Here is a 227,916-nt window from a genome sequence, read left to right as displayed (position 1 = left end):
GCGTGAGAAACCCCAACTTGACGCGCTCCAGGCTCAACACCGGATGGCCGATCGCTTCACACATGCGGCGCACCTGGCGATTGCGCCCTTCGTGAATCGTCAGCTCCAGCAGCGCCCGATCACCGGCGGCCGACGTCTTCAGCAGCCTTGCCTGTGCGGGAGCCGTCATGCCGTCCTCCAGCTTGATTCCCCGCTCCAGTCTGTCAACCTTTGCCGGGCTGGGCACTCCTCTTACCCAGGCGCGGTACACCTTATCAATCTCGTAGGAGGGGTGTGTCAGCATGTTGGCCAGTTCCCCGTCGTTCGTCAGCAGCAGCAGACCCGACGTGTCGTAGTCCAGCCGTCCCACTGGATAGACCCGTTCCTTTACACCTTTCAGCAGATCGGTGACGACGCGGCGGCCCTGCGGATCAGAGACACTGGTGATGACACCCGTCGGCTTGTACAGCAGCAGGTAGACGTGCTGTTCCAGTCGAATCGGACGTCCGTCGACGACGATCCGGTCCGTGTCGGGATCGACCCGCGTTCCCAATTCCCGCACCACTTTGCCGTTTACCTGCACCCGCCCCTGCACAATCAATTCTTCGCAGTGGCGGCGTGAGGCGACGCCGGCGTGCGCCAACACTTTTTGCAACCGTTCCATGGATGGTTCACCTCTACAACATCATACCCATTCTTACCAGTGTGGACAAGAACAACAAAAAACTTCCCTCGACCGGGAAGTTTTCCAACCAGCGCATCACGGTTCAGCCAAAGACGTAGGAGACGATCAACAGCGAAAAGATGACGCCCGCCAGATCTGACCACAGCCCAACCCGCAGGGCGTAGGCGGAATTGCGGATGCCGACCGCGCCAAAGTAGACGGTCAGCACGTACAGCGTGGTATCCGTGCTTCCCTGCATCGTGGCGGCCAGCCTGCCGATAAACGAATCGGGTCCGTACTGAGCAATCAGGTCAGTGGCCACCGCCAGCGACCCCGTGCCGGTAAGCGGGCGAAGCAGCGCGAGCGGGACGATCTCTTCCGGCACGTGCAGTACCTCGAGCAGCGGTTTCAGGACGGAGAGCAGCAGTTCCAGCGCTCCGGATTCACGGAACATCGTAACAGCCACCATCATCGCGATCAGATGGGGCAGGATGCGGATGGACGTGGTCAGCCCGCCTTTGGCTCCGTCGACAAACGTCTCGTACACGGGAATCCGCCTGTGCCAGCCGTACACCAGCACGAACGCGATCGTGACCGGAATGGCCCACAACGAAATCAGGGAAACCCATTGGTACATGCCGGCTTCCCTCCTTTATCTCAGCCTGCGGGTGTGACGGTATCGGTGCCAACGATCCAGCAGCAGGGCGACAGCCGTAGCGCCGAACGACGCCAGGAGCGTCGTGCCCACGATTTCGACCGGATTGGCCGAGCCATACTGCATGCGAATCGCAATCATCGTCGTGGGGATCAGGGTAATGCTGGCCGTGTTGATCGCCAACAGTGTGCACATGGCCGGGGTGGCGTGCTGTTTGTCGGGATTCAGTTTTTGCAATTCCTCCATCGCCTTCAGTCCCATCGGCGTGGCCGCATTGCCCAGCCCGAGCAGATTTGCGCTCATATTGGACAAGATGTAGGCCATGGCCGGATGTCCGTTGGGCACGTCGGGAAACAGCCGCTTGATCAGCGGCGCCATCAGCCGGGCGAGCACATCCAGCAGCCCCGCTTTCTCGGCGATGCGCATCAAGCCCATCCAGAAGGCCAGCACGCTTACCAGCCCGAACGCGACGGTCACCCCTGTTTTGGCTCCTTCAAATGCTGCCTGATTAACCGCATCCAGCCGTCCGTTGACGGCGGCCACGACGATGCTGACGACGATCAGGGCGAGCCAGATGACGTTAAGCACTCCACATCCCTCCCGCCATAATCTCCCAGACATGGTCCCAGAACGTCCGCGTCCGCCCGGGCGTCCAGGCCGGTGAGGTATCCTGCACGGTGAGCGGCACCCGGCCGATCAATTGGTCGCCGAGATACACCTGCAAAAATCCGACGTGACTGCCGATCATGCGCTTCGTCACGGACGGCTGGAGCAGTTCCACTTTCGTGCGGATCTGTTCGGCTTCGCCGTTTTGCAGCGGGTAGGCAAACTCGTTGATCGTCACCAGACGCAGCGATGGATCTTCTGCTGCAACATTTGCCTGAATCGTTTGCCCCTTGGCCACGACTTTGCTCACGGCAAAGTGCTCAAACCCCCAGTCCAACAGCTTCATTGAGTCATTCCAGTCATCCGGCGCATTGAGCGTAATGGCCGCCAGCTGCCGACCGTCCCGCGTAGCGGAGGAAGCCAGACAGCGTTTGGCCAGCTTGGTGTAGCCGGTCTTCACTCCGTCCGCGCCGTTGTACAGATGCAGCAGCTTGTTTTTGTTCTGCAAGCGCCGGTCCCATTTCTCCCCTTCCCACGAAATGGTCTTTACCTTGGTCGAGACGATTTGGCGAAAGATCGGATTGCGCAGCGCGTAGGCGGAAAGCTTGGCCATATCCTCTGCGGTGGAATAGTGCAGGTTGCTGTCGTCGAGACCGTGTGGATTGGTGAAGTTGGTGTGGGTCATGCCGATCAGCGCCGCCTTTTCATTCATCAGGTAGACAAAACCGGGCACTGATCCGCCGACGTGATGGGCCACGGCCACGGCAGCGTCGTTGCCGGAGCGGAGCATCAGCCCGTACAGCAATTCTTCCAGCTTCAGCTTTTCGCCCTGCTTGAGGTAGATGGAGGAGCCTTCCACTCCGACCGCTTCCTTCGGCACGGTCACGACGTCCGAAAGCCGGCCCGACTCGATTGCCACAATCGCCGTCATGGTTTTGGTCAGGCTGGCAATCCGCATTTTTTTCGTTCCGTTTTTGGAGTACAGGATGCGCCCGCTGGCCACATCAATCAGGGCGGCCGCTTCCGCGGAGACGTCGGGGAACCCGTTTGCGGCCTCCACCTGCTGCTGCATGAAAAATATCTGCCAAAAAAGAAAAACGACGAGCACGCCGCACAGTTTTTTCCGTACCTTCATAACGTCCTCCCCAACGAATGTAGTACCGGCAGTTTGTACCAGTATATGGGGACGAGTCGTTTGGTAGTACCGAAACTGTCCGATGGCGACTAGCTAGTCGTTTGTCGTCTCTTCCGCTTTTCCAAACAGGGCGGACGCCTCCATCCGGGCTTCCTCGATGTTCAGGTTGACAGGCGGCTCAGGCAGATCACTCAATTCCCGCAGCCCGAAATGTTCCAAAAACTCCTTGGTCGTGGCGTAGAGGATCGGCCGCCCCACGCCTTCCGCCCGGCCCGCTTCACGGATCAGCTGTTTGGAGAGCAGCGTGTTCAGCGCCTTTTCGCACTTCACGCCGCGTATCTCCTCGATTTCCGAGCGGGTGATAGGCTGCTTGTACGCGATGATTGCCAGCGTCTCCAGCGCCGCCTGGGACAATGTGGACTGGCTCGGCGACGAGGCCAGCCGTTCAAAATAGGGGGCGTGTTCCGGCAGGGTGGTCAGTTGGTAGGCGCGGGCCACCTCCACGATCTGAATGCCGCGTCCCGCCCGGCGAAAATCTGCTTTCATGTCCTCGATCAAATCGACGATGGTATCTTCCGGCACTTCGACAATCTCGCTGATTTGCTTGGCGTCAATGCCCTCGTCGCCCGAGATGAACAGCAAGCCCTCGATGACGCCCTTCAGCTTGTCATAGTCCATCAGCTTGGGCTCCTTTCTCCGTATTCTCGCAGATCATGATGTCGTGAAACAGCTTGTGCTGCACGCAGGTAACGTGTTTGGCCTTCATCAGCTCCAACAGGGCGAGAAACGTGGTGACGATCTCCGTACGCGACGCCCCTGGTGAAAAAAGCTGAAAAAAGCGGATCATGCCGCCGCCCACCCGCAAAAGCTGCCGGATGTCCTGCATTCTGTCCTTGATGGAAATTTCATCACGCGACACCTTGGCAATCGGGTCTTTCTCCTTGACCCGTTTCACCAGCTTTTCCAGTGCGCTCAGCAGGTCGTACAGGGTGACGTCCTTGATCGTCTGCTCCTCTTCGCGGACGTAGGGAGACAAGTCTTCCGCCGGACGCGTAAACACCTGGTTGCGCCCTGTCTCCATCTCGCGGAGCTGATCGGCCAACAGCTTGTACCGTTTGTACTCGAGCAGCCGCTGCACCAGCTCTTCCCGCGGGTCTGCCTCTTCCACGTCCATGTCCAACAGCGGTTGAAACACGTGCTCTTCCTTGCGCGGCAGCAGCATTTTGCTTTTGATCGACAACAGTGTGGCCGCCATCACGACGAATTCGCTGGCCACATCCAGCTGAAGCTGCTGCATCGTGTCGATCGTCGCCAGATACTGTTCGGTAATCTCCGCAATCGGGATATCGTAGATGTCTACCTCCGCCTTTTCGATCAGGTGCAGGAGCAGGTCGAGCGGGCCTTCAAAGGAATCTAGTTTGATGCTGTATGACACAAGTAACTCCCTCGTTTCCCACTGGCTAGAACAGCGATAAGATGGCGGTAGCCGCATCTGCCACCAACGAGATGGTCATGCTCAGCGGCGTATTGAGAATCAGGCCCCGCAGCGCCGGCAGGAAGATGAGCAGCAGCAGAAGCCACGGTCCGTATACCTCCAGCTTGTAAAAGAATCCGTCCCAGCGGCGCGGCGATAGAAACCGGACGATTTTGGAGCCGTCCAGGGGATGAATCGGCAGCAGGTTGAACACGAACAGCGCACAGTTGATGAGCACGCAGTTAAACAGCGTTTCATGAATGGCGATAGCAGCCTTTTCGTGCATGCCCATCAACATGTACGACTTCATCACCCAGCCGTAGATCGTCATGAAGAAAACAGCCAGCACGAGGTTGATCAGCGGGCCGGCCGCCGACACGTAGACGATCCCCAGCCGTTTGTTGCCGCGGAATTGCAGTGGATTGATCGGCACGGGCTTGGCCCAGCCAAACGGTCCGAACAAAATCAAAATCAGCCCGAATGGGTCAATGTGGGGAATCGGATTGAGCGTCAGACGCCCTTCCCGCTTGGCCGTGTCATCCCCCAGCTTCCAGGCCACGTAGGCGTGCGCCCACTCGTGCAGCGTAAAGGCGATGACGAACGCAATCAAGCGAAACGGCACCGTTTCCCACTCAAAATGAAACAGATCCGAAAAGTCCATTCCGTTCTCCTCCGAAAAAATCGCTATCTTCTAGCATACCAGCAGACTGGGAGGGATACAACCCCGAGTGCATGGGAGAACGGGGCTCTATCGACAAGCAGCACAAAATCCCCTCCGGCAGACTGGCTTCGCCCTATACGCACCTGGGCGTTTCCCGCAGTCCACCGCGAGGGGATTTGATGAATGCAACGGATATGCTCCCTTGCCGCTATTCAGCGAACACTTCCACTTTTTCCATTCTGTCGCCTTGCTTGATCGCATCCACGTGCTCCATGCCTTTCGTCACGCGGCCGAAAACGGTATGAACGCCGTCCAGGTGGGGGAAGGAGTCGTAGCAGATGAAGAACTGGCTTCCGCCCGTATCCTTGCCCGCGTGCGCCATCGACAGGGAGCCGCGCAGATGCTTGTGCGGATTGCCTTCGGTCTCGCACTTGATGGTGTAGCCCGGACCGCCGGTTCCTGTGCCGTACGGGCATCCGCCCTGCGCCACGAATCCGGGGATGACGCGGTGGAACGTCAGGCCGTTGTAGAATCCCGAATTTGCCAGTTTTTCAAAATTGGCCACTGTTCCCGGCGCTTCCTGATCGAACAGTTCCAGCTCGATCTGGTTGCCGTTTTCCATGGTGATCAACGCTTTTTTCATTCTATTGCCTCCAGACGTGGGAAGAGTCATAACGCCCCCATTTTACCACGCTGCACTTCCCTCGTCCAATCTCTTCCGCTGCTGTCTTAGCGCAGCACTTCAGCACATGTGGGAAGCAGGTCGTGACGGATCAGATCGGCGAAGCTCTCCCGCTTCACCACCAGCTGCGCTTCGCCGTCCTTGACAAAGACGACCGCAGGGCGCGGAATCCGGTTGTAGTTGTTGGCCATGGCGTAGCCGTAAGCGCCAGTGCTGGTGACAGCCAGGATGTCGCCCGCTTGTGCCGGCGGCAGCGTAACATCCCAGATCAGCATGTCCCCCGTCTCGCAGCATTTGCCCGCAATCGAGACCTGTTCTGTCGCCGGTTCGTTCATGCGGTTGGCGACAGCCGCCTCGTATTGGGCCTGGTACAGCGCCGGCCGCAGGTTGTCGGTCATCCCGCCGTCCACGGCCAGGTATTTGCGCACGTCAGGAATCTCCTTGCGAGAGCCGATGCGATACAACGTGGTGCCTGCCTCTCCGACAATGCTGCGGCCCGGTTCGATCCACAGCTCCGGCAGCGGGATGTCACGGGCAGTCAGTTCCTGCCGCACGGCTGTCGTGATTGCTTTGACGTACTCCTCTGGCGGAAGCGGCGTGTCCCCCTCCACATAGCGGATGCCGAAGCCGCCGCCAACGTTCAGCACTTGCGGAAGATAGCCAAACCGCTCTTTTGCTTCCAGAAGTAGTTCTGCCAGTCGCTCAACGGCGATGATAAAGCCGTCCGTCTCGAAGATTTGTGAGCCGATATGGCTGTGTACGCCGAGCAGGTTCAGCCAGTCGCTTTCGTGGGCCTGCTTGATCGCGTCCAATGCCTGCCCGCTCTTGACATCAAACCCGAATTTGGAATCCTGCTGGCCGGTGGAAATGTATTCGTGCGTATGCGCCTCTACACCGGGCGTCACGCGCAGGAGCACCGCCACCTTCTCATTTCGCTCCTCGCCCAACTGCCGGAGGATGTCCAGCTCGTAAAAATTGTCGACGACGAAACAGCCGATGCCGGCATCCAACGCCATCGTAATCTCTTCCAATGATTTATTGTTGCCGTGGAAGTGAATCCGCTCGGCGGGAAACCCGGCCTGCAGGGCGGTGTACAATTCGCCGCCGGAGACGACGTCGAGCGACAGCCCTTCCTCCTCCACCAGCTTGCACATGGCCATGGTGCAAAACGCCTTGCTTGCGTAGGCGACCTGAAAACGGAACCCGGACTGGCGGAACGCCTCCATGTACGCCCGGCATTTGCTGCGAATCAGCGCTTCATCGTACACGTACAATGGCGTCCCGTACCGAACAGCCAGCTCCGTGACGTCACAGCCGCCTATTTCCAAATGTCCCCGTTCGTTTACTCGACTGGTCCCGTGCAAAAACATCCCCAAATCCTCTCCAATCTCCTGCTGCATACCGTGCGGTTGCGTTGTGTCTTTATACATAAAGGCAACTGAGCGCAATTGGCCAGTTGCCGTAACCACCTAGCATCCGAGGCTTACCATTCAATTTACTACAATAAAGTGCGTTTGACAATGGGTTAGGGCTTAATTGTCAGAAAATTCCCCGGCAGTCTACTGCCGTGACGAGTCGGAGGAACGGACAATGCTCGGCCGCTTGTTTTTCATCGGCACGGCCATGCGGATCACCACGTCCTTCATCGCCTTGTAGTTGAACGGAATAAACGGCCAGAGGTACGGGGTATCCAGCGAGCGGGTGGCGGCCAATCCCACCAGAACGACGGTCAGCCCAATCATCAGTCCGGCCGTGGAAAAGAAGCCGACCATCAGGATGAGGAAGAGGCGGACAAGCCGATTGGCCTGCGCCAGTTCATAACTGGGGGTGGCAAACATGCCGACGGCGGCCACCGCCAGGTAGAGGATCACTTCAGGCGCGAACAGCCCCACCTTGATCGCTACTTCCCCCACCAGAATCGCCGCCAGCAAGCCCATCGCGATTGACAGCGGCTGCGGCGTGTGAATCGCCGCCATCCGCATCAGATCGAGTCCCAATTCCGCCAGGACAAACTGCCCCAAGAGCGGAATTTCCGCCTTTTTCTTAATGCCGATATAGGCAAGCTGATCCGGTATCATCGAAGGGTGCATCGCCAGCAGCAGCCAGACTGGCAGCAGAAAGACAGAGGCGAAGATTCCAAAAAAGCGTACCCAGCGCAGATAGGCACCGACGACAGGGGTCTGGCGATACTCCTCGGCGTGCTGGACGTGATGAAAATAGGTGGCGGGCGTGATCATGACGCTCGGCGACGTGTCCACGTAGATCAGTACGTGTCCCTCCAGCAGATGAACCGCCGCCACGTCCGGCCGCTCCGTATAGCGGACGAGGGGAAACGGGTTCAGCGTTTTGCCGATGATGAATTCCTCCACGGTTTTTTCCGCCATCGGAATACCGTCAATCTGGATATTTTGCAGACGCTGTCTCAGCTTCTGGATCAATCCCTCGTTGGCCACATCCTTCAGGTAGGCGAGAGCCACGTCGGTTTTGGTCCGCTCCCCAATCTGCATGATTTCAAAACGCAGCCGTTCGTCCCGAATCCGCCGCCGCGTCAGAGCGGTGTTGGTCACCAGCGTTTCCGTAAACCCGTCGTGGGCGCCGCGGACGATTCGCTCCGTATCCGGCTCTTCCGGCTGACGCGTGGGCAGTTCCTTGGCGTCCATAATGATCGCTTCCGTCGACCGGTCGATGATAATTCCCACCTGGCCCACGAGGAGCTTGTCTAAAAACTCGTCGGTGGTGGACACTTTGGTCAACTGAAAAAACGGGATGTACTTGTGGTACAAATGTTCGAGTACGTTGGACTGCATGTCCCGCTCCCGCAAATCGTTCAGGTCGCGCATTACCTGAACGACGATGTCGGAACTGGCAAAGCCGTTTATGTAGTACAGCAGGAGACGCGTGCCGCCCACGGTAAACTCGTGCACACCCACATCAAAACTGACCCCCACCCCCAGCTTTTCATTCAGATACTCCTTGTTCTCGTCCACGAATTCCGAGATGGGGCGCCGTTTCGTCGCGACTTTCTGTGCCATGGGAACCGCTCCTTTCCAGTATCCATTTCACCGCTCTCAATGTGACCGGGCACCCCTTGTGCAGGTGATCCCTGCCCTGCATCTTGCCGATGTCCCCGATGCCGATGATGTTGGGCACCTGCAGCTCGTTGAGGACGTCAACCGTATCTCCGTAGATGCGGTTTTCCAGCGAGTCATCGGGAAAACCATTCTTGTCCACTGCCTCGTCTACAATCCGCTCCCGGTTGTCCACCGAGACCTTCACTGACGCCCCCCTCACCCCTTTGGCGTTGGAGGCGACGGCGATGGCGCCCAGGACCTCTATATCGGGATGCCGGACCACGTATTCGAGTGCCCGTTCGCCCTGGCCACGTCCGACGTCGCCGTTGTCGTCAAACATGACCAGCACCGGATCGGAGGCAGCCGTTTTGATCAGTTCCACGATCTGCTTGCCGGACAGAGGCGTGGGATTTCCCGCTGACAGGGAAATGGCGCGGCCGCCGATCTGACGTGCTACGGCCTCTACCGCTTTTTGCGCGACGTGATCACCGTCGGTCACCAGAATGACTTTTCGCCGTTGTCCGCCCATGAGGATCACCGTCCCGCTGCATCGGTATTTCAGCCTTTGGGTTTGAAGACAAGTGATGCCAAAAAGCCAAACGCAATCGCCGCAGAAATCCCGGCGCTGGTAACCTCGAATATACCGGTGATGACGCCGATCAGTCCGTGTTGTTCCGCTTCGCTGATCGCTCCGTGATACAGCGCATGGCCAAAGCTGGTGATCGGCACAGTGGCTCCGGCGCCGGCAAAGTCGATCAGCTTGTCGTACACGCCGATGAAGTCCAGAACGACACCGGAGACGACCAGCGTGCTCATGACATGGGCGGGAGTCAGTTTGGCGACATCCATGAGCAGTTGGCCCACGACGCAGATCAATCCGCCCACCACGAATGCGATGAGGTATTCCATTACGCTTCTCCTCCTTCCAACGCCACGGCGTGGGCGATGCACGGGATGGAATTGCCCTGCTGGTAGCTGACCGGGCTTAACAACGCGCCGGTGGCACACACCAGCACTTTTTTCAGCAGCCCTTTGTTCAGCTGGTCGACGATGTAGCCGTAGGTGACCACAGCACTGCTGGCACAGCCGCTGCCGCCCGCGAACACCTCCTGTTCGGGTGAGTACACCATTAAGCCGCAGTCGTTGTATACGCCTTCCATGTCATACCCTTCCCGCTGCATCCATTCCTTGACGATTGGATACCCGACCGATGCCAGGTCACCCGTGACGATCAAATCGTAATCGCGCGGAGTTCGGCCGGTGTCGGAGAAATGAGTCTGCAAGGTAGAGACGGCAGCGGGCGCCATCGCCGACCCCATGTCAAACGGGTCCTTCACTCCCATGTCCACCACTTTGCCGATGGTCGCATAGGTAATACGCGGCCCGTTTCCGCCGATACCGACCAGTCCCGCCCCCGCTCCCGTCACGGTCCACTGGGCAGACGGCGGCTTTTGTCCGCCGTACTCGGTCGGATAGCGGTATTGACGCTCGGCTGTCGCGTTGTGGCTGCTGCAGGCGGCAATCGCCCGGTTGACGTAGCCGGCGTTCACCAGCGCTGCCGCGTTCGCCAGAGTGAGCATGGAGGTGGAACAAGCGCCGTACATGCCCATGAGCGGGATGGCCAGCTGCTCTGCCGTGAAGTTGGTCGTAATGTTTTGGTTTAAAAGGTCACCGGCGATGATCACGTCGACATCCTGTTCGGTCAGCCCCGCCTTGTCCAGAGCAAGCTGCACCGCATCCTCCATCAATTGACGCTCTGCATCCTCCCAGCAATCCTGGCCGGCATACATGTCGTCGTATACCTTGTCAAAATAGGTCCCAAGCGGCCCTTCCCCTTCCTTGGGGCCGACCGCAGTCGCCGAAGACACAAGCCGCACGTCCCTGGTGAACTGCCAGGTTTGCCGGCTAACCCGGAATTCCCCTGCTTGGCTGCCCACGATACGTCCCCCCTTACGTGAACATCTTCCAGAGTGTCTTCAAGATGCCCGCGACAAAGGCGGCCACCACGCCAAACACGATGACGGAACCGGCCAGCTTGAACATGTTGCCGCCGACCCCCAGCACATATCCCTCGCTGCGATGCTCAATCGCGGCAGAGGCGATCGAATTGGCAAACCCGGTTACCGGCACTGCAGAGCCGGCTCCCGCATACTGGCCGATGTTGTCGTAGATGCCCAGGCCGGTCAGCAGCACGGACAAAAAAATCAGGGTGGCCACGGTCGGATTGCTTGCTGTTTTTTCGGTAAATCCGAAAAAGCTGATATACATGTTCTGCAAGATTTGTCCCAAGAGGCAGATCGTCCCGCCTACCCAAAAGGCGCGCAGCGAATTGAGCAGGACGTTTCGCTTTGGCTGGTATTTGGCCGCCTGTTGCTGATACAGTTGCTTCGTCATGGGCATCGAATTGGACGTTTTCGTCTTGGTCCCCACCTTGATCACTCCTTATTGATTCATAAGTGCAGTGCTGCCACTCCTGACCGCATGCATATGGCATATCCATATGATTCCAATTACGATTCACTTCTATGAATGGATGTGTTTTCCATCATAGTGCGCGATTACAAGTGAAACAGCCACTGCAGCAGTGAACCGCCAATCTTTCCGAACACCATCGCCATCAGCAGGACAATCAGCTTATCGTCCACGTTCAGCCTTTTCGCCAAGATCGGAAACACGTTCAGCACCTCGGTCAATCCCGCCGCCAGCATGCCCACGAACACGCCGGCGATGATGCCGTACAGGGAAGTGATCACCAGCGGCAGACGCGCCACCCATTGAAAAAAGTCAGCCAAGGTAAAAAATAGGGCACCGGCCACGAGCGCCCATTCCAGCGCCTGAATGTAGCGCTTGGCATTGGTCAGCTGCGCCAGCCGCGGAATGATGTCCAGCACGGTGATAAAGGCGACGAATCCGCTGCCGACGGCCACTCCCCCTCCCAGTCCGATCAGCACCAGCAGCAGATAGTGCCAGACGTTCATGTCTTGGTCCGCTCGTTTTCCTTGTTTTCGTGCTGGATGTAATACTGATCCAGGCTTTGCTGATACATGAACAACTCCACTTCCAGCGGACTGGGCTCTTCTGTAATCCGTTTTTTAAACAAATGATTAAAAAACAGGATCATCCCCAGTCCGATTCCGATCGAATAGGGGATTTGCAGCCACAGCGGCTGCTCGCTCGCCTGCCCGGTGATCAGGTAGTGGATCCGCTGATGAACCTGCAGCATGCTCACGTCCGTATGAAAGTTCATGATCGCCAGACCCGACCCGACAAACAGCAGCAGCCATACTGCGGCTACCAGCACCAGCTTGGGCCGTTTCCGCGGGTTGAGCACTTCCACGATGATTTGCGCCGCTCCCTGAATCTCCAGCGGGGTTTCCGGGTAGGCGGTCCGGATCTTGCGAATCACCTGCATGATGTCGATGATGATCAGATCGCCGTCTTCCGGCTGCACGCGATAGACAGGCATTCTCGCTAATGCCTTCTCCCGTTCCCCGTCCCAGTAGAGCTGGCAGATGTCTCCCAGGGTGATCACCGCCTGCGGTTTGACAGACAGCCGTTTTCGCAGTCGCAGATACAAAGGTTCTTGCACGTCCACCCCTCCTTTGTGCCCTGCCGATCTTTCGCTAGTATGCGCCGTTTGCCGGTCCTATCATGCAGTTGCAGCCTCACACTTTATCGCGCATAAAAAAAGACCAGACGAGCTTACTGCTCAATCTGGTCCCTGATTGTTTGCAAGATGCGCTTCTCCAGCCGCGACACCTGCACTTGCGAGATGCCCAGCCGCTCTGCCACTTCCGATTGGGTCTGATCCTTGTAGTAGCGCAGATAGACGATCAGCTGCTCCCGCTCGTTCAGCCGGCTGATAGCGTCCTTCAGCGCAATTTTTTCAAACCATCGGTTGACGCCTTCATCGGCAATCTGGTCAATCAGCGTAATCGGATCACCGTCGTTTTCAAACACCGTCTCGTGAATCGACGACGGCGCCCTGCTCGCTTCCTGAGCCAGCACCACCTCTTCCGGCGTAATGCCCACAGCCTCCGCCACTTCCGAAATGGTCGGCGCCCGGCCGTACGTTTTATACAGCTCGTCTTTTGCCCGCCGCACCTTGTTGGCCGTCTCCTTGAGAGAGCGGCTCACCTTGACCGTCCCGTCGTCGCGCAAAAACCGCTGAATTTCCCCGATGATCATCGGCACGGCGTAGGTGGAAAATTTGACGTCGTACGCCAGGTCAAACTTGTCCACGGCCTTCAGCAAGCCGATGCATCCAATCTGGAACAGGTCGTCCGCCTCGTAGCCGCGGTTGATAAAGCGCTGGACGACCGACCACACCAGCCGGATGTTGCTGTTGACGAGCAGCTCGCGGGCTTCAGCATCTCCCTTCTGGCTCTTGGCAATCAATTCCTTCACTTGATCATTGGTCAGAAAAGGCTGACTGGCATTTTTGATATCGGCACCCATTGGCACTACCCCTAATTTTGCAAGGCTTTGGCACACGAAAGGCGTTTGGTCAGGCGAACGGTGGTTCCTTTTCCGACGGCGGTCACCACCTCCAGTGTGTCCATGAAATTTTCCATGATCGTAAAGCCCATTCCGGAGCGTTCCAGTTCCGGCTTGCTGGTGTAGAGCGGCTGCATGGCCAGATCGACGTCCTCGATGCCTTTGCCCTGGTCTTCTACCAGCAGATCGACCAGGCCGTCTTCGATGCTGACAGAGATGCGGACCACGCCTTCAGCGTTTTCCTCGTACCCGTGAATGATCGCGTTGGTAACAGCCTCGGACACAACCGTTTTGATCTCTTCCAACTCTTCGACCGTCACATCCCATTGCGAGATGAACGATGCGACGGCCACACGGGCAAACGCTTCGTTTTGGCTCAGGGCAGCAAACGAGACCGTCATGAAATTGCGCGTGGTCATCTTACGCCACCCCCAGTACATGCAGCGCTTCCGCTTCGCTTTCGCGGAACTTGATCACCTTGAACAGGCCTGACATCTCAAAAATCCGGTAGATGGTCGGATTGATCGAACATACGACCATTTCGCCGGAGCGGGCAGATATTTGCTTGTAACGGCCGAGAATGACTCCGATGCCAGAGCTGTCCATGAACGCCAAATCGGCCAGACTGAGTACGATGTGGCGTATATGCGTATTGCGCAGAATCCCATCCACCGTGCTGCGCAACTCTTCCGCCGTGTGGTGATCCAGTTCTCCCTGCAAACGGACGACCAGCACGTCCTGCTTGGTCTCCGTGGCGATGCGTAGACTCATGGCTGACACACTCTCCTTCATCCCGTAGTTCTCTCTCTTTTCTGTCCGGCGTGTTCCATTTCCTGCCATGCGACAAAAGAACAAAAAAATCGAGCAGCCGAAGGTCACATTCGTGGCAACTCGATTCTTTTCGCGATCGTGCTGACAGTTCAATAGCCAATCAAGACGTGTTTTGTGGTTCGCTTGAGAATCTCCCACATGCCTGCCTTCTCTATCGATTGCTCCGGATAGAGATCAATACGGCTTACTTCTTTGCCTTCCTTGTTTCGGATGAAGATGTGACCGACAACCTGGTCTTTGCTGATGGGCGCATTTACCGTCTGATTCAGGACGACCTCCCTGGTGTAGTGATCAGGCGATTCGCCCCGCTTCATCAGCAGACTGACCGCTTGCGGTGTAATGACATTGACCTGCGGCAGCTTTCCCTTGTCCACGGTGATCGGCTGCACCACTTCTCCCTTTTTATAGACCGGCTGCACCTGGAAGTGGGTAAACGCGTAGGTGAACAGCGTGGCCACTTCCGCATTGCGCGTCTTGGTATCGGGTTCTCCCATCACGACGGCGATCACCCGCATGTTGTTGCGCTTGGCAGTTGCCGTCAGGCAGTATTTCGCTTCGCTGGTGTAACCTGTCTTCAGCCCGTCCACCCCTTCGTAAAACCGGACGAGGCGGTTGGTGTTGACCAGCCAGAACGGATTGTCCGTGTCTTTTCGCAAATAGTCCTGATAGGTCCCGGTATATTTGGTAATCAGTTCGTGTTTTAACAGCTCGCGGGACATAATCGCAATGTCCATCGCCGAGGAGTAATGATTGGGGGCCGGCAGACCGTTGGAATTCACAAAATGGGTATTCTTCATGCCGAGCTGCTTGGCCCGCTCGTTCATCCGGGCCACGAATGCCTCTTCTGTGCCGGCCAGATGCTCGGCCATGGCGACAGAGGCGTCATTGCCGGACGCGATTGCGATACCCTTGATCATGTCTTCGACGGTCATTTCTTCTCCGGGCTGCAAAAAGATTTGTGAGCCCCCCATCGACGCCGCCCGTTCGCTGGTGCGAACCTTGTCGGTCAGCTTGATCTCGCCTCGATCCAGCGCTTCCATGATCAGCAGCAGCGTCATCACTTTGGTGATGCTGGCCGGAGGCAGTTTTTCATGCGCGTTTTTCTCGAACAGAACGGTGCCCGTATCCGCTTCCATCAAGATGGCGGACGTCGCGTGCGGCGCGAAATTCATCTCCTTTTGATCGGGGGCGGGTTTTTCATTGGCTGCCGCCGCCATTGGAGAAAAGAAAGCAACACATGTGATGAGCACAGACAGACCCAGATTCAGCGTCCTTTTCATAGCATTCCCTTCCCTCCATTCATGGTTTTATTCTGACCAATCAAACAGGAAAATATTCACATGGAAGGCAACAGCGGATTTCCGAGAGCGAAACGCTTCACACGGGACAGGCAGCTCCCACCACTACCTTTCCCATTTTTGCTAAAGAAAAGCCCCTTCGCCCGGGCGAAAGGGGACCGCATTCAGATCACAAACTTGCGAACGTTGTTGGACAATTCATCCGCCAGTGATTTCAGTTGTTCCACATTTTCACTGATCCGCGCAATGGCGTTCAGCTGTTCGTCGACCGTTTCCACGACGCCGCCAAGCGACTGATTGATCTCATCTGACATGGCGGAGAGCCGGTGCATCGAGCTGGTAACCACCTGGTTGCCGGCGGCCATCTCTTCTGACGCGGCCGACATCGCTTCGCTCTGTTCCGCCGCCGATTGAATGTCGGCGACGATGTGCTGGAAGGCAACACCCACTGACTCTACGGACTGAAGTCCATTGTTGACCATCGCGACGATCTCGTCCATATGGCTGCTCATCCCCATCGCGTCGTTGTTGATTGAATGGGCAATGGAGGCGATGTGTTCAGAGAAGGCACTGCTCTCTTCCGCCAGCTTGCGGACTTCGCTGGCGACGACGGCAAAACCGCGTCCCGCTTCGCCGGCGCGGGCAGCCTCGATTGTCGCATTGAGCGCCAGCAGGTTGGTCTGCGCGGCGATGTTTCTGATCATCTCCACGATGCTGGTAATCTGGCGGGCCCGGTCTCGTAGGCCATGCATCTGACGGGCCGTCTGCTCCACTTCACCGGTCGCGTGCCGGACGGTGGAGATGACATTTTCCACCAGTTCCAATCCGTCCGAAGCCCGCTCGAAGGTGCGTGTCGTGGCCAGCGTCGTCGATTCCGCCGCTACTGCCACTTGTTCCACCCCTTGCGAAATCTCCGACACGGTACGGACGGCAGCCGCCACTTCACCCGTTTGCAGGGCGACCCGCTCGGAAATGGTGGAGACGTTGTCCGTGATCAGCTGAATCGCCCCTTTGTTTTGCTGGGCGAAGGCCGACAACTCGTCGGCGGCGTCGTTCAAACGGGCGGCTTGTCCCTGCACGAGCGAGATCAGCGTGCGCAGTTCCGCCACCATTTCGTTCATTTTTCGGCCCACCATGGCCAGTTCGTCGCTGCCTTTGACCTCGATCTCCACGTCAAACCGGCCGGAACCGATGCGCTCCATGTCCTTGGCGATCGCGTACAGCGACCTGCGGATGCGCTTGGCGAACCACCAGATCAGCATGGACGACAGGGCAATGGCAGGCAGGCTGATGAGGGCGAAGTAAAGCCCCATACCGTTTACGTCTCCGTACACCTCGTCGATGCCCGTAGTCAGGACGACACTCCAGCCGATCGACGGGATAGGCGCCAGTGCCGCAAAGGAGTCCAGCCCGTCTGCTTCATACAACAAGCTGCTGCTTTGCTTTTGTCCTGCCAACTCGAGCATCTCCTCGTAGTCGCCGTTTTCGGCAAGGGAAAGCTTTCCGTTTTGCCCGGGGTCGCGGTGAGCAATGACCAGCCCGTCCGGCCGGACCACAAACGCATACCCGTTCTGCATGAACGGAATCGCCTCTACCTTGTTGATGATCGGCTCAATCGTAAAGCCGACTACCAGCACGCGAGAGGTATCCTTGTTTTTCTCGCCGACCGGTGTGGCGATGTAGAGATAGCTTCTGTCACCGCCCAGCACGATCTCTTCATCCGAGACGACTGGGGCCTCTGTCGACACGACCTGTTGAACGAACTTCTTCTGCCTGAAATCCGTCTCAACCCGCCCCGTTAGCGAGTACAGCGCTTTTCCGCTGGCCGTATCCACCAGGTAGATTTTCGCAATCTCCTTGTGGCTTTGCCGCAGCAGTTGGAACTGCTCCTTAATCAGCGGCTCCATCTCCGTCATCATCACGCGCTTAGACGCCGTCTCCCGTGCAGAGTCCATCATTTCCACGATCCAGTCCTCCATGCTGGCGGCATGCTGTTCCGCCAGCATTTTCGCCTGGGTGGACGTGATCCCGATCAGCGTCGACTTGGACAGGGACAGCGCTATAAATTGAAGAGAACCGATAATGACCAAAACAAGAACAATGCCAAACGCAATCATTTTGGTGGCAAGCGAACCCTGGAGCTGTCCCTTGAACGACTCCAGCACCCGGGGCGTATTCCGCAGCCAACTCGGCAATGTTTCCTTGCGCACTCCTCGCAGACGCATGTCCCGAAAATGCGGCAGTCGCAGTTTTTTCATGAGCCAACAGCCCCCTTTTTTCCAATCAGAAGCTCCATAATATGCCAGGCCGGCAGCAATGAAAAAAGCCTCTGCGAACAGATATCAGGTGAAGATACCCAGTCGTTTCGCAGAGGCCACATGTACCGTGTTGTCAAGAAAGGAAGGATTCCCAATCGGATTGATCGGGAATGCCTGTCCTTGCGTTTCTAGTTGTATAAATGGCAGGCCGCGAAATGGCCCGGTTCCACCTCTTTCCACACCGGCTCGGCAGCGGCGCATTCCGGCATCGCCTTCGGGCAGCGGGTGCGGAAATGGCAGCCGCTCGGCGGATTCATCGGGCTGGGCACGTCGCCCTGCAGGACGATGCGCTCCCGTTTCCGCTCCACTTCCGGGTCCGGAATCGGGATGGCCGAAAGCAGTGCCTGGGTGTAGGGATGGAGCGGTTTTTCATAGAGCTTCTCACTCTCGGCCAGCTCCACCATTTTGCCAAGGTACATGACGGCGACGCGATCGGAAATGTACTTCACCATCGACAGGTCGTGGGCGATGAACATGTAGGTCAGGCCCATCTTTTCCTGCAGCTGCTGCAGCAGGTTGACCACCTGCGCCTGTACCGACACGTCCAGCGCGGAGATCGGCTCGTCGCAAACAATAAACTTCGGCTCGACCGCCAATGCGCGGGCGATCCCGATCCGCTGGCGCTGACCGCCGGAGAATTCGTGTGGGAAGCGGTTCATGTGTTCCGGGTTCAGGCTGACCAGCGACAACAGCTCTTGAATTCGTTCCTTGCGCTTCTGGCCGGTCGCCAGGCCGTGAATGTCAAGCGCCTCGCCGATGATGTCGCCCACCGTCATCCGCGGGTTGAGCGACGCGTACGGGTCCTGGAAAATCATCTGCATCTTGCGGCGCATTGCTTTCATTTCCTGATGGTTCAGTTTCATCACATCTTGACCTTCAAACAGGACTTCGCCTGCAGTAGGCTCGTACAATCGAAGAATGGTACGGCCCGCCGTGGATTTGCCGCAGCCAGACTCCCCTACCACGCCAAGCGTTTCGCCGCGCTTGATCTCAAAGGTCAGATCGTTTACGGCTTTCAGGGTATTGTCACCGATCTTGAAAAATTTCTTCAGATTGCGTACTTCAATGAGTGTATCGCGTTTCTCCACTGGTTACCCCTCCTCTTACGATCCTGCGCGGTTCTGCGCCAGCGGGTGCTGCAGCCAGCAGGCGGCGCGTTGTGTCGAGCTGATATCTTTCAATTCAGGATCGTACTCCTGGCAGACGCGCATGGCTGATTCGCAGCGGGCAGTAAATCCGCAGCCGACAGGAGGACGAAGCAGGTCCGGCGGAGTGCCGAAAATCGGCGTAAGCGGCTCGTCGCGATTCAGGTCCAGGCGCGGAACGGAGCGCAGCAGCCCTTTGGTGTACGGATGCTGCGGATTGTAGAAGATGTCGTCGACCGTTCCCGTTTCGATCACCTTTCCAGCGTACATGACGATGACGCGGTCGCACATTTCCGCCACGACACCCAGGTCGTGCGTGATCAGGATGATCGACGTGCCTGTCTTTTTCTGCAGTTCTTTCATCAGGTCCAAAATCTGCGCCTGAATCGTCACGTCCAGCGCGGTGGTCGGCTCATCCGCAATCAACAGCTTGGGCGAGCAGGCGAGCGCAATGGCAATCATGGCACGCTGCCGCATCCCGCCGGAAAATTCGTGCGGATACTGGTCGACGCGTTTTTCCGGCTGCGGGATGCCGACCATGTTCAAGAGTTCGATGGCACGCGCACGGGCATCGGCACGCGTCATCTTTTGATGCTTGATCAACCCTTCCATGATCTGGTTGCCCACAGTCAGTGTCGGGTTCAGCGAGGTCATCGGGTCCTGGAAGATCATCCCGATATCCTTGCCGCGAATCGCTTCCATCTCTTTGTTTGACTTATTGACGATGTTCTCGCCGTTGAAGATGATTTCCCCTTTTTTGATTTCACCCGGCGGCATCGGAATCAGCTTCATCAGGGTTTGCGCCGTCACGGACTTGCCGCAGCCGGACTCCCCTACAATCGCGACTGCTTCTCCCTTATTGACGTAAAAGTTCACGCCGCGTACCGCTTTTACTTCCCCCGCGTACGTGTGGAAGGAGACATGCAGGTCTTTTACTTCAAGAATGCGTTCCATTGTGATGATCCCTCCTATTTGCGCAAGCGTGGGTCTACGGCGTCGCGCAGACCGTCACCGAACAGGTTGAATGCCAGCATTGTTATGGAGATGAAGAGAGCCGGGAACATCAGCCGCCAGGGGTAGTATCTCATGGCCGACAAGCCTTCGGACGACATTGTACCCCACGATGCGACCGGAGCAGAAACGCCCAATCCGATGAAGGAAAGGAACGACTCCGCAAAGATCGCGTTCGGTACGGTCAGACTCAACGTTACAATGATCGGCCCCAGCGCGTTGGGGATCAGGTGTTTGAAAATCAGACGGCTGTTATCCGCACCAAGGGAGCGGGCTGCCAGGACAAACTCTTGCGCCTTCAATTGGATAATTTGGCCGCGGACAATCCGCGCCATCCCGATCCAACCGGTAATGGTCAGAGCGATGATGATGGTGCCAACCCCCTGCTCCATCACCACCATGAGCAAAATCACCACGAGCAGGTATGGAATTGCGTACAAAATATCGGCAATACGCATCATGATTTCATCCACTTTGCCCCCGTAGAAACCGGCGATACCGCCCCAGATCATCCCGATAATCAAGTCGATGATGGCTGCAGCAAACCCTACTTCCAGCGAGATGCGTGCGCCGTACCAGACGCGGACGAAAACGTCACGGCCCAAGTCATCCGTCCCAAACCAGTGCTCAGCCGACGGCGGCTGGTTCTTGCCTGTAAGTTCAGTCGTCCTGTAGTCATGGGAACTGAAAATCGGGATAAAAATGGCACAGGCGACCAGGATCAGGATAAAGATCAGGGAGGCCATGGCCACCTTGTTCATTTTCAGCCGGCGCCAGACGTCAGCCCAGAAAGAGAGGCTGGGACGCTTGATTTCCTCCGCCTGGCGAAAATCGACGGATATGGGCTCGAAATGCTCTTTCGTCAGTTGCATGAAACATTACTCCCTTCCTGTGTCACTCAGTTTGATCCTCGGGTCAATCAGAGTGTACGCGATGTCTACCAGCAAAACCGCCGTGACGAGGATAATCGAGTAGAACACTGTCGTTCCCATGATGACCGTGTAGTCGCGGTTCGTGATGGACATGACAAACTCGCGTCCCAGTCCGGGCACCCCGAAAATGCGCTCGATGACAAACGCACCCGTCAAAATGTTGGCAACAAGCGGACCCAGGTAAGTAATGACAGGCAGGAGAGCGTTGCGAATCGCGTGCTTGACGGTAATCGTAACCGTGTTGAGGCCTTTGGCTTTTGCCGTCTTGATGTAGTCCTGACTCATCACTTCCAGCATATTGGAGCGGGTGAGGCGTGCGATAAACGCCATCGGCATGGCAGCCAACGCAAGAGAAGGCAGAATCGTATACTCAAATCCTTCCCACTTCGCAATGGGAAACCAGCCCATTTTCATTGCAAAGAAGTATTGTAAAAATGACGCAAGAATAAAGCTGGGAACAGACAATCCGAGCACAGCGAGAACCATGGCAGTATAGTCCTGCCATTTGTTGTGCTTCAACGCCGCAATGACACCCAGCGTGATGCCTCCAAAGATGGCAATCAGCAGGGCTTGCGCACCCAGATGGGCAGATACGGGGAACCCGCGGTTAATGATTTCATTTACCGTGGAGGACTTTTCGGCAAATGACGGCCCCAAATCCCATTTGAGGATGCCTATCAGATAATCGAGATACTGCTCATGCAGCGGCAGATTCAGCTTGTATTTGGCCTCCAGCGCGGCGCGAATTTCGTCCGGAACGTTTTTTTCGGACGTAAACGGACCACCCGGAACCGCTTTCATGATGAAGAAGGTGGCCGTTATGATCAGGAATAGCGAGAGCAGCATAAAAAAGATACGCTTGCCAAGATAACGGATCAAAAAAACTTACCCCCTTATGCATTGAATGATGGTGTTGTTGCTTTCACGACCCATCTTTGCACTGCGTTCCCACGGAAAGCAGTGCAAAAATCGGCTGTGCAAATAACCCTTGTGGCAGATCTCTTGCTCTTATTCTCTCTCTATCGGCGTACTGCCGTCTGTCTCTTGCAACCAGTCCGCAAAAGATAAGGTATATGGGGTTCCATATACCTTATCCCTGCAGAACCGGGGGCCGTTGGCGTGCGCTCAAACGGCGGGGAACTCACGATTACTCAATGTACGCCCATTTCCAGTCGACGCCGCCCAGACCGTCGATGACGACGCCATGGACATCGTCGTCCTTCACCCAGGAGAGGGTGTAGAAATAGATCGGCATGATGGGCATTTCGTCCATCAGGATCGCTTCCGCTTCGGCGAGGGTCTTCATGCGCTGTTCTCCCGATTCCTTCGCGGAGCGGTTCAGCAGCTCCTTGAACTTCGGATGTTCCCAACGGGTGTCGTTGTTGCCGCCATCCTTATCCTTGTACAGTTCCAGGAAGTTGATCGGGTCGTTGAAGTCACCCAGCCAACCCATGCGGCCGACCTGATAATTCCCCTCGTGGAGGTCTTCCAGGTACACCTTCCACTCTTTGTTTTCCAGTTTCACGTCTACGCCGAGATTCTTCTTCCACTGGTCCTGAATCGCCTGAGCGATCTTTTGATGGCCCTCATGCGTGTTGTAGGAGAGTGTGATCGTAGGCAGCTTGGAAATGCCCAGCTCCTTCATGCCCTCTTCCAGCAGTTTCTTGGCCGTGTCCACGTCGTTGTCCTTGAAGTAGCCGTCCTTGTTCAGTGCCATGGATGGCGGCACGGCGCCCATGGCCGGGAGCTGGCCGGTCTGCAGGATGTTGTCAATCAGGGACTGACGGTCGATCGCATAGGCAAATGCTTTCCGGATCTTCACGTTGTTGAACGGCGGTTTCTCAGTATTGAACTTGTACCAGTAGACACCAGCGATCGGCTGAGTCGTCATCTTTCCGGAGTCTTTCAGCGCCGGAATGGCATCCGTCGGCAGGGAGCTCATCGGTGCGCCGGCCCAGTCGAGATCGCCGTTTTCATACATGTTCAGCTCGGTCATCTCGTCCTCTACCATGGAGAACTCGATGCGTTCCAGCTTGACGTTTTCTGCGTCCCAGTATTTGTCGTTTTTCACGAGCACCATTTTGCTCTTGTGCTCCCACGATTCCATCTTGAATGGACCGTTGCCCACGTGGGTGCTCGCTTCGTTCGCCCACTTCGGATTCGATTCGACCAGTTTTTTATTGACCGGATAGTACGTTCTGAACGTGGTCAGTTCGAGGAAAAACGGCGTCGGGTTTTCCAGTGTCACTTGCAGCGTCTTTTCATCCAGCGCTTTTACGCCGACGTCGTCCGCTTTCGCTTGATTCCTGTTGAAGGCTTCGCCATTTTTAATGTAGTAGAGCTGATACGCGTAGTTGGATGCCGTTTTCGGATCGAGGGCACGCTTCCAGGCGTATTCAAAGTCATGGGCTGTTACCGGATCACCGTTGCTCCAGTAGCTTTCTCGCAGGTGGAACGTGTACGTCAGACCGTCGTCAGATACGTCAATTTTTTCCGCTACAGACGGTTCCGGTGTTTTGCCGTCCTTACCAATCCGGGTCAGGCCGTCAAAGGTCGCCTGAATGATCGCACCGGACGTCGTGTCCTCGGCAATGCCCGGGTCAGCAGTCGGCGGCTCGGAATGCAGGTTCAGCCGCAGAACTTGCGGTTTTTTCTCTTTGTTATCGGCTGGTTGTTGATCAGCAGGCTTGTTTTGATCGCCCGTAGATGCTTGCTGACCACCGCAACCGGCCAAAGCCGCACCGAGAACAGCTACAGAACTGACAAGTGCAAAAATGCTCTTTTTCAACGCAATAACCCCCAATTCTCTGATCTTTTTTCTCTTTCTTCCTTCTTTTGTCTTTTTTCCGAATATTCAAATACCAAAAAATGGACAAGTGCTCGCGATGACTTTGACTGGCATCAACTCCTTTCACTGGATCGGCACTTCGTCGTCACGAACGAACGAGAAGGAATCCTTGTACTGCTTCAGTTCCAGCGACACGTCGGCCGCGGCGATTCCCTCAATTTGCGAAAGCCGCTCGTTGACGAAGGTGATGAGTTCTTCGTTATTATGGAAACACGCTTGAATGATCAAGTCGTGCTTGCCGCTGAACGCACCCACGAACCGAACCTCGGGAAACTTGCTCAGCTCCTCGGCCACGCTGTTTTGCCATCCCAGCTTGGTGGTCAGACCGATAATGGCCTGAACGTGCAATCCCAGCTTTTCCGGATCGGGGTGAATCACGAACTGAAACACGCCATCTTGCAACAGGCGGGTGATGCGCGAACGGATGGTGCCCTCGCTCAAGCCTAGTTGTTGAGCAATTTCGGTATAGGGCCGTCGTCCGTCTTCCTGGAGGATCTGCAGGATCTGTTTATCAACATGGTCCAGCTTTCTCATAAATACGATTTTTGTAGAACCTCCATCAGATTTTTACGAAATTCGAAAAAATCGTTAACATTTTGCCTGTCACCTTAAAAATATACGCAATTGTTATTGGTGTCAACGAATTTTGACAAGTAGAATTATAAAAAATTATAAACGGATTCTTAACAATAAATAATTTTTTATATTATATGGCAAGCCTCTTTTCTACCATTGAACCGCAATTCAGTTGATTAATCAATAATAATTTATCGGAGATTGCACATTTTTATCCGAATTGCCAGATAACAACGACCGCAGAGCGCTCTCCAGCGGTTCTCCCCTGCGCAACAGGGCGTGCGGCAACACCGCACTCCCTGTGTTTGCTTCGGGGTGGCTCACACACGTCGCTATTATTCAACAATCTTGTAAATGAGCGGCTGCTCCGGCGGCTGCTCGCTGCTGTACGCAAACGCTTCAGCCACGTCCTTGAGGGCATCTTGCAGCAAGCGCTCGTCGTTGGCGTGCAGGGTGGCCAGCGGTTCGCCGGCGCGCACCCGATCCCCCCGCTTTTTGTGCAGCACGATGCCAACCGCCAGGTCAATCGGCATCTCCTTGGTCAATCGGCCCGCCCCCAGCACGACAGAGGCATGCCCAACCGTCTCTGCGTCGATCCCGGCCAGGTAGCCGTCCTGCTGCGCCGTGACCTGTGCGGTCAATCCCGCTTGGGGAAGGCGGTCCGGTTCGTACACGTCACGTTTGTTGCCGCCCTGTGCCTCCACCATTTGCGCCAGTTTATCCACGGCTTTGCCGCTGGCGATGATCTCCTCCAGACGGCCTCGCCCTTCGTCCACAGACGACGCCAGCCCGCCCAGCACGAGCATGCGAGCGCCGATTGCCAGCGCCAATTCCGTCAAATCCTTGGGACCGTTTCCAGCGAGCGTTGCGATCGCCTCTTTTACTTCCAGCGCGTTGCCTACGGCAAAGCCAAGCGGCTGATTCATGTCGCTGATGACAGCCACCGTCTTGCGCCCCACCTGGCTGCCGATATCCACCATTGCGCGGGCGAGTGTCTCTGCTTCTTCGAGCGTCTTCATAAATGCGCCTTTGCCTACTTTTACATCAAGCAGGATGGCATCGGCCCCCGCCGCGATCTTTTTGGACATGATCGAGCTGGCGATCAGCGGCACTGCTTCCACCGTGGCAGTTACGTCACGCAGGGCGTACAGTTTTTTGTCTGCGGGCGTCAGGTTGCCGGACTGACCGATTACCGCCACACCGATGTCCCGCACCTGTTGGAAGAACTGCTCGCGGGTGCGTTCCACCTGAAACCCGGCGAACGACTCCAGTTTGTCGATCGTGCCGCCCGAGTGTCCCAGACCGCGTCCGGACATTTTGGCCACGGGAATGCCGGCCGCCGCCACCAGCGGCGCCACGACCAGCGTCGTCTTGTCGCCCACGCCGCCAGTGCTGTGTTTGTCCACTTTTACTCCCGGAATGGACGTTAAGTCCAACTGCTCCCCGGATCTTGCCATCGCCATGGTCAAATCGCCGGTTTCGCGCGGCGTCATGCCGCGGAACAGTACGGCCATGGCCCAGGCGGACATTTGGTAGTCGGGAATGCTTCCATTTGTATAGCCGTCGACGAGAAACTGAATCTCCTCCGTGCTCAGTTCCTTGCCGTCCCGTTTCTTCGCGATAATATCCACCATGCGCATGCTGTTTCACCCCACCCTCGTGTGCTGCCGCCAGCCTATAATTTCGCCACGATCCCGTTCACCAGTGACAGGAACTGGGCCTTCACGCGTTCGGTCGTCTCCATCACTTCATCGTGGGAAAGCGGCTGTTCCAAGATGCCGGCCGCCATGTTGCTGATGCAGGAGATGCCGAGCACGTTCATCCCCATGTGACGGGCCGCGATTACCTCCGGCACGGTCGACATGCCGACGGCGTCTCCTCCCAGAATCCGCAGCATGCGGATCTCGGTCGGCGTCTCGTAGCTCGGGCCGAGCAGACCGACGTAGACCCCTTCCTGCAAGGTGATGCCCAGCTCTGCCGCCACTTCTTTTGCCACAGCGCGAAGTGATTTGGAATAGGCTTCCGACATGTCGGGGAAACGGGGACCCAGAGTGTCGTCGTTGGGGCCGATCAGCGGGTTGCGGAACGTCATGTTGATGTGGTCGGCAATCAGCATCAGGTTGCCCGGCTTGTAGCTCTCATTGATCCCGCCGGCAGCGTTGGTGACGATGATCGTCTCCACGCCGAGCTGTTTCATGACGCGGATGGGGAACACCACGGCGTCCAGTTCGTGACCTTCATAATAATGGAAACGCCCCTGCATGGCCACGACCTGCTTGCCCTGCAGCTTGCCGATGACAAGCTGTCCCTTGTGTCCGACCACGGTGGAGACGGTAAAGCCGGGAATCTCGTGGTACGGGATGACGACCGGATTTTCGATCTCGTCTGCCAGTACCCCCAGACCGGAGCCGAGCACCAGGCCGATGGTCGGTTTTTCCGTCAGTTTCGGTTGAATGTAGGCAACTGCTTCTTGTATGCTGCTCATCGTGTTTTCCCCTCTCGATTTCATTTTTTCATCTTACAATCTGGCCAAAAAGCTTTCCCCGATCTCGGGCGCCTTGACGCCAAAGTTTTCGGCAATCGTCGCGCCGACGTCGGCAAACGTGCCGCGCACGCCCAAATCGCTTCCCTGCGCGATGCCCTTGTGGTAGACCAGAAGCGGCACGTATTCGCGGGTGTGGTCCGTGCCGTGGTGTACCGGGTCATTGCCGTGATCGGCGGTGATGATCAACAAGTCACCGCTGTCCAGCGCATTGAGAAGCTCCGGAATGCGGGCGTCAAACTCCATCAGCGCCCGGCCGTAGCCCTCGGGATCGCGGCGGTGGCCATACTTGGCGTCAAAATCGACCAGATTGACAAAGCTCAAGCCGGTAAAATCCTCGTTCATCGTCTTCAGCAACTGGTCAACGCCGTCCATGTTGTCCTTGGTCCGAATGGAGCGGGTAATTCCCTCGTCGGCGTAGATGTCGCTGATTTTGCCGATCGCAATCGACGTCAGCCCCGCATCCACAAGCCGGTTCATGACCGTCGGCGCAAACGGCTTGACGGAGTAATCATGCCGGTTGGGCGTACGCACAAACGCCCCCGGCTTGCCGACGAACGGACGGGCGATGACGCGGGTGACGGCAAATTCGTCCCGCAGTGTCAGCTCGCGGGCGATCTGGCAGATGCGGTACAGCTCTTCCAGCGGCACCACTTCTTCGTGCGCTGCCACCTGGAACACGCTGTCGGCCGAGGTGTAGACGATTACATCGCCGGTCCGCATGTGTTCCTCGCCCAGTTCCTCAATAATCGCGGTGCCGGACGCCACCTTGTTGCCCAGCACCTTGCGTCCGATCCGCTGCTCGAACTCGCGGATCAGCTCGGCCGGGAAGCCGTCGGGATAGGTGCGAAACGGCGTGGACACGTGCAGGCCCATGATCTCCCAGTGTCCGGTCGTCGTGTCCTTGCCGATGGAGATCTCTTTCATTTTCCCCCAGTGCGCCTTGGGAGCTTCAACAGCCGGTACGTTTCGCAACGGGGCAATATTGCCCAGGCCGAGCGCCTGCAGATGAGGCAGGGAAAAGCCGTCGACTCGCTCGGCGATATGGCCCAGCGTATGAGCGCCTTCATCGTTGAAGCGGGCCGCATCCGGCAGCTCCCCGATTCCGACGCTGTCCATCACAATTAAGAAGACTCGAGAAAAACGTGACATAAAAACCGCCTCCTGCAACAATCATCAAAGTGTTCAGTCGTCAGACGTCTGACGAGGAAAAAAAGAGAGACTACGCTCTCGGGTGGGTTTTTGCGTAAATGTCCTTGATGCGCGAACGGGTCACATGCGTGTAAATCTGCGTTGTGGAAATGTCCGCGTGACCCAGCATTTCCTGTACAGACCGGAGATCTGCTCCGTTTTCCAGCAGGTGCGTGGCGAACGAATGGCGCAGCGTGTGCGGCGTGATTTCGGTCCGAATGTTGGCCTTCTGCGCGTAGCGCTTGATGATTTTCCAAAATCCCTGCCGGGTGATCTGCTTGCCCAGATGGTTGAGAAACAGGGCTGTCTCGCCCGGCTGCTTCACCAGCTTCGGCCGTCCCGCCTGCAAATAGTGGCGCACCATTTGGATGGCGACGGAGCCGAGCGGGATGATCCGCTCCTTGGACCCCTTGCCCATGCACTTGACGAATCCCATCTCCAGGTTGACATCGCTTACATCCAGGTTGACCAGTTCGGAGACGCGGATACCGGTCGCGTACAGCAGTTCCAGCATCGCCTTGTCGCGCAGCCCTGCCGGAGAGTCGACCGGCGGGCTGTCGAGCAGCCGTTCCACTTCCTCGACCGAGAGCACCTTGGGCAGGCGCTTTTCAATTTTGGGGGTCTCCAGATGGATGGACGGGTCCTTGTCTATGTACTTGTCGCGGACGAGATATTGATAAAAGGCCCGGATTGACGCCAGATTGCGGGACAGGGTGGCAGTAGCCCGTCCCTTTTCCTGGAGGGTCATCAGATAGCCGATAATCTGGCTCCGCGTGGAGTCCTCGATCCGGGTCACCCCCTGCTCCTGCAGGTATGCCGTATAGGCAACCATATCCCGCTGGTACGATTCGAGCGTGTTGGGCGACAGCCCTTTTTCCACAGCCAGGAAATGGATGAATTGATCAATCAGCGTGTCCATGAAGCTGTTCCCCTTCAGGTAAGTGTCTTGATATGCTTTCCACGCGGGAACGGAAAAGTCCTCTTTTTTCCCGCGAAAAAGGTAACGGTTACTCTCCCGTCAGGTAGAACAACTGCAGCCGGGACAGGTATCCGTCCCAACTTCCGCCTCCCTGGGCGTTGATCAGCTTCACCACTTTGACGGCATTGCCGTGCGGTTCGCGGTAGGGATCGCCTGGCAGGAACCTGTCTGACAAGAGGCTGATGATCCCGTAGGACAACAGCGCACAGGTAACGAACAGGAGGAAAAACCGGAGAATCTCCATCAGCCGCCGAAACGATACTCGCATCGATGCAATCCTCCCCGTTTCCGTGTTACCTCCAGTATATGCGCTGGTCTCCTGCTCCATTCGGTACGCTATACGTGCAGGTCATGCAGCGCGTCTTCCAGCGGGACATACGGCAGATTCAGCGAGGTGGCCACTGCTTCGTACACCACATGGCCGTTCAGCACGTTGACGCCGCGGGCAAGCGCGCGGTTTTGGGTGATGGCGGCGCGGACCCCCTTGTTCGCCAACTGCAGGCCGTAAGGTATTGTAACATTGCTCAGGGCGATTGTCGACGTGCGCGGCACCGCTCCCGGCATGTTGGCCACCGCGTAGTGGACGACGCCGTGCTTGACGTATGTCGGTTCGCTGTGTGTGGTAATCCGGTCCACAGTCTCGATCGAGCCCCCCTGATCGATCGCCACGTCGACGATGACCGATCCGGGAGACATCGACTTGACCATCTCCTCCGTCACCAGCTTGGGCGCCCGCGCCCCGGGGATCAGGACCGCCCCGATCAGGAGGTCGGCGTCCTTTACCGCCTGCGCGATGTTGTAGTGGTTGGACATCAGTGTCCGCAATCGTCCCTGGAACAGATCGTCCAGTTCGCGCAGCCGGTTGGCGTTGATGTCGAGAATCGTCACCTGCGCCCCCAGGCCGACCGCCATTTTGGCCGCATTGGTCCCGACGATGCCGCCGCCGACGATGACCACATGAGCCGGTGGGACACCGGGAACGCCTCCCAGGAGCACTCCCTTTCCCCCGTGCGGCTTTTCCAGAAACTGTGCGCCAATCTGCACCGACATGCGGCCGGCCACCTCGCTCATCGGCATCAATAACGGCAGCGAACCGTCGTCAGTCTGGATCGTCTCGTAGGCAATCGCGACCACTTTCTTGGCACGGAGCTGCTCGGTCAGTTCGCGTTCCGGCGCCAGATGCAGATAGGTAAACAGGATCAGGTTTTCGCGAAAGAATTTGTATTCGGCAGGCAGCGGTTCTTTTACCTTGCAGATCATCTCCGCCTGCTGCCATACCTCCTCTGCACTGTCGAGAATTTCCGCGCCGGCTGCCGAAAAATCCTCGTCGGAAAAACCGGAACCGATCCCCGCCTGCGTCTCGACCAACACGCGATGGCCCGCCTGTATGTATGCGCTCACGCCGGCGGGGGTCAGCCCCACGCGGTTTTCGTTGTCTTTGATTTCCTTTGGCACCCCGATAATCATCACACATTCGCCTCCTGTGGCTCGCATTTGCGCTTTCCTTATCATGCCACCGGAGGTCCTGCTCCATAACCCGGGGCAGAAAAAAAGAAAAACTTCTCCCGCACAGAGAAGTTTTTCTATTTAAAGTCCTCCACGTTCACCTTGTCGATGCAGCGATGGCAGATGCCGTAGAAGGTGAGCCGATGGTCGGTAATGTAAAAGTTGTAAACATTCTTGACCTTTTCTTCTGCGGAGACAAGCAGGTCTTCAAAGATTTCATCCACCGTGCCGCAGTTCAGGCAGATCAGATGGTGGTGGTGGTACTCGGCGTTGTCGTCGCGCAGATCGTAGCGAGCCACCCCGTCGCCGAAGTTCATCTTGTGAATGATCTTCAGCTCGCTCAACAGTTCCAGGGTTCGATACACCGTGGCGAGACCAATTTCCGGGGCTTTTTCCTTGACCAAAAGGTAGACGTCTTCCGCACTCAGGTGATCTTCCTCGTTTTCCAGTAAAACGCGAACAGTGGCTTCACGTTGTGGCGTCAGTTTATAGTTCTGGGAATGTAGTTGCTGCTTGATCTTCTCTAACTTTTCTTCCAACATAAATGCCCCTCCCCGCTCGCATGAAACCTGCTCCTATTATAGTAGAGGGGTGTTCCAGAAGTCAAATACATACGTTATTAAATGAGAATTATTCTTAATTAAGCACCATTTGCATCAGCCTGGGGGAGACGAACGTCTCGAACAGCGCCGCCACCATCAGGACGGCCAGCATGACAACGACCAACACGGTGTAGCCGACGAAGTGGGGCAGAATCACGTCCCGTCTGCTCAGGAGCCGCGTTTTGATCAGCCGCATGGAAAACGAGATGCCGCTCACCCCGACGATAAACAGGGCCGGCACCACCAGCAAATTTTGCGGCAATACGCCCGCCAACGCCAGCGTCACACCTTGCCACTGAAGCTGATTCACCAGAAAGCCGACTGTAAACCCGACGACCACTCCTTTGAGAAACAGCAGCAGCAGGATCATCGGCAGACCGATGATGGACAGCCCCAGCATCCACAAGATGCCCACCGTTTTTGCATAGTGGCCGAACGCCTGTTGGAAATGGGCCGTCGGCTCGGGAATGCCCTGGCTTCCGAGCGTGTTGAAAAAGTACTGCAGAAAGCCAAACAGCTCCTGTCGCTGGGAAAGCGGCAAGGAATTGACGATCACCGCTCCAAAAATAATGCCCATCGCAAACAGTACGATCGTAAACCAGTAAAGCGACTGATGCTCTCGCGCATATGCCTGGATTGTTTGTCCAACTCTTGCCCGCACGCCGTTTCCCCTCCCGCAACGCTGATTACTGTACAGCTTATGCGGAAGTCCGGGCGCCTATGCCTTGCCTGTCACGATCCTGCCGTACGTGCCGGCTCCTCCGGCCTTGACGTTCAGCCGCCCTTCCCTGGCCTGGACGATCAGATCCGCGATTCGCTCACCGACCACGCCGGCAAGTTCTTCCCTGCCCACCCGGTGAAGAATGTTCATCTCCGTCCCAAACGCACAGTACAGCTTGTCACGCAGCCTCGGGCCTACTCCGGGAATGAACTCCAGCGGCACCTGTTCCACGTACGGGGACGAAACGGCGGATGGACGCCGGCCGGGCAATCAGCCAACTGTTCTATCCGGTCAAAGACGCCCCGGACCACCCGTTTGAAGCCGCACTGCGGACAGCGGCCATCAGCGTCTGCCGGAAGTGTCGATTGGCACGATTGGCAGGCAGTCTGATGGTACTTCCCCAACTGCGGATGAAGACCGTAGTTGACAGCGACGCCTCTCCCCGCTTCCCTGCGCAGAGCCCGCATCCACTCTCGAAACGAGCGTTCGGCCATGGCCATCGCCTGATACTCGCGGCCGATTTTCGCCAGCGAATGGGCGTCCGAATTGGTCAGGAATGTCTTGTCATGCAGCTCCGTCAACCGGTCGGCCATGTCCGTATTGGCGCTCAGCCCCAGCTCGACGGCCGGGATGGTAGAGGGCTCCGCCACCTCCGAAAGCGAGTCGGTGCAGCTGCCGTACAGGCCTTTGTGCGGCGTGAAAATATGGGCCGGAACCAGCACGCCGCCTCCTTCGGCCACCCTCTCCTGCAGTTCCCGCAGCGTGGCTCCGATCCGCTGGGAGCTGAGATTGACGTTTTTGCAGCGTCGGGACAGCCAGTCGGTAAAAAGGCGCATCTCCCCCACGTTCGGCAGGTAACAGAGGAAGTGGGCCTCTCCTCGTCCTGGTTCTTTGATCTCCACTTCGCATCCGAGAATCAGCAGGGTCTGCTTGTACTGAACGCCGCCATCCCTGTGCTCTTCGGCCGCTCCCGTTTCCAGCAGGCCAATCAGCTCTTCCTGCACCTCGGGAGCGTGAGCGTCGATGATCCCGATGACGTCCATGCCTTTTCGCTCGGACGCTTCTTCCAGAATCCGCGTCAGGGTCATCTGCCGGGATGCGGTGATTTTGACCGGTTTGCCGCTCTTCGTCCCGCCGATGTGGATGTGCATGTCACAGAAGTAGCGCGGCAGCCGTCTGTCAACCACGTTCATGCAGCACCCGATTCTCCCAGGCAAACAGGGCGGCGACGGTCTTGGCGTCGCAAATCTCTCCCGTGCGGTGCAGTTCCTTCGCCTCTTCCAGCGTCAGCTCCAGCACCTCGACAAACTCGTCTTCATCCGGACGACTTTCCCCTTTTGTCAGTCCCGTCGCCACGTAGACGTGCATAAGTTCGTCGGCAAACCCCGGTGACGTATAAAACGAGCTCAGGAGCTCATAACTGGCGGCCTGATACCCTGTCTCTTCTTCCAGTTCGCGCTTGGCACAGGTGAGCGGCTCTTCCCCCGGCTCCAGTTTGCCTGCCGGAATCTCCACGATGGTCCGCTCCAGCGGTTTGCGAAACTGGCGCACGGCGACCATCTTGCCGTCCGGCGTCAGCGGCAGAACGGCCACCGCTCCCTGGTGATTGACAATTTCCCGCTTTGCCGTTTTGCCGTTGGGCAGCAGCACCTCATCCACCTTTACCTTGATAATCCGTCCGTCGTAAATCGTCTGACTGCTGATGGTCTTTTCGTATAAACGGTCTTGATCGCTCACGCTCATCATCCTTTTTCGAGATCTGGTTCTAAACGCGTCCGGCTGCCTCATATTGTGGAGCAAGACACTTGTCCACCCTTATTGTATCGGAGGCGTATTGGGATGAAAACCTATGTCAGCGAAAAGCATCTGCGCATGGTCGGCAAAGCGTGGGAAATCCGCGCTACACTCCGCTCCTGGTCAAAAAAAGAGCTAACGCTGCAAGAGTATCTGGCCCGGCGCAGCGGTGCGTCCCGCCGCTAGCACATTCGGCCAAAAAGGGAGCGCTCTGCACCGCGAGATCTGCGGCCAGAACAGCCGCCTGAAACGGGGCCGGATCGTTCCGCCAGTGCCGGCCCATCGTGACAAACGACAGGCCAAATGTCTGCTCCAACCGCTCCAGCTGTTCATGATCCGGCGCCGGCCTGCTTACGGCCAGATGACTGCCGCTGCGGATCAGCTCAGCCGTTTGACTGCGGACAATGTCGTCGCGTCCGTCGCCAAATTCGGGCACTGCCAACAGCACCGGCCGCAGCGCAAAACGGCCGAGAACGGTCCGCGTGTGATGGCTGATGCCAAAGTGGCGTTTGCGGGGATCGGCAAAGCTGAGACGGGGGATGAAAAACGGGATGCCGCCCAGAAGGGAGACGGCGTGAATCACCTCCGCCAACTGCATGCCCGAGAAGCCCAGCGGCGTCCCTGTTCCGGTCACACCCGGGCCGAGAAAGCACAGGATCACGTCCGCCTGTTCCACATGCCGGGCCGCCAGGAGGCCGTTGTGGATCGTCACGGTTTCCCTGTCGCCGCCCCAGGCGTGTCCCGCGGTGACGGTCGCCGCCAGCACGCCTGCTGACTTTAGGCGCGCCACCTGCCGGCTCAGGGCGATCGGCAGGGAAGCGGCGTCCGGCATTACATACACCTGACGTTTTTCCGGTGCCGCCCATGCGACCGCCGCTGCGGCAGCCGGAAGCAGGCTGTGCAGTTCGCCGATCAGCACGGGCGTTCCCTCCAGTGATAGCGATTCATCACAAAACCGTTCATGGTACGGGCTGTCCTGCTCTTCCACTGTATCGACGGCCAGCTGCGAGGGCGCGTAGCGCATTTTCATCACGTGGCCCCACGCTCCCGGGGACAGATCGTCTTCGACGGTTCTCCTCGTTTTTCCGATGACGATGTGAAACCCGCCCGTTCCCAGCTGCAGCCGTACAGCGGTCGTATTCACCAGAACCTCGTCGCCCGCGGCGAGGTCTTCGTCGAAAAACGAGACGGCCGGTTCGACGAGGCCGCTGTCGTGCAGGCGCACGTCCAGGATTTGCACACCCGTCCGTTTTTCCCGTACCTCTGTCACCATCCCCGCAGCCACGCGAAGCATGTCACTTCCTCCCCTCTTCCGCCGTTTCAGGGTCTTCTCATGATCAGTCTATGTTTGGCATGGCTTGCCCAATCATTTGTGTGCTCCCGCGATCGGCTTCCTTTTGCCAAGCGGCTAAGGCCAGGCTTTTTCACTGCCCGCACGCGTACAAAAAGGCCGGGACCCCACTCAGGGTACCCGGCCCGCACACTGCATTGCTTACTCCAGCACTTCAGCGATAATCGCCAGCACCAGCTCTGCTGCCTTGTTCAGTTCCGCAATCGGCATGCGTTCGTTTTTCGTATGGATTTCTTCGTACCCGATGCCAAAGTTCACGCTCGGAATGCCGAACCCGTTGAAAATGTTACCGTCGCTGCCGCCGCCGCTGGCAATCAACTCCGGTTCGCGGCCCACGCGCTTCACGGCAGCGATTGCCTTTTGCACCACCGGCGTCTCTTCGTTGAATTTGTAGCCGTGATACATGAAGATCACGTCGTTTTCGCAGCGCGCCCCCATTTCTGCCGCCGCTTCTTCAAAGGCGGTGGTCATCTTTTTCACCTGCGCCTCCAGCTTGTCCATTACCAGGCTGCGCGCTTCGGACCAGACTTCCACGTAGTCCGTCACGATGTTGTATGCCTTGCCGCCTTCAAACCGGCCGACATTGGCGGTCGTGTCCGCGTCGATGCGGCCCAGCGGCATGCGGGAAATGGCCTTGCTGGCGACGGTGATGGCGCTGATGCCGTCCTCCGGATTGACGCCTGCATGAGCAGCCTTGCCGTAGATTTTTGTCACAATCCGATACTGCCCCGCTCCGGCAACCGTGATCTTGCCCACCGGTCCCTCAGAATCCAGGATAAAGCCCATCTCCGCCTTCAGCAAGCTGGAATCCATCGCACGGGAACCAACGAGGCCCGATTCTTCGCCCACCGTGAATACGATCTGGATCGTCGGATGCGGCAATTGTTTCTCTTTCAACGTGCGCAGCGCTTCAAAAATCGCCGCGATGCCGGCCTTGTCGTCAGCGCCGAGAATGGTCGTCCCGTCTGAGTAGACGTACCCGTCGCGCACCTGCGGCTTGACGCCGTTGCCCGGCACGACCGTGTCCATGTGGCTGCTGAACAGAATGACCGGCCCTGGGGCGGTGCCTTCCAGCGTTGCGATCAGGTTGTTTGCGCCATGGCCAGTTTTGGCAGCCGCGTCGTCTTCCTCCACCGTAAAGCCCAGGTCCGTCAATTTTTCCTTCAGCACCTTGGCAATGGCCGCCTCATGTTTGGTTTCGCTGTCGATTTGGACGAGCTCCAGAAACTCGTTTAGCAAACGTTCCTGGTTGATCACACCCGATTCCTCCCTGAAAGATGTCCTGCCGCGCAGGGATCAATAGCACCATAGCCGGCAGGGTCCAGATTTTTGCGGGAATCCCGGTCCGGCGCACCAGCGATGCGGACGTGTCCTGGCTTTTTACGCACATGCCGCACGCTTTTGCCGCCATGGCCCGGAACATTCACCTTCCTACCTTGCCTACATGTACCAGTATACCGCAAAAAATTTTTTTACACCATGTATTCCCGCAACCCCTGCCAACCTGCTGCCTGACAATCAAACGTCGGAAGGCTTCCATAAACAGCCGGATCACAACGGGATGTTGCCGTGCTTCTTGTCGGGCCGCTGCTCCCGTTTGTTTCTCAGCATTTCCAATGACAGCCTCAGGTACTTGCGCGTTTCACGCGGATCGATCACGTCGTCCACCATGCCGTGCTCTGCCGCGACGTACGGATTGGCGAATTTTTCGCGGTATTCGGCGATCTTCGCCTGCCGCGTGCCAGCCGGGTCGTCGCTTTGCTCGATATCCCGGGCGAAGATGACGTTCGCTGCCCCCTCCGGCCCCATCACGGCAATCTCCGCGTTCGGCCAGGCGTAGACCACGTCTGCCCCGATTGCCTTGGAGTTGAGCGCAACGTACGCCCCGCCGTACGCCTTGCGCGTGATTACGCTGATTTTCGGCACGGTTGCCTCTGAATAGGCGTACAAGATTTTTGCCCCGTGGCGGATGATTCCGCCGTGCTCCTGATTGATGCCCGGGAAAAAGCCGGTGACGTCCACAAACGTGATCAGCGGCACGTTAAAGGCGTCACACGTGCGGATAAACCGGGCCAGTTTGTCCGAAGAATCGATATCCAGCCCGCCGGCCATCACTTTGGGTTGATTGGCGATCAGCCCCACGCTTTGACCGTTGATGCGGCCGAAACCGACCACGATGTTGCGGGCAAAATTGGGCTGCACTTCCATAAAGTCGCCGTGGTCCACCACTTTCTCCAGCACTTTTTTCACGTCGTACACTTTCGTTCCGGCCACGGGCACCAGCTCGATCAGCTCTTCCAGCCAATCGCCCGGGTCTCCGTCGTACGGTACGCACGGCGGTTCCTCCCGGTAGTTTTGCGGAAGGAAGGTGAGCAGACGGCGCACCTGCTGGAGCACGTCCTCTTCCGTCTCCGCCGTGAAATGAGCGTTGCCGCTGATGGCGGAATGAACCGATGCACCGCCCAGGTCTTCGCTGGAGATTTTTTCGCCGGTGACTGTCTCAATTACCTTGGGACCGGTGATAAACATCTGCGACGTCTTCTCCACCATAAAGACGTAATCGGTGATGGCCGGCGAATACACCGCCCCGCCCGCGCACGGACCGAGAATGACGGAGATTTGCGGGACAACCCCGGAGTAAATGGAATTGCGGTAAAAAATATGGCCGTACCCGTCCAGAGAGACGACCCCTTCCTGAATCCGCGCGCCTCCGGAGTCGTTCAGACCAATGATCGGAGCGCCGTTTTTCGCCGCCAAATCCATGATGTTCGCGATCTTTCTGGCATGCATTTCCCCTAGAGCTCCGCCGAAAACGGTGAAGTCCTGGGCAAACACGTACACCAGGCGGCCGTTAATCTTGCCATAACCGGTGACCACGCCTTCGCCTGGGGCCTCCAGCTTGTCCATGCCGAAGTGGGTGGCCCGGTGCTTGACGAACGGCTGCAGTTCCACGAAACTGTCCGGATCGAGCAGGAGGTCCAGCCGTTCCCTGGCCGTCAGTTTGCCCCGGTTGTGCTGGGCGGCGATTTTTTCGTCGCCGCCGCCCATCTCTACCTTCCGCTTCCGTTCATACATGTCGTTGATTTTTTCGTACATCGCTTCACTCATGCGCCGTTTCCTCCTTGCTCGCAGATGCTTTCGGAGCCTGACACAATTCGTATAGGACGCCATGCGCCCCCTTGGGGTGCAGGAAAGCAATCTGCGCACCGTGGGCACCCGGTTTGGCCGTTTCATGGATGAGCGGAACGCCGTTTTCGCGCAAACGGAGCAAGCGCTCGTTCACATCGTCCACGTCGAGGGCAATGTGATGAATGCCTTCACCCCGCTTTTCGATGAAACGGGCGATCGGGCTGTCCGGACCGAGCGGCTCCAGGAGCTCGATGCGGCTCTCGCCGATTCCCAAAAACGCCACCCGTACCTGTTCCGAAGCCACTTCTTCCGTCCCCAAAAGCGGCAGCCCCAACTGTTCGGTGTAGAACGGAAGGGCATCGTCCAGGCTTTTGACGGCGATGCCGATGTGGGCAATCTTGTTGGGAGCAGGCAGCAGGCTCATCCGCTTGCGCTTCACATGAGAGCGGATGAAATCGGCGGTCACCCGCGTCGGCGTCCCAGGGGTAAAGACCTCGGCAATCCCCTGCGATTTCAGATAGGGAATGTCCTCCTGCGGAATCACTCCGCCGCCGATGACGAGAATGTCGTCCGCCCCCTGCTCCCTAAGCAGGCGGACTACTTCCGGAAACAGTTCATTGTGGGCACCCGACAGACACGACAGGCCGATGACGTCCACGTCCTCCTGTATGGCGGCATTGACAATCTGTGCGGGCGTTTGCCTTAGCCCGGTATAGACTACTTCCATGCCCTCGTCCCGCAGCGCTTGCGCGACCACCAGAGCGCCGCGGTCATGGCCGTCCAGTCCCGGTTTGGCTACCAGTACGCGAATGGTTCGTTCCATGTTGATCCCCCTTGTTCACTTCTGAATCCTCGACAGCGGCTGTCCCTATACGGCGCGGTACTCGCCGAACACCTCGCGCAGCACGCCGCAGATTTCGCCGATGGTGGCGTAGCTGCGGACACACTCCAGGATCAGCGGCATGAGGTTTTCCGTCCCCTCCGCGCCCGCTTTCAACTGATTGAGCGTTTGCTCAACAGCGAGGTTGTCGCGACGCGCCCGAAGCGCATCCAGGCGCTCCTTTTGTTTGCGGCCCAAAGCCGGATCGACGCGAAGCAGTTCTGGCTGCGGCTCGTGTTCCAGTTGGAAGCAGTTCATGCCGACCACTTTTTCTTCGCCCGATTCGATCTTCCGCTGCGTTTCGTAGGCCTGTTTTTGAATTTCCCGCTGCATGTAGCCCGCTTCCACGGCAGCCACCGCTCCGCCCATCTGCTCGATTTTCTCCAAGTATTCCAGCGCTCTGGACTCAATCTGGTCCGTCAGATACTCGACGTAATACGAACCGGCCAGAGGATCGACAGTGTCGGTCACACCGCTTTCAAAAGCGATGATCTGCTGCGTTCTGAGCGCAATTCGCGCTGACTCCTCCGTCGGCAGGGCGAGCGCCTCGTCGCGCGAGTTGGTGTGCAGGCTTTGCGTGCCGCCCAACACTGCGGCCAAGGCCTGGATGGTTACGCGAACGATGTTGTTGTCCGGCTGCTGCGCAGTCAGCGTCGAACCGCCCGTCTGGGTGTGGACGCGGAACTGCCACGACTTCGGATTCTTGGCCCCGTAACGCTCCCGCATCAGACGCGCCCACATCCGGCGTGCTGCCCGGAATTTTGCGATCTCCTCAAAGAAGTGGTTGTGCCCGTTGAAGAAAAACGACAACTGCGGCGCAAATTGATCGATGTCCAGTCCGGCCTGCAGCGCCGCTTCCACATAGGCGATGCCGTCCGCAAGCGTAAAAGCGACTTCCTGCACGGCGGTGGACCCGGCCTCCCGAATGTGGTAGCCGCTGATGGAAATGGTATTCCACTTGGGCACGTGTTTGGCGCAGTAGCCAAAGATGTCCGTAATCAGCCGCATCGACGGTTTTGGCGGAAAGATGTACGTGCCGCGCGCGATGTACTCCTTGAGAATGTCGTTTTGAATCGTGCCCGACAATTTTTCCGACGGTACCCCCTGCTTTTCGGCCACGGCAATGTACATTGCCAGCAGCACGGATGCGGGTGCGTTGATCGTCATTGACGTGCTCACCTTGTCGAGCGGAATTCCCGCCAGCAGGGTCTCCATGTCCTCGAGCGAATCGATCGCCACCCCCACCTTGCCCACCTCGCCGGCGGCCATGGGATGGTCGGAGTCGTACCCGATCTGCGTTGGCAGGTCAAACGCTACACTGAGCCCGGTTTGTCCCTGTTCCAGCAGGTAGCGAAAGCGTTTGTTGGTCTCCTCCGCCGAACCGAATCCGGCGTATTGGCGCATCGTCCACAAGCGGCCGCGGTACATGTTGGGCTGAACGCCGCGAGTGTAGGGATATTGGCCTGGGAAACCAATCTTTTCCATGTAAGCGTCATCAATCTGATCCGGCACATACAGCGGATCTATTTCAATGTCCGACGAGGTGGCAAAGCGCTGTTTGCGCTCCGGCGTCTTTGCCAGACGCTCGGCCAGCTCTTGTTGCCACTTCCGGTACAGTTCGGTACAATCTTTTGTAGTCACCGGTCAACCCCCGTTTCAATGTGTAATCGGCAGGAGGAATCAAAGGCTCCCCCTTCCAATTCTAGCACAGCGAAGTATACAATAACGCGACAATTTCCACTTTTCGTGAAGCAATTTTTTGCAAGGCCCGGTTCAGGAGGTAGTAATGATGAGGAATCAGTCCCTGTTTGCCAAGGTATTGGTAATCGTATTGGTGATTGCACTGGTCGTCCCGATGTTTTTCTACTTTCAACCGTAGACGGGCGGACACGGTACCGTACCAAGTAAAACCCCCTTCCACAGTGGAAGGGGGTTTTTGTATGTGCTCGCCGGGGATTAGCGGTAAACGAACACGCTGGATGTTTTGGCATCCCATCCGACTTTGTAGCCGAGCGTATCACTCACGAAACGGATCGGGATCATCGGCATGTTGTTTTTCAGCACGACAGGCGTGGGCAGAGTTACCTCCTTGCTGCCAACACGGGCAGTATTGGCGCCAACGGTAAATTTGATCTGGGTCGTGCCGCTGACAATCGTTACGGTGTTGTTGTTCCAGATGGTAGTAAGCGCCAGCGCTTCTTTAAAGAACTGCGCCGGGACCATTGTCGTGCTGTTGTTGGCCAGGTATGGCGCTACCTGCAGCGGGTAGGTCTTGCCGTGCAGTGTGAACGATGCCGTATTCAGTTTAAACAGCGCGGCGTTCGACGGAACGGTAACCGCAGGCTGCTGCTGCGCCGGTGCCGGGGTCTGTGCCGGTGCCGGCACGCCTACACCAACGGAGCGAGCAAACAGCAGGCCTTTTTCCTCAGACGTAAACACGCTGATGCTGTACGTGTTTTTCGTCGCCGGGTTCACGATGTTGGCACCTGCGCCAATGACGACATTGGCCGCGCCGCCAGCCGGAATGTCTTGTGCCGGATAAACCAGCACGTTTTGGCCGCGAACAGCGACGAAATTGGCAGCCACGCCATTTACCGTGACGTTTGCCGGAGCGATGTAGGCAGGCACGCGGTAACCCGCCGGGAACACGATCTCGATGAAGTCGCGCTGCTTGTACAGCGGCATCGACACGCCCTTGATCGCGATGTTGATACCGGTCGCCGCGCCTACGGCCGTGTTGGTCAGCGAAATGGTAGACGTGCTGTTGTTTACCTGGGCAGGCGTGCCTGTTGCCGGCGTCGGGTTCGTGGTCGTCGAGCCAGTACCCGAGATGGTAAAGGGCTTGGACGTGATTGTCTTGCCGTTCACCGTCATCTTCAGCTGGTAGCTTCCCGCCGTTTTCGGGTTGGTCAGCCAGGCATCGTACGAGATGTCCACTTTAACTTTGCTGGTAGACGTGAAGTTGCTCGGCGTGGTCAGGTAGATTTTGTTGCCGGCAGGCGCTACTTTGCGCGGCGTTTTTCCGTTGATGGAAAAGTCGGACGGATTGAGAATGCCCGGGATCATGTCGGCGGACGGGAATTCGACGATGACGTCGCTGTCGGAATTCAGCTTCTTGCTGCCGAAGTCGGCTTCAAACGTATAGCTGGAACGCGCTCCCACACCGGAGTCGGACAGGGTAATACTGAAGTCCCCCGAACCGCTGGTCGAACTGGAGCTGGAACTTTTGATTTCAAATTCTTCCGATTTGTATGTAGTGCCATCCCATTTGACTTCGATCACGTAGTCGTCGTCTGCATCCGGATTCTCGATTCCCGCGGCTTCGTAGAACGTGATGGTCAATGATTTGCTGCCGGCGGCTTTGGACGGCACCTTGAGTTCCACTTTTTTGCCGGAAATTCTGACGTCGTCAGGTTCATACTCGTTGATGTCCACATCGTCCGTGCTGATTTTGTTCGGGAGCATGTCTTCATCCGGGAAGTAGACGGTGATCCAATCACCTTTGGTCAGTTTGTCCTTCAATTTGATCGGTCCCAGCTCGTATTTGGCCGTGTCGCCTTCAGTCGTACGGTTGATGGACACGTCAAATTCGCTGCTTTTCCCCGAGCTGCTTTTGCTGTCTTCGTAAATCTTGACCTTGTAGTCCTCCCAGGACGATTCCCTGTCCGTTTTTACAGAGACGGTGTAAGATCCGTCGTCATCCGGGTTGGTGATGCCGCTTTCGATGTCGATCGAGATATCATCTCCCTTATCCACGGCTTCGTCTACAGTGATCTCGATCGTTCTGCCGGAGACTCTGACCTTTTTGATATCCACATTGGCATCGATGTCGTCTTCATCAATTTTGGTACTGACATCAAAGTCCTTGGGAAATCTGATGTAGATGACATCGCCCTTTTTCAAATCTTTTTCCAGCGTAAAGTCGATCGTATACGTTGTTTCTTCGCCAGCCGTATCGTCCTCCGGCTCAACGGACAGGTCTTCGATTGCATATGCGGATGGCGGGTTCGCCACCAGCGGCGTGGATACAAGCGCAGTAGCCAACACGATTGGAAGTGTCTTTTTGCTCTTCTCCATGTTCGTCCTCCCATGCTTCTCGTAATCTAGTAAACTTTTCTAGTCGAACCGCTTTCAGTTTACCATATATACGAAACAGAGGGAATCTGTTCTGGCAAAATGGCAAACATAACCGGTTCATTAAGCTATGACGACGGATGTATGCAAAAAGTTACAAACCGGTAACAAAAATTTTTTACTGCCATGCAAAAAGGCCAGATTCCTAGGTGAATCTGGCCTTTGGTCACGTTGGCTAGTACAGTTTGGTATCGGGGCCGATGGCCTCCAGTTTCTGCTTGACGCTTTGCAGGAAACGGCCGCAGATGAGGCCGTCGAGCACGCGGTGGTCCAGCGAGAGGCAGAGGTTTACCATCGAACGGATGGCGATCATGTCGTCGATTACCACCGGGCGTTTAACGATCGCTTCCACGCTGAGAATGGCCGCCTGCGGGGCGTTGATGATCGGCATGGACAATACGGAGCCGAACGAGCCGGTATTGTTCACAGTGAACGTGCCACCTGACATGTCATCCATCGTCAGTTTGCCGGCGCGCGTACGGGCCGCCAGATCCTCAATCGATTTGGCGATGCCGAGGATCGACTTTTGGTCCGCATCCTTGATCACGGGTACGAACAGCGCATCCTCCGTCGCTACGGCGATGGAGATGTTGATGTTTTTCCTGACGATGATCTTGTCGCCCGCCCAGGTGGAGTTGAGCATGGGGTATTCCTTGAGCGCTTCCACCACGGCCTTGATGAAAAACGGCAGGAAGGTGAGGTTTACCCCTTCTTTACGCTTGAACTCTTCTTTGACCTGATTGCGGAAGTTGACCAGGTTGGTCACGTCCACTTCCACCATCGTCCAGGCGTGAGGAGCTTCATGTTTGCTCTGCACCATCCGATTGGCAATCGTCCGGCGCACAGGCGTCACCGGGATGATCTGATCGCCAGGTGCCACCGGGATGTCAAAGGCGTTCGCACCTGTCGCTGCTGGTGCAGAGACAGCCGGAGCAGCGTGCTGAGCGGATGGGGCACTCACCGCCGCAACCTCAGCAGGCTGCTGGGCAGGTGCTGCCGCTGCCGGAGTCTCGGCCGCTGCCGGCGGCTGACCGCCCGCGTCGATAATCGCCTGCACGTCTTTTCGCGTCACACGTCCGCCCAGTCCGGTACCTTGTACGCGGGACAGGTCAATCCCGTGTTCCTGCGCCAAACGCAATACGGCCGGTGAATAGCGCTGCTTGCCGCCCTGCTGTTTGGCGGCTGCTGCCGGTCGGGACGGGGCATTCGGCGTCGCGCTGACAGGCTCGGCCGAAACTGTGGTATCAGCTGCCGCGCTCACATCCGCTGCCGCTGGAGTCTGCGGCTCAGCCGCGCCGCCCTCCTCTTCGATGTACAGAATCAGCGTCCCCACTGCCACCGTCTCACCCTCGGGCACGACGATCTCCGTAACCCGACCGGAGACGGTGGACGGCACTTCCGCATTTACCTTGTCCGTCGTCACTTCGGCCAACGGATCGTATTTCTTGACCACATCGCCCACCTTCACCAGCCATTTGGTGATGGTGCCTTCGGTCACGCTTTCGCCAAGCTGGGGCATAAGCACTTTTGTTGCCATGTCCACGGTCCTCCTATCGCCTTATTGAACCCCTAAAAATGCGCCAGTTCCCGCATCGCTTCCAGTACCTTGTCGGGGTTGAGCATGAAAAACTTCTCCATCGGCGGACTGTACGGCATGGCCGGTACGTCGGGGCCGCACAGACGCTTGATCGGCGCATCCAGGTCAAACAGACATTGTTCGGCAATCACGGCAGCCACTTCTGCGCCGACGCCGCCTTCCTTGTTGTCTTCGTGGACGATCAGCACCTTGCCCGTCTTGGCGGCCGCTTCCGCAATCGCCTCCTTGTCCAGCGGATACAGCGTGCGCAGATCGAGCACGTGAGCGCTGATCCCTTCTTCGGCCAGCTTTTCCGCCGCCTGCAGGCAGAAATGGAGCGTCAGGCCGTACGAAATCACCGTGATGTCCGTCCCTTCCCGCTTGACGTCCGCCTTGCCGATCGGCAGAACGTAATCGTCCTCGGGCACTTCCCCTTTGATCAGGCGGTAGCAGCGCTTGTGCTCGAAAAAGAGGACAGGGTCGTCGTCGCGAATCGCCGCTTTCAGAAGGCCTTTGGCATCATACGGCGTGGACGGCGCCACCACCTTCAGACCGGGCACGTTGGTAAACATCGCTTCCACGGATTGGGAGTGGTACAGCGCTCCGTGCACTCCGCCGCCAAACGGGGCGCGGATTGTAATCGGGCAGTGCCAGTCGCCGTTGGACCGATAGCGCATTTTCGCCGCTTCGCTGACGATCTGGTTGACAGCCGGCATGATGAAGTCGGCAAACTGGATCTCCGCGATCGGGCGCATGCCGTACGCCGCCGCCCCGATCCCCACGCCGACGATGGCCGATTCCGCCAGCGGCGTGTCGATGACGCGCTCTTCGCCAAACTCTTCGATCAGACCGACGGTGGCGCGAAACACGCCGCCGCGAACGCCGACGTCTTCGCCGAGAATGAACACGTTGGGATCACGCCTCATTTCCTCGCGCATCGCCATGGTAATCGCATCAATAAACGAAATGACTGCCATCTGGATACCCCCTTATTCCCCGTACACGTGCGTGAGTGTCGATTCTGGCGTCGGATACGGTGCGTTTTCCGCATACTCTGTCGCCTCGTCCACTTCCATCTGCACGCGGGTCAGCAAATCCTGCTCTTTTTCATCATCCATCAGGCCCACTTCTCGCAGGTATCGGCCAAACAGCAGGATCGGGTCTTTTTTCTTCGCTTCTTCCACTTCTTCACGCGTCCGGTAGGTGCGGTCGTCATCGTCGCTGGAGTGGGGGACAAGGCGGTACATGACCGCTTCGATCAGCGTCGGACCTTCGCCGGAGCGTGCGCGCTCCACCGCTTCCTTCATTACCCGGTACACTTCAATCGGATCGTTGCCATCCACGCTGACGCCTGGGAAGCCGTACCCGATCGCCCGGTCTGCCACGCTTTCGCAGGCCAGCTGTTTTTTCAACGGCACGGAGATGGCGTATTTGTTGTTCTCGCAGAAGAAGATGACGGGCAGCTTGTGAACGCCGGCAAAGTTGGCCCCTTCATGGAAGTCCCCCTGGTTGCTGGAGCCTTCGCCAAACGACGTGTAGACGACGAAGTCCTTCTTTTGCATTTTGCCGGCAAGCGCAATGCCCACTGCGTGCGGCACCTGCGTCGTCACCGGACTGGACCCGGTCAGGATGTTCCACTTCTTGCCGCCAAAGTGGCCGGGCATCTGCCGGCCGCCGCTGTTCGGGTCTTCCGCCTTGGCGAACGCCGACAGCATGCAGTCCCGGGCAGTCTGTCCGAAGACGAGCACCACGCCGAGGTCACGGTAATACGGGCAGAGGTAGTCCTTTCCCTTCTGCAGGGCAAAGGCTGCTCCCACCTGGGCCGCTTCCTGCCCCTGGCAGGAAATGACAAACGGCACCTTGCCCGCCCGGTTCAACAGCCATTGACGTTCGTCAATCTTGCGCGCCAGGAGCATGTAATAGTACATGTCCAATACCTGCGCGTCCGTCAAGCCCACTTGTTCATGACGCTTGGTTGTCATCGTCGGATACCCTCCTTGCTAATCGCACTAAATGTGAATCGCCTTGCCGTCCACTGCCAGCGCCGCTTCCATGAGCGCTTCGGACAGGGTCGGATGCGGGTGTATGGCATGGCCGATTTCCCACGGAGCAGCATCCAGGACGCGGGCCAGTCCCGCTTCGGAAATCATGTCCGTCACGTGGGGGCCGATCATGTGCACGCCCAAAAGATCGTTGGTCTTCGCATCGGCCACCACCTTGACAAAGCCGTCGTTTTCGCCGTGGACGAGTGCTTTCCCCAACGGTTTGAAACTGAATTTGCCGACCTTTACGTCGTACCCCTGCCGGCGCGCTTCCGCTTCCGTCAGGCCGACATTGGCCACCTCAGGCCGACTGTATGTGCACTTTGGCACTTTGCTGTAATCCAGCGGCTCCGGATTGAGACCAGCCATGTGCTCCACGGCCAGGATGCCTTCGTGCGAGGCCACATGAGCAAGCTGCAGCCCGCCGATGACGTCGCCGATGGCGTAGATATGCGGCTCTGCCGTCTGAAAGTGCTCGTTGACGACGATCACGCCGCGCTCCACTTTGATCTCCGTCGCCTCCAGACCGATGTTTTCCACGTTGGCCTGCCGCCCGACGGATACCAGCAGCTTTTCGGCCGCAAACGTCTGCACGCCGCTGGCCGTCTCTGCCTGAATCGAGACGCGGCCGTCCGCTTTCTCCAATGTCTCCGGCAGTACCTTTGCCCCGGTGACGATGTTCACCTTGCGCTTTTTCAGCAGGCGGGTCATCTCCTTGCTGATCTCCTCGTCTTCCAGCGGCAGAATCCGGTCGGCGTACTCCACCACCGTCACCTCGACGCCGAAGTCGTTCAGCATGGAGGCCCACTCAATGCCGATCACGCCGCCGCCGACGATTGTGACAGACGACGGCAGTTCTTCCCATTGCAGCGCTTCGTCGCTGGTGACCACTGCTGTGCCGTCAATCGTCAAGCCCGGCAGCGTCCGGGGGCGGGAACCGGTGGCGATGAGCAAAAAGCGGGGGACGAGCATCTCTTGGTCCCCGTTTGGCTTTTCCACCCGCACAGCCCCTGCCTGCGGCGAAAAAATCGACGGGCCCATGACGCGGCCGATCCCTTCAAAGACCGCGATGTTCCCTTTTTTCATCAGGTACTGCACGCCCTTGTGCAGTTGGTCGACGATCCCCTGCTTGCGCGACTTCACTTTGCGGAAGTCGTAGCCTACACTGTCGGCCGAGATGCCGTACTTGTCGCTTTCCTTCAGCGTCGCGTACACCTCGGCACTGCGCAGCAGCGCCTTGGAGGGGATGCAGCCTCGGTGCAGGCAGGTGCCGCCCAGCTTTTCCTTTTCGACGATCGCCACTTTCATCCCCAGCTGGGAGGCGCGGATCGCCGCGACGTAACCGCCTGTCCCGCCTCCCAACACGACGAGATCAAATTCCTGTGACATGCGTTCCATCTCCTTTCGTCCGTGGGGGAGCAGCTTAGGACCACTCCACCGTCCGGTATCGCGTCCGGCGAATTTGAACATTCACTCGGCTGTATGTATCGGGGCGTCCGCAGCGCTGCCGCGGGCGCTCCCGGAAAAGCCGCCGGTCAAACGGCGGTATTAGCGGTGGTAAACAGTCTTGCCGTTTCGCAGGAATGTGTTGCGGGATTTGGCGACGCTGGCGATGCGCTCTTCCGCCATGCGGTCAGCTGCCTTGTAGGACGGTACACCGTCGCGTTCAGCAATCTCGAATACCTTCAGGATGTTGTCGTAGATCGTCTCCACCTTTTTCAGCGCCCGCTCACGGTTGTAGCCCTGCAGTTCGTCCGCCACGTTGATCACGCCGCCCGCGTTGATGACGTAGTCCGGCGCGTAGATGATGCCCATTTCATGAATCATATCGCCATGCCGTTCTTCTTTCAACTGGTTGTTGGCCGCGCCGGCGATCACTTTCGCCTTTAGCAGCGGAATCGTGTCGTCGTTGATGATCGCCCCGAGCGCGCACGGCGAAAAGATGTCGCACTCGACACTGAAAATCTCGTTGACGCCGACCGCTTTCGCGCCAAAGTCCTCGACGGCCCGGTTGACGTTCTCCTCGTTGATGTCGGTCACGATCAGATGGGCACCTTCTTCATGCAGATGGCGGCAGAGGTTGTACGCCACGTTGCCCACGCCCTGCACCGCCACCACACGGCCCGACAGGTCGTCGCTGCCAAACGCCAGCTTGGCGGCTGCCTTCATGCCGCGGTATACGCCGTAGGCGGTTACCGGCGAGGGGTTGCCGCTGGAGCCGAACGCCGGAGAGACGCCGGTGACAAAGTCCGTTTCCAGATGGATCATGTCCATGTCGGCCACGGTCGTTCCCACATCCTCGGCGGTGATGTAGCGGCCGTTCAAGCCCTGGATGTAGCGGCCAAAGGCCCGGAACAGTTCCTCGCTCTTGTCTTTGCGCGGATCGCCGATGATCACGGCTTTCCCGCCGCCGATATTGAGGCCGGCCGCCGCATTTTTGTAGGTCATCCCGCGGGCGAGCCTGAGCACGTCGATGATTGCTTCTTCCTCGGACTTGTACGGCCACATGCGCGTGCCGCCCAGGGCCGGCCCCAGTGTCGTATCGTGAATGCAGATGATCGCTTTCAAACCGGAATTCTCGTCTTGACAGAAGACAAGCTGCTCGTAGTCGTATTTATGCATGTATTCGAAGATGTTCATGAGGAAACCTCCCTAGTATGTTTCGTCTTTGCAATCCGGCAGTCAAGCGGAGAGAACTCTTCTGCCTGCTCCCGATTGGTTTATAATGCAACAGTCATGCCATCGAAAGAGAAAATGAAAGCGCTTCAATTTTGTGCAGGAGCCATTCGGGCTTGGCAATTCCCTGCGCAATATTTTGCACAAACGAGCAAAAGGTTGCATGCAAAAAAATGCACGCTCGTCTCGCTCAGCTCTGCTCCTCGGTAATCCCCAGCTTTTCCAGCTTGTAATACAGGCTGCGGATTGAAATCCCCAGGCGTTTGGCCGCCAGCGTGCGGTTGCCGCGAGCGGCTGTCAGCTCGTGGATGATGTGCTGCCGCTCCGCTTCTTCCACCGCCTCCTTCAGCGTTTTACCCGTGGTGGCGGCAGTCTCCTGTCGCTGTCCGCCGTGGTTTCCGCTTTTTCGCTCCAGCGGAGGCAGATGCTCGGGCAGGATGACCCGCTCGCTGATCCGCATGTGGATCATCGCCCGGGCCAGCACGTTTTCCAACTCCCGCACATTGCCCGGCCAGTGGTAGGAGAGCAGGATGCGCAGCGTCTCCGGGGCGATCTCCTCGACGTTGCGCCCGTATTCCTGATTGTACTTGCGCAGCAGGTGCATGGCGAGCGGTTGTATGTCCTCCAGACGCTGCCGCAGCGGCGGGATATAGATCGGAACCACGAGGAGCCGGTAGTACAAGTCTTCCCGAAAACGGCCCGCTTGGATCGCTGATTCCAGATTGACGTGAGTGGCCGCGATGACGCGGACGTCGACGTCGATCGCCTTGGTCCCGCCGACGCGCACCACTTCCCGCTCCTGCAGAACGCGGAGCAGTTTGACCTGCATGCTCATCGACAGTTCGCCAATTTCATCGAGAAAAATGGTGCCGCCGCTGGCTTCCTCGAACAGGCCCCGCTTGCCGCCGCGCCGCGCGCCTGTAAATGCTCCCTCCTCGTAACCGAACAGTTCGCTCTCCAGCAGATGCTCCGAGATCGCTGCGCAGTTGACGCGGATGAACTGCTTGTACTTCCGTTCGCTGGCGTTGTGGATGGCGTGGGCGAACAGCTCCTTGCCCGTCCCCGATTCGCCGCGCAAGAGCACGGTCGCCCGGGTCAAGGCTGCCTTTTGCGCCTGTTCGATTGCCGCCCGCATCGGCTCGCTGAAGCCGATGATGTCGGCAAAGGTGTACTTGGCTTCCAGGGTGCGGATGATCTGGTGTGCCCGTTCCAGCTCTTCCGTCAGCCGTTTGATTTCCGATACGTCGTGGATCACCCCGACACTGCCTTTCAGCTCACCGTCCACCATGACCGGGGCCACGTTGACGACGACGTCTTTTCGTTTCGGTCCCACTTTCATATGTACGCCGCGAACCGGCTTTTTGGTCTTCAGCACACGCATGTGCATGCTGTCCCCTTCGGAGATGTCCACCGTTGCCGGCTTGCCAATGATGTCTTCGGGCTGCAGACCGGTCAGCCGGGTATACGCGGGATTGATCAGCAGGCCATTTCCCTTGGCATCTACGACCGAGATGGCCTCGTCAGACGAATGAATAATCGCCTGCAGCATGCTTTTCAGCTCTTTCAGGTCGGTCACTTCTTCCGCCAGTGTCATGATTTCCGTAATGTCGCGGAAGATGGCGACAGCGCCCACCACCTCGCCTTGTTCGTTGCGAACAGGAACGCGGTTGGTGATGATGCGCGTCTTATTGGGCAGCACCTGCTCCTGGTTGAGCTCCGGCTGCCCCGTTTCCAATACGATATGTAAGCGCGTGTTGGGGATCTTTTCCGAGGCGACCGTCCCCAGCACATCTGCTGCCTCCAGTCCCATCAGCCGTTCCGCTGCCCTGTTGAACAGGGTGATGATCCCCTGCCGGTTGACGGCGATGATCGCATCATGGGTGGAGTTGAGCATGGTCTCCCGCTCCCGCTGGTTCTGCGTCAGCGCGGCGATCAGCGCTTCCTTCTCGCTGATCAGCTTCATGATGATGCTGGTAAACGTCCCTGGAATCAGCGCCGTCTTTTCCTGTTTGAGGCGCAGGATCTCTTCATAGGCCGCCTGGTTGCCGGTCGCCTCCAGAATCACGTCCACATCCCTGGACAGATACGGCCGAAAATCTGTGCCGACCTCGATGCCCAGTGATCGGGCCAGTTCCAGTCCCGGTGCGTCGCTGCGCTCATCCACCACGGCGATGATCGTCATCTCCTCCATGTTGCTCAACAACCGCAGAAGCGCCGTTCCGCCCCGGCCGGCCCCGACGATGAGCAGCTTGTGCATGCGCGATCCCTCTTTCCACCAATCAGAAATCAGACTGTTACCATTGTACCCCATGCGCGCCCGGTTGGACAGGCGCATGTTCCGTTGGACAAGGGGCGACCCATCCATTATGATGGGAAGGGAGCACGTTGGAAAGGGGTGAACACGCCCTTGATCGGCCAAAAACTAATCGCGCTTATGATCATGGTCATTCCCGCAGCGCTTGCCATGTACGGAATCAAACTGATCCGCGATGCGCTTTTTTACTCCGCAACACCCGATGCAGATTTCCTCTGGGGAAAGCTGCTGCTCGGACTCGTGCTGTTCGCAGGCCCCGTCAGCTTTATCGGCGGGTTTATATTGCACCACGACCGGAAGCGGAACCGCGTACAGCCCCGCTTCATGAAACGCGATCCGGAAGACGACGAAGACTAGAACCAGGCCGTGACGACCTGGTTCTATTTCGTTTCAGCCGGCCGGCCCCACTGATCCAGCCGGTTCAGCCAGCCGACAGATTGGATCACGCGGGAAAAGGAGACGAATTCCGCCAACAGGTGGAGGATTGCAAACACGAGCAGCATGGCAATTTGCACGGCAAACGACAGGTTGGTCGCAAGGCTGAATCCAGCCGCGAACCCCAGATAGTTGGCCCCCGTGTCTCCCAGCATCAGGCGGCCTGCGGCGTCATGCCGAAACACCAGCGCAGCAGCAGCCGCCACGGGAACCATCCACACCCAGCAGGGAGCTTTTCCTGAAGCAAACGCCCCGCCTGCCACAGCCACAGCTGCGAGCAGCGCAAACACCTTGAGCGCGCGCGCCGGCCGCAGGTCAAACATGTTGAGTACGTTTGGCGACAGCGCCAGCAGACCGGCTGCTGCAAGCGCCGACAGCGTCTCCCCGTAAAGGGCGAGGCTGACCAACAGGGCCGTACTCCCGCCTCCCCACGCTTTCCACATGCCGCTGGTCATGCGCCGTTCCTTCCAGAGCGCGCCGAAGTGGCCGCGGAAGCCTTTTACCGCTTTGTCGGGACTGCAGTCGTCCAGCCAGCCCCAAAACGCCATCGACGCCGAACCGGCCAGAAACAAGACGCCCACGCGCAGCATGGCTGACGCTTCGGCGGCAAACAGGCAGACGAGCAGCATCGCCGCCTGCGCAGCGGCTGCATAACAAAACACTGCCACGCCTCCCCCGGTGATCACGTCTTCGTCCCTGAAATTTTTGCGGATCATTCCCTTCCTGCTAAGCATCCGCAAACATGCGGCAAACAGCAGGCGATGCCCGACCGCGGGGACGACGACGCCGAGAAAAAGCAGCGCCATCAGTTTCGCGTCCACACGCTTCCCTCCCACCATTTGCGGCCAAGTGCCCGGCCGATCGCCCAAAATTCTTTTCCCCGGTGGCAGTAACCAGCCCAATCATTTCCGGTCTCCCGATGGGCAAACGCAACCGGCACCTCCAGCACCCGGTACCCGGCCCGAAGCACATCAATGGTCAACCCGACTTCGATGCCAAAGCCCTTGTCCAGACGCCCCGTGCGTTCCAACACCTGGCGGCGAATGGCCCGCTGCCCCGACAGCGGCGCCTGGGCCCGATACCCGGTCAGCAGCCGGATGCCGTGACGCGCCAATCCTTTTGCCAATCCCACGCCCGCTTTTCGCGCCGGCGCGGGCAGTACGGCCACTGCCATGTCGCAGACGCCGCTGAGGACAGGAGCGATCAGGCGGTTCGCTTCTCCCGCGCTTTCCCGCAAATCGCCGTCCAACAGCAGCACGATGTCGCCAGCGGCACGCCGCCAGCCCGTCTGCAGCGCTGCCCCTTTGCCCTGGTTGCGCGGCAATCGGATTACCAGATCGGCCCAACTGTCCGCCAGTGCTCCCGTGCCGTCCGTACTGCCGTCATCGACGACGATCAGTTCGTCACAGATGACGTGCTCGCGGACAGCCTGCAGCGTGGACACGATGGAGTCGGCCTCGTTATAGGCGGGAATTACTACGCTAACTGTTTTTTTCACGCGCCTCCCTCATTTCCGTCAGCAGCTTTTGCACGTTCTCCAGCAATCCCCACTGTTTGCTCGGCGAATCGGGCACCTCTTCGGCGTACAGCCAGCGGCAGTCGTTTGGCAGCGTCGACAGCCAGTCCGGCTGGACAGGGCCAAAGACCAACAGCGGCCCGTCCGACGGTATGCTTCCCTCCCGGTAGGCAAGCACGTTTACCCCGACGGAGCGGAATATCTGCTTGAGCCGCAGCAATTGCTGCTGATCGGCATGCCAGACGTACACGCTGCTCCCCTTCAGTTCATTGGCATAGCGGCTGGCCAGCAGCTGTTCCATTTCTTCGTGGTTCCGCTCCATTTCCGCCAAGATACGGTTTAGCTGCTGCTTCAGCTCGCTGTTGCTGCGCAGCGCCTGGTCGTACTTGGCTTCCATGTTTTTCAACACTTCCTGTTCCTTCAGTGCAAACCACGATTGCCCGGCCGTTCCTCCCAGCAGGATGCCGATCCCCAATGCGAGAAACACTGCAGCCAGCGACAACAGGTGATGACGAAAGTGAATCAATTCCGCCGCCTCCTAAAACGCCCAACTGCGCCACTGCATCCACCACATTTGCACGGCGTGGCGGGCGACCGGGTTGATTGCCAGAGCGGCCGCGACCGGAACGAGGGTGGCGGCGATCATCAGCGCCCACCAGTTCCACGACCAGCGCGGCTGGTAGAGCTGGCTGACGCCCTTGGCATCGATCAGCTTGGGCCCGATTTTGGTGCGTACCAGCAGGGTGCTGGCCATGCCTTTGCGTCCTTTCTCCAAAAAGTCAATCATATTGGAATGCGAGCCAATCGTGACGATCAGCTGCGCCTGTTCCTCGTAGGCGAGCAGCATTGCGACATCTTCGCTGGTCCCCGGCGCGGGCAGGAGGTGATAGGGAAGCCCCAGCGCCTCGACCCTCTCCCGTCCGGGCGCGCTGCCATCGGGAAAAGCGTGGACCACTACCTCCGCCCCGCAGCACAGGGCGCGGTCGGAGATGCTGTCCATGTCCCCGACGATCAGATCGGGCGTGTAGCCGCATTCCATCAACGCGTCCGCCCCGCCGTCCACAGCAATCAGCACCGGCTGGCACTCGCGGATGTAGGAGGAAAGCATCCGCAAATCCTCCCGATAATGCCGGCCGCGCACGACCACCACCACATGCCGGTTTGCCATCCGCGTGACCAAGGGCAACTTGCGCAGCGGATGGAGAAACAGTTCCTTTTCCCGTTCGGCGAACTGCAGGGTGTTGTCGATAAACGCGGCCAGCACGTCGTCCAGGCGGTCATCCGCTTCCTTTCGCCTTGCCGCGATCTCATAAGCGGTGACGGCCCGCACGGAGGCAACCGGACGCCACTGTCCGTCAGTGTGCACCAGCAGCGCATCGCCCGACACTGCCGCCCGTTTTCCGTCCAATTCCTCCACCAGACTGCTGTGTCCACCGACGACTTCGTACATGGGAATCCCTGCTTCCAGCAGTCTGCTCGCCCCTTCGGCGGGGTAGGTGCCGGTCATGAATGGGGAGAGGTTGATCACGGCCTGCACGTTGGCTTCCAGCAGCGAACGGGCCGCCATCTCATCGACATCGGCATGGTCCACCAGGGCGATTTGCCGGGGCTGAAGCCGTTTGCACAGCTGTTTGGTTTTACGGTCGGCCGCGATCGTCGCCGTGCATGCAAACATGCCGGTATCACTGCACTTGCCCACCTTTCCCACCTCCATCCCTAGTATGCTAATCATTTCCGCCGGGCATGCAATTGGCGAAAAAGAAAGGAGGCCGCGCAATTTGCGCAGCCTCCACAGCAACCGCTTTCGTCCCCGCGAAAACGAACCTGTAAACGGGAACGACCCCTATACTCCTCTTGTCGCGTAGTAGATAATCAGACCGTCTGCGAACAGGAATACAGCCAGGGACAAAAGTCCGAATCCTACCGCAAACTTGTTTTTGGCTCTCGCGGAACGGATCACGCCCCAGAGGATGAAGAACGTGAACACGAACATGAGGATATCGAACAAGGTAATTTTCATCCGTCAGACAACTCCTTTACAAAACTGACGCGCAGGAATAGAATGCCACTTTCATTATATAGAATCGCCCACGGGTATACAAGCAGTAGTGGAATTGTGACAAACGATTTCACAATTGTGGATTCACTGGGGAAGGGTGGTTACGGATAGTGTGTCTCATTGTTTCGTTCCTATCCAGATCGTCCAGCGATCCCGCTCCACGATGATCCCGTCTGAAGCAATCTCCTGCTTCATGGCAGCGACCAGCGCGCGCAGCTCTTCGTCGGAAAGGGCGTGCAGGATCGAGCGGCCGTTTCGTTTGAGCAGATCCTGCTCCAGTTCCTCCCATCCCGAATAGACGCGGCGTGTCTCCCACAGCACATCCCTGTGTATCGCTTGAAAACCGGCTGTTCGCATCGCGTCCTGCACGTCGGAATCGGCTGGGCGGCGCTCTTTTTCCAGCTCCAGCAGACGCGGAAAGCGGGAAAAAAAGTATCCGCGCAGATGGGTGGGCGAACCCGGCAGGGACACATCCTCCATCGTCCGATCCTGCACGATCGCCAGACCGCCGGGAACAAGCAGGCGGGCGGCCTCGGCAAAGAACCCGTCCAGCTCGTCCAAATGATGAATCAACGCTCTGGCAAACACCACGTCGGTGCTTTCCCCCGGCATCCCTGTCCGCAGGGCGTCTCCGCGGACCAATGTTACGTTTGGACAGTCACGACAGGTCTCCTTTGCTGCCTCCAGCATAACTTGGGAGAAATCAACGCCGACCACCGCTGACGCTCCCATCTCCGCCCATGCTTTGGTGTATATCCCGCCGCCGCATCCGATGTCTGCCACGCGCCTGCCAACCGGGTCGAGCCATCCGCAAATGGCCTCCATCCAGCTTGCGTCCGCGCGCCTGCCAGCGTACGCATAACGATTCTGTTCCGCATGAAAATCTATTCGCATGGCCTGATCCGCTCCATGAATTCCAGCCGGTTGCCAAATGGGATGGTTCATCTCACTTTCCCCCTTTTTGGCACAAGACCATCCACTCGTCGATCTGGTGCGACTGGACGCGTCCGTTCCGCACGTCCAGATTCCAGTATGCTTTCATCGCCTGCGGCGCATCCAGCAGGCAGCGCTCCACTGCTTCCTCCTGCTCCTTGGATGAGGAGGTCCGGGCGACCCACTCTGAAAACAGGAAGCGCTTTTGGCGCAGGCGGTCCTTGCGTTCCATTAGGCCGTATTTCTGCAACAGTTGCCGCCACTCCGCTACCGACAGACAGCGCACGTGGCTGATGTCGCGCAATTTCTCCACCCGGTTGACAATCTCGGCCAACTCCGGTTCATCGGGCACCACGTTGTCGATCAGCAAAAACATGCCGCCAGGACGAAGCACACGGCTCGCCTCACGGACAAACGCGTCCGGGTCGGGAAAGTGATGGGCGGCAATGCGGCAGCATACGGCGTCAAACGATTCGGACAAAAACGGCAGTTGTTCCGCGTCCGCCTGCACGTACACAAGATTCGTCAATCCGGCCTCCCGGTGAGCATTAGCTGCAGCCTCCAGCATCGGTGCAGTCAGGTCGGTGGACACAACGAAGCGGCAGTGCGGAGCCAGCGTTTTGGCCACATGGCCGCCGCCGGTCGCCACATCCAGCACCACCCAATCGCCGCGTGGCTTCAGCCATTCGACCAGGAGCGGCAAGTCCTCCCCTTGGCGTGCGTCGCGCTGGTCACATATGACTCGGCGTGGCGGCCGAATTGTTGTTGAACCGTTGTTTTCACGTCATCCTGTCTCATGGAGACCACCTCCTGATCCCATCCTATTCCATACACAAACCGCTTTGTTATAGAATATGAATAACAAGCTATCCATCTATTCGATAACTTCAACAACCAGATCGTTTCAGGAGGTTCCCATGGATTTGCAAAGCCTGGAGGTGTTTTTGGCGATTGCCCGGTACGGTTCGCTGAACCGGGCGGCCCAAGCCATGTTTCTCGCCCAATCCACCGTGACCCACCGGCTCAAGCAGTTGGAACGGCAAGTGGGCACACCGCTATTCGTCCGCACCGCTACAGGCGTCAGCCTGACCGGGGAAGGGAGGCGCCTTCTGCCGGTTGCGGCCTCCGTCGTCGAACAGCTCCGTGCATTTACCCAGCACAGGGAAAAGCCTCAGGCGCTGACAATCGTCGCTGGCAAAGCGTTCGCGTCGTACGAGCTGCCCCGCCTGATCGGCGAGTACCGGCGCGCTCACCCGCACTTTACCTGTTTCGTCCGCTCCACGCTTTACGAGGAATCAATCGCCGCCCTCCTCACCGGTGCCGCCGACATCGCCTTTCTTGGCCACGAGGTGTACCATCCGTACATTCATCAGGAGTTCCTGCCTTGCGACCGGATTCTCCTGGTGACCGCTCCCGAACATCCGTGGGCAAGCGGATTCCCCGGTTTTTCCCACTGGGGAGCAGAGCCCGTCATCGCTTTCGGCGACCATACCGCGCCGTTCCGGCAGCGGGTTGACCGGTTCCTGGCGCAGCACGGCGTATTTCCCAACGTCGTCATGGAACTGGACAGTTTCAGTGCAGTCAAAAAAATGGTCCTCCAGCAGCTCGGTGTCACCATGCTGCCGGAACGAACCATTCGGGAAGAGGTGGACGCGGGACGACTGATTGCCATGGACATTGCCAACGGCCAACTGACCCGCCCCACCTTGATTGCCTACCTGCATGCCAAAAAGGAGGACGACGCATTTCAGCAGTTTGTCCAGTGGATCAAAAGCGCCTACTAAACCAGCGTGAGGACGGTCACTTCCGGCCGGCAGAGAAACCGGACCGGCAAAATGGTCGTGCCCAATCCCCTGCTGGTATAGACCGGCATCTTGCGCTCGCCTGCCTGCATCAGGCCGGACACGTATTTTTGGCCAAGCGGTGGTGTCAATACGTGGCCGATGAGCGGGAGGCGCACCTGTCCGCCGTGACTGTGGCCGGACAACTGCAGATGGACATGATGACGGGCAGCCACATCGGCAAAGTCCGGTTCGTGCACAAGCAGGATTACCGGTTCGCCTGGGGCAATGCCCGCCAATGCCGCCTGCACGTCAGGCGTGCCGTGCAGCACGTCGTCCACGCCGGCCACATAGAGACCGGCCCCTTTGTACTCTGTCCGCACATGTCGGTTGTCCAGGACCTGAAAGTCCGCATCCACGAGCGCCTGGTGGATAACATCCTGCTGCCCGTAGCGCCAGTCGTGGTTGCCCAGTACGGCAAACTTGCCGAGCGGCGCCTGCAGTCCCCGCAGCATGGGAACCGCCGCGGACAGCAGCCGCGTGCTCTCGTCCACCAGGTCGCCGGTAAAGCAGATCAGATCAGGCTTCTCCCGATTGATCACATCCACCACGCGCTGCAGTTGTTCCAATCCCCAGTACGGTCCCAGGTGCGTGTCGCTAAAATGGACCAGACGGACACCTTTCAGCACCTGCGGCCAATCGGGAAGTGTGATCGACAGCGAGACCACTTCCAGTTGATGCCGTTCCCACCCGTATCCGTAGGCTCCGCACAGTGCCCCCACCCCGAGCAGCCCCAGGAGCCAGTGCATGCCTTTTGTCATAAAACGCCTCCGGGTAATGACATCCAACCGCCGCTTACTCGTCGCAAGCGATTCTCTCATAGCCGTTGACGACCAGGTCCAGCTGCCCGGTCTCCGGATTGATTAACAGGCCGTGCACCGGCACCCCGCACGGCAGCAGTGGGTGGTTTGAAATAACCTCGACGCTTCGTTTCACGCTTTCCTCCACGCTGTCAAAGCCGCGCAGCCAGGTCTTCAGATTGATCCCGGCATTTAGCAGCAAGGAAATCGTCTCGTCGGTAATCCCCTGCTGTTTCATTCTGTTCAGCATGTCTTCGGCGGAGATCATGCTCATCCCGCAGTCGTAATGTCCCACGACCATCACTTCTTCCGCGTTCAAGGCATACAGCGCGACGAGGATGCTGCGCATGACACTGCCAAATGGATGGGACACGATCGCCCCCGCACTCTTCACGTGCTTGAAATCCCCGTTGCGCAAATTCATCGCCTTGGGCAGCAGTTCTTCCAGCCGGGTATCCATACAGGACAGGATCACCAGACGCTTGTCCGGGAATTTGGTTGTCTTGAATGCCTCGTATTCCCCACGAGCGACAAACCCGCGGTTGTACGCGAGAATCTCTTCCAGTTTGGTCATGCGTGATCACCACTCTTTGCAAGGGTTATTTCCTCATTGTACTAGAAAGAAGCAGGGAATCAACACATTGCGAGAAGTCCGCCAACGCAATGTGCCTGCTCGCAGCATGGAGGCTAGGCAAAAAGAACCCCCTCTTGGATAAGGGGGCAGGTTTCCAGAAAATGCTTTCCATATTTATTGAAGCTCCTCCAAGGCTTGCTGCAGCGTGGCCTTGGTCACCACCTTTTCAGTAAACGCAATGCCCAATTCGATCATGGTGTTGGCGATTTCCGGGCGAATCCCGGTGATGATCGCCTTGCATCCGAGCAGCCCGATTCCTTCTACGATGCGAAACAAATGGCCCACCACGGCTGTGTCCATGAACGCCACACCGGACAAATCAATAATAATTTTTTGAATCTTCAGGTTGGCAATTTGATTGAGCGTTCGCTCCTGCACTTTTTTCGCCCGATAGGTATCCAGGGTGCCGACAATGGGCAGCACCGCCATGGAAGCGGATAACGGAATGATGGGAACCGACAGGTCATCTATCGTTTCACGGTGGGAACGCAGCAGTTCATCCTTGTACTCGATGTAACTGGAGAAATAGTGGAAAATGTAATGATCCAAGAGAAAATTCGTTTTGATGCCAAGCTGGAAGACACCTTCCATGTCCAGTCCGACATTCTGATAATAGTTATGTAATAAATTCCAATACACCTTGCGAAACGCCTGGATCAATTCCAGTTTGATGACGAGCGGGACATCATTTCTCGCACCCGTCTTGCCCAGTTCCTTCGCGAGCATCGTCAGCTCATGCTGCCGCTCTTCGACCAGGAGTTTGGCCATTCTGACAAAAATGTCCCCTACATCAATATTGTACATGGAGTCGGCGATGAGCTGGTTGGTCCCTTTCGTTTCGTGGGCAAACAGCTCGTGAAAGCGATCTTCATTCATGGCGAAATACTCTTGAAAACTCTGGCCTTCCACGTATTGCATGTTCATATCCATCACTCCAATTTGTTCGATCATTTCAATCGGAAACTGAATGGTGAATGTTGTGCCGATGCCTTCTGTACTCTTTACCTCAATGGTTCCTCCATGTTGATAAATGGTTGAAAACACCTGTGTCAGGCCCATGCCCGTCCCCTCATCTTTTGTTGTGAAGAAGGGAGTACCCAACAGTTGAAGCTTTTCCCTCGGCACACCGACTCCTGTGTCCGAAATGCTGACGTACACAAAGTCACCCATACGGTAATGGTCGATGGTGATGATGCCTTCATGGGGAATGGCTTCAAACGCATTTTTCAAGAGATTGAAAAAGGCTTTCTTCAACTGGTTGCGTTTTCCCCAGATAACTTCATCACAATTGCGAAAGTTCCGGACAATTTGCACCCGATAGATTTGATCCTGAAACAAGTAGAGCAGAGACTCCAATTCGGAACAGAGATTGATCGAAAGATACGACTCTTCTTCCAAATCAGGTTTGCATACCTGCAGCAAATCCTGCAGCGTCGCAATCGCCTGGTCCAGTTCGGAACAGGCAATATCCAAATACCCATGGGAAATCTCTTCCTTGAGCAGCTGCAAAAATCCCTTCACTGCGGTTAACGGATTTCTCACTTCATGTGCGATCCCCGCTGCAATTTGGCCGATCGAAGCAAGGCGGCTCAAGGTATCTTCTGTCTTTTGTGTGTTATGGCTGCTTGGTTGCCCATTTGATTGCAACGATCCTCGTTCCTCTCCTTGAAGTTTCGATGTGGAATTCATCCATCAGTCGCTTTACGCCGGATAAGCCGAGTCCCAATCCTCGTGACGACGATCGCCGTTTGCCGTTGATCACGTCCTCAACATCGAGAATTCCCGGCCCTTCATCGGTAACGACCAAGCGTATTCCCTGTTCGAGCAATTCACAACAAATGATCCCCTTGCTGAAGGCGTGATCCAGTATGTTTCGGGTTAACTCTGACACGCTCACGAAAATCTTCTGCTGATCCGCCTCGGAAAAAGGGAGCTGCTTCATAAAATGACGAACCGTACTTAACGCAAAATAAATATCGTCTTCGGAAGAGATATTCACTTTTTGATAGGTGATCGGCACAGGAATCCTCCAAGGAACCAAACAAATTTCATTTTAATTTGGTTATAATGATGTTTATGAATATATCAATAAAGAATTATGTACTGCTCATCACTTCTGGCAGCAAGATATCCCGGGCATGTCTCATCCTGCCTTACCCCCTTCTGGATTGTAAAAAAATACCACTTCTTCATTGGTCATACGGAACCAATAAACAAGCGGTACTCGTAATGCTTCCAATTGTCAGTATCTTTGATACATCTATTTTCTTTTTTCTCAGCTTATTTTCGCTTCAATCCGCAGCTTATCAGCCACCATGGCAATAAACTCGGAGTTGGTCGGCTTTGCCTTTGTGTTGGAGACGGTGTAGCCGAACAAGCTGGAGATGGAATCCAGATTCCCCCGCGACCAGGCGACTTCGATGGCGTGGCGGATGGCACGCTCCACCCGGCTGGCTGTCGTGTTGAACTTTTTGGCGATGTCGGGGTACAGCACTTTGGTGATCGAACCGAGCAATTCCACATCGTTGTACACCATCGTGATCGCTTCGCGCAGGTACAAATACCCCTTGATGTGGGCAGGCACACCGATCTCGTGAATGATGCTGGTAATGCTGGCATCCAGATTGCGCCCTCTCACCGCCAGCGACGACTGCGGCTTGACGGCGCTGATAAACGAACCGGTCGGCTTGCTGCTGGTCATCTGGCGGATGCGTTGAGCCAGCACTTCCATATCAAACGGTTTCAAAATGTAGTAGGCAGCTCCCAGTTCCACCGCTTTTTTCGTGATTTCTTCCTGACCAAACGCGGTCAGCATGATGATTTTGGGCTGCGGAGACAGACGCATGGCCTGAATCTGCTCCAGCACCGCCAGGCCATCGAGGTGCGGCATGATAATATCGAGAATCAGTACATCCGGCACGCTCTCCTGAAGCAGACGAATGACATCGTTGCCGTTGTACGCCACCCCGACGACGTTCATGTCATGCTGGCTGCTGATGTACTCTTCCAGCAGGTTCACAAATTCCCGATTATCATCTGCCAACAACACGTCAATCTTGTTCAAGGTCGTTCCTCCTTACAATCAACATCTATTTTGGAAAGAAGGTGGAATTGGTGATCTCAGAAGTATGTAAACGATCGGAATCTGTCCAAACCATCTTTTCACATGAAAAATTATTCGACAAACCCCAGGTCATTCCTGCCAATGACGAAAGATTGAATGATTTTTCCGATATTTCGACAATTCACAACTACTTTTCGTCAGTATGCGTTCCCCCGTCGGCCGTCACTTGCGAAAAATGCGGCTGGATGCGGCAGCCCCCTTCCTTTTGCGCCCTGCACGTCTGGGCGATATCCGGTAAGGGACGCCCGCATAGAGAAGAGCCGCCGCGCCCAACGGGAGAGCGCTGACGGCTATTGAAGCGTGCTTCGGTTAGGGGCGTTTTTGCACGTCCCGCAAAGCCATGCGTTCGTGCCTGTAAGCTGGTCCTTACGCTATGCTGCACTCCCGATCGGCGCTTTGCCTTGCTGCGAGCGGACGGGTATGCCTGCCTCTTGCAGCATCCATTCAATGTAGCAGCCGTATCCCGAGGTGGGATCGTTGACAAACACGTGTGTGACCGCCCCGACAATCTTACCGTCTTGGATAATCGGACTGCCGCTCATCCCCTGAACGATGCCGCCGGTTTTCTCCAGCAGACGCTTGTCCGTTACTTTGATAATCATGCCCTTCGTGGCGGGGAAATGCTGCTTGACGACATTGACGATCTCTATGGAGAACTCCTCCACTTTTTGGCCGTCCACCACCGTGAGAATTTTGGCCGGCCCCTCCTTCACCTGCTCGGCAAGGGCGATCGGCATCGGCTCATTGTACAAACCGCGCTTTGGCTGCTCTTTCATCTTGCCAAAGATGCCGAACGGCGTGTTTTTGGTGATCGTCCCCAGGACTTCGCTTTCGTTGTAAAAGCGGGCAAATTTCTCCCCCGGGTTGCCGCTCTGTCCTTTTTCAATGGAGGTTACGCTGGCTGCGACGATCTGGCCGTCGCCCACGGCAATTGCCTGGCCGGTGTCCACGTCAGAGATCACGTGGCCCAACGCACCGTACGCCTTGGTATTGGGGTCAATAAACGTCAGTGTACCGACACCGGCTGCAGAATCGCGGATGTATAGCCCCATGCGGTACTCGTTGTCTTTTTTGTCTTTTGCCGGGTGCAGGGTCATGTTGAGCTTTTCCTTGCCGCGTACGACCAGCAGCTGTACGGGGGTGTTGCGCTCCCCTGCTTCGTTGACCAGTTTCTTGACATCATTCATGTCGTTGATGTACAGATCGTTTATCTTGACGATCATGTCCCCGACATGAATACCCGCTCGCTCCCCGGGCGAAACCTTTTCCTTGCCTGTGTCCACGAGATGGTGTCCGACGACGAGCACGCCCGCCGTCTGCAACTTGACGCCGATCGATTGTCCCCCGGGGATGACCCGCAAATCGGGCAGCACGTTTACGTTGACAGCGGTCAGCGGAACGTTGTGCCACTTGACCTGCAGCTGTGCCTGACCTGCGCGGCGCGGCTCGACAGACAGCGGTTTGCTCAAGTCGACGGTGACTTCCCGCGTCTTTGCTCCGTTTACGTGCAAAATGTCGGGGTTGCTGTTGATCAACGTCCCCATGACGGGCACGGAGACGCGAAGCTGTTGCAGTGAACCTTCCATCAAGCGCAATTCATGGGGGAAAGAAGTCAGGTCGCGGAACGGGGTGGAACTCACGACGAGCGCCGTGATGAGGAGAAGGAGACTTCCCATCCATTTTCTTCTGTTGTGACGGATCACCAGCAATCACTCCTACCGTTCCCTACCTACACCTACCTGATACACCTCCACCTTGTGTAGTTATAATGTTGCCTGCGCCCCAACGGATTATGTCAGGAAAATCACCCACGCACACACGCGGGAATGCGCCATCCGCCCCGTAAAAAAAGCTGTCAAACGCCGTTGACAGCTTTTCGTCGTTGCCCCAGCAAAATCATTTCGCGGGCATGTTCTTCGGTTTTGGACGTGACTTCGGCACCGCCCAGCATCCGGGCCAACTCCTTGACGCGCTCTTCGTCGGAGAGCCGCTCTACCACCGTCATCGTCTCGTGCTCACTCATTTCCTTGCGAATCAGGAAATGCGCGTCAGCCAACGATGCCACCTGCGGCAGATGGGTGATGCAAAGAACCTGCCGTTTCTGTGCCACGCGGGCCAGTTTCTCCGCAATCGCCTGGGCCGCCCTGCCGCTCACGCCGGTATCCACTTCGTCGAAAATCAGCGTCTGGACCTGATCGGTGCCGGCCAGGATCGTCTTGATCGCCAGCATGACCCGGGACAGTTCTCCGCCAGACGCGATCTTGGCCAGCGGACGAAGCGGCTCGCCCGGGTTGGGGGAGATGAGAAACTCCACCTGATCAATGCCGTTTGCATCGACGCGCCATTTGGCACCTTCCAGCTCAATCCCGTCCTCATCCGGCACCCGGCGGACGTCGATTGCGAAACGGGCCCGTTCCATGTGCAGATCTTTTAACTGCTGCTCAATCTCCCGCGCCAGCCGTTCGGCGCATTCGCGGCGGATCACGGACAGTTCCTGCGCTTCCACGGCCAGATCGGCCGCCAGTTCGCTCAGCCGGTGCTCCAACTGCTGCAGGCGATCCTCATAGTGCTGCATCTCGTCCAGCTCGTCCTGGATCGCAGCGGCGTACTCCAGAATGTCGTCCACGTTTTTGCCGTACTTGCGTTTCAGGTTCTGGATCTGGTCAAGCCGCTGCTCCACTTCCGCCAACTGCTCCGGTTCGAAGTCAAGCTGGTCGCTGAGCTGGCGAAGCTGCTGCACCACGTCTTCCATCTGATAGTATGCGCTCTGAACCGATTCCACAATCGGCGCGAGCTGCTCTTCGTACGACGCGATCCGCTCCAGCTCGCTCATCGCGTGGCCGAGCCAATCAAGTCCCCGCTGATCGCCGTAGAGGGCGCGGTAGGCGTCCTGTATGCCGGCGTACACCTTTTCAATGTTCATCCATTTTTTTCGCTGTTTGAGCAGTTTCTCGTCTTCCCCCGGGGTCAGGGCGGCCGCCTCGATCTCGTTCAACTGGTATTGAAGCAGGTCAATCCGCTGCACCAGTTCCCGCTCGTTGCGAGCCATCCGCTCCAGGTCCTGTCTGGTCTTTTTGTAGGCGGCGTAAAGCTGAGCGTACTCCTTTTTGGCTGGGCCCAACTCCGCCTCGCCGTACGCGTCCAGCCAGTTGATGTGCTTGTCCGCCTGCATCAGCATGTGGGTGTCGTGCTGGCCGTGCACGGTCACCAGCCACGGCCCCAGCTCCCGCAGCATTGCCAGGGTGACCAACTGGCCGTTGATGCGGATGATGCTTTTGCCCTGGCTGGAGATGTCGCGGCGCACGACCAGCGTGCCGTCCTGCTCCACAGCGACGCCGAAGCTCTCGCACAGGGCCAGCGCCGGGTGGCCGGCGGGCAGTTCAAACAACCCTTCCACTTCAGCCCGCGTCTCTCCGTAACGGACAAAGTCTGCGGAAGCTCGCCCGCCAAGAAGCAGGCCGAGCGCGTCGATGATGATTGACTTCCCTGCGCCGGTCTCCCCCGTGAGGATGTTTAGTCCGCGTTGAAAGGAAATCGTGACCGATTTGATGATGGCAAAATTGCGAATGGACAGTTCCAACAGCATCGTGTGCAACCACCTTTACAACATGTCCAGGAAGCGCTGGGTGACTTCCCGGGAGTTCTCCTTTGAGCGGCAGATGATGAGAATGGTGTTGTCGCCGCTGATGGTGCCCATGATCTCCTCCCAGGACAGGTTGTCAATCAGTTCGGCTACAGCATTGGCGTGGCCTGACAATGTTTTCAGCACAATGAAGTGGTCGGCGTAGTCGATGCTCACGTAGGAGTCCACCAGCATCCGCTTCAGTTTTTGGATCGGGTTGAACTTCTGCTCGACAGGCATCGAATACTTGTAGCGTCCGTCCGGAAGCGGCACTTTCACCAGGTGCAGCTCTTTGATATCCCTTGATACGGTGGCCTGGGTCACGTTGAACCCTGCTTCCCGCAGACGGTCCACCAGTTCGTCCTGGGTCTCCACTTCGTAATTGCTGATGATTTCCCTGATGCGAATCTGTCGTTGTCCTTTGTTCATTGCCATTACTCCCACTCACCTTGTAGTTTCGTGCGTATCGTTTCAAAAAAGCCGCCTGTTTTCCACTTGATCAGCGGCGTGACATGCGGGGACTTCTTGACAAAAATCTGGTCGCCGCCTTCCAGCCGATAGCCAAACTGGCCGTCGATGGACAGTCCCATCTCCTGGTGGATGGCATCCACCTCGATGCGAATGATCTGATTGGCCGACAGCACCATCGGACGGGCGGTCAGCGAATGTGGGGCCACCGGTGTCAATAGCAGCATATCCACGTTGGGTGCCACGATTGGCCCTCCCGCCGACAAGGAATAGGCGGTCGAGCCGGTCGGACTGGAGACGATCACACCGTCGCCGCTGAACGTCGCCACATAGTCGTCATCCACGTACACGGCGCATTGGATAATCCGGCAAAACGAGCCTTTGGCGATGCCGATATCGTTCATCGCGGTGTAGCTGGCCAGCGCCGTCCCGTTTCGCACCAGCGTCGCCTCCAGCATGGTCCGCTCCTCGATGTCGTACTTGCCGGAGAGCAGATTGTCCACGGCTACAGGCAGATCGTCCGGATCTGCTTCCGACAAAAAGCCGAGCGTCCCCAGATTGATGCCAAGTATCGGCAAGGAGCGGCCGGCCAACTGGCGGGCTATCCCAAGCAGCGTCCCATCGCCGCCCAAGACACACAGCAGTTGTGCTTCCCGGCCGATTTTTTCCAGCGAGGCTGCCAGCTCGGACCGCCCGACATCCGAGGCAATATGTTCATCAAGCAGGACGCGGGCCCCTCTCGCTTCCAGCAGGTACATCAACTCTCTGGCCACGATTCGGGCTTCCGGCTTCCCTTTGTTTGCTACGATACCAATCGATTTCATACGGCCCTCCCAAACGTCGTTGGTTGGAAATCCTTATACAAGTATACAACTTATCATGCATATAAAAAAAGCCTCGATTCTGCGTGATCGAGGCTTTTTGTCCCACATTTCACTTCAATTCGCGATGGGCCGCGGAGACCACTTCCGCCGTGTGCTTCAGCCAGGCGTCCGGAGTCAGGCCGCCCTCGCTTTTTCGCGCGTGCAGGAGAAACTCGATGTTCCCCTCGCCTCCAGTGATGGGAGAGTAATCCAATCCATGCAGAGAGAACCCGGTGTTGACAGCGAACTGGCCGATATCAACCAGCACCGCTTCATGAATATCCGGATCGCGGACGATGCCGTTTTTGCCGACGTTTTCCTTGCCCGCTTCAAACTGTGGCTTCACGAGGGCAACCACATCCCCGCCCGGTTCCAGAAAGCGGTACAAAACGGGCAGGATCAGCTTCAGCGAGATGAAGGAAACGTCGATCGAGGCGGCGTCCGGCCTCTCATCGTCAAATGCATCCGGGTCCATGTGGCGAAAATTGGTTCGCTCCATCACTACGACACGCTCGTCCTGCCGCAGGCTCCAGGCAAGCTGTCCGTACCCGACGTCAATCGCGTACACACGGCGCGCGCCGTGCTGCAGCGCACAGTCGGTAAAGCCGCCCGTCGACGCGCCAATGTCCATCATCACTCTGCCGTTCAGATCAATCCCGAACACGCGCAGCGCTTTTTCCAGCTTCAACCCGCCGCGGCTGACGTAGGGATGCACCTCTCCCTTTACGGTGATCGGCGTGTCTTCAGGAATTTTGGTCCCCGGCTTGTCGCAGCGCTCGCCGCCCACCAGGACCAATCCGGCCATCACGGCGGCCTTGGCCTTTTCCCTTGTTTCAAAAAACCCTCGTTCGACGAGGAGCACGTCTACCCGTTCTTTTTTCATGCTTCCACAACGCCCCTTGTCATGGGCAGCAGGGCGCGCACGCGGGCAGCGATGGCGTCTGCCGTCAGCCCCACTTCCTCGCGCTGTTCCTTCACGCTGCCGTGTTCCACAAAGTAGTCGGGCACCGCCACCACTTCCACGCGCACCTGATGAAACCCGGCCGCCGCCAGACATTCGAGAACGGCGCTGCCAAAACCGCCCATCGCCGCTCCCTCTTCGACGGTGACGATGTCGTAGCCTTCCCGCGCCAGGCGGAACAGCAGCTCCTCATCCAGCGGCTTGCAGAAGCGGGCGTTGACCAGCATCGGTTGGATGCCTTCGCTGTCAAGCTGCTCCACCGCTGCCTCCGCCAGTTCGAAGACGTGGCCAAACGACAGGATGGCGACGTTTTTCCCCTCACGCACCACTTCCGCTTTGCCGATCGGCAGGACCTGCAGCTCCTCGTCCATTTTTACGCCGCGAATGGCCAGACGCGGGTAGCGGAACGAGATGGGGCCGTCTTCGTAGGCCACCGCCGTTTTCATCATGTGGCGCAGTTCGTTCTCGTCCTTTGGCGCCATGATCACCATGTTGGGGATCGTCCGCATGAACGCGATGTCGTACATGCCCTGGTGTGTCTCCCCGTCTGCTCCGACCAGGCCGGCCCGGTCGACGGCGAAGATGACGTTCAGCTTTTGGCGCGCCACATCGTGAATCAACTGGTCGTACGCACGCTGCAAAAAGGTGGAGTAGACCGCATACACCGGTTTCAGCCCCTGCGTCGCCAGGCCGGCGGCAAAGGTACAGGCGTGCTGTTCGGCGATGCCTACGTCAAACAGGCGATCCGGAAATCGCTCACCAAACTTGAGCAGCCCGGAACCAGCCGGCATGGCCGGAGTCACGGCGACAATCCGTTCATCCGCTTCGGCGAGCTGGATCATCGTGTCCGCAAAGACGGACGTGTACGTCGGAGCAGACTTCGGCGTATGACCTGACTCGATCTTGTACGTTCCGATGCCGTGCCATTTGACCGAATCGGCTTCGGCGGGGGCGTAGCCCTTTCCTTTTTTGGTAATGGCGTGAATCAGTACCGGCCCTCTGGTCTGCTTGGCTGTCTTCAGCGAGTCGAGCAGCAGTTCCAGGTTGTGGCCGTCGATGGGGCCGATGTAGGTGAAGCCCAGCTCTTCGAATAGCACGCCGGAGACCAGCAAATACTTCAAGCTGTCCTTGAACCGCTCCGCCAGATGGGCCAGTCTGCCGCCCACGGCGGGTATCGATTTCAGCAGGTGCTCCAGCTCTTTTTTGGCGTTCCGGTAGTTTTCGGCAGAACGCAGCTTGCCCAGGTAATTGTGCAGCGCGCCGACGTTGGGGGCGATCGACATCTCGTTGTCGTTCAGGACCACGATCACGTTTTTCTTCTCGTGACCGATGTGATTCAGCGCTTCAAACGCCATTCCCCCGGTCAGGGCGCCGTCCCCGATGATCGCCACGACATGGTGCTTTTCCTTTTTCAGATCCCGCGCGGTAGCCATGCCCATCGCCGCGGACAGGGACGTACTGCTGTGTCCCGTTTCCCAGACGTCATGCGGGCTTTCGCTCATCTTGGGAAAGCCGCACAACCCCTTGTACTGGCGCAGTGTCGGAAACAGTTCGCGGCGGCCGGTGAGGATTTTATGTACATAGGCTTGGTGACCTACGTCCCAGATCAATTTGTCTTCCGGACTGTTGAACACGTAGTGCAATGCGAGCGTCAGTTCCACCACACCCAGGTTGGGAGCGAGGTGTCCGCCCGTTTTGGACAAGGTTTCCACTAGAAACTGGCGAATTTCACTGGCCAGCATGTACAGCTGGGGCAGCGAACACGTTTTCAAATCCTGAGGATTGTTGACTGTCGTCAGCAGCATTTTGATTCCTCACTTTCCAGTCGTTCTCCGTCAATTGGCATGCTGCAATCCATAAATGATAACGCAAACATCCGCTGCGTTCAGCTTGCTTCATTATAACGGTTTCTTGGCGAAAAGACCACTTTCATCTGCCAGAGGCCCGCCATGCTGCCGTAATCACCCGGACTGTCCGCTCCGGGGAGAAAAATAAAAAGCCGGCTTTCCCTGCGGATAGCCAGCATTTGTCGATAAATGTGGTTCAAAAGAACCGGGCGTGAATACCTGACCCGTTTACTTTGTCCGGTTCATCACGTAATCGGCCAGCGGGGCCAAGGCCGAATGTTCCAACCCCGCTTCGGCAAGCGCGGCTTTTGCCTCCGCGATCAGCTGGACGAGCCGCTCTTTGGACGCCTCCAGTCCGAGCAGCGCAGGATAGGTGGCCTTCTGCCGGTCGGCGTCGCTGCCCACCGCCTTGCCCAGTTGGGCTTCATCCCCTTCCACGTTGAGGATGTCATCCTGGATTTGAAACGCCAGTCCGATACAGAGCCCATAGCGGGTCAGCGCGTCCATCTGCGCCGGCGTCGCCTCGGCCAACCACCCGCCGCCGCGCAGCGCGGCAATCAGCAGGTCGCCGGTTTTGTGCCGGTGGATGTACTCCAATTCTTCCAGGTTGAGGCGTTTGCCTTCCCCTTCGATGTCTGCCATCTGCCCGCCGACCATCCCGGCGGAACCGGCCCGCTTTCCCAGTTCGGCAATCAGCCGGACGGTCGTCTCCGGCTTTACCTCCGGATCGTCCATGTACGCCTCGGCGATGTAGCCAAACGCACGCGTCAGCAGCGCATCCCCGGCCAGAATCGCGGTCGCTTCCCCGAACACCTTGTGATTGGTCGGTTTGCCGCGGCGAAGGTCATCGTCGTCCATCGCCGGCAGGTCGTCGTGAATCAGCGAATAGGTATGAATCATTTCCAGCGCGACGGCGAAGGGAATCCCCCGCTTCAGCGGCTTGTCCAGCGCTTCCAGTACCGCCAGCACCAGCATCGGACGCAGCCGTTTGCCGCCCGCCATCAAGGAATATTTCATCGATTCGTACAGTGTATGCGGCACGCCGTCCCGTTCCAGACCGGGAAGCAGGTGTTCTTCGATCAATGCCGTCTTTTCAGTCAGGTAGGAAGCGAAAGCGTCGGTCATTGCGCTTCGCCCTCCACGTGGAACGGCTTTTGCTTCCATTGGCCGTCTTCCTCCACCAACTGGGTGATTTTCGCTTCGATTGCATCCAGCTTTTGACTGCAGATGCGGGACAGCTTCACGCCTTCCTGATAGAGGCTGATCGCCTCCTCCAGCGCGATATCCCCCTCTTCCAGACGGTGGACGACTTCCTCCAGCCGCTTCATCGCCTCTTCAAACTGCATGTCAGTCTCTTGATCCGTCTTCTTCCGCGCCATTACGCTTCTCCTCCCGGTAAATCTGTTCCACGCGTGCCTGAGCACTGCCATCACTTAATCGTACCATGAGAGTGTCTCCGGGGGCAAACTGGTCGACTGACTTGATCAACCGCCCGTTGGCATATACCAGGGAAAAGCCGCGCTGCATCACTTTCAACGGGCTTAGCGCATCCAGTTGACCGATCCGAGCGGCAAATGCCATTCGCACCTCATTCACCCGCTGCCGGACCAGCTCATCCAGGCGAGACCGATGCGCGCTGACGGCCCGCCTGCGCTCCGCGACCGCTTCCGTCGGCCGGAACCGTTTCAACTGGGCAGCCACCAGTTCATACCGCTCCGTGCGACGGCTCACCAACTGCTTCATCGCCTGACGCATGCGGCTCTGCACGTCATCCAGGCGCTGCTGCGCTTCTTCCACCCGCCGCTTGGGCCGGCGCATGGCGTAGGATTGCATCAGGGTTTCCAGTCGTTTCCGTTCAGAAGCCATCTGTCCGCGCAGCGCCCTGTGCATTCGCGCGTCCAGCTGCTTGACTCGTTCCACCCACTCCAGGTAATGCGGCACGGCCAGTTCGGCAGCCGCTGTCGGAGTGGCCGCCCTCACGTCTGCGACAAAATCGGCGATGGTCACGTCAGTCTCGTGTCCCACGGCGGAGATGACCGGAATCCGGGATGCGGCGATCGCCCGCGCCACCTGCTCGTCGTTGAAGGCCCACAGCTCTTCGATCGAGCCGCCGCCCCTGCCGACGATCAGCACGTCGATGTCAGGCTGCTGATTGATGATGTGGATCGCCGCCACGATCGACGCCGGAGCTTCCGCCCCCTGGACGATCGCCGGGGACAGGACGATCTCCGCCTGCGGGTAGCGCCGTCTAATGGTGGTGCAGATGTCGCGGATGGCCGCACCTGTCGGCGATGTAACCACGCCAACGCGCTTGGGAAAGCGCGGAAGCGGCCGCTTCCGTTCCTGGGCAAACAAGCCTTCCGCAGCCAGCTTCGCCTTCAACTGTTCAAACGCCAAATAGAGAGAGCCCAGCCCGTCCGGCTGCATCTCCCTGGCGTACAGTTGATAGACGCCGTCCCGCTCATAGGCAGAGATGGAACCACGGACAATCACCTTGGTTCCATCTTTGGGCAAAAAGCGCAAAAAGCGGTTGTAGCTGGCGAACATGACCACTTTCATGCGGGACTGGCTGTCTTTCAATGTCAAGTACATGTGGCCGCTGGTGTGGTGGGTAAAATTGGACACTTCCCCCCGCACCCAGACGTCCTGCAGGTGCTGTTCCCGTTCCAGCACCTGCTTGATGCAGCGATTCAAGTCGCTGACCGTATATACATGTCGCGTGTCCATGCGCTCCCTCCCTTATCGGGCGGTTTGTTTTCTGGCAGCGGCGACGGTGTTTTTCAGCAGCATGGTAATCGTCATCGGGCCGACACCACCGGGGACGGGCGTGAGATAGCCGGCTACCTCCCGCACCTCCTCAAACTTGACATCCCCGACCAGCTTGCCGGTCTCAATCCGGTTGACGCCGACGTCAATCACCACAGCGCCCGGTTTGACGTGTTCCCGCCCGATCAAATGAGGCTTGCCTGCCGCCACGACGAGAATATCTGCCTGCCGAGTATACGCGGCCAGGTCCACCGTGCGGGAGTGGCACATGGTCACCGTGGCGTTTTCCTGCTGCAGCAGGAAGGAGACCGGCTTGCCCACGATGTTGCTGCGGCCGATCACGACCGCGTGCTTGCCTGCAATGGGCGTTCCCGTCCGCTTGATCAATTCCACGATGCCGTGCGGCGTGCAGGGAAGCAGTGTGTCATATCCGATCATCATGTTGCCGACGTTGAGGGGATGGAAGCCGTCCACATCCTTTGTCGGCGCGATGGCTTCGATCACCGCTTTCTCGGAGATGTGCGGCGGCAGCGGCAACTGCACCAATATGCCGTGAACGTTCGGATTTTCATTCAATTGATGAATCAAGTCCAACAGTTCCGCTTCGCTGATGGAAGCGTCTTTGTAAATGACCTCCGAGCGGATGCCCACCTCTTGACACCCCCGCTCCTTGCCGCGAACGTAGGAGTGGGAGGCAGGGTCATCCCCCACCAAAATCACCGTCAATCCTGGTTCCACGCCCTGTTTTTTCAATTCTTCCACATCATTCGCCAATTCTGCGCGAATGTCCTGTGCAATGTCCTTCCCGTACAAAATGGTCGCTGCCATGGAGAAGAAACCTCCTTCATCAAGTTCGCTACCCTTAGTGTAGCGACTCAAGGAGTTTATGTAAAGGCGAATTTTAAAAAGTTCATATCCTCTTAACGTTCGCCTTTCAACTTCATCCATCCCAGCATTGCCACGCCGTATGCATTGTCCCCGGAGTACTCCGGGTCGCAAAAATAGAGACTGGCCTTGACGGCCGGGTGCTCCAGCCGTCTGATCAGACGCTCGCGGATGTACCGGTTGGCGGCGACTCCCCCGACGATGAGAATCTCCCGCGGCAGCCCCGCTTCGACAGCATGGCGCAGTGCCTTTTCCAGCGTATTGGCGATACACTGTTCTGTCGCCCTCGCAATGTCCGCCGGATCTATGGTCCCGCTTTCCACTGCCCGCAGCAGCGACGCCTCCGGTCCGGAGAAACTGAACGACATGCCGTCTACTGCGGACGCCACGCGAAACTCCCCTTTGGCTTCACATGCCATTTTTTCCAGGAAGGGACCCGCCGGAAACGGCAGTCCCAGCGCCACCCCGATCCGGTCCACCAACTGCCCGGCGTGGAGGTCGATCGTTCCGCCTATCTTCTCAATGCGGTATCCGGCCGCCTCCCGTTCGCACTTCAACAGCTCGCTCGTCCCGCCGGACAGGTGAACGGCGAGAAAGCTGTCGCCCTGAGGCCGTTTTTCCGCGGTGAACTCTCCTGCCGCGATATGCCCTTCCTGGTGGGTCGTCAACAGGCAGGGTACCCGCAGGTAGGCGGCCAGAGACTTCGCCAGCCCTTCCCCCACCTTGAACACAGGCATGTACGATCCCTCCACGGGACGCGGCTTTTCGCTGGCACATACCGCAACGATTTCGTAGTCGTTCCACTTCAATTGCTCGCTCAACTCCGGCAGGTTCATCACATGCTGAAAGACGGCTTCTGATTGCTGCAGGCCGCGCTTTCCTTCCTTCACCTTGAGAAGGCGCTTTGCTTCTGCCACAATCCGGCCGTCTTCCTCTGCCAAGCACAGCGATGTCCGGTAGTTGCTCGTATCAATTCCCAACAATACCTTCGTCATGCTGTCTCACCTGCTTGTTTTACGCCTGGGCGGTCTGGCGCGACTGCAAAAAGCTGGACAACACGCCGTTGATGTAACGGTGCGACTGCTCGTCACTAAACAATTTGGCGATCTCGATCGCTTCGTTCATCACGACTCTGTCCGGCACGTCCGGTTCGTACATGATTTCAAAAAATGCCAGGCGGAGAATGGCCCGATCCACGTTGGCAATGCGCTCCAACTGCCAGCCGCGCAGGAATTTGCGAATTTCCGCGTCTACCTCTTGCTGGTGCTTTAACGTGCCTTCCACCAGATAACGCAGGTACGACGGATCTTCCTCGCTGTCTTCCATGACGAGGTTCAGTGCGTCTTCCACCTGCACGTCAGCCATGTCGATCTGGAACAGGCATTGGACTGCTTTTTCTCGTGCTGTTCTACGTTTCATTGCGTTCACCTTCTACTCAAAAATCCGTTGCAAACGATGGTCCGACCATCACCGAAACTTGCCGGGCAGGATGCGGTCCAGGATTTCCCGCAAATCTTCCTTGTGGTCCAGCTTGCGGCCGATGTAATACCCTGTGCCGACAAACACGACAATCACCAGTGTATCCCAAAAACCGACGAAAAGGTAGATGATGCCGAAAAAAAGACCGGCCGCCACACCCAGTAGTTTCCCCTTGTGCTCCCACAACAACTCCCATAACATGCCGTTCACCCTCTATTCCACCCGCCTGCGGGCCGCGTAAATCTCAGACTGTGCCACTTCGGTGACGACGACAGCCACTTCGGAAATCATGACGCCGGCGATGCCTTCCACCTGCTCCTTGACAACGGTCTGCAGCTGCTGGGTCAAATCCGGCAGCGGGGTTTCCCCGTCCACAGAGACGCGCAGCAGGATCATGTTGCCGCTCTCGTGCGCCCTGACTACCGTTTTCAGATCGCGAACGCCTTTCACGCGCCGCGCCGCCCGCTCGGCGATCGTCTGGATCGTCTGCAGGGTAATGTTCACTTCCCCCAACTCACTGCGCTGCCGGATGCCCCGTTCCCTTTTCGGTTGGCGGGAGCGAAACGAACTGAAAAAGAAACGCAGGCTGACAATCAGAAAGATTATGGCGACGATCAGATACGCAGAATGGCTGCCGGTCAGCATTTGCTCCACATAGGGGCGCAGATAGGCAGCGGGGATCAGGCCGCTGGTCGCCCCGATGGCAACGCAGGACAGCACAATCAGGGCAAAGCTGTACAGCGTCAAGATAAAGCGGTCAAACAAATTCACACACATCTTCCTTTCGCCTTGTTTGAACAGGAGGCCATCCCGGCAATGATGAGGAAAATGCCCCCTGGCTAGCAGGGGGCATTGGTTCCGCTGCCGTCTAGCGAACCCGCTGGTACTCTTCTACGGCGGCCGGGGCTTTTTCTTCGCTCTTCAGCTCTACATCGACGATATGTACGTTTACTTCCACAACCGACAGCCCTGTCATGCTCTCGATCGCGTTGCGCACATTATCTTGAATATTCCGAGCGACATCCGGGATGCGGTGTCCGTATTTCACAATGATCGATACATCAACTGCCGCTTCGCGCGATCCCACTTCGACGCGAACGCCGCGAGCAATATTTTTACGGCCGAGCCGTTCGGCAATCTCGCCTACGAAACCGCCGCTCATATGGGCCACGCCTTCCACTTCCGAGGCGGCCATGCCGGCGATGACTTCCAAGACTTCGGGAGCGATCTGGACTTTGCCAAGCTCTGTTCTCTCTAAATCCGGAGTAAACTCTTCCATGCTTCGCACCTCCCTGCGGTTTTATACTCCATTATAGCAAGCACCCACTCTTTTTACAAATCAAGGCAAGATCAGGCTTCGTCCAGCTGAAGGTCATAGGTGTCCAGGAATTTGGTGTCAAACTCTCCGCTGATGAACACCTCGTGATCCATCACCTTCAAGTGGAACGGGATGGTGGTGGTGATCCCGTCGACGACGAATTCTCCGAGCGCCCGCTTCATCCGCTCGATCGCCTCCTGTCTGTCCTTGCCCCAAACAATCAGCTTGGCGATCATCGAATCGTAATACGGCGGGATGGTGTAACCGGCGTAGGCGGCGCTGTCCACCCGCACGCCAAAACCGCCGGGCGCCAGGTAGTTGTTGATGCGTCCCGGCGACGGCATGAAGTTTTTGGCTGGATTCTCCGCATTGATACGGCACTCGATCGCCCATCCGTTCAGCTTGACGTCGTCCTGGGAGAACGACAGCGGTTGGCCGGCTGCAACCAGAATCTGCTCCTTGATCAGGTCGATGCCGGTGACCAGCTCCGTGACCGGATGCTCCACCTGGATGCGCGTGTTCATCTCCATGAAGTAAAATTGTCCGTATTTGTCCACCAAAAACTCGACTGTGCCGGCACCGTGATAGTTGACCGCCTTGGCGGCTGCGACGGCGGCTTCCCCCATCTGCTTGCGCAGTTCCTCGCTGAGAGCGGGGGACGGCGCTTCTTCGATCAGCTTCTGATGACGCCGCTGGATGGAACAGTCGCGCTCGCCCAGGTAGACGACGTTGCCGTACTTGTCGGCCATGATCTGAATTTCCACGTGGCGCGGGCCTTCCACGAACTTCTCCAGGTAGACCCCCGGATTGCCAAACGCCGTTTTCGCTTCGCTTTGCGCCTGGCGGATTGCTTTTTCCAAATCCTCGTCGTTGACGGCGACGCGCATGCCACGGCCGCCACCGCCCGCTGTCGCCTTGACCATGACCGGATAGCCGATCTCATTTGCAGTACGGATGGCGTCGTCAATATCTTCGATCAGACCGTCCGTACCGGGCACTGTGGGCACGCCCGCCGCTTTCATCGTCTCCTTGGCGGTGGACTTGTCCCCCATCTTTACGATCGCTTCCGGGTCCGGCCCGATAAACGTGATGTTGCAGGCGGCACAGATTTCGGCAAAGTCGGCGTTTTCGGCCAAAAAGCCATACCCCGGATGAATCGCGTCGGCCCCCACCTTGGTCGCCACGCTCATGATGTTGGCAATGTTGAGGTAACTGTCTTTGGACGCCGTCGGCCCGATGCAGTACGCTTCATCCGCCATCTTGACGTGAAGCGCGTCACGGTCTGCTTCGGAGTAGACCGCGACCGTCCGAATGCCCAACTCGCGGCAGGCGCGGATGACCCGTACGGCAATCTCGCCGCGGTTGGCAATCAACACTTTCTGGAACATTCCGCTCTCCTCCACTTTATTCAGGCTTTACCAGGAACAGCGGTTGACCGAATTCCACCAGCTGGCCGTCTTCGACCAGCACCTTCACGATTTCCCCGGTCACTTCCGCCGTGATTTCGTTGAACAATTTCATCGCCTCTACGATGCAGACCACCTTGTCCGGCGTGACCTTGTCACCCGGCTGCACGTACGGCGGTTTGCCCGGCTCGGGAGCGCGGTAGAAGGTGCCGACCATTGGCGACACGATCTTGTGCAGGTTGGCTTCTTCCTGTGCCGGTGCCGCCGGTTTTGCTGCTTCCGCAGGCGCGGGGGCTGCCGGCGCTTCCACTGCCGTCACCTGAGCCGCCGGAACAGCAGCGGGTGCCGCCTGCACGACCGGCTGCGGAAGTACGACCGTCTCGGCTTCTACCGATTTTTTCAGAGTCACTTTCGTCCCGTTCATTTCCAGTTCAAATTCATTAATGGAAGATTGATCGATCAACTTAATGATTTCGCGGATTTCATGAATTTTTAACACGCGTACGCACTCCTTTGTTTCAATGGATGTCCAGGGAGTTTACAAGAGTATGTAGGATCAGGTCATAAAACCATGGTAGCCTGTCTCCATCCCCAACGTCAAGAAAGGATTTCCCCTCTGCTCTCGCTGGAGAAGAGGGAAAATCCTTACAAGCATACCCGATTCAGCCGCACTTTAGTATGGCCAAAAACGCGAGTATGGTCTAAAACGCGAATGGGAGGATGAATCACCCCGCACGCCTACGAAGCCTGGAACCTGACGGTCACGTTGCTGGCGGAGACGTTCAGGTGCTGTTTCACTTGGGCGATGATGTCCACGACTTCATCGGCATTCAGTTTGTCTTTTTGGACGATTACCGTCACCTTGCCGTCCTGCACGAACACGACCGCGTCTTTGTAGCCGCTCGCCTTCAGCATCTCTTCCAGCCCCATCGTGGCTGATTCGAGCTTGGACAGCTCGTCGTACTTCGCTTTTGCTTCGGCGACCGCCTGCGGCGTGGCATCGGCGCTGCTCATGATTGCCAGCTGCTCGTCTTTTTGCTGCTGGGTCTGCGCTTCCCGTTTCATCTTGTAGCCTTGGAAGATCTCGGCCGCCGACTCACCCACCGTCATCAGCGCGCTGTCTTCCTCCTGCTTGTCGGCAGCCTGCTTCGCGTCATCCGGCGCAGCGGCTGGCGTTTGGGACGAATCTGCGTTTGCCTCGGCTTTCCCTTCCACAGGTTTGGCGTCCGGCGCCGGTTTGTCCGTTTGCTTGGTTTCCACGATCACACCATCCAGTTGGTCCTGCTGCTCCTGGCCTAACGCCGGCATCTGCTCCTGCGGCCCCTTCACCAGGTAGTAGCCGGACAGGACAACCATCACCGCCAGCATCGTCAACAACCATACTGTCTGTTTTCTGAGCATCATCTGCCATTCCTCCTAACCCTTTTTGGGCAAAATGGATATCTTGTAAGCGGGGACGTCCAGCACTTTTTGGACGGCCTCGGTGATCCACGCCTTGACCTGAATATTGTCGGCTCCCTTGGCGACGACCAGCACGCCCCTCACCCGGGGTTTCAACGTCTTAATCACTACCGGCTGATCCTGCTTCCCGCTGATTACGACCACCTGCTCGTCGCGCGACTGTTCGCTCTGATTGCGGGTAGCCCGATCCTTGTCCGTCTCCTGATTGGTGGAAGAACGCGTGTTGCGGTTTTTCTCCACGACCAGCTCCGGGGTGGAATCCAGGTTTACCATGACTTCGACGCTGCCGACTCCGATTACATTGCCGAGGATTTCCCGCAGCTGCGTCTCGTACATGTTCTCGTATTCAGCGATGATGTCGGGAGCGGACGATCCTCCAATGGCCGGCACGCTCGCTTCACCGTCCGGCGGGCCGGTCGGATTGCTGCCCTCGACTCCGAAGCTGAGCGGCTGATCCCGCTCCACTTTCAGGAAGTCGGTCAAAATCATCACCGCCATGCCGATGCCCATGATGACGATGAAGTAATGGATCGGCCTCAGCTTTTTGTCGCCGCCATCCCCCTCCCACAGTTTTTTCAGCTTGGCAAACACGTCCTTCACCTCGCTCATATGATTCCTTCTTCAGCGCTGTTCACCCGGCCGGCCGCGACAGGACGACCACCTGCTCCTCCGTCAATCCCCACTGCTGGGCGACGTCGCGGGCAATCCGCCTGTACAGGGGATTGTCTTGCTGCTCCGCCTTCGGCACTTCCGCCGGGTCAACAGAGGACGGCGGCCTGCTCAGATCGATGTGCACCGGCTGAATCGGCTCAATCGGCTTGATCTCCCCGGAAGACCGCTCCCTCTCCTCTCCCACGATCAGTTCGATGCGGCGCAGCTCCGGCTGTTGGGCGCTTTGCTCCAGGGTTACGTTCACGCCGCTCAGCTCCAGTCCGTACGCCTCTTTTACGCGGGCGCGGACCGCTTCCTCCACCTGCTTCTGCACGTACGCCCGCACCTGCTTGTCACGCGCGCCCGCCAGCTTTTCTGCGATGCGCTTCCACTCGGCATCGGCGGGGCGGTCCAGCTCTGCCTGATAGCGGTCAATCTGGAGCGCCAGTTCTTCCTGCGAGAGATTGAACAGGGAAAAAACAGGCGAAATGATCGTCAGCAAGAGAATCAAACCCATGACCATTTTGACGTACCGCTGCAGACTGGTATTGGGCAGGATCAGATCGAGAAAGGCGGCGAGCAGCACCAGCAGGATGATTTTTTTCAGCCACAAGGTCAGCCATGTCATTCGCTTCACCTACCGAACCATCATGGAGATGTTGCCGGCCGCGATGATGATGGTAATGGCGAGAAAAAACATCAGACCCACCGTTGCCAGCGCGGCAAAGACGAACACGAGGCTTTTGCCGATCGTCCCGAGCGCACTGATGATCGGGCTGTTGCCAAGCGGCTGCAGCACCGCCGACGAGAGATTGTAGATCAGGGCCAGCACCAGGATTTTGATGGCCGGAAACGCGCACAGGATGACGAGGATCAGCACGCCCGCCAGACCGACTGCGTTTTTTACCAGGAGCGACGCATTCAGCACGGTGTCGGCGGCGTCGGAAAACATCCGTCCCACGATGGGGATGAAGTTGCCCGTGAGGTATTTGGCCGTCCGCAGCGTCACCCCGTCCGCCACCGCCGAGGTCGCCCCCTGGATGGAGATGACGGCGAGGAACATCGTCAGAAACGAGCCCAGCGCTCCCATCGCAATATTTCGCAGCAGCGTCGCCAACTGTGTCACCTGGTACCGCTCCGAAAACAGGCTGGCGATGGACAGCATGGCGGACAGAAACAGCAGCGGGAAAATGATCGCGGAAATGAACAGCCCGCTGGTGTTGATCATGAAGATAATCAGCGGATGAAACATCGTCGCCGACGCCAGGTTGCCCACGGAGGCGAGCAGGGCTATCACCAGGGGAATCATCGCCAGCATGAAGTCGGACATGTTGTTGATCGCGTCCTTGGCGTAGGTGATGGCCACGTGAAAGCTGTTGATTGCCAGCACCATCAGCACCAGATAGGCAATGGAGTAGGCGACGATGGTGACCGTGTTCCGTTCAAACGCGTTTTGCATCGTTTCCAGGATCATCGCAAACACGGTGATGATGATGATCGAGCTGAGCAGTTTGCCGTTCATCAAAATCTCGTGAAGGAAGAATTTGGCCATGCCCTTGAGAAACCCCGTGATGCTGAGCTCCCCTTGCTGCATCAGCAATTGGATGAAGCCAGGTGCTTTCACGTCGGGCAGGTAGCCCTTGTACTCGCGCTGGAGCTGCCGCCAAAACTGCTCCACACGATCCAACTCGAGGCCGTCCGCTTGATCCTTGACCAATTCGTCGATGGTCTGGGCGGCGGGAGCGGGTGAAGCCGATACGGTGACGGCCGGCAGCACCACCAGCAGAATCAGCAGGATGACCGACAAGCCTGCACGCGCCACACGCATCTGCATCCCTCCTCTCCCTTACGCCGGCAATAGGTTAATCACGGTTTCGATGATGATTTGAATGATCGGAACGGCCATGACCAGAATCAGCACCTTGCCCGCCAGCTCAATTTTGGAAGCGATTGCTCCCTGGCCTGCATCCCGCGTCATTTGAGCGCCAAATTCGGCAATGTAGGCAATTCCGATGATTTTGAGGATCGTTTCCAGAAAGACGAGATTCAGATCAGCCTGCACGGCCAATTTCTCGAGAATGCGGATCACTTCGGCGATCTTGCCGATGAGAAAGTAGAAGATGAACACTCCGCTGGCAAGCGCCAGAAGAAAGGCGAACATCGGCTTCTGCTCCTTGATGACCAGCGCGAGAATCGTAGCCACCAGTCCCAGCCCGACGATCTGCACGATTTCCATTCTGCCTTCCCTCCTCAGTTGAACAGGAAGACGCGTTTTACCTCGGAAAACAGGTCGCCAATAAAGTGAGCCACCATGTACAGCACGATGATGAACCCCACCAGCGTCGCCCAGTGCGCGATGTCTTCCTTGCCCGCCTGCTTCAGCACCGTGTGCAGAATGGCCGTGATAAACCCAACCGCCCCGATCTGAAAAACAGGTGTCAAATCAAAATCCACTGTGAACACCTCGCCTTTAGAACATCAGGATGACGACCAGCAGGCCGCACAGGAAGCCGAGGCTTTTGTACATCTTTTCGTACCGCCCTTGCTCTACGCGCGCCTCTTCTTCCAGTCCGCGCAAATGGGTGACGGCAAGGCGCAAATGTTTCTGCTGGTCTTCCCGGTCGGACGAGCCGAGAACCTGCCCCAGGCTGCTCAACACATCGCGTTCCTGCCTGCGCAGTGCTGTCTGCGGCCAATGTGCGTCGATCGCCTGCCGGAGGGCGTCTTCCGCCGTCTGGGCCCGCTCGGTGATCAACAGCTCGGCCGCAGTCAAAAACAGACGGCCCACCTCGTCCGGTACGCGATGTCCAATTTTGACGAAGGCACGGTGCAGGGGGGTCAGACCGTACACGATTTCCGTCTCCAGCATCTGCAAGGCGACCAGCAGGGCGCGCAGCTGCACGGGACGAAACGCGTAATTGCGGCCGATCTGCCAGCCGATCATGGACGCGGAGAACAAAATCAACACGGCGCCAATCAGCTTAACCATGCGATTTTCTCCCTATCCACCCGAGTCAGGCTGCCATCGTAAACCGCTTCGACCGTCCCTACGCCATTTGTCCTGCTGAGCAGGATGTAGCGGGAAAACGCGCCGTACTGGATCAACCTGCCCAGTGTTGGTCGCTGAGCCACTTCGCTGACATCGGCGCCGTGCGCGGTGCAGATGACCGCTACCCCGGCGTGAATTGCCTCCCACACCGCCTCTCCGTCTTCGGTCCGGCCGATTTCGTCGACGATCAGCACATCTGGCGACATCGAGCGAATCAGCATCATCATCCCGACTGCTTTGGGACAAGCATCCAGCACATCGGTGCGCGGTCCGACGTCCCGCTGCGGCACGCCGTTGAAGCAGCCGGCCAATTCGGAACGCTCGTCCACAATGCCGACTTTCCGGCTGGACGCCCATTCGTTGCCGTAGCTTAAAGAACGGGCGATATCGCGCAGCAGCGTCGTTTTTCCGCACTGCGGGGGAGAAATGATCAGGGTGTTGTGCACGCGTCCATTCTCGAACAGAAACGGAAGCACGCGGTGTGCCGCCCCTTTTTTCTCGCGGGCGATGCGGATGTTGAAGCTGGTGACGTCGCGGATGCCTTTTACTTCTCCCTTCTCCATCACCACTTTGCCGGCGATGCCGATGCGATGGCCGCCGACGACGGTGATGTATCCCCGCTTCAGCTCTTCTTCCAGCGCGTATAGCGAGTGTTGGCTCACCTGGTTGAGCAGCTTGACCGCCTGCTCCTCTGAAAAGATCCACCCCTGTCTGGCAATCGCGGTCAGCTGGCCGGAAGGCGTCACATAGCTGGACTGCTGTCCGTAACGTATTTCCATCGGCTGATTTTGCCTAAGGCGTATCTCCTCCAGATGCTCTCTGACGGCGGAGGGCAGCGCGGTCAGAATGCTGCGGACGGACGCCGGCAAAATCGCCATGATCTCCTTCACCATCGTCCCCTCCTTTTGCGGCTGGCGGGTGGTGCCAGCCTTTGTCCACTTTGACTTACCTCCATCCTATGCGCCCATGGACGAGTTTTATGCCAAGAAAAAACGCCTGCCGCAGGGCAAGCGCCAAACGGCAGACGCGCATGCGAAGAGACAAGCCAGATTGACCGGCAAATCCGGCCGCGAGCTCGTATGTCTGCCGGAATCGATGTACTCATGTCGGGTTGATCGGCTCGTACTCGGCTTCGTCGCGATACGGCTCGACGATGTAGTGGTGGTAGCCTTCACCGTCCACACCTTCGTGAAAAAAGAGAACCTCCCGGCAGGATGGACACTCAAGGGCGTGCGACGACAAGACGTGATCACGCTCTCCTGTCTCGTACAAATGCGCATCCTCATCGTCATCGTGATCGGCGAATGACTCGTACGCTGCCTGCCCATCCACGGAACAGTCCTCTACGGTCTCGTACAGGGCCTCATCGTCGTTGAACAGGTACAGCTCCACGTCTTCCAGGTCTTCGTCGATGGCCTCCGCGTAACGCTCCGTTTCTTCCACGCGGGCGTGCAGCTCGCGGAACGCACCGTAGATGTCGTCGACCAGTTCAATCATCTCCGCGAGAATCTTTCCCTCGCGGCTGTTCTCCTGTATGTCCAGTCCTTCCGCCAATCCGCGCAGATAGGCAATGCGGTTTTCCAACGTTTCCAACATGATGGGCTTCCCTCCTCTAACCGGTGCTTGCCCTATTGTTCCCGAAAGACGTTCTGGTTACCAATCCAATCTGCCGAACATGTCCGCTTACTTGCGCACGCCGATAAAGATGCAGACGATGCCGAGGAAGATCCAGGCAATTTTGGTGAAACTAATCCGGTCCGACATGCCGATCAACCCGACGGTCGTGGTCGTCAGCAGCACCAGCGGCCCCACGATTGCCAGACTGGAGTTGATCAGCAGGGCCTTTTCCACTTGGTTCACCTTCAAGATCAGCAGGGCGACCAACAGTTCAAGCGTTCCGGACATCATCCTGAGCGCAGCCATCCCGAGTATCGCTTTTTCCCACATCCAGCCTCGTCCTCCCTCCTCTTCCTCACTCTATGCCCGTCCTCGCCGGTTTCATCACACCTTTTGGCTGGGCAATAGCCTATGGGCGATTGGCTCACTCCTTTTCGGCCGCCTACATACACTGAAGCAAACGCCTAAAAAGAAATGAGGAAACCGCCAATGCTAGACAGCGACATCCCATTCTGGCCCGTGAGCTGGTCTGATCCGTTTGGCGAGCGGCAATCCAAACCGCGCTCCCGCGGATTGACCATGGTCATCGACAAAGGGCTTGGGCTGAACACCTTTCAAGATCTGATGGAACTGGCCGCGCCGTATATCGACATTTACAAACTGGGGTTTGGCACTTCGACGCTCTATCCCGCCGGTGTTCTGTACCAAAAAGTGGCGCTCGCCAAGGCACTTGACCTGCACATCATGCCGGGCGGCACCCTGTTTGAGATTGCCATCCGCCATTCGTCACCGGAAGCGTACATGGCCAGGCTGCTTGACCTTGGTTTCAACGCGGTGGAGATTTCCGACGGAACCTTTCCGCTCTCTGACGACATGCGCCGTCGGGCAATCGCTGCTGCGGCAGACGCGGGGTTGACGGTATACACGGAATTTGGCAAAAAAGCAGCCCATTTCCGGGCGGAACGCGACGATCTGCTGCGCACGCTGGAACAGGATGTGCGCGCGGGCGCCAGCTACGTGATCGTGGAAGCGCGGGAGAGCGGAACAGTCGGCGTGTTTGACTGCGAAGGCATGGTGGATCACGCGTTTGTGCAGGAGATCGCCCAGGCGGCCGGGGACCTTGCCTGTCGGCTGATCTGGGAGGCGCCGCACAAGGAACAGCAGGTGGCCTTGATCCGCACCCTGGGGTGTGACGTCAATTTGGGAAACGTCGCCTATACAGACATCCTCGCCGTGGAGACCCTGCGCCGGGGCTTGCGGGCGGATACGGCGGCTTTGCTGGAGGGAAGGAGGATCGCTCCATGAGAATAGCGGTGGTGCCGACCGTGGAGGAGATACGTTTTGATCAAATCAGCAACCGCGTCGTCGTGGTGATCGACGTGCTGCGTGCCTCCAGCACGATCGTCACCGCTTTAGGCAGCGGATTTCAAGAGGTCCTCCCGGTGGAGACGATCGGCCAGGCCCACGCGCTGCGCTCGGCCGAAAGCGTTCTTGCCGGTGAACGGCACTGCCGCAAGATCGCCGATTTCGACTGCAACAATTCGCCGACCGAGCTGGCCCGACAGACCAGTGTCGGACGGCAGTTGGTTCTCACCACGACCAACGGCACTCGCGCGATTCAAAAAGCCGAGCGGGCCCAGGTTCTTGTCATCGGCTGTTTTTTGAATGCCACCTCCTGTATCCGGTACGCCCTGTCGCACAAACTGGACATCACGCTGTACTGTGCCGGCACTCGCTCCGAGTTCGCCCTGGAGGACGGACTGGCGGCCGGCCTGATGATCCACACAGCACAACAAATGCGCCCCCACATCCAGGTGTGTGACCTGGGGGAGGCGCTGAAAGCGAGCTATCTGTACGTATGCGACCGGCTGGAAGAGGTGATGGCTCGCACCACCACGGGCAAACGGCTGACCCAGCACCACTGCGAGGAAGACATCCGCTTCTGCTCCCAGATCGACCGCTACCAGTTGGTTCCGGTGGTGAAGGATCGACGCATACTCCCAACCCTTGTCTCATAAAGTGTAAGCAGAACAGGGACAGGGGTTTTGATGCCGATGATGCCAGGAGAAGTGATGCTTGTCATCCTGATCGTGATCGGGCTGCTCGGACGATCGCCGATCATCGCCACAGCCGCCAGCATCCTGCTGGTGTTAAAACTGACCGCACTGGAGCGATTTTTTCCCGCCGTCGAACGGCGCGGGCTGGAACTGGGCCTGTTGTTTTTGACCATCTCCGTGCTGGTGCCGTTCGCCAACGAAAAGATTTCCTGGCGGGATGTAACGCCGTTGTTTACGACAGTGATGGGCCTGCTCGCCATGGCAGGCGGCGCCATCGCCACGTGGATGAACGGAAAGGGGCTTGACCTGCTGCGCGCCGAGCCGCACATCATCGTCGGTCTGGTGATCGGCTCCATTTTTGGCATCGTCTTTTTGCGCGGCATCCCTGTCGGGCCCTTGATGGCGGCGGGCATCACCGCATTTGTTCTCAAGCTGTGTGAGTGGTTTGGCGGACGGACGTAACCGTCCGCTCAGTGTGTTGACAATCCGGCAAAGAAAAAAGGCTGTACCCTGTTTGGGTACAGCCTTACGTGCAAACATCCGCGTTTATGCGCGGGAAACGTATTGTTCCGTGCGCGTGTCGATGATCAGCTTGTCGCCTTCTTCTACGAACAGCGGCACGTTGACCACAAAGCCGGTTTCCAGCGTTGCCTTTTTCGTCACGTTGGACGCAGTGTCGCCTTTTACGCCCGGCTCGCACTCGGTCACTACCAATTCAACCGTGTTCGGCAGTTGAATACCGATGGTCTCACCGTTGTACTGCATGATCTGTACGTTCATGTTTTCCTTGAGGAATTTCAGTTCGCGCTCAATTTGCTGACGCGTGAACGTGATCTGCTCGTACGTCTCGGTATTCATGAAGGTGTACTCGTCACCGCTGTTGTACAGGTACTGCATTGTCGATGTTTCAATGCGGGCCGGGTTCACCTTTTCACCGCCACGGAACGTCATTTCCGTGATGTTGCCGTTGCGCAGGTTGCGCAGCTTGGAACGAACGAAAGCTGCACCTTTCCCGGGCTTTACGTGTTGGAATTCGATTACCTGATAAATGTTGCCATCTACTTCGATGGTCAAACCAGTACGAAAGTCGTTCACAGAAATCATGGTAGTCCTCCCAATCAACGAATAACACAACTAGTATAAATTAGACCGGCAAAATGAGCAACTCTTTCGTCGAGGTTGTCAGTACCTCGTGGCCGTCCGCGGTGATCAGCACGTCGTCCTCGATGCGCACCCCGCCAAGGCCGCTGATGTAGATGCCCGGCTCCATCGTGACCAGCATGCCCGGTTCCAGCACGAAGGGACTCACCGTCGACAGATTGGGCAGCTCATGCACTTCCACGCCCAGGCCGTGACCCGCGCTGTGTCCGTACGCGTCTCCGTAGCCCGCGGCAGTGATGATCTCGCGCGTGACAGCATCCGCTTCCTTGCCGGTCACACCCGGTTTCAAGGCCGCTACTCCGGCGATCTGGGCGCGCAGGACGATGTCGTAAATCTCCTTCAGCTTGGGGTCCGGTTCCCCGACGGACAGGGTGCGGGTGATGTCGGAGTTGTATCCTTTGTAGGCCGCACCGAAGTCCAGCGTGACCATTTCGCCCGCCTGGATGACCTTCTCGCTGGCTCGCCCGTGCGGCAGTGCCCCGCGCACACCGGACGCCACGATGATGTCAAACGCAGCAGCTTCCGCACCGCGTTTGCGCATGAAAAACTCCAGCTCCAACGCCACGTCCACCTCGCGGACGCCCGGTTTGATGTAGCCCTGAATATGCTGGTACGCCTCGTCGGCGATGCGCACTGCTTCGCGGATGATCGCCAGCTCGGAGGGGTCCTTGTACATGCGCAGTTTTTCCATCAGACCGCTCGTCGGCACAAGCTCGACACCGTCAAACGCCTTGCTCCATTCCTGATAGGTGCCAAACGACACGCTGCTCTCAAAGGCAAGCCGCTTTACGCCCGCTTCCTTCAGCACGCGGGCGATCGCTTCCACCGGTTTGCGTTCGTTGTTGACCACACGAAAATGGGGCGCCTGCTCCTGCGCCTGCTCGATGTAGCGGAAGTCAGTGACGAGAAATGCCTCTTTTTCCGTCACGATCACCCAGCCGGTGGAGCCGGTAAAGCCGCTCAAGTAAAACCGGTTTTCCTTCTTTTCCGTAATCAGCGCATCTGCGCCGAGCTGCGACAAGGCGTCGCGAAGTCTCACAAGCCGTTGTTCCATGACCCTCTCCCCTTTGATTTTTTGTTCTTCCGTGCCTTTATCCCTGCGTCAGTTTGCGGACCAGTGCGCGCAGCGCCCATTCGTATCCGTCCGTTCCCAGTCCGACCACCTGTCCCAGCACGACCGGCGCGATGACAGACTGATGGCGGAACGGCTCGCGGGCGTGAACGTTGGAAATATGTACCTCGATCGTCGGCAGCGCCACCCCTGCCAGCGCGTCCCGCAGTGCGTAGCTGTAATGGGTGAAGGCGCCGGGATTGATCACGATGCCGTCGTGCACCCCTTTAGCCCGGTGAATGGCGTCGATCAAGACGCCTTCATGGTTGGACTGACAGTGTTCCAGCCTGCCGCCCAGTTCCTCCATCACTTTTTCCAGCCGAGCAAGCACGTCGTCCAGCGTCTCGCTTCCGTACACGTCAGGTTCCCGCTTCCCCAGGAGGTTGAGGTTCGGGCCGTTCAGCAGCAGGACGGATACCATCGTCCATTCCTCCCCGTGTGAGATTCAGTTGAACATCTTTTTGTAAAAAGATTTTTACTAGAGAAATATTTTACCACACAGAGGAAGGGCTTGAACAGCATCAGGCTTTGTCTGATTGCTCCAGCGAGATTGACATCCCGGCAAACAGGCCGAATGACAGATACCAGGCCAGTTCGGTGCTGAGCGTCGCTTGATTCCAATTGCCGATGCGAAAGAAGTACCCTGCCACGGCAAAAAGGATCAGGCCGTACAGCAACCCGAACCACCACAAGCGGATTTTGCCGAACACTAGCGAATACAAGAAGACAGCCACGATCGTCTCCACGAGCAGCATCAGCGCCCCCAGTCCGACGCCCGCCCAGGAGTTTGCCCTCACCATGCCGAGAATCGGCCGGGCGAACGCTTCCACGCCGTATGGCGTGAAGTTCAGATAATGGGCGGCAGCGCGGACCAGCCCCCACACAACCGTCCCCCAGAAAGCCACTTCTCCCACCTTGGCGAGCGCCAGCGCTTTTGCACTGCCCTGCTGCCCGGCCGACAAGCCTGCCGTGCCCTGCTGTTCCGCCTTTTGTGTCCTGGTTGCGTCCATGTGCATCACCTCAGGTGTAGTATGCGCCGCAGTTCCGGTTTTCACTAATTGTTGACAATTGAATGGCAGCGTGTGAACTGCTTATAGCCTGCGCGTGCCGTTTCCGGTACAATATGTGGTAAGGAAGGTGATAGGATTGGCGCAGCAAAACGTACCCAGTTACGGCGGGCAGGCCGTCATCGAAGGCGTCATGTTTGGCGGCAAACGAGTGACCGTCACTGCCATCCGCAGAAAAAATCAGGAAATCGAGTATTACGAAGCTCCGCGTTCGGAATATAAATGGGCAAACAGCTTGAAAAAAATCCCCTTTGTCCGCGGTATCGTCGGCTTGATCGAAGCCAGCGCAAACGGAGCCAAACATCTGAATTTCGCTACCGAACGGTACAGCATGGAATCGGACGACGACGTGGACTCAGGACCGTCCAAGCTGCAAATGGTGCTCGGCGTAGCCGTGGTTGGGGTGCTATCGTTCTTGTTCGGCAAGTTTGCCTTCACGCTGGTGCCGGTCTTTCTCGCCCAGTTTTTGCTCGGACAGTGGGTGCCGGCGGGGATTCCCCAAAACCTGGCGGAAGGTGTGATCAAACTCCTGCTCTTGCTCGGCTACATTACAGCGATCGCGCAGGCACCGATCATCAAACGTCTGTTTCAATACCACGGGGCCGAACACAAGGTGATTAACGCGTTTGAATCCGGGGTAGAATTGACAGTAGAGAATGTGCAAAAATTTTCCACCCTGCACTACCGCTGCGGCAGCAGCTTTCTGATCTTTACGGTGATCGTCGGGGTCATCATCTACTCGCTGTTCACCTACGAAACACTGTGGGATCGCGTGGTGCAGCGCATCGTACTCCTGCCTCTGGTAATCGGGGTATCGTACGAAGTTCTGCAGTGGACCAACAAATGGCGCGATACACCGATCCTCCGCTATTTGGGTTACCCAGGACTGTGGCTGCAAAAAATCACGACCCGCGAACCGGACGACAGCCAGGTGGAAGTGGCGATCGCCGCGTTTCTCAAAATGCGGGAACGGGATCAGGTCGCAGGCAAAGAGCGACTCATCTCCGCCGGATAACGTTGAGGCATATAGAATACCATTGAGGTGAAGCCCTATGTTACGCCACATCCCCCCTATCATCGTCGCGTTGCTGCTGTTGGCCGCCTACGGCTTTCTGAGGCAGGTCATCGACAATCCTGTCGGCACCTTGATCGTGATCGGCTTGTCCGTGCTGCTGTTTGTGGCAGTGCGAAACTACCTGCGAAGCGGCTCGGTTTTCTCCTCTGCCTACCGGCACAAACAGCCGAAGCCTAAAACCGCACCGCGCCCGACGATGAAAAAGTCGTCGCCGGCAAGCCGCAAAAACCACCCGTTCCGTGTGATCGAAGGAGCCAAAAGCAGGGCAAAGAACAAGCAGAACGAGAGCGACCCAAAGAACCACATCTCGCAGTAACATCAGGCAAAACACTTCTACCCGATTCGTATTCCGTCCGTTTATGTAAAACAGGCTGCCTATACGAGGCAGCCTGTTTTTTTGTTTGGTCCTGGCGGTATGCTGCGGAATACTTCGACGTACTGCTCGAAGTTCCATTTGGCCAGAAACTGGCGGGCCGCCTCTTCCCCCGAACGTATCAGGGCTGCGCGCAGCTCAGGAGGAAGGCCGAAATGCGTGGTCCGCACCCCCAGCGTCGGAATGAAGATCGTCCGTACTGCCTGCGCCCGCTCCACATACAGCCGGTCGTGGGCGTCCAGCATCGTGGTGATCAGGCTGCGGGTAAACGAAAAAAGGCCCCGAATCCGGTACGCTTCCCGCTCCACCCGTTTACTGTGCAGGCGAAACCCGATTGTCGGCCAGCGCGGCTTTCCGGGAACGTCAAACAGCCAGACCGGATAATTGCTCAGCAGCCCGCCGTCCACGATATAGTGCGGTTCCCCGTTTTGCTGCAACCGGACCGGCTGAAAGAAATACGGCAGCGAACACGACATGCGGACGGCCCGGGCGATCGGGAATTCCTCCGGGACGATGTCAAACTGGACGAGATCGTCCGGCAAAACCAGCATTTTTCCCGCCGTGATGTCGGACGCGATGATCCTGAGCTTGCCCGGAGGCAGATCCCCAAAGGTGCGTATGCCTTTTTTCCGCAGCAATTCGTCCATAAACCTTTCAATCCGGTTGGTCCGGTACATCCCCTGCCGCACGAACAATTCGTACAATGGACCGATGACCGGCAGCCGACCGAGGCCGCGCCGCTCGAGAAAATGCAGATAGTCCAGCCGCTCAAACACAGGCCTGAGCTCTCCGCTCTTGTAACCCGCCCCGAGCAGAGCGGCGACAAACGAGCCCGCCGACGTGCCGGCCAGGTTCTTCCACGTATAGCCGTGCTCCTCCATCACCTGCAGCGCTCCGATAAAGGCAATCCCTTTCACTCCGCCGCCCTCAAACACCGCGTCCGCCTGCATGCTCTCACCTTCCCTTCCCTCCTTATCAAATATAGGGAGGTGGCTTGTCGATTACGACAAAAAACGCAAGCCGGTCAGGCTTGCGTCAGTGCAGTTATTCTTCCTTTTGCTCGTCTTCCTGTCGGATACGGCGCAGCTCCTCAATACGCGACGGGTCGGCGTGAAAATACTGGACGAGATACTCCAGGCAGGTGATCGACTCCCAGCTGAGATGGTGCTCGATCCCTTCCACGTCCCGATAGATGTGCTCCTCGTCCACGCCGATGACGCGCATGAACTCTTCCAGCAGACTGTGACGATCCACCAGGCGCTTGCCGATTTTCTTGCCTTTTGGCGTCAGCACCAGGCCGCGGTATTTTTCATAGACCAGGTAGTTGTCTTTGTCCAGCTTCTGGACCATCTTGGTAACGGATGAGGGATGCACTTCCAACGCTTCCGCGATATCGGAGACACGGGCGTAACCTTTTTCTTCGATTAAAGTGTAAATGCGTTCCAAATAGTCTTCCATACTGGGAGTTGGCATGTGAATCCCTCGTTTCCACACGGTATTTCAGGCGGGATGAAAAACCTTGTGGCCAAGGCTTTTCAAACGCACGTAAAAACATAATACCGTGGAAAGCGCGACGGTTGCAAGAAAAACCTGCCTACTGCGGCTGTTTTTCCGCGTTCATCGCCCGCACGTACCGTACCAGTTCCCGGCCGAGCGTCTCCATGCGTTCCTGCAAACGCGGATCTTTCAGCGTCCCGTCCGGCGCAAAGGCGTCGTAGGCGCTGGGAATGCTCGGGCTGGACGGCAGAGGCCAGGCGTGCAGATTGCGCATGATCACCTGCAGGGTGTTTACCGTATTGGTCGCGCCCATGCTGCCTCCTGCCACGCCAAGAATGGCTACCTGCTTGTCGCGCAAATGGCGCCCTTCCAAAAAGTCGAGCGCGTTTTTCAAGGCGCCAGTGATGCTGCCGTGGTACTCCGGCGAACCAATCACCAGCCCGTCCGCTTCCGATACCTTTTGCACAAAACGATGCACCGTCTCCGGATACGTGGAGGCGTCATCGCGATTGTCGTAGACCGGCATCGGCCATTCGGCCAGGTGAATCAATTCCGTTTCCGCTCCCGCTTCCCGGGCGGCCTTCAACACGATCTCTACCGCCAGTTTGGTTGTTGACTGCGCGTTCATGCTGCCAGCAATGCCGACAATTTTCATCTTATTCACCTCAAATGGGGGAGTTGTCTAAAGTACCTTCATACAGTATATCCATATATTAATAGTTTGTAAACACATATGTATCATTAATCACACTGTTCTGAACAAGCCTCTGTGCCTCATACATTGGTACCAGTGCGACAGATTTCATGACGCATGAACGAATTTGGGTTCCACGCTGGGAAAAGGATGATGTGAATGGACAGAAGCGCATGGCGAATCGCCGTCCTGTTCGCTGGGGCTGCGCTCGGCGGTTCGTATTTTAGCGGTAATGAATGGCTGCGCTTTTTTGCCTATTTCGGCTCGTGGGGGACGATTGGCCTTGCTGCTGCCAGCATCGGACTGGGGTGGATCGGCTGCCGTGTGCTGGTCTCCTGTCATCGCCAGGGGGTGCGTACGCTCCACGATCTGCTTTTGCACTGGTTTGGCCCTACATTCGCTCCCACCTTCTCCGTGTTGATTCACCTCTCCCTCTTGGCTTACGCGGGAGCGACAGCAGGCATGCAGGCAATGCAGCACATGGCTGGTGCGTGGAGCTGGCTGTTTGTGCTCGCCCCCCTGCTCCTCGCCGTGGTGGTTGTCTCTCAGGGGTGGACGACGATCCTTAGGGGGACAGCCGCCTCACTTGCCGCAGGACTGCTAATGCTTGGGTTTGTGTTTGCCGAACAGCGCCACGTGCCGATTCCTTCGCTCGGATACCAATTCAACGCTCTGTGGCTGATCCAGGCCGTGCTGTACCTCTCCCTGCATTTACTGGTCTGTCTGGTCGTCGTCCTGCCGCTTGCCATCCGCGCGCCCCGCCAGAGCACGATACGTGCGGGCGTGTTGGCGGGCACACTGTTCTTTTTCTTCGCCTCCCTGCTGGGACAGGCGATCCTTTTGGCTCACTGGCACGACGTCCACTCCGCCGCCTTGCCGCTTGCGCACATTCTGGCTTCTCTCATGCCGTTTGCCGACCTGCTGCATCTGTTGTTGTCACTCGGACACGCCGGCCTCATCCTGGGCGCACTCGTTTACGCGATGGCCGTGCCCGTGGCGGTGCGCCACGATCTGCACATGGGGCCGCTGCTGCTGGCGATGCTGGCCGGGGCCGGTCTGTTTGCACTGCTGCCACTGGTAAGCGTCACGGCAGCCAATCTGGCCGCAAGCAGCGCCACGTACTGCGGACTGTTGCTGCTGGGGCGCCTGTTGTGGAAAGGCAGGAAACCACGTCCCAAACCGCCCGCGTGAGCACAACCCGCTGCATCATCAGGCCATGACGGGGAGGATGACATCGACCGTCGTTCCTTTGCCCGGTTCGCTGGAAATCACGATTTGGCCGCCGTGCTCCTGGATGATCCTGCGGCTGACCATCAGGCCAAGTCCGGTCCCCTTTCCCTTGGTGGTGTAAAAGGGCTCGCCCAGGCGCGGAATCTGTTCCGGGTCGATCCCGCCCCCCGTATCAATGATCCTGATTCGCACCTCGCCTTTGTCCAGCTCTTCCGCCTCCACCCGGAGGTGTCCCCCGTTTGGCATTGCTTCGATGGCATTTTTGCACAAATTGATGAAGACTTGCTTCAACTGGTTTTCTTCACAGGTGATGAGCGGCAAATTCTCCGAGATTCGGGTGTGAATCTGGATGTTGTTTAAGATGGCCTGGCTGTCCAGGAGTGAGAGAACGTTTTTCAGGATGCCGCCCACTTCCCGCTGCTGATACTTGACCGCCTGCGGCTTGGCCAACAGCAAGAGTTCGCTGACGATCAAGTTGATCCGATCCAGTTCGGAGAGCATGATCCCGCAGTACCGATTGGCTTCAGCGGACGACTGCATTAATTGGATAAAGCCGCGCAGCGCAGTCAATGGGTTGCGGATCTCGTGGGCGATTCCCGCCGCCAGCTGCCCGACGGCAGAAAGCATGTCCGACTGGCGGAGCAGTTCTTCTGCCCGCTTTTTCTCCGTAATGTCGCGGGTGACGATCATAAAACTGATCACCCGTCCTGTCTCATCCACAATTGGTTTGCAGCGAGATTCCAGGTTGACCCAGTGGCCGCCGTTGTGCAGGAAGCGGAATTCGACCGAAGCCATTTCACCGGTTTGACCGATGCGCCAAATCGCCTGCCGGACGGATTTCTGGTCATCCGGATGCACCCGATCCATGAAGTCGTACACCTGATTGAACTGATCGAGCGGATACCCCAGAATCGACTCATGCGAAGGAGACATGTAGGTCACCGCACCGCTCCCCTCGTACACGCAGATCATGTCGGTCATGTTTTCGGCGATCAGCCGGTACTTTGCTTCGCTCACCCGCAGGCGATGCTCCACGCGCTTCTGTTCGGTAATGTCCCGCGCGCTGCCGACAATGCCGATCACTTTCCCCTCGCCGTCGTAGATCGGCGCCAATGAGAGGGACACGTGCAGGGGTTGGCCGTTTTTGTGAATGCGGACCGTTTCCAGCCCAATGATGCGCTTGCCATTCAGCACTTGTTGATGGTAGTAGTCGGCTTCTTCCTGCAAATGCGTGGGGATGAACGGCAGCGGCCGGTCGATCAATTCTTCTTCGCTGTAGCCAAAGATGATTTCTGACGCCTGGTTGATGCGCTTGATGCGGCCGTTGACGTCAATCACCGAGATGGCGTCGGGGGTTTGCTGCAGAATGGACTCCAGCAGTTCTTTCGTGGCCAGTCCGTCCATTTCCACCCGCTTCTGGTCGGTGATGTCCCGCCCCAGCATCAGGAGGGAGACTTTATGGGTCAGTGGATCCATGACCGGTACCTTTACCAGGTCGATAAAGCGTGTCGATCCGTCCGGCTGCTCAAACACTTCGACGCGACGGAACGGTTCTCCCGATCGAAAGACGAGTTCGTCGGTTTCCCGGCAGCTGAACAGACTTTGCCGGTAACGGTCCGTCACGCCCACCAGCTCCGGACTGGCTGAGCAATCGCCGACAAAGAATTTCCCGGCCGCTTGATTGACGTATAAAAGATCGCCCGTTTTGCTCTTGATAAACAGGAGGTCCGGGACGGCGTCGAGATAGCTGCGGAATCTGTGCTCCCGATAGCGGACTTCCTGTTCCAGTTGACGGACGCGCCGCAGCAGGTACAAGATCAAGAGGAAGGCCGCCACCTCCAACAACTCCAGGACACCAAACAGCAGTCTCCCATTGGCTTGGGAAGACCATACGGGCCAGTGTGCCACGGCGGTGACAACCGCCAGGGCGATTACCGCCAAGAACGAAGGATACAGCGCTTGGGATTGCTTCATATCAACCTCCGTAACATATGTAACTGATGGACATCCCCGTATTGCGGTTGGGGATGTTATTTTATTCGGAAATTTCCGATAAATGACGCGAAACATTACGGTGACGCTGCTGTTCCGGATTGCCCACGACACGACCGCGGTAAACGCATTGCCGCACCAGCCACATCTCCCTTTGCCGGGAATCACTGATTCACACTCTGCACAAAGTGAGTGAATTTTTTTACATTCGCGAAAATTATACCTCTTTTATCAAAAATCGACCATTCCTTACCATTCGACAGATTTTGACAATTACTTCCGGAAGGCAACAAAACGCCCGCGTCTAGAAAACCTGCGCGGGCACGGCAAACGTCTGTATTTCCCTTTTCCTATCAATCCTCATCACTTGGGAGCGGGTCGGCCCGCCGGATACGCCGGGGTGTGTTCATCGGCAATCTCGCGCACGGCGGCCAGGACGATTTGCGCCGTACGGCTGAGCTGCTCCCGACTGATTCTGTCCACGGTGTCCTGCGAGAGCTCCCTCTTTCTGTCAGCGGGTACTGGAGCGACTAGCACGGCGGCGGGAATCCCGGCGCGGGCAAACACGGTCGCTTCTCCCCCTATGCCAGCCTCGCCAGGTCGAGCGGCGGAAAAAACGGCCCCCGCCTGCTCTGCCAGATCGGCGGGCAGATTTCGCAGTCCGTCCGCTGTAACCGCCGTCAATTCCCCCGCGTCCGCACTGCCGACGCCATTGAGGCAGAACGCAGCGACGATCTGCTGCTTCTCGGCTTCGGACAAGGAGCGCACGTAGGCATCAGCCCCCCGCGCCCCGTCGTAAGCCGCTCCCAGACTGACGAAACGCACTTCCGTGTCAACCTGCTGACTGGCCAGAAGGCGGGCTGTCTCCAGCAGCACGGCCGCTCCGGACGCTCCCTCGTTGGCCCCCGGCGACGCGGGCGGAGAATCGTGGCGTGCGGTCACCAGTACCGTTTGACCTGTGTTTGCCCCCTTTGGCTTTCGCGCCGCGATCAGATTGTACGACGTGCGTCGGGTGGAGACACCGCCGATTACGTTCAGCTCAGCGGACACCTTTCCCTTTTCCAGCAGACGCTGACGCAGGAGTTCCCCTTCCGTTCGCGGGAGCAGCACGGCAGGTACGGCCATGTCGAGCGGTTCTTCCAGCGGTTCGTCCCATGCTCCGTCGTCGTCGTTGACGAGAATGACTCCCGCCGCCTGGACGGCCGCCGCGTTGCGCACCTTTTCCCCCAAGGGAATCTCTCCCCGCTGGATCAGGACGATCTTCCCTTCCGCCTGTATGCGGCTCATCTCCGCCGCCGTGCCTCTCCCGGCGTCAATGATCTCGGCTGCCGCCCTGCCGTTTGGTCCATGTGTCAAGGCGGTCACGTTCCACATGCGGTCGGGCCAGCCATCCGTGCGCAAGGAGAGCTGGGTCGGCTGGCTGTACACGTAATAGAAAAACGGCTGCAGCTTGGTCTCGTACCCGTACATGCGAAGCTGCTCTTCCACATAGACGAGGGCGGCAAACTCCGATTCCGTCGCCGCCGCCCGCGGCTGACGGGACAGGCGCTCTACGTGATCGTACAGACTGTCGGCGTCGATCTGTTCCTGCACTTCGGCCGCCGCCCCTGCCGGCAGCGGCAAATGTAAACTCATGACCAGCATGGCGCACAACGTCCATCTGCAATACGCCCTCATGGCATGCTCCTTTCGCAAGGCGTTTGTTTTTATTATGGGCAGGGGCTGTCGCCAGCGTCTAGTCAGAATAGTTTGTCAAATACGGGCACACAGCGTCATAGAGCGACAGCATTTGTGGCCCATCCGTAAAATCAAATTGACCCTTGTCCCCCGGTTTGGTAAGGTGGAAGGAGAATCCATCTACTGCTCGACGCGGATTTTTGCCTGTCCGCCGCCGGGGCTGCATATTTGTCGGATGGTTTTTTGCAAACAAGAAATGTCATAATTTTTGTGTAATCATGAAGGAGGATTTCGCCATGCTGTATGTGGATGGCAAGTGGGTCGAGGCTGACGAACTGGCCGTACACCCGGAAGACCGCGGCTACAACTTTGGTGACGGGATCTATGAGGTGGTCCGGATTTACAAAGGGAAAATGTATCAGTGGGACGCCCATCTGACCCGTCTGTTCCGCAGCGCGCGGGAAATCAAGTTGGACCTGCCTTGGACGGCGGCAGAACTGAAAGATATTGCTCAGCAGCTGATCGTCAAAAACAACCTGACGACGGACGATGACGCCATCCTCTACCTGCAGGTGACGCGCGGCGTTGCTCCTCGCCTGCACGATATCCCGAGCGGCATCCGCCCGGTCATCATGGGATTTGTCCGGCGCAAGGAACGCCCGCTGGCCGATATGAAAAAGGGGCTGACCGCCAAACTGGTGGAAGACATCCGCTGGCTCCGCTGCGACATCAAGACGCTGAACCTGCTGGGAGCCGTGCTGGTCAAGCAGTACGCCAAGGAGGCCGGCGCCCAGGAGTCGATCTTGCACCGCAACGGCATCATTACCGAGTGCAGCGCCTCCAACCTGTTTGCAGTCAAGGACAACGCCCTGTACACCCACCCCGCCGACAATCTGGTTCTGCACGGCATCACCCGGCAAACCGTCATCGACCTGGCAAAGGCAAACGGCATTCCGGTGCATGAGGAGGCGTTTGACATCCAGTTCCTCAAGCAGGCGGATGAGCTGTTCCTCTCCAGCACGACGGCGGAAGTGATGCCCATTGTCGCCGTGGACGGCCAACCGGTTGGCAGCGGCCAGGTAGGCCCGATGGTGCAAAAACTGCAGCAGCTGTTCGAGCAGCACATCTATTCCGAGGTGCTCGTGTAATACACTGAAACACATCCTGCTTTCCAATCTACGCAAGTGAAGCGGCTATCCGTATCGGGTAGCCGCTGCTTTTTACTGCTCATTTGACAGCCTCGTTCACGTTTTGGGGGCGCATCCGCAGCCGCAATCCCCAACTCAACAACGCAAACAGCACTCCCAGCAGTCCAAAAACGACGACAGCTTCCATTTTCGCCAGCAGCCATCCCGATACGACAGGTCCGGCGGCCATTCCCATGTACCGGATGAAGTTAAACAGCCCCATCGCACTGCCCCTGTTGTGCTCAAATTCATTTGCCATCATTGTCGAGTACAAAGGAGTTATGACCCCTACACAGATCCCGTACATTACCAGTGCCGTAAACATCCCGATTAACGAAAATGAATGGGTAACGGCAAAAAGCAGAATGCTGCCTGCCGCTACGGCGTGTCCGCCTGCACTCAGCGTATTGAGCGGAATTCGGGCTTGCAGGTAGGTAAATATCGCGCTTCCCGCCATCGTGCTTAGCGCCAGCGGCAGATAAAGCAGCCCTACCAATTTCAGGCTTGCATGATAGTGATCCGTCAGCAAGACAGGCAGGTATACGATCACGGCGAAATACACGAAGAAAAACAGGAAACTCAAGATCAGTATCGCGCCCCCCGTTCTGTTTGTGAAAATGCCGCCATAGTGATTCAAAAGCCCGCCTTTCCTGACAGATTGTTTCCCTTCCGGAGTATCTTTCGGGAAAAACAGCTGATGGGCCACCAGGAGAATGGCGGAAGCAATTGCGAGAAACCAGAAAATTCCGGGATAGCCATGCCAGTCTCCCATCCATCCTCCCAGTACCGGGGCTACTGCAGGCGCAACAGACAGCAGCATTTGATACGTCCCCATCGCTTTTCCGCGTTGGCTTCCCTGAAACAACCTGCCAATGGTCGCTGCGGCAACAAGCGGGAGAGCAGCAGTTCCTGCCGCTTGCAGAACCCTGAACAGCAAAAACACTGAAAACTGATTGGTGACAGCGCACCCGATGCTGGAAACGACGGTCAACAGGATGGCCGGGATCAGCACAAATCGGGCCCCTTTCCGATCTACGAGCGGTCCGAGAACCATTTGCATGATCGCGGTCACGAAAATAAACAGCGATACCGACAAATTCACCAGGTTCATGGAGACGTGAAACGAGTCCCTGATCAGGGGAATGATCGGCGAGTAAATATTTTGGTTTAACGATGCAAAGAAGGCGCTGATACAAACCAGATACAAAATGAACGCGGCATTACCGTTAGCGCTCTTCACGGAGGGTCCCCTGCCTTTCCGCCAGTTCCTCCTTGATTTGCATGGTCAGTTCTCGGAGGAATTTGAGAATGGCATGCCGCTCCATCTCAGTAAAGCGGTCAAGAAACTGGTAGAACTGCTGTTCTTTCCGCTTGTGTATCGCTTCGTGCATCTCAAACACTTGCCGTCCTTTTGGCGTCAACCGAAAATACACTTCCTTCTTGTTGTCCGTGAGTTGGAAGCGTTTAATCAGGTCTGCTTCCAGCAATTTTGCCGTGATTTTGGTAATGTTTGCTTTGGACAAGTTCATTTTCTTGGCAATGGCACTGTTGTTGATCGGTTCATGCTGCCCGATACAGTCAATGACGTGAATGCTCGTCATATTTCGGGGCAAGAGTTTTCCCTGTTCACCCGTCGCCTGGTTCAAAAACTCCTGAATGTCGGTATCCGCCTTTTGTTCGTTCAGGTGCAGCAGCTTCATATACTGGTCATAAATCAGCTCGTGTGTCAGATCAGACATTGTTCCTGCACTCCCTTCGGATTTATCGTGCACATTTCTCACACAAAATTGTTAACCAGTAAACGATTTTATTTTATCCTCGGCCGTAAAATAATGTCAATGATCATTGTTGATAAGTTTTCGCAAATAATTTACATGTTAATAAAAGATTTCTGTCCTCACGAGCATGAAAAAAAGCTCTCAGGAGCCGGTGGTTTGGCCCCTGAGAGCTTGTCTAATCCGTATTCGTCCATTTGTCTGCCTGATTTCCTCCGACGAAAAACCTGTCCGTCAGCGGCGGAAGTTCCACTCGTCCGAAGCGTAGCGGGTACGAACCAATTCATCGGCCAAAGCCAATTCTTCAGCCGTCAGTTCTCCCGGTACCAACTCCACCTCCAGACCGGAAGCGAAGCCGTCGCGGAAGGCATGCACAGCCTCTTGCAGGCTGATCGGCCGGGGGCTTACCTCGTTGATCGTCACTGCCTTTTGCCGGAAGCTCTCCATCATGCGCTGTTTCACGCGCTCGGACGGGAAGTTGAGCAGCGAAAAGAGCAGCTCGACGTCCATCTCCAGGAGAATCGAACCGTGCTGCAGGATCACGCCTTTTTGCCGCGTCTGGGCGCTGCCCGCCACCTTTTTGCCCTCCACCACCAGTTCGTACCAGGAGGGGGAATCAAAGCAGGCTGACGAGCCGGGCGAGCTGTACTTTTCCTTTTCCTCCTCGGTGGCCAGCGAGACCATTTCCGCGTGCAGGCCGAGCCGCTGAAATCCGTGCAGCAGCCCCATGCTGATCACCTTGTACGCTTCCGTGACGCTGGACGGCATCTTCGGGTGGCTTTCCGAGACGACGACGCTGTAGGTCAGCTCCTGATCGTGCAGGACGGCCCGTCCCCCGGTCGGACGGCGGACAAAACCCAGTCCGCGCTCACGTAACGCCTCCAGGTTGATTTCCTTGGCCGCCTTTTGAAAGTAGCCGATCGACAGGGTCGCCGGATTCCACGTGTAAAACCGGACGGTCGGCGGTACCTTTCCTTCGCTGTGCAGTTGCAAAATCGCCTCGTCGACAGCCATGTTCATGGCCGGCGACATGGCTTCCGTGACGAGAAAACGCCATTGTTCCATAGTTCGACCTCCTCTTGCCCCATCCATTGTACGCCTCCGGCAGCCGAGACGGCAAGGGACGGACGATTCCATTGCACACGTGGACGCGCCTGTCCCTTATCGTTTCTTCCCCCACGTCACCGTAAGTTCTCCTCCCATCTTACCACATCATCCAGTCCGCCTGGCGTCGTCACCACCTGTAAAAGTGTCGAAAAGAGGCACTAAGCCGCCGCTCGGAGAATCGCGTAAACAAACAAAAAAGCCGGGCAACCCACCCGGCGCACATGATCCACGTATCGAGGCAGCCATTTTTACGTGACGACAGCCCATGCAAAGCGCACGTGACAGCTCGCCTGATAACCGTCCGTTCGGTTCTGGAAGTATCGTTCCTGGATATCGGCCGAGCTTGCGTTTTCATGCAGACGCAGCCCCACACGTTCCAACTCGACAGCCAGCGTCGACGGGTCGAGGGCCGTTTTCATCGGCTCACCGATCTTGCTTAGCTCCTCCCGCATCTCTTTATCGTGCGGCGCGCCTTCTTCCGGCACAAAGTAATCGAAAATCACTGCACTGCCCGCAGGGGCTATCTCGGCAATGGAACGAAGCGTTGCGAACACTTCGTCGCGCGTCAGGTACATGGTGACTCCCAGCCAGCTAAAAAAGCTCTTCGTCTGCACATCGTACGCCGTACGCTTCAGTGCATCAGCCAGGCGTTCCTTTGTGAAATCCACAGGCACAAAGTGGAGATGTGACGGGGTCTCCCATTTCAATTCAGCCAGCCGATCGCGTTTGAAGGCTTGCGTGGCCGGGTGGTCTGCTTCAAATACCTGCAGTTGACGCAGAAGATCGGGACGGCGGAACGCAAACGTATCCAACCCGGCCCCGAGTATGACATACTGCCCGATCCCTTGTTGTACCGCGAGCTCAAGGTTGTCTTCCGCATATCGCGAGCGGCTGAGAACATGAGACAGTCCCATCGCCTGCAGGAACGGCCGCAGAGCGTCAGCCGCCTGACCGGAGCGTGCCAGGCCGGCTTCCGGGACGGGAATCTGAAGGGCACTGGCCAATCCTTGTTCAATCAGCACACGTCTTTCCTCTGGTATCAGCTCGAAGGCGAGAAAGTCATCAAAAATTTTCGGGGTGTCATTCATGGTATGGTAGGCGCGCATGTAGGCGGTCATGATCGCGGTCAGACTGACGTGGTTTTCTTGCAAGGTTATCTCCTCCTTTGTACTGCCGATCTTACAAGGAATGGAAAGACGGCGTGTACAAAGAAGTATACACAGACCAGCAAATTGTTTCAATCGTTAATTTTTAATCATATCATAAAATTTAAATTTTGTCAAGGGGTTAGGTCTCCAGCTGTGATGTTCGCAGATGTTCGCAATCTGTCGGGAGTCTTCCTGCTCGCAATCCGTATGTGGACAACGCAAAAACCGCCCGAAAAAAACGGGCGGTTTCAATCGGTTATGCTTGTTCCGGCTGGTAACGGAGGATCGGCTTGCGTGCTGCCGTCGCTTCGTCGAGGCGCTTGACCACCGTGGTGTGCGGCGCTTCCTGAACGATTTCCGGGTTTTCTTCGCACTCGCGGGCGATTCTCAGCATGACCTCGATAAACTCATCGAGCGTTTCTTTTGTCTCCGTCTCCGTCGGCTCGATCATCAGACATTCGTCGACGATCAGCGGGAAGTAGATCGTCGGCGGGTGGTAGCCAAAGTCAAGCAGACGCTTGGCGATGTCCAACGTACGGACGCCCAGTTTTTTCTGGCGGACGCCGGAGAGGACAAATTCGTGCTTGCAGACGCGGTCGTACGGCAGCTCGTAGGCCGACGCCAGCTTTCTCATCATGTAGTTGGCGTTCAGCACGGCGTTTTGCGAGACTTGCAGCAGCCCTTCCGGCCCCATCGTGCGGATGTAGGCGTAGGCGCGGACCAGGATGCCAAAGTTGCCGTGGTAGCCTTTTACGCGGCCGATGGACTGGGGACGGTCGTTGTCCCAGTAGTACGTGCCGTCTGCTTTTTTGCCCACGATCGGGGCTGGCAAAAACGGCTCCAGAATTTTTTTCACCCCGACTGGACCGGCACCGGGACCGCCGCCGCCGTGCGGACCGGTAAAGGTTTTGTGCAGGTTGAGGTGGACGACGTCAAAGCCCATGTCGCCCGGCCGGGCAATGCCCAGGATCGCGTTGGCATTGGCCCCGTCGTAGTACAACAGACCGCCCGCTTCGTGGACAATCCGCGCCATTTCCACGATATCTTCCTCAAACAGGCCGAGCGTGTTGGGGTTGGTCAGCATCAGCGCCGCCGTGTCCGGACCGACTGCCTGGCGCAGCGCTTCAATATCCACCAGGCCGCGCTCGTCGGACGGAATCGTCACGGTTTGCAGGCCAGCGACCGCTGCGGAAGCCGGGTTGGTGCCGTGGGCGGAGTTGGGCACGATCACTTTCGTGCGCTGATGGTCACCGCGGCTCTCGTGGTACGCGCGAATCATCATCAGCCCGGTCCACTCGCCGGCCGCTCCCGCTGCGGGCTGCAGCGTCACCGCATCCATCCCGGTGATTTCCGCCAGGTCGTTCTGCAGGTTGTACATCAGCTCCAGAGCACCCTGGACGCTTTCTTCCGGCTGATAGGGATGGGTTTGAGCGAAGCCCGGATAGCGGGCCACATCTTCGTTGATTTTCGGATTGTATTTCATCGTGCACGATCCGAGCGGGTAGAAGCCGTTGTCCACCCCGTGATTGCGGCGGGACAGTTCGGTGTAGTGACGCACGAGCTGCAGTTCGGACACCTCCGGCAGTTCGGTTGGCGTCTCGCGGATCAGATGCTTGGGCAGCAGCGCGGCCACGTCGACTTCCGGCACGTCCAGCGCCGGCAGGTTGTAGCTCACGCGGCCTGGTTTGCTCAATTCAAAAATGAGTGCTTTGTCCTTGTCGTTATGCACGTGTGATCGCCTCCAGTTCCTGCACCAGCGTGTCGATTTCGTCTTTCGTCCTCAGCTCCGTGACAGCGAGCAGCATGTGGCCGGACAGTTCCGAATAGGCATGTCCAAGATCGTACCCGCCGATGATGCCCTTCGCGAGCAGCGCCTTGTTCACCTCTGCGACCGGCTTGGACAGCTCCACCGCAAATTCGTTGAACACCGGCGCTCCGAAGGTAATCCGGAATCCTTTTGCCTGCAGCGCCTGTTTGGCGTAGTGAGCTTTTTGCAGGTTCATCATCGCCATCTCCTGCACGCCCTGCTTGCCCAGTGCCGACAGCGTGATCGACGCAGCCAGCGCCATGAGCGCCTGGTTGGAGCAGATGTTGGAGGTTGCCTTTTCGCGGCGGATGTGCTGTTCCCGCGCCTGCAGGGTCAGCACAAACCCGCGTTTGCCGTTTTCATCCTTCGTCTGGCCGACGATGCGTCCCGGCATTTTACGCATCAGCTTGGACGTGGTGGCAAAGTAGCCGCAGTGCGGTCCGCCGAACGAAGCCGGGATGCCAAACGGCTGCATGTCGCCGATGACGATGTCGGCTCCCAGCTTGCCTGGAGCTTCCAGTACACCGAGGGAGAGCGGGTTGGCAGAAACGACCAGCAGCGCCCCTTTTTCGTGCGCAATCGGTTCGACCGCCGCCAGGTCTTCCACGGCGCCAAAGAAATTGGGGTACTGCACGATGACTGCGGCAGTCTGGTCGTCAACCAGCGCTTTCAGTTCGGCAAGATCGGTCACGCCGTCGCCGGTGAAGCCCGCTTCGACCAGCTCCACGCCTTGTCCGTAGGCGTACGTTTTCAGCACGCTGCGCGCCTCCGGGTGTACGGCACGGGAGACGACCACCTTTTTTCTGCCGGTGTGGCCAGCCGCCATCATCGCCGCTTCGGCGAGCGCGGTGACACCGTCGTACATGGAAGAGTTGGCCACCTCCATCCCGGTCAGCTCGCACACCATCGTCTGATATTCAAAGATGGCCTGCAGCTCCCCCTGGCTGATCTCCGGCTGGTACGGCGTGTAGGCGGTGAAAAACTCGCCGCGCAGCAGCATGTGGTTGACGACGCTGGGGATGTAATGCTCGTACACGCCGGCACCCAGGAAGTTGACGTGGGTGCTGAAGTTGACGTTCTTGCTGGACAGCCCTTGGAAGTAGCGGACCAGTTCCGGTTCAGAGAGCGCTTCCGGGATGTTCAGATTCCCTTTGAAACGCACCTCTTCCGGGATGTCGGCAAACAGTTCATCCACGCTGGAAATGCCCAGCGCTTCCATCATTTCGCGCTTGTCCTGATCAGTCTGCGGCAGGTAACGGTATTTCACGTGCGAGGTCCTCCTTTTCCACGCTTGCGATTCTTACGTCAGTTTTTCGGCCGTTTGTAGAAGGGCGTGGCCACGACTTCCGCCTTGAGACGTTTGCCGCGTATCTCCACATCCAGCTTCGTGCCGATGGCAGCGAATTCCGCTTTGACCAAAGCCAACCCAACGTTCTTTTTCAGCGTCGGGGACTGGGTCCCGGTCGTCACTTCCCCCACCTGTTGGTCGTCGACAAACACCGGATAATGCGTGCGGGGGATGCCGCGGTCGATCATTTCGATCCCGACCAGTTTGCGGGGCGCTCCCTGTTCTTTCTGCGCCTTTAAAACTTCCTGGCCGATAAACGGCACGTCTTTGTCCACCTTGACGGCAAATCCGACACCAGCCTCGATCGGCGTAATATCCTTGCTCAGTTCCTGACCGTAGAGCGGCAGCCTTGCCTCGAAGCGGAGCGTGTCGCGCGCCCCCAGTCCGCACGGCACCAGGCCGTCCGCTGCGCCTGTCTCGAGTAGTTTCTCCCATACCTGGATGGCGTGAGCAGCGTCCAGGTAAATCTCGAAGCCGTCTTCACCCGTGTACCCGCTGCGGGAGACGAGCGCGGGCACACCGTCAATCAGCACATCCCGTTCAAAGCGGAAGAAGCCGATCTGCGACAGGTCGACGGGTGTCAGCCGCTGCAGGATGGACTCCGCCAGCGGCCCCTGCAGGGCGATCTGGGCTGTTTGCGGAGAAACGTTTTCGATCGTGACGCCGTCGATCAGATGCTGGGAAAGCCAGTCATAGTCCTTGTCGATGTTGGCCGCGTTGATCACCAGCAGGTAGTGATCGTCGGCAAATTTGTACACCAGCAGATCATCCACCGTTCCGCCGTCCGGATAGCACATCAAGCTGTACTGCGCCTGGCCCGGCACCAGTTTGGAGACGTCGTTGGTGGTCACGCGCTGCAGGAATTCCAGCGCCCGCTCCCCTTTTACCTCCACTTCCCCCATGTGGGATACGTCGAACAATCCTGCCTTCGTCCGCACCGCTTCGTGCTCCTGAGTGATGCTGGAAAACTGAACCGGCAGCTCCCAGCCGCCGAAGTCGATGGTTTTCGCCCCGTACTTCTCGTAAATCGGGAAGAGCGGCGTGCGTTTCAAAGTGGACATGAGGCACCTCCTGAACCGAATGAACTGTTTGTTGTAAAGCTGAACACAGCCGGCAAAGCCTCCGACGATCGCCCGGGCTCTTTGCCGCAAACCGATTGGCCCCAAGCAACCCGGAGTCGCCTTGCGTCCGGAACGTGAGCGATCGTTCATAAGGACGCGTTCACGAACGCAAAAAAGGACAGAGCGGAAGAATCGGAAAACGCCAAAGAAGACGGCGCCCCCATGTCTCCCCTCTGTCCTTGGTACCTGAGAGTTACCTTGCCGAAGCGGGCCAACCGGCACAGCTGGCAAGTTTCCCCGTTGGTGGCTCTTGTCGAGCTCTCTCCAGAGATGCGTCAAGTAGAGGTACTTTTGCCTGAGAGATTCACCGTCGCCGGCTTGCTCCTTCGGCGCTGTCTAAAGACAGTCTCTCCCTTCTACTATCATTCGCGTTGGATGTTGGGCCATACATAACTTTTTCAATTGATTCCATACTAAACAACAAACCTACACGTTTATCCTACCACGAGCGTGCTTTTTTGAAAATATGCAAATTGACATTCAACTCACGATTTCGTTAACAATTTTTTCTCGAGGACAAATATTGTTAACAATTAGCGCATGACTTATATGATAAATGGCATCATTTAGTAATGAGGTGCAAAAATGACGAATATTCCTGTCTCGTTTGACATGAAATGGATTGATTTGCTTACGGAGCGCATGCGGCAGGACGGCCCTTGGGACAAATGGGAACTGTTCCAGTTGGCCCTGGAGGCGGAAGAAGCCATGCTTGTGCGCGAGTTCGACCAGCTCCAATGCCTCAAGTATCTGCCTTCCCTCAAACCCTATCCGCACCAGCTCAAAACAGCAGAACGCGTGTTGAACGAGCTGCGCGGCCGGGCCATCCTGGCCGACGAAGTGGGGCTGGGCAAAACGATCGAGGCCGGACTGATCATGAAGGAGTACATGGTCCGCGGCCTGGCCAAGAAGATTCTCGTGCTGGTCCCCGCCTCCCTGGTCATTCAGTGGACCAAGGAGCTGAACCAGAAGTTCGGCATCCCCGCTATCGCGCAGAAAAAAGAGTACATGTGGCGGCAGTACGACGTGGTGGTGGCCTCGATCGACACGGCCAAGCGCGACCCGCACCGCCGCCACGTGCTGAACATCGACTACGACATGCTGATTATTGACGAGGCGCACAAGTTGAAGAACAAGCGGACGCGGAACTACCAGTTCGTCAAGGAAATCCGCAAAAAATACTGCCTGCTCCTCACTGCCACGCCGATCCAGAACGAGATGGACGAGCTGTACAACCTGATCAACCTGCTGAAGCCGGGCCATCTTGGCCACACCAGCACGTTTGCCACCAACTACGTGGAAGGAAAGCGACAGGCGAAAAACAACGAGCAACTCAAACACGAGCTGGACAAGGTGATGATCCGCAACAAGCGAAGCGACGGCGGCATCCAGTTTACCAACCGCGTGGTACGGTCCATCCCCATCGTGCTGTCGCCGGAGGAAAAGGCCCTGTACGACGGGGTCACCCGCTTTGTCAAGGAACAGTATCACTCCGGGACGGGCGGCTTCAACTCGCTCGCCTTGATCACCTTGCAGCGAGAGGTCTGCTCCAGCCGGGAAGCGGCGTTCATGACGCTGTACAACATGCACCAGCGCACCCCGGAGGACTCCCCGGCAAGAGCCGAGATCATGGAGCTGGTGGAGCTGATCAAGCGGATCGAGACCCACTCCAAGGCGGCAAAAACCGTGGAACTGATCCGGGAAATCAACGACAAGGTGATCATCTTCACCGAGTACCGGGCGACGCAGAATTATCTGCAAAAGTACCTGCATGAACACGGGATTACCTCTGTGCCGTTTCGCGGCGGATTTAAACGGAGCAAAAAAGACTGGATGACCGACCTGTTTCAAAACCGGGCACAGGTGCTGATCGCCACCGAGGCGGGCGGCGAAGGGATCAATCTGCAGTTCTGCAATCAGGTGATCAACTACGATCTGCCCTGGAACCCGATGCGCGTGGAACAGCGGATCGGCCGCGTCCACCGGCTGGGGCAGCAGCGGGACGTCCACATCTACAACCTGTCCACCGTCGGCACCATTGAACAGCACATCCTCAACCTGCTCTATGAAAAAATCGACCTGTTTGAAATGGTGATCGGTGAATTGGACGACATCGTGGAGCGGCTCAATCTGAATCAGACACTGGAAGAAAATCTCATCAGCATCATCATGGACTCCCGCTCCGAGAGGGAAATGGCCGTCAAGCTGGACAACATGAGCCAGGCCATTCGCGCGATCCGGGAGGCAAACCGGTCGCGGGACGCTCTGCCCGATGTGGCGGAACACTAACCGATCCCGGTGATTGGCCGCGGCTGCCGGCCAGCATTTTATAGTCAGACGGGAGGGAAACGATGCATGGAGCAAGAGCAGATACGCCGATTTACAGAACGCTACCTGGCCGCCTTTTCCGCCCATATTATGGAGACGCATCCCGACTACCTGACCGTAAAGCTGCCGGTCGAGGTGGACAAAGATATCGGCAATAGACCGTTTTACTGGACCTGGGTGGAGAAAATGAATCTGCCCTACCAGCCCATGGTGCTCACGTTTTACTTTGACAGCGAGCGGAAGCCGGAGGGACTGCGAGCGGAGCACCTCCATCTCGGCGCGGGCCGTCTGCAGCAGATCTTTCAATCCGCCCGCAAGCACGGAAGTTTCGTCTGCATGTACGAACAAACCGCATCCCCCCGACCGGGCGGCCGGCGCACCACCCCGCTCGTTCCCTGGCTGGGATTGAACTGGAAAGTCTCCTTTATTTGCGACAAAAAGCGGGACATGCTGCTCCATTTCGGGATCAACCTGCACCAGCCCCAGATCGTAACCGACTTTTACCCGTTTCTGCAGCAGCTGTCGCTCGCCCCGTCCATCCCGGATTACTGCTACACGCTGGAAAGACGCCTCTCTCTGACAGAGGCCGCCGCCATTGCCGAACGGGAGACCCGCCGCCTGCTGGACGCAGAGGACGGACGCTGGGCAGAGGAAGCGCGGCAGCGGCTCAATGAAGAGTTGCAGATTCTGGAAGCGTACTATGCCGAGTTGGTCTCCCGTGAAGCGGAAAGCCGCGAGCGCGACAGCGGCGCGGCGGATGGTGACGAATCCTCGGACAGCGGGAAAAGCGGCGGCAGTGAAGCACATGCTCTCTCTTTGCCGGACGTTCTGGCGAAGACGGCGACAGAAGCTGCTCAGGTGAACCAATCTGTCCCGGCTCCCCCTGTCCATATTGCACCGCCCACCGTCCAACCTGCGACCGAACCGTCTGCAGCCCGGGAGGAGCCGCAGAGCAGCGGCGGCCGCATCCTGGACTTTTTGCGTGCCAACGGCATACCCGAAACGCCGCGCGAAGAGATCGACCAGACAGAGTGGCGCAGCAGCACGCCGGAAGAGGAAAAGCAGCGGCGCATGGACGAACTGCACTGGCAGTACGAGCCTCGCATCGAGGTGCAGTTTATCAATGGCGGGCTGTTTTACCTCCAGTCCGCGCCTCCCGCCAAAAACAGGCGAATTCTGTAAAAGAAGTGCGAGAAAAAACGATCGCAAAGAGACAGATAGCAACAAATCTTTTTCGTCAACCTGGTTACAATAGGTACCAAGAAGCCTTGTACAAAAGGTGGTGCATGCTTGTGGCCAGTAAAATGACCCGATCCGTATGCGCACTGCTCTGTGCGCTCGCGATCGCGTGGCCGGCCGTCACGCACGCCGAAGAGACGGATTGGGACAAGCGTTTTCACACGCAGGTTCAGCAGTGGATGAACACGATCATCGAGCGGGATCCCAGTTTCCGCGACTGGAAAAACGCCCAAATCGATGCTCAATCGCTCGGTGCCAACCAACATCAGTGGCTGGTCAGCATCACGCGAGACGGCAGACAGGTGGGTTACATGGTGGTGGGCGAATCCCCCGCTTCCGGAACACAGCCGACGTTTGTGCTGCTGGAATACGGCGTAGGCGAATACATTTTGTTCGACGACGCGTTTGCCCCGCGCGCAGTGGCGGCGGAACCGGTCTATGACGGATTCGCCTCCCACTGGCTGGTCGCGCGTCAAGAGCAGCGGGAACTGGTGGACGCCAAGACGGGCGAAACGTACCCCGCATCCGCTGTTGCCGGCCCGCCGGTGATCACCACGCTGTCTGAAGCCGAACTGGTTCGCCCGGAAGAAGTCCTCACTGCTGCCCGCGTGCTGTCCGGTGCAGTACAGGACCCGTTTGACCGGATTGACTGGCTGACCGACACGTCCAACAGGCGTCAGCTGACCTGGACAGACCTCTGGCAAAAAACATCCGCCGGCCCGGTAACGCTTACTGTGCCGCTCCACCACTCCAATGTGCTGGCACCGTTTGCAGTGCAGTCGCTGCATCTGTGGAACGGCCGCGCGGCATACGTCGGCGTCTGGGACGAGGGGCTGCGCTTCGTTCCCTACGCATACGCGATGAAAGTGGGACAGTTTCATGCTGTTGATACCGGCGCACACAAAACAAGCTCTCTGCCGGAATGAACCGACAGAGAGCTTGTTGTCTGGGCGGCTGTGTGCTGTATGGGATCAGCTCGCCGCGTCCGTTTCAACGCCTGATTGGGGAACTGCCCCGTCAGCACCGTCAGCTATGCTCAATGGGCGACAGTCGGGTGTGTACCGCATGAAACACTTCCTGGGGAGTCATGCCAGCGGCGTTGATGACCGGAGCACCGGATATGGTTTTGCTCTGGTCGTTCAGCACGTTGACATCCTGGCCGGTGATCACGATGGCGTCCACCATGTTTTGCCAGTTGCCCAGATCCACCACGTCGTACCCGTTGTCACGCAGCATTTTGCGGATATGGGTAAGGGAACGTTCCACTGCCACTCTCGCCATATGCTACCTCCATCCGGCTGGGATTATTTGCGCCATAACAGCTTGATTGACATCGGGATGGCCCCGAACCAGCGCGTGGACCAGGCCTCGCGCGGCTGTTTTCGCCGCCGCCGCTCTTCCTTCGGGGTCTCCACATACTGCACAAACAAGCGGGTCAGGTACTTTAAATACTCCTGAAACGACATCACACGTGCCTCCTTCATACGCACGTTTCCGCGCCGTTTGCCGTGAAGGCGGAGCGCTTTCTTCCCCTAGTCTCTCCCGATCAGGCCGCTTTCAACCATCCTTCCGCGTATTTCCGCCACGATATCGGACACGTCCTTGCCGGTTGTGTCGATTTGAATCGGGGCAAAATCATACGCCCCTTTCCGCTCGTCCAACAGTCTCCGCACCCGTTGCGCCATGTCGCCGGCGATGAGCGGACGGCCGGTATCTCCTGCCAGGCGGCGGATCAGTTCCTCCTCCGCTGCAGACAAGGCGATCACCGTTCCCTCACTCAGCATGAGCCGGACATTTTCCGGACGAAGCACCGCTCCCCCTCCGGTGGTCAGCACCTGCGGCTTCTCTTGCAGCAGCTCCCGCAACATGGCGCTTTCCGCGTCCCGAAAGTACTGCTCTCCCTTTGTAGCGAACAGCTCGGGAATCGAGCATCCCTCCCGCTCTGCGATCGCCTCGTCCAAATCGCGGTGCGGAATGCCCAGATCCTTAGCCAGCGCGCTCCCCACCGTAGTTTTCCCTGTTCCCATGAATCCGACGAAAATCACATTTCCGTATGTCATCGGCTGTCTCCTGCCTTTCGTAGTCGTAGATGACTGTCCGCAACGTCACTGCAAGGTCACGGTCTTTGCCTCTTTGTCATAGGAAACCTGCGCGCCAAGCCCCTGACTGAACAAGGTGAGCGGCGCCATCGTCTTCTCGGCGATTTCCAGCAGCGGCTGCCCCAGATCGACGCGCTGGCCGTCCCGTTCAACAACGCGTTGGCCCTGTTTGAGCACGACCTGATGCCCTCTGCCCTGCACCATCGTCGCCTGCTTGTCCGGCAACCAACTGACGCGATACCCCATCCGTTCCGCCACTTCGCGCAGCGGGAGGTAGACGGTCCCGTTTTTCACCCTCGCTGGAACGGATGGGTAAAAGCTCGTCCCGTTCACGATGGTCGTCACATACGGTTCCAGCTCCACCTGACGCAAGGGCGCCTTGTTTTCCGTCCGGACATTGGGGACGAAGTAGCGCGCTTCTCCTTTCAGCACCTGGCCCAGCGCCTGATCGAGGTGCTCCGGACCGATAACACTGCCGTGGTAGGTGCGCTGCACGCGCTGCAGGAATTGTTTGTAGGCGTCGTCGCCGATCTGCCTGCGCAGGTGGTCGTACAACAGCGCCCCTTTGGAGTACCAGGTCCAGTGGAACTCCTGTTCACCGGCAAACTGGTTGAGCCGCTTGCCCAATCGGCCGGACGGATAGAGCTGCTTCAACTTGTCCGCGTCGCGGCTGTACGATGACAGGAGGGCGGCGGCCTTCTGGGAACCGTAGCGGTGCTGCAGATAGTGATAGACGCTCATTTCCACCAGCCCCTCGTCCAACCAGCCGTGCACCGCTTCCAGCGTGGCGACGCTGTTGTACCACCACATGTGGGCCACCTCGTGCGGCAGCCAGTGCTCGATCAGATTGTTGTGGTGCATGTCCCGCTTAAACACCGCCATGTTGGCGTACTCCATCGCATACGTCGTGCCGGTGCCGGTCTCGGCAATCGCCACCCGGGGATACGGCAGCGGGCCGTACCATTCTGTATAGACCGGAAACACAGACCGGGCGATCGCTTTGATCCGCTCGATGTTGCCCTTGTCCACAGACGCGATGTCTACCGTCAAATTGGGCGCAAAGGTGATCGTCTCCACATGGTAGCGCGGGCTGCCCACCAACGCAAAATTGAGCAGGCGGCTGCCGCGGTACCGCACTTCCTGCCGGTTGCCGGCCAGCGGCTTGGTCTCTCCCCTTCCCCAGGAGCTCACCCATTGAAAGCCCTTTGGCGACACAAACGACACGTCGTAATCAGCGTAATGGTACACGAACGGATCGCCGAAATTGACCCGCTGCGGCGGAGTGTACCAATTGCCGCGCTGGTCCATCGCACCCAGCATCGGATACCAGGTGGTCAGCGTCCAGATGTCGTCCTTTACCCCAAAACGGGTGCCGCGGCGGGGAACGGGATTCTCAAAAGTGACCGTCAAGCTCCCCCGCTTCGCCGAACCGAACGGATTGGTCAGATGGACAACCGCCTGGCGCCGTTCGAATGTAAGCGGCTTGTCCCCGGCGCGAATCTCCTTGATCGTCATCAGATTCCATGGATAGTCGTAGATGAACAGGCGAAGATCCGGCGTGCGCGGATTATCGAACTCCACCGTGACACTTCCAGCAATCATCGCCTTTGTCGTATTCAGTTCAGCACGAATCGTATAGGTCGGATGCAGATCTTTCACATAGGAGGGCAGCGGCGGATTGTAGGCGAACGGATCAGCTCCCGCCCCTGCCGTCACTGTCGCGTTGTTTATGAAAAACGGCGCCAGCACAGGCCACTTGGCGATCACCCCGACCGAAGCGAAAACGATCAAAATTGTCAAACAGATCAACAAGCTCGTTTTGTGCAATGGTTTCATGTCAGCCCCCGACTCATAAGCGACAAGCACGATGTTATTTCGTCGCAAAGCTTATCCAATTTATTGTAGCAAATCTCGACAGGGCTGAATAGAAAATCTTGCCACAACACAGCTACATGACAGCGGCCCGCATGCAGCGACACCCCATTCATAACAGCGGACGCGCTTACTCGCTGCGGCTGTTATGGGTCATTACCACGTCTCGTACATGATCTCGCCCGTGTAGGTCAAATCGTACCCCCCGATCGCAGCCAGTTCGTCGCGAAACGATGCCGATCGCAAAATGTCCCGCACGATCTGGATCAGCTCCTCGTTTTCCGCGTTTTTCAGGATGACCAGATCGTACCGCTCCCGAATTACAGGCAAAAACTCCACTCCGACGATCCGGGCAGCCTTTTCGATCCCCACGCCGACGTCCGCTTCCCCCCTCGCTACTGCTGCGGCCACAGCGAGGTGATTCGCCTCTTCCCTGTCGTATCCAGCCACGTCCCGTCCGGCGATGCCGTGCAGCCGGAGCTGTTCTTCGATCAGGGTGCGTGCTCCTGACCCTTTTTCCCGGTTCACCATGCGCACCCCGGGTTTGCCGAAATCGGTCCAGTCGACTATCTGCTTCGGGTTGCCCGCCCGGACGTAAAAACCGGCCCAGCGGGACAGCAGATTGACGATCACGTAGCGGTATCCGCACAAAATCCGCCGCACATACGGCGTGTTGTATTCCCCGGTGTCGCCGTCGAACAGGTGCGTGCTGACGACATCCGCCTCACCTGCGTACATCGCCAGCAGGCTGTTGATGCTGCCCGCATAAGCGCGAAGCGGCCGCATCGTTTTGCCTCTGCGTTCGAGATGATTCGCCAGCATGTCAAGGCTGACGTCCTGACCGCTGATGATAACCTGACGAACGTGCTGCGCTCCCTGCGGCCAGGCGCTGCGCTGCATGGGCGTCACAGGCGCCGAAGCGCTCGGAACCGCCGCTGCCATGCCGGATACTCCTTTTGCTCTCGCCTTGTACGCTTCCAGATCGGACGCGTCCACCCGCATCTGCCGGCCGACGCGGTACGCGGGCAGTTCCCCTTTTTTGATCAAATCGTACACGGTCAGTTTGGAGATTCGCAGCATCTTGGCAATTTCTTCAGTCGTGTAAGAAATGTCGTCGTTCATCGCCGCCTCCCGGATCAATTGCTGACTTGTCTTTCTCCATTTTCGTTTACTATTCACATGTTTGCAATTGATCAATTGAAATCATTCAGATAATCTAATTATAACTAATTATTACTACATATAACGAAACACAACTCAGGAGGTCGTATCATGCAAAAACAACTGACGGCCATCCTTGCGGCACTCTGCATGATGTGGGCCGCCGGGTGCGGTGCGCAGACCTCAGACCAGCAAACCGCCCCGCAGCAGCCATCGGCCAAGCCGGCGGAAACGACACTGATGGTCTCGGCTGCCGCCAGCCTGACCGACGCGTTGAATGAGCTGAAAACTGCGTTTGAACGCGAACATCCCGGAGTGGCGATTAGCTATAACTTTGGCAGTTCCGGCAAGCTGGCCTCCCAAATCGAGCAGGGCGCTCCCGCCGACGTCTTTTTGTCCGCCAGCAAACAGGATATGGACAGGCTGGAAGAGAAACAGTTGATTGTCACGGACACGCGCGTTGACTTTGCCAAAAACGAGCTTGTACTGATCTCGTCGGCTTCCAGCCCGCTGGCGCTTTCTTCATTTGAAGAGCTGGGCGATGATGCCGTCAAGCATCTCGCCGTCGGCGAACCAACGACCGTCCCGGCCGGCCGCTACGCCAAAGAAACGCTCGAACACCTGAAGATGTGGGACAACCTGTCGGACAAGCTGGTCTTTGCCAGCGACGTGCGCCAGGTGCTGACCTATGTCGAGTCCGGCAACGCCGAAGCCGGCATCGTCTACGCGAGCGATGCGGCCATTTCGCCCAAGGTGAAGGTGATCGCCGCAGCCGAACCGGAGTGGCACAACCCGATCGACTATCCGGCCGCCGTCATTGCCGCCTCCCGTCAGGCGGACACCGCCAGGATGTTTCTTGCGTTTGTGACCAGTGACAAAGGCAAGGCAATCTTTAAACAATACGGATTTCACGAGTAGGAGAACTGAACAGGAGGCGGACACATGAATCATCCCGAATTGACACCGCTGCTGCTGTCGCTGAAAGTGGCGGCCCTCTCCACCTCCATCGTATTTGTCGCCGGTCTGCTGATCGCCCGCTTCCTGACGCGCAGGCACTTTTGGGGCAAGCACGTACTGGAGTCCTTTCTGCTGCTGCCGCTGGTGCTGCCCCCCACTGTCGTCGGATTCGGCCTCCTGCTTTTGTTTGGAAAAAACGGGATAATCGGCAAGTGGCTGACGGAGTGGTTTGGAGTCCAGGTCGTCTTTTCGCTGACCGGTGCCGTAATCGCTTCCGTGGTCGTGTCGTTTCCGTTGATGTACCAGAGTGCCGCCGCCGCCTTCAGCGGGATCGACCGGCGGTACGAAGACGCTGCCCGGACGATGGGGGCTTCGGAATGGCGCGTCTTCTGGACGATTTCCTTTCCGCTCGCCTGGCCGGGGCTGTTGGCCGGATTCGTTCTCTCCTTTGCCCGGGGTCTGGGGGAGTTCGGCGCCACGCTGATGCTGGCGGGATACATTCCCGGCAAGACCGATACGATCCCCGTCGCCATCTACTTCGCCGTGGAAGCCGGCCAGATGGACAAGGCACTCTTTTGGGTGATCATGATCGTCTCGCTGGGCATGGGAACGACCATGTGGTTGAACTGGTGGAGCCGACGCAGCGTCCGCCGGTTTGCCAACACGAAATAAGGCGGGAGAATGACCATGCTGTATGTCGACATGCAAAAACGGCTGCCTGACGGCGTCCTGCACGCGCGGTTTACGGCAAAAGACGAGATTGTCGTCCTGTTTGGCCCTTCCGGTGCGGGGAAAACCACCATGTTGAATTGTGTGGCGGGATTGACCAATCCCGATGCGGGCCTCATCCGGCTGGGCGACACCGTCTTTTTTGACAGCGTTTCAAAAAAGGCCCTTCCGCCGCAGCAGCGCAACGTGGGCTATCTCTTTCAGGACTACGCCCTGTTTCCGCACATGACCGTGGAACAGAACATCCGCTACGGACTGAAAAAGGGGACCAACCTGCGGCTGGCCGAACTGCTCGCCTCCGTCGGGATTGATCGGCTACTGGATAAATACCCGCATCAACTGTCCGGCGGGCAAAAACAGCGAGTCGCCCTGGTACGGGCACTGGCCACGGAACCGGATATCCTGCTCCTGGATGAGCCGCTGTCCGCCCTGGACGCAGATACACGCCGCCAGTGCCAGGATGAACTGCTCCGACTGCACGAGATGTGGCGAATACCGTTTCTCCTGGTCACCCACGATCTCCAGGAGGCGGAACGGTTGGGCAGCGTGATCCTCGTGGTGCAGAACGGCCAGGTGCTGCCCCACGGTCCCAGGCGATCAAACGAGTCGTCTTTCCACGCCGGGACCGCGCACGAATCCTCTTGAGGTGTTAGCTGATCGGGCATGTGAAGCTGGACGGACACGACAAAAGCCGTGCTTTCGCTCCTCCGCCTTTTGGCTGGCGGCCGGAATGGCACGGCTTTTTCATTCGCTTATACATCTGCGTTATTTGCCACAGAACGGCTCGATTTTCACGTCATGCTGTTTGGCCCAGCGGTGCAGTTCGGTGAGAAACGGCAGCAGATCCGGGCTTTCGGCGTGTACGCAGAGCGTGTCCGCAGCCAGCGCAATCACACTCCCGTCCACGGTTTGCACCGTCTGTTCCAGTACGAGCTGCCTCGTCTGCTGCATCTGCTCTTCCTTGCTGATCAGCACGCTGCCCTCCAGTTCACGCGGAGCCAACCTGCCGTTTGGCAGATACGCGCGGTCGGCAAATACTTCTTCCGCCACCTGCAGACCGTATTCCAGACCGATCTCCACCAGTTTGCTGCCCGACAAGGCATAGAGGATCAGGTCGCCGTCGATGTCGACGATCGCCTGCACTACTGCCTCGGCCAGTTCAGGCTGCTCGGCAGCCTCGTTGTACAGCGCCCCGTGCAGTTTCACGTGATGCAGGCTCCCTCCCAGCGCCTTTGTCACGCCGGACAGGGCGGCCACTTGATACAGTACCAGTTCGTACACCTCCCGCGCCGAGAGGTTCATGGAACGGCGGCCGAACCCCTGTACGTCGGGGTAGCCTGGATGCGCGCCGATTTTCACCCCGTGCCGGAGCGCCGCTTCTACTGTTCTGCAGATGTTATGGGGATCGCCAGCATGCAGGCCGCAGGCAACGTTAACGGACGTAATCCACTTCATGATGCCCAGGTCTTCCGTTTGCCGTCCGCGGCTGAACCCTTCCGCCAAGTCGCAGTTGATATCCAGGTGAATCATGTACGCACCGCCCTTCTGTAAACGCTGTCATTGTCAGTATCGCTTTCCATGTCCATTACATTTCCCATTTCTTACAGCATATCATGCCACACCCACCAGCAAAAGCAAAAAAGCTGCCGAAATGTGGCAGCTTAGCGGGCGATTTCTGTCGAAACGCCTGTCGGCACCAATCCATCGTCGTTTTGCAAGTTTTCCGTCAGGGCCATGAGCTGGCTTTTCTCCTGTTTGTAGTCGTATTCTTTCGCCTTGTCCGGCTTGGCGTTGTTGTACTCGATTGGAATTTCGTGTCGGTGGGACCGCTCGATTTTCGTGACGAAGTGCAGCTTTTCCATCATGCGGATTGTTTCGTCGATCTGATTGGCATCGACGTACATCGACACGTAGTTCAACCGCTTGGAGATGTAGTGAATGGTGCCAAATTTGCGTAAATTTTTGGCGGCACGCGTGTTTTTCACCCACACGGCGACCCCAAGACGTCGTTCTCTCATGCTGGTCGTCGATCTCCTTCCCGAACGTGATAAAATGTTTCATAACAGACGCATTACCCGGCCCGCAAAATACTTCTAAAAGCGAGGGATGACACATGCGCCTGGACACGTACTACCAACGGTTTACGGACGCGATCCTGCAGCAGGACGTCGCCGCTTCAGCGTACTGGCGCCAGTTTGCTGGCCAGCGCTTTTTTTATATAGCCAGTCCGCTCCCCGCCACTCAACTAGCCTGTCAGCTGTTGGCGACGGGGGAACGGATCACGGCGGACACCAAGCTGAAACTGGAGTGCGTCTACGTGCGCTCCGACAGCTCGCAGCACGTCTTTCGCGTGCGCTTCCTTGTGCCGCAGGAGAAGCAGTTTTGCTGCGGAAACTTGTGCGAAGACTGCTTCCTTCTCAGGCAGCCGCGGTCATGAGCGTTTTTTTATGCTGCACCCGCAGCTTCCCCCGCTGCCGCAGCCGCTGCTTTTCGCCTCCAGAAACGGATTGTTGCTGGGGACCTTGATCGTCTCCGAGACCGCGTCGGCGATGGTTCGTCCCACCTGGTACAGCAGACGGTCCAGGTTGTCCTCCGCCCGCTTGAACGCCTGGACAGAATCCAGCATCTCGATTTTCCGCTTCAGCTCGCGGACCTCTTTCGATATCTGATCGTAGTCGGGATGATATTTCCCAAACCGCTGAACATCTTCGTATTGGGCCTTTTTGCGTTCGAACAGCGCGAGCAGGCGCTGCGCCTCCTCGTCCGCTTCCATCCGCTGCTTGGCATGAATGTACTCCGAGACCTCGCGCGAATGGTTGATCATCGTGGACAGCTCGTGCGAATGCAGGATAAGCTCGGCCATATCCACCGTCTCCAATGCTTCCATGCAGCGAGACCCCCTTTCTTGAAAGCCCTTATCTTGCATTGTACCACGAAACAATCCGGCTAGTACAGATAATCCGGCAGAAGAATGCGCACGCGATCGATCTCGTCCAGCCGACACCGTCTTTTTCCGCTGCGATCCTCCAGGACAAGATGCCAGTACCCCATTTCCACAGCCAGCTGCCGCGGGATGCCCTCCCACGTCTGACCGCTCATGAGACGCAGCTGAACCTCCAGTTCCAGTTCGCGGGCCCGCTGCAGCAGATCGCGCAAGGTTTGCGGATGGTAGGACTGGAAATGCTGCGTCCACATCTTGGGCAGAGTTGCCGCTTGAGGCATGCCTTCCCACTGGTCGGGAAAGGTGTTTTCCACTGCGTATCCGTCCCAGGGCCGGTCCACGGCAAACAGACCGGCAGTCGGCCCATCGTCACTAATATCCGTCTCTTCCCTTTCCACACGCATCAGCGCCCCATCCTGCGGCTCGTAGCCATACGCCCGAAACAGGGCCAACAGGCTCTCCTTCTGGGCAGGCGTCACGAGGAAATCGGTCGGGGAAATGACCATCTCCAGATACGGCTGAAACGCTTCGATCTGCCGCAACTCCTCCAGCAGACCGGGGTGGGCGGTCCGCACCCGAAACAGCGGTTCCAGTTGGATTTGCCGCGCGTTTTTCCCCCACATGTGGATCAGCTGACTGACCGCTTCCGGCAGCGGGTGGGTGCAGGACTGGCGCAGCGTCTCCACGGCCTGCTGCTCCGTTCCGCCTGCGGCCAGAAAAGCCTGTAACGGTTTGGCCTGCAGTTCGCCGCGCAGCAGCTCCCCATCAAACGCCAGCGGACAGAAACGGCTCAACGCCCATACCGCCTGCAGCGGAACGAGCGGCGGTATGGTAATGATTCCGGCTGGATCGACAAACCACCCTTCTTCCCGGGGCAAACGGGGCAGGCTGTTCCATCGCCAGTAAAGCGCTCCGTCCTCTGCGGTGCCGAGCTGAATCCAGCCAAACCCCAAGAGCAGGTGAAGCCACTCGTCCACGGCCCGTTGCTTTGCCTCGTCCGGCAGAACAAATCCAGCCTCCGCCAAACGTTGCAGCATGTAGTCGAGCGAGTGCCACTGTTCCAGCGGAGAACGCTTCATCCACAAGGCAAGTGCGTCCCACCAGCTTTCATGGGGCAGGTACTGCTCGGCTGCCAGCTCGTACAATTGTTCCCAACTCTGCTCCGGTGTCATGTCCAGCCATTGGAGAACGCGTTGCTCTGCCAGGACCAGACGTTTCTCCTGCGGACGGACAAGCCCCAGGCGCAGCGCCACATCCAGAACGACAGCCAATGGCAGCCCATCCGGTTCCTCATCGGCTAGCGGCGGCAGTTTCCATCCGGCTACATGGCTTCTGTTCAGTGACAGCAGTGCTGCCATCTTTTGCCGGACCCGGCGGTGAACGCCGCCTTTTTGCGTCAGCGGCACGTCATTGTCGCGAATGAACAGCAGGACGGCAAAAAGATCCAGATGTAACCCCCGTCCTGCTGTTATATAATAAGGGAGCGTTTTTGGCGCCAACGATGGGGGTTTTGCCTCCGGCAGCAGACAGAAGGTCAGATGCTCCCGCACTTCACGGGGCATCAGGTAACCGATTTCGCTCCATCTCTTGCGAACGGTTAGGACCAGCCCGAGCCGGCGCAGTCTGTTCAATCCGACGGCCAGATGCCTGTGGTTTTGGGCGCTGAGCCGATCCCACTCTCTCTTCCGGAAAAATCCTCTGGCAGAAGTGGTGACAAACAGCCGAATTGCTTGCCGTTCGGGTTCGCTGGCCTGCTTCCACACTTCCATGGCAAAGGCGGGATCAGCCAGGCGGATGTGCACATCCCGTTCATCGCGGATGCCCAGCCGCTTTTCCTGCTCGGCTATCATCGCTTGCCGTGTCGAGTGGGAAAGGTATTCGACGCATTGCTGCACACGCACGCTTGTCACCCCGCTTTCACCGTTATTTGCCACATGTTCGTCAACCTACAATCGCAAGGAGGGATATCGACATGTTGCATGCATGGTACAGTTTGATTTTGGCTGCCGCCCTGGCGATTCCGGGGGTACAGCCGTTTTCTATAGATCATCCTACTCCAATCGCCGTCCCTGCGGAAGGGACGAACGCAACTGAATCCGTCTCTGCTTCTTACCCGCCGGCGGTCCGCGATGCCCTGAAGCAGGTGCAAAAAAGCGGCGGTCACACGATCGTCCGCGCCGACGGTAAGACCTATGTCGTCATCGGTGTCGGGCAGCGTCCGACCGGCGGCTACCGTCTGGTGACCGAGCGGGTGGAGCGCACCGGCGCACACGGATTTGTCATCCGCGTCCGTGAACAAAAACCGGCCGCCGGCGCGATGAAGACACAGGTTATTTCCTATCCAACCCTGGTGGTTGCGCTTCCTGACGCGCAGGCCCAGGTGCAGGTAACTATCTCTTGACACAGGAAAGCCGGCCCATGCTTGTCCCGTCGATACGGGATGAGGGTCGGCTTTTTGCATGCGCCCGCCCCGGATGCGCGTTCGCTGTCCTAAAGCGGCCGCTCCTGTTTGACGCCGGCCGGGCTACGGCTTGACGTCGATCTGCAGCTTCTGCTGCACGCCGTATGATTCGTGATTGTTGTGCGCCAGTTCGACCACGACGTCGTGTCGGCCCGGCGGAATGTCTTTTAACACGTACTGCGGTTCAAAGATCTTGGCCACCTTTTTGCCGTCCAGGTAGAGATGGACGTGCCCCTCACCGTATCGGTTGTCCTTTCCCATGTTTTCCAGAGAAAAGGTAAAACCGGTCACGTTCAGCTTCAAATGCAGGTCATCCTGTTTCAGCGTATGGGACACGTTCAGCGTAGGGAGCCGGTGCTGATCGTGAACGGCTTCGACCGGCGCTTGGGTGTTTGCATCGCGGTTCGCATAGACAAACAGCTCGATGCACGCGGCCACTCCAATCAGTATCAGCAGGCGGGTGATCAGTTGCGGGGCCTTCATCGGGACACTCCTTTCCACATCCTGTCACCCACCAGTGTTCCCGAACCGAGACCGCTTCATTCGCGTGCGCCTGCTGACCGGCGGCTACCGCTTGGGCGGACGAAATCCTGCTGCCTTGGCCTCTTCTTCCGTGGCGAACCAGACCTCCGCTTTCGTCCGTTCGTAGTTGGCCGATCCGGGCACATGATAGATTTTCTCTCCTTTGGCATTGATGTTGCCCTTGATCGGCTTGCCCGGCGGCGGGGTCTCCGCTGCGCTATCCGTCTGCTTCGCTTTTTTGGTATTACTGTCTTTGCCGTTATCGGCTTCTTTTGCTGTCGATGTAGTCTGGGAATCGGACAGTCCCCACAGCCCTCGGTTGTGTTCCCGAGCGTCCCGCTCCGCTTCCAGAAACAGATCGGCGTAAGCCACATTGGGCGGGACGGTCATGATTCGCGCGTATCCGTCCCGGACCAGCTTCTCGTTGACAAACGTGCCGTCCGCCATGTACACATAGGCCAGCAGCCGGCCGTAACGGTCGTGGGGTTCGACGTCAAACTTGAGTGTAACTGTTTGCCCCGTCAGCAGTTTCTTGCTGAATTCGCTCGCTTCCTTTCCGTATGGTTCCACGGGGTGGTTGGGCTTGACCGTCTCCGGCGTGTCAACGCCGATCATCCGCACTTTTTCCCCGCTCGAAATCTCAAATGTGTCTCCGTCCACCACGCGCTTGACGACCGCGGTCATCTCGCCGTTGGGACTCGGCTGATCGTTGGCCGCACAAGCGGTCAACACAAGGCACAGGCCGATCAGCCAATGGATGATGTGTTTCATCGGTGTTCTCTCCTTTTCTCGCTGTGCTGTTTACCAGCGTAGCCGATCGTCCTGGAGAGGTCAACCCGGGGTGAAGGCGGACGGGAAAAGGAAATACACAAAAACGACCCAGCCAGCAGGTCGTTTTGTCGAGGAAGTTTAATCTCGGTCACTGAACAAAAACAGCAAGATCACCACGACGATGATAATCCACAAAAAATCATCGTTCTCCCGGTCGAAAAAACCATCCAGAAAACCCATGGTGGAGTCCCCCTTTCCTTCTCGCTTACAGCCTATGCAGCTGACTAGACGGGTGTCATTGGCTGTATGAGCCCAAAAGTGGGCAGGACAGGGGGCCGCTTACGCCAATGTGGCGAAGACGAGGTGTACATAGGTCGTCAACTGCTCCGCTTCCGGCTGAAATCCCAGTTCTTTTAGCGCGGCCAGCAGCCGCGAGCGGTCGGCATAATACCCGTATTCGATCCGTTCAATCGCATCCGTCCGGCCGGACTGCCGCAATGCCTCCAGGTGATTCGCGCGATGGCCGGCGTCCACGAACATGAAGTCGGCAATCGCCAACCGCCCCTCCGGCTTCAGCACGCGCCGGCACTCCGCCAGCGCCAGCACCTTCTGCTCGTCGGTCAGATGGTGCAGCGCGTAACTGGTGGCGACAAAGTCAAACCGGCTGTCCAAAAACGGAAACGCGAAAAACGTGCCGAGCTTGGCCTCCACCCCAGGATTTTTTTGCCGACATCGCTTCAACATCTCGGGTGACTGGTCGAACGCGCAGACGGTCGCCCCTCGTTCCCGCAACCGCCGTGCCAGATTGCCCGTGCCTGTCCCGGCGTCAAGACCGGTTTCACCCGGCTGAGGAGCGACCTTCTCAACCAGGGCGTCCAGCACTTGTTCATACCGTTCATGCGGATGAAATCCGTCGCGCGCTTCCGTGACCATTTGGTCGTAGTTGGCCGCCAATTGGTTGAAATTCCACCGGTCCACCCAGTTGCTTCGCGCCTGACGAAGCCGTTTGCTTGCTTCCGCCAGTTCAAACAGGGAGGCGGGATCGCTTACTCCATCCCTCTTTACCCGCTCAATCATCGCCTCCGTGGTGTGGATCACCTTGCTCAATTCCACCCAGCGGTCGTACACGAAGGAAAGCTGCAGCTCCAGGTAGTGCAGCAGACTGCCCTCTCCCTCGTCCAGCTGCCGCAGCACGTGCCGGATGTCTTCGATGGTCATGCCCACCTCGCGCAGGGTGATGACGGTTTGCAGGCGCCACACATCCGCTTCCGTAAACTGCCGGTAGCCGGAACTATCCGCCTTTTTCGGCGTAATCAATCCCTTTTCTTCGTAAAAACGGATTGCCCGCGGCGTGATTTGCAGTCGGCGGGCCAACTCCTTGATCTGCATGAGCCGCTGTTCTCCCCTCCATACGCTTATTACCCCATTGTAAACCTTGCCGTTGCGTGAATGTACAGCCCTGTTTTTTACGATGGAGAGGCAGCTGCACCCGCGTGTTTTCCTGTCCATACAATTTGCCTGTCCATAAAAAAGGAAAGGCTGCCGGTCGCGCGCCGACAGCCTTTCCATTCCCGGGACCCGGGACAAACGTCCTTTTGCCGCCGTAAGATGGCGGTGTATCATGCGCCTTGCGATTGAGCAGAACGCTCCGCGCCAGCAGCTTAGTGGCGGGGCGCCGGTTCGGAGATTTCGTACAGCGCTTCGCTTGCTTCGTCGTGGTGTGCCTGGCGGACCGCCATGTCTCCCAGCGCAACAATCCCCACCAGCTTGCCGTTCTCCACCACCGGCAGACGGCGAATCTGATGCTGGGCCATGATTTTGGCCGCTTCGTCCACCGTCATGTCGGGCTGACCCAGGATGATGTCACGGGTCATCACCTCTTCCACGGCAGCCGAACCTTCCCGTTTTTCGGCCAAGCCGCGAATGACGATGTCGCGGTCGGTGATGATGCCGATTACGTCCTGCTTCTCATCCACAACGGGGATGACGCCGACGTTCCAATCGCGCATTTTGCATGCCACTTCGTAGACGTTATCTTTAAGCGTAACAGTAGCCACGTCTTTCGTCATGATCTCGCGCAGCGTGCGGTTTTCCACTTTTGCCATCTTCTTCTCCTCCTTGTCGCTGGTAACGTTTGTAGTGTGTCCGACCCTCATGAGTTTCATGCAAAATGGGACAAGCGGCGTGATTTCCATCTGGAGATGACCGGGTACCTTGTGATAAGATGAGAACATGATGCTGTCAAAAACGGCATCACTCTTGTGTTCGCCCCCAGGCTTTTTTGCCGTGGACGGACGCAAAAAAAGACCGCCGGGTGGGGCAACACCCTACGGTCGTAAGTACAATAGACGTTCCCCAAAAGGGGGGCGGCTCTGCATTCCTGATTGTAGACCCCCTGGCTGTTTTAGCTCAAGGGAGGTCTACTTCTTTTTACTAGACGACAGCATTAAGACTAAAGTCCCGAACGCCAACATAAGACTTAGTGCTTCGAATACTGTCATGCTATCACCCCCTTTCCGATAACGGGGATGAACCGACCACCCTTGAGGAGCCCACCTATTGTGTTACACGATTATACCATATAATGGGAACAGGGTCATCATTCTTTAGGCTCGATATATCCATTGCGCTGTATCCAAAAACAGACTATCATAAGAAAGTGTACAACTTACCAAATGTAGGAGGAACGTCAATGGTAATCAAAGATACGGGAATCGGCGGCAAGGAAGTCATGCTCACCGATCTGGATCACTACATGAAAGATCTCGGATTTACCCGCGGCGCCTGGGATTACCGCCATGCTACATACGATCACAAAATCCTCGATAAAGGCAACACGTATTACCTGCGTATTGAAGCCAACGTAACCGAAGGCAAACTGGAAGATCCCCATGCCGTGCTGAAGCTGGAAGAACCGTACATGGGCAAACACCTGTTCCCGCACGGTCTGGATTACGATTCTCCGATTCCGGATTCCGTCGTGCAGTCAGCCAAACGGAAACTGCAGGTCCTGAACGAGAAGCTGTCCGCGTACTAATGCGGCATTCGCCCAATTGAAAAGAGCGCACACGTCTACAGAGAGGCATCCCCTCTCTGTTTCACGTCAAGGGGGGGTTCGTAATGAAGACACGGGGCGTCCCCGATTTCCTGCTGTTGCTGTTGACCGCCCTGCTGGTTGGATTCGGCATCACCATGGTCTTGAGCGCCAGCTCCATCTTTGCCCTGACCAGCTTCATGGGAAAAGGCTGTACGGTTTGCAATGGAGACGAACTGTACTTTGTCAAACGGCAGGCAATGTGGCTGGTAATAGGTACCATCGGCATGCTCATCGCCATGAACATCCCCTTTTCCTTTTACAAGCGCAATTTTCTTTTGATTGCGCTGATCAGCTTGCTCGCCCTGCTGCTGGTCTTGATCCCTGGAATTGGCAGCAACACCAACGGAGCCCGTTCCTGGTTCAGAATTGGTTCCGCCACGATTCAGCCGGTGGAATTTGCCAAGCTGGGGCTGATCCTCTATATGGCGGCGATCGTGACCAAAAAAGGAGAGGGTATACGCAAGTTGAAAACAGGTCTGATGCCCCCGCTCGTCGTGACCGGGGTGTTTTTCCTCCTGATCATGGCCCAGCCGGACCTGGGGTCGGCCGCGATCGTGCTGGGGACGGCTATCATCATCCTGATCAGCGGCGGAGCGCGGATCGGCCAACTGTTTCTGATCGGCTTTCCGGTGACCTCGCTGGCGCTGGTCAGCTACATCCTGGCGAAGGAACACGCCTTGGGTCGGATCACCGCCTTTTTGGACCCTTGGCAAGATCCTCGCGGCACCGGCCTGCAAGTCATCCAGTCGTGGATCGCCATTGCTCACGGCGGGTTCTCCGGCACCGGATTCGGGAAGAGCATCCAGAAATACTTGTACCTTCCGGAAGCCCATACCGACTTTATCTTCGCGATTATTACCGAAGAGCTGGGCTTTATCGGTGCCACACTCTTTCTGCTGGTCTACCTGCTGTTTCTTCTGCGCGGCTTTCACATCTGCCTGCGCGTCAAAGACACCTTTGCCAGCCTGGTTGGAATTGGCATCGTCAGCATGATCGGGCTGCAGGCGTTCATCAATATCGGCGGCGTCACCGGGCTGATTCCGCTGACCGGTGTCACCCTGCCGTTTATCAGCTACGGCGGCTCATCCCTTCTGGTCAGCATGGTGTCGACGGGCATCCTGCTCAGCGTCTCGCGGGAAGTCAGCCGGCAAAAAATGGCCGAACAACTGCAAAAGCAGCCGTACTCCGCCTGACGCTTCGGGGAAACATCCAACCCATAAAAAAACGACCTGTATCGACAGGTCGTTTTTTACGTGAGATCGATCGCGTCGACACGGACATGGACAGCCTCCACGCACAAACCGGTCAGCGATTCGACGATCTCCTTCACTTTTTCCTGGAGCTGGCGGCAGACGTGATGAATCGGCAGTCCGTATTTGACCGACACCCGTATCTCGATGCTGGCTCTCCCGTCCACAAGCGACACGGTAATGCCTTTTGTGCCGCCGCTGATGCGTTTCGCCAGGTCCTGGTACAGCCCGCCGGAGTGCACGGAGATGCCGGATACCTCCCCTGCCGCCGTCCCAGCAATTACCGCCACCACTTGATCCGCCACGCGGATTTCGCCGCGCCTTTCCTCCATGGCGCCCCCTCCTTCCTCTCTCCGTCACAGGGCTGCGGCCGCGCTCGGTTATCAGATTTTTCTTTCATTATAAACAGAAGAAGCTTGGGCTTGAAAGGGGATTTCTCGTTTTCGCTCAGTCAGTGTCGGAAGCGTGCACTGCACGTCGAGAAGTGTCAGACGGTCGGACGCACACACCTCGGCCAACGCGGACGCCAGTTCGCCCCTGCTCCGGATGGATCGCGCCGACACACCGCAGGCCCTGGCCCACTGGACGAAGTCGGGGTTTTGTAAACGGGTGCCAAACGGGACGAGGCCGCTTTGTCTCATCTTCCATTCCTCCAGCCCCAGCGTTCCGTTGTTGACGACAATCAGCAGAAACGCTGTCTCTTGCTCCACGGCTGTCATCAGTTCGGACATGTACATCTGCAGGCCGCCGTCTCCCGTCACGCAAATCACCTGCCGCTGCGGCTGGTTCAGTTTGGCTGCAATTGCCGCGGGAAGGCCGTACCCCATCGTCCGCCACTTCCCGGAAAAAAGCGGGCGCTGAGAAACGGCGCGAAAAGCACGATTGAACCAGATGGTGTGCTCACCGGTATCCAGCGTGATGACGGCATCGTCGTCAACGGCCCGGGACAGCGCGTGCATCAGCGCCTCCGGTGTGACCGGCTGGTCGGGCCCAGCGTCGACGGCTTGTTCTGTCTCCTGCCAAAATGCAGCGTGCCACCGCTCCACTCGCGCCATCCAGTCGGGGTCGGGACGCTTGTTCTCCAGCCGGCGCAGCCAGAGCGGCAGGACCTCTTCCAGATCTGCCGTCACTGAAAACAGGTCGGGATGGAAGTGGATCGACTCGATCGACCGGTCTACCTGCACCACCGGCAAGCCGGCCGGGATGTATTCCTGCGGGAACCAACTCGAACCGAGAATCACCAGCAGGTCTGCTGCGGCCAGCGCGTCCAGACCGGCGCGGCTTCCTCCCTCGCCCAGACCGCCCAGCATCAGCGGATGGGATTCCTCTATGACGCCTTTTGCCCCCAGCGAAACCAGCACTCCCGCTCCCGCCTGCTCCGCCAGCCGTTGGCACGCATCCGCGACGCCGCGCGCCCCGATCCCGAGAAGCATGAGCGGTCGTTTCGCCCGTCCAATCCATTCCGCCGCCTGCTCCACCTCCCCTCTGTTCGCGCGCAAGCCAGACGCCTGCCTCGGCAACTCGGGGATCAGCGGACAGCCGGTCGTACGGGAAAAGACATCCTTGCACACCGCCAGATGGGCGACGCCCTGCTGCGACTCGGCCGTGACAAAGGCTCGCTGGAGCACCTCGCCGATCGCCTGGGGATGGGTGACCGTCGTCGTGTACCGGCAGATGGGACGCATCACGTCTTCCTGGGGCACGTACTGCTTGTACTCTCCCCCCAACTTGTACGTCTCCACCTGTCCGGTAATGGCCACGACCGGAGCCCGATCCGTCTGGGCATCGGCCAAACCGTTCAAGAGCTGAATGGTGCCCGGACCGCTGGTGGCCGTGCAGACAGTCGGCTTCCCCGTCAGTTTTGCTTCCGCGGACGCCATCATGGCCGCGGCCGCTTCGTGGCGGCAGGCCACATAACGTATCTGCTGCTGCTTGCCGAGCGCGTCCAGCCAGGGCAGAATCGCGTCCCCGGCGACGCCGTAAATCCGGGTGACTCCCCATTGAGCCAGTTGTTCGGTGATGTATTGAGCCACTTGCATCCTGTATCTCCCCTTTCGCGTCTAAACGTCGCATGACCTAGTATGCCGTTGTTCCCATCATTTTACTATCCAAATCTGTCCCAAATTGGAGAACCTAACAGGCAGGATCAGGCGAATCAAAAGGAGGATGAATCATGAAACAGCCTGTCAAATGGCTGGTGGCCCTGCTGGCGATCGCGCTGCTCATCACCTCGGCGGCGATCGTCTCTCCGAAGCGCTCCGACGCGTTCAGCGATCAGATCGTCAAAGTGGGCGCGCAGGGCAAGGACGTTCGCGAAATGCAAGGACGGCTGAAATACTTGGGGTTTTACACCGGCAAAGTGGACGGGGTATTTGGTTGGCGGACGTACTGGGCCCTGCGCAACTTCCAGTACGAATTCGGGCTGAAAGTAGACGGGGTGCTGGGGCCCAAAACAAAGCTGAAATTGTACAACGCAACGAAAAACTGGCGTCCTACCGCGGAAGAGCTTGGCGTGCCGCAGACGGCCAAGACACCGACCAAGTCGAAAGCGCCCACCTACCACGCCCACGGCATCTCGGAGAACGACATCCGTCTGATGGCAAACGCCGTCTACGGCGAGGCCCGCGGCGAACCGTACATCGGACAGGTGGCAGTGGCAGCTGTCATCTTGAACCGCACGCGTCACCCGTCATTTCCCAACACGCCGGCCGGCGTCATCTTTGAACCGCGCGCCTTCACAGCTGTGGCAGACGGCCAGATCTGGCTGACGCCGAACGAAACGGCTAAAAAGGCTGTTCAGGATGCGCTGAAAGGCTGGGACCCTACCGGCGGCGCCATCTATTACTTCAATCCGGACACGGCCACGTCCGCCTGGATCTGGAGTCGGCCGCAGATCAAGAAAATCGGCAAGCATATTTTCTGCCGGTAACGGAAAGCAAACAGGCACGGTCATCATCCGTGCCTGTAAGTGTTGCCGCCGACCATTACGGCCGCTGTCCCCGCATATGTTCCGCCATTTTGATAAAGCGTTCTTCCTGTTCCGTCGTGCCGCACACGCCGCATTGCACCAGGATGCGCTCCCCCCTGTACGGCTGGTGAAACGCATCCAGTTGGTCTGACGACAGTTCCGCCACAACATCGCCAGTCTGCGGGTCCAGCCGCACATAGCGGGGGTTTTGTTCAATGACCGTGAACCTCATCCGGTTCGACTTGCATGTGGGGCACAGATACGGTTTAGCCATGCGGATACCTCCTCTGACGATGGTTCACCCGTTAGTTTCCGCCAATCAGGCCAGGCTATACCCGTCTGCCAGGTTCAAATTTCTCGTGACAAGCGCATCGGTTTTGGCTAAACTAAAGAACATCGCATCAAATGGTATAAAATGTTAAACCTTTATCGAGGTGAACGTATGAATCGGCAATTGTTCTTTTTCCTCGTGGGGGGCAGCTTCCTGTTGGCAGCGTACGCCCATTACTTTACGGACAACGAGCTTTTCCGCTTTGCAACAGCATCGTTGGCCATTATTTTTCTTGCCGCCTGGCTGGGAAAATCGACGGAGAGCGTCGCCCATTACGCCGGTGACCGCATCGGCGGTTTTCTCAACGCCACGTTCGGCAACGCAGCCGAGCTGATTATCGCCTTTTTCCTGGTCAAGGAAGGACTGTTTGACATGGTCAAGGCCTCCATCACCGGCGCCGTCATCGGGAACATGCTGCTGGTGTTGGGACTGAGCGTGCTGCTGGGCGGATTGAAATTCAAGGAACAGACGTTCAACAGCAAGCTGGCCGGCCACAACGGCTCGCTGATGACGCTGGCGATCGTCGCGCTGTTTATTCCCGCCGTGTTCATGCAGCAGCTCCCGCCGGCAGAGATCGGTACGCTCAGCATTGTGATTTCCGTCGTCCTGATCATTGCCTACCTGCTGTGGCTGATCTTCTCCATGGTGACCCACCGGGAATTTCTGTCCGACATCGAGCCGCACGAGAGCGAAGCCGAGTGGTCCAAAGGCGTCTCCATCCTGATGCTTGCCCTGTCCACGGTCTTCGTCGCCATCGTTTCCGAATGGCTGGTCCACAGTGTCGAGCATGTCTCCCAGTCGCTGGGGTGGTCGGAGCTGTTTGTCGGGGCGTTTGTCATCGCCATTATCGGAAACGCCGCCGAGCACAGCGCTGCCCTGCTTCTGGCCATGAAGGGGCGGATCGGAGCTGCTGTGGAGATCGCCATCGGCTCCAGCCTGCAAATCGCCCTATTCGTGGCGCCGACGCTGGTGCTCATCAGCCTGCTTCTGGGGCAGCCGATGGACATCGTGTTTACGCCGTTTGAGCTGGCCGCGATCGGCGTCGCTACCTTTATCACCATATCGATCACCAAGGACGGTGCCACCAACTGGTACGAAGGCGTTCTGCTCCTGACCGTCTACATCATCATCGGCACTGCCTTCTTCTTCGTCTGAGAGACAGACTGCCCGATTCGGCAGCCTCAGATTGCAGACAGACGAGAGGGATGGATAATGAAAAAGCTCGGTATCATGCCGAGCTTTCTTCTTCTTGCTGATCAACCGCCCTGTACGCGGATAACCGTTCCTCCAATGTGCCCGTATGCAGTTCAAACAGGTTGTTATCGTAATCGTAGAAGTAGATGGAGTATCCTTCCCCCTTGATCCTGGGGCGAGGAGGTTTCATCTCCAGGCGCAGGGCTTTGATTTTATCGAGATAGTAGTCAATGTCTTCTTCCTTGATTTTGAATGCCACATGGTGATAGGTTCGGTTGACGATTTCACTATTTTCCATGACCGCGATCCACTGCCCGCCGATGATGAAAAATCGTTCACGGGATATCGAGTGGGTCTTGTCACCGCTGTAATAGACCTCTTGCGCCTGAAACAATTCCTTGTACAACGCAGTTGTTTTCTCCAAATCCTTTACCACAAATGTAATGTGGCTTACACTTTCAATCATGCCTATCATCCTTTTCTCACAACATTGACAAAGTATTTTGTCTATCTTCACCAATCTCATTCCGTTGTGTTCCATCCCACTGTGTAGACGAAGAAGTACCCGGCGATGTTTCCAAATGTTTCGATCAACCACCATTCCAATACGTGTTCCCTATCCGTTTATCGCAGGTAACGCTTGTTAATGCCACATTCCGTGTATATACTCGGTATATCTGTAAATATATGAAAATTTCGCGAATGGGTCGAAACAACAGCGATCCGATCGTAATTATCCAGAATATACAAAGGAGACACATCTATGGAGTTTATTTTAACCCATAAATGGATGTTCTTGATTCTCGCAGAAGTCATCTTTTGGATTTCCATCATCACTTTCTTGGTCCTCAGGTATTGGTTTGGCAAAAAAACACTCAGTTTTGTGTTTTTTCTTCTCTTTATTATCAATGACCTGTGGATCGCTTCCCTGGGCTTTTTCGATTATTTGCAAACAGGGCAGTTTTCCAGCTACCAAGTCGTGATCGTAGTTGTTTTTCTCTATGCGATCACGTATGGGAAAAGCGACTTCAAAAAACTTGATTACCACATCCAAATCTATGTCGCCAAGTGGAAAGGGGAACCTGCTCCCGCTATCGCTCCGCCGAAAAAACTGGTCGGCAAGGAACACGCCAAAAAAGAACGGAAGCATTTTTACGTTCATCTGGCCGTCTATGCGGCAGCACACCTGGTTTTCTTCTTGCTGTACGGGCTGTCCTCACGAATCTATGAAATGGCAAGCATGAACCAGTTTTTTGACGAGTATTTCTCATCCATGGAAGGAACACTGCCGTTTGCCAATCAAACCGTCAACAACCTTAGCAGGGTTTGGACCTTGATCTTCATAATCGACAGCATCATCGCACTTTCGTATACCGTATTTCCAAAGGGCGGCAGGAACGCCTCCTAGACGTTAATCATTCCTGTAATAAAAAAGCCTGCAGACGTGTTCTTCGACGAACCCTTGTCTGCAGGCAAGGACTGCCCGATGCGGCAGTCTTTTTTTATAGAAAGCCAAGCGAGTGCATAAACACCACAATGATGGCAAGCGGTGCCGCATACCTGAGCAGCAGCAGCCAGGCGGCAAACAGCTTCCGGCCCAGCGGTGTATGGGCGGTAAGCTCCTGCATCAGGATTTCCCGCTTCATCTTCAGCGGCACGAACACCGCGATCAACAGCGCCCCCAGCGGCATCAGCACGTTGCTGACGAGGAAGTCGGCGGCGTCAAACACGGATTTGCCAAAGAAGGTGACGTCCGACAAGGCCCCGAAAGAGAGCGCGGACGGAATCCCGACGATGAAAATCAGCATGCCGACAATCCAGGAAAGCCGCTTTCGTTTGACCTCGTCCCCCTTGGCGAGCGAAGCCACGATCACCTCCAGCATGGAAAAGGCGCTCGTCAGCGTGGCAAACAGGAACAAGGCAAGAAACACCAGCAAAAACAGGGAGCCGAACGGAATATGCTCAAACACCGACGGCAGGACGATAAACAACAGGCCCGGCCCCGCCTCCGGTTTCACGCCGAGTGAAAACACCGCCGGGAAGATGGCCAGCCCCGCAAAAAAGGCGACCAACAGATTGAGACCGACAATCGATCCGGCCGATTTGACCAGGTTTTCCTCTTTGCCAAGGTACGAGCTGTAGGTGACCATCACCGACACCCCAACGCTCAACGAGAAGAACGACTGCCCCATGGCGTACAGGATCGACTCTGCGGACAGTTTGGAAAAGTCCGGCATCAGGAAGAACGCCACCCCGTTTCCCGCTCCGTCCAGCGTCAGCGAACGGACCATCAGCACCAGGAACAGGATAAACAGCCCCGGCATCATATACCTGTTGGCTGACTCGATCCCGCTTTGTATCCCGCGAGCCACAACCATGATCGTCACCAGCATGAAGGCGCATTGCGCCGCGACGGAGCCGATCGGGTTAGCGATTACGTCCAGGAACAACTGATCATAGGACTGTCCGATCAACTGTCCGGTAAGACCGCGAAAGAAATAGGTGAGAATCCAGCCGCCGACCACGCTGTAAAATGACAGCAGCAGAAAGCAGGTAGCCACCCCGAGCCGCCCGATCCAATGCCAACCTGTACCCGGAGCAATGGTGCGGTAGGCGGAAATCGCCTCCTGTTGGGTGCTTCGTCCGATGACGAATTCCCCCAACAGCAGCGGCATGCCGATCAGCACGGTAAACAGCAGGAACAGGAGAAAAAACGCCCCGCCTCCGCTGGTGCCCGCCACATAGGGAAATTTCCAGATGGCCCCGAGCCCGATCGCTGACCCGGCGGCCGCAAGGATGAACCCCAATCGGTTCGTCCACTGTTCCGTTTGGTTCGTCATTCACGAACTCCTCCTTCATCCAATCGTCTGTCCTGTATACATAAATAAAAAACTCGTCCCCACGAAAGGGACGAGTTGAATTACTCGCGGTACCACCCTGATTAAGCCAAAGGAGCCTTCAGGTGAAGGACAGCTGCGGCTTCACTTTTGCCATTGATAACGGGAATGACCCGGTGCTCCTCCTACTGGGACAATCGTTCAGAGGACAGCTCCAGAGGGAATTCCACGGGGCGTGCTTCAGAACCGCTTTCAGTCTCCGACGATTCCTCCCTGTCAAGCCGCTGGACCGTGTACTGGTCTCTGTCATCGCTTTTGACACAATGAAAAATGATATGTATAAATGTAAGGCAGTCATTGAAAAATTGCAAGGAGTTTTTCATGAAAATGAAAAAGCGAGGAACGTCTCCACCCCCTCGCTTTTACTTCTGCCGGTGTTCATGCAGATCGGCCAGCTTCCGCTCCAACGAACCCATGATCTCGCGGCCGATTTCCTCTTCGATCAATCCCAGACGGACGGCAAATTCTACTTCTCGCGACAGCCCGAACATCTGCGTGTCCAACACTTCTTCATACAACGGGCACTGCGGCATGGTCAGGTTTTCCATCTGTACGTCGATCAGTTTATAGATTTTTTCTGCGTCTGCTCGCAGCAATGCTAGCGCTTTTTGTTCCAGATCGGGAACCTTAATCTCTGTCAAAACCTATCCCTCCGTTTGCCACCATCCTTACCTTACATAGTACGCCATTCTGGGCCATTTGAAAAGGGGAGATGGGGAGACAACTGTAACCGGCTCGCTGCCAGTTACAACCGACAGCGCCAATGATTGCCCGTTCCCTCATTGTAATGAGTCCCCCTTACTCATGGAGCGCCCGTTCCAGGCGTGACATCGCTTCCTCCAGGACGACGCGCGGGCAGGCAAAGTTAATGCGCTGAAACCCCGCCCCTTCCTTTCCAAACACGGTCCCGTCATGCAGACCCAGCTTCGCTTGCTTGCGCACGAGCGCGTTCAGTTCGTGTTGGCTCAACCCCAGCCGACGGAAGTCCATCCAGCCGAGATAGGTAGCCTCCGGGACAGCCATGGATACCTCGGGAATTCGCTCAGCCAGAAAGTCGCGGATGTACTCCGCATTCCCCTTCAAATAGGCGAGTAATTCATCCAGCCACGGCTCGCCGTGCCGATAGGCGGCAATGGCCGCTTCGATGCCGAACAGGTTGAGCACTGTGTGCCCCATCCGCCTGGCCGCCTGTCTGAATGCCCGCAGCAGCTGAGGAGCAGGAGCGATCACGAACGCGGTTGACAACCCGGCGAGATTAAACGTCTTGCTGGCAGAGACCAGGGTCAGGCTATGGCTGGCCAGATGATCCGGGAGGGAGAAATAGGGGACGTGCCGCCCTTTTTCGTAGACGAGATCGGCATGGATTTCATCCGCCACGACCACGATGTCCCGTTCCGCGCACATCTCCCCGAGCCGCACCAGTTCCTCCCGGGTCCAGACCCGTCCCACTGGATTGTGCGGACTGCACAGCAAAAACAATTTCGGCCGGCTTTCGTCCAAGATCTGTCGCAGGCCGTCCCAGTCGATGGTGTACCGGCCATTCTCTTCCCGCAGCGGATTTGGCACGAGTCTGCGTCCCAGGCTTTCCACCGCGTGATAAAACGGATGATAGACCGGCGGTTGGATCAGGACGCTGTCGCCCGGTTCGGTAAACGCTTCGACAGCGATGTGCAGTCCCGGCACGACCCCCGGCAACGTTCCCAACCAACCGGTGTCGACGGTGACGCCATACCGCTCGGCATACCAATCGGCCACTGCCTCGTACAGCGCATCGGGCCGCCCAGGATACCCGTAGACCGGATGCTGCGCGCGGCGAACCAGCGCTTCCGTCACTGCCGGCGGACACGCAAAGTCCATATCGGCCACCCACATCGGCAAGACGTCATCTGCTCCCAGCACCCGCTGGTAGTAATCCCACTTCAAACTGTTCGTCCCTTGTCGCTCAATCCGGATATCAAAGTGATGCTGCACTGTACTCCCCTCGCTTTTGCATGTTTTTTCTTTTCACCATACCCCGTTCTTTGGCAAATGTCCAAGCCTGAATGTCTCGTGTGCCCAAAAAAAGCGCCGCAGCCTCGCCAGCATGCGGCATTTTCCGTTTGTCCTCAGCGCGGGTAGACGCCGGGACCGACCGGCAGATCAAGGACAAACCAGACGACCATCTGTACCATCCAGATCAATAGGAAGGACAGCGCATACGGCATCATCGTCGCGAAGATCGTGCCCATGCCCGCGTCCTTCTTGTACGCTTGGTAGTAGGCCAGGATCAGCGGCAGGTAGGGATTTACAGGTGATATGGTGTTGGTCGCCGAGTCGGCGACGCGGTAGGCGACCTGGATGAACGCCGGATGGTAATCGAGCAGCATCAGCATTGGCATGAACACCGGAGCCAGCATCGCCCACAACGCCGAGCCGCTGGTGATGAACAGGCTCGCGAATGCGGTAAACAGCGTGAACCCGAGCACGACCGGCAGCCCGGTCATCCCGATGCTCTTTAGAAAATCAGCACCGCTCACGGCCAGCAGGATGCCGATGTTGCTCCAGTTGAAAAAGGCGATAAACTGGGCGGCCGTGAAGGCCATCACGATAAAGCCGGACATGTCTTTCACCGCTTCCGTCATGTAGCGCGGAATGTCCCTTGTACTCGTGATCAGCCCCATCTTCTTTCCGTACACGGCGGACACGGTCACGAAAAAGAGCAGAATCACCGGGATGATCCCCTTCAGGAACGGCGACGTCAAAAACCCTCCTGTCTGGGGATCGCGCAGGAGCGCTCCTTCCGGCACGACCAACAGAGCAGTCACTGCCGCAAAGACCAGGGCGGCGATGCAGGCTGCGCGCAGCGCCTTGTTCTCCCTGTCGCTCAGCTCCTCAAAGCGAACCTGCTGCTCTCCCTGATACTCGCCCAGGCGCGGTTCGATCACCTTGTCCGTAATCCAGGCGCCGATAAAGGACAGGAGAAAAACGGATGCGGACATGAAAAACCAGTTGTCCAGCGGCGAGACGTGGGCATGGGGATCGATCGTCCTGGCCACTTCGGTAGAAATGCCGGAAAGCAGGGCATCCGTGCCCGCGATGAACAGGTTGGCTGTGAATCCTGACGAGACCCCGGCCATGCCGGCGGCGATACCGGCGATCGGATGGCGGCCCATCGCCAAAAAGACGAGGCCACCCAGCGGCGGGATGATCACCATGGCCGCGTCGGAGGCGAGATTGCCCAGCACGCCGACAAATACCACCGTGAAGCTGACGATCGTTTTTGGCACGCGGGTCATGAGTTTGCGCAGGACGCTTGTGAGCAGACCCACTTTTTCCGCCAGACCAATCCCCAACGCCATGGTCAGCACGAGGCCGAGCGCCGGGAAGTCGGTAAAGTTTTTCAACATGCTGGTGAGAATCCAGTGGATTCCTTCGACGCTCAGCAAACTTTTCACCGGGACGGTTTCTCCTTTGCCGGGGTGTGTCACGGAGACGTCCAGTCCGGCGAGAATGGCTGAAATCACCATCATGATCAGGCACAGATACACAAAGAGCATAAACGGGTGAGGCAGTTTGTTCCCCACGGTCTCGATCCATCGCAACATCCCTTTTTGGTGTTGCAGCTCTGGCTGCATGCCTGCCGCTCCATGTGGCATGGTTGATCCCCTCCTACCCGTTTGCAATTGGTTGGCCGGATTTGGCACCCGTCCATTTCAATGCCCACCGAACAAACAGGGCAACCCCGTCACGCAGCGCGTCCTCGTCAATGGTGAAGCGCGGATGGTGATGCGGATACACGATACCCTTTTCTTCGTTGCCAGCGCCCAGACAGATGTAACAGCTTGGCACGCATGCGGCGAACGCGGAGAAATCTTCCCCGCCCATCATCGGCGGAATGCGCTGCAGCGCTTGCTCCCCCCATTCCTCCACGATCAGTTCTTCCACCGTCCGGGTGACCCGTTCATCATTTATCACCGAAGCATATCCGTACCGGTAGTCAAAGCGATACGCGGCGCCGTGCGCTTCCGCAACCCCCTTGACAATCTGCTCCAGCCGCTTCGCCGCCGTTTGGCGAACGTCCTGGCTGAAACTGCGCACAGAGCCGCGCAGTTCCGCCTTGTCGGGAATGACGTTGTAGGCCCCTGTTCCTCCGTGAAAATTGGTCACGGAGATGACCAGTTGTTCCAGCGGATCGGTGTTGCGGGAAACGATCTGCTGCAAATTGGCAATCACCTGCGCGCCAATCGCCACCGGATCAATCGCCGTATGCGGCGCGGAGGCATGACCGCCCTTACCCTGAATGGTAATCTCGAACCGGTCGGAATTGGCCGTGACCGGTCCGTAGGCAATTCCAATCTTACCGACTGGAATATACGCCATCAAATGGATGGCGAGCATGGCATCGATGCCTTCTGCCACCCCTGCCTCCACCATTTCACGGGCACCGCCGGGGTGCATCTCCTCCGCGTGCTGGAAAATGAAGCGCACTTCCCCTCTGATCTGGTCCCGCAGGCGGGACAGCACGCTTGCTGCGCCCAGGAGCATCGCCGTATGCCCGTCGTGCCCGCACGCATGCATGACACCGGGAACTGCCGATGCGAATGGAAAGTCGTTTTCTTCCTGGATCGCCAGTGCGTCCATGTCGGCGCGCAGACCGATCACGGGGCCCGGTTGGGCACCGACGAGACGGGCGACCACACTGGTTCTGGTCGGCCGGGAGAGCTCCAGATTCCCAAACGACTGCAACCGCTCGTACACGAACGCCGCTGTCTTCTCCTCCTGAAACGACAGTTCCGGATACTTGTGCAGATGCCGCCTCCACTGGATCACGTCGTCCGCAACAGAGTCCAGCAGAGAGCGCACGTTTTCCTTGTCCATGACAATCTCCCCTTCAGATGGTAGTTTCCACCAATTACAAATTTCTATATTTTCGGAAAATTTCCTTTACGATGATTCGTTTGCCGCATCCCGGCATGTACAGTACAATCAGGAATAGGATTTCGTATAAACGGAGGAATGCTGGATGTCAGATGTGATCGTGTTCAAGGGGGCCGTATCGTTCCCCATCACGCTGGACCCGAGTGTGTGGATCTTCGACGAACGAAAAATCGACCTGCGCACCTATCGGGGCGAAGAAGAGCAGACGGACGGACGGCAATCCGCCTACCTGCAGGGCACTGGTTCCCAGTGGGACAAGGAACTGCGGGAAGGCGCCACACTGCCGTCAGAACGGCGGAGTCTGGCGGAAGAACGGAAAGCGCTTGAGGGCGACTACGGCATGCGGCTGGCTCCGTTTATTGACAACGCCAAGCCGCTGCCGGAAGCGACGCACGTGCGCATCCACCGCGACGGCCAGGAGCCGGTAACGCTGCCGATCGAAACCGCCAGACAAGCAATTCTGCAGTTTTCCCGAGATGGCAAGCCTCTGCGCGAAGATGGCCCGGTCTACTTTTTCCTGCCGGAGTGGTTGACCGCTGGCGAACAACCGCTCAAGGCCATCACCGCATTTGAATTCGTCACAGAATGATAAAGTACGTCTGGCCTGGCCAGACATGCTGCGGAAGACAACCGCACCCGACTCCATTGCGGCACAGCAAGAGACAATAATTGCGAACATACGTGTGAAGCCGCATCAAAAAAAGCCATCCGCCGCGGCGGATGGCTTTTCTATGATGGATGCTGCCTGGAGGTTTGCCCATCAAGCGCTGAATTGAGTAATTTGGAGGTTTCTCCTTTCTATCTCTTCGCAAAGCAACTCGATGAAGGCGGGATCCAATTGAAGGTCGACAGCACGCTGATACACTTCTATCAACATCTGATCGCTCAAAAATTTCACATTGGTCACCTCCATCTGTTTCATGTGCCCATTGTAGCAGATGGGACGTGCGCGAACAACCGTTCCGATATCCACAACCCATGTGGAAATCGTGTGGGTAAGCTGTGGGCAAAGTGTTGACAACTGGAAAAAGATACCGGTTTTTTCCTGTGGATTCCTACCCAACATTTATCCACATCTTGTCAAAATTTGTCGAACGATTTTGTATAATCAGACCCGACTGTCGACCTCCGCTCCTCCCTGAGGACAGGGGAAGCAGCTAACAGGAAAAACCACCCGGGACCGGGTGGTTTTCCTTTTTGACGGTATGGACACAACCGTGTATTACGCGTTGGCCGGCTCGGTGGTGTGCAGCACTTGTTTGATCCGTTCGATCGCCCAATCCAGTTCTTCCTTGCTGATGACCAGCGGCGGCGCAAAGCGGATCGTCGTCTCATGCGTCTCTTTGCACAAGAGGCCCTGTTCCTTCAACTGCTCGCAGTACGGACGGGCCGCCGTATGCAGCTCCAATCCGATAAACAGGCCGCGGCCGCGGATTTCCTTGATCAGCGGGTTGCGAATTTCTTTCAGCTTTTCCATGAAGTACGCCCCGAGCTCGCGGGAACGATCCACCAGCTTTTCATCGATCAGGACATCCAGTGCAGCCACCGCGACGGCGCAGCCCAGCGGATTGCCGCCAAACGTAGAGCCGTGGGAACCCGGGTCAAAGACACCGAGCACTTCCCGGTCCGCAGCCACTGCCGAGATCGGGAACACGCCACCACCCAGCGCTTTGCCCATGATGTACATATCCGGCTTGACCTCCTCCCAGTCGGACGCGAACAGCTTGCCCGTGCGGCCAAAGCCGGTCTGAATCTCGTCGCATACGAGCAGCACGTTGTTGGCTTTGCACAATTCGTAGGCCTGCTTCAGGAAGCCCTCGGGCGGAATGATGATGCCGGCTTCGCCCTGGATCGGCTCCAGCATGAATGCCGCCGTGTTCGGCGTGATCGCCTTCCGCAGCGCTTCGATGTCGCCGTACGGGATGATTTTGAAGCCCGGGGTGAACGGTCCAAACCCGCGCTTGTAGGATTGATCGGATGAGAACGAGGTGACTGTGATCGTACGGCCGTGAAAATTGCCTTCACAGACGATGATTTCCGCCTGGTTTTCCGGCACCTTTTTCACATCGTACGCCCAGCGGCGCACGGCTTTCAGCGCTGTCTCCACCGCCTCTGCGCCCGTGTTCATCGGCAGGATCATCTCCTTGCCGGTCAGCTGCGCCAGTTTTTCATAGAAGACGCCCAGCTGGTCGTTGTAAAAGGCGCGCGAGGTGAGCGTCACCTTGTCCGCCTGATCCTTCAGCGCCTGAATGATGCGGGGATGGCGGTGGCCCTGGTTCAATGCCGAATACGCACTCAGCATATCCAGGTATCTGTTGCCTTCCGGATCTTCCACCCATACGCCTTCCGCCTTGGAGATGACGATCGGCAGCGCATGGTAGTTATGTGCGCCGTATTTCTCGGTCTGATCAATTACCGCTTTGGTCTTGTTCATGTTGTCTGCCTCCTTGAATCGCTTGTTATCTGTAGTATCATTCAAGAACGATGCCAACCGAACCAAATCTTGCCGCAGCGTTGCTATTGCGCAATTCCCTTCCTCTACCGGCAAAATTTTTTTGCATGTCCCCCGCAATTTTTCGCATCAGTGCAGAATCATTTTGCACACGCCTCTACCTAATGGTATGATAACCTTCGTAGAAATGACAGGCAGGTGCATTTTGATGGCGAACGAATCGCATGAAACCTTCTTGCGCATCTACGCACACATTCTCGACAACATCAGCGAAGGGGTACACGTGATTAACGCCCAGGGGACATCCATCGTGTACAACCGCAAGATGTCGGAACTGGAGGCGATGAACAAGCACGACGTACTGAACAGGCCGCTGACAGAGGTGTTCCAGTTTCCGCAGGGGCAGGAGAGCACGCTCCTTCGCTGCCTGCGAACGGGCAAAAGCGTGCGCAACGTTCGGCAAACCTATTTTAACGACAAGGGGATAGAAATCACAACCATCAACAATACCTTCCCGCTGATGGAAGACGGCCGGATCATCGGGGCGATGGAGATTGCCAACGATGTCACCAAGATGGAGCGGCTAATCCGCGAAAATCTGTGGGACAAAAACGGCGCCCGCTACACATTTGACACCATTATCGGCGACAGCCCATCCATTCGGGAAGTGATCGAAAGCGCCAAACGGGCGGCGCGAACCTCGTCTTCCGTGTTGGTAGTGGGTGAAACCGGCGCGGGCAAGGAGCTGTTCGTGCAGAGCATCCACAACGCCAGCCTGCGCGCGGGAGGGCCGTTTATCTCGCAAAATTGCGCCGCCCTGCCCGATACCCTGATTGAGGGGCTGCTCTTCGGCACAGCGCGCGGCGCCTTTACCGGCGCGGTGGAACGGCCGGGTCTGTTTGAGCAGGCGGAAGGCGGCACGCTGTTTTTGGACGAGATTAACTCGCTTAGTATGCCACTGCAGGCCAAATTGTTGCGCGCCCTGCAGGAAAAGTCGATCCGGCGCATCGGCGACACCAAGGACCGGGCGATCGACGTGCGCATCATCGCCGCGCTGAACGAAGATCCTATCGAGGCGATCTCCCAGCAGCGGCTGCGCAAGGACCTGTACTACCGGCTGGGCGTGGTCACGCTTTTCATCCCGCCGTTGCGCGAGCGAAAAGAGGACATTCCCCTGCTTGTTGACCATTTTATCCGCAAGTACAACCAGCTGTTTCAGATGGACGTGACAGGGATCAGCGAGGAGGTCATGCGCTTTTTCCTCTCTCACGACTGGCCCGGAAACGTGCGGGAGCTTCAGCATGTCATCGAAGGCGCGATGAACCTGATGACGGACGAAACAGTCATCACCACCGCGCATCTGCCCTATCACTTTTTGCGCCGCACAGGAAGTGCCGCCAAGGAAAAGATGCCGGTTCAGCCATTAGCGGATGAGATCAAGCCGCTGAAAGAAAAAATGCGTGAGTTTGAGGCATACTACATTCAGCGCGTGGTTGAAAAGCACAAGGGCAACATCTCCCGCTCCGCCAGGGAGTTGGGCATCAGCCGGCAGAGCCTGCAGTACCGCCTGCGCAAACTGGGAGTCAAGCATACGTGAGGTGCGCCAACTTTTTTGGCGAGTGACGAATTTTTTTGCGCTAATTGCCCAATACGTTTGCACAAGCTGACTCTATTTTTGCGATTGTACGCAAACGTATGACAATTCCGACTTGGTACACTCCTTGCATAATACTTGTCCTCGCAGGTTGTACAAGGCTGATTGTACCATTCCTGAATTTCCTGAAGGAGAGGGTTACATGACATCACGAAAAGAGCACCACAACGAATTGAACCGAGCGATGAGCAGCCGCCACCTGTTCATGATTTCGCTCGGCGGCGTAATCGGAACCGGCCTGTTCCTGGGCTCCGGCTACACCATCAGCCAGGCGGGGCCGATCGGGACGATTGTCTCCTACATGGTTGGCGGTCTGATCATGTATCTGACGATGCTCTGCCTGGGCGAGCTGGCCGTGGCAATGCCGGTGTCCGGTTCGTTCCAGACCTACTTGACCCGGTTTGTCAGTCCGTCGCTCGGCTTTGCCGTCGGCTGGCTGTACTGGTTGGGCTGGGCCGTTACGGTTGCGCTGGAACTTTTGTCTTCGGGCCTGCTGATGCAGCGCTGGTTTCCCGATTCACCAGTATGGATGTGGTGCGCGATATTCGGTGCCGTCCTGTTCGTATTAAATGCGCTTTCCGCACGGGCGTTCGGGGAGACGGAATTCTGGTTTTCGAGCATTAAGGTAAGCGCTATCATCCTGTTCATCATTCTGGGTGGCGCCGCCATGTTTGGCCTGATCGACATGAAAAACGGCCAACCCGCTCCGATGCTCTCCCATTACCTGGACAGCCCGCTGCTGCCCAACGGGATTACCGGTCTCTTGCTGACGATGATCACTGTCAACTTTTCATTCCAGGGAACGGAACTGATCGGTATTGCCGCCGGCGAGAGCAAGGAGCCGGAAAAGACGATTCCCCAATCGATTCGCAACACCGTTTGGCGCACGCTTGTCTTTTTCGTGCTGGCGATCTTCGTCCTGGCCGGCATGATCCCCTACCAGCAGGCGGGCGTGATTGAAAGTCCGTTTGTCGTCGTCTTCGACAGCATCGGCATTCCGTATGCGGCCGACATCATGAACTTCGTCGTGCTGACAGCGCTGTTGTCCGTGGCCAACTCCGGACTCTACGCAGCCACCCGGATGCTCTACTCCCTGTCCAAAGACGGCATGGCCAGTGACAAACTGGCGACAGTCAACCACAAGGGGATTCCGATGCAGGCGCTCCTGATCACCTTCGCCATTTCCCTGCTGTCGCTCTTGTCCGGCTTCATCGCAGAAGACACCGTGTTTATGATCCTGCTGTCCATCGCCGGTCTCGGGGCACAGGTTGGCTGGATTTCCATCTCCCTGTCCCAGATCGCATTCCGCCGCCAATACCTGCGAAACGGCGGTTCGCTGCAGGACCTGAAATTCCGGACACCGCTCTACCCGGTGCTTCCGATGATTTCGCTGATCCTCAACATCACGGTTCTGATCAGCCTGGCATTCGATTCGGAGCAGCGGATCGCGCTGTACTGCGGGATTCCGTTCCTCGTGATCTGCATCCTCATCTACCAACTGCGGATCAAGAAAAAGAACGGCTTGACGGATCAAAACGCTGCCTGACAAGCGGATGCACCGCTGGATGGTGGCGCAGGCCATTTCCTGATCGCATCAAGCCAAACCAAATCAATTTCGTGTTGCGCGTCTATTCACAAAGAAAAGCTTGCGGCCTGTGAGGAACCGCAAGCTTTTCGTTTTCGCAAGCAATTCATGCAAGCAGTCGTCGTGCGTCATGTGTTACATGGCTACGCGCACGATCTCCGTAATGACCACCATGGCAAAGACGGCAAACCCAAGGGAACTGGTTACAAGCAGCATCCGTTTCAGTTTCTTCATGTCATCCATTTGTGATTCCCTCCCTTTCTCTTGTGCCAACCATCTCTACCGTTATATACGAGCGGGAGTTGGAAAAAGTTTCAAGTCAGCACAAAAAATTTTTCAGGATCGTGCCATCCTCACACAGTCGCTTTTGGATTGAGCCATTTCCTGCTCCATCCGGTACAGCTTCCAGGCTACCCAAAGGCCGACAAACAGGCACAACGTCCACGGCAGCCAGGGCATCTCCTGCCGCTGTGCCAGATCAAACACCCAACCGCCGGCAAACTGGCCCACGGAACCGCCGATCGCCAGCGAATACCCATTGAAGCCGTAGTAGGCACCGACGTGCTCGGGCGGCGCAAAACGCTGCACCATGTCCATCATATGAGGTACGGCGATCATCGTGCCCAGGGCGAACAAGAGTGCATCGGCGACCAACATCCACAGCGTATCAGCAAACGCCAGCAAAAACAAGCCGAATCCCATGACAAATGTGCCCAATCCAATCAGGGTGAGGCGCTGCGGGTATCCCTCCAGCCACTGGCTGACCTTCATCTGCAGCAAAATGACGGAAACGGAGACGGACGACAAGACGATGCCGACGGCGGTTTTACTGTGCGTCACGTCCTGCGCAAGTTGCGGTATGGTGAGAAACAGCTGCATGTTGAGGTAGTAGTAGCCCATCAGGATCAACGTGTAGCGGACGAAGCGCCTGTCCCGTACGACCAGCGCCATGCTCGCCCAGATGCCGTGCCGCTCGTGCTTCACTTCGATCGGCTGCAGCAGGAACAGCGCGATCAGCCCGTTTCCCGCAAAAATCGCCCCGGCAAACAGCGACAGGTACGTAAAATCGACGGCGGCCAAAGCGGTCCCCACGACCTGGGAGCCGACAACGCCGACGTTGGTCAGCACGTTGCGAAAGGCAAACACGTCCTTGCGAATCGAATCGGGAGTCAGCACGGCAAAGGCGGCCGACATGGCCGGTTCAAACAGCGAGCCGCCCAATCCGGAAAGAACGGCCGCCAGAAAAAACTGCCACGGCGCTGTACAAAACGCAAACAGGGCAAAACCTGCGGCGCGAATCAACAGGCCCAATACCATGGTGCCCTTGTAGCCAAAGGTGTCAGCCACCACCCCGCCGAGAAAGGCAAATCCCTGCTGCGAGAATTGTCGCACGCCAAGCACGAGGCCAGCCATCGCCACCGTCCATCCGATGCTGCCTGTCAAGTACAGGGTCAGGTATGGAATCAGCGCGTAAAACCCCAGGTTCATCAAAAACGAGGTGACCAGCAGCAGCTTGACGGAAATCGGCGTTTCCCTCCACACGCGTCTCTTCATCTCTATCACACTCACTCTGTCTTCTGTCTGACATTTCGCGATACTCCCAGCTTACGAAAGCTGGTATAATTTGAGAAACGAACAATTTTGCACAGAGTTATCAAAGAATGTGATAAGAGGGAACACAGCGCATGGATTTCGAACAGTTACGTGCCTTTTATACCGTGGCGCAAACGAAAAACTTTACAAAAGCGGCAGAAATGCTGCACGTTGTCCAATCGACCGTTACGACGAGAATCAAACAACTGGAAGAAAAAGTAGGCAAGCCGCTGTTCACCCGGGACAAACGCAGCGTGAAGATCACCCAGGCCGGTTTGACGCTGCTGCCGTACGCCGAACGCATCCTGAAGCTCGCCACCGAGGCGCTGAACGAAGTGGCTGCCCTCCAACCGTACGAGGATTACCTCTCCATCGGCAGCCTGAATTCAATCTGGACCGCCATCCTGGAGCCGATACTCAAGGAGTACCACTACCGCTATCCGCACATTGCCATCAGCACCAAGACGGGGCACTCCGCCGACGTAATCCAATTTCTCCTGGACAACGTGATCCAAATCGGGATCGTCTACGTGCCGCCGTCTCTGCCCAACTTTGAGGTCATTCCCGCCTGGGAAGACGAGATCGTCCTGGTCAGTCCCCCGGACGACTCGATTATCACAGCGCCACATGTGGACGCTCGCGAACTGCGCAACCTCCCTTTGCTCTTCATGAATTGGGGGCCGCCGTTTGACCAGTGGATGCGGCAGACGCTGCCGCGCAGCTTTGTCCCCAAACTCCACGTGGACAAGGCGGAACTGGCCATCGACCTGGTAAAGGAAGGCCTGGGCGTCAGCCTGCTGACCCGTTCGACGGTGCAGGCCGACCTCGCCAACGGAACACTGAAGGAAATCACCATTGTCGGCAACAGACCGCCCAAACGGTCCGCCTACATCGTCCTGCCCCGGGACAAAAAGAACAAGCCCAGCGTGGAAAAATGGCTGGGCCTGATGCAGGAATTCGGTTATTTGCCTGAGCGGGCGTGACAGGACAGACGCCTTCGTCCGGCTTCCTCACAGGGGATCGGCCATATGGCGAGGCAATCTCATTCACCCTCCTCCATCAACGCACGCAGTGCGGCCGCAAACCGCTGATCGTCCTGCTGTGTGCGTGCAGACGGTCCGCGGGTTCGCCCGCCTCCCCGGCGGAAGCGCGCTTTTTCGTTTCGTTCTTCCAATTGGAACGTGATCCGTTCCGCATCAAACACGGACCCGTGCGGTGTCACGGCCTTGGACCGTTTCCCCAGCACGAGTGCGGCCAGTCCGATGTCCTGGGTGACGACGATGTCGCCCGCCTTCGCTTCGTTGGCCAGCCTCATGTCCACTGCCTGGGGGCCGGCGTCCACCACGACGTGATCTTCACCGTGAATCTGGTGATGGTAGCTGGCAAAGGTGACACAGCGCCACCCTTTTTCCTTGCACAGCGCCCGGGCAATCTCCAGCGCGCTTCGCGGACAGGCGTCGGCGTCAATCAGCACGCGCCCGTTGACTGCAGTCGTCACATTGGTTCACCTCTTCGCAGGCATGGCCCCTCCCCCTGCGGCTCCTTTTTTGATATGATGTGAATGGAGAGGAGTGAAAGGGCTTTGCGTTATCAATTTCAGTACGACGAACGGCTGGGCGTTCGGCTTCCCGTCCTCTACCACGACTGGGACGAGTATTCGCCGGAAGAGCGGGCCAGCATGCTGCTGGAGTGGGAAGAAATTCGCGCAACCATTCCCGATCGCATCATTCAGTTGGAAGCCATTATCATCGAAAAGCAAAAACAGATGTTTGAGGAAGAAAACTTCGCCCGCTCCTGCGAATTGAACAGCGAGATTCACGAATTGGCCAGCATTATCAATGATCTTAATATATGGTTTCGCGTCCAACAAGACTACGAAACAAAAACGCACCAGTAACCGCAGGCAAACACGGGACGGCACAAAAGGGCAGGCGATAAAGAGCATCGCCTGCCTCTCTTTTTTAGACGTTTTATTAGGCGTTGGCCGGTCAACTCGCTGCCGATTTTTTCCGCGCCAGGCGCAGCGCGATCAATCCGGTCACGTGCGGCGCCGCCATCGACGTCCCGTTCAGCTTTTTGAAGCTGTTGCCCGGCCAGGTGGACAAAATGTCCACGCCCGGCGCCGTCGTCGTCATTCCTTTGCCGCGCGAGCTGAATTCCGCCAGCTTGCCGTTTTGCGCCACTGCCCCGACACCGATTACCTCCCGATACCGGGCCGGGTATTCCACCTGTCCCCCGTTGTTGCCGGCTGACGCCACCATGACGATTCCCCGGTCCGCCGCCTTTTTGACAATCCGCGCCAGAGCTTCGCTGTACTGCGGCATGCCGAAGCTCATGTTGATGATCTCCATGTTGTTTTTGATCGACCAGTTCAAGGCCCGCATGATGTCGGCCAACCTGGCTGTGCCGTCCTCCCGGAACGTGCGCACATCGTAGAGATCAGCCTCCGGGGAGACCCCGACTATCCCCCGCTTGTTCATTTCCGCTACGATGATGCCGGCCACATGGGTGCCGTGCCCGTTGCGTTTGCCCCGGACCAGTTCGATGCCTCCCTTCACTCGATTGCGCAGCTCGAAATGATTGCGGTCTATCCCTGTATCGATGACGGCGATCTTCACGCCGGCTCCCTTGCTTCTCTTCCACAACCGTTCCGCCCCGACATACTTCACGCCCCAGGGCACCTCTTCTTGCGAGTGCACCCTGACCACCACGTTTTCTTCCACGATCGGATTGTGCCGTAAAAAGTGGTCCTGGTACATCTCAAAAAGTTCATCGCGAACGCACATGCAGGAGACGTCGTCAAAGCAGCGCCACGGCTGTTTCGCCGCCCGGGTAGCCAACTTCAACTTCGCCTTCAGCTCCGCCAAAATGTCGGCAAACGGCGCTTGATGATGAAACGTCAAGATCTTCACCTGGATTCCTCCCTGTCGTGACGAATGTCTGCATCATCCTATGTACAGATGCTGCCTTTTGGGTTGGGTGTTCACACAGGAGCGAGAAAAAGGGCGAATGTCTGAGCGCAGTTCAAACTGTCCGCCGCGCTGCGTCACCAAAAAAGCGCAAAGCAAAAGGGAGCGCGTGTCCGCTCCCTGTTTGCTCATACCCGCCAGTTGTGCCTGGATTAGTTGTCGCAGGCGCACCCGACGATCGTCAGCAATACGAACAACACCAGCACCAAGGCAAAATCGTCAAAGAAACCGCCGTTAAACAGGCTACTCATTACGCTTCCCCTCCTTTGTTGGCAACTACTCATACGGTATGAGCCAAACGGGTGGATTGATTGGACGGACGCCCATGTCCTGCATTTCAGCACCGTCCAATTTGGCTGGCCTGCCGCTCGCAAACGCCAAAAAAGCCTGCGCTCCATCAAGAAGCTGCAGGCTTTTTGGATTGGGGGGCAGGCGCCATCCCGTACGGTTTTTGCATGACGGTCTGCCAGAAGGGGATCGTGCGCTGGATCAGCGGACCGGTCAACAGCGCGATCAGCACGGTGCCGATCGACACCGGTCCGCCCAGGGCCGCACCCGCCAACAGGACGGTTACCTCGATGGCGATGCGTACCTTTTGAATGCTCCAGCCCATCCGTTCGTTCATCGCCAGCATGAAACTGTCGCGCGGTCCAGCGCCCAGCCGGGGCGAGATGTACATCCCGATGCCGACGGCCATTATCAGCAAACCGGCGAGCAGCATCAGATACTGTTCCAGCATGGTTTCGGCTGTCGGGACAATGTCCAGCCAGAGAAAAAAGTCGAGAAAACTGCCAAAGCAGACCATATTCAAAAACATGCCAAACGTCGGCTTGATCTTAGCCAGCACATACGAAAGCAGGATGACGATGACCCCTACGATTTGCGTCCAGATGCCGATGGTCAGTCCAAACGTTTTTTGCAGACCGATGTGCAGCACATCCCAGGGCGAGACGCCCAGGTGTGCCTTGATCGTCAGTACGCAGCCAAATGCGCCAATGAACAGCCCCAGCACAAACATGGCGTAGCGAACCGCGAGCGGCCCGCCAAGTCGTTTCCCATACACTCCTGTTCACCTTTCCGTTCTCTCAGTTCTCTGCCGGTTAGCGCCAACCGGCCACCACTTCGTGAAAGATCCCGGCACTGCGGAAGTACGCCTCTGCTTTTGGGCGGTTGATGTAGGTTTCCAGCTCGTTCAGCCGCTCTCCCTCCAGGACGACCTGCCGCTGCCGGTTTTCCTCGTCACGGTACTCCACGATCAGGGACAGGTTCTCCCGCAGACAGTGTTCCCGCAGTTCTTCCGGGGTAGCAAAGGTAACCCGTTTCATGCTCTCCCTCTTTCCTGATGATGATCATTCATTATAGCAGGGATTCGCCGTTTCGCCCACTCTGCCGCGCACTCGTTTTACAGGTAGGCTGGCCAGATCTTCCGCCAACGTCGTATTGGGAAAGACGTCCCTGGCCTCCGCCAAGAGATCGGCCATTGTCAGGTCCCCGTCTTCATTTTCATAGCGCGGGCTGAAGTGGGTGAGGCAGAGCGCCTTCACCCCCGCTTCCCGGGCCAGAAGGGCCGCTTCCCGCGCCGTGGAGTGGCCGCTGCGCACGGCCAGCTCCTTGTCCCGGTAGGCGTACGTCGCCTCGTGAATCAGCAGGTCAGCACCGGCCGCCAATTCCCGGACGGCGCGGCACGGCTGGGTGTCTCCGCTGTAGACCACTTTGCGCCCCGGCTGGACTGGTCCGACAAAATCGCGTCCGTCAAAGACACGACCGTCTGGCAGGGTGATCCGCTCCCCCCGCTTCAACGCCCCGTACAGCGGCCCCTGCGGGATGCCCGCCTGTTTGGCTGCGTCCGCCAGAAACGCGCCGGGGCGATCCTTTTCCACCACCGCATAGGCGTACGCCGGCACCCGGTGCTGCACCCGGCGGCAGGACACCGTGAACGCTTCGTTTTCCCAGATGGTGCCTTCCTCGACGATGTGCACATGAAGCGGGTAATGCAGATGGACGGGACTTACGTCCATCACCGCCTGGATGTAGCGGTCTACGCCCGGCGGCCCGTACAGCTCCACCGCCGATGCTTCGTCGTTGCGCAGCGAGCGGCTGGCCAACAGGCCGATCAAGCCGTACAGGTGATCCCCGTGCAGGTGGGTAATGAAGATTTTTTCCAATTGACTTACTTTTAGCGGGGAACGCAAAATCTGGTGCTGTGTGCCCTCACCGCAGTCAAACAGCCACCACTTGCCTGTTTGAATAAAGCGGAGGGCGATCCCGCTGACGTTTCGACGCGTCGACGGAGCACCCGATCCGGTTCCCAGAAAGGTAATGATCATGCTGCGAGTGGTCTCCTTTTCATTCTGACGTTCAGGTGCCTGTCAGGTTGCTGGGCATTCACCCTTTTTTCAGAGGGCGCATACCCTACATCAAGCAGATTGTTCAGGCACTTGCCTTGTCAGGAGGGATGATGATGAAGCGACTGCTCTCTCTGGGGCTTGCCGCCGGACTGGCGCTGACGGCGCTGTTGACCGGCTGTGCCGACGCCCCGGAAAAAATACGGATCGGGGAAGTAACCCGATCGATCTTTTACGCCCCCCAGTACGTCGCGCTGGAAAAGGGCTTCTTCAAGGAAGAAGGGCTCGACGTGGAACTGACCACCACGTGGGGCGGCGACAAAACCATGACCGCCCTGCTCTCCGGCGGCATTGACGTGGCGCTGGTCGGTTCGGAGACGAGCATTTACGTCGCCCAGCAGGGAGCGGCCGATCCGGTTATCACCTTTGCCCAATTGACGCAGACGGACGGCACCTTCCTCGTCTCGCGCCAAAAAGTGGAACACTTCAGCTTCGACCAACTGAAGGGCAGCGTTTTTCTCGGCCAGCGAAAAGGCGGCATGCCGCAGATGGTCGGCGAGTACGTGCTGAAAAAGCACGGCATTGACCCGCACAACGACCTGCAGTTGATTCAAAACATTGAATTCAAAAACGTCGCGTCCGCTTTTGCCTCGGGGACGGGAGAGTACGTCCAGCTGTTCGAGCCGCAGGCGTCCCAATTCGAGGCAGAAGGCATCGGGTACGTCGTCGCTTCGTTCGGCAAGGAAAGCGGCACGGTTCCCTACACCGCGTACATGGCCAAACAAAGCTATCTCGAGAAGCAGAAAGCCGCTATCCAAAAGTTTACCAATGCCATCTACAAAGGGCAACAATGGGTGGCCAGCCACTCTCCCAAAGAGACCGCCCAGGTGATCGCACCCTACTTCCAGGAGGTCAGTCCGGAGATTCTGGAAAGCTCTGTCAAACGCTATCTGGAGCAAGGCTCGTACGCCACCGACCCGATTCTCAACGAATCTGAGTGGAACCTCCTGCAGGAGATTATGGACCAGGCAGGTGAACTGAAACAGCGCGTCGATTACGCCAAGCTGGTCAACACCACGTTTGCCAAAACCGCCAAGGAAGGGAAGTAAGCGATATGAACCAGCTTCTTTCTGAACCGGCCAAAATCGAGCTGCGTCACGTCACCCATCTCTACTTCACGACCACTCGCGCGTTCATGGCGGTCAAAGACATCAACCTGCGCGTGGCGGAAGGCGAGTTCATCTGCCTGGTCGGCCCCAGCGGCTGCGGCAAAACGACACTGCTCTCCCTGATCGCCGGGCTGGAAAAACCGACAGCAGGCAAGATTCTGATTGATGGACGGCCGGTGGAGGGCACTTCCCGCCAGGTGGGCTACATGCTGCAGCAGGATTTTCTGTTCAACTGGCGCACGATCGAGGAAAACATCTTCCTCGGCCTGGACATACAGGGCATCCGCAGCCGGGAGACGGAAGCGTACGCCCTGCACCTGCTGGAGGAAATGGAACTGGCCGATGTGCGCAAGGCGTATCCGGCACAGCTTTCCGGGGGAATGAGGCAGCGGGTGGCGCTGGTACGCACACTCGCCTGCCAGCCTGACATCCTGCTGCTGGATGAACCGTTTTCGGCGCTGGACTACCAGACCAAACTGAAGCTGGAGGACCTGATTTTCTCCACGCTGCGCCGTCACAAAAAAACGGCCGTACTGGTGACGCACGACCTGTCCGAGTCAATTGCGATGGGCGACCGGGTGTACATCCTGGCGCGCAATCCCGGACGCATCCGAAGCGAAGTGGTCGTGCCGCCAGCAATCCGCGATGCGCTGCCGTTTGACGCCCGCAATCGTCCCGGGTTTCACGAGTTGTTTCACCAGGTGTGGAAAGAGATGGAGGTGGTGACCGATGCAGCCACATGAGATTGAGGCGATCCACCGCAACCATTTGCGACGGATGGCGAAACAGCGCTGCCTGGTCGTCGCCACCCAACTGGCCCTGTTTCTGCTGTTCATCGGCATCTGGGAAGGGCTCGCCCGTGCCAACGCCATCAACGTGCTGATCTTCAGCTACCCGTCCAAAATGTGGCAGTTGTTCTGGTCGATGATCCTGGACGGCAGCCTGCTGCCGCACGTAGCGATAACCGTGGGAGAGACCGTTGTCGGCTTCCTGCTGGGCACGCTGCTCGGCACGCTGCTCGCCACCCTGATCTGGTGGTCCCCCTTTCTCTCCCGGGTGCTGGAGCCGTATCTCGTGGTCGGCAACAGCATGCCCAAGGTGGCGCTCGGCCCCGTCTTCATCGTCGGTCTGGGGCCCGGCCTGGTCTCCGTAATCGCGATGGGCTGCGCCATCTCCGTCATCATCACCACCATCGTGATCTACACCAGTTTCAAAGAAGTGAATCCCAATTTTGTCAAGGTAGTCCAGACGCTGGGTGCCAACAAGCGGCAAACCTTTACGATGGTGATCCTGCCCGCCACGATTCCGACAATTCTCTCCACGCTCAAGGTAAACGTCGGCCTCTCCTGGGTGGGCGTGATCGTCGGCGAATTTCTCGTCTCACAAAAAGGGCTGGGCTATCTGATCATCTACGGCTTTCAGGTGTTTAATTTTACCCTCATGAAGGTAATGAAAATACCTGCATTACACTTGCGCGCGAGCCGCATCCTCTGCTCGTGTGATAAACTTCTCTTGACTGATTCCCCCCTAGATCCTCGCCAGCACTGTTCGATTCCTTCCACACAAAAAGAGGACTTCAGCTCATAGAAAAAAAAAGAGGCTCGTCGCCCCCTGTTTATCCAAACATCGGTTCGTCAAAATGAACATTGCGCGTTGCTACAATTCGAACATGGTCATCATTCTTGGTAACACTCGGACCGTCAGCGTAAATTTCTTGAAACAGCTTTTCATCGGGTTTCGCATATTTTTTCCTGGCCTCCATGGCAGCCTGGACCGCAGCTTTTCTTTTTAATGTAATCGCAAAGTCGGATGGTGAATGAACGACGAACGCTCTGACCTTTCTGCCAATCTTAGTAAATTTGCGCGGGTTGTTGTTCAACATATGCTTCAACTCCCCTTTCCAGAAACGTATTTAACGAACTGAGGATTGCTTGGTTTTCCTTTTCAATAAACTGTTCCAGCAGCGCATCGTATCGTTCTTCAGGCACTTGTCTATTGATAAGCAAATGGACGGTCACCACAAACGTTTTTGCAATCGGAATACAGATGATATATTCGTATTCACCGCGAACCGTATTTTGTTCTTTAAAAGCCATAATGGATTTGTTGGACAAGAAGGACTCAACAACCCAACTCTTATCCTCCGGGAACCTCTCATTATGATCCAAGCTGTACCTTTTTCCTTCATCTACGTCTCTGGCGTGACCGATTTGTACCAGTTCATCTTCAACGAGGGAAAATAGAGTTGCCGCTGATGGGCTGAATCCGTCGGGAGTTGAACAGGAACCAAGAAAGTTCTCCATGACCCGATTGTATTTAATCGCCGTGTGATTGCTGTGTTTTACCAACGAGTAAAGAAAATTGACTTGAGCGGTGAGGCGTTTGTTTTTTTCCATTATATCACGCGAATCCTGCCTGCGGCCGAGCCTGTTGATAATTTCACTGAGTTGATAGGCAAACACACTGACGGCTGACATTGCGTTATCGTCGTCTCGATCAATCTCGTATTCACCTGGAGTAATGCCAAACAAGTCCGTGGGAATGCGGAAGTCTGCAAGTCCTCTTGGCTTGACGAAGAAAGCACGGTCAGCACCAAGTTTTCCAATGGAAAGTCCAAGTTCAAAAATCACATTGTCCCGTGCTGCTGTCAGTTCCGCCCCCCGCAGATATGTACGATCGTCCGGAGAGAAAATAAATACGGCAAAATCTGTCGCATCGAGGTGATTCAACAGACTTTGTAACGCTGTTTGATTTAGTTGAAATATCCCATGTGACCAGATTGTGACCTGGGCTTCATGTGTCAGTGAAGCATGGAGCGCTCGTGCCAGTCGGTGTCCCTCTGCGGAAGAGCCAATGAAAACTCTGGGTTTTACCGCAACATTCATGGTACGCCCCCTCTCACACCGAAAATGAACGTCATCTCAATTGGTAAATTTCCGTCTATTTTCTACATTATTCAGCCGTTCGCCATCCGTATACCTTTTTCGTGCCGATTCTTTTCCTCCACTGTGTCAGCTTCAAAAACCACGCTCTTACCCCAAGGCATTTCCACCTCTCTCCATTTTCGCATATTGGATGCAGAACATTGCCAGACAACTGCTATGCGTTTTGGTTCTTTTTACTATCGGGATAAAGAGCCATTGGAGGTAACGATTCAATGGCTGCTTCCGTATTTGTAAGCGCGGGAACGCCTTGTTCCCCAAAAACAACAAAAATATATCTTTTTACGGCATTTTTTTATTGAAAAACGATAAATTGAGTGGTAAAGTCAAAGCGAATTCAGCAAAGTGAGGGGTTTTTTATGAGACGAGGAACAACACTCTTTTTAAAGGGAGCTGTTATTCTGATTGGAATGCCAGTTCTCGCCATGTGCCTGTTTTTGGTGCCTGAGATCGCCAATTACGCAGCTGAATTGTATCCGAATATCGCGATGATGAAATATCTCGTTTTTATCCTTTTGTATGCAACAGCGATCCCTTTTTACGTTGCGCTGTATCAAGCGTTTAAACTTTTAAGCTATATTGACCAAAATAAAGCCTTCTCAGAATTATCTGTAGTCGCTTTACAGAAAATCAAATACTGTGCCATTACCATCAGTATTTTGTACATGGCAGGCATGCCGCTTCTCTATCTGATGGCTGAAGCTGACGACGCCCCAGGCATCATCGTCATCGGATTGGTCCTGATATTTGCCTCCATGGTGATCGGCGTTTTTGCTGCGGTTCTCCAAAAGCTGTTGCAGGAGGCTATCGAAATCAAAGCAGAAAATGATTTGACGGTCTGAGGTGAGTAACGTGGCGATTATTATCAATATTGACGTGATGCTGGCCAAGCGGAAAATGAGCGTTACAGAACTATCGGAAAAGATCGGAATTACAATGGCCAATCTTTCCATATTGAAAAACGGAAAGGCAAAAGCAATTCGATTATCAACTTTGGATGCGATTTGCAAGGCGTTGGATTGTCAGCCTGGAGACATTTTAGAGTATAAAAGCGACGAAAATACGTGAGTTCTGAAGAGAATCAACATAACCGTTTGTGAATCTGCGTAGAAGGTGAACAATTTGAAACGACGATTATTCCATGCCCTGCAGCAGCTGGTACGCTTCGGCTGGCAGCAGGCGCTGTCCTGTGTCTTTCCTGTGGTCATCTTTGCCTCACTGGCTCTGACAAAGTTCATTCACCTTCCCTGGCTGCCCCGTTACGACTGGCTGCTAATCATCTGCCTGGCCATGCAGGTATGGATGCTGCGCTCCGGTCTGGAAACACGCGACGAGCTGAAGGTGATCACCGTCTTCCACTTGATCGGTTTGGCGCTGGAACTGTTCAAGGTGCGCATGGGGTCCTGGTCGTACCCGGAAGAAGGCTGGACGAAGGTGTACGGAGTCCCTCTCTACAGCGGATTTATGTATGCCAGCGTGGCCAGCTACCTGTGCCAGGCCTGGCGACGCCTGAAGGTAGAACTGGTTCGTTGGCCTTCTCTCTGGTTGGTTGCCCCGCTTGCCGCTGCAATCTACCTGAATTTCTTCACCCACCATTTTTGGGTTGACATTCGCTGGTGGCTGGCTGGCTTGGTACTGATCGTCTTTAGCCGAACCTGGGTTACCTATGAGGTCGGCCGTCATCGCTACCGGATGCCGCTTATCCTCTCCTTCGTGCTGATCGGCTTCTTCATCTGGATTGCGGAGAACGTCGCCACCTTTTTTAGCGCGTGGGAATACCCGAATCAAGCCGACAGCTGGCGTCTCGTCCATGTAGGTAAGGTCAGTTCCTGGGTTCTGCTTGTCATCGTCAGCTTTCTAATCGTCGCCTCGTTGAAACAAATCAAGGAAAAGCGAACTAAGAATGGAAAAGACAGCGGCACCCCCACTCGTCAGGAGAATTAAGTGAAAAGAGGATGAGAGAGCGCAATTGCTCCTCATCCTCTTTTTGTACTTCGACATTGACCACATCATCGATACCCAAGGCAATGCACCGAGCAATGATGAGAGACTCACTTACTTGATGCCGATGCTGTCCATTTTAACCTCCTGTTGGGCTTGTCCGTTTGCCCGAGATCGGGCAATCAGGCAGAATTCGCCTGCTTCTTTCCTTTCTGCTTCTGCGTCAGTATGCGAATCATGGCTGGCAATAATGCGGTATATGCCATTTCAAGCCGTTCCTTGCTTGGATAGTTGGGATCGTTTCGGGGATAATCAGGCGGCAACGTCACAACAACCTTCATGTTCATCCCCTCCTTTAGTGTCACTTTATGTCGAGCAGCTTGTTTAACATGACGCTCAACCCGGCTCACCCTCTCAAATGGCTGTGAAAATCACGGTCAATTTTGGGGAAGCAGCGCAACGCATCATTCGCGTTGCAGACACGGAAGAATTGCTGCATATGCATACCTGTAGGGAGGGGAGTCGCATCATGAAAAAAGCCGCTTTATACATCCGTGTCAGTACGGACGAACAGGCCAAAGAAGGATATTCCATCCCTGCTCAACGCGAACGTTTAACGGCCTATATAACATCGCAAGGCTGGGAAATCGCTGATTACTACATCGATGAAGGGGTCAGCGCGAAGAATACCAATCGTCCTGAATTACAGCGAATGCTCAATGACATCCGCGCCGGGCTGATTGACGTTGTGCTTGTGTACCGGCTGGACCGGCTGACGCGATCTGTCCTGGACTTGTACAACCTTCTTCAGGAGTTTGATCGTCACAACGTAAAGTTCAAGAGCGCTACAGAAGTATACGACACGACAACAGCGATCGGCAGGCTGTTCATTACGCTGGTTGCCGCCCTTGCTCAATGGGAACGGGAAAACCTCGGGGAACGCACGAAATTCGGGAAAGAGGAAAAGGCCCGGCAAGGGAAACGGCCAGGCGGGAAAGCCCCTTTTGGATATGACAAATTAGATGGAGAACTCGTTGTGAACGAGAAAGAGGCCGAAACTGTCAGGATGATCTTTCGGCTATATGCCAAGCACGCCAATTTCAATAAAGTAGCTGAAGAGTTATATCGTCAAGGGTGCAGAACGAAAAACAATGCCATTTTTTCTGTCAACACCGTCCAAAAAATCTTGAAAAACCCGATATATATCGGCACACTCCGCTATAATTACACCACCCAAACAGGCACCATCACAACCGTAAAACCGGAAGAAGACTGGATCATCGTTGAGGATGCGCTTCCTCCCATCATCGATAAAGAGGAATTTTATTTTGTTCAAAAAATCCTCGACGCACAAGCGATGAAAAAACCGCGGAGTGTAGCTTCCGGGTACCTCTTTTCCGGCCTGGTGAAATGCCCGAACTGCGGCAGCACGTTGAACGGAACCACTTACCGCAGCAAAGGAAAAAAGACGCCAGGTCAGCCTGTCAGGTATTATCGCTGCTCGTTTACAAAGCCAGGTGCTTGTCATCACTTCCAGATACGTGAAGACAAATTGGAGCACTTGTTTTTGGCTGAGCTGCGCAACCGTACCGATCAGATCAGGCGTGAGGTAACAGGAGACAAAAACGCTTGCCTGAAAGCCGCAAACCTTGACGACTACAAACGAGAACTGGAGTCTCTGAAGCAGAAGCGCAAACGCCTCCAACAGCTTTTCATCGCAGACCTCATTGAGATGGATGAACTGCGAAAGCAGCTGGAGGCGTTCAATACTCGCCAAGCCGAGCTGGAACAGTTGATTCAAACCGAGTCCGAACAGCTGGAAAACCGTTTCTCAATTGAACAATTGCTCTCCCTGTACGAAAATCTGCAACAGTCTTGGGAAGAACTGTCCTTTGAGGAAAAGAAACAATTTGTGTCTATCCTGGTCAAGAGCATTACGGCGCAAAGGCACCCGAAAGAGCCGCGCGGATATGTATTGGAGTCGCTTGTGTTTCATGGATGATTTTTTAAGCAGTTTTATTACCTTCACGCTGGTCATGGTGAGCCTGGCGATCATTGCGGTAGTCGCCACCCTGATGTACCAAGGCGTCGCCGTGCTCGAACGGATGCTCACCCGCCAGTTTCAATAGAGGCTTGTCACCGGCGCCAATCCTCTTTCACAGGGAACGGCGCCGGTCTGCGTGAAACACGTTCCGTTCGTCCACGGCACAGACTCACCCGCTTCTCCCCTCACACAAAAAACGTCCGGCTGTACATACTGCCGGACACCTGGATGCAAACGGGCTATTGCCAAAACTTCCACCAACTCTTTTTGTTCGATTCTGCCTGTCTGGGTACCGTCGGCGTCTGCGCCTGCTCCCGCATTGCTGCTTCCGTCTCCTGTGCTCCCGGCACCCGGGCCAAAAATTGGTCCACCATTGGCTTGTACTTGTCGGCCAGATGCTGCTGCATCTCACGCAGGATGGCGATGGCCTTCTCCTTCTGGTCCGTGGCCAGCAGCGCGTTGGCGTAGTTGAAGCCCGCGTACGGGAGTTGGAATGTGGGCGTCCAGTACTCCTCGCAGATCTGGATCAGTTGATAGACGTACCCGGCTTGTCCAAGTTCGCCGGTGACAGTCATGACCACGTCTTCCTTCCCCTTGGCACCGTCGATGGCCTGCCTGTACCACTGCACCGCCTTCAGCAAATTGTCCTCCGTCAGGAACAGGCGCGCTATGTGCAGCTGCGGCATCCACGCCCCTTCTTTGGCGGCAAGCGCCTCCAGCCGCTGTTTCAGCTCTTCCCGTTTGCCAAACTTCAGGAAGCTTTCCATGTACATGTTCAGCCCGTTCTCCTGATTGGGGTCCTTGAACAGTCCGGCTTCCAAGGTTTCAAACGCTTTGGCCTCGTCGCCCTCATAGGCGTAGATTTTGGCCAGATTGGTACAAGCTGTGCCGGAGGTGGGAAAGCGCTCCAAACAGTCGATCAGCATCGCCTTGGCCTTGTCGAACTCAAGCGCCTGCATGTGCACCACGGCGCGAAACAAGATCGCAGACTCGATCGGTCCGTACAGTTCCAGCAGTCGATCAGCCGCGATGGCCGCCTGTTCGGTGAACTGGTCGCGCACCAGCCCCATCGCAAAATCGCGGAGCTTTTCCTTCTCGTCCCAGTACTTGTCCAGATAGTTGGGGATTACTTTCTTCTGGAAATCTTCGCGCGACATCTGGATCGTTTGGCCAAATTCGTTGGTAAACGTCACAAAATCCGACATGCAACAGCCTCACTTTCGTCTCTGTGCCATGTCAAACAGGGACATGCCCCCAAGAAGAAGAACGATTTCCTCGCAAGGAAACCGTTCGCTGTCCAAGGGCCCCCGTTAGATCCAGGCTTTTATATTCACTTTGCGAATGAACTCTTCCATTGATTCCTTTACCGGGTCGCCATTGTCCGCTGCTTCATCCTGCATGCCCATCAGTTGGCGGAAGAGAGCCTCGTTGCGGGTAGCCAGCGCAAAGTCAAGCAGTGCCTCCCGTTGGATGCGTTCCGCCTCCTGCTCGATCAGCTTCTCTTCCAAGGCGATGTCCTCTTCCGGTACAGCGTACTGCTTATCTATCTTTGGAATGCGCACAATCCACGCAAACGCGCTGTCGGGATTTCGATCACGACCAATCAGGTACCCGTATTCACCAACCGGCAACCCTTGTTCAAAGGTGTCAGCAATGATGACGACACGTTGTCCTAGCTTGAACATGGGCGTCAGCTCCTTTTGAGTCTCATTCTAATAATACTAAATTGTATGTGCGCTTGGGAAGAGTAAACCGCCTACTTCGCACATCTGCCCGTCAACTGTATCCCAAATGCCGCCTTCCGCTTCTCCTCTCGGCTGCCCTGCCCGCTTGCAAACATCCTGCGCTTCCAGTACGCTGTAACCAGGTACTTTCGGGAATGGCGCACGACGTGTGGAAAAAAGATTTGTTGGAACGCGTGAAATGCGCTATAGTTGCGCTTAGAAGAACTGGATTGAGGGGTTGCATACGCAATGCAAATGTCCACGGGTTTTTCCTTGTTTATCATCGGCTGGTCGTTTGTGCTGGTCATGCTGATGGGCATCGGCGGGTTTTTCATGTTCCGCAAGTTCCTGAAATCCATGCCAAAACAAGACGGCAAATCGGAGCTGGACTGGCAGGACTACTATATCGAACAGACCCGCTCCATGTGGACGGATGAAGGGCTTGCCCTGCTCAACGAACTGGTGGAACCGGTGCCGAATCTGTTCCGCGATGTGGCCCGCCGCTCGATCGCGGCGAAGATCGGCCAGCTCGCCCTGGAGGAAAAGGCGACGACCATCACCACCGAGCTGATCGTCAAAGGCTACATCATCGCCACGCCGAAGCGGGATCACAAGTGGCTGATTCAGCACCTGCAGAAAAAACAGATCGATTACACACCGTACGAACGCTATCTGCAAGCGAAATCGTAAGCTCGTCGTCCTTCTGAAACCGGGCGCCCGCCTGTTCGTACATACAGGTAGACCCCCATGACAAGGAGACGATGAGCATGTCCATCATTCTCACCATACTCGGCATCGGCCTTCTGCTGTTGATCATTGCAGCAATCGTGGTGATCGCCCTGCTGAAAAAAGGGGCCGGTCTGCTGATGAAAACAGGCGGATACCGCCGCTACAGCAGCAGTGATTACCGCCACCGCGGCCACTTCGGCCATTTTGGGCACACTTCTTACGGCCATAAGCACTACCGCCGCAAACACAGCAGCCACAGCGGTTTTTTCAGCAGTTAACAACCCGGCTTCAACAGTGAACAGCCCCCTTTCCCTCAGAAAGGGGGCTCCGTTTGCAGTCAACGTCCGTGGTGTGGACGAGGATGCTGTCAGATGATCTGGTTCTCCTCCAGCTCCCGGATTGCTTCTTCTGAATACTTCAGTTCCCGCAGCACTTCCCTGGTGTGTTGGCATCATCTCACAGCTCGTCAGCATCCTGACGATTTTTTGCCAATGTAGACGAGCTAGCCAATGTTGACCATTTTGTACAACGTTCCGATTTTGTTTTTGCTTACGTATGCAATCTCCTGCAAACCTTTAAAGGTGGCGATATACGTTTGGCCTGATGGATAAATTTTGTGAAGATATCGCAAATTGATCAGATAACTGCGGTGAGTCCGAAAAAAGCTTGTCGCATGCAAGCGTTTTTCAAATGAACACAAGCTTTCGGAAACTTTTATTACTCTGCGGCGTTCAGGGGAGTGAAGGTAGATTTTGGTTACCCGTTTTTCGGATGAAATCAAGACGATGTCGCGCTGATCAATAAACTCAATCTCATTGTTGTTGCGGATGCCGATAAAACTGCTTACAAAACGAGGGTCCGCCCTTTTCCCGAAGAGATAGCACTCAATCTTGTAGAGACTCTTGTGCAGCCTCTCCCGTTCAAAGGGCTTTACGATGTAATCGACCGCATCAATTTCAAACGCCCAAGATGGGTGGGTGGATTCGGCCAGCACCAGAACTGATTCCGTATGCGGAAACAACGTAGCAAGTTGTTGGGCCACATAGGCCCCATTTTGATCACGCAATTCAGGATCGAGAAACACGATATCCGCTTTGTTCCGAAATACTGCATCAATCGCCTCCTGTCCTGTTGTCGCAATCCCGGTAACTCCCCACATCCTTTCTGTCAATAAATTGGAGAGGAATTCACATGTCTCTGGGTCCTGATGAGCGACGATCGCTGTAAAATACATGTCCACATACATGCCTCATTACCCCTTTGGTCTCAACTCCATCCTATGAACCAGAGTCTTTTTTTTCCTCTTCAAATTCTATCATTCTCAATATTTTCTAGTCCAGCATATATTTCCCAAACATTACTTCTTCATAATTTCTTCATAATTTTCTTCATATATCCACACACCGATTGGTGATTTCCGCCCGTTTGCACTCCATCATGACAGGAACTGTTATCCGCCCCATCAACCAGCATCGAGGAAGCATTTTCTCCATGACCTACATGTAAAGGGCAAAAGGAGGAACCTTTTCCGGGAATGATGAACGCAACAGCGCGTATGCGATTCCCGACACCCCCCGGTATAAGCCGGGTGTATCGGATGAGGACGGAGAATCAAACGTCCAGCCTGTTCGAGCGGCCAACTTTTGAGCAAGTTTTGCTGCCTGGCGGATGCAATCGGGGTCATTGAAACACTGTCCGCCGAGGAGAAGCACTTCTACCGCTCCGGCCGTTCCGCTCGCATATCCATCATTGGGCAAGGATTGCTGAGCAAGCTGTTGAAATTCTCCTTCTGCAATTTCTCCTTCTATGGATTTGAAGCAGGCGCCTGGCTCTCCGCCCAAGCCAAGGCAATCTGCAAGTACATGGAGCCGCTCCCACTGGGAAAGGTTGTGCAGGGACGGACGCTCTAAATTCAACGCGCCCGCAGATGCCACTCCCAGTCGTTCCAGACGTTTGACCAACGGGAGAACCCATTCCTTGCCCTGGCCGTCCTGCAGCAGTTTTTGATACAAGCGCGCGGCGATTTCGTTCACCGCCGTACGCGCCGCCTCCGTTTGATCCGCTTCCCAATAACACACAGATGCCTTCGCCGCTTCAAACAAGGACACAACGTTCTCCAAACGGTTTTCCCGCACCTCGCGTATCAGCAACCCTGCCTGCTCTCTCGCCCATTCCGCATAGCGAACGTCTCCGAGAAAACGGTGCAGCATCACGCTTCCATACAGGACATCCGCCCGGCGGATGGGACGCTTGCTGCCCAGGAGCGTGTGAAACGCAGCCAGGCCTGTGTCGATATAGCTCCCTTCCTTCAACATCGTCCCTGTACCCACCAACAACAGCGACAGACCGACCAATCCGTCGGAGAGGGACCCATCAAGCACATCGTAACTCCACTGACCGAACCGGTTGCACTGAAAGCCAATCCAGGTGGCTTCCGTACGAAGCGGATTCCAAAAAGCCTGATCAACCAGGTGGTTGGCAATTCCCCGCAAACACCCGAGCACGTCCCCCCCGCTCACTTCGACCGCTGTCGGCCGGCTGTCTCCACCTCCCCCCTGCACGTCCATGCGCTCACGTTTGGTGGAAAGGATCGTCTTCCGGATGATGGCAAGGGATTTTGCCAGATCGTCTTCCCCCAGCAGATCCAAGCGGCGCATCACGCGATCCCACCCGCTTGCTTGCGACATGGTGACCACGCATCTGCCTTGCGCGTCTTGGACGTCCCTGGAGTCCGGTTGGGTCGTGAACAAGGGGACGTCTCCGTACAGCAGGTCCCGTTTTTCATGCGGAACAAATTGCTTTCGCAGCGGATATCGCTTTGTCCCGAGGTACAGTCGATCCAGCAGCTTTTCGCGATCCCGTCCGCTTTTCAGGTAGTCAGGGTGATTCCCCGCCTGCAGAAAATTGTAATAGTGTTGGGTGGAACGGATCACATAGCGAATGCGAACGCGGCGGAACCGGTCCAATATTCCCCCTTGAGCTGTCAACTCCTGTTTGCGTTCAGCGAAGAAGCGGTATATCCATTCAAATCCCTTTTCAATAAACGACAGAAAGTCGACGGCCTTCATCCTCTTGCCGTCCAACATGGGCAAATTGTCAAACGGAGGCAAGGGGAAGGAAGAGCGCCTGAATACGGGAAGATCGTCCCCTTCCGTATCCAGCCATTCCACTGAATACGTGACTTCCGACTCATCGCCGCCCAGACCGCTGAATTCCACCCCCGGCTGCCCCTCGGACGGATAAGCCAAGACGGGCAGCAGTCCTGTCCGCAGGGGGGAATCGAACAGATACTGGCTGGCGATTCCTTCGGCTGTACCGCTGTCAAATTGGAAAAACGGCGTTTGGAACAGCGTCTCCACATCGATATAAAGGGGATGTTCCCCGTGCGCGATCACATTTTCCGCATGAAAATCATTTCCGTCCAACAGATGCCAGATGGCCAAATAGGCCCCCTGTCTGAAGAAAAATCGCTGCACTTCCTCCACAGACTGGCATTCCTTCGGTTCAACATACGGCACCCAGCCGCACACTTCACAATCCAGAACGCGTTGGACGTAAAACGGGCAGGGGAATCCTTGGTCGTTCAAGTATGCCAACAGGGATTGAACACATACATCCACAGCCATTGACCGCGGTTTGTAGACGACGATTTGATCGCTGTTCGACACAAAAAACAGTACGCTTCTGCCGCGGTTATGGGGGTCGGATACTCCCCCGCGCACCTCCGCCAGCTTGCCAAACGTCCCGTCCATCAGTGCCTGGATGTTAGGGAAATGCTGGACGAAGTGGCTCAGGGCTTCCAGCGAAAACTGAATCCAGTACAGCGTACGCGTCGCCAACAGTCTCCCCAATACCGGATACTCCTCCAACGTCGCCCGGAAAAATTTCGGATCACGCAGCTTGCTTTCCGCAAATGAATGGAGCCGCTCGGAGGCGGTCTGCCCCGTTAGTTCGTTGGTCAAATCAGCGATATGCAGCTCCATGGCCAATGCTCTCGACGCAATGTCATGCAGTTGTTCTCCCAAGGCGACCAGCAAGCTGTTTACCAATGACAGCTGATCCACTTCCACTGTTTCTGGTCCAAACCCCAGTTCGGGGATTGCTTCCGTCCATCGTTCGCGCGCAAGATGCAAAAAAGGTTCCACAAACGAAAGAAACGGAAGGCTTGCGTCCTCGTTTCCGGGAAGAGGCGTCAGCGATACGGCGGAATGGAACTCGGGTCGATTAGCAATGGTTTCCAGAATGTCCTCCCATCCCCGGTCGAAGTCACCTGCCGTATCAACATTTGATTGCCCGACACCAGAAAAATCCTCCGGATAGGATGCTGCCAGCCATTTTGTTTTCATCGATTCACCCCTCTTCTATTCCTGATCCAGAATCTCCTCACTGAGTTCATCCAACGGGTACCCGGAGGGGTGCGGAACTCGTCCGAGGAGGTGAGACAACTGCGAGCGGTAGTCGGGATCTTTCCAGGCGCGGATTAATTCTTCCACCCTGATCTTCTTGCCGTTTACCTCGACCCATCCCTCTTGATCCACAATCATTGAACGAACCCTCTCTTTCTGCCCAATACCAACAAGATCAACGGCGGAGCGGCAAACACGGCCCAAATGAGCGCGGGTTCCAGCCACATATCCGTCCATACTTTCCAGAAGGCCCCGATATAAAACAGTGCCCCCCAAAAGGCCACCGCCGACAGGAGCGAACGGGGAACCTGTTCCAGCATCACCTGTTGACCGGACTGCTCTTCCATGACCTGTTTTTTCAGGCCGCTCTTGTCGAAGATGAGAATGCCTACCTTAAGCAAAACGGTAAGCGTGGAGATCAGCAAAGTATTGCCCAGCCCGGCAGCAATTGCCCAGCCCGGCTGTTTCGTGCAAACGCCCAACAGGAGACTGCCGATGAGCGCCGGCAAGGTGATCAGGAGCGATGCACTGGCTGCTTTGCCAGCCACCAGCGAGGTGTAGGAAATGCCAGCCACCTGATACAGATACACGCATTCCCGTTCAGCTGTATACAGCGTGACGGCAATCTCACCAAAGACCAGAACGGAAAGGAATACGGAGATGAAGGGAATCAGCGAGCTGGCGGCAACCGACACGCCCCAGAACGCGAATTGACCGTCATTTGTATGACTGCTGATCAACCAGGCAAGGCCAAGCAATAACACTCCCCATACGATCAAGCGGATTTTGGTGATCGGATTCCGCCAGATGACGGCCACATCCTTCGCCTGAATTGTTCCGGGAATTCCGGGAACGATGCGAACAAAACCGGACTTGGTGGACCGTACCGTGTGTCCGGTCTCCTGCATGCGAAGCCACCCGTCTACATACCACGTCCCTACCCTGCGAGGCATCAGCGCCAATACCAGTCCGGGGATGCCGAGGATGCCCATCGCGTACAACGTATACCGCTCCAGTGCTGCAACATCAGCCGACGCGAACATCGGCATCCGCACCAGCAGGTAAGCCACCCCTGCAATTACGGCGATAAAGCCTACAATGGACAAGCCAAACAGCATCTTCACGAGCCGCGGCTGAAGGTACACAAAGACGGCCAGATACAAACGGCCCAACAGCTCCCAGAGGGCGTTGGCCGCAAACGACACCGCAAAAACGGCCGCCATGGAGGTTATGCGATCGAGCCCCTGAAAATTCCCCGTCAACGCATAGGAGAAAATCAGGGCGGACCATCCCATCATCGGCAGGGAAGCAAGCCACATGCCGGTCAGGTGGAGAAAAGGCGGGGCTCCCGAGGCGACGATGAGAGGCATGAGCCGATGCTGGTACATTTGGGACGAGACGTCAAAAAACAGGCGCAAACTTCCTACCAGCATGGCCTCAACAGCTGCCAGATACAGCAGGGCGGTTAGATCAAAGTTAACCAGCAGATGAGCCACACGGTCGACCAGCAGAAACGCAACGAGCACTTCGCTCAACCGCATCCACAGCGCAGGTTTCAGACGACTGTGGCGGAAACCGGTATTCCAACGGGGTTTCAGGTAGAGCAAACAGATGGATTTCAACTGGTCTGACATGCCTGACTCCCTCCTTGTCCCTCTTCCCCGGTCAACGACAAAAAGATTTGCTCAAGGGTGGCGTTGGGCATCTCGACGACAGACCTCAGCTCCTCCAATGTCCCCTGGATTTTCAATTGCCCTTTATGCAAAATCGCGATGGTGTCCGCCAATTCTTCCACGATATCCAGGATGTGTGTTGTCAAGAAAACGGTACATCCTTCGCGAGCAACTTCCTTGATCAGTTCCTTCACTTCCCGGCTCGCTCTGGGGTCCAGACCGTTGGTGACCTCGTCCAGCAACAAGACTTCCGGTTTGTGGATCAAGGCGGCTGCAATCGCCATTTTCCGTTTCATCCCCAACGAAAAGTCGCGAATCAAATCATCGGCTCGCTCCGACAACCCCATTTGTCCCAGCAATTGATCAGCCCGCTGCCTGGCAGTCTCAAGCGGAATCCCGTACAATCCGCCAACGAACCACAGCATTTCACGAGCCGTCAGCCCTTCGTGCAACAGAGGGGTGTCAGGAACATACCCGACCTGTTTTCGCGCTTTGCGATCTTCCCAGATATCCTGGCCCAGGATATGCACCTTTCCCCCCGTCGGCCTCAGCTGTCCGGTCATCATTTTAATCGTCGTGGTTTTCCCGGCACCGTTATTTCCCAGGAATGCAAAAATGCTTCCCTTTTTCACGTGCAGCGTGAGATCGTGAACGGCTTCGAAATCTCCATATCGTTTTTTCAGGTTCAGGAGTTCAATGGAATATTTCTGATCATTCATGTTTTCTCCTCACAATCCATCCGGGTGTTGAACGGTAACTCCAAGCGGGGACGTCATTCATTTGGGTGAATGTTGATCATGGTCAACAAACAACGCTCACTGCCATGTTTTCCGGAACTAGCAAGCGCTCGATCGCATCGCGGAGATGTCGTGCGGAAATGTTCCTCAAGGTGCGGTCCAAATCAAACCCCTCCAGCGTTGTCCACCATTTTTCCAGATAATACGTCAAGACGCTCAGGTCATTTGCTTCTTTTTGGCAGCGCAGCAGCCACAATTTTTTCCAGTCATCCGCAAGCGATTCCGACCATGGGGCATTTCTCACCCGCTCTGCCGCCTGCATGACAGCTTCACGAAACCATTCCCATGAATCGGTCTGAGCAGTGATCTCCAGATATCCGGCATCGGCTGCCCGGCAGTAGTTCACCCTAATGGCGTCAGCCGATCCATCATCACCGGTCAATTCCTTCTCGTTGAGCAAATTGTACAATTCATGTTCCAGCATCACGGCACAAATGCGAATGACCAACTCCTCCTGAAACAGAGCGGTTGCTGTCAGACCGGCATGGACATGCTTGTATCCGACGTGCACGTACGCCTGATTCAAGCCCATTTCCGCATGCGAGAAGTCCTGCACGGCGTTAGGCGGTTCTCGCCACTCAAGCAGATCTGCCGTGGCGGCGAATGGCTTTCGGGAAACCATTTGCTCTGCTCGTTCCACCAGATCGTGTATGTGAACATTCCCCGCGACCAGAAGCAGACAATTGTGCGGTACGTAAAACAGGGAATGGGCCGTTCGCACATGGTCGAGCGTGATTTGCGACAGAGACTCCTCTGTCCCTTTGACGTCCTTTTTGACAGGATGGTTCCAGTACAAGGCATTCAACATGTTTTGTCTCGCCACTTCAGCCGGATCTGCTTGAGACATCAACATTTCATTTTGAATGACTTGTTTTTCCAGCTGAATCCTGTCTTCCGTGATGTTCGAACGAAATGCCAACTCCAGCAAAAAGCCCACCGTGTCCATGACGTTTCCAACGGTGGTGGAATAGAAGGCCGTTCGGTCAATATAGGTGGAAGCCTGCAAATCGGCTCCGTATTCAGCCAGTTGAACGTACGCGTCATTGCCCTCACTGGGAAAAAGGGCGTGCTCAAGAAAATGCGCCACACCTTCGGGTTGAACCACTGTGGCGGATGAAATCGGGTCAAAAAACCGGTGGTGAAGCGAACCGTACTTCACCACGAGCCGAACGTGTGCGGAGTAGTATTGCGGTTTTTCGATAAACAGAACGGTCATCCCGTTGTGGCACTCCACACATTGCCAATCGGAACCATTTCGAATTGCCTTCATATTACTCCTCCATCAGAACAGGTTCCAGGAAAGACACAGCCTCCATTACATCCTGCTTGGTCACGTCTTGAATAAGCGCAACCCTGGATGCAGGTTCGAATGGTTCCCCTGTCTCGACATGAGCAAGATGACAGCTGACGATGGAATCACAATCATCCATGGTGTACCACGCATCACTGATCAGAAACCGCTTGGTCACCTGCAGGTCGCGATCGGTAAAATCACCTCGCTGCAGGGCGTGGAGCTGTCCCACCATCTCTTCGCGCACCTGATCGCGATTGTCAGGCTCCGCCCCTGCCACCATCACGATTGTTCCCGTCGTTTGATCCCACACGGAGAACGCGAAGTAAGCCAACCCCAGTTCTCTGCGTATGCGGGAAATCAACTTGGAGTGGAAGCATCCGCCCAACAGGGCATTGGCAACCTGAAGGCTGATGCGCGCTGGCAAAGAGGGGTTCTTCGCTGTCAGCCGGTATGGCAAGACAATCAGATGGGAATCGCCGGCATCCGTCCCGGAGACGGGATCGGGAACACGCGGATCAACTCCCGTCCTTTCCTGTTTAACGTCAGCAGTCCACAGCCGCGAACGCTCTCCACACCAACTCTGCAGCGCTCTCCAATTTTGGGCGGGATCGCCTGTACCAATTGCATAACAGATAGCGGGAGCCTCCCGAACAAGATGGTCGTACTGCCGTGCGATGAAAGAACAATCCAACAGTTCGTCTCCCCATTTGTCGCCGTCCGCGTCCAGAAAACGCAGCAAAGATGAGGTGACAGGGTCGATTGCGCTCGTGACGTGAATCCTTCTGCGTGCGATCTTGCGGGGGGCTGCGGACATCCAGTTCACGTACGCTTCCTGGTTAATCAGCGGCGCACAGACGACGGACAGGAGGAATTGGACATGGCTGTCATCTGTACCAAATGGTTCGCCGCTCGACAGCGATTCCATCTTGAGCCCAACATAACTCGCCTCTTGAAACCTGTGCTCAACAATCTCCGGCCGTTCCCACCTGCGACTGTCCGGATGCTGTATACAGTGAATCGCGACCAGGCTGTCCATCATGCCGCTCCAAAACCATAGCGGCCAGTCAGGCGGGACACGAAACAGAACGTAATAGGCTGACGTCAAAAATTTACCTGTCTCAACGTTTACCAACCGGAGATTGTCGTTGACAGGCCGATCCTGAACATTCAAGCGTCTACCCCCTGTTTGAACACCGTTAACACGGCAAAAACCGCTTCGTAAAAGCCGTCGATCCCCATTCGCTCATGAAGGCGATCATCAAAAAATTCCACATGCACCTTATGCGGGATATGGTCACGCTCCCACCGGGTCGTGATTTTTTCAACCATTCTGCCAGTCTGCAGCAGCACCGCACGATAACCGCGTTCTCCGTGCAGCAGCATCCCTCGATCGAGATTGGCCGTCACGATGATGGCCGAATCCGCTTCCCCCTCGGCGGAATGGATCAGCGCGTCACGCAGAAACGAATCGGAACTAGTGCGCAGCGGGACCAGCTTTGACCGGCGGAAATCAAAATAATAGAAGGTATTGACGCCATGACTGCTTGTCACAGCATAGAGTTCCACGGCATTCAGCCCGGCAGCGTGCGGCGCCAAGTCTTTCAAGGAGCGTATGGAGGAAGGAAGCTCCTCTCGTTCGTTTATGTCCAATTCTTCTGCGATTCCATAATCTTTATACGAGTGTTCCACATGATATCGTTCATGCAGAATCGACAGCAGTTCTTTTCTCGCTTCCTCTTTTGCCCAATATACAGAGGGAAACAGCTTGCTGTTTTCGTGATACCACGCAGTCACATGTTCCGGGTGCAAACGATTGTGCTCGATCAAACGGAAAGAATAGTCTATTCCTCTTTTCATCGAAAACCTCCCAGCTCCAACGGCTCTGTTACGGAAGGGGATGTGGCATGGGATTCAATTTGTGGTATGTGTAGGGACGGTCCAGGTATCCCATCTCAACAGGCACCTGATAAAGCCGGGTTCCGCCCGCAACCTTTTCCTTTTCACTGCGCGTAATGTCGACCGCCCCGGGAACGATGACCCGATAGACGTGCAAGCCGAGCTGTCTGACGTCCGGCAATGTAATGTCGACGGCAATCACCTCTAGTCCGTTCCGTTCCAGCGCTGCGATACACTTGTCCAACTCCTCCGTCACATTCAGTTCGGACAGCCATTTCCCCGCCGGCACATCGTTTTCGACCGTTGACTGATAGACGAATGCTGCATGGCTGTGGTTCAGCTCGTCACAATAGAAGAACGGACGCAGCACGAAATCCTCAACTTCGTCAGGCGTGAGGGTAAAGTGAATGTATTTGGTAGAAAGGTAGCGGCATCCCATCCACTGCTGCGCAATCTCACACAGCGCCTTGATGCATGCTTCCTCCAGGGAAGGGCGGGAAGCGGCTCCGACAATGGTTCGTCCATTCGGCGCTTTCATGATGGCGCAAACTGCAGGAATGCCAAGCGTCGTGGTCGTATCAACCAGATGATACCGGAAGTGTTCCGCGGCAAAATACTGTTGGTAGATCTCATGAAGCCGCTTGTTGCTTTCCACATTCAGCCTGGGCAAACTTAGTTTGTTGTGCCACATGATGGAATACGAGTCCCGTTCGACGATTTCCAATATCCCCCGCAATACGGCTTCTTCCGCTGTGGGGGCGCATGAAAGTCCCGTGGTCAACCCTCTCCACACGAGCGCTTCGTCCTCGCCGGGAAGATAATTTTCCCATACCGCTGCCGCCGGGACCCATACCTCTTGCCCCCGTGTCAAATTGTATCCGGGCACCCATCTCACCTTGGTGTCCTCCGTAAACCGCACAAAGGGAAAATCCTCTTGCAAATATTGATCCGGATGAAACCAGGCAAAACGCTCCGGATGAACCGCTCCCTTCAGTTCTCTCCAGGAAGCCAATGCCATTCCGGAACGCACGTAGTACGAGCCGCAGTAACGTTCGATGGCTTCCCCTACAGCGGAACGTCTTGCTTCTTCCCGGGTAAATCCAACCCCCGTCGTAATCTCGGGGCTGCCGCTGATCCCAGGCACCAATTCGTTCGCGTAGGTGGGCGCCGCCATCGCCGCATACAGTTTTTGATCGCCGGGATCATTCAAGCAATCAGCGAACCATCGCACAATGCCGCCATACCGACTGACAACCGAACGCAGCGTACCGAGAGAAGAAACGTCTTTCCAGTCGCCTGCCAATCGCTTTCTGCTCATGAGCCAACCTCCGAAAAGCGGGTCATCCACGGCTGTACATATTGATGGATGCGGGTTTCCACACCACACACAGGGCAGGTTGGAACACGCAGGACGGGATGAAGCTCCCCTTCAAGCGTCAAAAAGTCAATCTCCAACATCTGGTCCGTAATATGGGCAGCCCCTGCGCGGTGATCCTTGGAGACAAATTTGTACGTTTCCAATGCGACAGCGTCACACATCATCCGGCGCACGTTTTCTTCCAGGCATTCGGGAATCTCGGGACGTTCCGGCTCCTCGACCATATTGGCTTTCATCCGAAGCGACAGGCACTCAAAGCAGGGACCTTCCGTAGGATGAAATACGGGACCTGCAAGCACTCTCCCTCGGTCCCATAGAACATGAAGCCAGCGTTTCCCTTCTTTTCGCATGAGTTGGTTTATCTGACTGCCGAACGTACCGGCATTGACCACAACAAGCAAATCAATCTCCGACCGCTGCTCTTCCAACGATTCGATGACACGGGCGGAGAGATTGAACAATTGATAATGATTCGCCAATTGGGCGGCCAAATCACGGTTGTCTTTGACCAAAATTCCAATCATCGCAAATCACTCCTATGTATGGGATAGACAGGATTGAACCTGACGTTCAATCCTGTCTGTCGCCTGCGATTACAGCAAGCGAATAGTCCAGATGATCGTGCCAACATCTGCTTTCTTTTCAGCAGCTGCAGGGTTGGCAACAGCTTTCAGGAGTTGCTCTTTGTTCATTCCTATCACCTCCTTTCAAGAGCATGCGGATGTTCGCTAGGAGGAAAACGATGCGACCTGTTCTCGTTCACCCAGCTGTGCCAATTGCTCGAACAGTCCGACGACAGCTACTTCCGCGTGCTCCTTTTCTTCTGCTCCGAGTTCTTTCAGCTTGCCCGCCAGCTGCATGTGATGCTCGGAACACCCTGCCTGGACGCCGATCAAACCGCTTTTCGCCTGCTGTTTTGTTATCAATTTTCGTGCAAGATAGGAAACGAATGCGGTCTCCAACTCGCTCTCCCACCATTTCGGCAGAAAACATATCCGGACGATTGGATGACTGTCCGTAGTGGATACGGAAGCGTAGCCGACCAACTCCCCCTCATAACGCAGCTCGTGCACGGCCCCCAGCCACAGGGGCTCGATTACGCCTCCCATTCCCTCGACATGTGTTTGAAACTGTCGGGAAAACATCTGGTTGGCGACGAATTGCAGCGCTTCCTTTACCGCCTTCTTCGGCAATCGGTTCAGCTGGAGCCGGTTGTATACATAATCATGCTTTGGAATGTTGGCCTCCGGGATGAGTATGACGCGATCGTAATAGCGAGTCATTCCCATCTTTTTCGTAGTGAGCTTTAATGATGGTTTATTTTCACTGGAGATTTTTCCGATAAAATAGCGCAGTCCTTTCTGATGTGCATACTGGGCATAACGAACCAGGAACGCGAATCCAGCTCCTTTTGCCTGATATTCCGGATGGATGAAGATGTCCGTCCCAATCGCAACCTGATTCCGGTACATGACAAACATGAAGCCTATTTCCGAACCACTCTCAGCGTCAACCAGCTTTATCCCCTGAAAAAACAGCATGCAGACGAATGGAAAAACCAGATATTGAAACAGGAATTTTTTCAGCGGGTGATTCATCCATGCCCGATACGTCAGATCGCCGGTTTGAAAGAAATGGTTGCAAAGAATCAGGCTGGCTCGATACGCTTCCCACGGCTTCATTTTTGCTATCTTCATGGTTGGGCCTCCCTCATTCCACGCGAAGCGTTTTGCTGTTCCGCCTCGCTGTCCGATGTCGCGTCCCTCTTTAAACATAATACAGATCATGGAAAATACAACATTTTTACCACGATATGTAAGTTTGGGCGGACGAAACGATTAATAGAAGGAACGAGCGGACGCTGGCGAACAGACGAAAGGTACAGTTCGCTTCTCCTGCCGGTGCGGATTCTTTTTTCTGAAAAGTGATTCACGTAAACGGGCTATCTGCTATCATGGAAGAAAAAAGAAAGTAGGGTGAATCATGCAACCGCTCGTTACTCCCCGTTGGCTGTACGAACACCTCCAGGACGACCGGCTGAGCGTCATCGACTGCCGCTTTGCCCTGAACAACCCCGCTCTCGGCGAGGAGCAGTACCGGCAGGAGCACATCCCCGGCGCCCTTTATTTCCATCTGGAGCGGGACTTGTCCGGTCCCAAACAGACACATGGCGGACGCCATCCGCTGCCTGATCCGGAAGCGCTGGCCGCCCGCCTGTCCCTCGCAGGTATTGACGAAAATGTCACCGTGATCGCCTACGACGATCAGGAAATGTCCATGGCCGGCCGGCTTTGGTGGCTGCTCCGCTATCTGGGGCACGAAAAGGCGGCCGTGCTGGACGGCGGATTTGCCGCCTGGAAGAAGGCTGGCTATCCGGTGACGGCCGATGTGCCCACTCCCGCTCCACGCTCCTTTGTCCCCCGGGTGCAGCCGGACATGCTGGCGGACATCCGCAGTGTGCAGGAACGCGGCGAACATACCGCGCTGATCGATTCCCGCGCCGGCGAACGCTACCGCGGCGAACAGGAACCGCTCGATCCAAAAGCGGGACACATTCCCGGCGCCCTGCACTACTTTTACAAGGACAACCTTTCCGCGGACGGCACGATGCTGCCGCCTGAACGGCTGCGGGAGCGGTTTGCCCCCTTGGACGGGCAGGAGATCATCGTCTACTGCGGCTCCGGCGTGACCGCTTGCACCAATCTCCTGGCCCTGCACTCCATCGGCCGGACTGACGCCAAACTGTACCCCGGCAGTTGGAGCGACTGGTGCTCCTACGATCTGCCGGTGGCAAAAGGACCTACTCCATCCGATGACATTGTGAAGTGAGATCGCCTTCCCCCGTTTAGCGATCAATCGGCGTTGCCGCTCCCTGCCGGATCAGCCGGTGCAGACCGGCGAGCAAAAACGCGCCGCCGGTGACAAAAAAGACAATGAAGAACGAGTGGTTCCAGTTGTCGATGAGGCCCGCCACAATCGGGCTGAGAATGGCACCGGCGGAGGTGACGGCGGAAAACAGGCTGAACGCGCTCCCGTACAGCTCGCGCGGCACGTGAAGCATCAAAACAGTGGACAAGGCCGGGAACAGAAGGCCGGAACAGATGCCGAACAGAAACATCATCACATACAGCGACACATCCAGGCCAATCGCCAGCCCGTACGCAAGCAGACTCATCAGGCAGAGGCCGACGAGCGTGCGCTGCTCCGGAGACGTGCGGGCCAGCCAGAACTGGCTGAGCGCCGCCAGCGCCCCCAATCCCTTGAGACTGAACAAAATACCCGTCACAGAAGGCGACAGATCGCTCCGTTGGATGAGCATGGGGACCTCGTAAATCAGCACCCCCTGTGCGTAGACGACGGCAAACCCGCCGACAAAGGCGGGATAGAGGTACGGGTTTGCCACCACGGCCAGCAGCGAAGACATCTGCGGCAGGCGGGCAGCGACGGCCGCATTGTCGGCGTTGTTGGCAGCGCTGACGGATGCGCTCCCGCCGCCCGCTCGGCGGCCGGGCAGGACCAACAGGGCAAACACCCCGGCAGCTCCCATGATGCCGCCCAGGATGACAAACGACTGCCCGTAACCAAACTGTACCGCCAGGAAGCTGCCCACCGCAGGCGAGACGATCGCCGCTGTCGTCAGCACCATCCCGTTTTTCGCCATCAGTTCGCCCTGTTCCGCCCTCGTCTGTCCGGTTTCCCCCAGCATGGCAAAACAGGCCGGTGAGACAAACGCCATCAAAAACCCCAAAATCAGGCGCAGCACGAAGAAATGCTCCGGCGCCTGCACCACCCCCTGGCCGCTCAGGATCAGCCCGGCCAGGAGCAGCCCTCCGGCGACAAACCACTTTTTCGGAAAGCGATCCAAAAACGGTCCGGCGATCAGGTTGCCGGCCAGGTTGCTGATCGCGTACGCCCCCAGAACCACGCCGATCATCGCCCCCGACGCCCCCAGCACGAGCATGTACGGCGCAAGCAGTGGCGTCTGCGCATGCATGTCAAACGATACGAGAAACAAGACGACAAACAGGAGAACCCGCATTTCCTTCCACTCCCTTCTCTATCTCCCATCTATATGACGCAGGTCGTCCACATAGAAAGGAGCTGTCTTACCAGGAGGCACCCGATTGGTTTTTCGGATCATGGTGATGTCCTCGGGAGGTGTTGCGTTCCCTTTGTTGACGTTTAGACAGAATATTTTGTGTAATACCAAAATTGACAAGCGCCCAATCCAACCAATTGGTATTTCCTACAGTTGCAACCGGACGCAGAAGAAAAGGAGGATGCTTATGCAGGCTGGCGATGTCTTGACCTGGGAGAGGACATTTACCGAGCAGGATGTGCGGGAGTTTTGCAGAATCTCCGGCGACAACGGCGCGCACCATGTTACACCGGACGAACACGGGCGTTTGGTGGTGCATGGTTTACTGACCGCTACCTTGCCGACGAAAATTGGCGGGGACCTGCATGTTCTGGCCAGGAACATGACATTTACCTTTCTCCGGCCGGTCTTTACGGGAGACACGATTCGCTGTGAAGTGACCATCACCCGTTACGAACGGCAGGAAAGCCGGGCGGAAATCGCTGCCACTGCGGAGTGCTATAACCAGGAGGGAAAAAAAGTACTGGAAGGCACGTTTGACGGGATTATCAGGTGTTAGAAAAGGAGACTCCCCCGGTTGAGAGTCTCCCGTATCGGACATGTCATTCGCACCATATGGGCGAATGTGCTTTGTTGGTTTGCTCGTACCGTTGCCGCCTAGGCATGCACTGTTTTCAATCCCAGCGAGCTTTCGTGGAACTTGATGTTTGGATACTTTTCCATCGCCATCCGCAGTTGGTACTCGCTCTCAAACAGCATCACCGGCCGGCCGTAACGGTCCGTCACCGTTTTGTTCTTCAAGGCGTCCAGCGCCGCCTTGTCTCCTTCCAGCCAGCGGGCGATCTGGTACGGCAGGCGGGTCAGCGTGATCTCCACCCCGTACTCCGCTTTCAGCCGGTACTCCAGCACTTCAAACTGAAGCACCCCGACCACGCCGAGAATCAGCTCCTCCATCGGGTAGGTGCGGAACAGCTGCACCGTTCCTTCCTCCGTCAACTGCATGATCCCTTTTTGGAACTGCTTGTGCTTCATCGCGTCCTTTACCATTACCCGGGAGAAAAACTCCGGCGAAAAGTGGGGCATCTCTTCATACTCGAACGGCTTCCCGACGCAGAGCGTGTCGCCGATCTGGAAGATGCCCGGGTCGAACAGGCCGATGACGTCTCCGGCGTACGACTCCTCGACAATTTCCCGGTCCTGGGCCATAAACTGCACCGGCTGGGCCAGCTTGATATCTTTTCCCAGTCGCACGTGTCGGACGGTCATGCCGCGTTCAAAACGACCCGAGCAAATGCGCAGAAACGCCACACGGTCGCGGTGCGCCGGATTCATGTTGGCCTGGATTTTGAAAATAAAGCCGGAAAACGGATTGCTGCATGGGTCAATCAGGCCCACACTGCTCTTCTTGGGCGACGGCGGCGGAGCCATTTGCAAAAAGTTGTCGAGGAACGTCTGCACCCCGAAATTGCTGATCGCACTGCCGAAAAAGACGGGGGTCAGTTCTCCTTTGCCGATCAACTCCATGTCAAAGGCGTCGCCCGCCACGTCAAGCAGGGCGATTTCCTCCTGAAGCTGCTGCCACAAATCCTGACCGACGCGTTCACCGATCAGCGGATCGTCCGGGCCGCTCACCTCGAAGAAGCGGATGTCCTCATGCTGCGAGCCGTCTTCATACAGTTCCACACGCGATTTCATCCGGTCATACACGCCGCTGAAGTGGCTCCCCATGCCGATCGGCCAGTTCATCGGGTAGGAGCGGATGCCCAGCACCCGTTCAATTTCTTCCAGCAGCTCGAACGGGTCTTTGCCGTGTCGGTCCAGCTTGTTGATAAAGGTAAAAATCGGGATGCCGCGCATCCGGCAAACCTTGAACAGCTTGATCGTCTGCGCCTCTACCCCTTTGGCCACGTCGATGATCATCACCGCTGCGTCAGCAGCCGTCAGCGTCCGGTACGTGTCCTCGCTGAAGTCTTGGTGGCCCGGTGTATCCAGAATGTTGATGCGATGCCCCTTGTATTCGAAATCCATCGCGCTGGACGTGACGGAGATACCGCGCTTCTTTTCAATTTCCATCCAGTCGGAGGTGGCGTGTTTGGAATTCTTCCGCCCCTTGACCATCCCCGCCTCACGGATCGCTCCGCCGTAGTACAGCAGCTTTTCCGTCATTGTCGTCTTGCCCGCGTCCGGGTGGGAGATAATCGCAAAGGTGCGCCGTCTGGCAATCTCTTGTTCCCATTTGGGGTTTTTTTGACTCATCTTCATTCTCCTGTCGTAGTTCTTTGCCATAGCGTATTCCATAATGGATTCCATAACAACGATTATAACGACAAACTGACGTGTGAGCCAGTTCCAGCTTGTAGACAAAGTCCGAAACGCATGGGAGATCGGGCCCGCTCGCTCGCTTGACGCCCAGCAAAGAAGCAGATGAAGTCCGCTCCAAAACGAGACGCGGGCAGGGGACAAACATCTGGGTGTTTCGATGAAGTAAGACTTGTGTCCCCTGTGTATCCCCGCGTCTTTCGTTTTTCCGCTGAGCAGGTCGTCAAAGGAGCTCGCTTGGCCCATCCCTCCATGCGATGTACATTGTCTTCCGCTTCGGTTGATGAATGGGCAGGCCTTCCGGCCTGAAAATCGTTTTCTTGTGGGCGATTACTCAATGAATGAAACTGACGTGTGAGCCAGTTCGTATCTTTCCTTTTCCATCAGATCAGGTATAATAGTGGATTATAAAGTAGTAAAAATTTTTTGACTGCATGTGCATCCTACCATGTGCATCCTACATAGAAAAGGGAGGAACCCTATGACAAGCTCTGTGGAAAATCGTGCAGCTGCTTTTCGCGAGTATGTGAAAAAAATGACCAGCTTCGGCCAGGCGCTTGCCGTGCTGCATTGGGACATGCGCACACAGGCGCCGCGCAAAGGGATGGACGCCCGCTCCGAGGTGATCGGCGTGCTGTCCGGCGAACAGTTCAAACTGGCCACCTCCAAGGAAATGGAAGAACACCTGGAGGCACTGAGCGAACCGGCCGTGCTTGATTCGCTCGACCCCATCACCCGGGCGACGGTACTGGAGTGCAAAAAGGAGTTTGACCGCAACAAAAAAATTCCGGCGGACCGCTACCAGGAGTTTGTGGTGCTAACCTCGCAGGCGGAGACCATCTGGGAGGAAGCGCGGGCCAACAGCGATTTCGCCATGTTCCGCCCCTATCTGGAAAAAATCGTCGACTTCCAGCTTGAGTTTATCGACTACTGGGGCTGCGACGGCAAAAACAAGTACAACACCCTGCTTGATCTGTACGAGCCGGGCGTGACCGTAGACCAGTTGGACCCGATCTTTGCCACCCTGCGTGAAAAAACGGTCAAGCTGGTGGCGGCCATCGCCGAGTCGCCGCACAAACCAGACACGTCTTTCCTGAAAAATCACTTCCCGGAGAGCGAGCAGGATGCGTTCAGCCGATATGTCCTGGAGAAGATCGGGTACGACTTCCAGGCAGGACGCATGGATCGCAGCGTACATCCGTTCTGCACGTCGTTCAACCCGGGCGACGTCCGAATTACGACCCGTTTCGACCCGAACGACTTCAACTCAGCGCTGTTCAGCTGCATTCACGAAGCCGGTCACGCCATGTACGAGCAAAACATCAATCCGGAGCTGCTGGGCACGCCGCTGTGCGAAGGCACTTCGATGGGCATCCATGAATCCCAGTCCCGCTACTGGGAAAACATGATTGGGCGCAGCCTGCCGTTCTGGCAGCATTTCTACGGTGATCTGCTGAAAGCCTTTCCGGTTCAGTTTGCCGGTGTGGACGTCGAACAGTTCTACCGCGCGATCAATGAGGTCACTCCATCGTTTATTCGTACGGAAGCGGACGAACTGACGTACAACCTGCACGTCATGATCCGCTACGAGATTGAAAAAGGGCTGATCAACCAAACGATCGAGGTGGCCGACCTGCCCGCCATCTGGAACGACAAAATGAAGGAGTACCTCGGCATCGTCCCGGCCAACGACAAGGAAGGCGTGCTGCAGGACGTGCATTGGGCGGGAGGCAGCTTCGGTTACTTCCCCACCTATTCGTTGGGCAACGTCTACGCCGCCCAGTTTACCCATGTGATGCGCAAGGAGCTCAGCGGCTACGATGAACTGGTGGCCAAGGGCGAGTTTGGACCGATTCGTCAGTGGCTGAAGGAGCGCATCCATCAGCACGGCAAAACAAAGAGCCCAAACGAGCTGGTGAAGGAGATCACCGGCGAGGGGATCAACGCATCGTACCTGATGGACTATCTGGAAAGCAAGTACACGTACATCTACAAGCTGTAAGAAGAGTGAGCGCCTCGCAAGTCGAGGCGCTCAGCGTGTAGACAAAGTTCGCGGCGCATGGGAGATCGGGCCCGCTCGCTCGCTTCACGCCCAGCACAGAAGCGGATGAAGTCCGCTCCAAAACGAGACGCGGGCAGGGGACAAACATTTGGGTGTTTCGATGAAGTGAGACTTGTGTCCCCTGTTGGTCCCCGCGTCTTCGTTTTTCCGCTGAGCCGGTCGTCAAAGGAGCTCGCTTGGCCCATCTCTCCATGCGATGCACATTGTCTTTCGCTTCGGTTGATGAATGGTCAGGCCTTTCGGCCTGGAAATCATTTTCTTATGGACGCTTATTCAATGAACCGTTTGTCTTCAGTCTGAGCGCTCGCAAGTCGAGGCGCTCTCAGTGTATACAAAGTCGTGTTCAATGGGGCAAAAGGAGGTGCAACGGTGGTACACTTTACTGAAAAATGGCTGCCCACCTACATCCGCCGCGATCTGATTGTGCTGTTCTGCGGCATTAATCCGGGGCGTGTATCGGCGACAGTCGGCTATCACTACGCCAATCCGTCCAATCTGTTCTGGCGCGGGCTGTACGAAGGCGGCCTTACCCCCCGGCAGCTAAAGCCGGAAGAGACGGCATGCCTGCTTGAGTACGGATACGGCATCACTGATCTGGTCTGTCGCCCCACCCGCTCCTCCGGTGAGCTGCGGGAAGCGGATTTCTCTGCCGGAGCGAAACAGTTCCGGCAGATGGTCCAGACGTACCGTCCCCGGGTCATCTGCTTTAACGGCATTACTGCGTACCGTCACGCCACCGGGCGCAAAAAGGAAGCACTCTCGCTCGGCCTGCAGCCGCAGCTCGCCTTTGGAACCGCGGATTGGGCCGGCAGCCGTCTGTTCGTCATCCCCTCCACCAGCGGCGCCAACGCCTCCTATACGCGGGAAGAACGGCTGGCGATGTTCGGTGAGCTGAGCCGGTTCCTGCGCGAGCAAGGGTGGCATCCGCTCGATCCGCAACGCACGTAAGCCCCCGCCCCGCAAGGTACGGCAGACAGCATGCCCCAAAAAAAGACTCGGGCACGACGGTACCGATGATGATACCGCCCGCCCGAGTGATGTTGGCACGGTTGGTTGCAGGCATCAGGCCTTTGCGGCCGTTTTCAGCAATTGGCTCTGCTGACGAACGTACTGGATCAGCTCCACGCTCATCTGGTAGTAGTTAAACGGCGTGATCAAATAGATTCCGTTGAAGTAGGTGATGGCCACGTCCAGCAGCTCCTTGGCCATCTTGATGCCTTCCTGTCTGGCCGCTTCTCCCTGAACACGCCTCATCCGCTCCCTCGCTTCGTCGGAGAGCTTGATCCCCGGCACTTCGTTGTGCAGAAATTCCGCGTTGCGCGAGCTGGTCAGCGGCATGATCCCGATAAACACCGGAATCTTGATGTGTTTCGTCGCATCGTGGACGAGCCGGATTGACTCTGCGTCGTACACAGGCTGCGTCATGATGAAGTCGGCTCCAGCCTCCACCTTTTTCTCCAGCCGTTTGATCGCGGCTTCGATGTGGCGCACGTTGGGGTTGAAGGCTGCGCCCACGATGAACTGCGCCTTTTGTTTCAGCGGCCGGCCGGAGAACGAGATGCCTTCGTTGAGCTGTTTGACCATGCGGATCAAGTCAAACGACGTGACATCAAACACCGAGCTGGCTCCCGGCAAGTCACCAAAGCGGGAGGGGTCGCCGGTCACCACCAGCACCTGGTCGATGCCGAGCGCGTGCAGTCCCATCAAGTGAGACTGCTGCCCGATCAGATTGCGGTCCCGGCAGGCGATGTGTACGAGCGGATCGATGCCGTACTGGCTTTTCATGATCGCTCCCAGCGCCATGTTGCTCATCCGAACGTTGGCCAGCGAGTTGTCCGCCAGGGTGATGGCGTCCGCTCCGGCCTTGTGCAGCTCAAAACAGCCGGTCAAGAATCCTTCTGTGTCCAGATCCTTTGGCGGGTCAAATTCTACAATAATTGTAGTGCCGGTTTTGACCCGCTCCACGATGCTGGGTTTCTGCCGCTCCCTGACGCTGTACGAGGCGACGGACGGCCGCTCCGTCAACGCTTCGGACGGGTTGACGCGCGGCAGCGGTGCAAGTCCCTTCAGCGCTTCCGCCATGGCCCGGACGTGGTCCGGCGTGGTTCCGCAACAGCCGCCCAACAGGCGCACGCCTTGTTCCCGGAGGCGCAGCGCGCTCTCGGCAAAGTACTCCGGTGAGGACTTGTAGGCGTACTCGCCGTCGCTGATGCCGAGCCGGCCCGCATTGGGAAAGGCGGAGAGCAGCGCCCCATCCGGCACGCTCGCGCTCTCGAACGAGCGGAGAATCTCAGCCGGCCCCAGCCGACAGTTGAGACCGATGATGTCCGCCCCCGCCTTTTGCAGCTGGGAAAACGCCTCCGTCAGCGTATAGCCGTCACGGGTCCGTCCCACGTCCAGCGTCGCCAACTGGCAAATCAGCGGCAGGCCGGTGAGCGGGCGGATCACGTCAATCGCGAGCAGCAGTTCCTCCAGGTCGAGAAACGTTTCCAGAATCAAGCCGTCCACTCCGGCGTGCAGCAGCGCGATCGCCTGCTCTTCAAACTGATCGCGGTACTCGTCCAGCACTTTTTTCCGCACCCGTCCGGCGATGATGGAGCCGATGCTGCCGACGACATAGGCGTCGTCCTGTGCCGCCTCGCGGGCGATTGTGACGGCGACGCGGTTGATGCGCGTCACCTTGTGCTCCAGCCCGTAACGGGCGAGCGCGTCCCGATTGGCGCCGAACGTGTTGGTTTCCATCAAGCGCGCTCCTGCCTCGTAATACGCCTTGTGCACGTCGTACACCAGGCGCGGATTAGTCAGGCACAGTTCCTCAAAACTGACGCCCACCGGCACCCCCGAACGGTACAACTGGGTCGCCATCGCCCCATCCCCGACCAGCAGGTGGTCTCGCAAATATTCGCGCAAATCTTTTTTGGCTGTCAAATCCATCCCTTCTCTCCCATTGCTCTGTGAAAAGTCTATCGGTCTACAGGTCGAACGCGGACGGGCCGGCGTTGAAATACCGCGCCTCCGGATGGGCGAAGACCATCGCCGAGACGGAGGCTTCCGGCTCCATCATGAACCCTTCCGTAAGCTGGATGCCAATGTCCTCCGGTTTCAATAAACGGAACAGCTTGGCCTGATCCTCCAGGTTGGGGCAGGCCGGGTAACCGAACGAGACGCGAATCCCCTGATAACGGGCACCAAACCGCTCCAGCATGGTCATCTCCGCCGGATCGGGGAAGCCCCAGACGTCCCGCATCACGTGGTGCAGCCGCTCCGCGAAGGCTTCCGCCAATTCCAGCGCCAGCGCCTGCAGGACGTGGGAACGGAGGTAGTCCCCCCGCTCTTTCAACAGGGCGGAGCGCTCGCGGATGCCGGAGCCGGCCGTCACGGCCAAAAACCCGACGTAATCCATCTCGCCGCTCTCTACTGGCCTGAGGAAGTCAGACAGACAGAGATACGGTTCCTCCTGCTGGCGAGGGAAGTGGAAGCGCTCCAGCAGACGGCTGTGGTCGCGCGGATCGTAGACGAGGATGTCGTCGCCATCCGCCTGGGCGGGGAAAAACTGATACATCCCGTGCGCCGTGATCGTGCCGTCCTGATTGGCTTCCGCCAGCAGCTCCTGCACCAGCTGATACAGCCCGGTCACTTTTTCATCTCCGGTCTCCAGCAGTTTCTCCACGTTGCCGCGGACGCCGAGATGCTTGCCGAGCAGCATCCGCAGGTTGAGGTAGGGCTGCAGATGGCTGATCGGATAGTGGCGCAGCACATGCCGCTCGCAGTCGGGCGGCACGTGAACGGGCACGGTGCGGTTGACGGCGGAGCGCTTCGGCTTGAGCGATGACGCCGCTGTTTCGGCCTGCTTCGTCGTCGACGCTTCCTCTTCCGCTGCCTGCTGAGCCGCACGCAGCTTTTCCCGTTCCACGGGGTCCTGCAGGCGGTTGACCAGGTCGAGCCCATCCATCGCGTCCTTGGCGTACAGCACGATTCCCTTGTACTCCGGCGCGATCCGGTTGGAGGTAAACTTGCGGGTCAGGGCCGCGCCGCCTACCAACAGCGGCACGTCAATCCCGGCTGCCCGCAGGTCCTGGGCGGTAATCACCATCTGCTGCGCCGACTTGACCAGCAGGCCCGACAGGCCGATCGCGTCTGGCTGCTCTTCACGGCAGGCGGCAATCAGCTGCTCCGGCGGCACCTTGATGCCCAGGTTGACCACTTCGTACCCGTTGTTGGCGAGGATGATCTCCACCAGGTTCTTGCCGATGTCATGCACGTCCCCTTTTACCGTCGCCAGCAAAATTTTCCCTTTGGTGGCCGTCTCCGTCTTTTCCATGTAAGGTTCCAGGAACGATACGGAGGCCTTCATCACTTCGGCGCTCTGCAGCACTTCCGCGACGATCAGTTGGTTGTCGTTGAACAGCCGGCCTACCTCTTCCATCCCGGCCATCAGCGGACCGTTGATGATTTCCAGCGGCGTGTATTTCTCCAGCGCCAGCTTCAGGTCGTCCATCAGCCCGTCCTTGGAGCCTTCCACCACGTAACGGGCCAGACGCTCTTCCAGCGTGAGCGACGACGCTTCCACGCGTACTTCCTTTTTCTTCTGCCGGTAAAACTCGGTAAAGGCGGCCAGCGTCTCGTCGTTGGTCTCAAACAGGAGCGCCTCTGCCAATCGCCGCTCCTCTTCCGGAATGGAGGCGTAGCGTTCCAGCTTCTCGGTATTGACGATGGCGTAATCAAGTCCGGCCAGAGTCGTATGGTAAAGGAAGACGGCGTTCAGCACCTCCCGTCCGGCCGCCGGCAGCCCGAACGAGACGTTGCTGATGCCGAGAATCGTCTTGCACTCCGGCATCGCCTCCTTGATCAGGCGGAGGCCTTCCACCGTCTCGCGGGCGGAGCCGATGTACTGCTCGTCGCCGGTGCCCACCGGAAAGACCAGCGGATCGAAAATGATGTCGCGCGGGTTGACCCCGAATCGATTGACCAGCAGATCGTAGGCGCGTTTGGCCACTTCCAGCTTCCGTTCCCGGGTGACTGCCATGCCGGTCTCGTCGATCGTGCCGACGACCACAGCCGCGCCGTACTTGTGAATCAGCGGCGCCACCTGTTCAAACCGCTCCAGCCCGTCTTCCAGGTTGATCGAGTTGAGAATCGCCTTGCCCTGCGAGTACCGCAGTCCAAGTTCCATGACGCGCACGTCGGTGGAGTCGATCATCAGCGGCGCTTTCACTTTTTTGATGACAAACTGCAGGAACTTCTCCATGTCCCCGTACTCATCCCGGTCCGGGTCGGCGAGACAGATGTCAATGATCTGTGCCCCCCGCTTTACCTGGGCGCGGGCGATGTCGGACGCTTCCTCGTACTTCCCGGCCGCGATCAGGTCGCGGAATTTTTTCGACCCGATCACGTTGCTCCTCTCTCCGACAAGCAGCGGCCGATTGTCTGCTTCCGCGTAGACGACCTCGATCCCCGACACGGCGCTGACCGGCTGTCCGGCCGGGACACGGGGCTTGCAGTCCTTCAATGCTTCCGCCAGCGCGCGGATATGCTCCGGCGTCGTGCCGCAGCATCCTCCGGCGACGTTGAGCCAGCCCTGCTCGGCAAACGCCCGCATCTTGGCGGCCAGTCCGTTCGGCGTCTCGTGGTAATGGCCGTTTTCATCCGGCAGGCCGGCGTTGGGATAACAGCTCACCCCGCACTGGGCCAAATTCGCCAGCGTGCGCAGATGGTCACGCATGAACTCCGGCCCGGTGGCGCAGTTCAGACCAATGGTAATCGGCTTCAGATGCTCCAACGAGACGTAAAACGCTTCGATGGTTTGCCCGGCCAGGGTCGTGCCCATCGGCTCAATCGTGCCGGAGATCATCACCGGCACTTCCCTGCCCAGCTCCGCGAACGCCCGGCGAATGCCGATGCCGCCGGCCTTGACGTTTAAGGTGTCCTGCGAGGTCTCCAAAAGCAGCGCATCCACGCCGCCGATCAGCAGCCCTTTCGCCTGCCGGTAGTACGCTTCCACCAGCTCTTCAAAGGTGACGCCTCCCGTCAGAGACAGCGTCTTGGTCGTCGGCCCCATCGAGCCTGCGACGTAACGCGGCCACTCCGGGGTGGAATAGGCATCAGCCGCTTCCCGTGCCAGCCGGGCTGCAGCGATGTTGATCTCCAGATCTTTGTCTGCCACGTCGTACTCGGCCAGGACGATCGAGGTGGCACCAAACGTGTTGGTCTCCACGATGTCCGCACCCGCCTCCAGGTATTTTTCATGAATGGAGCGGATCACGTCAGGACGGGTGAGATTGAGCAGCTCGTTACAGCCTTCGTAGGCCTCACCGCCAAAATCATCAGCAGTCAGGCTGGCCTGTTGCAGCATCGTCCCCATCGCACCGTCCAGAATCAGAATTTTCCGGTAAAGCTGTTCACGAAGACTTATTTTCATGGGGCAAACTCCTTTTCTTCCAAACTCACACGCATTGGTCCGTGTACAATAAAAAATCCTCTTCTGTGTGCAACAAGAAGAGGATTTGTCCGCGAAACATACACGCATGACCATCCTCTTATCTTTCAAAGCACACGCTTTGCTGGAATTGGCACCTGGTAATCCGGTTGCCGAGGCTTCATTGGGCCAGTCCCTCAACCTCTCTGGATAAGAGTCGTCACTGTCTGTTATGCAGTTTTGTCAAACGGTAACGATGTTTGAATGTATCTTAACACCCCCTTTTCCTCGCGTCAATGTAGAATTTGTCTATTTTCTCCAGACTGCCCCCGCCCATTTTTTGCGAGCTGGTCATTCGCCCACAACAACCGGCACATTCGTGTATAGACTAAAGCATACGGAAAGGAGGGGAAACAACAATGAGTACTTCCTACTGCGGTTCCGGCTTTTTCGGTGACACGTTCGCAATTGTGCTCGTTCTGTTTATCCTGTTGGTCATCGTCGGGTGTTCGAACGACTGCAACTAAACGAGTGCGTACATCAACAAGGAGCCTAGCTAAACCTAGGCTCTTTTTTCGCTGGACAACCCTGTCCGCCTGCCGTTCCCTGCGGGACGTTTGCGCCTGATGCTGGTTCGTTGTCAGCCGCTGTCCGTTTTTGCTATGATGAAAAGCGATTCCGTACAAAGGAGCGAACCGCTGTGGATCAATTGGTACCCTGTAACCGACAGGAATTCCTCTCTCGCCTGGAGACGGTGAAAGAGTTGGAGCACACGGATTTTGAGACATATTCAATCGTCAAGAATCAAGCGACGGGGCAGCACTACCTGCGTTATTCGTTTACGCATGTCAACCTGTTTGAAGGAGGCAGGCGGGACGAATACGACCACTTCCTCCCGCTGGAATCGGACGACGTGCTGGGCATTCTGTTTGGCGACCAGCCCTATCGCTTTCCCGATCACTGGCGCTCTCCCTATCTGCGCAGCGGGACGGATGAGCGGCTGATGCCGTTTGATCCCAGTGAAAACCACGATCTTAAGGAAGCGGCCGAAGCAGAACGATCGCTGCTCGCCAAGCTGGCCCAGTACAAGCGGCAGTGGCAGTCGGCCGACGACAAGGAACGGCTGACGCGGGACCTGTTCCACGATTTGGACGATTTGCTGAAAAAACCGGAAGAGTGAGTTGCATCCCGCAGGAGATGCCGCTATAATGCTAGAAGAATATCGTTGTCGCTGAAGAGGAGAGTACTCCGTCAGAAAGCAGAAGCGAGCCGGGGACGGTGGGAGCCCGGTGCAAACTGACGCGGGGAAGCGCACCTCGGAGACGCGTCCTGAAGGTCCGGACAGCCGGATTGCGTAGGGCACGCCGGGTCTGCCCGTTACCGCAGGCAAAGCGGCTTTCGCCTTTTCCCGTGCGGGAGGCGAGAGCAACAAGAGTGGCACCGCGGGAGTACAACCTCTCGTCTCTTCCCTGATGAGACGCAGAGGTTTTTCTATTTTTTAGATTCCAGACCGAAAGGAGAATTCCATGAGCTATAAGCATCAAGCGGCCAGCATCATTGCCGCAGCACTCACCCGCCTCGGCGCGGACCAATTTACCGCCGAAACCGTATACGACATGCTGGAAACGCCACCCAATCCCAGCATGGGGGATATCGCCTTCCCCTGCTTCCAACTGGCCAAGGCGCTTCGCAAAGCGCCGCCGCTGATCGCCTCCGAACTGGCCGGCGAGGTTAGCGGTACGCCGATCCGCGAAGTCAAGGCGGTCGGTCCGTACCTCAACCTGTTCCTCGATCAGCAAAGCGTCGCCCGCGACGTAATCGGCACGATCCTGACGCAGGGCAGCGCATACGGCAGCCGCGACATCGGTAAAGGGCGCAATGTGCCGATTGACCTCTCCTCTCCCAATATCGCCAAGCCGTTCTCCATGGGCCACCTGCGCTCCACCGTAATCGGCAACGCGATCGCCAACATCTTGGAAAAACACGGCTACCGTCCGATCCGCATCAACCACCTGGGCGACTGGGGGACGCAGTTTGGCAAGCTGATCGTCGCCTACAAGCTGTGGGGTGACGAAGAAAAAGTAAAAGCCGAGCCGATCAAGGAGCTGCTCCAGCTCTACGTCCGCTTCCACGAAGAGGCAGAAAAAGACCCGTCGCTGGAAGATCAGGGACGCGAGTGGTTCAAAAAGCTGGAGGACGGAGACGAGGAAGCGCGCCGCCTCTGGCAGTGGTTCCGCGACGAGTCGCTGAAAGAATTCATGAAAATCTACGACCTCATGGGCGTTCGATTTGACTCGTTCCACGGCGAGGCGTTCTACAACGACAAGATGGACCGCGTCGTCGCCATGCTGGAGGAACAAGGGCTGTTGACCGAATCTGAGGGCGCCCTGGTGGTCAATCTGGACGAGTATGACATGCCGCCGTGCCTGATCAAAAAATCGGACGGTGCCACTCTGTACGCCACCCGCGACCTGGCAGCCGCCCTGTATCGGAATGAGACGTACGACTTTGCCAAGGCCCTCTACGTCGTGGGCAACGAGCAGCGCCTCCACTTCCAGCAGCTGTTCAAAGTGCTGGAAAAGATGGGCTTTGAATGGGCCAAGGAAATGTACCACATCCCGTTTGGCATGATGCTCAAGGACGGCAAGAAAATGTCCACCCGCAAAGGAAAAGTGGTCCTGCTGGAAGAAGTGCTGGCTCAGGCCATCGAAGACGTGCTGAACGTGATCCGGGAGAAAAATCCGTCGCTGGAAAACAAGGAAGAGGTGGCTAGACAGGTTGGGGTTGGTGCGGTCATCTTCCACGACCTGAAAAACTACCGCCTGAACGACATCAATTTCTCCTGGGAGGAAATGCTTACGTTTGAAGGCGAGACCGGTCCGTACGTCCAGTACACGCACGCCCGCGCCTGCTCGCTGCTGCGCAAGGGCGAGTACGTGCCGATCAGCGAGGTGACGCTGCCCGAAGGCGCCCTGGACAGCAAGGAAGCCTGGGCGGTCATCACGCTGCTGAACAGCTTCCCGGAAGTGATCGACCGGGCGCGGGAGCAGTTTGACCCGTCGCAGATCGGCAAATACGTCATCGACCTGGCGCAGGCGTTCAACAAGTTCTACGCCAATGTCCGCATCCTGGCGGAAGAAGCAGACGTCAAGACGACCCGTCTGCAATTGGTCGCCGCCGTGGTGACAGTGTTGAAAGAGGGGCTGCGCCTGCTCGGAATCGCCGCGCCGGAAGAGATGTAATCGCCTGTTGACGAAAATACACCCGTCAAAAAAGCCGACGTTCCTGTTGTGACAGGACGTCGGCTTTTCTTTTCAATGGTGAACAGGTGCTACTTTTTCCCAAACCACGTCTTGCCGAGCAGTTCCACCACCTGCTTGGACAGGGAGCGCGGCGGCTCTGTTTCGGCGCCGGACGCGTCGACGAGACGGTACAACAGCGCCTTGTCGTCTGCCGGGTCCGACTTGGTCTCCAGCGTCAGTGCGCCAATCGTCCCCGCTTTCGTCCATTCCTCGATCATGATCTGATACTCGCCGGGAGCCAGTTCGATGTAGTCCCCGTCGGGCAGGTCGATCACGGCATAGCCGTCATGCTCGATTTCCGCATCGTATGTATGTCCGTTTGCCGCCTCATACAAGGCCAGCTCTTCCGGATTGTTCAGGTTTTCCCGGAGCGGAGCAAAATCCTCGATGGTAACCTTGACTCTTCGTTTCACACAGACTCCTCCTCGCTGACAGCGCACTGTACGGTTTACTCTCACACTCTACCATACGACCGGTCAGCCTGTCACGGCCCGGCCAGCTGTCGCACCAGGGCAATTTCCTCCCGGTGGTCCCCGCCGGGCGGACGGGGCGTTTCCAGCACGACCGGAATTCCCCGCAGTTCTGGTGTCCGCAGCAGCGAGACGAACGCTTCCCTGCCGATCGCACCACGCCCGATCGGCGCGTGCCTGTCGCGAAAGGAGACGGCCGGATACACCGAATCGTTGAGGTGAACAGCGGCCAGCGCGTCCAGATACCCGAGATTCCGCATGCGGTCGGCCACCTGCTCCCAGTCGTCTCCCGTCCACAGCCCGCTGGCAAAGGCGTGGCACGTGTCGAAGCAGAAGCCCACCTTTTCCGGATGATTCAGCAGCTGCCGCACCTGGGTCAGTTCTTCCAGCGTTGTCCCCATGCGGCTGCCCTGGCCCGCGTTGTTTTCGATCAGCAGCTTCGCCGCACCGCTCCAGCCGTCCAGAATGTCGTTTACCATCCGGATCATCAAACGGTACCCTTCCAGCACATCCGCCCCCTTGTATTGGCCGAAGTGGACGACCACCCCGATGGAACCGCATGATTCGGCGATTTCCAGGTCGTTTCGCAGTGAATCAGCAATCGCTTCATACAATGCGCCCGGCGCTGCGGCAAGATTGACAGGATAGGACGTGTGGGCGATGGAGACGATCCCCTGCTCTCGGCAAAAGGCGCGGCATGCCTCTGCATCCTTCGGGTCGAACGCTTTGAGCGTCAGACTGCGCGGGTTTTTGGGAAAGTATTGGAACGCGTCGGCTCCCAGCGCCAAAGCCGTCTTTGCTGCGGCCAGATACCCGCCGCGAATGCTGACGTGACACCCGACGTACACGCAACTCCCTCCCTGTGGCATGTGGTATCCAGGATCCTTTTCCGCGATTCACAGGCCGGATTGGAGACACTGCTCCGAAAGCGTCCCGCTGCGATTGGCCAGAACCTCCCGTTCGGAAGCCTGTCCGCAACAGTTTATCCCAATTGCAGGAAAATATTTGGAGGGAAAAATTGGCTAATGGTGAACTGGTATACTTTGATGTCTGATGATCACTGGGAGTAATGTGTTATGGTTGGCAGGAAAGTCCTGAAAATCCTAAAAGAGGTCATATTGTTTCCGATAGAGCTGATGACTGGTTTGGTTACGGCAATTCGAAGTTTAATGAAGAAACCGAAAGTAACCACTCTTGTGATTCTGGTTTGTTTGTTGATTACGCTTATGGCAGGTTGGGTAATCTTCAATCTTCCAGGCACTTGAGTGAGCACTTCAGAACAAATATTGAGAAACCACCCCTCAAGTCGAATACGTTGAGGGGTGGTTTTGTTGTTGAATATGAAGGACAACTTCCGTTGTGCGTGAAAGCGGCCCGTCCTGATACGCCGACTGCGGCCGCTCTATGCGTTTGGCGTGCGCCTGTACCGGTCGGCGGGCGGGCGGATGCCGGTATACGCCTGCACCAGCACCCGATCGTACCGCTCCGACGCCCCCGGCGACGGTCGGCTCAACCAAGTGCCCAGCATCGCGCCGAGGAACCCGAGCGGAATCGAGACCAGGCCCGGATTGGCCAGGGGAAACAGCGGTTTGGCCAGAATCATGCCGTGCTCGGGATGCATTACCGACGGGCCGAGACTGACGAGCAGGAGCGAAGCCACAACACCGGTGATGACTCCGGCGATCGCTCCCTGCACCGTAAACCGCCTCCAGTACAAGGTAAACAGGATCATCGGCAGGTTGGCCGAAGCCGCCACAGCAAAAGTGAGCGCCACGAGAATCGCCACGTTCATCTTCTCCGCACCGATCGCCAGCCAGATGGAGACGAAGCCGACAGCGACGGACGACGCCTTGGCGACCAGCACCTGCTCCCGTTCGGAAGCCTGCCCGCTGCGGACGATGTGGCTGTAGACGTCGTGGGCGAACGCGGAAGACGCGGCGAGCACCAATCCGGTCACGACTGCCAGTATCGTGGCGAAGGCGACGGCCGAGATGTAGGCCATCAGGAATTCGCCCCCCAGCGCATCAGCCAGCAGCGTCACCGTCAGATTTCCCCCAAACCCGGCCTGATTCAGGGTCTGCCAGCCGATAAACGCGCACGCGCCGAATCCCAGCAGAATGGTCATCAGGTAAAACGCCCCCATGATCCAGGTGGCCGTGATGATCGACTTGCGCGTGGTGACTGCGTCCTTCACCGTAAACAGGCGGGCGATGATGTGCGGCAGGCCGGCCGTGCCCAGGATCAGCGCCAGATGCAGCGAAAGGATGTCCAGCGGCTTGACGTACTGGTTGCCCGGATAGAGGTACCGCTCCCCGAACGGAGTAGCCGTGCTGACGTAATCAAACAGCGCTGCCAGGCTCCAGTCAAAGCGGGCCAGCACGATCATGGAAACGATGCAGGTCCCCGTCAGGAGCAGAATGGCCTTGATAATCTGCACCCAGGAGGTGGCCTCCATCCCGCCAAAGACGACGTAGATCGTCATCAGGCTGCCCACCACCATCACCGCGGTCTTGTACTCGATGTCAAACAGGTGGTGGATCAGCGCTCCCGCCCCCACCAGTTGAGCGATCATGTAAAAAATCGTGATCAGCAGTGTCGTGCAGGCGATCACCCCGCGCAGCCCTTTGCTGTCAAAGCGAACGGCGATCGCGTCGGCCAGGGTGTATCGCCCCAGGTTGTGCAGCGGTTCCGCGATCAAAGACAGCATCACCAGATAGGAGACGAAAAATCCGATCGCGTAGAGAAAGCCGTCAAATCCGTACAGGGCGATTGTACCCGCAATGCCGAGGAAAGACGCAGCGCTCATGTAGTCTCCCGCGATGGCTACGCCGTTCTGCAAACCGGTCAGACGGTTGCCCGCAGCGTAGAACTCACGCGGGTTGACCGCCCGCCTGGCTGCCGAATACGTGATGAACAGCGTGCCGATAATGACGCTGCAAAAGAAAATCACCGCAGACATGCCAGCCTCCACTTCCGCCTGAATGGCAAAGAAGCCGGGGCGTACACCCCAGCATCTCCAGTTTCCTGTATACTTATCCGCGGGCTATGCCGTTTCCTTCATGCCCGTATTGGCCTTGACCAGAATTTCTTCAAATTTGGCGTCGTCCCGCGAGGAGGAAAAGTACGTGCCGATCCATGCGGCCAAAAAGCCCAGCGGGATGGAGACGATGCCCGGATTGCTGAGCGGGAAGAGCGCTTCGCCGACGAGAATCGCCTTGCCCGGCTCCGGATGCCAGACGTTCGGGCTGAGGGCGACCAGGATCAGGGAGCTGAACAGCCCCACCAGCATGCCGGTCACCGCTCCCGTCGTGTTAAAGCGGCGCCAGTAAATGGTGAAGATGATCACCGGCAGGTTGGCGCTGGCTGCCACCGCAAACGCGAGCGCCACGAGAAAGGCGACGTTCAGCTTTTGCGCGAACAAGGCAAGCAGGATGGAGATGACAGCCACGCCGACCGACGCCCACTTGGCCGCCAACATCTGCTCGCGCTCCGACGCTTTGCCCTGCCGGATCACGTGGCTGTAAAAATCGTGCGCAAAGGCGGACGCAGCCGACAGGACCAGCCCCGCCACCACAGCCAGGATCGTGGCGAAGGCGACGGCGGAGACAAACGCGAACAGGAAGTTCCCCCCGAGGTACTGCGCCAGCAGCGGAGCGCCCATGTTGCCCGCCGGGTCCATGTTGTCCTGCCCGACGAACGCAGCCGCACCAAAGCCCAGGAAAATGGTCATGACGTAGAAAATGCCGATGATCCAGGTGGCGTACACTACGGACTTGCGCGCGGTCGGCGCATCCTTCACGGTAAAGAAGCGAATCAGGATGTGCGGCAGGCCGGCCGTGCCCAGCACCAGCGCCAGGTTGAGCGAGATCGTGTCCAGCCCGTCCTTGAACTTGTTGCCGGGATGGAGAAACTTCTCGCCCAACGGCGTTGCCGTCTGCATGTGTTCAAACATGGCCGTAAAGCTGAAGCCAAATTTGGCAAACACCATCAGTGAGATGATGAACGTGCCGGCCATCAACAGCACCGCCTTGACGATCTGCACCCAGGAAGTGGCGGTCATCCCGCCGAAGACCACGTACACCGTCATCAAGGCGCCGACGATCAGCACGGACGTGGTGTATTCCAGCCCGAGCAAAAGTTTGATCAGCGCGCCGGCCCCCACCAACTGCGCGATCATGTAAAAAATGGAGATGGCGACGGAGTTGAGCGCGGCAACGCCGCGAATCTGCTTGTTGTTGAAGCGCGCCGCAATCATGTCCGCCATCGTGTACTTGCCCAGATTTCGCAGCGGTTCGGCCACCAGGTACAGCACGACCAGGTACGCGACGAGAAACCCGATGCTGTAGAAAAAGCCGTCGAAGCCGGACAGCGCGATCATCCCGGCGATGCCGAGGAACGAAGCTGCCGACATGTAGTCGCCGGCGATCGCCAGGCCGTTCTGCCATCCGGTCAGGCCGCCCCCGGCGGTGTAAAATTCGCTGGTCGTATTGGTTCGCTTGGAAGCGTAGTAGGTGATGATGAGCGTCAAGATGACAATGGCCAGAAACAGCAAAAACGCGGTTACGTTCATACCTGTTTCCCTCCCGTCTCCTGTTTGATCTGTTCCACCATCCGGTCAAACTCTTCCGAACGCTTGGTGTAGATGATACAGAGCGTCCAGGTCATGATGAACTGGGCAAAAGCAAATACCCATGCCCAGGTGATCACCCCGATAGCGGGACGGTTCAGGACTTCAAAGTAAGAGGTCATGATTGGGAGGGTGAAATAGAACACGAAGAAAAAAATGGAATAAGGCAGAATGAAAGCTTTTTTTCGCCTCAGCAGTTCCTTGAAGGCGGCGGAACGGCTTACGGCCGTGTAGTCAATCGACTGCGGCTTCGACTTTCCTTGGACCGCCGGGCTCGTATTTCCCATTGGAACTCCCCCTCTTGCAAATGTGGCGCCTACTGGATTGTAAGCGCTTCCTTTAGTTTTTTACAGTTTACAAAAAAATATCAATATTGCGTATATTTTTGCGTATCTTGCACAATCTCGTGCGCCACATGCACAAAACGAGGAATCAGCGCAGGCAACCTTTACCCTTCCAAGCGTTTCAGCAGGTCTTTTGCCGCCGTGCGGGAGACGGGTACGCGCACTTTTTTCGGTCCTTTCAATATCAGGTTGTACGCCCCGTTGAACCATGGCTCCAGCTCGCTGACGTACTGCAGGTTGACCAGGTAGCTCTTGTGCGTGCGGAAAAAGGAATGGGCTTGCAGCTTTTCCTCCAACTGCTGCAAGGTCATCCGGGTGGTGTACACCTCTGTCTCCGTGCAGATGCGCACTACCCGATCGTCCCGAACGGCGTACATGATCGCGGCCGGATCGATCACCACCAGCCGGCTGCTCTCTTCCACAATCAGCTTGGAGACTTTTCCCGCCTGCGGCCCGGATGTCTCCGCGAGCCGCTTGCGCACGCGCTGCAGTGTTTCCCGCAGACGTTGGGGTTCCGTCGGCTTCAGCAGGTAATCGACGGCATTCAGCTTGAACGCTTCCACCGCGTAGTCCTCGTGGGCGGTCGAAAAGACCAGCAGCGGGCGATCCTTGCGCGCCGCCAGCATGCGGGCTGCCTGATCCCCCTCCAGTTCCGGCATTTTGATGTCCAGAAACACCACGTCCGGGTCGTGCTCTTCCACCAGGCGCAACAGTTCCCTGCCATTGGAGGCACAGGGCAGGAGTTCTACGTCGCTTTCCTGCTGAAGCAGGTAGGTCAGCTCTTCCCGAGCCAGGTGTTCGTCTTCGGCTATCATGACACGAATGACCATCTAGGCATCCTCTCCTCCTCTGTGAGGTATGAAAAAGGTGATCCGGCTGCCCCCCTCCGGTTTGTTGGCAAAACGCAGACGGGCTGATTGGCCGAGCAGGCTGACCAGCCGCTGGTTGACGTTGTAGACGCCGATCCCGTTTCCGTCGCGGCTCTCCAGCGGCATCTCGCCCAGCTTGTCCAGGATGTCCGCGGGGATGCCCGCACCGTTGTCCTCGATGACCACGGCCACCCGTCGTCCGTCCTGCTTTACACGCACCTCGATCTCCCCGCCGCTGGTCTTGCCCCGCAGGCCGTGGTGAATGCTGTTCTCCACGAGCGTTTGCAGCGTTCCCGGCGGGATCAGCGCTTCTTCGACTCCGTCGTCCGCCTCACAGCGGACGACAAACTGTTCCGCAAAGCGAATGTTGATGATCTCCAGATATGCGTTCAAGTGATTCAGTTCCTGTCCGACGGTGACCAGCGGGCTCGCCGTCAGCTTCAGGTTGAGGCGCATGAACACGCCGAGCTGGATCGTCATGTGCCGCGCCAGATCGGGATTGATCCGAATCAGGGTGACGATGGAATTGAGTGTGTTGAACAGAAAATGCGGCTGAATTTGCGCCTGCAGCATCCTTAGCTCCGCATCCTTCATCAGCCCTTTCATTTTCTCAGCCAGGGTCAGCGTCAGCTGATTGGACAGCAGGTTGCCCAGTCCTTTGGCCAGTGCTTCCTGCACCTTGCCGATCTGTTGGGGACGGCGAAAATACAGCTTGATCAATCCGACCACGCTGTCCCCTTCCCGGATCGGCACCACCACTGCCGCTTGCAGCGGACAGTGCTTTTGCCCACAGGAGACGCTCTCACGGGTAAGTCCCGTCTCGATACCGCCGCTGAACATCGCCCGCCGGTCCAGATCGCTTCCGATCGGCTCGCCGGGCAGGTGGTGATCCGCTCCGGCACCGACGTGGGCGAGCAGGCGCTCCCGGTCGGTGACCGCCACAGCAGCCGCCTTCGTCTCCCGCAGCAGCAGCTGGGCGGCGGCTTGAGACGTCTGCGGCGTCAGGCCCTGCTTGAGATGCGGCAGAATCCGCTCGGCAATGGTAAAGGCCCGTTCCGCTTCCGTCGCGGCGGAGCGCTCCTCCTCTTTCAGGGCGACGTGAATCATCGTGGTAAAGATGGCGATGGAGATGCTGTTGGTCAACACCATGGGAATGCCGATCAGATTGACGACAGTCCGAACCAGCTCGGGAGGATGTGCGAAAATCAGCAGCAGCGACATTTGGATGATGGGGGCGAACATGCCGATAAACAGCGCTTTGGCGGGAGAGATTACCCGCTCCTGGGAAAAAAAGCGCGCCACGTAACCGGCAAAGAGACCGGTGATCGGCACGGATAGTCCCGCCGGCCAGGCGGCAAATCCACCCAGGCTGTAGAGATGAGCTCCGGCGATCAAACCCGCTCCCAGTCCCACCAATGGCCCGCCCAACAGCCCGCCGATCACCACGCCTACCAGGGTGGAGTTGGCGATCGCTTCATCGGACTGCAGGGAAAAGATCCAGAAAGCGGGGTGGTACACCTCCTCCCGCACCACCACGCCCGCATAGGTGCCGGCCATTCCGAACAGGCCAAACAACAGCGAATACGCAATCGACGTCCCGAGGTGAACGTCCCGGTCCAGCAGCTGGCGAAACAGCGGGATGCGCGTCAGAATAAAGGCGAGCGTAAGCAATATCCCCATCCGCTCAATCAACAACAGCGTCAACTGTTCCACTGCGCCATCCCTCCGCAACTCTCTCCATCTGTTAACAATTCCGCTTTCGCTTTTGCTTTCCCTGCTGGACAGACAACTTGGCTGGGCGCCCTGCATAGGCTGGATGTGCAACGCTTCATGCGGAAGGGTGACCGATTATGTGCGGAATTGCTGGATGGGTTGACTGGGAAAAAGACCTTTCCCGGGAGAGAGCCACGATTGAAACCATGACACAGACGCTGACCAGCCGGGGACCTGACGACGAGGGATACTGGCTGTCGCCGCGGGTCGCATTTGGACACCGACGGCTGTGCGTCGTCGACCCTGCGGGCGGCCGTCAACCGATGACGCGCTACCGGGGCGGACACGCCTATACCTTGATATACAACGGAGAGCTGTACAACACGGACGATCTTCGCCAGATTCTAGTGGAAAAGGGCCATACGTTCCACTCTCACTCGGACACGGAAGTGCTGCTCGCTTCCTACATCGAATGGGGCAGCGAGTGTGTCCACAGGTTGAACGGCATCTTTGCCTTTGCGGTCTGGAACGAACGGGAGCAAACCCTGTTTCTTGCCCGCGACCGTCTGGGGGTAAAGCCGCTCTTTTACGCCAGACGGGGCAGTTCGTTTCTGTTTGGGTCAGAGCTGAAGGCGCTGTTGGCCCATCCGGATGTAGAGCCGGTCTTGTCCCGGGAAGGGATCGCGGAAATTTTTGCTCTCGGTCCGGCCCGGACACCTGGACACGGCGTTTTTCACGACGTCTTTGAACTACGCCCCGGCTGCCACCTGACGGTCACCCGCGAGCGCTTCACCATCAAGCGGTACTGGCAAGTGGAAAGCCGCCCCCACACCGACGACGCGGACCGAACCGTCCAAACCGTACGGACGCTCTTGATCGATTCAATTCAGCGGCAGCTGGTCGCGGACGTCCCGGTCGCCACGCTGCTCTCCGGCGGGCTGGACTCCAGCGCCATCACCGCGATCGCGGCCGAGACCTTCCGGCGCGACGGACGGGGCCCGCTCCACACCTATTCCATCGACTATGTGGACAACGACCGCCACTTCCAGGCAAACGCCTTTCAGCCCAATGCCGACGCCCCGTACGTGCAGAAGGTTTCCCGCTTCTTTGGGACCATTCACCACGCCATCGAGATTGACACGCCCGAACTGGTGGATGCCCTGCGCACCGCCGCGTACGCTCGCGACTTGCCCGGCATGGCTGACGTTGACGCGTCTCTTTACCTGTTTTGCCGCGAGATCAAAAAGGAAACGACGGTGGTCCTCTCCGGGGAGTGCGCAGACGAAATCTTTGGCGGCTACCCCTGGTTCCACCGCGAGGATCTGCTCCACTCCCGCACGTTCCCTTGGTCACAGGCCATCGAACAGCGGGCCGCCTGGCTTTCGCCCGATCTGCGGGAGTGGGTGAAACCGGTGGAATACGCAGCGCAGCGGTATGAGGAGACGCTTGACGAGGTGCCGCATCTGCCCGGCGAAAGTCCGCTGGAAGCACGCCGCCGGGAAATGTTTTACTTAAACCTCACCTGGTTTATGAACACGCTGCTGGATCGCAAGGACCGAATGAGCATGGCGGCCAGCCTGGAAGCACGTGTGCCGTTTTGTGACCACCGGCTGGTGGAATACGTCTGGAACATCCCCTGGTCGCTAAAAATGTGGGGCGGCCGCGAAAAGGGCATTCTGCGCAAGGCACTGGAGGGCATCGTGCCGGACGACGTCCTGTACCGCAAAAAAAGCCCCTACCCGAAAACGCATAATCCTGCGTACACGGAAGCGACCCGCACCTGGCTTCTGGAGATTCTAAACGATCCCTCCTCTCCCCTGCATCAGCTGATCGACACGGCAGCGATCAGACGCCTGGCCATGACAGATGCGAAAGCGACGGACGTCCCGTTTTTCGGCCAGTTGATGAGCACGCCCCAACTGTTTGCCTACCTGGCACAGATGGATGTGTGGTTGCGGGCGTATCACGTCACGATCCGTTCCTGACGAAAAAAGCTCCTCGACCCCACTTACGGGGTCTTGAGGAGCTTTCTTTTTTTCCTGACGGCGTTCCGCTTCGCGGCCGGTTGGGCGGTCGGCTTTGCGGCGGGAATGATGAACGGTTCGGCAGCTGCCGCTGGCTTCGCCGAACAGGAACGGTATCGGATATCAAACTGTCGGGCTGTGCGTTTGGCAATGGAAAAGGGACTGGACGGCCCTGTGCGAACAAAGCGGTAATCAATGCAAACGCGGGTGGCGCCTCCGGTGAGCACGGCCCGGACCACTTTTTGATTGGGGCGATTTCGCACGATGCGCAGCGATTGGACCATGGTGGGGAACAACGGCACGTCCCCTGCCGGCACGCACAGTTTACCTTTGACGAGGCGCAGGTTCAGATTGCACACCATCACCCGTGTCAGTCGCTTCCCCCAATATCGACGAAAATACCGGGCTATTTTGCGTCGAGTGTTAAACCGATCCGGCAAGGGGGTGTAGTCGACGCCGTTGACCGTGTAGATGACCTTGCGACGCGGAGAAGACATCACCCTGCTCCAGACCTGTTCCGCCTGTTCGATCATGTTTCGGAAAAAGCGTTCGTGATCCAAGAAATCACCTCCTCCTAAAACCTATGGAAGAGGGCTTGTGCTAGTACGCCCGATTGACCGCCTGTTTTTCCGGCGTGAGCCGTCACGACAGGCTGTTCGCTTGCTTCGTTCGGGTGCCTGAAAGGCGGGAGTATGTATTGACGATATGCTCGAAGGAGTTGGCAAACATTCGGATTTGGGGAGCGAGTTGAAGGTTTCTTTGAGGACATCCCTCGCTTGCGTCGGGAGAAGCAGGCAATAAAAAAACCGTCTGGTGACCAGACGGTTTTGCGTACGTCGTGATAGCAAGGAATGCTGTAAGCCAGGTTCTGTGTCTCCCGTGCTGCAAGCGGGGCTTTTTCCCCTCGCACCAAGAGCGGTAGTCATCTATCTATGGCAGCTTACAGCCGCCATCCGTCCCTCCGTTCATTTCCTTCGGGACGGTTCCCCTACCAAATTTGGGTTTCTCGCTCGCAGGGTTTACCGCGTTCCATCTCCCCTGTCGCCAGGGAAGCTCCGTTTCTGTGGCACTTTCAGCGTACTCGGGTCTCAGGGAGAACCCTTTCCGCGCCGTCAGCGAAGCCGAAGCCTCACTGCCCTGGTTTGCACCAGGTACGAACACTCCAGGCATCTCAGCCTGGGCGAGCCTGGACTTTCCTCTACCGCCGACCGAGAACGGCCGCGGCAGCGACTACCCACATTCCTTGCTATACCGAATCAGTACCATATAATTTAGCACATGGCAGATGTTCAGTCAACGAGAATCATCTGGCAAGCATGGCAAATTGTTAACAGGACCCGCCTGTAGTACAATGAGGGACAAAGGAGGGCTGAGCGTGATCACCATTACTCCGGCCGCTGCCGCCCGTCTGTCCGCGTTGATCGCACAAGAGCAGGACGCCGACCGTCTGGGCATCAAAATCATTGCAACCACATCGGGCTGCGGCAGTTTAGCGTACAGCATTGCCATCACGGAGGCGAGCCGCATGGACAAATCGATCGACGTGAGTGGCATACGTCTGTTTTACCGCGAAGAAGAAAAAGACATGCTGAACGGAATTATTGTGGACTTTGATCCAATGACCGGCCGATTTTCTCTCGCCCATCCCCGTCCGCCGCAGACCGGCTGCCCGTTATCTCACTGACAGGAGGGATTTTTCATGCTGCTGCTTCCATTTGAAAATAGCGTTCCCCGGATTCACGAATCCGCATTCATCGCCCGCGGGGTCGTCATCTCCGGCGATGTGACCATCGGCGAAGACACCTCGATCTGGTACAACACCGTCATCCGCGGCGATATCGCGCCCACCGTCATTGGCCGCAGGGTGAGCGTCCAGGACAACAGCACCTTGCATCAAAGCCCCGGCAAGCCGCTCATCCTGGAAGACGAAGTGACAGTCGGCCACAACGTTGTGCTGCACAGCTGCATCGTTCGCCGCGGGGCCCTCATCGGCATGGGCGCGATCGTCATGGACGGCGCGGAAGTGGGCGAAGAAGCGATGGTGGCCGCCGGTGCGCTGGTTCCGCCGGGGATGAAGGTGCCGCCCCGCTGCCTGGTGGTGGGCTCTCCCGCCAAGGTAAAGCGGGAACTGACAGAAGACGACTTCCGCGAGATGCGCCGCATTCGCCAGTCCTATGTGGACAAGGGGAAAATCTACCGGAAGCTGGAGGAACAGCCGCTCAGCCGGTAAGCGTGCATGAAAAAAGCCGCGTCTTGGCGGCTTTTTTTATTGCGCTCAAGCCTTTTGCCCCTCGTCGTTCGCAGTAAAAAGCACGCATGTCGTGAACACGTCTTTGCCGCAAGTCACGCCGCCCGCTGCAGTTCCTTGCTGCGGATATGCTCAAACAGGCGATACGAACGAATGGCTGTCTCCAGGTGCAGACGTGCCGGTTCTTTTGTGGTCACATGCCGTTGAAAAAAGGCAGACAAACGGTAGATCACCCGGCAGTACCTGCGCAGATGGCGGTCACCGATCACGCCGGCCAGCAGGAACGCGACACCCGCCGCCACGCACCACGGCAGCGGCGCAAACGGCAGCGTCAGCAAAAACCCGGCGAAGAACCACACCACCAGATTGGTGGAGCAGCCGGCATTGACAATGTCGGCCCTGGCGATCTCACGCCAGGACTCCAACCGCTTTTCCCCGTGATAGCTGAAGACCTTGTGCTCTGCACCGTGAAATTTTTTCAGCTCCCGCGGAAAGATGAAGTGCAATCCCGCCACATACACGGCAGCCCACCACGGATCGACCACGGCCAGACGCGGAAAGGCGACCGCCGTGATCACATAGAGGACGAGCGCCAGATGCAGCAGCTGATACGGCCAGGGGAAGGAAAAACAAATGCGCAGCCATATTTTTCCGATGGTCCGAAAGGTGATTTTTTCCGCCCAGAGGTGAATGACACCGTCTTTCACTTCTGCGCAGGCCAGCACGTTCCGATCGTGAAATATGACACCGCGTCCAAAAGACATGCCCATTATCATGTTATTCGCTATTCTCCTTCCGCTCCCTAGTCGGTATAATTATATGAATGTACGTGTGTAATTGAAGGAGGTCTCACCATGATCCGCATGGTTCCAACCACACCACTGACTCCGCGGCACGACCCATGGGAGCCGCTTTTTAACGCGACGCCGCCTGCTTACAAGCTGACCAGCGTCGAATTGACGGTGACCAATCTGTGCAATCTCCGCTGCGAGCATTGTGCCGTCGGCGATACATTGCGATTCAAGGACGATCCCGCTCTGCCTGTCGACCTGATTCTGCGTCGGCTGGACGAAGCGGAAGACCTGCTTACACTCAGTATAACAGGCGGGGAACCGATGTACAGCGAACGGACCGTGCGAGAGGTGATTCTGCCGATCCTGCGCTACGCGGCGGACCGCGGCCTGCGCACACAGATCAACTCCAACATGACCCTGCCGTTCTCTCGGTACGAACAAATCCTGTCTTACATAGACGTGATGCACATCTCCTGGAACTGGTCTACGCCCGAAGAGTTCCTTGAGATTGTCTACGCAAAAAGCGGGCGAACGGTTTCACTCAAACAAGCAGAACAGCAATTTGCCCAAATCGGGGAAAATGCGCGAAAACTGGCGGAAGCCGGCGTGTTTGTCTCTGCGGAGACGATGCTCAACACGCGGACGTGGAAAAAAATGGACACCTTGCATCGGCAGATTCAGGAGATGGGCTGCCGCCGTCACGAAGTCCATCCGATGTACGCCAGCGACTTTGCCCGCGATCTGCAGGTGCTGACGCTGGATGAACTGCGCACCGCGATCCATTCGCTCCTGGACGTGCGCAACGAAGAGGTGTGGATGCTGTTCGGCACGCTTCCCTTCTTCGCCTGCAGCCCGCTGGAAGAGGACCGGGAGCTGATCCTCCGGCTGCGGGAAGCGAAAAACGTCACCGTGCGCAACGACCCCGACGGCCGGAACCGCTTGAACATCAACATTTTCACCGGCGACGTCATCGTTACCGACTTCGGGGACGTAGCGCCGCTCGGCAACATTCAAAACGACCGGCTCCAGACGATGTTTCAGCGTTGGCAAGAGCATCCGCTCAACCAGACGATCAACTGTCACTGCCCGGCGGTCAACTGCGCCGGCCCCAATCTGCTGGTTGCCAACACCTACTACGCCGATACCAACTTCAAGCAGCGTAAAGCGCTGGTCTAAACGGGCAGACTAGGGACAGAGGTGATGATCGATGAGCAGGCGCAGACGTCCCCTCGTCCCGCAGGCACAGCACGGGCTGGACCGGCTGAAAGCCAAGGCGGCCGGGGTGAACGACCCTGAGCAGGCCAAGTATGAAGTGGCAAAAGAGCTGAACATTCCCCTGACGAGCGGCTACAACGGCCACCTCACCGCCCACAGCGCCGGCCGAATCGGCGGTCAACTGGGCGGCAGCATGGTCAAGGAACTGGTGCGGTTGGCCTTGGAGCGGATGAAATCTCATCCGTGACCCTAATCCGCACAGCCAGGGACATACGCATAATGAACAAGGACGGGCGCTCCCCGTCCTTTTCGTGTACAGACCGTTTATTTCATTGTTTGAAAACTCCCTCCAAGATACTCCCCGGTTTCCGCATCATACATGCCAGTGGCCAAGCAGTTTTTGATCAGGCCGAAACGAGGATGTTCCAGCCCATTTGGATAATAGACCTGAACAGCCAAGACTACGCGATCTTTGGCGATTTCGGTGGAAACGGCGTCATCTCCCGTAAGTTTCACAAATTGCTCGTACGTCATGTACTCGGTCAGCTTCACTTCCGCGTTATGTTCTTCCAGGTATTTATCGTCAAGAACACCGCTTTTGGTGGCTTTGAAGGACTGGCTATGCACGGCCAATTTGTCAGCGTTCCCTTTTAGAATGGGTTCAGGATTTTTGTCGAGCGGCTTACTGTCGGCTTTTACCTCCGCGTACGCTTTCGGAGTGACTGCGTCCTCGTTTCCGTCGCCTTGAAATGCGAACGCATAAGCACCGACCGATCCAACCAAAACGAACGCGAGAGACAGCGAAAGTATCTTCCTGTTCATTTTGTTCATCTCCTTCCCACAGCTTTAAGACGTCAGGAAATTCCTATTCGTTCCAGTTCATTTTCGGATGTTCCCCTTACGCCGCCGTGTTGCCCGCTGTCATTGGTTGTTTTCACTGCCGTTCCGTTTACAAGTGAAAAAGAAGTGAAAAAGGAACCGCTTGACGTCCATCGCGGTTCCCCTGTGATTTTTGTATGGTGCGCTTTAGCGCAGACGATCAAATTGTTTGGCCCTCGGCTTGCGCGGCCCGAACATAGAGCGGCTGATGTCGTTTACCCTGTGGAAGGAATCGAACATCTGGTCGAGCACTTCCACCAGTTCGCGAATCTGCACCACTTTGCCGTAGACACCGTCAAAATGGTGGCGAATCGTTTTGCTGTTCAGTCGTAACATGACCGCACCTCCTTCGGTTCCTCTCTTATCACCCTATGCCGCATGGGCCTGAAAGGAAATGTGGAGGCAGCAGCCGCTATCGCCCATTTTTGGCGGCAGGTGTGCCGATCAAGTGCCAGCTGTTTGAAATGCGCGTCACTTCCTGGCCGCTCGCAGCCCGTGCCCAACAAGGCTGGTTACAGCTCGTACAGTTCAGTACGCCGATCGGCAAACACGGGAATCCGTCCCCGCACCTCGTCCACCAGCGCGAGGTCCAGCTCGGCGAACACAATCTCCTCCTGCTGCATCCCTTCCGCGATCACTTCCCCCCACGGATTCACCACCATCGAATGGCCGCAGAACGTGTTGCCGCCACCCTCGCCGACGCGGTTGCAGGCGACGACGTACATCTGGTTTTCGATCGCGCGCGCAATCAGCAGTTGGCGCCAGTGATCAAGCCGGGGGTGAGGCCACTGCGCGGGCACGCACATGACTTTGGCCCCTTTGAGCGCGTGGACGCGCAGCCACTCCGGAAAACGGATGTCGTAACAGATGACAGAACCCGCCGTCTGTCCGTCCAGTATGTACAATCCAGGCTTCTCTCCCGCCGCCAGGTACTTTTCTTCGTCCATCAGGCGAAACAGATGAGCTTTGGAATAGGAACCCGCCAGATTTCCTTCCCGGTCAAACACAAACGTGGTGTTGTAGACGCGCCCGTCGCGGCGTTCGGCAACGGAACCGCCGATGACGTGGGCCTTCAGTTGCACGGCAACTTCCCGCAGCAGCGTTTTTGCGCGCTCGCCATTGTCATCTGCGATTTCGTCCAGGCGGGTCAGATCGTACCCCGTATCCCACAGTTCAGGCAAAACTACCAGATCCGGCTGCTGCTTGGCCTCCGCCAATTGGTTTACCAACCTGCGCACCGTTGCCGCATTCAGGTCAGGCCGGCCGAACGCGATATCCATCTGCAGCAAGGCAACATTCCACTTCATGTTTCTCCCCCCTATTAATATTGTCTTTATCGTAGCTTTCCGCTATCGGGAGTTCAAGTGTAATCTCGCTCGGCGCATGCGGCCGGTGCAAAAAAATCCCGAGGAAATTCCTCGGGAGACGAACGGGTCGTTTACGAGCGAGGGCGCGGGCGGCCTTCCAGACGGGTGACGCGCACTTCCAGGCGTTCCACACGGCGGTCCAGTTCGCGCACCTGTGCCTCCAGGCGGCGCAGGCGGCGGTCTACGTCATCACGCGGCGGTGTCGGCGATTCGCGGATTGGAATAAAAAGCGTCTGGCCAATGTAGATAAAGAATGGAGGCTGAAGGTTGTTGGCGCGGATCAGATCCTGCACCGACACTCCAAAGCGGGCAGCGATTGAATTTAGCGTGTCGCCGGGGCGGACTACATAATTCACGCATGACCATCTCCTTTTGGGATAGTAATTCGTTAATAACCTATTCCTGCCTGCGAAGCGAGGAGATAAACCAATACCCAATTTCAGCAGATTGGTCAAACACCCATGAAATTCGCCGTGACAGGCTCTGCCCATTCGATGTCGGCAAATGCCAGCGGTGAGGCAACGGATGAAGGTTGCTTCTTCAGAACGCCCCTTGGTTGCGGATGAAAAAAACCTTTGGCCCCCGCAGCAGGTGACCAAAGGTTTTTGACCGTATATCCGTTACGATTTGAAGACTGGCTCGGCAAACTGCGCCAGCTTTTCCTTCGAGCTTTTTTCCACGTCGGCATGCAGGCTGTTGCCGTGTGCGTCCATCGTGACGATGGCGGCAAAGCCCTTGACGCGCAGGTGCCACATCGCTTCCGGAATGCCGAATTCCATAAAGTCGACGCCTTCCACTTCTTCAATACAATCGGCATAGTACTGAGCCGCACCGCCAATCGCATTGAGGTAGACGGCACCGTGTTCCTGCAGTGCCTTCAGCGTTTTGGCTCCCATGCCGCCTTTTCCGATGACGGCGCGGATGCCGAATTTCTTGATAATGTCGCCTTGGTACGGCTCTTCGCGAATCGACGTGGTCGGACCGGCAGCCTTTACGTGCCACTTGCCCGCCTCGTCTTTCAGCATCACCGGACCGCAGTGGTAGATGATGCCGCCGTTCAGGTCGACCGGACAGTCGTGATCCATCAGATACTTGTGCAGGGCGTCGCGTCCCGTGTGCATCAGACCGTTGATGATGACCACGTCGCCCACTTTCAGGCTGCGGATCTGCTCTTCCGTGATCGGCGCCTCCAGCACCACTTCGCGGCGTTCGCCGGCTGGCTGCTCGATGCTGGTCGGCGTCATGTCCATGGAGACCGCTTCATCCTTGTACAGATAGCGGATGATCTCGCCCGTTTCTGCGTTGAGACGCACACCCTGACGGCGGAACGCCCAGCAGTTGTATGCAACGGAGACGAAGAAGCTGGCCGGCAGGCGGTTTTCTACGCCGATTTTGCAGCCGAGGAGCGTGGAATTGCCGCCGAAGCCCATCGTCCCGATCCCCAGTTGGTTGGCCGCTTCCATGATGTAATTCTCCAGCTCAGCCAGGGTCGGGTTTGGATTGACATCGTCAACGCGGCGGAACAATTGATGCTTGGCCAGCGCGTAACCGGACGTCCGGTCGCCGCCGATGCCGACGCCGATGAAGCCGGCACTGCATCCCTGTCCTTGGGCCTGGTAGACGGCGTGCAGGATGCACTTGCGAATGCCATCCAAGTCGCGGCCGGCCTTGCCAAGCCCCTCCAGTTCACAGGGGAGCGAGTACTGGATGTTCTTGTTTTCGCAGCCGCCTCCCTTGAGGATCAACTTGACTTCGATCTCGTCTTCTTCCCATTGTTCAAAGTGAATGACCGGCGTACCCGGACCCAGGTTGTTTCCGCTGTTTTCACCGGTGAGGGAGTCCACGGAATTGGGACGCAGTTTCCCGGTTTTGGTCGCTTCGGCAATCGCTTCGTGAATCGCTTTTTTGATCACCAGTTGATTGACGCCGACCGGTGTTTTGATTTCAAAGGTAGGCATGCCGGTATCTTGGCAGATCGGCGAGACGTTTTCCTCCGCCATTGTGATGTTTTGCGCAATGGTGGACAAAGACAGAGCGGCACGAGTGCCCATATCTTCTTTCGCTTTCGCAGCGTTGATCGCGCGGCGCACATCCGGTGGCAGGTTGGTGGACGTCTCCGTAATCAGTTCCAGAATGCTTTGTTTTAGCTTTTCCATCTATGTCGCCCCTTTTTGACCAAGTGGTGTGTGCGAGGTAGCGTAAGCCGCCTACTATTATATCACACCCGCCCCCCTCTGTCCGTAGATTGTATGCACTTACATGGAGGAATGGAAAAAGCAAGCATCATCTTTGACTTGTGAACCGGTGCAAACGGGATTATCATGTCAAGAGGGGCAGATCGACATAAAAAGAGTTCTCGCTAAGAAACAGGAAAATCAGCGCATTGGAAGAATATGTTAATACGAAGGACAAGGTTTGTTCATAGAGTAGAGAGGTAGGGTCATGAAAGAAAAACAGCTTGTACGAAACATCACCTACTTGCTTCAGGCGAAGATCGACTTCATCCTGCTCGTCGCCATCTTTGCCTGGAAAGTGCCGTTGTTTTACCGCATCGTCAACATGAATCTGGACATCATCGTGTACGCCATCTCCCTGTTGGCCGTGGCAACCCTGTTGATCTGTCGCAACGCGCTTCCGTTTGCCTTCCGATTCGCGTATGTGATGCTGGTCGACCTGGTGTTGAGCACGCTGATGTTTATCGATTCCATTTACCTCAGCTACTTCCACGACGTCACGTCGGTCAGCCTGCTGCGCCAGATCGGGCAGGTGAGCGAACTTGGCGGCAGCATCTGGACGCTTGTGGACGGAAGATATGCCTTCTATTTTGCCGACATTCCGCTGCTGATACTCTTGTACTATACCAAGATGAAGCAGATGCTGTCTGCACATCGCGGACCGGTCTGGAAGACGGCAAGCCGGATATTTGCGATGGTGATCGTGTTTCTGCTGGTGATTGGTTCCACGATCAACATCGAGCGGACACTGGCAAAGGTGCCTTCCCTGCTGGACTCCCGCTATTCCAACAAGGCGGTCTTAAAGGAATTGGGCATCTACCACTATCACCTGTTTGACGTCTATCAATACGTGAACCGCGCCCTAAAGAACCGAAAGGCCACACCGGAAGAGATCAACGACGTGAAGAACTGGTTTGCCGCTGAAAACGTCAAATGGCAGACCGGTCCCCTATTCGGAAAGGCCAACGGGCAAAACCTGATCGTCATCCAGGAAGAATCGCTGCAGGCGTTTGTCGTGAATCTGAAGATCAACGGTCAGGAGGTAACGCCCAATCTGAACAAGCTGATTCGCGAAGGCGTTTACTATTCCAACTACTACGACCAGACGTACCACGGCCGCACGTCCGACGGCGAATTTACCTCGCTGGTGTCGCTCTACCCGTCTTCGGTGCCCGGCAGCATCTACTTTAACTTTGCCGAAAACGAGTTTGATTCGCTGCCCAAGACGCTCAAGCAAGCGGGGTACACCACCTTTTCGGCGCACGCCTATGCCGGCTCCTATTGGAATCGCGCGGTGATGCATCGCAATCTCGGTTTTGAACAGTCCATGTTTATGGAGAGTCTGGAAAAAGGCGAAAAGGTCGGCTGGGGCTTGTCAGACGGGGACTTTTTCAAGCAGATGGGCGAAAAGCTGAAGGAACTGCCGCAGCCTTTCTTCGCCTTCCTGGTCTCGCTGTCCAACCACCATCCGTACAACGAAGTGCCGGCTGCCTACAAAACGCTGCAGTTGGGCGAGCTGGAAGGAACGATGATGGGAGATTACCTGCATTCCGTGCACTATGCGGATCAGGCGCTCGGCGAATTTATTGAATCGCTGAAAAAAAGCGGACTGTACGACTCCTCCGTGCTGGCTGTGTACGGCGATCACGACGCCGGTCTGCCCAACGAGGAATTGGCGCGCATCGGCATTCAGCCGCAGTACGGCCAACAGTACGACAAAGTGCCCCTGGTAATTCACAGCTCTGCCCTGGGCAAGAAAAACGGGACCGTCGACGAACAGGTTGCCGGCCATCTGGATTTGACTCCTTCGCTCCTGTACCTGTTGGGCATACCTCAGGAAGGCCATTACTTCATGGGACAGCGGCTCTTCGATGTCCCCTCCGGCAACAACAAGCTGGTGGTCTTCCGGGACGGCTCCTACGTGACGCAGAACCATGTGTTCGTGGTTCAGAATGGCATGTTGGAGGAGGGGCGGTTTCTTGACAGAATCAGCGGCAAACCGGTCGACAGAGAAATGCCTCAACAAGATACGCTGGCGGCACAAACCCGGCTGCGCATCTCCGATTTGATCCTGGAGAGCAACTTGATTCCTTCCTTACAAGCAAAACAAGAACAGCAAAGCAACGACGATTGACTGGACTCCTGCCGCTGACAGGACTCCTGCGCAAAAACCCGGCATGTATGCCGGGTTTTTTGCCGTTTTGGACGTGCTGAAACAATTTTTGTCGCTCTCCCGTCTTATGAGTATCGAAAGGGGGATGTGCATGAAAAAACCCGTCACGTGGTTCTTGGCCTGCGTTCTCCTGTATGCGGCCATGCCTGCTTTCGTCGCCCCGAGCGGGAACAGCATCCAACAGGCAGCCGCTGCAGGCGCACATGAGCTGCCTGTCATCGGCACGTACGAGCATCTGAAACAGCTGCTGAAAACCAATTGGGAGCATTTCTCCTTTGCAGAAGCGCAGAAATCGGCGGCCGCTGCCCCTCCAGCTGCGGGCCGCGCCGACAGAATCGCTGCCTATTCCGCAACCAACGTCCAGGTGCAGGGCGTCGACGAAGCGGACGTGGTCAAGACGGACGGCACCTATCTGTATCAGGCGACACCAGATGACGTGCGGATCATCCGGGCCTCTCCCGCAAACGACATGAAACTGATGAGCCGTCTAACCTACCAGGACGGTCAGTTTCGTCCGCTCGAACTCTACGTGGACGAGAAGCGGCTGATCGTGATCGGCCACTCGAACGCTCCCGCGCTGAGCGGCAATTCCCGCCTTGCCGCCTACGTGCGGGCGACAGTGCAGGCGCTGGTGTATGACATCAAAGACAAGCAGAACCCGAAATTGACGCGGCGGTTGGAGCTGGACGGCGAGTACCTCTCCTCGCGCAAAATCGGGTCCAGTCTCTACCTGATCGCCAACAAGCAAATCAATCCCCACCTCATCCTGGAACAAAATGAAGAAGCGCCGGGACCTGTCTACCGCGACAGCGCTCGCGGTGATGACTATCAAACCATTCCCTATCAGGAGATCCGCTATTTCCCGGAGGCGATCCAACCGGCATACCTGCTGGCAGCAGGCATCAATCTGGACGATCCCCGTCAACCCCTGTCGGTGCACGCCTATCTGGGTGCGGGGGAAAACATCTACGCCTCTCCCAGCAATCTTTACGTCGCCGTCACCGCACAATCGGCTCCTGCCGAGGGCGTCAAAGCGTTCAAACGGGCACTCCTGCCCCAACCGCTGCCGCCCGACAACACAAGTACGGCCGTGTACCGGTTTGCGCTGAAAAACGGAACGCTCTCCCTTGACGGCAAAGGTATGGTTCCCGGCCGCATCCTCAACCAGTTCTCCATGGACGAACACGGCACATACCTGCGGATCGCCACCACCAGCGGCGATGTCTGGCGCACAGACGAAGGCATCTCGAAAAACAACCTGTACGTGCTGGACGAACGGTTGAACATCACAGGCAAGCTGGAAGGGATTGCACCGGGGGAACGCATCTACTCCGTCCGCTTCATGGGTGAACGGGCGTACATGGTTACGTTTAAAAAAGTGGACCCGCTGTTTGTCATCGACCTGAAGCAGCCCAATGCGCCCACTGTTTTGGGCGCGCTGAAAATCCCCGGCTACAGCGACTACCTGCATCCCTACGACGAGCACCACATCATCGGCTTCGGCAAGGATGCCATCGCTGACAAGGAATGGGCCTACTACCAGGGGATGAAAGTGGCGCTTTTCGACGTCACGGATGTGAACAACCCGAAGGAAGCGTTCAAGACGGTGATCGGCGATCGCGGCACGGACTCGGACCTCTTGTCCAACCACAAGGCGCTGCTCTTCTCTTTGGAGAAGCACCTGCTCGCCTTTCCGGTTACGGTGCGTGAGCTGACGGACGCACAGAAGACAGCCGGCGACTTCCGCGGGTACGGGCAGTTTGTTTTCCAGGGGGCGTACGTCTACCGGCTTGATCTGCAGCACGGTTTTACGCTGCGCGGCCGGATCACGCACCTGAGCGCGGCCGATTACAAGCAGGCCGGCGTCGACTGGTACGAGAGCGAGAAAAACGTACAGCGCATCCTCTTGATTGGCGATACGCTGTACACTGTTTCCCGCGCTGCTGTCGAGGCCCACGACCTGTCCACGATGCAGAAGCTGGGCAGCCTCTCTCTTTTCCAATTGCCACAAATATCTGTCACGTCTGCAAGATCTGTGCTAAGATGATTAGCAGATGCAGCAGTGAGAAAGGGTGTCAACCGCTTGGAATATTTAGACCTGAACGTCACATCGACACTGTCCGGCGTAGCGGCCGTGCTGCTCGTGGCTTTCTTCAGGCTACACTGGCCGTTTCGCTTTCAATACATTGGCAATCTGTACAAACGCCATCCGGAAAAGCGGATGCGCTGGCTGGACGCCTCCTACCGGCGGAACCGCTCCCGTTCCGTGGCGATGCTGGACAAATCAACGCACGAGATCATGGCCGGCAACTACGAACTGGCGGAAAGATACATTGTGCAGGGACTGAACATCTGCAAGGAACAGCCGTCCCTGTTTAACCAGGCGTTGATTCACTATCTGTTTTTCAATCTGGCCTACGTCTACTTCAGCCTCGGGCGTTACAGCGAAGCCCTGGAGATCGCCTTTCGCGTCTATCAGCGCGATCACGGCATGACCGACTCGCTCGGCGTGATCGCCTGCTCCCACGCCCGGCTGGGGGAAATCGACAGCGCGCTGGAAGCCTTTCGTCTGATCGACGGCAGACGTTCGTCGCGCGACTGGAAGTTGTTTTGTCTGGCCGAAATCGAAGCGGCCAAAGGCAACTACGAGCGGGCCATCACCCACGTGCACCAGTTGATGACCCATGCCGGTGTCGCGCTCTGTCTGAACCGGGCCGAGCTGGAAAAGCGGGTGCAAGAATGGACAAAAGCCTCTACCCATGCCGGGTGAGGCTTTTTTTCGCTTGCTGGCGCTTTTTACGGCTGGCGGGCCAAGGCGATCAGTTCCTGCAGAAACGGAGCGATGTCGCCCGAAAGAACGGTGCCATGACCGGTGGCGAGCTGCTCAATCGGCCAGCTGAGCAGCATTTCCAGGCCTTCCGCCATGCCGGCCGCCTTCTCCGGCTCCTGCTCTTTCCAGCGAAGGAGAAACTGCCGCCACGATTCCCGCAGGTCCTCCCCGTAATCGACCACTCGCTGCATCGGCTTGGCAAAAAAGCTGAGGTGATCGCCGATAAAACAAACTTTGGTTTCGGGGTCAAAAAAAGCGACGGAACCTGCGGTATGAAACGGAAGTTGGCGAAATTGCAGCAGCGGCAGGTCCCCGCCGGTACCGGTAAATGTATGTCCGAACAAGGTTTGGGAAAAATCGTCCAGCTCGTAATAGTCATCCAGGTGAATCCAATTGTGACGGGAGGGGAACAGGTCGGCGTTTCCGATGTGGTCAGCGTGTCGGTGCGTGAAGTACACGTAACCGATTTGCTCCGGTTTGACTCCAATCTCCGCAAGCGCCTGCTGAAAATAGGAGCGGTGCTTGCGCAGATGGGAGTCAATCAGCACAAACGCGTTGTTTTTGGCGATCACATAGCTGTTGATGTAGCTTTTCCACGCTTCTTCATAGGTGAGAATGGCCCAGGTGGAATCGGCTATCAACGCGGTTACATTGGTCAAGCCTCCATCTCTCCTCTCCTTCCAAAATGTCATTGATTCTACCTAGTATTATACACGAATGCGGAGAGGCATGCCGTCGAAAAAGCGGCTAACAAGCGGACGACGTCTCTGCCAGACTGACCCAGGTCCTCCCCTGTGCCTGCCGAATCGCGATCGGCACACCGAAGAAGCGGCTCAGTTCGGCTTCTGTCAAGACGTCAGCCGTTCGCCCCGCCCGGTCCACCTCGCCGTTTTTCAGCAGCAGGGCATGCGTGAAGCACGGCAGGATTTCTTCGATGTGATGGGTGACGTACAAGAGCGTGGGACCGTCCGGCTGACGAGCGATCTGGCTGATCATGTCCAGCAGCTGTTCCCGGGCCAGCAGGTCGAGACCGGTACACGGCTCATCCAATATCAAAAGGCGCGGCGATGCCATCAGCGCCCGGGCGATCAGCACCTTTTGCCGTTCTCCCTGGGAGAGCGTCCGGTAGGGGCTGTGGATGAGCGATGCACACCCAAACATCTCCAGCAGTTCCGCTGCCTTTTGCAGATCACCCTCCTTAGGCGCCGTGTACAACCCGATGCTCGCCTCCCTGCCGCTGAGGACGACCCGCAGTGCCGTCTCGCGTTCGTGCAGTCGGGCCATCAGTGCTGAGCTGACCCAGCCGATTGATTTTCGCACCTCACGGAGGTCCACCGTGCCGTAGCGCTGGCCCAATACAGAGACCTGCCCCGCCGTCGGCCACTCGTAGCCGCAGATGATGTTCAGCAGGCTGGTCTTGCCGGAGCCGTTCTGCCCCACCAGACACCAGTGCTCTCCTTGTTTTACCTGCCAATTGATCCCGCGCAGGATATACCTCTCCTCTCGCTGCCAGGAAACATCCCGCAGTTCGATGGCCAGCTGTTCGTTCATCTCTCTCCACTCCTTTACGCGAAACATTTTGATTATTATGAGTATACAAGGATACGAGCGGAATCGCACGAATTTCTTTTTCCATCAAGTGCAGAGGAACATCTGCCAACCAGTAAAGACAAAACAGCCCTCCCGGCAATGAAGACTGCGGGATGGCTGTTTTTGGCGGCTGCCGGTTTCTTTAGGCCAATCCGTTATGTTCCAGGCAGGTCTGCTCCGTTCCCTGCGGCGCTTCCTTGATAAACCGCTCGTAAGGCAGATAAACCGCCAAAAAAAGCGTAAAGACATAGAGCAGCATCTCCACCACTTCCAGCAAACTGGTGACGAATCCGGTGCCGTTTACAAGCTCGGCCGAGTAATACAGCCAGGGAACCAGCCAGGTGGTCACACATGCAGCCGTCCCCACCTTAAACGGCGCCTGCTTCACCTTTTTTCCCGACAGGTGAACGATGAGACTGAACGTAACGAAATGGCACATCACGTTGAGCAGGGTCATCACCAATTGACCGGTTTGCTCGGGCGGCAGCGAGGCGGCCTGCCACAGCGTCACCAAAAGCGGCTTTACGGCGGGCTCGATCGCTTGAAACGCCAGCACGCACAAGGTAAACAGCAGGGAACTGAGGACAATCCCCAATAGCGAATACTGAGCCCATTTGCCCCAGGCCATCTTCCCTTCGCGGTTCCACCGCTGCTTGATCAAACTGTACGACATTTTCACAACGACGCCCTCCCTGGGTCAGTAAAGTTGAAAGCTTGACAGCAGACTTAACGTCATCAGGACAGCAAACAGATACGTCACCCAATACGCTTCCCGCCGCAGGATCAGCGTCAGCAGCAACAGGGTAAAGAAGGCGGTGCTGAGGGTATTGAGCCGCTCCAGCCGCATCTGAAACAGCGACAGTCCGTGGTACAAAAACAGAAAGAGGAAAAACAGCACAAACGAGATGCGCTTGATCCACAGGGACGCGGCGGAACCAAACGCGGTCTCATGCACCCGCCAGGTCCCCATGTAATCCGACACCTTGTCGGGTTCGGGTTTTCCGGAAAACCGGACATATGCCGGCTGCAGGTAGGGCGCGTTTCCCTGCTGGGATCGGTAGCCCCAGGCCAGCATTTCTCCCCCGACCATGAACGACTGGTACCCCTCAGGCACGGGGGGCTGAGTGTCATCCGGGTAGGCGGGGATCAGCGGCAGACTGCTGTCGAAGCTGAAGATGATCCGCTTGCCTTCCAGATTGCCGAAATAACTGCGGCCTGAGCTTCTCGTCCCGTAGCGGGTGACGAAGGCGAGCTGTTTCACCGGATTTTTCATCACGGCGGCTACGCTGGCATCAACCGGAATCCAGCCTACCCCGTCGACGAAAAACTCGTTCCACGCATGCGGCTGGAATGTACCAGTCGCCCATGCGCCGATCACCGTCCGGCAGGGAATGTCCAACGACCGGCAATAGGCTGCGAACAAAAACGCAAACTCGCCGCAGTCTCCTTTTTTGTGGCAGCGCATCGCCAGCGCGCCCCGTTCCTGCGGCGGCCAGTGATAGCGATAATGAGCGACAATGTGGTCAAATAATCTGCGCGCCTGTTCGATCGGCTCGCGAGCATCTCCGACGATGCGCAGCGCCTCTTCGCGAATCTCATCGGTCACCGGTACGAGCGGGGTGGAGCGCAGGTAAAACTGCCGCTCCTCATCGGTCAGTACCGCCGCCCCGTCCGTTTCGCGCACCGTCTGGTCCCCCGACGCTTTAACAGGGACAAGCCGCGTCTCGTACGCGTCAAAGGAAAACGAAAGCACGACCCGCTGCCCCGCGCCAATTTCATAGTAGGCGAGCGGGTTGCCGGTCGGCAGCAGAGCCGTTTCCTGCGGAGGCGTCTGCGACAGGATGCGAATGTTGCGCTGTGACATACTGGGTGCGGGCAGGGCCAGCCACAAATCCACCTGCGAACGCTGCCGATTGTCGTACGTGTAGTCGATCCGATATGTTTTTGTCTTCTTGTACACGAGCTGGTACCGCTGTTCCATCATAGCCCTCCTTTTGTTCTTGCTGCGCTCCTGCCGTATGCGAACGAGGCCGTATCACGCCTTGACTTACGCGTCCTTCTGGTTACGCGTCCTGTTTGGCCGGGCGCGCTTGCGGCAAATAGCAGGCGTCATCGCAGCCGCCGGCAGGCAGGATCGTCCGCCGGGAAGCGACGAAATCATACGCCTTCTGGCCGATGCCGAGCAGGTTGGCCAGGCACAGGAGCGGACTGATCGGCCACATAGGCACCAGCCGCTTGCTGATCTGGATGAAGGCGTGGATGCCGTCACGCATGACCGTGTCGTTCACCCGCCTGCTGTGCATCCGCTGTTCCGCCTTTTGCGGGTCCAGGCCGTACATGTCGCAGACGCCAGGTTCCCGGAACGAGACAAAGCGCAGCAGTCCGAACCAGTCGAGCTTCTTCAGCGTCCGGACCGAGGCTTGACACATCGGGCACCAGCCGTCGTAAAACACGATCACCCGCTGAGCCCGTACCGGCTCCATGCGCCCGAGCCTACGGGTGCGGGTCAGAAGCGCCAGACGGACGCGGCGCCACAGCCGGGCCAGGCCATTATGCATGCGCAGGTACTCCCGGTCGGTAATCAGCAAAAAGTCGATCATGCACATAATCGCCGAGAAGGTGATCAGCCCCATGACGACGGCGATGCCGGTGTGAAAGGCAATCACGCCGCCGACGACCAGGTACTTCGTGATGCGGTTGAACAACAGGAACGGAAACGCCAGCTTGACGATGATTGCAGCGTATGTCGACAGCACGATGAGGACGTCGTTATGAAGGATCAGGTCTCGGAAAAACGGGTGGCTGTACTCGTCCACCTGCAGGATATAGTACACCGCCGTTCCGTTGTGCCAGACCTCCCCCATCACCTGGTACAGGCCGGAGGCGAGGTACATGATGCACAGGTTGATGATGCAGAACAGCACGGCGAAGTTGTGCAGCACCGCCTTGATTTTGTACCACATGGTGTGTTCCACCAGCGGACGACGGCGCCAGTATTCTTTTGCATCTGCGGAAAAGTAGGCGGTCGTGTTGGCAAACAGCAGATAGAACAGCACCAGCCGCAGGATGTTGTCGCCGCCGTCTGAAATGAGCACGTTGCGGTCCATCAGCGAGATGGTGAAGATAAAGTTCAGCACCGAGATGATGCGCCCTTTCCAGCCGATCAGGTAGAGGATGGTGACGACAATTCCCAGGTGATAGATCAGGTCAAAATAGGCCAGCGAAGGACTGAACATGTACAGCGAGTACGAATGGTCTTTCATGGAAGCGGCCACGTAGGTCTCGTGGTCAATCAACCCCGCGTCCGACCAGAGCAGGTAGCGCTGCGCGTAATGGATCAGGTACATGTACAGAATGATCAGGCCAAATCCGATTCGCGCCAGCGACGCCCCGATCAAAAACTCTTCGCGGTACAGCCAATCCAACCAGTGACGCTTGGTGTTGGCGCGCAAGGCGTTACCCATGTACGGACTCCCCCTTCTCTATCAGATTGAAGACACCACAGGTTCATATCGTTTCCAGTCAAACTCCACGTACTGACTTTCGACCTCATAGTTGGGATTGTGGCGTTCCGAAAACGGCTTGCTGGAGCGGATGAGGACACGCAGGCGAATCGAATCCACGTCCTGGCCGGCAAAGTACTTGGGTACATTGGAAAAGCCGTAGCGGTACAACAGGTGCACCCCTTGTTTTCGATATTCATCCAGAAGCTCCAGATCCTCTTTGGGGAGCTTCAGATCTTCCTTGTTTCGCTTTTGTTTCTTTTCTTCAAACATGTTGATCACGTCATCCTGATGAAACGCCTGCGTGAACGCGCCCCCGCCGAAACGCATGATGCGGTTGATGGGCGAAAAGCGATCTTCCCAGTTGGCGGTGATCAGCGGGGTGGTGATGTCGACCCAGTCGCTTTCCACCAGGCTGCCGTTGGCGTCCTTTACTTTTGCCTGTATGTAAATCGTTCTGTTATGGCTCACCGGATTGGGAGCAAACAAGTGCCAGTTTTGCGAAAAAAGCGGATGGGTATAGCTGTCGACGATGTGCCGCCATTTGTTTGTCAGCGGGTTAAACGGTATCACGTGCAGCAGGACCATGCTGAAATGCCACAGCATCAGGGCAACCAGCAATACGGGAAAACACACAAGCAGTCGCTTTTGCCATTTGCCGAGTTCCACGCGAATTGACCACCTTTCCAGACAGGTTGGAGAAGGGAAAAGAGAGGGAGAGTCCTAGACACGGACGCTCCCCTCTTTTTTGTCAGTCAAACCGGGTTTAGTTGTCAAACACAACTTCCAGGTTTTGGTTGGCGTGCAGAGGCACAGTGGACCATCTTTGTTGATACTTTTTGTGCGCCCATGCAGCAGCTTTCTCGCCGACGTATTTCCCGACACCTGCAGCTACGCCGGTCAGGGCGGCTACGCCGATGGCAGGAAGTACTTGCGGCTGGACGGAACCGACCTTTTCAACCGACGCGAAGTTGGCAGAGGTTTGAACGTTGGTGGAAGCCGCGCCGACCGATGCGGACAGCATGCCGCCGGACACGAGGGTAAGAGCAAGGGCGACCGTGACGACCTTTTTCACGAACAATAACCTCCTCATTATTGATGAACAGATAAAATCGATGTGTGTTCCCTTCATTCATCAATCCGCCCTAAGCCGGGTGGGCTGGCCAGCCTTTTTTCAAGGAAGTACATGAAAAGACACCCTTATCCTTAATTGGCGAATTTTTGAAGATGCGGGAACAATTTCATTATAGACCACTTGTCCAAACAACGTAAATTTCTAATTTTCGCATTTTACTAAAAATAGTTCTATTCTCTCATAATTGCATCTGAATGTATGACTGTCAGCACAGAAACAGCCCCTCCAAGATTGGAAGGGCTGGTCGTTTCCGCTCATTTTTCAAACCGTGACTCCTGTCGCTTAATCTCCTCCTCCGACGTGTCGAGCGCTGCCTGCGGCCCCGGGAAGTGACGGCGATAGTAGGCCAGATCCATGACCAGCAGGAGCAGGAACATGCCGATCAAGGCGAAACCTGCGTTTTGATTGGGCGGAATTACCATTACGATGCTGATAAAGACGATCCAGATGAGACTGATCACGTTAATCGGCTTGCTCCATGTACCGAGATTCCACGGGCCGTAATGCTCGGGCCGGAACAGACCTTTTGCCTCCGCCCGCAGTTTCAGGTAGAGCGGGATGCCGTAGGCAACGTACAAACCGACGACGCTCACCGCGGTCAGAAAAGCGAGCGTGGTGTAGCTGGTATCCGGATTGATCCGTTTCAAAATGTAGTCGAAAAGTGCCAGGGCAAAGGACAGGATAACCACCAGCCAGATCGCCTTGGCCGGCGTGCGGTACCGGACGGAGATTTGTGCCCAATGGCGGCTCCACGGAATACCCTTGTCGCGGGAAAACGCGTACAGCATCCGGGAAAACGAGGTGACAGACGAGAGGCCGCAAAACCACATCGCAAACGTCACCAGCCAGAGCACCGCCGTCCCGAACGTCCCGCCCAGCGCTTCGCTGATGACGTAGATAAAGGCGTTCTCCGCCCCGCTCGCGGCGGCCGCGTCCTTGATGGAGAGAGTCACAAAGGCCAGCATCACAAATCCGAAGATGAATGAAAAGGCTACGGAACTGAAAATGCCCCAGGCGGCGCGAACCCGCGGGTTGATCGTTTCCTCGATCGTGTGGGCGGATGCGTCGTAGCCGGTAAATGTCCACTGCGCCTGCAGCAGACCGATCAGGAACGCCAGGGCGTACGGTTTGTCAGAGAACGTCTGCCCCACCTGGAACAGATAGTCCAACGGCTGCAGTTCGTGCCGGGAGAAGAAGGCCAGGCTGCCTACCAGAATGACGACGACGCCGATGTGGTACCAGGCGGAAAAGTCGTTCAGCCTGGCCACTAGGCGAATCCCGATGTGATTGAACACGCCGTGCAGCAGCAGGGTGATCCCAAACAGCACCAATGTCGTCGTCTCCGTGGACGTATACCCGAACGTGCCGGCCAAAAGCGGATCGGCAAACAGGGCGAACGAGTAGTCAATCCCGGCGACGATCCCGATCTGGCCGATCAGGTTGATCCAGGCGGTGTACCATCCCCAGCGCTTGTTGGCGAGGATGGCTGCCCAGTGGTACAGCGCCCCCGCAGTCGGGATGGCGGAGGCCAGTTCGGCCATGGAAGCGGCGATCAGCAGGACGAACAGGGCGACGATCGTCCAGCCGAAGCCCATCATGCCCGGCCCGCCGTAGGTAAGGCCGTGGCCGTAGAGCGACACCGCTCCGGTGAGAATCGAGATGATGGAAAACGAAATCGCGAAATTGGAGAATCCCCCCATGTCACGCAGCAGTTCCTGGGCATATCCGAACCTGTTCAGGTCCTTCTTGTCCTCCAGAATCTGTTGCTGTTTGTCTCGTTGCATCCGCGACTCCTCCTTTCGCTCAGGTGTTCCGGTTGGAACCGATAAAACTCTCGTGCCGGCTTTCGTCAAACCGGCGAACGCTTTCATTGGCGCGGTAGCCGATCGCGACTGCCACACCGATTGTCAGCAGTAACAGGACCAGGCCCAGCAGCAGCATCCCGCTTCCCTCCCCCTGTCGTTATGAAGAACGTCCCGGACCAGCCGGGCTGCTTAAAAGTAGTTGCAGGTGATGCCGCCGTCCACGTTCAGAATCGCCCCGTTGGTCCAGTCGGACTCGTCGGAGGCGAGATAGACGGCACAGTGAACGATGTCTTCCGGTTTGCCGAAACGGCCGGACGGCTGCCGGCTCAGACGGATGCGCCGGGCCTCTTCGTCGTTTACCAGCCATTCGGTCAACAGCGGCGTTTCGATCGGACCGGGACAGATGGCGTTGGCACGGACTCCTTTGGGACGGAATTGGATGGCCAGTGAGCGCGTCAGCGAAACGACCGCCCCTTTGGAAGCGGTGTAGGCATCCTGCGGGACGCTGCAGCCCATGAAGGCCACAAATGAGGCAATGTTGATAATCGAGCCTTTGCCCTGCCGGATCATCGCCGGAATCACGTGCTTGCAC

The 227,916-nt window shown here is 57.1% G+C and carries 230 protein-coding genes, 1 other RNA gene, 3 pseudogenes, 2 riboswitches and 1 other annotated feature (2 of these 237 cut by a window edge); of the genes and pseudogenes, 53 read left to right on the top strand and 181 right to left on the bottom strand.

From position 1 onward, the window contains the following. The 37 genes and pseudogenes from IRT44_RS14190 to IRT44_RS14010 form a co-directional block, all read right to left on the bottom strand. A protein-coding gene (locus IRT44_RS14190) for a pseudouridine synthase (RefSeq protein ID WP_212132036.1) crosses the window boundary here: on the bottom strand, positions 1 to 643 show its 5' portion. The gene continues 107 nt to the left of window position 1, outside the view; 643 of the gene's 750 nt are visible here — the first part of the coding sequence; the start codon lies at positions 641 to 643; its stop codon lies beyond the left edge, outside the window. Between the two features lie 103 nt (positions 644 to 746). Continuing rightward, entirely contained in the window at positions 747 to 1,280 is a 534-nt protein-coding gene (locus IRT44_RS14185; RefSeq protein WP_171565542.1) for a spore maturation protein, read from the bottom strand. A gap of 15 nt (positions 1,281 to 1,295) precedes the next feature. Continuing rightward, positions 1,296 to 1,886 (bottom strand): nucleoside recognition domain-containing protein, encoded by a 591-nt coding sequence (locus IRT44_RS14180; protein ID WP_171565543.1) that lies wholly within the window; start codon positions 1,884 to 1,886, stop codon positions 1,296 to 1,298. After that, positions 1,879 to 3,039 (bottom strand): D-alanyl-D-alanine carboxypeptidase family protein, encoded by a 1,161-nt coding sequence (locus IRT44_RS14175; protein WP_230076870.1) that lies wholly within the window; start codon positions 3,037 to 3,039, stop codon positions 1,879 to 1,881. The genes IRT44_RS14180 and IRT44_RS14175 overlap by 8 nt, the downstream gene beginning before the upstream one ends. Positions 3,040 to 3,132: 93 nt before the next feature. Next, positions 3,133 to 3,717 (bottom strand): SMC-Scp complex subunit ScpB, encoded by a 585-nt coding sequence (gene scpB / locus IRT44_RS14170; protein ID WP_171565545.1) that lies wholly within the window; start codon positions 3,715 to 3,717, stop codon positions 3,133 to 3,135. Then, positions 3,707 to 4,474 carry a segregation/condensation protein A gene (locus tag IRT44_RS14165; RefSeq protein WP_212132038.1) on the bottom strand — a complete coding sequence of 256 codons (768 nt, stop codon included), beginning with the start codon at positions 4,472 to 4,474 and terminating at the stop codon, positions 3,707 to 3,709. The genes scpB and IRT44_RS14165 overlap by 11 nt, the downstream gene beginning before the upstream one ends. Positions 4,475 to 4,499: 25 nt before the next feature. Next, entirely contained in the window at positions 4,500 to 5,174 is a 675-nt protein-coding gene (locus tag IRT44_RS14160; protein ID WP_171565547.1) for a site-2 protease family protein, read from the bottom strand. 208 nt (positions 5,175 to 5,382) lie between these two features. Then, entirely contained in the window at positions 5,383 to 5,817 is a 435-nt protein-coding gene (locus IRT44_RS14155; RefSeq protein ID WP_029099542.1) for a peptidylprolyl isomerase, read from the bottom strand. Positions 5,818 to 5,903: 86 nt separating this feature from the next. Next, entirely contained in the window at positions 5,904 to 7,226 is a 1,323-nt protein-coding gene (gene lysA, locus IRT44_RS14150) for a diaminopimelate decarboxylase (protein WP_171565548.1), read from the bottom strand. Between the two features lie 189 nt (positions 7,227 to 7,415). After that, positions 7,416 to 8,888, bottom strand: a complete 1,473-nt coding sequence (locus tag IRT44_RS14145) for a spore germination protein (protein WP_171565549.1) — start codon at positions 8,886 to 8,888, stop codon at positions 7,416 to 7,418. Next, positions 8,815 to 9,456, bottom strand: coding sequence for a stage V sporulation protein SpoVABEA (locus IRT44_RS14140; protein ID WP_230076869.1), 642 nt, complete (start codon positions 9,454 to 9,456; stop codon positions 8,815 to 8,817). Before IRT44_RS14140 ends, IRT44_RS14145 begins: the two co-directional genes overlap by 74 nt. 29 nt (positions 9,457 to 9,485) lie before the next feature. Continuing rightward, the gene (spoVAE, locus tag IRT44_RS14135) at positions 9,486 to 9,836 is read right to left on the bottom strand and encodes a stage V sporulation protein AE (protein WP_171565551.1); all 351 of its coding nucleotides are present in this window, start codon (positions 9,834 to 9,836) and stop codon (positions 9,486 to 9,488) included. Continuing rightward, positions 9,836 to 10,864 (bottom strand): stage V sporulation protein AD, encoded by a 1,029-nt coding sequence (gene spoVAD, locus IRT44_RS14130; RefSeq protein ID WP_230076868.1) that lies wholly within the window; start codon positions 10,862 to 10,864, stop codon positions 9,836 to 9,838. The genes spoVAE and spoVAD overlap by 1 nt, the downstream gene beginning before the upstream one ends. A gap of 13 nt (positions 10,865 to 10,877) precedes the next feature. After that, on the bottom strand, positions 10,878 to 11,357 hold the full coding sequence (gene spoVAC / locus IRT44_RS14125; protein WP_171565553.1) for a stage V sporulation protein AC: 480 nt from the start codon (positions 11,355 to 11,357) through the stop codon (positions 10,878 to 10,880). A 128-nt stretch (positions 11,358 to 11,485) separates the two neighbouring features. Beyond that, positions 11,486 to 11,905 (bottom strand): stage V sporulation protein AB, encoded by a 420-nt coding sequence (locus tag IRT44_RS14120; protein ID WP_171565554.1) that lies wholly within the window; start codon positions 11,903 to 11,905, stop codon positions 11,486 to 11,488. After that, positions 11,902 to 12,516 carry a stage V sporulation protein AA gene (locus IRT44_RS14115; protein ID WP_171565555.1) on the bottom strand — a complete coding sequence of 205 codons (615 nt, stop codon included), beginning with the start codon at positions 12,514 to 12,516 and terminating at the stop codon, positions 11,902 to 11,904. The genes IRT44_RS14120 and IRT44_RS14115 overlap by 4 nt, the downstream gene beginning before the upstream one ends. Positions 12,517 to 12,629: 113 nt before the next feature. Then, positions 12,630 to 13,385: an RNA polymerase sporulation sigma factor SigF gene (gene sigF, locus IRT44_RS14110; RefSeq protein WP_171565556.1), complete on the bottom strand. Its 756-nt coding sequence runs from the start codon at positions 13,383 to 13,385 to the stop codon at positions 12,630 to 12,632. A gap of 11 nt (positions 13,386 to 13,396) precedes the next feature. Next, positions 13,397 to 13,843, bottom strand: coding sequence for an anti-sigma F factor (spoIIAB, locus tag IRT44_RS14105; RefSeq protein WP_171565557.1), 447 nt, complete (start codon positions 13,841 to 13,843; stop codon positions 13,397 to 13,399). Between the two features lies 1 nt (position 13,844). Continuing rightward, entirely contained in the window at positions 13,845 to 14,195 is a 351-nt protein-coding gene (gene spoIIAA / locus IRT44_RS14100) for an anti-sigma F factor antagonist (RefSeq protein WP_171565558.1), read from the bottom strand. A 149-nt stretch (positions 14,196 to 14,344) separates the two neighbouring features. Further along, positions 14,345 to 15,535, bottom strand: coding sequence for a D-alanyl-D-alanine carboxypeptidase family protein (locus IRT44_RS14095; RefSeq protein WP_171565559.1), 1,191 nt, complete (start codon positions 15,533 to 15,535; stop codon positions 14,345 to 14,347). 182 nt (positions 15,536 to 15,717) lie between these two features. Next, entirely contained in the window at positions 15,718 to 17,811 is a 2,094-nt protein-coding gene (locus IRT44_RS14090; RefSeq protein ID WP_230076867.1) for a methyl-accepting chemotaxis protein, read from the bottom strand. A 188-nt stretch (positions 17,812 to 17,999) separates the two neighbouring features. Then, on the bottom strand, positions 18,000 to 18,959 hold the full coding sequence (locus tag IRT44_RS14085; protein ID WP_171565560.1) for an ABC transporter ATP-binding protein: 960 nt from the start codon (positions 18,957 to 18,959) through the stop codon (positions 18,000 to 18,002). Between the two features lie 15 nt (positions 18,960 to 18,974). Further along, entirely contained in the window at positions 18,975 to 19,970 is a 996-nt protein-coding gene (locus IRT44_RS14080) for an ABC transporter ATP-binding protein (protein WP_171565561.1), read from the bottom strand. 14 nt (positions 19,971 to 19,984) lie between these two features. Next, a complete protein-coding gene (locus tag IRT44_RS14075; protein WP_171565562.1) occupies positions 19,985 to 20,899 on the bottom strand; it encodes an ABC transporter permease in 915 nt (304 codons plus the stop codon). A 6-nt stretch (positions 20,900 to 20,905) separates the two neighbouring features. After that, positions 20,906 to 21,838 (bottom strand): ABC transporter permease, encoded by a 933-nt coding sequence (locus IRT44_RS14070; RefSeq protein WP_171565563.1) that lies wholly within the window; start codon positions 21,836 to 21,838, stop codon positions 20,906 to 20,908. Between the two features lie 268 nt (positions 21,839 to 22,106). Beyond that, entirely contained in the window at positions 22,107 to 23,747 is a 1,641-nt protein-coding gene (locus tag IRT44_RS14065) for a peptide ABC transporter substrate-binding protein (protein ID WP_230076866.1), read from the bottom strand. 123 nt (positions 23,748 to 23,870) lie between these two features. Then, a complete protein-coding gene (locus IRT44_RS14060) occupies positions 23,871 to 24,341 on the bottom strand; it encodes an Lrp/AsnC family transcriptional regulator (protein WP_171565565.1) in 471 nt (156 codons plus the stop codon). A 377-nt stretch (positions 24,342 to 24,718) separates the two neighbouring features. Continuing rightward, positions 24,719 to 26,023: a pyrimidine-nucleoside phosphorylase gene (locus tag IRT44_RS14055; protein WP_171565566.1), complete on the bottom strand. Its 1,305-nt coding sequence runs from the start codon at positions 26,021 to 26,023 to the stop codon at positions 24,719 to 24,721. Positions 26,024 to 26,058: 35 nt separating this feature from the next. Further along, positions 26,059 to 26,868 (bottom strand): purine-nucleoside phosphorylase, encoded by an 810-nt coding sequence (locus tag IRT44_RS14050; RefSeq protein WP_230076865.1) that lies wholly within the window; start codon positions 26,866 to 26,868, stop codon positions 26,059 to 26,061. Between the two features lie 33 nt (positions 26,869 to 26,901). Next, on the bottom strand, positions 26,902 to 28,077 hold the full coding sequence (gene deoB, locus IRT44_RS14045) for a phosphopentomutase (protein WP_230076864.1): 1,176 nt from the start codon (positions 28,075 to 28,077) through the stop codon (positions 26,902 to 26,904). Positions 28,078 to 28,147: 70 nt separating this feature from the next. Further along, on the bottom strand, positions 28,148 to 29,035 hold the full coding sequence (xerD, locus tag IRT44_RS14040) for a site-specific tyrosine recombinase XerD (RefSeq protein WP_171565569.1): 888 nt from the start codon (positions 29,033 to 29,035) through the stop codon (positions 28,148 to 28,150). Between the two features lie 88 nt (positions 29,036 to 29,123). Further along, on the bottom strand, positions 29,124 to 29,363 hold the full coding sequence (locus IRT44_RS14035) for a YqzK family protein (RefSeq protein ID WP_171565570.1): 240 nt from the start codon (positions 29,361 to 29,363) through the stop codon (positions 29,124 to 29,126). Between the two features lie 68 nt (positions 29,364 to 29,431). After that, a complete protein-coding gene (ald, locus tag IRT44_RS14030) occupies positions 29,432 to 30,562 on the bottom strand; it encodes an alanine dehydrogenase (protein ID WP_171565700.1) in 1,131 nt (376 codons plus the stop codon). A 116-nt stretch (positions 30,563 to 30,678) separates the two neighbouring features. Continuing rightward, positions 30,679 to 31,143, bottom strand: a complete 465-nt coding sequence (locus IRT44_RS14025) for a ferric iron uptake transcriptional regulator (RefSeq protein ID WP_035289716.1) — start codon at positions 31,141 to 31,143, stop codon at positions 30,679 to 30,681. Positions 31,144 to 31,237: 94 nt separating this feature from the next. Next, positions 31,238 to 31,864 carry a stage II sporulation protein M gene (gene spoIIM / locus IRT44_RS14020; protein ID WP_171565571.1) on the bottom strand — a complete coding sequence of 209 codons (627 nt, stop codon included), beginning with the start codon at positions 31,862 to 31,864 and terminating at the stop codon, positions 31,238 to 31,240. A gap of 57 nt (positions 31,865 to 31,921) precedes the next feature. Continuing rightward, positions 31,922 to 33,117 (bottom strand): annotated as a pseudogene (locus IRT44_RS14015) (endonuclease Q family protein). Next, positions 33,104 to 33,667, bottom strand: coding sequence for an NUDIX domain-containing protein (locus IRT44_RS14010; protein WP_212132389.1), 564 nt, complete (start codon positions 33,665 to 33,667; stop codon positions 33,104 to 33,106). The pseudogene IRT44_RS14015 and the gene IRT44_RS14010 overlap by 14 nt, the downstream one beginning before the upstream one ends. 96 nt (positions 33,668 to 33,763) lie before the next feature. On the opposite strand from IRT44_RS14010, the pseudogene mciZ reads away from it, so the two are divergent. Next, a pseudogene (mciZ, locus tag IRT44_RS19485) lies at positions 33,764 to 33,820 on the top strand (Z-ring formation inhibitor MciZ); the annotation flags it as partial. Between the two features lie 4 nt (positions 33,821 to 33,824). Here mciZ and IRT44_RS14005 read toward each other — a convergent pair. From IRT44_RS14005 to IRT44_RS13950, 12 genes are all read right to left on the bottom strand, one after another. After that, positions 33,825 to 35,012, bottom strand: coding sequence for a DUF3866 family protein (locus IRT44_RS14005; RefSeq protein ID WP_230076863.1), 1,188 nt, complete (start codon positions 35,010 to 35,012; stop codon positions 33,825 to 33,827). A gap of 198 nt (positions 35,013 to 35,210) precedes the next feature. Continuing rightward, positions 35,211 to 36,326, bottom strand: a complete 1,116-nt coding sequence (locus IRT44_RS14000; RefSeq protein WP_171565575.1) for a M20/M25/M40 family metallo-hydrolase — start codon at positions 36,324 to 36,326, stop codon at positions 35,211 to 35,213. Positions 36,327 to 36,620: 294 nt separating this feature from the next. Next, positions 36,621 to 38,177: an acyl-CoA carboxylase subunit beta gene (locus IRT44_RS13995; RefSeq protein ID WP_171565576.1), complete on the bottom strand. Its 1,557-nt coding sequence runs from the start codon at positions 38,175 to 38,177 to the stop codon at positions 36,621 to 36,623. Beyond that, a complete protein-coding gene (gene mce, locus IRT44_RS13990; RefSeq protein ID WP_171565577.1) occupies positions 38,170 to 39,021 on the bottom strand; it encodes a methylmalonyl-CoA epimerase in 852 nt (283 codons plus the stop codon). Before mce ends, IRT44_RS13995 begins: the two co-directional genes overlap by 8 nt. Positions 39,022 to 39,066: 45 nt before the next feature. Then, positions 39,067 to 40,719 (bottom strand): acyl-CoA mutase large subunit family protein, encoded by a 1,653-nt coding sequence (locus tag IRT44_RS13985; protein WP_230076862.1) that lies wholly within the window; start codon positions 40,717 to 40,719, stop codon positions 39,067 to 39,069. 315 nt (positions 40,720 to 41,034) lie between these two features. Further along, positions 41,035 to 43,155, bottom strand: a complete 2,121-nt coding sequence (locus IRT44_RS13980) for a copper amine oxidase N-terminal domain-containing protein (protein WP_171565579.1) — start codon at positions 43,153 to 43,155, stop codon at positions 41,035 to 41,037. Positions 43,156 to 43,387: 232 nt separating this feature from the next. Next, the gene (locus IRT44_RS13975) at positions 43,388 to 44,749 is read right to left on the bottom strand and encodes a dihydrolipoamide acetyltransferase family protein (protein WP_171565580.1); all 1,362 of its coding nucleotides are present in this window, start codon (positions 44,747 to 44,749) and stop codon (positions 43,388 to 43,390) included. Between the two features lie 32 nt (positions 44,750 to 44,781). Then, positions 44,782 to 45,765, bottom strand: a complete 984-nt coding sequence (locus IRT44_RS13970; RefSeq protein WP_212132385.1) for an alpha-ketoacid dehydrogenase subunit beta — start codon at positions 45,763 to 45,765, stop codon at positions 44,782 to 44,784. A gap of 12 nt (positions 45,766 to 45,777) precedes the next feature. Further along, positions 45,778 to 46,770: a thiamine pyrophosphate-dependent dehydrogenase E1 component subunit alpha gene (locus IRT44_RS13965; RefSeq protein ID WP_171565582.1), complete on the bottom strand. Its 993-nt coding sequence runs from the start codon at positions 46,768 to 46,770 to the stop codon at positions 45,778 to 45,780. A 27-nt stretch (positions 46,771 to 46,797) separates the two neighbouring features. Continuing rightward, on the bottom strand, positions 46,798 to 48,219 hold the full coding sequence (gene lpdA / locus IRT44_RS13960) for a dihydrolipoyl dehydrogenase (RefSeq protein WP_230076861.1): 1,422 nt from the start codon (positions 48,217 to 48,219) through the stop codon (positions 46,798 to 46,800). A 159-nt stretch (positions 48,220 to 48,378) separates the two neighbouring features. After that, positions 48,379 to 49,470, bottom strand: a complete 1,092-nt coding sequence (locus tag IRT44_RS13955) for a Glu/Leu/Phe/Val dehydrogenase dimerization domain-containing protein (RefSeq protein WP_171565584.1) — start codon at positions 49,468 to 49,470, stop codon at positions 48,379 to 48,381. A 226-nt stretch (positions 49,471 to 49,696) separates the two neighbouring features. Next, positions 49,697 to 51,763 carry a sigma 54-interacting transcriptional regulator gene (locus IRT44_RS13950; protein WP_171565585.1) on the bottom strand — a complete coding sequence of 689 codons (2,067 nt, stop codon included), beginning with the start codon at positions 51,761 to 51,763 and terminating at the stop codon, positions 49,697 to 49,699. A 150-nt stretch (positions 51,764 to 51,913) separates the two neighbouring features. On the opposite strand from IRT44_RS13950, the gene IRT44_RS13945 reads away from it, so the two are divergent. Next, positions 51,914 to 52,177, top strand: a complete 264-nt coding sequence (locus IRT44_RS13945; protein WP_171565701.1) for a DUF2627 domain-containing protein — start codon at positions 51,914 to 51,916, stop codon at positions 52,175 to 52,177. 23 nt (positions 52,178 to 52,200) lie between these two features. Here the strand turns inward: IRT44_RS13945 and IRT44_RS13940 are convergent, their stop codons facing one another. The 7 genes from IRT44_RS13940 to IRT44_RS13910 form a co-directional block, all read right to left on the bottom strand. Next, entirely contained in the window at positions 52,201 to 53,076 is an 876-nt protein-coding gene (locus tag IRT44_RS13940; protein WP_230076860.1) for a UDP-N-acetylmuramyl pentapeptide phosphotransferase, read from the bottom strand. Further along, positions 53,061 to 53,753 carry a glycosyltransferase family 2 protein gene (locus IRT44_RS13935; RefSeq protein ID WP_230076859.1) on the bottom strand — a complete coding sequence of 231 codons (693 nt, stop codon included), beginning with the start codon at positions 53,751 to 53,753 and terminating at the stop codon, positions 53,061 to 53,063. The genes IRT44_RS13940 and IRT44_RS13935 overlap by 16 nt, the downstream gene beginning before the upstream one ends. Next, entirely contained in the window at positions 53,737 to 54,297 is a 561-nt protein-coding gene (locus tag IRT44_RS13930) for a copper transporter (protein WP_230076858.1), read from the bottom strand. The genes IRT44_RS13935 and IRT44_RS13930 overlap by 17 nt, the downstream gene beginning before the upstream one ends. A 12-nt stretch (positions 54,298 to 54,309) precedes the next feature. Beyond that, positions 54,310 to 55,446, bottom strand: a complete 1,137-nt coding sequence (gene steA / locus IRT44_RS13925) for a putative cytokinetic ring protein SteA (RefSeq protein ID WP_409978435.1) — start codon at positions 55,444 to 55,446, stop codon at positions 54,310 to 54,312. A gap of 168 nt (positions 55,447 to 55,614) precedes the next feature. Beyond that, positions 55,615 to 55,791 carry a DUF2759 family protein gene (locus IRT44_RS13920; protein WP_171565589.1) on the bottom strand — a complete coding sequence of 59 codons (177 nt, stop codon included), beginning with the start codon at positions 55,789 to 55,791 and terminating at the stop codon, positions 55,615 to 55,617. A 156-nt stretch (positions 55,792 to 55,947) separates the two neighbouring features. Then, the gene (locus IRT44_RS13915) at positions 55,948 to 56,775 is read right to left on the bottom strand and encodes a class I SAM-dependent methyltransferase (RefSeq protein ID WP_230076856.1); all 828 of its coding nucleotides are present in this window, start codon (positions 56,773 to 56,775) and stop codon (positions 55,948 to 55,950) included. Position 56,776: 1 nt separating this feature from the next. Continuing rightward, positions 56,777 to 57,466 (bottom strand): class I SAM-dependent methyltransferase, encoded by a 690-nt coding sequence (locus IRT44_RS13910; protein ID WP_326838918.1) that lies wholly within the window; start codon positions 57,464 to 57,466, stop codon positions 56,777 to 56,779. A gap of 214 nt (positions 57,467 to 57,680) precedes the next feature. Here IRT44_RS13910 and IRT44_RS13905 point away from each other — a divergent pair, with 214 nt between their 5' ends. Continuing rightward, entirely contained in the window at positions 57,681 to 58,547 is an 867-nt protein-coding gene (locus IRT44_RS13905) for a LysR family transcriptional regulator (protein ID WP_230076855.1), read from the top strand. Here IRT44_RS13905 and IRT44_RS13900 read toward each other — a convergent pair. From IRT44_RS13900 to IRT44_RS13745, 32 genes are all read right to left on the bottom strand, one after another. Then, positions 58,544 to 59,365 (bottom strand): metallophosphoesterase, encoded by an 822-nt coding sequence (locus IRT44_RS13900; RefSeq protein WP_230076854.1) that lies wholly within the window; start codon positions 59,363 to 59,365, stop codon positions 58,544 to 58,546. The genes IRT44_RS13905 and IRT44_RS13900 overlap by 4 nt on opposite strands. 34 nt (positions 59,366 to 59,399) lie before the next feature. Continuing rightward, entirely contained in the window at positions 59,400 to 59,978 is a 579-nt protein-coding gene (locus IRT44_RS13895; protein ID WP_171565594.1) for a beta-class carbonic anhydrase, read from the bottom strand. A gap of 174 nt (positions 59,979 to 60,152) precedes the next feature. Further along, positions 60,153 to 61,631, bottom strand: coding sequence for an ATP-binding protein (locus IRT44_RS13890; RefSeq protein WP_409978421.1), 1,479 nt, complete (start codon positions 61,629 to 61,631; stop codon positions 60,153 to 60,155). A 22-nt stretch (positions 61,632 to 61,653) separates the two neighbouring features. Further along, positions 61,654 to 62,058, bottom strand: coding sequence for an ATP-binding protein (locus IRT44_RS13885; RefSeq protein ID WP_230076852.1), 405 nt, complete (start codon positions 62,056 to 62,058; stop codon positions 61,654 to 61,656). Positions 62,059 to 62,313: 255 nt separating this feature from the next. Then, positions 62,314 to 63,102, bottom strand: coding sequence for a sporulation transcription factor Spo0A (gene spo0A / locus IRT44_RS13880; protein WP_171565596.1), 789 nt, complete (start codon positions 63,100 to 63,102; stop codon positions 62,314 to 62,316). Positions 63,103 to 63,533: 431 nt separating this feature from the next. After that, complete coding sequence (gene spoIVB, locus IRT44_RS13875; RefSeq protein ID WP_212132378.1) at positions 63,534 to 64,865, bottom strand: SpoIVB peptidase; 1,332 nt, start codon at positions 64,863 to 64,865, stop codon at positions 63,534 to 63,536. A 152-nt stretch (positions 64,866 to 65,017) separates the two neighbouring features. Then, a complete protein-coding gene (recN, locus tag IRT44_RS13870; protein WP_212132377.1) occupies positions 65,018 to 66,748 on the bottom strand; it encodes a DNA repair protein RecN in 1,731 nt (576 codons plus the stop codon). 15 nt (positions 66,749 to 66,763) lie between these two features. Next, on the bottom strand, positions 66,764 to 67,213 hold the full coding sequence (gene ahrC, locus IRT44_RS13865; protein WP_171565599.1) for a transcriptional regulator AhrC/ArgR: 450 nt from the start codon (positions 67,211 to 67,213) through the stop codon (positions 66,764 to 66,766). A 5-nt stretch (positions 67,214 to 67,218) separates the two neighbouring features. After that, positions 67,219 to 68,076, bottom strand: a complete 858-nt coding sequence (locus IRT44_RS13860) for an NAD(+)/NADH kinase (protein ID WP_171565600.1) — start codon at positions 68,074 to 68,076, stop codon at positions 67,219 to 67,221. Between the two features lie 109 nt (positions 68,077 to 68,185). Further along, a complete protein-coding gene (locus IRT44_RS13855) occupies positions 68,186 to 68,998 on the bottom strand; it encodes a TlyA family RNA methyltransferase (RefSeq protein ID WP_212132376.1) in 813 nt (270 codons plus the stop codon). Beyond that, positions 68,995 to 70,881 carry a 1-deoxy-D-xylulose-5-phosphate synthase gene (gene dxs, locus IRT44_RS13850; RefSeq protein WP_171565602.1) on the bottom strand — a complete coding sequence of 629 codons (1,887 nt, stop codon included), beginning with the start codon at positions 70,879 to 70,881 and terminating at the stop codon, positions 68,995 to 68,997. The genes IRT44_RS13855 and dxs overlap by 4 nt, the downstream gene beginning before the upstream one ends. 270 nt (positions 70,882 to 71,151) lie before the next feature. Beyond that, the gene (locus IRT44_RS13845; protein ID WP_171565603.1) at positions 71,152 to 72,048 is read right to left on the bottom strand and encodes a polyprenyl synthetase family protein; all 897 of its coding nucleotides are present in this window, start codon (positions 72,046 to 72,048) and stop codon (positions 71,152 to 71,154) included. Beyond that, positions 72,045 to 72,302, bottom strand: coding sequence for an exodeoxyribonuclease VII small subunit (gene xseB, locus IRT44_RS13840; protein WP_171565604.1), 258 nt, complete (start codon positions 72,300 to 72,302; stop codon positions 72,045 to 72,047). The genes IRT44_RS13845 and xseB overlap by 4 nt, the downstream gene beginning before the upstream one ends. Next, complete coding sequence (gene xseA, locus IRT44_RS13835; protein ID WP_171565605.1) at positions 72,271 to 73,650, bottom strand: exodeoxyribonuclease VII large subunit; 1,380 nt, start codon at positions 73,648 to 73,650, stop codon at positions 72,271 to 72,273. The genes xseB and xseA overlap by 32 nt, the downstream gene beginning before the upstream one ends. A 12-nt stretch (positions 73,651 to 73,662) precedes the next feature. Next, the gene (gene folD, locus IRT44_RS13830) at positions 73,663 to 74,517 is read right to left on the bottom strand and encodes a bifunctional methylenetetrahydrofolate dehydrogenase/methenyltetrahydrofolate cyclohydrolase FolD (RefSeq protein WP_230076851.1); all 855 of its coding nucleotides are present in this window, start codon (positions 74,515 to 74,517) and stop codon (positions 73,663 to 73,665) included. A 92-nt stretch (positions 74,518 to 74,609) separates the two neighbouring features. Further along, the gene (locus IRT44_RS13825; protein ID WP_171565607.1) at positions 74,610 to 75,569 is read right to left on the bottom strand and encodes a tRNA (adenosine(37)-N6)-threonylcarbamoyltransferase complex transferase subunit TsaD; all 960 of its coding nucleotides are present in this window, start codon (positions 75,567 to 75,569) and stop codon (positions 74,610 to 74,612) included. Between the two features lie 19 nt (positions 75,570 to 75,588). Beyond that, positions 75,589 to 75,993 (bottom strand): transcription antitermination factor NusB, encoded by a 405-nt coding sequence (nusB, locus tag IRT44_RS13820; RefSeq protein WP_171565608.1) that lies wholly within the window; start codon positions 75,991 to 75,993, stop codon positions 75,589 to 75,591. 48 nt (positions 75,994 to 76,041) lie between these two features. Then, the gene (locus tag IRT44_RS13815) at positions 76,042 to 76,254 is read right to left on the bottom strand and encodes a DUF2273 domain-containing protein (protein WP_171565704.1); all 213 of its coding nucleotides are present in this window, start codon (positions 76,252 to 76,254) and stop codon (positions 76,042 to 76,044) included. Positions 76,255 to 76,266: 12 nt separating this feature from the next. Then, positions 76,267 to 76,824 (bottom strand): alkaline shock response membrane anchor protein AmaP, encoded by a 558-nt coding sequence (gene amaP, locus IRT44_RS13810; protein ID WP_230076850.1) that lies wholly within the window; start codon positions 76,822 to 76,824, stop codon positions 76,267 to 76,269. Between the two features lie 97 nt (positions 76,825 to 76,921). Beyond that, positions 76,922 to 77,332, bottom strand: coding sequence for an Asp23/Gls24 family envelope stress response protein (locus IRT44_RS13805; RefSeq protein WP_029099468.1), 411 nt, complete (start codon positions 77,330 to 77,332; stop codon positions 76,922 to 76,924). Positions 77,333 to 77,403: 71 nt separating this feature from the next. After that, positions 77,404 to 78,759, bottom strand: coding sequence for an acetyl-CoA carboxylase biotin carboxylase subunit (accC, locus tag IRT44_RS13800; RefSeq protein ID WP_212132372.1), 1,356 nt, complete (start codon positions 78,757 to 78,759; stop codon positions 77,404 to 77,406). Between the two features lie 16 nt (positions 78,760 to 78,775). Next, complete coding sequence (gene accB / locus IRT44_RS13795) at positions 78,776 to 79,276, bottom strand: acetyl-CoA carboxylase biotin carboxyl carrier protein (RefSeq protein ID WP_230076849.1); 501 nt, start codon at positions 79,274 to 79,276, stop codon at positions 78,776 to 78,778. Positions 79,277 to 79,515: 239 nt separating this feature from the next. After that, positions 79,516 to 80,181, bottom strand: a complete 666-nt coding sequence (locus IRT44_RS13790; protein WP_171565612.1) for a SpoIIIAH-like family protein — start codon at positions 80,179 to 80,181, stop codon at positions 79,516 to 79,518. A gap of 12 nt (positions 80,182 to 80,193) precedes the next feature. Then, positions 80,194 to 80,847 (bottom strand): stage III sporulation protein AG, encoded by a 654-nt coding sequence (spoIIIAG, locus tag IRT44_RS13785; protein ID WP_171565613.1) that lies wholly within the window; start codon positions 80,845 to 80,847, stop codon positions 80,194 to 80,196. Between the two features lie 22 nt (positions 80,848 to 80,869). Continuing rightward, a complete protein-coding gene (spoIIIAF, locus tag IRT44_RS13780) occupies positions 80,870 to 81,517 on the bottom strand; it encodes a stage III sporulation protein AF (protein WP_171565705.1) in 648 nt (215 codons plus the stop codon). 9 nt (positions 81,518 to 81,526) lie between these two features. Next, entirely contained in the window at positions 81,527 to 82,717 is a 1,191-nt protein-coding gene (spoIIIAE, locus tag IRT44_RS13775) for a stage III sporulation protein AE (RefSeq protein WP_171565614.1), read from the bottom strand. An 18-nt stretch (positions 82,718 to 82,735) separates the two neighbouring features. Continuing rightward, the gene (gene spoIIIAD, locus IRT44_RS13770) at positions 82,736 to 83,125 is read right to left on the bottom strand and encodes a stage III sporulation protein AD (RefSeq protein WP_171565615.1); all 390 of its coding nucleotides are present in this window, start codon (positions 83,123 to 83,125) and stop codon (positions 82,736 to 82,738) included. A 14-nt stretch (positions 83,126 to 83,139) separates the two neighbouring features. Then, positions 83,140 to 83,343, bottom strand: a complete 204-nt coding sequence (spoIIIAC, locus tag IRT44_RS13765; protein ID WP_171565616.1) for a stage III sporulation protein AC — start codon at positions 83,341 to 83,343, stop codon at positions 83,140 to 83,142. Positions 83,344 to 83,359: 16 nt separating this feature from the next. Continuing rightward, a complete protein-coding gene (gene spoIIIAB, locus IRT44_RS13760) occupies positions 83,360 to 83,878 on the bottom strand; it encodes a stage III sporulation protein SpoIIIAB (RefSeq protein WP_230076848.1) in 519 nt (172 codons plus the stop codon). Next, positions 83,866 to 84,828: a stage III sporulation protein AA gene (gene spoIIIAA, locus IRT44_RS13755; RefSeq protein ID WP_212132371.1), complete on the bottom strand. Its 963-nt coding sequence runs from the start codon at positions 84,826 to 84,828 to the stop codon at positions 83,866 to 83,868. The genes spoIIIAB and spoIIIAA overlap by 13 nt, the downstream gene beginning before the upstream one ends. A gap of 211 nt (positions 84,829 to 85,039) precedes the next feature. Continuing rightward, a complete protein-coding gene (locus IRT44_RS13750) occupies positions 85,040 to 85,534 on the bottom strand; it encodes a CD1247 N-terminal domain-containing protein (protein ID WP_171565619.1) in 495 nt (164 codons plus the stop codon). Positions 85,535 to 85,621: 87 nt separating this feature from the next. Next, positions 85,622 to 85,885 carry a YqhV family protein gene (locus tag IRT44_RS13745; protein WP_171565620.1) on the bottom strand — a complete coding sequence of 88 codons (264 nt, stop codon included), beginning with the start codon at positions 85,883 to 85,885 and terminating at the stop codon, positions 85,622 to 85,624. Positions 85,886 to 86,044: 159 nt separating this feature from the next. Between IRT44_RS13745 and IRT44_RS13740 the strand changes: the two genes are divergently transcribed. The 3 genes from IRT44_RS13740 to IRT44_RS13730 are packed head-to-tail and all read left to right on the top strand — an operon-like array spanning position 86,045 to position 88,074. Beyond that, positions 86,045 to 86,860: a phosphosulfolactate synthase gene (locus IRT44_RS13740; RefSeq protein WP_230076847.1), complete on the top strand. Its 816-nt coding sequence runs from the start codon at positions 86,045 to 86,047 to the stop codon at positions 86,858 to 86,860. Beyond that, complete coding sequence (locus tag IRT44_RS13735) at positions 86,857 to 87,573, top strand: 2-phosphosulfolactate phosphatase (protein WP_212132369.1); 717 nt, start codon at positions 86,857 to 86,859, stop codon at positions 87,571 to 87,573. The genes IRT44_RS13740 and IRT44_RS13735 overlap by 4 nt, the downstream gene beginning before the upstream one ends. Before the next feature lie 36 nt (positions 87,574 to 87,609). Continuing rightward, positions 87,610 to 88,074, top strand: coding sequence for a DUF441 domain-containing protein (locus IRT44_RS13730; RefSeq protein ID WP_171565623.1), 465 nt, complete (start codon positions 87,610 to 87,612; stop codon positions 88,072 to 88,074). 84 nt (positions 88,075 to 88,158) lie between these two features. Here IRT44_RS13730 and efp read toward each other — a convergent pair whose 3' ends face one another. From efp to IRT44_RS13710, 4 genes are all read right to left on the bottom strand, one after another. Next, positions 88,159 to 88,716 carry an elongation factor P gene (gene efp, locus IRT44_RS13725; protein ID WP_029099452.1) on the bottom strand — a complete coding sequence of 186 codons (558 nt, stop codon included), beginning with the start codon at positions 88,714 to 88,716 and terminating at the stop codon, positions 88,159 to 88,161. A gap of 40 nt (positions 88,717 to 88,756) precedes the next feature. After that, on the bottom strand, positions 88,757 to 89,827 hold the full coding sequence (locus IRT44_RS13720) for a M24 family metallopeptidase (RefSeq protein WP_171565624.1): 1,071 nt from the start codon (positions 89,825 to 89,827) through the stop codon (positions 88,757 to 88,759). A 37-nt stretch (positions 89,828 to 89,864) separates the two neighbouring features. After that, entirely contained in the window at positions 89,865 to 90,305 is a 441-nt protein-coding gene (gene aroQ, locus IRT44_RS13715; RefSeq protein WP_171565625.1) for a type II 3-dehydroquinate dehydratase, read from the bottom strand. Between the two features lie 100 nt (positions 90,306 to 90,405). After that, on the bottom strand, positions 90,406 to 90,894 hold the full coding sequence (locus IRT44_RS13710; RefSeq protein WP_230076846.1) for a YqhR family membrane protein: 489 nt from the start codon (positions 90,892 to 90,894) through the stop codon (positions 90,406 to 90,408). A 136-nt stretch (positions 90,895 to 91,030) separates the two neighbouring features. Between IRT44_RS13710 and IRT44_RS13705 the strand changes: the two genes are divergently transcribed. Both IRT44_RS13705 and IRT44_RS13700 read left to right on the top strand, forming a co-directional pair. Further along, positions 91,031 to 91,966 carry a DUF1385 domain-containing protein gene (locus IRT44_RS13705; RefSeq protein WP_212132367.1) on the top strand — a complete coding sequence of 312 codons (936 nt, stop codon included), beginning with the start codon at positions 91,031 to 91,033 and terminating at the stop codon, positions 91,964 to 91,966. 37 nt (positions 91,967 to 92,003) lie between these two features. Beyond that, positions 92,004 to 92,342: a hypothetical protein gene (locus IRT44_RS13700; RefSeq protein ID WP_171565628.1), complete on the top strand. Its 339-nt coding sequence runs from the start codon at positions 92,004 to 92,006 to the stop codon at positions 92,340 to 92,342. Between the two features lie 59 nt (positions 92,343 to 92,401). Here IRT44_RS13700 and IRT44_RS13695 read toward each other — a convergent pair whose 3' ends face one another. From IRT44_RS13695 to IRT44_RS13685, 3 genes are all read right to left on the bottom strand, one after another. Next, entirely contained in the window at positions 92,402 to 93,349 is a 948-nt protein-coding gene (locus IRT44_RS13695) for a patatin-like phospholipase family protein (RefSeq protein ID WP_171565629.1), read from the bottom strand. A 94-nt stretch (positions 93,350 to 93,443) separates the two neighbouring features. Further along, the gene (gene mntR, locus IRT44_RS13690; protein WP_171565630.1) at positions 93,444 to 93,872 is read right to left on the bottom strand and encodes a transcriptional regulator MntR; all 429 of its coding nucleotides are present in this window, start codon (positions 93,870 to 93,872) and stop codon (positions 93,444 to 93,446) included. Positions 93,873 to 93,993: 121 nt separating this feature from the next. Next, complete coding sequence (locus tag IRT44_RS13685) at positions 93,994 to 94,551, bottom strand: NADPH-dependent FMN reductase (protein ID WP_171565631.1); 558 nt, start codon at positions 94,549 to 94,551, stop codon at positions 93,994 to 93,996. A 198-nt stretch (positions 94,552 to 94,749) separates the two neighbouring features. On the opposite strand from IRT44_RS13685, the gene IRT44_RS13680 reads away from it, so the two are divergent. Further along, positions 94,750 to 95,781, top strand: a complete 1,032-nt coding sequence (locus tag IRT44_RS13680; protein WP_171565632.1) for a hypothetical protein — start codon at positions 94,750 to 94,752, stop codon at positions 95,779 to 95,781. 18 nt (positions 95,782 to 95,799) lie between these two features. Here the strand turns inward: IRT44_RS13680 and IRT44_RS13675 are convergent, their stop codons facing one another. Both IRT44_RS13675 and IRT44_RS13670 read right to left on the bottom strand, forming a co-directional pair. Beyond that, entirely contained in the window at positions 95,800 to 97,794 is a 1,995-nt protein-coding gene (locus IRT44_RS13675) for a PAS domain-containing sensor histidine kinase (protein ID WP_230076845.1), read from the bottom strand. Positions 97,795 to 98,175: 381 nt separating this feature from the next. Continuing rightward, complete coding sequence (locus IRT44_RS13670; RefSeq protein ID WP_230076844.1) at positions 98,176 to 99,489, bottom strand: M28 family peptidase; 1,314 nt, start codon at positions 99,487 to 99,489, stop codon at positions 98,176 to 98,178. A gap of 296 nt (positions 99,490 to 99,785) precedes the next feature. Between IRT44_RS13670 and dat the strand changes: the two genes are divergently transcribed. After that, the gene (gene dat / locus IRT44_RS13665) at positions 99,786 to 100,637 is read left to right on the top strand and encodes a D-amino-acid transaminase (RefSeq protein ID WP_230076843.1); all 852 of its coding nucleotides are present in this window, start codon (positions 99,786 to 99,788) and stop codon (positions 100,635 to 100,637) included. 79 nt (positions 100,638 to 100,716) lie between these two features. Here dat and IRT44_RS13660 read toward each other — a convergent pair whose 3' ends face one another. From IRT44_RS13660 to gcvT, 7 genes are all read right to left on the bottom strand, one after another. After that, entirely contained in the window at positions 100,717 to 101,916 is a 1,200-nt protein-coding gene (locus tag IRT44_RS13660; protein WP_230076842.1) for an MFS transporter, read from the bottom strand. Beyond that, entirely contained in the window at positions 101,903 to 102,415 is a 513-nt protein-coding gene (locus IRT44_RS13655) for a MarR family transcriptional regulator (protein ID WP_212132363.1), read from the bottom strand. Before IRT44_RS13655 ends, IRT44_RS13660 begins: the two co-directional genes overlap by 14 nt. A 270-nt stretch (positions 102,416 to 102,685) precedes the next feature. After that, positions 102,686 to 103,516: a lipoate--protein ligase family protein gene (locus tag IRT44_RS13650; RefSeq protein WP_230076841.1), complete on the bottom strand. Its 831-nt coding sequence runs from the start codon at positions 103,514 to 103,516 to the stop codon at positions 102,686 to 102,688. A gap of 290 nt (positions 103,517 to 103,806) precedes the next feature. After that, on the bottom strand, positions 103,807 to 104,709 hold the full coding sequence (locus IRT44_RS13645; protein ID WP_171565639.1) for a class I SAM-dependent methyltransferase: 903 nt from the start codon (positions 104,707 to 104,709) through the stop codon (positions 103,807 to 103,809). Positions 104,710 to 104,962: 253 nt separating this feature from the next. After that, a complete protein-coding gene (gcvPB, locus tag IRT44_RS13640) occupies positions 104,963 to 106,435 on the bottom strand; it encodes an aminomethyl-transferring glycine dehydrogenase subunit GcvPB (protein WP_171565640.1) in 1,473 nt (490 codons plus the stop codon). After that, positions 106,428 to 107,780, bottom strand: a complete 1,353-nt coding sequence (gene gcvPA / locus IRT44_RS13635; RefSeq protein WP_230076840.1) for an aminomethyl-transferring glycine dehydrogenase subunit GcvPA — start codon at positions 107,778 to 107,780, stop codon at positions 106,428 to 106,430. Before gcvPA ends, gcvPB begins: the two co-directional genes overlap by 8 nt. Positions 107,781 to 107,818: 38 nt before the next feature. Continuing rightward, positions 107,819 to 108,922: a glycine cleavage system aminomethyltransferase GcvT gene (gene gcvT, locus IRT44_RS13630; protein ID WP_171565642.1), complete on the bottom strand. Its 1,104-nt coding sequence runs from the start codon at positions 108,920 to 108,922 to the stop codon at positions 107,819 to 107,821. A 333-nt stretch (positions 108,923 to 109,255) separates the two neighbouring features. Beyond that, a riboswitch (glycine riboswitch) is annotated at positions 109,256 to 109,348 on the bottom strand. Between the two features lie 219 nt (positions 109,349 to 109,567). Here gcvT and IRT44_RS13625 point away from each other — a divergent pair. The 3 genes from IRT44_RS13625 (at position 109,568) to IRT44_RS13615 (ending at position 113,475) form a co-directional block, all read left to right on the top strand. Further along, positions 109,568 to 111,271 carry a DEAD/DEAH box helicase gene (locus IRT44_RS13625; RefSeq protein WP_171565643.1) on the top strand — a complete coding sequence of 568 codons (1,704 nt, stop codon included), beginning with the start codon at positions 109,568 to 109,570 and terminating at the stop codon, positions 111,269 to 111,271. 66 nt (positions 111,272 to 111,337) lie between these two features. Continuing rightward, the gene (locus tag IRT44_RS13620) at positions 111,338 to 112,492 is read left to right on the top strand and encodes a YqhG family protein (protein WP_230076839.1); all 1,155 of its coding nucleotides are present in this window, start codon (positions 111,338 to 111,340) and stop codon (positions 112,490 to 112,492) included. Between the two features lie 110 nt (positions 112,493 to 112,602). Beyond that, positions 112,603 to 113,475, top strand: coding sequence for a hypothetical protein (locus tag IRT44_RS13615; protein ID WP_409978420.1), 873 nt, complete (start codon positions 112,603 to 112,605; stop codon positions 113,473 to 113,475). Positions 113,476 to 113,575: 100 nt separating this feature from the next. Here IRT44_RS13615 and IRT44_RS13610 read toward each other — a convergent pair whose 3' ends face one another. The 5 genes from IRT44_RS13610 to IRT44_RS13590 all read right to left on the bottom strand — a co-directional run bounded on the left by IRT44_RS13610 (position 113,576) and on the right by IRT44_RS13590 (position 117,642). Continuing rightward, positions 113,576 to 113,830 carry a YkuS family protein gene (locus IRT44_RS13610; RefSeq protein ID WP_212132359.1) on the bottom strand — a complete coding sequence of 85 codons (255 nt, stop codon included), beginning with the start codon at positions 113,828 to 113,830 and terminating at the stop codon, positions 113,576 to 113,578. A gap of 23 nt (positions 113,831 to 113,853) precedes the next feature. Continuing rightward, positions 113,854 to 114,015 (bottom strand): YqzE family protein, encoded by a 162-nt coding sequence (locus IRT44_RS13605; protein WP_171565646.1) that lies wholly within the window; start codon positions 114,013 to 114,015, stop codon positions 113,854 to 113,856. Positions 114,016 to 114,081: 66 nt separating this feature from the next. Further along, complete coding sequence (locus IRT44_RS13600; protein WP_212132358.1) at positions 114,082 to 114,609, bottom strand: shikimate kinase; 528 nt, start codon at positions 114,607 to 114,609, stop codon at positions 114,082 to 114,084. Between the two features lie 45 nt (positions 114,610 to 114,654). Beyond that, positions 114,655 to 116,484, bottom strand: coding sequence for a stalk domain-containing protein (locus IRT44_RS13595; RefSeq protein WP_212132357.1), 1,830 nt, complete (start codon positions 116,482 to 116,484; stop codon positions 114,655 to 114,657). 192 nt (positions 116,485 to 116,676) lie between these two features. Beyond that, the gene (locus IRT44_RS13590) at positions 116,677 to 117,642 is read right to left on the bottom strand and encodes a substrate-binding domain-containing protein (protein ID WP_230076837.1); all 966 of its coding nucleotides are present in this window, start codon (positions 117,640 to 117,642) and stop codon (positions 116,677 to 116,679) included. A 150-nt stretch (positions 117,643 to 117,792) separates the two neighbouring features. Between IRT44_RS13590 and modA the strand changes: the two genes are divergently transcribed. Genes modA through IRT44_RS13575 form a run of 3 tightly spaced genes read left to right on the top strand, consistent with a single transcriptional unit; the run spans position 117,793 to position 120,012 of the window. Then, positions 117,793 to 118,599: a molybdate ABC transporter substrate-binding protein gene (gene modA / locus IRT44_RS13585; RefSeq protein ID WP_230076836.1), complete on the top strand. Its 807-nt coding sequence runs from the start codon at positions 117,793 to 117,795 to the stop codon at positions 118,597 to 118,599. 24 nt (positions 118,600 to 118,623) lie between these two features. Continuing rightward, the gene (modB, locus tag IRT44_RS13580) at positions 118,624 to 119,310 is read left to right on the top strand and encodes a molybdate ABC transporter permease subunit (RefSeq protein WP_171565651.1); all 687 of its coding nucleotides are present in this window, start codon (positions 118,624 to 118,626) and stop codon (positions 119,308 to 119,310) included. A 15-nt stretch (positions 119,311 to 119,325) separates the two neighbouring features. Beyond that, the gene (locus IRT44_RS13575; protein ID WP_230076835.1) at positions 119,326 to 120,012 is read left to right on the top strand and encodes an ATP-binding cassette domain-containing protein; all 687 of its coding nucleotides are present in this window, start codon (positions 119,326 to 119,328) and stop codon (positions 120,010 to 120,012) included. Between the two features lie 120 nt (positions 120,013 to 120,132). Here IRT44_RS13575 and IRT44_RS13570 read toward each other — a convergent pair whose 3' ends face one another. Together IRT44_RS13570 and IRT44_RS13565 are read right to left on the bottom strand one after the other, a co-directional pair. Next, positions 120,133 to 120,897: a LamB/YcsF family protein gene (locus IRT44_RS13570; protein WP_171565653.1), complete on the bottom strand. Its 765-nt coding sequence runs from the start codon at positions 120,895 to 120,897 to the stop codon at positions 120,133 to 120,135. A 131-nt stretch (positions 120,898 to 121,028) separates the two neighbouring features. Further along, the gene (locus tag IRT44_RS13565; protein ID WP_230076834.1) at positions 121,029 to 121,385 is read right to left on the bottom strand and encodes a YlbG family protein; all 357 of its coding nucleotides are present in this window, start codon (positions 121,383 to 121,385) and stop codon (positions 121,029 to 121,031) included. Positions 121,386 to 121,480: 95 nt separating this feature from the next. Between IRT44_RS13565 and IRT44_RS13560 the strand changes: the two genes are divergently transcribed. Beyond that, positions 121,481 to 121,804: a hypothetical protein gene (locus IRT44_RS13560; protein ID WP_171565655.1), complete on the top strand. Its 324-nt coding sequence runs from the start codon at positions 121,481 to 121,483 to the stop codon at positions 121,802 to 121,804. Here IRT44_RS13560 and IRT44_RS13555 read toward each other — a convergent pair. Further along, positions 121,799 to 122,254, bottom strand: coding sequence for a YlbF/YmcA family competence regulator (locus IRT44_RS13555; RefSeq protein ID WP_171565656.1), 456 nt, complete (start codon positions 122,252 to 122,254; stop codon positions 121,799 to 121,801). The genes IRT44_RS13560 and IRT44_RS13555 overlap by 6 nt on opposite strands. Before the next feature lie 59 nt (positions 122,255 to 122,313). Then, complete coding sequence (locus IRT44_RS13550) at positions 122,314 to 124,209, bottom strand: helicase-associated domain-containing protein (protein WP_230076833.1); 1,896 nt, start codon at positions 124,207 to 124,209, stop codon at positions 122,314 to 122,316. A gap of 71 nt (positions 124,210 to 124,280) precedes the next feature. On the opposite strand from IRT44_RS13550, the gene IRT44_RS13545 reads away from it, so the two are divergent. After that, positions 124,281 to 124,709, top strand: a complete 429-nt coding sequence (locus IRT44_RS13545) for a protease complex subunit PrcB family protein (protein ID WP_230076832.1) — start codon at positions 124,281 to 124,283, stop codon at positions 124,707 to 124,709. A 123-nt stretch (positions 124,710 to 124,832) separates the two neighbouring features. Here IRT44_RS13545 and IRT44_RS13540 read toward each other — a convergent pair whose 3' ends face one another. From IRT44_RS13540 to IRT44_RS19480, 5 genes are all read right to left on the bottom strand, one after another. Next, positions 124,833 to 125,252, bottom strand: a complete 420-nt coding sequence (locus IRT44_RS13540) for a hypothetical protein (RefSeq protein WP_230076831.1) — start codon at positions 125,250 to 125,252, stop codon at positions 124,833 to 124,835. 84 nt (positions 125,253 to 125,336) lie between these two features. Next, complete coding sequence (locus IRT44_RS13535; protein ID WP_171565659.1) at positions 125,337 to 126,062, bottom strand: thermonuclease family protein; 726 nt, start codon at positions 126,060 to 126,062, stop codon at positions 125,337 to 125,339. A 339-nt stretch (positions 126,063 to 126,401) separates the two neighbouring features. Beyond that, positions 126,402 to 127,451 (bottom strand): MerR family transcriptional regulator, encoded by a 1,050-nt coding sequence (locus tag IRT44_RS13530; RefSeq protein WP_230076830.1) that lies wholly within the window; start codon positions 127,449 to 127,451, stop codon positions 126,402 to 126,404. A 272-nt stretch (positions 127,452 to 127,723) separates the two neighbouring features. Then, entirely contained in the window at positions 127,724 to 128,167 is a 444-nt protein-coding gene (locus IRT44_RS13525) for a CBS domain-containing protein (RefSeq protein ID WP_171565661.1), read from the bottom strand. Positions 128,168 to 128,482: 315 nt separating this feature from the next. Next, complete coding sequence (locus IRT44_RS19480) at positions 128,483 to 128,563, bottom strand: putative holin-like toxin (protein ID WP_171565708.1); 81 nt, start codon at positions 128,561 to 128,563, stop codon at positions 128,483 to 128,485. A gap of 191 nt (positions 128,564 to 128,754) precedes the next feature. Between IRT44_RS19480 and IRT44_RS13520 the strand changes: the two genes are divergently transcribed. Continuing rightward, the gene (locus IRT44_RS13520) at positions 128,755 to 129,099 is read left to right on the top strand and encodes a YugN family protein (RefSeq protein WP_171565662.1); all 345 of its coding nucleotides are present in this window, start codon (positions 128,755 to 128,757) and stop codon (positions 129,097 to 129,099) included. A gap of 83 nt (positions 129,100 to 129,182) precedes the next feature. Further along, positions 129,183 to 130,352 (top strand): putative lipid II flippase FtsW, encoded by a 1,170-nt coding sequence (ftsW, locus tag IRT44_RS13515; RefSeq protein WP_171565663.1) that lies wholly within the window; start codon positions 129,183 to 129,185, stop codon positions 130,350 to 130,352. Positions 130,353 to 130,408: 56 nt separating this feature from the next. On the opposite strand, the gene IRT44_RS13510 is transcribed toward ftsW, so the two are convergent. Together IRT44_RS13510 and IRT44_RS13505 are read right to left on the bottom strand one after the other, a co-directional pair. Further along, on the bottom strand, positions 130,409 to 130,741 hold the full coding sequence (locus IRT44_RS13510; RefSeq protein ID WP_171565664.1) for an Asp23/Gls24 family envelope stress response protein: 333 nt from the start codon (positions 130,739 to 130,741) through the stop codon (positions 130,409 to 130,411). 51 nt (positions 130,742 to 130,792) lie between these two features. After that, positions 130,793 to 132,448: a thiamine pyrophosphate-binding protein gene (locus IRT44_RS13505; protein ID WP_230076829.1), complete on the bottom strand. Its 1,656-nt coding sequence runs from the start codon at positions 132,446 to 132,448 to the stop codon at positions 130,793 to 130,795. A gap of 134 nt (positions 132,449 to 132,582) precedes the next feature. Here IRT44_RS13505 and sleB point away from each other — a divergent pair, with 134 nt between their 5' ends. Further along, positions 132,583 to 133,338, top strand: a complete 756-nt coding sequence (gene sleB, locus IRT44_RS13500; protein WP_171565666.1) for a spore cortex-lytic enzyme — start codon at positions 132,583 to 132,585, stop codon at positions 133,336 to 133,338. A gap of 55 nt (positions 133,339 to 133,393) precedes the next feature. On the opposite strand, the gene IRT44_RS13495 is transcribed toward sleB, so the two are convergent. Further along, positions 133,394 to 133,651: a hypothetical protein gene (locus tag IRT44_RS13495; protein WP_171565667.1), complete on the bottom strand. Its 258-nt coding sequence runs from the start codon at positions 133,649 to 133,651 to the stop codon at positions 133,394 to 133,396. 168 nt (positions 133,652 to 133,819) lie between these two features. Here IRT44_RS13495 and cax point away from each other — a divergent pair, with 168 nt between their 5' ends. Beyond that, positions 133,820 to 134,863: a calcium/proton exchanger gene (gene cax, locus IRT44_RS13490; RefSeq protein WP_171565668.1), complete on the top strand. Its 1,044-nt coding sequence runs from the start codon at positions 133,820 to 133,822 to the stop codon at positions 134,861 to 134,863. 73 nt (positions 134,864 to 134,936) lie between these two features. Here cax and fosX read toward each other — a convergent pair whose 3' ends face one another. Further along, positions 134,937 to 135,368, bottom strand: a complete 432-nt coding sequence (gene fosX / locus IRT44_RS13485) for a FosX/FosE/FosI family fosfomycin resistance hydrolase (RefSeq protein ID WP_230076828.1) — start codon at positions 135,366 to 135,368, stop codon at positions 134,937 to 134,939. Between the two features lie 297 nt (positions 135,369 to 135,665). On the opposite strand from fosX, the gene IRT44_RS13480 reads away from it, so the two are divergent. Continuing rightward, a complete protein-coding gene (locus IRT44_RS13480; protein ID WP_171565670.1) occupies positions 135,666 to 136,310 on the top strand; it encodes a hypothetical protein in 645 nt (214 codons plus the stop codon). A 94-nt stretch (positions 136,311 to 136,404) separates the two neighbouring features. Here the strand turns inward: IRT44_RS13480 and IRT44_RS13475 are convergent, their stop codons facing one another. From IRT44_RS13475 to IRT44_RS13455, 5 genes are all read right to left on the bottom strand, one after another. After that, positions 136,405 to 137,742 carry a sodium-dependent transporter gene (locus IRT44_RS13475; protein WP_171565671.1) on the bottom strand — a complete coding sequence of 446 codons (1,338 nt, stop codon included), beginning with the start codon at positions 137,740 to 137,742 and terminating at the stop codon, positions 136,405 to 136,407. Between the two features lie 63 nt (positions 137,743 to 137,805). Continuing rightward, positions 137,806 to 138,058 (bottom strand) — a binding site (T-box leader). 103 nt (positions 138,059 to 138,161) lie between these two features. Then, the gene (locus IRT44_RS13470; RefSeq protein WP_029099385.1) at positions 138,162 to 138,440 is read right to left on the bottom strand and encodes an Fpa/YlaN family protein; all 279 of its coding nucleotides are present in this window, start codon (positions 138,438 to 138,440) and stop codon (positions 138,162 to 138,164) included. A gap of 157 nt (positions 138,441 to 138,597) precedes the next feature. After that, positions 138,598 to 139,770, bottom strand: a complete 1,173-nt coding sequence (locus tag IRT44_RS13465) for a MalY/PatB family protein (RefSeq protein WP_230076827.1) — start codon at positions 139,768 to 139,770, stop codon at positions 138,598 to 138,600. 134 nt (positions 139,771 to 139,904) lie between these two features. After that, entirely contained in the window at positions 139,905 to 141,434 is a 1,530-nt protein-coding gene (locus IRT44_RS13460) for an AbgT family transporter (protein WP_230076826.1), read from the bottom strand. Positions 141,435 to 141,447: 13 nt separating this feature from the next. Beyond that, positions 141,448 to 142,656 (bottom strand): amidohydrolase, encoded by a 1,209-nt coding sequence (locus IRT44_RS13455; protein ID WP_171565674.1) that lies wholly within the window; start codon positions 142,654 to 142,656, stop codon positions 141,448 to 141,450. 145 nt (positions 142,657 to 142,801) lie between these two features. Here IRT44_RS13455 and IRT44_RS13450 point away from each other — a divergent pair, with 145 nt between their 5' ends. After that, complete coding sequence (locus IRT44_RS13450; RefSeq protein ID WP_212132345.1) at positions 142,802 to 143,305, top strand: molybdopterin-binding protein; 504 nt, start codon at positions 142,802 to 142,804, stop codon at positions 143,303 to 143,305. A 171-nt stretch (positions 143,306 to 143,476) separates the two neighbouring features. Here IRT44_RS13450 and IRT44_RS13445 read toward each other — a convergent pair whose 3' ends face one another. Both IRT44_RS13445 and IRT44_RS13440 read right to left on the bottom strand, forming a co-directional pair. Beyond that, entirely contained in the window at positions 143,477 to 143,629 is a 153-nt protein-coding gene (locus tag IRT44_RS13445) for a sporulation histidine kinase inhibitor Sda (RefSeq protein ID WP_216369378.1), read from the bottom strand. A 309-nt stretch (positions 143,630 to 143,938) separates the two neighbouring features. Further along, positions 143,939 to 145,150, bottom strand: coding sequence for an ornithine--oxo-acid transaminase (locus IRT44_RS13440; RefSeq protein WP_230076825.1), 1,212 nt, complete (start codon positions 145,148 to 145,150; stop codon positions 143,939 to 143,941). Between the two features lie 226 nt (positions 145,151 to 145,376). Here IRT44_RS13440 and IRT44_RS13435 point away from each other — a divergent pair, with 226 nt between their 5' ends. Next, positions 145,377 to 146,765 (top strand): sigma-54 interaction domain-containing protein, encoded by a 1,389-nt coding sequence (locus IRT44_RS13435; protein WP_171565678.1) that lies wholly within the window; start codon positions 145,377 to 145,379, stop codon positions 146,763 to 146,765. Between the two features lie 199 nt (positions 146,766 to 146,964). Beyond that, positions 146,965 to 148,368: an amino acid permease gene (locus tag IRT44_RS13430; RefSeq protein ID WP_171565679.1), complete on the top strand. Its 1,404-nt coding sequence runs from the start codon at positions 146,965 to 146,967 to the stop codon at positions 148,366 to 148,368. Between the two features lie 375 nt (positions 148,369 to 148,743). On the opposite strand, the gene IRT44_RS13425 is transcribed toward IRT44_RS13430, so the two are convergent. Beyond that, on the bottom strand, positions 148,744 to 149,961 hold the full coding sequence (locus tag IRT44_RS13425; RefSeq protein ID WP_230076824.1) for an MDR family MFS transporter: 1,218 nt from the start codon (positions 149,959 to 149,961) through the stop codon (positions 148,744 to 148,746). A gap of 131 nt (positions 149,962 to 150,092) precedes the next feature. On the opposite strand from IRT44_RS13425, the gene IRT44_RS13420 reads away from it, so the two are divergent. Then, entirely contained in the window at positions 150,093 to 150,983 is an 891-nt protein-coding gene (locus tag IRT44_RS13420) for a LysR family transcriptional regulator (RefSeq protein ID WP_171565681.1), read from the top strand. 59 nt (positions 150,984 to 151,042) lie between these two features. Here IRT44_RS13420 and IRT44_RS13415 read toward each other — a convergent pair whose 3' ends face one another. Next, a complete protein-coding gene (locus IRT44_RS13415) occupies positions 151,043 to 151,498 on the bottom strand; it encodes a DUF188 domain-containing protein (protein ID WP_171565682.1) in 456 nt (151 codons plus the stop codon). Between the two features lie 84 nt (positions 151,499 to 151,582). On the opposite strand from IRT44_RS13415, the gene IRT44_RS13410 reads away from it, so the two are divergent. Beyond that, positions 151,583 to 151,897 carry a hypothetical protein gene (locus IRT44_RS13410; protein ID WP_230076823.1) on the top strand — a complete coding sequence of 105 codons (315 nt, stop codon included), beginning with the start codon at positions 151,583 to 151,585 and terminating at the stop codon, positions 151,895 to 151,897. A gap of 91 nt (positions 151,898 to 151,988) precedes the next feature. On the opposite strand, the gene IRT44_RS13405 is transcribed toward IRT44_RS13410, so the two are convergent. From IRT44_RS13405 to rnz, 5 genes are all read right to left on the bottom strand, one after another. Further along, positions 151,989 to 152,912, bottom strand: a complete 924-nt coding sequence (locus IRT44_RS13405) for a S8 family peptidase (protein ID WP_171565684.1) — start codon at positions 152,910 to 152,912, stop codon at positions 151,989 to 151,991. A gap of 209 nt (positions 152,913 to 153,121) precedes the next feature. Continuing rightward, entirely contained in the window at positions 153,122 to 153,220 is a 99-nt protein-coding gene (locus IRT44_RS13400) for a YjcZ family sporulation protein (RefSeq protein ID WP_029099369.1), read from the bottom strand. A 146-nt stretch (positions 153,221 to 153,366) separates the two neighbouring features. Then, positions 153,367 to 153,987 (bottom strand): YczE/YyaS/YitT family protein, encoded by a 621-nt coding sequence (locus tag IRT44_RS13395; RefSeq protein ID WP_171565709.1) that lies wholly within the window; start codon positions 153,985 to 153,987, stop codon positions 153,367 to 153,369. Positions 153,988 to 154,069: 82 nt separating this feature from the next. Next, entirely contained in the window at positions 154,070 to 154,294 is a 225-nt protein-coding gene (locus tag IRT44_RS13390; protein ID WP_171565685.1) for a hypothetical protein, read from the bottom strand. A 24-nt stretch (positions 154,295 to 154,318) separates the two neighbouring features. Continuing rightward, positions 154,319 to 155,296, bottom strand: coding sequence for a ribonuclease Z (rnz, locus tag IRT44_RS13385; protein WP_230076822.1), 978 nt, complete (start codon positions 155,294 to 155,296; stop codon positions 154,319 to 154,321). Positions 155,297 to 155,430: 134 nt separating this feature from the next. Here rnz and IRT44_RS13380 point away from each other — a divergent pair, with 134 nt between their 5' ends. From IRT44_RS13380 to IRT44_RS13370, 3 genes are read left to right on the top strand one after another with little or no spacing between them, the layout of a single operon-like run. After that, the gene (locus IRT44_RS13380) at positions 155,431 to 156,423 is read left to right on the top strand and encodes an ABC transporter substrate-binding protein (RefSeq protein ID WP_230076821.1); all 993 of its coding nucleotides are present in this window, start codon (positions 155,431 to 155,433) and stop codon (positions 156,421 to 156,423) included. Positions 156,424 to 156,428: 5 nt separating this feature from the next. Beyond that, a complete protein-coding gene (locus tag IRT44_RS13375) occupies positions 156,429 to 157,226 on the top strand; it encodes an ABC transporter ATP-binding protein (protein WP_230076820.1) in 798 nt (265 codons plus the stop codon). After that, positions 157,213 to 158,070, top strand: coding sequence for an ABC transporter permease (locus IRT44_RS13370; protein ID WP_230076819.1), 858 nt, complete (start codon positions 157,213 to 157,215; stop codon positions 158,068 to 158,070). The genes IRT44_RS13375 and IRT44_RS13370 overlap by 14 nt, the downstream gene beginning before the upstream one ends. A 28-nt stretch (positions 158,071 to 158,098) precedes the next feature. On the opposite strand, the gene IRT44_RS13365 is transcribed toward IRT44_RS13370, so the two are convergent. Continuing rightward, positions 158,099 to 158,365 carry a hypothetical protein gene (locus IRT44_RS13365; protein WP_171565693.1) on the bottom strand — a complete coding sequence of 89 codons (267 nt, stop codon included), beginning with the start codon at positions 158,363 to 158,365 and terminating at the stop codon, positions 158,099 to 158,101. Further along, positions 158,334 to 159,368 carry a TIR domain-containing protein gene (locus IRT44_RS13360; RefSeq protein ID WP_171565694.1) on the bottom strand — a complete coding sequence of 345 codons (1,035 nt, stop codon included), beginning with the start codon at positions 159,366 to 159,368 and terminating at the stop codon, positions 158,334 to 158,336. Before IRT44_RS13360 ends, IRT44_RS13365 begins: the two co-directional genes overlap by 32 nt. A gap of 416 nt (positions 159,369 to 159,784) precedes the next feature. Here IRT44_RS13360 and IRT44_RS13355 point away from each other — a divergent pair, with 416 nt between their 5' ends. Genes IRT44_RS13355 through IRT44_RS13345 form a run of 3 tightly spaced genes read left to right on the top strand, consistent with a single transcriptional unit; the run spans position 159,785 to position 161,369 of the window. After that, complete coding sequence (locus tag IRT44_RS13355) at positions 159,785 to 160,267, top strand: DUF2975 domain-containing protein (protein WP_171565695.1); 483 nt, start codon at positions 159,785 to 159,787, stop codon at positions 160,265 to 160,267. 10 nt (positions 160,268 to 160,277) lie between these two features. Next, positions 160,278 to 160,493, top strand: a complete 216-nt coding sequence (locus IRT44_RS13350; protein WP_171565696.1) for a helix-turn-helix domain-containing protein — start codon at positions 160,278 to 160,280, stop codon at positions 160,491 to 160,493. Positions 160,494 to 160,547: 54 nt separating this feature from the next. Further along, positions 160,548 to 161,369 carry a DUF817 domain-containing protein gene (locus IRT44_RS13345; RefSeq protein WP_230076818.1) on the top strand — a complete coding sequence of 274 codons (822 nt, stop codon included), beginning with the start codon at positions 160,548 to 160,550 and terminating at the stop codon, positions 161,367 to 161,369. Positions 161,370 to 161,548: 179 nt separating this feature from the next. Here the strand turns inward: IRT44_RS13345 and IRT44_RS13340 are convergent, their stop codons facing one another. After that, the gene (locus tag IRT44_RS13340) at positions 161,549 to 161,707 is read right to left on the bottom strand and encodes a hypothetical protein (protein WP_171566549.1); all 159 of its coding nucleotides are present in this window, start codon (positions 161,705 to 161,707) and stop codon (positions 161,549 to 161,551) included. A gap of 188 nt (positions 161,708 to 161,895) precedes the next feature. Between IRT44_RS13340 and IRT44_RS13335 the strand changes: the two genes are divergently transcribed. Together IRT44_RS13335 and IRT44_RS13330 are read left to right on the top strand one after the other, a co-directional pair. Continuing rightward, on the top strand, positions 161,896 to 163,368 hold the full coding sequence (locus IRT44_RS13335; RefSeq protein ID WP_230076817.1) for a recombinase family protein: 1,473 nt from the start codon (positions 161,896 to 161,898) through the stop codon (positions 163,366 to 163,368). 22 nt (positions 163,369 to 163,390) lie between these two features. Then, positions 163,391 to 163,495 (top strand): annotated as a pseudogene (locus tag IRT44_RS13330) (ABC transporter permease); the annotation flags it as partial. A gap of 154 nt (positions 163,496 to 163,649) precedes the next feature. Here the strand turns inward: IRT44_RS13330 and IRT44_RS13325 are convergent. Further along, positions 163,650 to 164,615, bottom strand: a complete 966-nt coding sequence (locus IRT44_RS13325) for a tetratricopeptide repeat protein (protein ID WP_171566547.1) — start codon at positions 164,613 to 164,615, stop codon at positions 163,650 to 163,652. Between the two features lie 105 nt (positions 164,616 to 164,720). Next, complete coding sequence (locus tag IRT44_RS13320) at positions 164,721 to 165,095, bottom strand: ATPase (protein ID WP_171566546.1); 375 nt, start codon at positions 165,093 to 165,095, stop codon at positions 164,721 to 164,723. A gap of 294 nt (positions 165,096 to 165,389) precedes the next feature. On the opposite strand from IRT44_RS13320, the gene IRT44_RS13315 reads away from it, so the two are divergent. Then, on the top strand, positions 165,390 to 165,824 hold the full coding sequence (locus IRT44_RS13315; protein WP_171566554.1) for a DUF2621 domain-containing protein: 435 nt from the start codon (positions 165,390 to 165,392) through the stop codon (positions 165,822 to 165,824). A gap of 77 nt (positions 165,825 to 165,901) precedes the next feature. Then, entirely contained in the window at positions 165,902 to 166,141 is a 240-nt protein-coding gene (locus IRT44_RS13310) for a hypothetical protein (protein ID WP_171566545.1), read from the top strand. 224 nt (positions 166,142 to 166,365) lie between these two features. On the opposite strand, the gene IRT44_RS13305 is transcribed toward IRT44_RS13310, so the two are convergent. The 11 genes from IRT44_RS13305 to IRT44_RS13255 all read right to left on the bottom strand — a co-directional run bounded on the left by IRT44_RS13305 (position 166,366) and on the right by IRT44_RS13255 (position 179,004). Beyond that, on the bottom strand, positions 166,366 to 167,109 hold the full coding sequence (locus IRT44_RS13305) for a LytR/AlgR family response regulator transcription factor (protein WP_230076816.1): 744 nt from the start codon (positions 167,107 to 167,109) through the stop codon (positions 166,366 to 166,368). 250 nt (positions 167,110 to 167,359) lie between these two features. Beyond that, the gene (gene lanM / locus IRT44_RS13300; RefSeq protein WP_230076815.1) at positions 167,360 to 170,209 is read right to left on the bottom strand and encodes a type 2 lanthipeptide synthetase LanM; all 2,850 of its coding nucleotides are present in this window, start codon (positions 170,207 to 170,209) and stop codon (positions 167,360 to 167,362) included. Between the two features lie 15 nt (positions 170,210 to 170,224). After that, entirely contained in the window at positions 170,225 to 170,407 is a 183-nt protein-coding gene (locus IRT44_RS13295) for a mersacidin/lichenicidin family type 2 lantibiotic (RefSeq protein WP_212132806.1), read from the bottom strand. Then, positions 170,404 to 171,903: a hypothetical protein gene (locus IRT44_RS13290; RefSeq protein ID WP_230076814.1), complete on the bottom strand. Its 1,500-nt coding sequence runs from the start codon at positions 171,901 to 171,903 to the stop codon at positions 170,404 to 170,406. The genes IRT44_RS13295 and IRT44_RS13290 overlap by 4 nt, the downstream gene beginning before the upstream one ends. Beyond that, the gene (locus IRT44_RS13285; RefSeq protein WP_171566540.1) at positions 171,888 to 172,661 is read right to left on the bottom strand and encodes an ABC transporter ATP-binding protein; all 774 of its coding nucleotides are present in this window, start codon (positions 172,659 to 172,661) and stop codon (positions 171,888 to 171,890) included. Before IRT44_RS13285 ends, IRT44_RS13290 begins: the two co-directional genes overlap by 16 nt. Positions 172,662 to 172,743: 82 nt before the next feature. Further along, a complete protein-coding gene (locus IRT44_RS13280; RefSeq protein ID WP_230076813.1) occupies positions 172,744 to 174,009 on the bottom strand; it encodes a M16 family metallopeptidase in 1,266 nt (421 codons plus the stop codon). A gap of 1 nt (position 174,010) precedes the next feature. Further along, positions 174,011 to 175,204 carry an insulinase family protein gene (locus tag IRT44_RS13275; protein WP_230076812.1) on the bottom strand — a complete coding sequence of 398 codons (1,194 nt, stop codon included), beginning with the start codon at positions 175,202 to 175,204 and terminating at the stop codon, positions 174,011 to 174,013. Then, positions 175,201 to 175,890: a nitroreductase family protein gene (locus IRT44_RS13270; protein WP_230076811.1), complete on the bottom strand. Its 690-nt coding sequence runs from the start codon at positions 175,888 to 175,890 to the stop codon at positions 175,201 to 175,203. Before IRT44_RS13270 ends, IRT44_RS13275 begins: the two co-directional genes overlap by 4 nt. A gap of 28 nt (positions 175,891 to 175,918) precedes the next feature. Then, entirely contained in the window at positions 175,919 to 177,247 is a 1,329-nt protein-coding gene (locus IRT44_RS13265) for a YcaO-like family protein (protein WP_230076810.1), read from the bottom strand. Next, positions 177,244 to 177,831, bottom strand: coding sequence for a TOMM precursor leader peptide-binding protein (locus tag IRT44_RS13260; RefSeq protein WP_230076809.1), 588 nt, complete (start codon positions 177,829 to 177,831; stop codon positions 177,244 to 177,246). Before IRT44_RS13260 ends, IRT44_RS13265 begins: the two co-directional genes overlap by 4 nt. 204 nt (positions 177,832 to 178,035) lie before the next feature. Beyond that, positions 178,036 to 179,004, bottom strand: coding sequence for a GNAT family N-acetyltransferase (locus IRT44_RS13255; RefSeq protein ID WP_212132798.1), 969 nt, complete (start codon positions 179,002 to 179,004; stop codon positions 178,036 to 178,038). A 286-nt stretch (positions 179,005 to 179,290) separates the two neighbouring features. Between IRT44_RS13255 and IRT44_RS13250 the strand changes: the two genes are divergently transcribed. Then, positions 179,291 to 180,136, top strand: a complete 846-nt coding sequence (locus IRT44_RS13250) for a sulfurtransferase (RefSeq protein ID WP_230076808.1) — start codon at positions 179,291 to 179,293, stop codon at positions 180,134 to 180,136. Positions 180,137 to 180,152: 16 nt separating this feature from the next. Here IRT44_RS13250 and IRT44_RS13245 read toward each other — a convergent pair whose 3' ends face one another. Then, positions 180,153 to 181,346 (bottom strand): MFS transporter, encoded by a 1,194-nt coding sequence (locus IRT44_RS13245; RefSeq protein ID WP_230076807.1) that lies wholly within the window; start codon positions 181,344 to 181,346, stop codon positions 180,153 to 180,155. Between the two features lie 241 nt (positions 181,347 to 181,587). Between IRT44_RS13245 and IRT44_RS13240 the strand changes: the two genes are divergently transcribed. Next, entirely contained in the window at positions 181,588 to 181,965 is a 378-nt protein-coding gene (locus IRT44_RS13240; RefSeq protein ID WP_212132797.1) for a MaoC family dehydratase, read from the top strand. A 98-nt stretch (positions 181,966 to 182,063) separates the two neighbouring features. On the opposite strand, the gene IRT44_RS13235 is transcribed toward IRT44_RS13240, so the two are convergent. Continuing rightward, complete coding sequence (locus tag IRT44_RS13235; protein ID WP_230076806.1) at positions 182,064 to 183,662, bottom strand: peptide chain release factor 3; 1,599 nt, start codon at positions 183,660 to 183,662, stop codon at positions 182,064 to 182,066. Between the two features lie 544 nt (positions 183,663 to 184,206). Here IRT44_RS13235 and IRT44_RS13230 point away from each other — a divergent pair. Together IRT44_RS13230 and IRT44_RS13225 are read left to right on the top strand one after the other, a co-directional pair. Continuing rightward, the gene (locus IRT44_RS13230) at positions 184,207 to 185,727 is read left to right on the top strand and encodes a carboxypeptidase M32 (protein ID WP_230076805.1); all 1,521 of its coding nucleotides are present in this window, start codon (positions 184,207 to 184,209) and stop codon (positions 185,725 to 185,727) included. A 429-nt stretch (positions 185,728 to 186,156) separates the two neighbouring features. Beyond that, positions 186,157 to 186,735, top strand: coding sequence for a mismatch-specific DNA-glycosylase (locus tag IRT44_RS13225; RefSeq protein ID WP_230076804.1), 579 nt, complete (start codon positions 186,157 to 186,159; stop codon positions 186,733 to 186,735). A gap of 114 nt (positions 186,736 to 186,849) precedes the next feature. Here the strand turns inward: IRT44_RS13225 and IRT44_RS13220 are convergent, their stop codons facing one another. Together IRT44_RS13220 and metH are read right to left on the bottom strand one after the other, a co-directional pair. Next, positions 186,850 to 188,721, bottom strand: coding sequence for a bifunctional homocysteine S-methyltransferase/methylenetetrahydrofolate reductase (locus IRT44_RS13220; protein WP_171566528.1), 1,872 nt, complete (start codon positions 188,719 to 188,721; stop codon positions 186,850 to 186,852). 37 nt (positions 188,722 to 188,758) lie between these two features. Beyond that, positions 188,759 to 192,205, bottom strand: a complete 3,447-nt coding sequence (gene metH / locus IRT44_RS13215; RefSeq protein WP_230076803.1) for a methionine synthase — start codon at positions 192,203 to 192,205, stop codon at positions 188,759 to 188,761. 115 nt (positions 192,206 to 192,320) lie between these two features. Further along, positions 192,321 to 192,419: riboswitch (SAM riboswitch) on the bottom strand. A gap of 202 nt (positions 192,420 to 192,621) precedes the next feature. Between metH and IRT44_RS13210 the strand changes: the two genes are divergently transcribed. The 3 genes from IRT44_RS13210 to argS all read left to right on the top strand — a co-directional run bounded on the left by IRT44_RS13210 (position 192,622) and on the right by argS (position 195,444). After that, complete coding sequence (locus IRT44_RS13210; RefSeq protein WP_171566526.1) at positions 192,622 to 192,729, top strand: YjcZ family sporulation protein; 108 nt, start codon at positions 192,622 to 192,624, stop codon at positions 192,727 to 192,729. Between the two features lie 173 nt (positions 192,730 to 192,902). Beyond that, positions 192,903 to 193,382, top strand: coding sequence for a hypothetical protein (locus IRT44_RS13205; RefSeq protein ID WP_230076802.1), 480 nt, complete (start codon positions 192,903 to 192,905; stop codon positions 193,380 to 193,382). A gap of 346 nt (positions 193,383 to 193,728) precedes the next feature. Further along, on the top strand, positions 193,729 to 195,444 hold the full coding sequence (argS, locus tag IRT44_RS13200; RefSeq protein ID WP_230076801.1) for an arginine--tRNA ligase: 1,716 nt from the start codon (positions 193,729 to 193,731) through the stop codon (positions 195,442 to 195,444). 89 nt (positions 195,445 to 195,533) lie between these two features. Here argS and IRT44_RS13195 read toward each other — a convergent pair whose 3' ends face one another. From IRT44_RS13195 to IRT44_RS13165, 7 genes are all read right to left on the bottom strand, one after another. Then, the gene (locus tag IRT44_RS13195; RefSeq protein ID WP_171566523.1) at positions 195,534 to 195,917 is read right to left on the bottom strand and encodes a hypothetical protein; all 384 of its coding nucleotides are present in this window, start codon (positions 195,915 to 195,917) and stop codon (positions 195,534 to 195,536) included. A gap of 71 nt (positions 195,918 to 195,988) precedes the next feature. Further along, positions 195,989 to 196,822 carry a deoxyribonuclease IV gene (locus IRT44_RS13190; protein WP_230076800.1) on the bottom strand — a complete coding sequence of 278 codons (834 nt, stop codon included), beginning with the start codon at positions 196,820 to 196,822 and terminating at the stop codon, positions 195,989 to 195,991. A 554-nt stretch (positions 196,823 to 197,376) separates the two neighbouring features. After that, complete coding sequence (locus IRT44_RS13185; protein ID WP_230076799.1) at positions 197,377 to 198,933, bottom strand: solute symporter family protein; 1,557 nt, start codon at positions 198,931 to 198,933, stop codon at positions 197,377 to 197,379. A gap of 84 nt (positions 198,934 to 199,017) precedes the next feature. Next, the gene (locus tag IRT44_RS13180; protein WP_171566520.1) at positions 199,018 to 200,544 is read right to left on the bottom strand and encodes a solute symporter family protein; all 1,527 of its coding nucleotides are present in this window, start codon (positions 200,542 to 200,544) and stop codon (positions 199,018 to 199,020) included. Beyond that, positions 200,541 to 200,888 (bottom strand): DUF485 domain-containing protein, encoded by a 348-nt coding sequence (locus IRT44_RS13175; RefSeq protein ID WP_171566519.1) that lies wholly within the window; start codon positions 200,886 to 200,888, stop codon positions 200,541 to 200,543. Before IRT44_RS13175 ends, IRT44_RS13180 begins: the two co-directional genes overlap by 4 nt. A gap of 161 nt (positions 200,889 to 201,049) precedes the next feature. Further along, positions 201,050 to 201,775 (bottom strand): LytR/AlgR family response regulator transcription factor, encoded by a 726-nt coding sequence (locus IRT44_RS13170; protein ID WP_171566518.1) that lies wholly within the window; start codon positions 201,773 to 201,775, stop codon positions 201,050 to 201,052. Then, positions 201,776 to 203,527, bottom strand: a complete 1,752-nt coding sequence (locus tag IRT44_RS13165) for a LytS/YhcK type 5TM receptor domain-containing protein (protein ID WP_212132790.1) — start codon at positions 203,525 to 203,527, stop codon at positions 201,776 to 201,778. Between the two features lie 137 nt (positions 203,528 to 203,664). Here IRT44_RS13165 and asnB point away from each other — a divergent pair, with 137 nt between their 5' ends. Further along, complete coding sequence (gene asnB / locus IRT44_RS13160) at positions 203,665 to 205,512, top strand: asparagine synthase (glutamine-hydrolyzing) (RefSeq protein ID WP_171566516.1); 1,848 nt, start codon at positions 203,665 to 203,667, stop codon at positions 205,510 to 205,512. 23 nt (positions 205,513 to 205,535) lie between these two features. Here asnB and IRT44_RS13155 read toward each other — a convergent pair whose 3' ends face one another. Both IRT44_RS13155 and rnpB read right to left on the bottom strand, forming a co-directional pair. After that, positions 205,536 to 206,111, bottom strand: coding sequence for a DL-endopeptidase inhibitor IseA family protein (locus IRT44_RS13155; protein WP_230076798.1), 576 nt, complete (start codon positions 206,109 to 206,111; stop codon positions 205,536 to 205,538). Positions 206,112 to 206,403: 292 nt separating this feature from the next. Then, an RNA gene (rnpB, locus tag IRT44_RS13150) (RNase P RNA component class B) lies at positions 206,404 to 206,793 on the bottom strand. A gap of 133 nt (positions 206,794 to 206,926) precedes the next feature. On the opposite strand from rnpB, the gene IRT44_RS13145 reads away from it, so the two are divergent. Both IRT44_RS13145 and IRT44_RS13140 read left to right on the top strand, forming a co-directional pair. Next, positions 206,927 to 207,235 carry a HesB/IscA family protein gene (locus tag IRT44_RS13145; RefSeq protein WP_212132789.1) on the top strand — a complete coding sequence of 103 codons (309 nt, stop codon included), beginning with the start codon at positions 206,927 to 206,929 and terminating at the stop codon, positions 207,233 to 207,235. 15 nt (positions 207,236 to 207,250) lie between these two features. Beyond that, on the top strand, positions 207,251 to 207,781 hold the full coding sequence (locus IRT44_RS13140; RefSeq protein WP_171566515.1) for a gamma carbonic anhydrase: 531 nt from the start codon (positions 207,251 to 207,253) through the stop codon (positions 207,779 to 207,781). Positions 207,782 to 207,894: 113 nt separating this feature from the next. Here the strand turns inward: IRT44_RS13140 and IRT44_RS13135 are convergent, their stop codons facing one another. Next, positions 207,895 to 208,575, bottom strand: a complete 681-nt coding sequence (locus tag IRT44_RS13135; RefSeq protein ID WP_230076797.1) for a DUF1385 domain-containing protein — start codon at positions 208,573 to 208,575, stop codon at positions 207,895 to 207,897. Positions 208,576 to 208,653: 78 nt separating this feature from the next. Here IRT44_RS13135 and yfkAB point away from each other — a divergent pair, with 78 nt between their 5' ends. After that, positions 208,654 to 209,769, top strand: coding sequence for a radical SAM/CxCxxxxC motif protein YfkAB (yfkAB, locus tag IRT44_RS13130; protein WP_171566513.1), 1,116 nt, complete (start codon positions 208,654 to 208,656; stop codon positions 209,767 to 209,769). A gap of 31 nt (positions 209,770 to 209,800) precedes the next feature. Further along, entirely contained in the window at positions 209,801 to 210,055 is a 255-nt protein-coding gene (locus IRT44_RS13125) for an alpha/beta-type small acid-soluble spore protein (protein ID WP_171566512.1), read from the top strand. Positions 210,056 to 210,132: 77 nt separating this feature from the next. On the opposite strand, the gene IRT44_RS13120 is transcribed toward IRT44_RS13125, so the two are convergent. From IRT44_RS13120 to IRT44_RS13100, 5 genes are all read right to left on the bottom strand, one after another. Continuing rightward, positions 210,133 to 210,630, bottom strand: coding sequence for a hypothetical protein (locus IRT44_RS13120; RefSeq protein WP_230076796.1), 498 nt, complete (start codon positions 210,628 to 210,630; stop codon positions 210,133 to 210,135). Between the two features lie 204 nt (positions 210,631 to 210,834). Further along, the gene (locus tag IRT44_RS13115) at positions 210,835 to 211,023 is read right to left on the bottom strand and encodes a hypothetical protein (protein ID WP_171566510.1); all 189 of its coding nucleotides are present in this window, start codon (positions 211,021 to 211,023) and stop codon (positions 210,835 to 210,837) included. A gap of 176 nt (positions 211,024 to 211,199) precedes the next feature. Then, on the bottom strand, positions 211,200 to 211,994 hold the full coding sequence (locus IRT44_RS13110; protein ID WP_171566509.1) for a carbon-nitrogen family hydrolase: 795 nt from the start codon (positions 211,992 to 211,994) through the stop codon (positions 211,200 to 211,202). A 131-nt stretch (positions 211,995 to 212,125) separates the two neighbouring features. Further along, positions 212,126 to 212,410, bottom strand: coding sequence for a LysM peptidoglycan-binding domain-containing protein (locus IRT44_RS13105; protein WP_171566508.1), 285 nt, complete (start codon positions 212,408 to 212,410; stop codon positions 212,126 to 212,128). Between the two features lie 264 nt (positions 212,411 to 212,674). Then, the gene (locus IRT44_RS13100; protein ID WP_171566507.1) at positions 212,675 to 214,210 is read right to left on the bottom strand and encodes a fumarate hydratase; all 1,536 of its coding nucleotides are present in this window, start codon (positions 214,208 to 214,210) and stop codon (positions 212,675 to 212,677) included. A 286-nt stretch (positions 214,211 to 214,496) separates the two neighbouring features. Between IRT44_RS13100 and IRT44_RS13095 the strand changes: the two genes are divergently transcribed. The 3 genes from IRT44_RS13095 (at position 214,497) to IRT44_RS13085 (ending at position 219,231) form a co-directional block, all read left to right on the top strand. Continuing rightward, positions 214,497 to 216,422: an LTA synthase family protein gene (locus IRT44_RS13095; RefSeq protein WP_230076795.1), complete on the top strand. Its 1,926-nt coding sequence runs from the start codon at positions 214,497 to 214,499 to the stop codon at positions 216,420 to 216,422. 130 nt (positions 216,423 to 216,552) lie between these two features. Further along, complete coding sequence (locus IRT44_RS13090) at positions 216,553 to 218,508, top strand: beta-propeller domain-containing protein (RefSeq protein ID WP_230076794.1); 1,956 nt, start codon at positions 216,553 to 216,555, stop codon at positions 218,506 to 218,508. Positions 218,509 to 218,544: 36 nt separating this feature from the next. Next, positions 218,545 to 219,231, top strand: a complete 687-nt coding sequence (locus tag IRT44_RS13085; protein WP_171566504.1) for a tetratricopeptide repeat protein — start codon at positions 218,545 to 218,547, stop codon at positions 219,229 to 219,231. A 26-nt stretch (positions 219,232 to 219,257) separates the two neighbouring features. On the opposite strand, the gene IRT44_RS13080 is transcribed toward IRT44_RS13085, so the two are convergent. The 10 genes from IRT44_RS13080 to IRT44_RS13035 all read right to left on the bottom strand — a co-directional run. Continuing rightward, positions 219,258 to 219,950, bottom strand: coding sequence for an MBL fold metallo-hydrolase (locus tag IRT44_RS13080; protein ID WP_230076793.1), 693 nt, complete (start codon positions 219,948 to 219,950; stop codon positions 219,258 to 219,260). 88 nt (positions 219,951 to 220,038) lie between these two features. Then, positions 220,039 to 220,842 carry an ABC transporter ATP-binding protein gene (locus IRT44_RS13075; protein ID WP_409978419.1) on the bottom strand — a complete coding sequence of 268 codons (804 nt, stop codon included), beginning with the start codon at positions 220,840 to 220,842 and terminating at the stop codon, positions 220,039 to 220,041. A 181-nt stretch (positions 220,843 to 221,023) separates the two neighbouring features. Next, positions 221,024 to 221,560, bottom strand: coding sequence for a hypothetical protein (locus tag IRT44_RS13070; RefSeq protein ID WP_212132785.1), 537 nt, complete (start codon positions 221,558 to 221,560; stop codon positions 221,024 to 221,026). A gap of 18 nt (positions 221,561 to 221,578) precedes the next feature. After that, a complete protein-coding gene (locus IRT44_RS13065) occupies positions 221,579 to 222,862 on the bottom strand; it encodes a transglutaminase-like domain-containing protein (protein WP_171566501.1) in 1,284 nt (427 codons plus the stop codon). An 82-nt stretch (positions 222,863 to 222,944) separates the two neighbouring features. After that, positions 222,945 to 224,345 (bottom strand): DCC1-like thiol-disulfide oxidoreductase family protein, encoded by a 1,401-nt coding sequence (locus IRT44_RS13060; protein WP_230076792.1) that lies wholly within the window; start codon positions 224,343 to 224,345, stop codon positions 222,945 to 222,947. 21 nt (positions 224,346 to 224,366) lie between these two features. Continuing rightward, positions 224,367 to 225,053, bottom strand: coding sequence for a DUF5819 family protein (locus tag IRT44_RS13055; protein WP_171566499.1), 687 nt, complete (start codon positions 225,051 to 225,053; stop codon positions 224,367 to 224,369). 97 nt (positions 225,054 to 225,150) lie between these two features. Beyond that, positions 225,151 to 225,459 carry a hypothetical protein gene (locus IRT44_RS13050; RefSeq protein ID WP_171566498.1) on the bottom strand — a complete coding sequence of 103 codons (309 nt, stop codon included), beginning with the start codon at positions 225,457 to 225,459 and terminating at the stop codon, positions 225,151 to 225,153. 314 nt (positions 225,460 to 225,773) lie between these two features. Further along, the gene (locus IRT44_RS13045) at positions 225,774 to 227,303 is read right to left on the bottom strand and encodes an amino acid permease (protein ID WP_171566497.1); all 1,530 of its coding nucleotides are present in this window, start codon (positions 227,301 to 227,303) and stop codon (positions 225,774 to 225,776) included. A gap of 19 nt (positions 227,304 to 227,322) precedes the next feature. Further along, positions 227,323 to 227,460: a hypothetical protein gene (locus IRT44_RS13040; protein ID WP_171566496.1), complete on the bottom strand. Its 138-nt coding sequence runs from the start codon at positions 227,458 to 227,460 to the stop codon at positions 227,323 to 227,325. A gap of 53 nt (positions 227,461 to 227,513) precedes the next feature. After that, positions 227,514 to 227,916, bottom strand: partial view of an SDR family NAD(P)-dependent oxidoreductase gene (locus IRT44_RS13035; RefSeq protein ID WP_171566495.1) — the 3' portion only. It continues 365 nt past the right edge of the window; 403 of the gene's 768 nt are visible here — the last part of the coding sequence; its start codon lies off the right edge, out of view — the gene reads right to left on this strand; it ends in the stop codon at positions 227,514 to 227,516.

Origin of the sequence: Brevibacillus sedimenti, assembly GCF_020923495.1 — a bacterium.
Taxonomy (GTDB): Bacteria; Bacillota; Bacilli; order Brevibacillales; family Brevibacillaceae; genus Brevibacillus; species Brevibacillus aydinogluensis.
Note: the sequence above shows the minus strand (reverse complement) of the source record. Positions and strands in the feature narration are given on the sequence as shown.

Excerpts from the sequence above, each read along its gene's own strand:
- recN (WP_212132377.1), bottom strand. The coding sequence starts at position 66,748 with ATGCTGTTGGAACTGTCCATTCGCAATTTTGCCATCATCAAATCGGTC.
- IRT44_RS13270 (WP_230076811.1), bottom strand. The coding sequence starts at position 175,890 with ATGAAAAGAGGAATAGACTATTCTTTCCGTTTGATCGAGCACAATCGT.
- IRT44_RS13920 (WP_171565589.1), bottom strand. The coding sequence starts at position 55,791 with ATGAAAATTACCTTGTTCGATATCCTCATGTTCGTGTTCACGTTCTTC.
- IRT44_RS13520 (WP_171565662.1), top strand. The coding sequence starts at position 128,755 with ATGGTAATCAAAGATACGGGAATCGGCGGCAAGGAAGTCATGCTCACC.
- IRT44_RS13095 (WP_230076795.1), top strand. The coding sequence starts at position 214,497 with ATGAAAGAAAAACAGCTTGTACGAAACATCACCTACTTGCTTCAGGCG.
- IRT44_RS13895 (WP_171565594.1), bottom strand. The coding sequence starts at position 59,978 with ATGACCAAACTGGAAGAGATTCTCGCGTACAACCGCGGGTTTGTCGCT.
- accC (WP_212132372.1), bottom strand. The coding sequence starts at position 78,759 with ATGTTCCAGAAAGTGTTGATTGCCAACCGCGGCGAGATTGCCGTACGG.
- IRT44_RS13525 (WP_171565661.1), bottom strand. The coding sequence starts at position 128,167 with ATGGCAAAAGTGGAAAACCGCACGCTGCGCGAGATCATGACGAAAGAC.
- folD (WP_230076851.1), bottom strand. The coding sequence starts at position 74,517 with ATGGCAGCGACCATTTTGTACGGGAAGGACATTGCACAGGACATTCGC.
- IRT44_RS14160 (WP_171565547.1), bottom strand. The coding sequence starts at position 5,174 with ATGGACTTTTCGGATCTGTTTCATTTTGAGTGGGAAACGGTGCCGTTT.
- spoIIIAD (WP_171565615.1), bottom strand. The coding sequence starts at position 83,125 with ATGGAAATCGTGCAGATCGTCGGGCTGGGACTGGTGGCTACGATTCTC.
- IRT44_RS13505 (WP_230076829.1), bottom strand. The coding sequence starts at position 132,448 with ATGCAAGTGGCTCAATACATCACCGAACAACTGGCTCAATGGGGAGTC.
- spoIIAA (WP_171565558.1), bottom strand. The coding sequence starts at position 14,195 with ATGAGTCTACGCATCGCCACGGAGACCAAGCAGGACGTGCTGGTCGTC.
- IRT44_RS13425 (WP_230076824.1), bottom strand. The coding sequence starts at position 149,961 with ATGAAGAGACGCGTGTGGAGGGAAACGCCGATTTCCGTCAAGCTGCTG.
- IRT44_RS13310 (WP_171566545.1), top strand. The coding sequence starts at position 165,902 with ATGTCCATCATTCTCACCATACTCGGCATCGGCCTTCTGCTGTTGATC.
- IRT44_RS13950 (WP_171565585.1), bottom strand. The coding sequence starts at position 51,763 with ATGCACAAGCTGCTCATCGTCGGGGCCGGCCGGGGCGGAACGGCGCTT.
- IRT44_RS13555 (WP_171565656.1), bottom strand. The coding sequence starts at position 122,254 with ATGGAAGCATTGGAGACGGTGGATATGGCCGAGCTTATCCTGCATTCG.
- fosX (WP_230076828.1), bottom strand. The coding sequence starts at position 135,368 with ATGATTGAAAGTGTAAGCCACATTACATTTGTGGTAAAGGATTTGGAG.
- IRT44_RS13280 (WP_230076813.1), bottom strand. The coding sequence starts at position 174,009 with ATGAAGGCAATTCGAAATGGTTCCGATTGGCAATGTGTGGAGTGCCAC.
- IRT44_RS13685 (WP_171565631.1), bottom strand. The coding sequence starts at position 94,551 with ATGAAAATTGTCGGCATTGCTGGCAGCATGAACGCGCAGTCAACAACC.
- IRT44_RS13610 (WP_212132359.1), bottom strand. The coding sequence starts at position 113,830 with ATGGCGAGAGTGGCAGTGGAACGTTCCCTTACCCATATCCGCAAAATG.
- IRT44_RS14005 (WP_230076863.1), bottom strand. The coding sequence starts at position 35,012 with ATGCTTCGCGTGGCTGCGGGGATGGTGACAGAGGTACGGGAAAAACGG.
- IRT44_RS13125 (WP_171566512.1), top strand. The coding sequence starts at position 209,801 with ATGAGCAGGCGCAGACGTCCCCTCGTCCCGCAGGCACAGCACGGGCTG.
- IRT44_RS13815 (WP_171565704.1), bottom strand. The coding sequence starts at position 76,254 with ATGTTATGGGAGTTGTTGTGGGAGCACAAGGGGAAACTACTGGGTGTG.
- IRT44_RS13905 (WP_230076855.1), top strand. The coding sequence starts at position 57,681 with ATGGATTTGCAAAGCCTGGAGGTGTTTTTGGCGATTGCCCGGTACGGT.
- IRT44_RS13380 (WP_230076821.1), top strand. The coding sequence starts at position 155,431 with ATGAAGCGACTGCTCTCTCTGGGGCTTGCCGCCGGACTGGCGCTGACG.
- IRT44_RS13455 (WP_171565674.1), bottom strand. The coding sequence starts at position 142,656 with ATGGACAAGGAAAACGTGCGCTCTCTGCTGGACTCTGTTGCGGACGAC.
- IRT44_RS13325 (WP_171566547.1), bottom strand. The coding sequence starts at position 164,615 with ATGTCGGATTTTGTGACGTTTACCAACGAATTTGGCCAAACGATCCAG.
- spoIIIAB (WP_230076848.1), bottom strand. The coding sequence starts at position 83,878 with ATGGTTAAGCTGATTGGCGCCGTGTTGATTTTGTTCTCCGCGTCCATG.
- IRT44_RS13140 (WP_171566515.1), top strand. The coding sequence starts at position 207,251 with ATGCTGCTGCTTCCATTTGAAAATAGCGTTCCCCGGATTCACGAATCC.
- IRT44_RS13445 (WP_216369378.1), bottom strand. The coding sequence starts at position 143,629 with ATGGAGGTGACCAATGTGAAATTTTTGAGCGATCAGATGTTGATAGAA.
- IRT44_RS13175 (WP_171566519.1), bottom strand. The coding sequence starts at position 200,888 with ATGGGAAATACGAGCCCGGCGGTCCAAGGAAAGTCGAAGCCGCAGTCG.
- IRT44_RS14175 (WP_230076870.1), bottom strand. The coding sequence starts at position 3,039 with ATGAAGGTACGGAAAAAACTGTGCGGCGTGCTCGTCGTTTTTCTTTTT.
- IRT44_RS13320 (WP_171566546.1), bottom strand. The coding sequence starts at position 165,095 with ATGTTCAAGCTAGGACAACGTGTCGTCATCATTGCTGACACCTTTGAA.
- IRT44_RS13575 (WP_230076835.1), top strand. The coding sequence starts at position 119,326 with ATGCTGTATGTCGACATGCAAAAACGGCTGCCTGACGGCGTCCTGCAC.
- IRT44_RS13790 (WP_171565612.1), bottom strand. The coding sequence starts at position 80,181 with ATGATGCTCAGAAAACAGACAGTATGGTTGTTGACGATGCTGGCGGTG.
- spoVAE (WP_171565551.1), bottom strand. The coding sequence starts at position 9,836 with ATGGAATACCTCATCGCATTCGTGGTGGGCGGATTGATCTGCGTCGTG.
- deoB (WP_230076864.1), bottom strand. The coding sequence starts at position 28,077 with ATGTCACGTTTTTCTCGAGTCTTCTTAATTGTGATGGACAGCGTCGGA.
- IRT44_RS13255 (WP_212132798.1), bottom strand. The coding sequence starts at position 179,004 with ATGAAGATAGCAAAAATGAAGCCGTGGGAAGCGTATCGAGCCAGCCTG.
- IRT44_RS13065 (WP_171566501.1), bottom strand. The coding sequence starts at position 222,862 with ATGGAACAGCGGTACCAGCTCGTGTACAAGAAGACAAAAACATATCGG.
- IRT44_RS13900 (WP_230076854.1), bottom strand. The coding sequence starts at position 59,365 with ATGACAAAAGGCATGCACTGGCTCCTGGGGCTGCTCGGGGTGGGGGCA.
- IRT44_RS13060 (WP_230076792.1), bottom strand. The coding sequence starts at position 224,345 with ATGGGTAACGCCTTGCGCGCCAACACCAAGCGTCACTGGTTGGATTGG.
- IRT44_RS13250 (WP_230076808.1), top strand. The coding sequence starts at position 179,291 with ATGCAACCGCTCGTTACTCCCCGTTGGCTGTACGAACACCTCCAGGAC.
- IRT44_RS13040 (WP_171566496.1), bottom strand. The coding sequence starts at position 227,460 with ATGCTGCTGCTGGGCCTGGTCCTGTTACTGCTGACAATCGGTGTGGCA.
- IRT44_RS13235 (WP_230076806.1), bottom strand. The coding sequence starts at position 183,662 with ATGAGTCAAAAAAACCCCAAATGGGAACAAGAGATTGCCAGACGGCGC.
- IRT44_RS13245 (WP_230076807.1), bottom strand. The coding sequence starts at position 181,346 with ATGCGGGTTCTCCTGTTTGTCGTCTTGTTTCTCGTATCGTTTGACATG.
- IRT44_RS13670 (WP_230076844.1), bottom strand. The coding sequence starts at position 99,489 with ATGAGGGCGTATTGCAGATGGACGTTGTGCGCCATGCTGGTCATGAGT.
- IRT44_RS14075 (WP_171565562.1), bottom strand. The coding sequence starts at position 20,899 with ATGCAACTGACGAAAGAGCATTTCGAGCCCATATCCGTCGATTTTCGC.
- IRT44_RS13395 (WP_171565709.1), bottom strand. The coding sequence starts at position 153,987 with ATGTTTGTGCTGGGGCTGTTCATTGGCGCATTTGGCTGCGTACTGACG.
- IRT44_RS14120 (WP_171565554.1), bottom strand. The coding sequence starts at position 11,905 with ATGAACGTCTGGCACTATCTGCTGCTGGTGCTGATCGGACTGGGAGGG.
- spoIIIAE (WP_171565614.1), bottom strand. The coding sequence starts at position 82,717 with ATGCGTGTGGCGCGTGCAGGCTTGTCGGTCATCCTGCTGATTCTGCTG.
- IRT44_RS14080 (WP_171565561.1), bottom strand. The coding sequence starts at position 19,970 with ATGGAACGCATTCTTGAAGTAAAAGACCTGCATGTCTCCTTCCACACG.
- ahrC (WP_171565599.1), bottom strand. The coding sequence starts at position 67,213 with ATGAACAAAGGACAACGACAGATTCGCATCAGGGAAATCATCAGCAAT.
- IRT44_RS13370 (WP_230076819.1), top strand. The coding sequence starts at position 157,213 with ATGCAGCCACATGAGATTGAGGCGATCCACCGCAACCATTTGCGACGG.
- IRT44_RS13540 (WP_230076831.1), bottom strand. The coding sequence starts at position 125,252 with ATGAAGGCCCCGCAACTGATCACCCGCCTGCTGATACTGATTGGAGTG.
- IRT44_RS14095 (WP_171565559.1), bottom strand. The coding sequence starts at position 15,535 with ATGAAAAGGACGCTGAATCTGGGTCTGTCTGTGCTCATCACATGTGTT.
- IRT44_RS14140 (WP_230076869.1), bottom strand. The coding sequence starts at position 9,456 with ATGGGCGGACAACGGCGAAAAGTCATTCTGGTGACCGACGGTGATCAC.
- IRT44_RS13915 (WP_230076856.1), bottom strand. The coding sequence starts at position 56,775 with ATGAACCATCCCATTTGGCAACCGGCTGGAATTCATGGAGCGGATCAG.
- IRT44_RS13970 (WP_212132385.1), bottom strand. The coding sequence starts at position 45,765 with ATGGCAGTCATTTCGTTTATTGATGCGATTACCATGGCGATGCGCGAG.
- IRT44_RS13265 (WP_230076810.1), bottom strand. The coding sequence starts at position 177,247 with ATGAGCAGAAAGCGATTGGCAGGCGACTGGAAAGACGTTTCTTCTCTC.
- mce (WP_171565577.1), bottom strand. The coding sequence starts at position 39,021 with ATGGAACGAACCATTCGCGTACTGGTAGCCAAACCGGGACTGGACGGC.
- IRT44_RS13855 (WP_212132376.1), bottom strand. The coding sequence starts at position 68,998 with ATGAAAAAAGAACGGGTAGACGTGCTCCTCGTCGAACGAGGGTTTTTT.
- IRT44_RS13430 (WP_171565679.1), top strand. The coding sequence starts at position 146,965 with ATGACATCACGAAAAGAGCACCACAACGAATTGAACCGAGCGATGAGC.
- metH (WP_230076803.1), bottom strand. The coding sequence starts at position 192,205 with ATGAAAATAAGTCTTCGTGAACAGCTTTACCGGAAAATTCTGATTCTG.
- IRT44_RS13290 (WP_230076814.1), bottom strand. The coding sequence starts at position 171,903 with ATGTCAGACCAGTTGAAATCCATCTGTTTGCTCTACCTGAAACCCCGT.
- IRT44_RS13595 (WP_212132357.1), bottom strand. The coding sequence starts at position 116,484 with ATGAAACCATTGCACAAAACGAGCTTGTTGATCTGTTTGACAATTTTG.
- gcvT (WP_171565642.1), bottom strand. The coding sequence starts at position 108,922 with ATGTCCACTTTGAAACGCACGCCGCTCTTCCCGATTTACGAGAAGTAC.
- IRT44_RS13180 (WP_171566520.1), bottom strand. The coding sequence starts at position 200,544 with ATGAACGTAACCGCGTTTTTGCTGTTTCTGGCCATTGTCATCTTGACG.
- IRT44_RS13600 (WP_212132358.1), bottom strand. The coding sequence starts at position 114,609 with ATGACATACGGAAATGTGATTTTCGTCGGATTCATGGGAACAGGGAAA.
- IRT44_RS14155 (WP_029099542.1), bottom strand. The coding sequence starts at position 5,817 with ATGAAAAAAGCGTTGATCACCATGGAAAACGGCAACCAGATCGAGCTG.
- IRT44_RS13695 (WP_171565629.1), bottom strand. The coding sequence starts at position 93,349 with ATGCAGGCGGACGCGGTGTTTGAGGGCGGCGGAGTGAAAGGGATTGCC.
- IRT44_RS13975 (WP_171565580.1), bottom strand. The coding sequence starts at position 44,749 with ATGGCAACAAAAGTGCTTATGCCCCAGCTTGGCGAAAGCGTGACCGAA.
- IRT44_RS13510 (WP_171565664.1), bottom strand. The coding sequence starts at position 130,741 with ATGGAGGAAAGGCGCGGCGAAATCCGCGTGGCGGATCAAGTGGTGGCG.
- IRT44_RS13135 (WP_230076797.1), bottom strand. The coding sequence starts at position 208,575 with ATGATAATGGGCATGTCTTTTGGACGCGGTGTCATATTTCACGATCGG.
- IRT44_RS14055 (WP_171565566.1), bottom strand. The coding sequence starts at position 26,023 with ATGCGCATGGTGGATATTATCGCGAAGAAACGGGACGGCAAGGAACTG.
- IRT44_RS13420 (WP_171565681.1), top strand. The coding sequence starts at position 150,093 with ATGGATTTCGAACAGTTACGTGCCTTTTATACCGTGGCGCAAACGAAA.
- IRT44_RS13995 (WP_171565576.1), bottom strand. The coding sequence starts at position 38,177 with ATGAGTGAAGCGATGTACGAAAAAATCAACGACATGTATGAACGGAAG.
- IRT44_RS13355 (WP_171565695.1), top strand. The coding sequence starts at position 159,785 with ATGAGACGAGGAACAACACTCTTTTTAAAGGGAGCTGTTATTCTGATT.
- IRT44_RS14185 (WP_171565542.1), bottom strand. The coding sequence starts at position 1,280 with ATGTACCAATGGGTTTCCCTGATTTCGTTGTGGGCCATTCCGGTCACG.
- IRT44_RS13295 (WP_212132806.1), bottom strand. The coding sequence starts at position 170,407 with ATGATTGTGGATCAAGAGGGATGGGTCGAGGTAAACGGCAAGAAGATC.
- spoIIIAF (WP_171565705.1), bottom strand. The coding sequence starts at position 81,517 with ATGACATGGCTGACCTTGTGGCTGAAAAAAATCATCCTGCTGGTGCTG.
- IRT44_RS13075 (WP_409978419.1), bottom strand. The coding sequence starts at position 220,842 with ATGAACGAACAGCTGGCCATCGAACTGCGGGATGTTTCCTGGCAGCGA.
- IRT44_RS13650 (WP_230076841.1), bottom strand. The coding sequence starts at position 103,516 with ATGGAACAATGGCGTTTTCTCGTCACGGAAGCCATGTCGCCGGCCATG.
- IRT44_RS13400 (WP_029099369.1), bottom strand. The coding sequence starts at position 153,220 with ATGAGTAGCCTGTTTAACGGCGGTTTCTTTGACGATTTTGCCTTGGTG.
- asnB (WP_171566516.1), top strand. The coding sequence starts at position 203,665 with ATGTGCGGAATTGCTGGATGGGTTGACTGGGAAAAAGACCTTTCCCGG.
- rnz (WP_230076822.1), bottom strand. The coding sequence starts at position 155,296 with ATGATCATTACCTTTCTGGGAACCGGATCGGGTGCTCCGTCGACGCGT.
- IRT44_RS13825 (WP_171565607.1), bottom strand. The coding sequence starts at position 75,569 with ATGACGAAGGTATTGTTGGGAATTGATACGAGCAACTACCGGACATCG.
- argS (WP_230076801.1), top strand. The coding sequence starts at position 193,729 with ATGAGCTATAAGCATCAAGCGGCCAGCATCATTGCCGCAGCACTCACC.
- IRT44_RS13285 (WP_171566540.1), bottom strand. The coding sequence starts at position 172,661 with ATGAATGATCAGAAATATTCCATTGAACTCCTGAACCTGAAAAAACGA.
- sleB (WP_171565666.1), top strand. The coding sequence starts at position 132,583 with ATGAAACAGCCTGTCAAATGGCTGGTGGCCCTGCTGGCGATCGCGCTG.
- IRT44_RS13680 (WP_171565632.1), top strand. The coding sequence starts at position 94,750 with ATGGACAGAAGCGCATGGCGAATCGCCGTCCTGTTCGCTGGGGCTGCG.
- aroQ (WP_171565625.1), bottom strand. The coding sequence starts at position 90,305 with ATGGTATCCGTCCTGCTGCTGAACGGCCCGAACCTCAACCTCCTGGGG.
- IRT44_RS13535 (WP_171565659.1), bottom strand. The coding sequence starts at position 126,062 with ATGAAACACATCATCCATTGGCTGATCGGCCTGTGCCTTGTGTTGACC.
- IRT44_RS13110 (WP_171566509.1), bottom strand. The coding sequence starts at position 211,994 with ATGAAGTGGAATGTTGCCTTGCTGCAGATGGATATCGCGTTCGGCCGG.
- IRT44_RS13955 (WP_171565584.1), bottom strand. The coding sequence starts at position 49,470 with ATGAACATCTTCGAATACATGCATAAATACGACTACGAGCAGCTTGTC.
- IRT44_RS13590 (WP_230076837.1), bottom strand. The coding sequence starts at position 117,642 with ATGAACGACGACATTTCTTACACGACTGAAGAAATTGCCAAGATGCTG.
- IRT44_RS14090 (WP_230076867.1), bottom strand. The coding sequence starts at position 17,811 with ATGAAAAAACTGCGACTGCCGCATTTTCGGGACATGCGTCTGCGAGGA.
- IRT44_RS13495 (WP_171565667.1), bottom strand. The coding sequence starts at position 133,651 with ATGGCTAAACCGTATCTGTGCCCCACATGCAAGTCGAACCGGATGAGG.
- IRT44_RS13045 (WP_171566497.1), bottom strand. The coding sequence starts at position 227,303 with ATGCAACGAGACAAACAGCAACAGATTCTGGAGGACAAGAAGGACCTG.
- IRT44_RS13860 (WP_171565600.1), bottom strand. The coding sequence starts at position 68,076 with ATGAAATCGATTGGTATCGTAGCAAACAAAGGGAAGCCGGAAGCCCGA.
- spoIIIAG (WP_171565613.1), bottom strand. The coding sequence starts at position 80,847 with ATGAGCGAGGTGAAGGACGTGTTTGCCAAGCTGAAAAAACTGTGGGAG.
- IRT44_RS13185 (WP_230076799.1), bottom strand. The coding sequence starts at position 198,933 with ATGTCTGCGGTGATTTTCTTTTGCAGCGTCATTATCGGCACGCTGTTC.
- IRT44_RS13090 (WP_230076794.1), top strand. The coding sequence starts at position 216,553 with ATGAAAAAACCCGTCACGTGGTTCTTGGCCTGCGTTCTCCTGTATGCG.
- lysA (WP_171565548.1), bottom strand. The coding sequence starts at position 7,226 with ATGTTTTTGCACGGGACCAGTCGAGTAAACGAACGGGGACATTTGGAA.
- IRT44_RS14050 (WP_230076865.1), bottom strand. The coding sequence starts at position 26,868 with ATGAGCAGCATACAAGAAGCAGTTGCCTACATTCAACCGAAACTGACG.
- scpB (WP_171565545.1), bottom strand. The coding sequence starts at position 3,717 with ATGGACTATGACAAGCTGAAGGGCGTCATCGAGGGCTTGCTGTTCATC.
- IRT44_RS13750 (WP_171565619.1), bottom strand. The coding sequence starts at position 85,534 with ATGTTGGAAACGTTGGAAAACCGCATTGCCTATCTGCGCGGATTGGCG.
- efp (WP_029099452.1), bottom strand. The coding sequence starts at position 88,716 with ATGATTTCTGTGAACGACTTTCGTACTGGTTTGACCATCGAAGTAGAT.
- IRT44_RS13170 (WP_171566518.1), bottom strand. The coding sequence starts at position 201,775 with ATGGTCATTCGTGTCATGATAGCCGAAGACGAACACCTGGCTCGGGAA.
- steA (WP_409978435.1), bottom strand. The coding sequence starts at position 55,446 with ATGTTTGCATGCACGGCGACGATCGCGGCCGACCGTAAAACCAAACAG.
- IRT44_RS13375 (WP_230076820.1), top strand. The coding sequence starts at position 156,429 with ATGAACCAGCTTCTTTCTGAACCGGCCAAAATCGAGCTGCGTCACGTC.
- IRT44_RS13115 (WP_171566510.1), bottom strand. The coding sequence starts at position 211,023 with ATGTTACGACTGAACAGCAAAACGATTCGCCACCATTTTGACGGTGTC.
- IRT44_RS13605 (WP_171565646.1), bottom strand. The coding sequence starts at position 114,015 with ATGTCGTTTCAGGAGTATTTAAAGTACCTGACCCGCTTGTTTGTGCAG.
- IRT44_RS13735 (WP_212132369.1), top strand. The coding sequence starts at position 86,857 with ATGAGAATAGCGGTGGTGCCGACCGTGGAGGAGATACGTTTTGATCAA.
- IRT44_RS13720 (WP_171565624.1), bottom strand. The coding sequence starts at position 89,827 with ATGGAACAACGGCTTGTGAGACTTCGCGACGCCTTGTCGCAGCTCGGC.
- IRT44_RS13710 (WP_230076846.1), bottom strand. The coding sequence starts at position 90,894 with ATGGACGCAACCAGGACACAAAAGGCGGAACAGCAGGGCACGGCAGGC.
- IRT44_RS13620 (WP_230076839.1), top strand. The coding sequence starts at position 111,338 with ATGGAGCAAGAGCAGATACGCCGATTTACAGAACGCTACCTGGCCGCC.
- IRT44_RS13730 (WP_171565623.1), top strand. The coding sequence starts at position 87,610 with ATGATGCCAGGAGAAGTGATGCTTGTCATCCTGATCGTGATCGGGCTG.
- IRT44_RS14145 (WP_171565549.1), bottom strand. The coding sequence starts at position 8,888 with ATGGCACAGAAAGTCGCGACGAAACGGCGCCCCATCTCGGAATTCGTG.
- IRT44_RS14060 (WP_171565565.1), bottom strand. The coding sequence starts at position 24,341 with ATGAGAAAGCTGGACCATGTTGATAAACAGATCCTGCAGATCCTCCAG.
- IRT44_RS13260 (WP_230076809.1), bottom strand. The coding sequence starts at position 177,831 with ATGATTGGAATTTTGGTCAAAGACAACCGTGATTTGGCCGCCCAATTG.
- IRT44_RS13545 (WP_230076832.1), top strand. The coding sequence starts at position 124,281 with ATGTTGCATGCATGGTACAGTTTGATTTTGGCTGCCGCCCTGGCGATT.
- IRT44_RS13980 (WP_171565579.1), bottom strand. The coding sequence starts at position 43,155 with ATGGAGAAGAGCAAAAAGACACTTCCAATCGTGTTGGCTACTGCGCTT.
- IRT44_RS13360 (WP_171565694.1), bottom strand. The coding sequence starts at position 159,368 with ATGAATGTTGCGGTAAAACCCAGAGTTTTCATTGGCTCTTCCGCAGAG.
- xseA (WP_171565605.1), bottom strand. The coding sequence starts at position 73,650 with ATGGACACGCGACATGTATATACGGTCAGCGACTTGAATCGCTGCATC.
- xerD (WP_171565569.1), bottom strand. The coding sequence starts at position 29,035 with ATGGACACGCTGATTGATCAATTCATCCATTTCCTGGCTGTGGAAAAA.
- IRT44_RS13440 (WP_230076825.1), bottom strand. The coding sequence starts at position 145,150 with ATGAACAAGACCAAAGCGGTAATTGATCAGACCGAGAAATACGGCGCA.
- IRT44_RS13100 (WP_171566507.1), bottom strand. The coding sequence starts at position 214,210 with ATGGAAAAGCTAAAACAAAGCATTCTGGAACTGATTACGGAGACGTCC.
- dat (WP_230076843.1), top strand. The coding sequence starts at position 99,786 with ATGCTGTATGTGGATGGCAAGTGGGTCGAGGCTGACGAACTGGCCGTA.
- ftsW (WP_171565663.1), top strand. The coding sequence starts at position 129,183 with ATGAAGACACGGGGCGTCCCCGATTTCCTGCTGTTGCTGTTGACCGCC.
- IRT44_RS13745 (WP_171565620.1), bottom strand. The coding sequence starts at position 85,885 with ATGTGGGAAAAAGCGATACTCGGGATGGCTGCGCTCAGGATGATGTCC.
- IRT44_RS13305 (WP_230076816.1), bottom strand. The coding sequence starts at position 167,109 with ATGTATGTGGACATGTATTTTACAGCGATCGTCGCTCATCAGGACCCA.
- IRT44_RS13480 (WP_171565670.1), top strand. The coding sequence starts at position 135,666 with ATGGAGTTTATTTTAACCCATAAATGGATGTTCTTGATTCTCGCAGAA.
- lpdA (WP_230076861.1), bottom strand. The coding sequence starts at position 48,219 with ATGTCACAGGAATTTGATCTCGTCGTGTTGGGAGGCGGGACAGGCGGT.
- spoIIAB (WP_171565557.1), bottom strand. The coding sequence starts at position 13,843 with ATGACCACGCGCAATTTCATGACGGTCTCGTTTGCTGCCCTGAGCCAA.
- IRT44_RS13390 (WP_171565685.1), bottom strand. The coding sequence starts at position 154,294 with ATGAAACGGGTTACCTTTGCTACCCCGGAAGAACTGCGGGAACACTGT.
- IRT44_RS13965 (WP_171565582.1), bottom strand. The coding sequence starts at position 46,770 with ATGACAACCAAGCGTCATGAACAAGTGGGCTTGACGGACGCGCAGGTA.
- ald (WP_171565700.1), bottom strand. The coding sequence starts at position 30,562 with ATGATTATCGGGGTGCCAAAGGAAATCAAAGACAACGAAAACCGCGTG.
- IRT44_RS13230 (WP_230076805.1), top strand. The coding sequence starts at position 184,207 with ATGACAAGCTCTGTGGAAAATCGTGCAGCTGCTTTTCGCGAGTATGTG.
- IRT44_RS13845 (WP_171565603.1), bottom strand. The coding sequence starts at position 72,048 with ATGACCGACGCTTTCGCTTCCTACCTGACTGAAAAGACGGCATTGATC.
- IRT44_RS13340 (WP_171566549.1), bottom strand. The coding sequence starts at position 161,707 with ATGAAGGTTGTTGTGACGTTGCCGCCTGATTATCCCCGAAACGATCCC.
- IRT44_RS14035 (WP_171565570.1), bottom strand. The coding sequence starts at position 29,363 with ATGCGAGTATCGTTTCGGCGGCTGATGGAGATTCTCCGGTTTTTCCTC.
- IRT44_RS13365 (WP_171565693.1), bottom strand. The coding sequence starts at position 158,365 with ATGTTGAACAACAACCCGCGCAAATTTACTAAGATTGGCAGAAAGGTC.
- IRT44_RS13565 (WP_230076834.1), bottom strand. The coding sequence starts at position 121,385 with ATGAGAGAACGACGTCTTGGGGTCGCCGTGTGGGTGAAAAACACGCGT.
- IRT44_RS13435 (WP_171565678.1), top strand. The coding sequence starts at position 145,377 with ATGGCGAACGAATCGCATGAAACCTTCTTGCGCATCTACGCACACATT.
- IRT44_RS13220 (WP_171566528.1), bottom strand. The coding sequence starts at position 188,721 with ATGGATTTGACAGCCAAAAAAGATTTGCGCGAATATTTGCGAGACCAC.
- yfkAB (WP_171566513.1), top strand. The coding sequence starts at position 208,654 with ATGATCCGCATGGTTCCAACCACACCACTGACTCCGCGGCACGACCCA.
- IRT44_RS14025 (WP_035289716.1), bottom strand. The coding sequence starts at position 31,143 with ATGTTGGAAGAAAAGTTAGAGAAGATCAAGCAGCAACTACATTCCCAG.
- mntR (WP_171565630.1), bottom strand. The coding sequence starts at position 93,872 with ATGCCAACTCCCAGTATGGAAGACTATTTGGAACGCATTTACACTTTA.
- IRT44_RS13805 (WP_029099468.1), bottom strand. The coding sequence starts at position 77,332 with ATGGAAGAGTTTACTCCGGATTTAGAGAGAACAGAGCTTGGCAAAGTC.
- IRT44_RS13625 (WP_171565643.1), top strand. The coding sequence starts at position 109,568 with ATGACGAATATTCCTGTCTCGTTTGACATGAAATGGATTGATTTGCTT.
- IRT44_RS13450 (WP_212132345.1), top strand. The coding sequence starts at position 142,802 with ATGTCAGATGTGATCGTGTTCAAGGGGGCCGTATCGTTCCCCATCACG.
- IRT44_RS13240 (WP_212132797.1), top strand. The coding sequence starts at position 181,588 with ATGCTTATGCAGGCTGGCGATGTCTTGACCTGGGAGAGGACATTTACC.
- cax (WP_171565668.1), top strand. The coding sequence starts at position 133,820 with ATGAATCGGCAATTGTTCTTTTTCCTCGTGGGGGGCAGCTTCCTGTTG.
- IRT44_RS13700 (WP_171565628.1), top strand. The coding sequence starts at position 92,004 with ATGTTACGCCACATCCCCCCTATCATCGTCGCGTTGCTGCTGTTGGCC.
- IRT44_RS13120 (WP_230076796.1), bottom strand. The coding sequence starts at position 210,630 with ATGAACAGGAAGATACTTTCGCTGTCTCTCGCGTTCGTTTTGGTTGGA.
- IRT44_RS13560 (WP_171565655.1), top strand. The coding sequence starts at position 121,481 with ATGCGCCTGGACACGTACTACCAACGGTTTACGGACGCGATCCTGCAG.
- dxs (WP_171565602.1), bottom strand. The coding sequence starts at position 70,881 with ATGCTGCTGACGACAGTCAACAATCCTCAGGATTTGAAAACGTGTTCG.
- IRT44_RS13315 (WP_171566554.1), top strand. The coding sequence starts at position 165,390 with ATGTCCACGGGTTTTTCCTTGTTTATCATCGGCTGGTCGTTTGTGCTG.
- IRT44_RS13530 (WP_230076830.1), bottom strand. The coding sequence starts at position 127,451 with ATGCAGATCAAGGAGTTGGCCCGCCGACTGCAAATCACGCCGCGGGCA.
- IRT44_RS13570 (WP_171565653.1), bottom strand. The coding sequence starts at position 120,897 with ATGATTCACCTGGATATCAACTGCGACTTGGCGGAAGGGTTCAGCCGC.
- IRT44_RS13740 (WP_230076847.1), top strand. The coding sequence starts at position 86,045 with ATGCTAGACAGCGACATCCCATTCTGGCCCGTGAGCTGGTCTGATCCG.
- xseB (WP_171565604.1), bottom strand. The coding sequence starts at position 72,302 with ATGGCGCGGAAGAAGACGGATCAAGAGACTGACATGCAGTTTGAAGAG.
- IRT44_RS13335 (WP_230076817.1), top strand. The coding sequence starts at position 161,896 with ATGAAAAAAGCCGCTTTATACATCCGTGTCAGTACGGACGAACAGGCC.
- IRT44_RS13460 (WP_230076826.1), bottom strand. The coding sequence starts at position 141,434 with ATGCCACATGGAGCGGCAGGCATGCAGCCAGAGCTGCAACACCAAAAA.
- IRT44_RS19480 (WP_171565708.1), bottom strand. The coding sequence starts at position 128,563 with ATGACAGTATTCGAAGCACTAAGTCTTATGTTGGCGTTCGGGACTTTA.
- IRT44_RS13675 (WP_230076845.1), bottom strand. The coding sequence starts at position 97,794 with ATGAAGCAATCCCAAGCGCTGTATCCTTCGTTCTTGGCGGTAATCGCC.
- modB (WP_171565651.1), top strand. The coding sequence starts at position 118,624 with ATGAATCATCCCGAATTGACACCGCTGCTGCTGTCGCTGAAAGTGGCG.
- sigF (WP_171565556.1), bottom strand. The coding sequence starts at position 13,385 with ATGGGTGCCGATATCAAAAATGCCAGTCAGCCTTTTCTGACCAATGAT.
- IRT44_RS13475 (WP_171565671.1), bottom strand. The coding sequence starts at position 137,742 with ATGACGAACCAAACGGAACAGTGGACGAACCGATTGGGGTTCATCCTT.
- IRT44_RS14010 (WP_212132389.1), bottom strand. The coding sequence starts at position 33,667 with ATGAGCGTGAGCGATCAAGACCGTTTATACGAAAAGACCATCAGCAGT.
- lanM (WP_230076815.1), bottom strand. The coding sequence starts at position 170,209 with ATGAAAACAAAATGGCTGGCAGCATCCTATCCGGAGGATTTTTCTGGT.
- IRT44_RS13210 (WP_171566526.1), top strand. The coding sequence starts at position 192,622 with ATGAGTACTTCCTACTGCGGTTCCGGCTTTTTCGGTGACACGTTCGCA.
- nusB (WP_171565608.1), bottom strand. The coding sequence starts at position 75,993 with ATGAAACGTAGAACAGCACGAGAAAAAGCAGTCCAATGCCTGTTCCAG.
- modA (WP_230076836.1), top strand. The coding sequence starts at position 117,793 with ATGCAAAAACAACTGACGGCCATCCTTGCGGCACTCTGCATGATGTGG.
- IRT44_RS13655 (WP_212132363.1), bottom strand. The coding sequence starts at position 102,415 with ATGTCTGATCTGACACACGAGCTGATTTATGACCAGTATATGAAGCTG.